225 protein-coding genes, 1 tRNA gene and 2 pseudogenes (1 of these 228 only partly in view) are annotated in these 225858 nt (G+C 71.0%); 130 read left to right on the top strand and 98 right to left on the bottom strand.

The genetic code is table 11. The annotated features are described in order from the left end of the window. Both NE234_RS30110 and NE234_RS30105 read left to right on the top strand, forming a co-directional pair. A protein-coding gene (locus NE234_RS30110; protein WP_252784121.1) for a hypothetical protein crosses the window boundary here: on the top strand, window positions 1–363 show its end. It extends 456 nt beyond the left edge of the window; the window shows 363 of its 819 coding nt (coding positions 457–819); the start codon falls outside the window, past its left edge; its stop codon occupies window positions 361–363. Window positions 364–424: 61 nt separating this feature from the next. After that, a complete protein-coding gene (locus tag NE234_RS30105) occupies window positions 425–1189 on the top strand; it encodes a maleylpyruvate isomerase family mycothiol-dependent enzyme (RefSeq protein ID WP_252784119.1) in 765 nt (254 codons plus the stop codon). A 37-nt stretch (window positions 1190–1226) separates the two neighbouring features. Here NE234_RS30105 and NE234_RS30100 read toward each other — a convergent pair whose 3' ends face one another. Further along, complete coding sequence (locus NE234_RS30100; protein ID WP_252784117.1) at window positions 1227–2039, bottom strand: hypothetical protein; 813 nt, start codon at window positions 2037–2039, stop codon at window positions 1227–1229. Window positions 2040–2323: 284 nt separating this feature from the next. On the opposite strand from NE234_RS30100, the gene NE234_RS30095 reads away from it, so the two are divergent. Further along, window positions 2324–5089 (top strand): alpha-amylase family glycosyl hydrolase, encoded by a 2766-nt coding sequence (locus NE234_RS30095; protein WP_252784116.1) that lies wholly within the window; start codon window positions 2324–2326, stop codon window positions 5087–5089. Window positions 5090–5191: 102 nt separating this feature from the next. Here the strand turns inward: NE234_RS30095 and NE234_RS30090 are convergent, their stop codons facing one another. The 3 genes from NE234_RS30090 to NE234_RS30080 are packed head-to-tail and all read right to left on the bottom strand — an operon-like array spanning window position 5192 to window position 7832. After that, a complete protein-coding gene (locus NE234_RS30090; RefSeq protein ID WP_252784115.1) occupies window positions 5192–5851 on the bottom strand; it encodes a response regulator in 660 nt (219 codons plus the stop codon). Further along, the gene (locus tag NE234_RS30085) at window positions 5848–7002 is read right to left on the bottom strand and encodes a sensor histidine kinase (protein WP_252784114.1); all 1155 of its coding nucleotides are present in this window, start codon (window positions 7000–7002) and stop codon (window positions 5848–5850) included. Before NE234_RS30085 ends, NE234_RS30090 begins: the two co-directional genes overlap by 4 nt. Further along, complete coding sequence (locus NE234_RS30080) at window positions 6999–7832, bottom strand: CPBP family intramembrane glutamic endopeptidase (protein WP_252784113.1); 834 nt, start codon at window positions 7830–7832, stop codon at window positions 6999–7001. Before NE234_RS30080 ends, NE234_RS30085 begins: the two co-directional genes overlap by 4 nt. A gap of 247 nt (window positions 7833–8079) precedes the next feature. Here NE234_RS30080 and NE234_RS30075 point away from each other — a divergent pair, with 247 nt between their 5' ends. Then, complete coding sequence (locus NE234_RS30075; protein WP_252784112.1) at window positions 8080–8970, top strand: alpha/beta fold hydrolase; 891 nt, start codon at window positions 8080–8082, stop codon at window positions 8968–8970. A 59-nt stretch (window positions 8971–9029) separates the two neighbouring features. On the opposite strand, the gene NE234_RS30070 is transcribed toward NE234_RS30075, so the two are convergent. Further along, window positions 9030–10433: an insulinase family protein gene (locus NE234_RS30070; protein ID WP_252784111.1), complete on the bottom strand. Its 1404-nt coding sequence runs from the start codon at window positions 10431–10433 to the stop codon at window positions 9030–9032. Window positions 10434–10588: 155 nt separating this feature from the next. Further along, window positions 10589–11548, bottom strand: a complete 960-nt coding sequence (locus tag NE234_RS30065; protein ID WP_252784109.1) for an ArsR/SmtB family transcription factor — start codon at window positions 11546–11548, stop codon at window positions 10589–10591. 78 nt (window positions 11549–11626) lie between these two features. Between NE234_RS30065 and NE234_RS30060 the strand changes: the two genes are divergently transcribed. After that, entirely contained in the window at window positions 11627–12871 is a 1245-nt protein-coding gene (locus NE234_RS30060; RefSeq protein ID WP_252784107.1) for an MFS transporter, read from the top strand. Here NE234_RS30060 and NE234_RS30055 read toward each other — a convergent pair. The 3 genes from NE234_RS30055 to NE234_RS30045 all read right to left on the bottom strand — a co-directional run bounded on the left by NE234_RS30055 (window position 12796) and on the right by NE234_RS30045 (window position 15481). Beyond that, window positions 12796–13692, bottom strand: a complete 897-nt coding sequence (locus tag NE234_RS30055) for an RCC1 domain-containing protein (protein ID WP_252784105.1) — start codon at window positions 13690–13692, stop codon at window positions 12796–12798. The genes NE234_RS30060 and NE234_RS30055 overlap by 76 nt on opposite strands. A gap of 315 nt (window positions 13693–14007) precedes the next feature. After that, window positions 14008–14790 (bottom strand): phosphatase PAP2 family protein, encoded by a 783-nt coding sequence (locus NE234_RS30050; protein ID WP_252784103.1) that lies wholly within the window; start codon window positions 14788–14790, stop codon window positions 14008–14010. Between the two features lie 10 nt (window positions 14791–14800). After that, a complete protein-coding gene (locus NE234_RS30045; protein WP_252784102.1) occupies window positions 14801–15481 on the bottom strand; it encodes a phosphatase PAP2 family protein in 681 nt (226 codons plus the stop codon). Window positions 15482–15685: 204 nt separating this feature from the next. Between NE234_RS30045 and NE234_RS30040 the strand changes: the two genes are divergently transcribed. The 7 genes from NE234_RS30040 to NE234_RS44595 all read left to right on the top strand — a co-directional run bounded on the left by NE234_RS30040 (window position 15686) and on the right by NE234_RS44595 (window position 21195). Further along, window positions 15686–16360, top strand: a complete 675-nt coding sequence (locus tag NE234_RS30040) for a DUF2231 domain-containing protein (protein WP_252784100.1) — start codon at window positions 15686–15688, stop codon at window positions 16358–16360. Between the two features lie 273 nt (window positions 16361–16633). After that, complete coding sequence (locus NE234_RS30035; RefSeq protein WP_252784099.1) at window positions 16634–17032, top strand: hypothetical protein; 399 nt, start codon at window positions 16634–16636, stop codon at window positions 17030–17032. A 92-nt stretch (window positions 17033–17124) separates the two neighbouring features. Continuing rightward, entirely contained in the window at window positions 17125–17709 is a 585-nt protein-coding gene (locus tag NE234_RS30030) for a carbonic anhydrase (RefSeq protein ID WP_252784097.1), read from the top strand. Window positions 17710–17911: 202 nt separating this feature from the next. Continuing rightward, entirely contained in the window at window positions 17912–19090 is a 1179-nt protein-coding gene (gene rodA, locus NE234_RS30025; protein WP_252784095.1) for a rod shape-determining protein RodA, read from the top strand. A gap of 349 nt (window positions 19091–19439) precedes the next feature. Beyond that, window positions 19440–19793: a protein kinase family protein gene (locus tag NE234_RS30020; RefSeq protein WP_252784093.1), complete on the top strand. Its 354-nt coding sequence runs from the start codon at window positions 19440–19442 to the stop codon at window positions 19791–19793. A 2-nt stretch (window positions 19794–19795) separates the two neighbouring features. Next, entirely contained in the window at window positions 19796–20929 is a 1134-nt protein-coding gene (locus NE234_RS30015) for a serine/threonine-protein kinase (RefSeq protein ID WP_252784092.1), read from the top strand. Between the two features lie 143 nt (window positions 20930–21072). Next, window positions 21073–21195 (top strand): hypothetical protein, encoded by a 123-nt coding sequence (locus tag NE234_RS44595; RefSeq protein ID WP_256529598.1) that lies wholly within the window; start codon window positions 21073–21075, stop codon window positions 21193–21195. A gap of 55 nt (window positions 21196–21250) precedes the next feature. On the opposite strand, the gene NE234_RS30010 is transcribed toward NE234_RS44595, so the two are convergent. Further along, window positions 21251–21838, bottom strand: coding sequence for a hypothetical protein (locus NE234_RS30010; protein WP_252784090.1), 588 nt, complete (start codon window positions 21836–21838; stop codon window positions 21251–21253). 218 nt (window positions 21839–22056) lie between these two features. Further along, the gene (locus tag NE234_RS30005) at window positions 22057–23709 is read right to left on the bottom strand and encodes a carboxylesterase/lipase family protein (protein ID WP_252784088.1); all 1653 of its coding nucleotides are present in this window, start codon (window positions 23707–23709) and stop codon (window positions 22057–22059) included. Window positions 23710–23928: 219 nt separating this feature from the next. Between NE234_RS30005 and NE234_RS30000 the strand changes: the two genes are divergently transcribed. Further along, window positions 23929–24396: an SRPBCC family protein gene (locus NE234_RS30000; protein WP_252784086.1), complete on the top strand. Its 468-nt coding sequence runs from the start codon at window positions 23929–23931 to the stop codon at window positions 24394–24396. A gap of 312 nt (window positions 24397–24708) precedes the next feature. Here the strand turns inward: NE234_RS30000 and NE234_RS29990 are convergent, their stop codons facing one another. Both NE234_RS29990 and NE234_RS29985 read right to left on the bottom strand, forming a co-directional pair. Continuing rightward, window positions 24709–25470 carry an arylamine N-acetyltransferase family protein gene (locus NE234_RS29990; RefSeq protein WP_252784085.1) on the bottom strand — a complete coding sequence of 254 codons (762 nt, stop codon included), beginning with the start codon at window positions 25468–25470 and terminating at the stop codon, window positions 24709–24711. A gap of 66 nt (window positions 25471–25536) precedes the next feature. Next, window positions 25537–26250, bottom strand: coding sequence for a L,D-transpeptidase family protein (locus NE234_RS29985; RefSeq protein WP_252784084.1), 714 nt, complete (start codon window positions 26248–26250; stop codon window positions 25537–25539). A gap of 72 nt (window positions 26251–26322) precedes the next feature. Between NE234_RS29985 and NE234_RS29980 the strand changes: the two genes are divergently transcribed. Further along, the gene (locus tag NE234_RS29980) at window positions 26323–26937 is read left to right on the top strand and encodes a DUF1707 SHOCT-like domain-containing protein (RefSeq protein ID WP_252784083.1); all 615 of its coding nucleotides are present in this window, start codon (window positions 26323–26325) and stop codon (window positions 26935–26937) included. A gap of 13 nt (window positions 26938–26950) precedes the next feature. Here NE234_RS29980 and NE234_RS29975 read toward each other — a convergent pair whose 3' ends face one another. Together NE234_RS29975 and NE234_RS29970 are read right to left on the bottom strand one after the other, a co-directional pair. Then, window positions 26951–28618 (bottom strand): MFS transporter, encoded by a 1668-nt coding sequence (locus NE234_RS29975; RefSeq protein WP_252784082.1) that lies wholly within the window; start codon window positions 28616–28618, stop codon window positions 26951–26953. A 125-nt stretch (window positions 28619–28743) separates the two neighbouring features. Beyond that, window positions 28744–29241: a DUF523 domain-containing protein gene (locus NE234_RS29970; protein ID WP_252784081.1), complete on the bottom strand. Its 498-nt coding sequence runs from the start codon at window positions 29239–29241 to the stop codon at window positions 28744–28746. 87 nt (window positions 29242–29328) lie between these two features. On the opposite strand from NE234_RS29970, the gene NE234_RS29965 reads away from it, so the two are divergent. Continuing rightward, on the top strand, window positions 29329–30219 hold the full coding sequence (locus NE234_RS29965) for an alpha/beta fold hydrolase (RefSeq protein WP_252784080.1): 891 nt from the start codon (window positions 29329–29331) through the stop codon (window positions 30217–30219). On the opposite strand, the gene NE234_RS29960 is transcribed toward NE234_RS29965, so the two are convergent. From NE234_RS29960 to NE234_RS29940, 5 genes are all read right to left on the bottom strand, one after another. After that, window positions 30209–31303 (bottom strand): DUF711 family protein, encoded by a 1095-nt coding sequence (locus NE234_RS29960; protein ID WP_252784078.1) that lies wholly within the window; start codon window positions 31301–31303, stop codon window positions 30209–30211. The two genes, NE234_RS29965 and NE234_RS29960, sit on opposite strands and share 11 nt — an antisense overlap. A 3-nt stretch (window positions 31304–31306) precedes the next feature. After that, entirely contained in the window at window positions 31307–32743 is a 1437-nt protein-coding gene (locus NE234_RS29955) for a DUF7059 domain-containing protein (RefSeq protein WP_252784076.1), read from the bottom strand. A 2-nt stretch (window positions 32744–32745) separates the two neighbouring features. Then, window positions 32746–33558 carry an N-acetylmuramoyl-L-alanine amidase gene (locus NE234_RS29950; RefSeq protein ID WP_252784074.1) on the bottom strand — a complete coding sequence of 271 codons (813 nt, stop codon included), beginning with the start codon at window positions 33556–33558 and terminating at the stop codon, window positions 32746–32748. Window positions 33559–33877: 319 nt separating this feature from the next. Then, window positions 33878–34114, bottom strand: a complete 237-nt coding sequence (locus NE234_RS29945; RefSeq protein ID WP_252784072.1) for a hypothetical protein — start codon at window positions 34112–34114, stop codon at window positions 33878–33880. A gap of 333 nt (window positions 34115–34447) precedes the next feature. After that, window positions 34448–35485, bottom strand: a complete 1038-nt coding sequence (locus tag NE234_RS29940) for a LacI family DNA-binding transcriptional regulator (protein ID WP_252784070.1) — start codon at window positions 35483–35485, stop codon at window positions 34448–34450. A 224-nt stretch (window positions 35486–35709) separates the two neighbouring features. Here NE234_RS29940 and NE234_RS29935 point away from each other — a divergent pair, with 224 nt between their 5' ends. Beyond that, window positions 35710–36411, top strand: a complete 702-nt coding sequence (locus NE234_RS29935) for a TetR/AcrR family transcriptional regulator (RefSeq protein WP_252784067.1) — start codon at window positions 35710–35712, stop codon at window positions 36409–36411. A 412-nt stretch (window positions 36412–36823) separates the two neighbouring features. On the opposite strand, the gene bldC is transcribed toward NE234_RS29935, so the two are convergent. Beyond that, window positions 36824–37027 carry a developmental transcriptional regulator BldC gene (gene bldC / locus NE234_RS29930; protein ID WP_141956617.1) on the bottom strand — a complete coding sequence of 68 codons (204 nt, stop codon included), beginning with the start codon at window positions 37025–37027 and terminating at the stop codon, window positions 36824–36826. A gap of 240 nt (window positions 37028–37267) precedes the next feature. After that, window positions 37268–38134, bottom strand: a complete 867-nt coding sequence (locus tag NE234_RS29925) for a hypothetical protein (protein ID WP_252784065.1) — start codon at window positions 38132–38134, stop codon at window positions 37268–37270. A 251-nt stretch (window positions 38135–38385) separates the two neighbouring features. Here NE234_RS29925 and NE234_RS45515 point away from each other — a divergent pair, with 251 nt between their 5' ends. The 6 genes from NE234_RS45515 to NE234_RS29895 all read left to right on the top strand — a co-directional run bounded on the left by NE234_RS45515 (window position 38386) and on the right by NE234_RS29895 (window position 47577). Then, window positions 38386–39453, top strand: coding sequence for a Glu/Leu/Phe/Val dehydrogenase dimerization domain-containing protein (locus NE234_RS45515; protein ID WP_252784064.1), 1068 nt, complete (start codon window positions 38386–38388; stop codon window positions 39451–39453). A gap of 237 nt (window positions 39454–39690) precedes the next feature. Beyond that, window positions 39691–39921, top strand: coding sequence for a DUF3073 domain-containing protein (locus NE234_RS29915; protein ID WP_252784062.1), 231 nt, complete (start codon window positions 39691–39693; stop codon window positions 39919–39921). A 470-nt stretch (window positions 39922–40391) separates the two neighbouring features. Next, on the top strand, window positions 40392–44570 hold the full coding sequence (locus NE234_RS29910; RefSeq protein WP_252784060.1) for a carboxypeptidase regulatory-like domain-containing protein: 4179 nt from the start codon (window positions 40392–40394) through the stop codon (window positions 44568–44570). A 310-nt stretch (window positions 44571–44880) separates the two neighbouring features. Further along, a complete protein-coding gene (locus tag NE234_RS29905; protein WP_252784058.1) occupies window positions 44881–45225 on the top strand; it encodes a hypothetical protein in 345 nt (114 codons plus the stop codon). Window positions 45226–45456: 231 nt separating this feature from the next. Further along, the gene (locus tag NE234_RS29900) at window positions 45457–46062 is read left to right on the top strand and encodes a carbonic anhydrase (RefSeq protein ID WP_252784056.1); all 606 of its coding nucleotides are present in this window, start codon (window positions 45457–45459) and stop codon (window positions 46060–46062) included. A 27-nt stretch (window positions 46063–46089) separates the two neighbouring features. After that, entirely contained in the window at window positions 46090–47577 is a 1488-nt protein-coding gene (locus NE234_RS29895; RefSeq protein WP_252784054.1) for a SulP family inorganic anion transporter, read from the top strand. A gap of 43 nt (window positions 47578–47620) precedes the next feature. On the opposite strand, the gene NE234_RS29890 is transcribed toward NE234_RS29895, so the two are convergent. From NE234_RS29890 to purF, 3 genes are all read right to left on the bottom strand, one after another. After that, window positions 47621–48265 carry a SanA/YdcF family protein gene (locus NE234_RS29890; RefSeq protein WP_252784051.1) on the bottom strand — a complete coding sequence of 215 codons (645 nt, stop codon included), beginning with the start codon at window positions 48263–48265 and terminating at the stop codon, window positions 47621–47623. A gap of 235 nt (window positions 48266–48500) precedes the next feature. Beyond that, entirely contained in the window at window positions 48501–49544 is a 1044-nt protein-coding gene (purM, locus tag NE234_RS29885) for a phosphoribosylformylglycinamidine cyclo-ligase (protein WP_252784050.1), read from the bottom strand. Next, window positions 49541–50977, bottom strand: a complete 1437-nt coding sequence (purF, locus tag NE234_RS29880) for an amidophosphoribosyltransferase (protein WP_252784048.1) — start codon at window positions 50975–50977, stop codon at window positions 49541–49543. The genes purM and purF overlap by 4 nt, the downstream gene beginning before the upstream one ends. Before the next feature lie 174 nt (window positions 50978–51151). On the opposite strand from purF, the gene NE234_RS29875 reads away from it, so the two are divergent. Both NE234_RS29875 and NE234_RS29870 read left to right on the top strand, forming a co-directional pair. Then, on the top strand, window positions 51152–51493 hold the full coding sequence (locus NE234_RS29875) for a DUF4190 domain-containing protein (RefSeq protein WP_252784046.1): 342 nt from the start codon (window positions 51152–51154) through the stop codon (window positions 51491–51493). Between the two features lie 209 nt (window positions 51494–51702). Beyond that, window positions 51703–52266, top strand: coding sequence for a hypothetical protein (locus tag NE234_RS29870; RefSeq protein WP_252784044.1), 564 nt, complete (start codon window positions 51703–51705; stop codon window positions 52264–52266). Between the two features lie 36 nt (window positions 52267–52302). Here NE234_RS29870 and NE234_RS29865 read toward each other — a convergent pair whose 3' ends face one another. Further along, the gene (locus tag NE234_RS29865) at window positions 52303–52746 is read right to left on the bottom strand and encodes a sterol carrier family protein (RefSeq protein ID WP_252784042.1); all 444 of its coding nucleotides are present in this window, start codon (window positions 52744–52746) and stop codon (window positions 52303–52305) included. 208 nt (window positions 52747–52954) lie between these two features. Here NE234_RS29865 and NE234_RS29860 point away from each other — a divergent pair, with 208 nt between their 5' ends. Further along, the gene (locus NE234_RS29860; protein WP_252784040.1) at window positions 52955–54151 is read left to right on the top strand and encodes a S8 family peptidase; all 1197 of its coding nucleotides are present in this window, start codon (window positions 52955–52957) and stop codon (window positions 54149–54151) included. A gap of 61 nt (window positions 54152–54212) precedes the next feature. On the opposite strand, the gene NE234_RS29855 is transcribed toward NE234_RS29860, so the two are convergent. Continuing rightward, a complete protein-coding gene (locus NE234_RS29855) occupies window positions 54213–54833 on the bottom strand; it encodes a pentapeptide repeat-containing protein (protein ID WP_252784038.1) in 621 nt (206 codons plus the stop codon). Between the two features lie 239 nt (window positions 54834–55072). On the opposite strand from NE234_RS29855, the gene NE234_RS29850 reads away from it, so the two are divergent. Then, the gene (locus NE234_RS29850; protein WP_252784035.1) at window positions 55073–56086 is read left to right on the top strand and encodes a type IV toxin-antitoxin system AbiEi family antitoxin domain-containing protein; all 1014 of its coding nucleotides are present in this window, start codon (window positions 55073–55075) and stop codon (window positions 56084–56086) included. A 126-nt stretch (window positions 56087–56212) separates the two neighbouring features. On the opposite strand, the gene NE234_RS29845 is transcribed toward NE234_RS29850, so the two are convergent. Next, on the bottom strand, window positions 56213–57640 hold the full coding sequence (locus tag NE234_RS29845) for an MFS transporter (protein ID WP_252784033.1): 1428 nt from the start codon (window positions 57638–57640) through the stop codon (window positions 56213–56215). 85 nt (window positions 57641–57725) lie between these two features. Here NE234_RS29845 and NE234_RS29840 point away from each other — a divergent pair, with 85 nt between their 5' ends. After that, on the top strand, window positions 57726–58397 hold the full coding sequence (locus NE234_RS29840; RefSeq protein WP_252784032.1) for a TetR family transcriptional regulator: 672 nt from the start codon (window positions 57726–57728) through the stop codon (window positions 58395–58397). A gap of 208 nt (window positions 58398–58605) precedes the next feature. On the opposite strand, the gene NE234_RS29835 is transcribed toward NE234_RS29840, so the two are convergent. After that, a complete protein-coding gene (locus tag NE234_RS29835) occupies window positions 58606–59205 on the bottom strand; it encodes a TetR/AcrR family transcriptional regulator (RefSeq protein ID WP_252784030.1) in 600 nt (199 codons plus the stop codon). A gap of 127 nt (window positions 59206–59332) precedes the next feature. On the opposite strand from NE234_RS29835, the gene NE234_RS29830 reads away from it, so the two are divergent. Both NE234_RS29830 and NE234_RS29825 read left to right on the top strand, forming a co-directional pair. Continuing rightward, window positions 59333–60082, top strand: coding sequence for an SDR family NAD(P)-dependent oxidoreductase (locus tag NE234_RS29830; RefSeq protein ID WP_252784028.1), 750 nt, complete (start codon window positions 59333–59335; stop codon window positions 60080–60082). A 93-nt stretch (window positions 60083–60175) separates the two neighbouring features. Further along, window positions 60176–60925, top strand: a complete 750-nt coding sequence (locus NE234_RS29825) for an SDR family oxidoreductase (protein WP_252784027.1) — start codon at window positions 60176–60178, stop codon at window positions 60923–60925. Window positions 60926–61013: 88 nt separating this feature from the next. Here the strand turns inward: NE234_RS29825 and purL are convergent, their stop codons facing one another. The 4 genes from purL to purS form a co-directional block, all read right to left on the bottom strand. Then, on the bottom strand, window positions 61014–63344 hold the full coding sequence (gene purL / locus NE234_RS29820; RefSeq protein WP_256529593.1) for a phosphoribosylformylglycinamidine synthase subunit PurL: 2331 nt from the start codon (window positions 63342–63344) through the stop codon (window positions 61014–61016). Then, window positions 63341–64018: a phosphoribosylformylglycinamidine synthase subunit PurQ gene (gene purQ, locus NE234_RS29815; RefSeq protein ID WP_252784026.1), complete on the bottom strand. Its 678-nt coding sequence runs from the start codon at window positions 64016–64018 to the stop codon at window positions 63341–63343. Before purQ ends, purL begins: the two co-directional genes overlap by 4 nt. A 54-nt stretch (window positions 64019–64072) precedes the next feature. Next, window positions 64073–64516 (bottom strand): ATP-binding protein, encoded by a 444-nt coding sequence (locus tag NE234_RS29810; RefSeq protein ID WP_252784025.1) that lies wholly within the window; start codon window positions 64514–64516, stop codon window positions 64073–64075. 133 nt (window positions 64517–64649) lie between these two features. Beyond that, complete coding sequence (gene purS, locus NE234_RS29805) at window positions 64650–64892, bottom strand: phosphoribosylformylglycinamidine synthase subunit PurS (protein WP_252784024.1); 243 nt, start codon at window positions 64890–64892, stop codon at window positions 64650–64652. 120 nt (window positions 64893–65012) lie between these two features. Between purS and NE234_RS29800 the strand changes: the two genes are divergently transcribed. From NE234_RS29800 to NE234_RS29770, 7 genes are all read left to right on the top strand, one after another. Further along, on the top strand, window positions 65013–67145 hold the full coding sequence (locus tag NE234_RS29800; RefSeq protein WP_252784023.1) for a translocation/assembly module TamB domain-containing protein: 2133 nt from the start codon (window positions 65013–65015) through the stop codon (window positions 67143–67145). Between the two features lie 42 nt (window positions 67146–67187). After that, complete coding sequence (locus tag NE234_RS29795) at window positions 67188–68801, top strand: hypothetical protein (RefSeq protein ID WP_252784022.1); 1614 nt, start codon at window positions 67188–67190, stop codon at window positions 68799–68801. A gap of 218 nt (window positions 68802–69019) precedes the next feature. Continuing rightward, complete coding sequence (gene pdhA / locus NE234_RS29790) at window positions 69020–70141, top strand: pyruvate dehydrogenase (acetyl-transferring) E1 component subunit alpha (RefSeq protein ID WP_252784021.1); 1122 nt, start codon at window positions 69020–69022, stop codon at window positions 70139–70141. Between the two features lie 48 nt (window positions 70142–70189). Next, window positions 70190–71167, top strand: coding sequence for an alpha-ketoacid dehydrogenase subunit beta (locus tag NE234_RS29785; protein WP_308206944.1), 978 nt, complete (start codon window positions 70190–70192; stop codon window positions 71165–71167). 2 nt (window positions 71168–71169) lie between these two features. Beyond that, on the top strand, window positions 71170–72606 hold the full coding sequence (locus NE234_RS29780) for a dihydrolipoamide acetyltransferase family protein (protein ID WP_252784020.1): 1437 nt from the start codon (window positions 71170–71172) through the stop codon (window positions 72604–72606). 143 nt (window positions 72607–72749) lie between these two features. Continuing rightward, window positions 72750–73166, top strand: coding sequence for a type II toxin-antitoxin system HicB family antitoxin (locus tag NE234_RS29775; protein ID WP_252784019.1), 417 nt, complete (start codon window positions 72750–72752; stop codon window positions 73164–73166). Beyond that, on the top strand, window positions 73163–73588 hold the full coding sequence (locus NE234_RS29770; protein ID WP_252784018.1) for a cytotoxic translational repressor of toxin-antitoxin stability system: 426 nt from the start codon (window positions 73163–73165) through the stop codon (window positions 73586–73588). Before NE234_RS29775 ends, NE234_RS29770 begins: the two co-directional genes overlap by 4 nt. 171 nt (window positions 73589–73759) lie before the next feature. Here the strand turns inward: NE234_RS29770 and NE234_RS29765 are convergent, their stop codons facing one another. Further along, window positions 73760–74197: an NUDIX hydrolase gene (locus NE234_RS29765; RefSeq protein WP_252784016.1), complete on the bottom strand. Its 438-nt coding sequence runs from the start codon at window positions 74195–74197 to the stop codon at window positions 73760–73762. A gap of 332 nt (window positions 74198–74529) precedes the next feature. After that, window positions 74530–74910: a hypothetical protein gene (locus tag NE234_RS29760; RefSeq protein WP_252784014.1), complete on the bottom strand. Its 381-nt coding sequence runs from the start codon at window positions 74908–74910 to the stop codon at window positions 74530–74532. Window positions 74911–75053: 143 nt separating this feature from the next. Between NE234_RS29760 and NE234_RS29755 the strand changes: the two genes are divergently transcribed. The 3 genes from NE234_RS29755 to NE234_RS29745 all read left to right on the top strand — a co-directional run bounded on the left by NE234_RS29755 (window position 75054) and on the right by NE234_RS29745 (window position 77585). Then, window positions 75054–76298: a hypothetical protein gene (locus NE234_RS29755; RefSeq protein WP_252784013.1), complete on the top strand. Its 1245-nt coding sequence runs from the start codon at window positions 75054–75056 to the stop codon at window positions 76296–76298. A gap of 202 nt (window positions 76299–76500) precedes the next feature. Next, window positions 76501–77016 (top strand): RNA polymerase sigma factor, encoded by a 516-nt coding sequence (locus NE234_RS29750; protein ID WP_252784012.1) that lies wholly within the window; start codon window positions 76501–76503, stop codon window positions 77014–77016. Continuing rightward, window positions 77013–77585 carry a permease-like cell division protein FtsX gene (locus NE234_RS29745; RefSeq protein ID WP_252784009.1) on the top strand — a complete coding sequence of 191 codons (573 nt, stop codon included), beginning with the start codon at window positions 77013–77015 and terminating at the stop codon, window positions 77583–77585. The genes NE234_RS29750 and NE234_RS29745 overlap by 4 nt, the downstream gene beginning before the upstream one ends. A gap of 94 nt (window positions 77586–77679) precedes the next feature. Here NE234_RS29745 and NE234_RS29740 read toward each other — a convergent pair whose 3' ends face one another. Continuing rightward, entirely contained in the window at window positions 77680–78507 is an 828-nt protein-coding gene (locus NE234_RS29740) for an endo alpha-1,4 polygalactosaminidase (protein ID WP_252784008.1), read from the bottom strand. 156 nt (window positions 78508–78663) lie between these two features. Between NE234_RS29740 and NE234_RS29735 the strand changes: the two genes are divergently transcribed. The 4 genes from NE234_RS29735 to NE234_RS29720 all read left to right on the top strand — a co-directional run bounded on the left by NE234_RS29735 (window position 78664) and on the right by NE234_RS29720 (window position 82120). After that, entirely contained in the window at window positions 78664–79539 is an 876-nt protein-coding gene (locus NE234_RS29735; RefSeq protein WP_252784006.1) for a carbohydrate ABC transporter permease, read from the top strand. Continuing rightward, window positions 79536–80360, top strand: a complete 825-nt coding sequence (locus NE234_RS29730) for a carbohydrate ABC transporter permease (protein WP_252784004.1) — start codon at window positions 79536–79538, stop codon at window positions 80358–80360. Before NE234_RS29735 ends, NE234_RS29730 begins: the two co-directional genes overlap by 4 nt. After that, window positions 80357–81451 (top strand): ABC transporter ATP-binding protein, encoded by a 1095-nt coding sequence (locus NE234_RS29725; RefSeq protein WP_252784003.1) that lies wholly within the window; start codon window positions 80357–80359, stop codon window positions 81449–81451. Before NE234_RS29730 ends, NE234_RS29725 begins: the two co-directional genes overlap by 4 nt. A gap of 96 nt (window positions 81452–81547) precedes the next feature. Next, on the top strand, window positions 81548–82120 hold the full coding sequence (locus tag NE234_RS29720; RefSeq protein WP_252784001.1) for a Uma2 family endonuclease: 573 nt from the start codon (window positions 81548–81550) through the stop codon (window positions 82118–82120). A 27-nt stretch (window positions 82121–82147) separates the two neighbouring features. Here NE234_RS29720 and NE234_RS29715 read toward each other — a convergent pair whose 3' ends face one another. Together NE234_RS29715 and NE234_RS29710 are read right to left on the bottom strand one after the other, a co-directional pair. Beyond that, window positions 82148–83494 carry a cytochrome P450 gene (locus tag NE234_RS29715; protein WP_252784000.1) on the bottom strand — a complete coding sequence of 449 codons (1347 nt, stop codon included), beginning with the start codon at window positions 83492–83494 and terminating at the stop codon, window positions 82148–82150. Window positions 83495–83849: 355 nt separating this feature from the next. Next, window positions 83850–84362, bottom strand: coding sequence for a MarR family winged helix-turn-helix transcriptional regulator (locus NE234_RS29710; protein WP_252783998.1), 513 nt, complete (start codon window positions 84360–84362; stop codon window positions 83850–83852). 117 nt (window positions 84363–84479) lie between these two features. On the opposite strand from NE234_RS29710, the gene NE234_RS29705 reads away from it, so the two are divergent. After that, on the top strand, window positions 84480–85289 hold the full coding sequence (locus NE234_RS29705; protein ID WP_252783996.1) for an oxidoreductase: 810 nt from the start codon (window positions 84480–84482) through the stop codon (window positions 85287–85289). 140 nt (window positions 85290–85429) lie between these two features. Here the strand turns inward: NE234_RS29705 and NE234_RS29700 are convergent, their stop codons facing one another. Then, entirely contained in the window at window positions 85430–86938 is a 1509-nt protein-coding gene (locus tag NE234_RS29700; protein ID WP_252783995.1) for an alpha/beta fold hydrolase, read from the bottom strand. 309 nt (window positions 86939–87247) lie between these two features. On the opposite strand from NE234_RS29700, the gene NE234_RS29695 reads away from it, so the two are divergent. Then, entirely contained in the window at window positions 87248–87703 is a 456-nt protein-coding gene (locus tag NE234_RS29695) for a hypothetical protein (protein ID WP_252783993.1), read from the top strand. Window positions 87704–87914: 211 nt separating this feature from the next. Here NE234_RS29695 and NE234_RS29690 read toward each other — a convergent pair whose 3' ends face one another. Further along, window positions 87915–89747: an acyl-CoA dehydrogenase gene (locus NE234_RS29690; protein ID WP_252783992.1), complete on the bottom strand. Its 1833-nt coding sequence runs from the start codon at window positions 89745–89747 to the stop codon at window positions 87915–87917. Between the two features lie 211 nt (window positions 89748–89958). On the opposite strand from NE234_RS29690, the gene NE234_RS29685 reads away from it, so the two are divergent. Together NE234_RS29685 and NE234_RS29680 are read left to right on the top strand one after the other, a co-directional pair. Beyond that, the gene (locus NE234_RS29685) at window positions 89959–91449 is read left to right on the top strand and encodes a hypothetical protein (RefSeq protein WP_252783991.1); all 1491 of its coding nucleotides are present in this window, start codon (window positions 89959–89961) and stop codon (window positions 91447–91449) included. 13 nt (window positions 91450–91462) lie between these two features. Next, the gene (locus NE234_RS29680) at window positions 91463–92197 is read left to right on the top strand and encodes an SDR family oxidoreductase (protein WP_252783989.1); all 735 of its coding nucleotides are present in this window, start codon (window positions 91463–91465) and stop codon (window positions 92195–92197) included. 89 nt (window positions 92198–92286) lie between these two features. On the opposite strand, the gene NE234_RS29675 is transcribed toward NE234_RS29680, so the two are convergent. From NE234_RS29675 to NE234_RS29665, 3 genes are all read right to left on the bottom strand, one after another. Further along, window positions 92287–92913: a rhomboid family intramembrane serine protease gene (locus NE234_RS29675; RefSeq protein ID WP_252783988.1), complete on the bottom strand. Its 627-nt coding sequence runs from the start codon at window positions 92911–92913 to the stop codon at window positions 92287–92289. A gap of 149 nt (window positions 92914–93062) precedes the next feature. Further along, window positions 93063–93320, bottom strand: a complete 258-nt coding sequence (locus NE234_RS29670; protein WP_252783987.1) for a WhiB family transcriptional regulator — start codon at window positions 93318–93320, stop codon at window positions 93063–93065. Beyond that, window positions 93320–93556, bottom strand: a complete 237-nt coding sequence (locus NE234_RS29665) for a hypothetical protein (RefSeq protein ID WP_252783985.1) — start codon at window positions 93554–93556, stop codon at window positions 93320–93322. Before NE234_RS29665 ends, NE234_RS29670 begins: the two co-directional genes overlap by 1 nt. Before the next feature lie 90 nt (window positions 93557–93646). Between NE234_RS29665 and NE234_RS29660 the strand changes: the two genes are divergently transcribed. The 5 genes from NE234_RS29660 to NE234_RS29640 all read left to right on the top strand — a co-directional run bounded on the left by NE234_RS29660 (window position 93647) and on the right by NE234_RS29640 (window position 97373). After that, entirely contained in the window at window positions 93647–94096 is a 450-nt protein-coding gene (locus NE234_RS29660) for a GNAT family N-acetyltransferase (RefSeq protein ID WP_252783984.1), read from the top strand. Window positions 94097–94240: 144 nt separating this feature from the next. After that, complete coding sequence (locus NE234_RS29655) at window positions 94241–94984, top strand: hypothetical protein (RefSeq protein ID WP_252783983.1); 744 nt, start codon at window positions 94241–94243, stop codon at window positions 94982–94984. Further along, window positions 94981–96141: a glycosyltransferase family 4 protein gene (locus tag NE234_RS45510; protein ID WP_252783982.1), complete on the top strand. Its 1161-nt coding sequence runs from the start codon at window positions 94981–94983 to the stop codon at window positions 96139–96141. The genes NE234_RS29655 and NE234_RS45510 overlap by 4 nt, the downstream gene beginning before the upstream one ends. 110 nt (window positions 96142–96251) lie before the next feature. Next, on the top strand, window positions 96252–96839 hold the full coding sequence (locus NE234_RS29645; RefSeq protein ID WP_252783981.1) for an SLATT domain-containing protein: 588 nt from the start codon (window positions 96252–96254) through the stop codon (window positions 96837–96839). A 108-nt stretch (window positions 96840–96947) separates the two neighbouring features. Then, entirely contained in the window at window positions 96948–97373 is a 426-nt protein-coding gene (locus tag NE234_RS29640) for a beta propeller repeat protein (protein ID WP_308206943.1), read from the top strand. Between the two features lie 102 nt (window positions 97374–97475). Here NE234_RS29640 and NE234_RS29635 read toward each other — a convergent pair whose 3' ends face one another. Genes NE234_RS29635 through NE234_RS29620 form a run of 4 tightly spaced genes read right to left on the bottom strand, consistent with a single transcriptional unit; the run spans window position 97476 to window position 101450 of the window. Beyond that, window positions 97476–98702 (bottom strand): ABC transporter permease, encoded by a 1227-nt coding sequence (locus tag NE234_RS29635; RefSeq protein ID WP_252783980.1) that lies wholly within the window; start codon window positions 98700–98702, stop codon window positions 97476–97478. Further along, the gene (locus NE234_RS29630; RefSeq protein ID WP_308206942.1) at window positions 98699–99592 is read right to left on the bottom strand and encodes an ABC transporter ATP-binding protein; all 894 of its coding nucleotides are present in this window, start codon (window positions 99590–99592) and stop codon (window positions 98699–98701) included. Before NE234_RS29630 ends, NE234_RS29635 begins: the two co-directional genes overlap by 4 nt. After that, window positions 99589–100890 carry a peptidoglycan-binding protein gene (locus NE234_RS29625; RefSeq protein WP_252783979.1) on the bottom strand — a complete coding sequence of 434 codons (1302 nt, stop codon included), beginning with the start codon at window positions 100888–100890 and terminating at the stop codon, window positions 99589–99591. Before NE234_RS29625 ends, NE234_RS29630 begins: the two co-directional genes overlap by 4 nt. Beyond that, complete coding sequence (locus NE234_RS29620; protein WP_252783978.1) at window positions 100887–101450, bottom strand: hypothetical protein; 564 nt, start codon at window positions 101448–101450, stop codon at window positions 100887–100889. Before NE234_RS29620 ends, NE234_RS29625 begins: the two co-directional genes overlap by 4 nt. A 189-nt stretch (window positions 101451–101639) precedes the next feature. On the opposite strand from NE234_RS29620, the gene NE234_RS29615 reads away from it, so the two are divergent. The 3 genes from NE234_RS29615 to NE234_RS29605 all read left to right on the top strand — a co-directional run bounded on the left by NE234_RS29615 (window position 101640) and on the right by NE234_RS29605 (window position 105601). Next, a complete protein-coding gene (locus NE234_RS29615; RefSeq protein WP_252783977.1) occupies window positions 101640–102293 on the top strand; it encodes a response regulator transcription factor in 654 nt (217 codons plus the stop codon). 7 nt (window positions 102294–102300) lie between these two features. Continuing rightward, window positions 102301–103497: a sensor histidine kinase gene (locus tag NE234_RS29610; protein ID WP_252783976.1), complete on the top strand. Its 1197-nt coding sequence runs from the start codon at window positions 102301–102303 to the stop codon at window positions 103495–103497. 88 nt (window positions 103498–103585) lie between these two features. Continuing rightward, window positions 103586–105601 (top strand): phospholipase D-like domain-containing protein, encoded by a 2016-nt coding sequence (locus NE234_RS29605; RefSeq protein WP_252783975.1) that lies wholly within the window; start codon window positions 103586–103588, stop codon window positions 105599–105601. 67 nt (window positions 105602–105668) lie between these two features. On the opposite strand, the gene NE234_RS29600 is transcribed toward NE234_RS29605, so the two are convergent. Further along, window positions 105669–107102 (bottom strand): hypothetical protein, encoded by a 1434-nt coding sequence (locus tag NE234_RS29600; RefSeq protein WP_252783974.1) that lies wholly within the window; start codon window positions 107100–107102, stop codon window positions 105669–105671. A gap of 197 nt (window positions 107103–107299) precedes the next feature. On the opposite strand from NE234_RS29600, the gene NE234_RS29595 reads away from it, so the two are divergent. From NE234_RS29595 to NE234_RS29585, 4 genes and pseudogenes are all read left to right on the top strand, one after another. Then, window positions 107300–107572, top strand: a complete 273-nt coding sequence (locus tag NE234_RS29595; RefSeq protein WP_252783973.1) for a hypothetical protein — start codon at window positions 107300–107302, stop codon at window positions 107570–107572. Beyond that, window positions 107569–107775, top strand: coding sequence for a hypothetical protein (locus NE234_RS29590; protein ID WP_252783972.1), 207 nt, complete (start codon window positions 107569–107571; stop codon window positions 107773–107775). The genes NE234_RS29595 and NE234_RS29590 overlap by 4 nt, the downstream gene beginning before the upstream one ends. 370 nt (window positions 107776–108145) lie before the next feature. After that, window positions 108146–108301: pseudogene (locus NE234_RS46100) on the top strand (TetR/AcrR family transcriptional regulator C-terminal domain-containing protein); the annotation flags it as partial. A gap of 40 nt (window positions 108302–108341) precedes the next feature. Beyond that, window positions 108342–108554 (top strand): TetR/AcrR family transcriptional regulator C-terminal domain-containing protein, encoded by a 213-nt coding sequence (locus NE234_RS29585; RefSeq protein WP_252783971.1) that lies wholly within the window; start codon window positions 108342–108344, stop codon window positions 108552–108554. A gap of 64 nt (window positions 108555–108618) precedes the next feature. Here the strand turns inward: NE234_RS29585 and NE234_RS29580 are convergent, their stop codons facing one another. The 4 genes from NE234_RS29580 to NE234_RS29565 all read right to left on the bottom strand — a co-directional run bounded on the left by NE234_RS29580 (window position 108619) and on the right by NE234_RS29565 (window position 112086). After that, on the bottom strand, window positions 108619–110025 hold the full coding sequence (locus NE234_RS29580) for an endo-1,4-beta-xylanase (protein ID WP_252783970.1): 1407 nt from the start codon (window positions 110023–110025) through the stop codon (window positions 108619–108621). A gap of 146 nt (window positions 110026–110171) precedes the next feature. Continuing rightward, window positions 110172–111155: a lytic polysaccharide monooxygenase auxiliary activity family 9 protein gene (locus tag NE234_RS29575; RefSeq protein ID WP_252783969.1), complete on the bottom strand. Its 984-nt coding sequence runs from the start codon at window positions 111153–111155 to the stop codon at window positions 110172–110174. Window positions 111156–111415: 260 nt separating this feature from the next. Beyond that, window positions 111416–111766 carry a DoxX family protein gene (locus NE234_RS29570; RefSeq protein ID WP_252783968.1) on the bottom strand — a complete coding sequence of 117 codons (351 nt, stop codon included), beginning with the start codon at window positions 111764–111766 and terminating at the stop codon, window positions 111416–111418. A 14-nt stretch (window positions 111767–111780) separates the two neighbouring features. Then, complete coding sequence (locus NE234_RS29565) at window positions 111781–112086, bottom strand: hypothetical protein (protein ID WP_252783967.1); 306 nt, start codon at window positions 112084–112086, stop codon at window positions 111781–111783. Window positions 112087–112190: 104 nt separating this feature from the next. On the opposite strand from NE234_RS29565, the gene NE234_RS29560 reads away from it, so the two are divergent. After that, a complete protein-coding gene (locus NE234_RS29560; RefSeq protein ID WP_252783966.1) occupies window positions 112191–113087 on the top strand; it encodes a LysR family transcriptional regulator in 897 nt (298 codons plus the stop codon). A 13-nt stretch (window positions 113088–113100) separates the two neighbouring features. Here NE234_RS29560 and NE234_RS29555 read toward each other — a convergent pair whose 3' ends face one another. From NE234_RS29555 to NE234_RS29525, 7 genes are read right to left on the bottom strand one after another with little or no spacing between them, the layout of a single operon-like run. Further along, on the bottom strand, window positions 113101–113802 hold the full coding sequence (locus NE234_RS29555) for a cupin domain-containing protein (RefSeq protein WP_252783965.1): 702 nt from the start codon (window positions 113800–113802) through the stop codon (window positions 113101–113103). Then, on the bottom strand, window positions 113796–114665 hold the full coding sequence (locus NE234_RS29550) for a DUF6807 domain-containing protein (RefSeq protein WP_252783964.1): 870 nt from the start codon (window positions 114663–114665) through the stop codon (window positions 113796–113798). Before NE234_RS29550 ends, NE234_RS29555 begins: the two co-directional genes overlap by 7 nt. Continuing rightward, window positions 114662–115735 (bottom strand): Gfo/Idh/MocA family protein, encoded by a 1074-nt coding sequence (locus tag NE234_RS29545; RefSeq protein WP_252784174.1) that lies wholly within the window; start codon window positions 115733–115735, stop codon window positions 114662–114664. Before NE234_RS29545 ends, NE234_RS29550 begins: the two co-directional genes overlap by 4 nt. Beyond that, on the bottom strand, window positions 115735–117144 hold the full coding sequence (locus tag NE234_RS29540) for a glycoside hydrolase family 30 protein (RefSeq protein ID WP_252783963.1): 1410 nt from the start codon (window positions 117142–117144) through the stop codon (window positions 115735–115737). Before NE234_RS29540 ends, NE234_RS29545 begins: the two co-directional genes overlap by 1 nt. 12 nt (window positions 117145–117156) lie before the next feature. Then, complete coding sequence (locus tag NE234_RS29535; RefSeq protein WP_252783962.1) at window positions 117157–118044, bottom strand: carbohydrate ABC transporter permease; 888 nt, start codon at window positions 118042–118044, stop codon at window positions 117157–117159. 4 nt (window positions 118045–118048) lie between these two features. Continuing rightward, complete coding sequence (locus tag NE234_RS29530; protein WP_252783961.1) at window positions 118049–118987, bottom strand: carbohydrate ABC transporter permease; 939 nt, start codon at window positions 118985–118987, stop codon at window positions 118049–118051. 28 nt (window positions 118988–119015) lie between these two features. Further along, window positions 119016–120353: an ABC transporter substrate-binding protein gene (locus tag NE234_RS29525; protein ID WP_252783960.1), complete on the bottom strand. Its 1338-nt coding sequence runs from the start codon at window positions 120351–120353 to the stop codon at window positions 119016–119018. Window positions 120354–120732: 379 nt separating this feature from the next. Here NE234_RS29525 and NE234_RS29520 point away from each other — a divergent pair, with 379 nt between their 5' ends. The 4 genes from NE234_RS29520 to NE234_RS29505 all read left to right on the top strand — a co-directional run bounded on the left by NE234_RS29520 (window position 120733) and on the right by NE234_RS29505 (window position 124915). Continuing rightward, on the top strand, window positions 120733–123108 hold the full coding sequence (locus tag NE234_RS29520; RefSeq protein WP_252783959.1) for a beta-xylosidase/alpha-l-arabinosidase: 2376 nt from the start codon (window positions 120733–120735) through the stop codon (window positions 123106–123108). Window positions 123109–123215: 107 nt separating this feature from the next. Next, a complete protein-coding gene (locus tag NE234_RS29515; protein WP_252783958.1) occupies window positions 123216–123755 on the top strand; it encodes a SigE family RNA polymerase sigma factor in 540 nt (179 codons plus the stop codon). Beyond that, window positions 123752–124510 (top strand): hypothetical protein, encoded by a 759-nt coding sequence (locus tag NE234_RS29510; protein WP_252783957.1) that lies wholly within the window; start codon window positions 123752–123754, stop codon window positions 124508–124510. The genes NE234_RS29515 and NE234_RS29510 overlap by 4 nt, the downstream gene beginning before the upstream one ends. A 123-nt stretch (window positions 124511–124633) precedes the next feature. Further along, on the top strand, window positions 124634–124915 hold the full coding sequence (locus NE234_RS29505; protein WP_252783956.1) for a hypothetical protein: 282 nt from the start codon (window positions 124634–124636) through the stop codon (window positions 124913–124915). Window positions 124916–124946: 31 nt separating this feature from the next. On the opposite strand, the gene NE234_RS29500 is transcribed toward NE234_RS29505, so the two are convergent. After that, window positions 124947–125360 carry an organic hydroperoxide resistance protein gene (locus NE234_RS29500; RefSeq protein ID WP_252783955.1) on the bottom strand — a complete coding sequence of 138 codons (414 nt, stop codon included), beginning with the start codon at window positions 125358–125360 and terminating at the stop codon, window positions 124947–124949. Between the two features lie 74 nt (window positions 125361–125434). Between NE234_RS29500 and NE234_RS29495 the strand changes: the two genes are divergently transcribed. Next, a complete protein-coding gene (locus NE234_RS29495; protein ID WP_252783954.1) occupies window positions 125435–126007 on the top strand; it encodes a TetR/AcrR family transcriptional regulator in 573 nt (190 codons plus the stop codon). A 90-nt stretch (window positions 126008–126097) separates the two neighbouring features. Here NE234_RS29495 and NE234_RS29490 read toward each other — a convergent pair whose 3' ends face one another. Continuing rightward, the gene (locus NE234_RS29490) at window positions 126098–127990 is read right to left on the bottom strand and encodes a bifunctional metallophosphatase/5'-nucleotidase (protein WP_252783953.1); all 1893 of its coding nucleotides are present in this window, start codon (window positions 127988–127990) and stop codon (window positions 126098–126100) included. 147 nt (window positions 127991–128137) lie between these two features. Between NE234_RS29490 and NE234_RS29485 the strand changes: the two genes are divergently transcribed. Next, the gene (locus tag NE234_RS29485) at window positions 128138–129151 is read left to right on the top strand and encodes a permease (protein WP_252783952.1); all 1014 of its coding nucleotides are present in this window, start codon (window positions 128138–128140) and stop codon (window positions 129149–129151) included. After that, complete coding sequence (locus NE234_RS29480) at window positions 129139–129921, top strand: TIGR03943 family putative permease subunit (RefSeq protein ID WP_252783951.1); 783 nt, start codon at window positions 129139–129141, stop codon at window positions 129919–129921. Before NE234_RS29485 ends, NE234_RS29480 begins: the two co-directional genes overlap by 13 nt. On the opposite strand, the gene NE234_RS29475 is transcribed toward NE234_RS29480, so the two are convergent. Both NE234_RS29475 and NE234_RS29470 read right to left on the bottom strand, forming a co-directional pair. Beyond that, window positions 129922–130644, bottom strand: a complete 723-nt coding sequence (locus NE234_RS29475; RefSeq protein ID WP_252783950.1) for a YoaK family protein — start codon at window positions 130642–130644, stop codon at window positions 129922–129924. Beyond that, window positions 130641–132389: an acyclic terpene utilization AtuA family protein gene (locus NE234_RS29470; protein WP_252783949.1), complete on the bottom strand. Its 1749-nt coding sequence runs from the start codon at window positions 132387–132389 to the stop codon at window positions 130641–130643. The genes NE234_RS29475 and NE234_RS29470 overlap by 4 nt, the downstream gene beginning before the upstream one ends. A gap of 195 nt (window positions 132390–132584) precedes the next feature. On the opposite strand from NE234_RS29470, the gene NE234_RS29465 reads away from it, so the two are divergent. After that, window positions 132585–132992: a DUF2795 domain-containing protein gene (locus NE234_RS29465; RefSeq protein WP_252783948.1), complete on the top strand. Its 408-nt coding sequence runs from the start codon at window positions 132585–132587 to the stop codon at window positions 132990–132992. Between the two features lie 91 nt (window positions 132993–133083). Here NE234_RS29465 and NE234_RS29460 read toward each other — a convergent pair whose 3' ends face one another. Beyond that, entirely contained in the window at window positions 133084–133176 is a 93-nt protein-coding gene (locus tag NE234_RS29460; RefSeq protein WP_252783947.1) for a DUF397 domain-containing protein, read from the bottom strand. A 141-nt stretch (window positions 133177–133317) separates the two neighbouring features. After that, entirely contained in the window at window positions 133318–133773 is a 456-nt protein-coding gene (locus NE234_RS29455; protein ID WP_252783946.1) for a MarR family winged helix-turn-helix transcriptional regulator, read from the bottom strand. A gap of 103 nt (window positions 133774–133876) precedes the next feature. On the opposite strand from NE234_RS29455, the gene NE234_RS29450 reads away from it, so the two are divergent. The 4 genes from NE234_RS29450 to NE234_RS29435 all read left to right on the top strand — a co-directional run bounded on the left by NE234_RS29450 (window position 133877) and on the right by NE234_RS29435 (window position 138126). Continuing rightward, window positions 133877–135400 carry an MFS transporter gene (locus NE234_RS29450; protein ID WP_252783945.1) on the top strand — a complete coding sequence of 508 codons (1524 nt, stop codon included), beginning with the start codon at window positions 133877–133879 and terminating at the stop codon, window positions 135398–135400. Between the two features lie 244 nt (window positions 135401–135644). Next, window positions 135645–136568 (top strand): alpha/beta hydrolase, encoded by a 924-nt coding sequence (locus NE234_RS29445; RefSeq protein ID WP_252783944.1) that lies wholly within the window; start codon window positions 135645–135647, stop codon window positions 136566–136568. Between the two features lie 712 nt (window positions 136569–137280). After that, window positions 137281–137715, top strand: a complete 435-nt coding sequence (locus NE234_RS29440) for an Hsp20/alpha crystallin family protein (RefSeq protein ID WP_252783943.1) — start codon at window positions 137281–137283, stop codon at window positions 137713–137715. A gap of 69 nt (window positions 137716–137784) precedes the next feature. Continuing rightward, window positions 137785–138126 carry a MerR family transcriptional regulator gene (locus NE234_RS29435; protein ID WP_252783942.1) on the top strand — a complete coding sequence of 114 codons (342 nt, stop codon included), beginning with the start codon at window positions 137785–137787 and terminating at the stop codon, window positions 138124–138126. A gap of 370 nt (window positions 138127–138496) precedes the next feature. On the opposite strand, the gene NE234_RS29430 is transcribed toward NE234_RS29435, so the two are convergent. Beyond that, complete coding sequence (locus NE234_RS29430) at window positions 138497–139087, bottom strand: TetR family transcriptional regulator (protein ID WP_252783941.1); 591 nt, start codon at window positions 139085–139087, stop codon at window positions 138497–138499. Window positions 139088–139208: 121 nt separating this feature from the next. Between NE234_RS29430 and NE234_RS29425 the strand changes: the two genes are divergently transcribed. Next, the gene (locus NE234_RS29425) at window positions 139209–140162 is read left to right on the top strand and encodes an SDR family oxidoreductase (protein ID WP_252783940.1); all 954 of its coding nucleotides are present in this window, start codon (window positions 139209–139211) and stop codon (window positions 140160–140162) included. 41 nt (window positions 140163–140203) lie between these two features. On the opposite strand, the gene NE234_RS29420 is transcribed toward NE234_RS29425, so the two are convergent. Continuing rightward, window positions 140204–140392: a hypothetical protein gene (locus NE234_RS29420; protein ID WP_252783939.1), complete on the bottom strand. Its 189-nt coding sequence runs from the start codon at window positions 140390–140392 to the stop codon at window positions 140204–140206. Window positions 140393–140544: 152 nt separating this feature from the next. On the opposite strand from NE234_RS29420, the gene NE234_RS29415 reads away from it, so the two are divergent. From NE234_RS29415 to NE234_RS29405, 3 genes are read left to right on the top strand one after another with little or no spacing between them, the layout of a single operon-like run. Further along, window positions 140545–142314, top strand: coding sequence for an HSP90 family protein (locus NE234_RS29415; RefSeq protein ID WP_252783938.1), 1770 nt, complete (start codon window positions 140545–140547; stop codon window positions 142312–142314). Continuing rightward, complete coding sequence (locus NE234_RS29410) at window positions 142311–144995, top strand: hypothetical protein (RefSeq protein ID WP_252783937.1); 2685 nt, start codon at window positions 142311–142313, stop codon at window positions 144993–144995. The genes NE234_RS29415 and NE234_RS29410 overlap by 4 nt, the downstream gene beginning before the upstream one ends. 29 nt (window positions 144996–145024) lie before the next feature. Further along, entirely contained in the window at window positions 145025–145390 is a 366-nt protein-coding gene (locus NE234_RS29405) for a signal peptidase I (RefSeq protein ID WP_454923403.1), read from the top strand. A gap of 78 nt (window positions 145391–145468) precedes the next feature. On the opposite strand, the gene NE234_RS29400 is transcribed toward NE234_RS29405, so the two are convergent. Continuing rightward, complete coding sequence (locus tag NE234_RS29400; RefSeq protein WP_252783935.1) at window positions 145469–146179, bottom strand: choice-of-anchor P family protein; 711 nt, start codon at window positions 146177–146179, stop codon at window positions 145469–145471. Window positions 146180–146513: 334 nt separating this feature from the next. Beyond that, a complete protein-coding gene (locus NE234_RS29395) occupies window positions 146514–147023 on the bottom strand; it encodes an FBP domain-containing protein (protein ID WP_252783934.1) in 510 nt (169 codons plus the stop codon). 139 nt (window positions 147024–147162) lie between these two features. Between NE234_RS29395 and NE234_RS29390 the strand changes: the two genes are divergently transcribed. Beyond that, a complete protein-coding gene (locus NE234_RS29390; RefSeq protein ID WP_252783933.1) occupies window positions 147163–147513 on the top strand; it encodes a VOC family protein in 351 nt (116 codons plus the stop codon). Here the strand turns inward: NE234_RS29390 and NE234_RS29385 are convergent, their stop codons facing one another. Continuing rightward, entirely contained in the window at window positions 147514–147996 is a 483-nt protein-coding gene (locus NE234_RS29385) for a hypothetical protein (protein WP_252783932.1), read from the bottom strand. A 55-nt stretch (window positions 147997–148051) separates the two neighbouring features. After that, window positions 148052–148678, bottom strand: a complete 627-nt coding sequence (locus tag NE234_RS29380) for a TetR family transcriptional regulator (RefSeq protein ID WP_252783931.1) — start codon at window positions 148676–148678, stop codon at window positions 148052–148054. 112 nt (window positions 148679–148790) lie between these two features. On the opposite strand from NE234_RS29380, the gene NE234_RS29375 reads away from it, so the two are divergent. Further along, on the top strand, window positions 148791–149540 hold the full coding sequence (locus NE234_RS29375; RefSeq protein ID WP_252783930.1) for an SDR family NAD(P)-dependent oxidoreductase: 750 nt from the start codon (window positions 148791–148793) through the stop codon (window positions 149538–149540). Window positions 149541–149558: 18 nt separating this feature from the next. Here the strand turns inward: NE234_RS29375 and NE234_RS29370 are convergent, their stop codons facing one another. Together NE234_RS29370 and NE234_RS29365 are read right to left on the bottom strand one after the other, a co-directional pair. Beyond that, a complete protein-coding gene (locus NE234_RS29370; RefSeq protein WP_252783929.1) occupies window positions 149559–149837 on the bottom strand; it encodes an Rrf2 family transcriptional regulator in 279 nt (92 codons plus the stop codon). Between the two features lie 24 nt (window positions 149838–149861). Continuing rightward, window positions 149862–150440: a GNAT family N-acetyltransferase gene (locus NE234_RS29365; RefSeq protein ID WP_252783928.1), complete on the bottom strand. Its 579-nt coding sequence runs from the start codon at window positions 150438–150440 to the stop codon at window positions 149862–149864. 141 nt (window positions 150441–150581) lie between these two features. Here NE234_RS29365 and NE234_RS29360 point away from each other — a divergent pair, with 141 nt between their 5' ends. The 5 genes from NE234_RS29360 (at window position 150582) to NE234_RS29340 (ending at window position 154176) form a co-directional block, all read left to right on the top strand. After that, window positions 150582–151808, top strand: coding sequence for an MFS transporter (locus tag NE234_RS29360; RefSeq protein ID WP_252783927.1), 1227 nt, complete (start codon window positions 150582–150584; stop codon window positions 151806–151808). 149 nt (window positions 151809–151957) lie between these two features. Beyond that, on the top strand, window positions 151958–152491 hold the full coding sequence (locus NE234_RS29355; RefSeq protein WP_252783926.1) for a UTRA domain-containing protein: 534 nt from the start codon (window positions 151958–151960) through the stop codon (window positions 152489–152491). A 273-nt stretch (window positions 152492–152764) separates the two neighbouring features. Then, window positions 152765–153241 (top strand): SRPBCC family protein, encoded by a 477-nt coding sequence (locus NE234_RS29350; RefSeq protein WP_252783925.1) that lies wholly within the window; start codon window positions 152765–152767, stop codon window positions 153239–153241. Between the two features lie 126 nt (window positions 153242–153367). Continuing rightward, entirely contained in the window at window positions 153368–153730 is a 363-nt protein-coding gene (locus NE234_RS29345) for a hypothetical protein (protein ID WP_252783924.1), read from the top strand. Between the two features lie 35 nt (window positions 153731–153765). Continuing rightward, on the top strand, window positions 153766–154176 hold the full coding sequence (locus NE234_RS29340) for a GlcG/HbpS family heme-binding protein (RefSeq protein ID WP_252783923.1): 411 nt from the start codon (window positions 153766–153768) through the stop codon (window positions 154174–154176). 90 nt (window positions 154177–154266) lie between these two features. Here NE234_RS29340 and NE234_RS29335 read toward each other — a convergent pair whose 3' ends face one another. Then, entirely contained in the window at window positions 154267–155361 is a 1095-nt protein-coding gene (locus tag NE234_RS29335) for a hypothetical protein (protein ID WP_252783922.1), read from the bottom strand. Next, a complete protein-coding gene (locus tag NE234_RS29330) occupies window positions 155361–155939 on the bottom strand; it encodes an RNA polymerase sigma factor (RefSeq protein WP_252783921.1) in 579 nt (192 codons plus the stop codon). Before NE234_RS29330 ends, NE234_RS29335 begins: the two co-directional genes overlap by 1 nt. Window positions 155940–156347: 408 nt before the next feature. Here NE234_RS29330 and NE234_RS29325 point away from each other — a divergent pair, with 408 nt between their 5' ends. Further along, the gene (locus NE234_RS29325; protein WP_252783920.1) at window positions 156348–156719 is read left to right on the top strand and encodes a hypothetical protein; all 372 of its coding nucleotides are present in this window, start codon (window positions 156348–156350) and stop codon (window positions 156717–156719) included. Window positions 156720–156840: 121 nt separating this feature from the next. Here NE234_RS29325 and NE234_RS29320 read toward each other — a convergent pair whose 3' ends face one another. Then, on the bottom strand, window positions 156841–157191 hold the full coding sequence (locus tag NE234_RS29320) for a hypothetical protein (protein WP_252783919.1): 351 nt from the start codon (window positions 157189–157191) through the stop codon (window positions 156841–156843). A 105-nt stretch (window positions 157192–157296) separates the two neighbouring features. After that, window positions 157297–157497 (bottom strand): annotated as a pseudogene (locus tag NE234_RS29315) (barstar family protein); the annotation flags it as partial. Between the two features lie 309 nt (window positions 157498–157806). On the opposite strand from NE234_RS29315, the gene NE234_RS46095 reads away from it, so the two are divergent. Both NE234_RS46095 and NE234_RS29310 read left to right on the top strand, forming a co-directional pair. Beyond that, entirely contained in the window at window positions 157807–158175 is a 369-nt protein-coding gene (locus NE234_RS46095) for a zf-HC2 domain-containing protein (protein ID WP_406567089.1), read from the top strand. A gap of 230 nt (window positions 158176–158405) precedes the next feature. Then, a complete protein-coding gene (locus tag NE234_RS29310; RefSeq protein WP_252783918.1) occupies window positions 158406–158966 on the top strand; it encodes a nuclear transport factor 2 family protein in 561 nt (186 codons plus the stop codon). 55 nt (window positions 158967–159021) lie between these two features. On the opposite strand, the gene NE234_RS29305 is transcribed toward NE234_RS29310, so the two are convergent. Further along, a complete protein-coding gene (locus NE234_RS29305) occupies window positions 159022–159429 on the bottom strand; it encodes a hypothetical protein (protein WP_252783917.1) in 408 nt (135 codons plus the stop codon). A gap of 694 nt (window positions 159430–160123) precedes the next feature. On the opposite strand from NE234_RS29305, the gene NE234_RS29300 reads away from it, so the two are divergent. Both NE234_RS29300 and NE234_RS29295 read left to right on the top strand, forming a co-directional pair. Next, entirely contained in the window at window positions 160124–160579 is a 456-nt protein-coding gene (locus tag NE234_RS29300) for a hypothetical protein (protein ID WP_252783916.1), read from the top strand. A gap of 60 nt (window positions 160580–160639) precedes the next feature. Continuing rightward, window positions 160640–161062, top strand: coding sequence for a hypothetical protein (locus tag NE234_RS29295; protein WP_252783915.1), 423 nt, complete (start codon window positions 160640–160642; stop codon window positions 161060–161062). Window positions 161063–161146: 84 nt separating this feature from the next. On the opposite strand, the gene NE234_RS29290 is transcribed toward NE234_RS29295, so the two are convergent. Further along, window positions 161147–161220 (bottom strand) — tRNA-Gly (locus NE234_RS29290). A 176-nt stretch (window positions 161221–161396) separates the two neighbouring features. Between NE234_RS29290 and dcd the strand changes: the two genes are divergently transcribed. The 3 genes from dcd to NE234_RS29275 all read left to right on the top strand — a co-directional run bounded on the left by dcd (window position 161397) and on the right by NE234_RS29275 (window position 165470). Next, complete coding sequence (gene dcd, locus NE234_RS29285) at window positions 161397–161972, top strand: dCTP deaminase (protein WP_252783914.1); 576 nt, start codon at window positions 161397–161399, stop codon at window positions 161970–161972. A gap of 536 nt (window positions 161973–162508) precedes the next feature. Beyond that, window positions 162509–163720, top strand: coding sequence for a quaternary amine ABC transporter ATP-binding protein (locus tag NE234_RS29280; protein WP_308206941.1), 1212 nt, complete (start codon window positions 162509–162511; stop codon window positions 163718–163720). Continuing rightward, window positions 163713–165470 (top strand): ABC transporter permease/substrate binding protein, encoded by a 1758-nt coding sequence (locus NE234_RS29275; protein WP_252783912.1) that lies wholly within the window; start codon window positions 163713–163715, stop codon window positions 165468–165470. Before NE234_RS29280 ends, NE234_RS29275 begins: the two co-directional genes overlap by 8 nt. Window positions 165471–165808: 338 nt before the next feature. On the opposite strand, the gene NE234_RS29270 is transcribed toward NE234_RS29275, so the two are convergent. The 3 genes from NE234_RS29270 to NE234_RS29260 form a co-directional block, all read right to left on the bottom strand. Then, the gene (locus tag NE234_RS29270; RefSeq protein WP_252783911.1) at window positions 165809–167953 is read right to left on the bottom strand and encodes a (Fe-S)-binding protein; all 2145 of its coding nucleotides are present in this window, start codon (window positions 167951–167953) and stop codon (window positions 165809–165811) included. Between the two features lie 104 nt (window positions 167954–168057). Beyond that, the gene (locus NE234_RS29265; protein ID WP_252783910.1) at window positions 168058–168297 is read right to left on the bottom strand and encodes a non-oxidative hydroxyarylic acid decarboxylases subunit D; all 240 of its coding nucleotides are present in this window, start codon (window positions 168295–168297) and stop codon (window positions 168058–168060) included. After that, the gene (locus NE234_RS29260) at window positions 168294–169724 is read right to left on the bottom strand and encodes a non-oxidative hydroxyarylic acid decarboxylases subunit C (RefSeq protein ID WP_252783909.1); all 1431 of its coding nucleotides are present in this window, start codon (window positions 169722–169724) and stop codon (window positions 168294–168296) included. The genes NE234_RS29265 and NE234_RS29260 overlap by 4 nt, the downstream gene beginning before the upstream one ends. Window positions 169725–169909: 185 nt before the next feature. Here NE234_RS29260 and NE234_RS29255 point away from each other — a divergent pair, with 185 nt between their 5' ends. After that, window positions 169910–170614, top strand: coding sequence for a C39 family peptidase (locus NE234_RS29255; protein ID WP_252783908.1), 705 nt, complete (start codon window positions 169910–169912; stop codon window positions 170612–170614). On the opposite strand, the gene NE234_RS29250 is transcribed toward NE234_RS29255, so the two are convergent. Continuing rightward, window positions 170611–171630 (bottom strand): hypothetical protein, encoded by a 1020-nt coding sequence (locus NE234_RS29250; protein ID WP_252783907.1) that lies wholly within the window; start codon window positions 171628–171630, stop codon window positions 170611–170613. The two genes, NE234_RS29255 and NE234_RS29250, sit on opposite strands and share 4 nt — an antisense overlap. Window positions 171631–172017: 387 nt before the next feature. Here NE234_RS29250 and dnaK point away from each other — a divergent pair, with 387 nt between their 5' ends. From dnaK to clpB, 5 genes are read left to right on the top strand one after another with little or no spacing between them, the layout of a single operon-like run. Next, entirely contained in the window at window positions 172018–173874 is a 1857-nt protein-coding gene (gene dnaK / locus NE234_RS29245; RefSeq protein ID WP_252783906.1) for a molecular chaperone DnaK, read from the top strand. Between the two features lie 49 nt (window positions 173875–173923). Continuing rightward, window positions 173924–174610, top strand: coding sequence for a nucleotide exchange factor GrpE (gene grpE, locus NE234_RS29240; RefSeq protein ID WP_252783905.1), 687 nt, complete (start codon window positions 173924–173926; stop codon window positions 174608–174610). 39 nt (window positions 174611–174649) lie between these two features. After that, complete coding sequence (gene dnaJ / locus NE234_RS29235) at window positions 174650–175804, top strand: molecular chaperone DnaJ (protein ID WP_252783904.1); 1155 nt, start codon at window positions 174650–174652, stop codon at window positions 175802–175804. A 5-nt stretch (window positions 175805–175809) separates the two neighbouring features. Then, complete coding sequence (locus NE234_RS29230; RefSeq protein WP_252783903.1) at window positions 175810–176250, top strand: heat shock protein transcriptional repressor HspR; 441 nt, start codon at window positions 175810–175812, stop codon at window positions 176248–176250. After that, window positions 176251–178839, top strand: coding sequence for an ATP-dependent chaperone ClpB (gene clpB, locus NE234_RS29225; RefSeq protein WP_252783902.1), 2589 nt, complete (start codon window positions 176251–176253; stop codon window positions 178837–178839). Window positions 178840–178950: 111 nt separating this feature from the next. Here clpB and NE234_RS29220 read toward each other — a convergent pair whose 3' ends face one another. After that, complete coding sequence (locus tag NE234_RS29220; RefSeq protein WP_252783901.1) at window positions 178951–179715, bottom strand: NAD(P)H-dependent oxidoreductase; 765 nt, start codon at window positions 179713–179715, stop codon at window positions 178951–178953. 71 nt (window positions 179716–179786) lie between these two features. Between NE234_RS29220 and NE234_RS29215 the strand changes: the two genes are divergently transcribed. Continuing rightward, a complete protein-coding gene (locus tag NE234_RS29215; RefSeq protein WP_252784171.1) occupies window positions 179787–180767 on the top strand; it encodes a GlxA family transcriptional regulator in 981 nt (326 codons plus the stop codon). Between the two features lie 212 nt (window positions 180768–180979). Further along, window positions 180980–181459, top strand: a complete 480-nt coding sequence (locus NE234_RS29210; protein ID WP_252783900.1) for a hypothetical protein — start codon at window positions 180980–180982, stop codon at window positions 181457–181459. A 484-nt stretch (window positions 181460–181943) separates the two neighbouring features. Here NE234_RS29210 and NE234_RS29205 read toward each other — a convergent pair whose 3' ends face one another. Then, window positions 181944–182612 carry a response regulator gene (locus NE234_RS29205; RefSeq protein ID WP_252783899.1) on the bottom strand — a complete coding sequence of 223 codons (669 nt, stop codon included), beginning with the start codon at window positions 182610–182612 and terminating at the stop codon, window positions 181944–181946. Continuing rightward, a complete protein-coding gene (locus tag NE234_RS45505; protein WP_252783898.1) occupies window positions 182609–183847 on the bottom strand; it encodes a sensor histidine kinase in 1239 nt (412 codons plus the stop codon). The genes NE234_RS29205 and NE234_RS45505 overlap by 4 nt, the downstream gene beginning before the upstream one ends. A gap of 277 nt (window positions 183848–184124) precedes the next feature. On the opposite strand from NE234_RS45505, the gene NE234_RS29195 reads away from it, so the two are divergent. The 3 genes from NE234_RS29195 (at window position 184125) to NE234_RS29185 (ending at window position 187264) form a co-directional block, all read left to right on the top strand. Beyond that, window positions 184125–185378, top strand: a complete 1254-nt coding sequence (locus NE234_RS29195; RefSeq protein ID WP_252783897.1) for an alpha/beta hydrolase family protein — start codon at window positions 184125–184127, stop codon at window positions 185376–185378. 93 nt (window positions 185379–185471) lie between these two features. Next, a complete protein-coding gene (locus NE234_RS29190) occupies window positions 185472–186047 on the top strand; it encodes a winged helix-turn-helix domain-containing protein (RefSeq protein WP_252783896.1) in 576 nt (191 codons plus the stop codon). Then, on the top strand, window positions 186047–187264 hold the full coding sequence (locus tag NE234_RS29185; RefSeq protein ID WP_252783895.1) for an MFS transporter: 1218 nt from the start codon (window positions 186047–186049) through the stop codon (window positions 187262–187264). The genes NE234_RS29190 and NE234_RS29185 overlap by 1 nt, the downstream gene beginning before the upstream one ends. 6 nt (window positions 187265–187270) lie before the next feature. Here the strand turns inward: NE234_RS29185 and NE234_RS29180 are convergent, their stop codons facing one another. Then, on the bottom strand, window positions 187271–188251 hold the full coding sequence (locus NE234_RS29180) for a helix-turn-helix transcriptional regulator (RefSeq protein WP_252783894.1): 981 nt from the start codon (window positions 188249–188251) through the stop codon (window positions 187271–187273). A gap of 100 nt (window positions 188252–188351) precedes the next feature. On the opposite strand from NE234_RS29180, the gene NE234_RS29175 reads away from it, so the two are divergent. Then, entirely contained in the window at window positions 188352–189479 is a 1128-nt protein-coding gene (locus NE234_RS29175; RefSeq protein ID WP_252783893.1) for an epoxide hydrolase family protein, read from the top strand. Window positions 189480–189535: 56 nt separating this feature from the next. Here NE234_RS29175 and NE234_RS29170 read toward each other — a convergent pair whose 3' ends face one another. After that, window positions 189536–190651, bottom strand: coding sequence for an esterase-like activity of phytase family protein (locus NE234_RS29170; RefSeq protein ID WP_252783892.1), 1116 nt, complete (start codon window positions 190649–190651; stop codon window positions 189536–189538). 151 nt (window positions 190652–190802) lie between these two features. Here NE234_RS29170 and NE234_RS29165 point away from each other — a divergent pair, with 151 nt between their 5' ends. Continuing rightward, window positions 190803–192374, top strand: a complete 1572-nt coding sequence (locus tag NE234_RS29165) for an alkaline phosphatase D family protein (protein ID WP_252783891.1) — start codon at window positions 190803–190805, stop codon at window positions 192372–192374. 96 nt (window positions 192375–192470) lie between these two features. Here the strand turns inward: NE234_RS29165 and NE234_RS29160 are convergent, their stop codons facing one another. From NE234_RS29160 to NE234_RS29150, 3 genes are all read right to left on the bottom strand, one after another. After that, on the bottom strand, window positions 192471–193037 hold the full coding sequence (locus NE234_RS29160) for a tetratricopeptide repeat protein (RefSeq protein ID WP_252783890.1): 567 nt from the start codon (window positions 193035–193037) through the stop codon (window positions 192471–192473). Between the two features lie 115 nt (window positions 193038–193152). Further along, the gene (locus tag NE234_RS29155; RefSeq protein WP_252783889.1) at window positions 193153–194319 is read right to left on the bottom strand and encodes an NYN domain-containing protein; all 1167 of its coding nucleotides are present in this window, start codon (window positions 194317–194319) and stop codon (window positions 193153–193155) included. 499 nt (window positions 194320–194818) lie between these two features. Continuing rightward, complete coding sequence (locus tag NE234_RS29150) at window positions 194819–195466, bottom strand: alpha/beta fold hydrolase (RefSeq protein ID WP_252783888.1); 648 nt, start codon at window positions 195464–195466, stop codon at window positions 194819–194821. Between the two features lie 16 nt (window positions 195467–195482). On the opposite strand from NE234_RS29150, the gene pyrE reads away from it, so the two are divergent. Continuing rightward, the gene (gene pyrE, locus NE234_RS29145; RefSeq protein ID WP_252783887.1) at window positions 195483–196019 is read left to right on the top strand and encodes an orotate phosphoribosyltransferase; all 537 of its coding nucleotides are present in this window, start codon (window positions 195483–195485) and stop codon (window positions 196017–196019) included. 165 nt (window positions 196020–196184) lie between these two features. Here pyrE and NE234_RS29140 read toward each other — a convergent pair whose 3' ends face one another. Together NE234_RS29140 and NE234_RS29135 are read right to left on the bottom strand one after the other, a co-directional pair. Beyond that, window positions 196185–196631, bottom strand: a complete 447-nt coding sequence (locus NE234_RS29140) for a hypothetical protein (protein WP_252783886.1) — start codon at window positions 196629–196631, stop codon at window positions 196185–196187. Between the two features lie 52 nt (window positions 196632–196683). Next, window positions 196684–197373: a DedA family protein gene (locus NE234_RS29135; RefSeq protein WP_252783885.1), complete on the bottom strand. Its 690-nt coding sequence runs from the start codon at window positions 197371–197373 to the stop codon at window positions 196684–196686. Window positions 197374–197474: 101 nt separating this feature from the next. Between NE234_RS29135 and fbaA the strand changes: the two genes are divergently transcribed. The 5 genes from fbaA to NE234_RS29110 all read left to right on the top strand — a co-directional run bounded on the left by fbaA (window position 197475) and on the right by NE234_RS29110 (window position 201906). Next, on the top strand, window positions 197475–198497 hold the full coding sequence (gene fbaA / locus NE234_RS29130; RefSeq protein ID WP_252783884.1) for a class II fructose-bisphosphate aldolase: 1023 nt from the start codon (window positions 197475–197477) through the stop codon (window positions 198495–198497). 169 nt (window positions 198498–198666) lie between these two features. Further along, complete coding sequence (locus NE234_RS29125) at window positions 198667–200070, top strand: glutamate decarboxylase (protein WP_252783883.1); 1404 nt, start codon at window positions 198667–198669, stop codon at window positions 200068–200070. 70 nt (window positions 200071–200140) lie between these two features. Next, window positions 200141–200632: a winged helix-turn-helix transcriptional regulator gene (locus tag NE234_RS29120; RefSeq protein ID WP_252783882.1), complete on the top strand. Its 492-nt coding sequence runs from the start codon at window positions 200141–200143 to the stop codon at window positions 200630–200632. Between the two features lie 112 nt (window positions 200633–200744). Continuing rightward, complete coding sequence (locus tag NE234_RS29115; protein ID WP_252783881.1) at window positions 200745–201260, top strand: DUF4232 domain-containing protein; 516 nt, start codon at window positions 200745–200747, stop codon at window positions 201258–201260. 85 nt (window positions 201261–201345) lie between these two features. Beyond that, window positions 201346–201906, top strand: coding sequence for a GNAT family N-acetyltransferase (locus NE234_RS29110; RefSeq protein ID WP_406567090.1), 561 nt, complete (start codon window positions 201346–201348; stop codon window positions 201904–201906). A gap of 20 nt (window positions 201907–201926) precedes the next feature. On the opposite strand, the gene NE234_RS29105 is transcribed toward NE234_RS29110, so the two are convergent. Beyond that, window positions 201927–203009, bottom strand: coding sequence for a hypothetical protein (locus NE234_RS29105; RefSeq protein WP_252783879.1), 1083 nt, complete (start codon window positions 203007–203009; stop codon window positions 201927–201929). Between the two features lie 131 nt (window positions 203010–203140). Between NE234_RS29105 and NE234_RS29100 the strand changes: the two genes are divergently transcribed. Beyond that, a complete protein-coding gene (locus tag NE234_RS29100) occupies window positions 203141–203347 on the top strand; it encodes a hypothetical protein (RefSeq protein ID WP_252783878.1) in 207 nt (68 codons plus the stop codon). Between the two features lie 40 nt (window positions 203348–203387). On the opposite strand, the gene NE234_RS29095 is transcribed toward NE234_RS29100, so the two are convergent. Next, complete coding sequence (locus NE234_RS29095) at window positions 203388–204227, bottom strand: aldo/keto reductase (protein ID WP_252783877.1); 840 nt, start codon at window positions 204225–204227, stop codon at window positions 203388–203390. 86 nt (window positions 204228–204313) lie between these two features. Here NE234_RS29095 and NE234_RS29090 point away from each other — a divergent pair, with 86 nt between their 5' ends. The 7 genes from NE234_RS29090 (at window position 204314) to NE234_RS29060 (ending at window position 210534) form a co-directional block, all read left to right on the top strand. Then, a complete protein-coding gene (locus NE234_RS29090) occupies window positions 204314–204727 on the top strand; it encodes a DUF3151 domain-containing protein (protein WP_252783876.1) in 414 nt (137 codons plus the stop codon). Window positions 204728–204840: 113 nt separating this feature from the next. Then, on the top strand, window positions 204841–206124 hold the full coding sequence (locus NE234_RS29085; protein WP_252783875.1) for an adenylosuccinate synthase: 1284 nt from the start codon (window positions 204841–204843) through the stop codon (window positions 206122–206124). A gap of 197 nt (window positions 206125–206321) precedes the next feature. Then, a complete protein-coding gene (locus NE234_RS29080) occupies window positions 206322–207746 on the top strand; it encodes an ATP-binding protein (RefSeq protein WP_252783874.1) in 1425 nt (474 codons plus the stop codon). After that, the gene (locus tag NE234_RS29075) at window positions 207743–208156 is read left to right on the top strand and encodes a roadblock/LC7 domain-containing protein (protein ID WP_252783873.1); all 414 of its coding nucleotides are present in this window, start codon (window positions 207743–207745) and stop codon (window positions 208154–208156) included. Before NE234_RS29080 ends, NE234_RS29075 begins: the two co-directional genes overlap by 4 nt. Window positions 208157–208279: 123 nt before the next feature. Next, window positions 208280–208630, top strand: a complete 351-nt coding sequence (locus tag NE234_RS29070) for a DUF742 domain-containing protein (RefSeq protein WP_252783872.1) — start codon at window positions 208280–208282, stop codon at window positions 208628–208630. Next, complete coding sequence (locus NE234_RS29065; RefSeq protein ID WP_252783871.1) at window positions 208608–209213, top strand: GTP-binding protein; 606 nt, start codon at window positions 208608–208610, stop codon at window positions 209211–209213. The genes NE234_RS29070 and NE234_RS29065 overlap by 23 nt, the downstream gene beginning before the upstream one ends. Further along, the gene (locus NE234_RS29060; RefSeq protein ID WP_252783870.1) at window positions 209203–210534 is read left to right on the top strand and encodes a cytochrome P450; all 1332 of its coding nucleotides are present in this window, start codon (window positions 209203–209205) and stop codon (window positions 210532–210534) included. The genes NE234_RS29065 and NE234_RS29060 overlap by 11 nt, the downstream gene beginning before the upstream one ends. Window positions 210535–210537: 3 nt before the next feature. Here NE234_RS29060 and NE234_RS29055 read toward each other — a convergent pair whose 3' ends face one another. Together NE234_RS29055 and NE234_RS29050 are read right to left on the bottom strand one after the other, a co-directional pair. Beyond that, window positions 210538–211725: a sensor histidine kinase gene (locus NE234_RS29055; protein WP_252783869.1), complete on the bottom strand. Its 1188-nt coding sequence runs from the start codon at window positions 211723–211725 to the stop codon at window positions 210538–210540. Beyond that, the gene (locus tag NE234_RS29050) at window positions 211722–212378 is read right to left on the bottom strand and encodes a response regulator transcription factor (protein WP_252783868.1); all 657 of its coding nucleotides are present in this window, start codon (window positions 212376–212378) and stop codon (window positions 211722–211724) included. The genes NE234_RS29055 and NE234_RS29050 overlap by 4 nt, the downstream gene beginning before the upstream one ends. Window positions 212379–212540: 162 nt before the next feature. Here NE234_RS29050 and NE234_RS29045 point away from each other — a divergent pair, with 162 nt between their 5' ends. The 5 genes from NE234_RS29045 to NE234_RS29025 are packed head-to-tail and all read left to right on the top strand — an operon-like array spanning window position 212541 to window position 216934. Beyond that, window positions 212541–213110, top strand: coding sequence for a hypothetical protein (locus tag NE234_RS29045; RefSeq protein WP_252783867.1), 570 nt, complete (start codon window positions 212541–212543; stop codon window positions 213108–213110). After that, window positions 213107–214153, top strand: a complete 1047-nt coding sequence (locus NE234_RS29040) for a peptidoglycan-binding protein (protein ID WP_252783866.1) — start codon at window positions 213107–213109, stop codon at window positions 214151–214153. Before NE234_RS29045 ends, NE234_RS29040 begins: the two co-directional genes overlap by 4 nt. A gap of 41 nt (window positions 214154–214194) precedes the next feature. Then, window positions 214195–214887 carry an ABC transporter ATP-binding protein gene (locus tag NE234_RS29035; protein WP_252783865.1) on the top strand — a complete coding sequence of 231 codons (693 nt, stop codon included), beginning with the start codon at window positions 214195–214197 and terminating at the stop codon, window positions 214885–214887. Next, window positions 214884–216080 (top strand): ABC transporter permease, encoded by a 1197-nt coding sequence (locus NE234_RS29030; RefSeq protein WP_252783864.1) that lies wholly within the window; start codon window positions 214884–214886, stop codon window positions 216078–216080. The genes NE234_RS29035 and NE234_RS29030 overlap by 4 nt, the downstream gene beginning before the upstream one ends. Before the next feature lie 29 nt (window positions 216081–216109). After that, window positions 216110–216934, top strand: a complete 825-nt coding sequence (locus NE234_RS29025; protein ID WP_252783863.1) for a glycerophosphodiester phosphodiesterase family protein — start codon at window positions 216110–216112, stop codon at window positions 216932–216934. Window positions 216935–216949: 15 nt separating this feature from the next. Here NE234_RS29025 and corA read toward each other — a convergent pair whose 3' ends face one another. Further along, window positions 216950–218053 carry a magnesium/cobalt transporter CorA gene (corA, locus tag NE234_RS29020; protein WP_454923402.1) on the bottom strand — a complete coding sequence of 368 codons (1104 nt, stop codon included), beginning with the start codon at window positions 218051–218053 and terminating at the stop codon, window positions 216950–216952. 363 nt (window positions 218054–218416) lie between these two features. On the opposite strand from corA, the gene purD reads away from it, so the two are divergent. The 7 genes from purD (at window position 218417) to murA (ending at window position 225556) form a co-directional block, all read left to right on the top strand. Further along, window positions 218417–219652, top strand: a complete 1236-nt coding sequence (purD, locus tag NE234_RS29015) for a phosphoribosylamine--glycine ligase (protein ID WP_252783861.1) — start codon at window positions 218417–218419, stop codon at window positions 219650–219652. Window positions 219653–219659: 7 nt separating this feature from the next. Beyond that, window positions 219660–220793, top strand: a complete 1134-nt coding sequence (locus tag NE234_RS29010) for a low temperature requirement protein A (protein WP_252783860.1) — start codon at window positions 219660–219662, stop codon at window positions 220791–220793. Between the two features lie 33 nt (window positions 220794–220826). Beyond that, window positions 220827–222137, top strand: coding sequence for an adenylosuccinate lyase (purB, locus tag NE234_RS29005; protein WP_252783859.1), 1311 nt, complete (start codon window positions 220827–220829; stop codon window positions 222135–222137). Window positions 222138–222183: 46 nt separating this feature from the next. Further along, complete coding sequence (locus tag NE234_RS29000; protein ID WP_252783858.1) at window positions 222184–222990, top strand: MOSC domain-containing protein; 807 nt, start codon at window positions 222184–222186, stop codon at window positions 222988–222990. A 45-nt stretch (window positions 222991–223035) separates the two neighbouring features. Further along, on the top strand, window positions 223036–223326 hold the full coding sequence (locus NE234_RS28995) for a GmrSD restriction endonuclease domain-containing protein (protein ID WP_252783857.1): 291 nt from the start codon (window positions 223036–223038) through the stop codon (window positions 223324–223326). Next, window positions 223239–223664, top strand: coding sequence for a HipA domain-containing protein (locus NE234_RS28990; protein WP_252783856.1), 426 nt, complete (start codon window positions 223239–223241; stop codon window positions 223662–223664). The genes NE234_RS28995 and NE234_RS28990 overlap by 88 nt, the downstream gene beginning before the upstream one ends. Before the next feature lie 602 nt (window positions 223665–224266). Beyond that, a complete protein-coding gene (gene murA, locus NE234_RS28985; RefSeq protein WP_252783855.1) occupies window positions 224267–225556 on the top strand; it encodes a UDP-N-acetylglucosamine 1-carboxyvinyltransferase in 1290 nt (429 codons plus the stop codon). Window positions 225557–225858: the final 302 nt, after the last annotated feature.

The raw sequence follows: 225858 nt of genomic DNA, 5'->3' as shown, positions 1-225858 counted from the left end.
TGGCGCGTCTCGCCCGGTGACCCGGCACCGGCCGGCTCGATGGTCATGCATCCCCGCCTGCTGCACTGGGCCGTCGAAATGGCGTTGCTGGCCGTGGCCGCCGCCGCGGTGCTGACCGCCTTCGTCAGCCGTGACGCGCGGATCGGGTTCGGCGGGTGTGCCGCCGGTTCGGTGGCCGCGGTGGCGGTCCTGCTGACCGACCGGGCGTCCGGGGACGCCCTGGGCACCCTCGGCCACCTCAGCGGAACCCCGCTCACGCTGGTGACAAGGCTGCCCCTCGTCGCGTTGCCCGTGGTGGCGCTCGCGGTGATCCGGCTCCTGCTCCTCATCGCGCGGCAGGCGGCGCCGCCGCGCGATGAGTGAACCGCCACGACGCCTCCCGGGGACCTGCCGGATGTCGTACGGGTCTGATCGACTGTGCGGCATGGAGTACTCCCGATTCCTGGACTGTCTCGCGTCGGACTTCGACCGCCTGCGTGCCGCCGTCTCGGCCGACCGGACCGCGGCGGTTCCGACCTGTCCCGGCTGGACCAACGCCGACCTCGCCCGCCACGTCGGCCAGGTCTACCTGCACAAGACCCTGGGCATGCGCCTGGGCGGTGAGCCCGACGAGTGGCCGCCGAAGGATCTCGCGGAGGAGGAGCCGCTCGCGCTGCTCGACCTCACGTACGCCGACCTGCGGGCCGAGTTCGCCGCGCGCCGGCCGGAGGATCCGACCGGCACCTGGTACGGCCCGGACCAGACCGTCGGGTTCTGGATCCGGCGGATGGCGCAGGAGACGGTCGTCCACCGCATCGACGCCGAGCTCGCGGCCGGGCGCCCGGTCGCACCGGTGCCGGCGGAGCTCGCCGTCGACGGCATCGACGAGCTGCTCAAGGTGTTCGTGGCGTACAGCGTCGCCGAGTGGAGCGACTACTTCACGGACATCCTGGCCGGATCGCCGGGCCGGACGTACACGGTGCGGACCGACGGCGCGGCCTGGCTCGTACGGACGGGGCCGGGGCTGTTCGCCGTCGAGGACGGCGAGGACGACGAGGCGGCCGACGTGACGGTGAGCGGTCCGCCGACGGCCGTGCTGCGCCGGCTCTGGAACCGCGAGTCCGCCGGCGAGCCGAGCGGCGTGACGGTCGAGGGCGCCCCGGAGGCGGTGGAGGAGCTGCGGCGCTGCATCGTCACGGCGACGCAGTGAGCGGGCCCGCGCGACGCCGCCCCGGCCTCGGGTGGTGTCAGAGAAGCCCGTACTCCCTGAGCGACTGCCGATAGGCGTCCCACGTTTCGCCGACGAACTGCGGGTAAGGCGGCGACCCGGGGCCCGACGTCCTCACCTGGCCGTTCTGGAACGCCCCGTACACCGCCTGCCTGCCACCGGTGTCGCCGGCCAGGGCTCGTTCCTCGGGCGTGAGCACCCTGCCCTGCGCCTGCGCGGCCGTCTCGGCCTCGTGGACGGCGGAGCCGTAGCCCTGGGTGAATTCCGGCTGCAGGGTCGTGTCCGGCAGGTTGAGATGCGGCTGACTGGTCTGCAGGTGGGCGTGCGCGTAGATCTGGCGCACGGAGGCATCGGTCTCTTCGCCGAGCTTCCTGCCGACGTAGTCGTGCCGGGCCATCGTCATGATGTCCGCGGCGCGACCCTGGTGGGTCCATTCGACGTGCGTCAGCTCGTGGACGAGTCCCACTCCGGGATGGCCGTTGTCGAGGTCGATGGTGACGGTGTTCGCGGAAGGCTCGTAGAGGCTGCCGGTGCCGTGCGTGTACCTGATCTCCGGCCGGTACCTGTCCAGGATCTGCAGCGCCCTGCTGCCCTCGGGCCCGACCTCGGTCAGCGCGCGGCGCGTCAGCCACTGCGTCTCCCTACCGTGCGCCACGGCATCGACCAGGGCCGCGTGCGTGTCATGACGGGCCGCATAGATCACCGGCGCGGTGCCGCCGGGAAGCCTGCCGACAACGTGAGCGGCCTGCGGGATACCCGGCTCGAACCTCAGGAACCGCTCGACCGCACCGAACACCCTCCCACCGACCCGGCCGCCGCCTCCGCTCATCATGAGGCGGCTCCGCCACGGCGAGCACCGGATCTTCGCGACGGCATGAGGACGCTCGCGGATCCGCGACCGCGCGGCGTCGGGATCACCTCGGACAAGTCTCGCCTGACTCCTAATCGCACCTGTCCTGTGACGGAATGGATCGAAGGATCACGTCACCGTAGCCGGTCAGGCCCAACAGGTGGGATTCGGGGTGTTCTCTGCCCATCTGGGGAGTTAAGAGATCTTTCCTCCGGACGTTCCGGTGATTTACGGTCTTGGCACCCCCGAGCCAGGAGCCCGCAACGATGCGCAACTCGGTACGAACCGCCCTCGCCGCCGCCGCGGCCACCCTCGGCGTGGCGGCGTGGTCCACGGCCCTGCCCGCGAACGCCGCACCCGCCTCCGCCGGTCCTCGGGGCGGTGCCCTGCACTCGCTCCGCGGGCCGGTGACGAACGAGAACTTCTACTTCGTGATGGCCGACCGCTTCAAGAACGGCGACACGGCCAACGACACCGGCGGCCTGGGCAACGACCCGCTGGTCAGCGGGTTCGACCCGACGAACAAGGGCTTCTACAACGGCGGTGACCTCAAGGGCATCACCTCGAAGCTCGACTACATCCAGGGGCTCGGGACCAACGCGATCTGGCTGACGCCCAGTTTCAAGAACAAGGCGGTGCAGCTGGAGGACGGTCCCTCCGCCGGATACCACGGCTATTGGATCACGGACTTCACGCAGATCGACCCGCACCTCGGTACGAACGCCGACCTGGCCGCGCTGGTCAAGGCCGCGCACCAGCGCGGCATGAAGGTCTACTTCGACATCATCACCAACCACACCGCCGACGTCATCGGCTACAAGGAGGGCGGGCGCACGGCGTACGTGTCCAAGGACGCCAAGCCGTACCGCACCGCCGACGGGAAGCCGTTCGACGACCGGGACTACGCGGGCACCTCGACCTTCCCCAAGCTCGACCCGAACACCTCCTTCCCGTACACCCCGGTGCTCGACGACAGCGAGAAGCACCTCAAGGTGCCGGACTGGCTCAACGACGTCACGCTGTACCACAACCGCGGGAACACCACCTTCACCGGCGAGGACGCGCAGTACGGCGACTTCTACGGGCTCGACGACCTGATGACCGAGAACCCGCGCGTCGTCCGCGGGTTCATGGACATCTACGAGACCTGGATCAGGGACTTCGGCATCGACGGCTTCCGCATCGACACGATGAAGCACGTCAATGACGAGTTCTGGCAGACGTTCGGGCCGGGCATCGTGAAGTACGCGCGGGAGCACGGCAAGCCGGACTTCTTCATGTTCGGCGAGGTCGCGCTCGACGGCAGCGACGACGCGGCCAAGAGCCTCACCTCGCACTACACGACGCACGACAAGATGCAGGCGGTGCTGGACTTCCCGTTCCAGGACGCCGCGCGCAGCTTCGCGTCCCGTGGCCGGGGCAACGCCGCGCTGGCGCGGTTCTTCGCCGGCGACGACTGGTACACCGACGCGGACTCCAACGTGTACGAGCTGCCGACCTTCCTCGGCAACCACGACATGGGACGCATCGGCTACTTCCTGACCAGCGACAACCCGGGCGCGAGCGACGCCGAGCTCGTGGCCAGGGACCGCCTCGCGCACGAGCTGATGTACTTCTCGCGCGGCAACCCGGTCGTCTACTACGGCGACGAGCAGGGCTTCACGGGCAAGGGCGGGGACCAGCTCGCCCGGCAGACGATGTTCGCCAGCAAGGTGCCGGAGTACCTCCAGGACCACCTGCTGGGGACGGCCTCGACGCACGCGGTCGACAACTTCAACCCCGACCACCCGCTCTACCGGACGATCAGTGACCTCGCGGCGGTCACCAAGCGGCACCCCGCCCTGCGGAACGGCGCCGAGCAGGTGCGGTACGCCTCGGACGGGCCGGGCGTCTTCGCGTTCTCCCGGATGGACCGGACGCAGCAGCGGGAGTACGTCGTCGCGCTGAACAACGCCACCACAGCGCAGTCGGCCGCCATCCCGACGTACCTGGCGAACGGCGGGTTCACGAAGGTGTACGGCACCGGCACGGCGACGTTGCGCAGCAGGGCCGACCGGACGCTGCAGGTGACCGTGCCGGCCCTGTCCGCAGTGGTCTACCTCGCCGACGGCCGGGTCCCCGCGTCGAAGGCCGCGCCGGCCGTCACGCTCGCCACGCCCGCGCCGGCGGAGGCGTCCCACGGGCGCATGCACGTCGCCGCGAACGTCGCCGGGTCCTCCTTCAACGAGGTGACGTTCCAGGTCAAGGTCGGCGACGGCCCGTGGCAGTCGATCGGCACCGACGACTCCGCCCCGTACCAGGTGTTCCACGACACGAGCGGCTACCGGACCGGCACCCCGCTGCGCTACCGCGCGGTGGTGCTCGACAACGCCGGCCACACCCGCTGGAGCCGGGAGCGGTCGACGGCCGTTCCGGCGCCCGCGGTGACCGTGACCGCCCCGAAGGACGGCGGAACCGTGACGAACATCGACCCGGTCACCGTCCAGGCGGACGTCGACCCCGAGCGGGCGACGGAGTCGGTGCGGTTCGAGCGCAGCGTGGGCGGCGGGACTTGGGAGGACCTGGGCACGGACACCTCCTCCCCGGCGTACACCGTCACGGACGACGTGTCGAAGCTCCCGCTGGGCACGCAGGTCCGGTACCGCGCCACCCTCCTCGAGCGCGGCTCGCAGCCGGTGACCGGCGCGCCGGTCACCGTGACCACCGCCGCGCCCAAGCCCGCCCGCGACCACGTGACGCTCGTCGGGTCGCTGCAGAGCGAGGCCGGCTGCGGCGGCGACTGGGACCCGGCCTGCGCGGCCACCCGGCTGGCGTTCGACACGGCCGACGGCCAGTGGCACGGCACCTTCACGCTGCCGGCCGGCGACTACGAGTGGAAGATCGCGATCAACGACTCGTGGACCGAGAACTACGGCGCGGGCGGCGCCTCGGGCGGGGAGAACCTCAAGCTCAGCGTCCCGGCGGACGGCACGAAGTACCGGTTCACCTGGAACCAGGTCACCCACGTCCCGTCGGTGGAGAAGGTCTCCTGACCATGGCGGCCCCCGCCCGTACGACGGGCGGGGGCGCCACCCGTCGCATCCGCCGGCGCCGCCGGTCGCATCCGCCGGCGTCACCCGTCGCGTCCGCCGGCGTCAGGTCACCAGGCCCCGGCGGTAGGCGTAGACGACCGCCTGCACGCGGTCCCGCAGGTCGAGCTTGGTGAGGATGCGCGAGACGTACGTCTTGACGGTCTCCTGGCTGATCACCAGGGTCGCGGCGATCTCGCTGTTGGACAGGCCGTTCGCGATGAGGCGCAGGACCTCCAGTTCCCGGGGGGTCAGCGGAACGTCGCCCGGCTTGTCCCCGGCGGGGCGGATCCGCGCGGCGTACCTGCCGACGAGCTGCCGCGTCACCTCGGGCGCGAGCAGCGCGGCGCCGGTCGCGACGGTGCGGATGCCGTTCAGCAGCTGCGCCGGTGGGGCGTCCTTGAGCAGGAACCCGCTCGCCCCCGCGCGCAGCGCCTCGTACACGTACTCGTCCAGGTTGAACGTCGTCACCACGAGCACCTTGATGGGGTCCTCCACGCCGGGACCGGCGAGCAGGCGGGTCGCCTCGATGCCGTCGAGCACCGGCATCCGCACGTCCATCACGACCATGTCCGGGTTCAGCCGCCGGGCGAGGTCGACCGCGGCGCGCCCGTCCCCGCACTCGCCCACCACCTCGAGGTCGGGCTGCGCGTCGATGATCGTCGAGAACCCCGTGCGGATCAGCGCCTGGTCGTCGCAGACCAGGACCCGGACCGGCGCGCTCACGACGGGCTCCCCGCGGGGACGCGCGCCTGTACGACGAACCCGCCGTCCGCCCGCGGCTCCGCGCTGAACTCGCCGTCCAGGGCCTCGACGCGTTCGCGGAGCCCGGCCAGGCCCCGGCCGCTCCCGCCGGGGGAGCCGGCCCGCGAGCCGGAACCGTCGGTGCAGACCTTCACGGTGATGTCCCTTCCGCCATAGCGCACGCGGACCTCGGTGCGGCCGCCGTGGGCGTACTTGAGGGCGTTCGTCAGTGCCTCCTGCACGACCCGGTAGGCCACGAACTCCGCGCTGCCGGCCGGCTCCGACGGCTCGCCCTCCTGAGTGAACTCCACCGGCTGCCCGGCGGTGCGCGTCTGTTCCACGAGCGTTTTGAGGTCTCCGGCCGACGGCGTCCTCACGTCGGTGTCATGGTCGGGGTTGAGCAGGTCGAGCAGGTGCCGCAGGTCGGTGATGGCGCGCCGGCCGGTGTCGGTGACGGCGCTCAGGGTCGCGTCGAGACGATCGGGGGCGGCGGTCAGGTAGCGCGCCGCCTCGGCCTGGACGACCATCGCCGTCACGTGGTGCGTGACGACGTCGTGGAGCTCGCGGGCGATCCGGGTGCGTTCGGCGGCGCGGGTGGCGTCGGCGACGTGGCGGCGGCGTTCGGCCTCGGCGGCACGGGTGGCGCGCAGCCAGGACCCGATGCCCCAGACGATGATCAGTGCCAGGTAGAACGTCACGTATTCGCTCGGCCCGTCGGTGCCGCCGAGCCGGTGGAGGACGACCGCCAGCGGCACGTACGCCACGGACAGGACGACCACGGTGACGCGCCGGTGACGTTCCAGATGGGCGCCCGCGCTCACCAGCGCGAGCGCCAGTCCGGCGGCCGCGACCGTCTGGTAGGCGCGGATCTGGTCGAGGACGAAGCCGAGCGACACCAGGATGAGGCAGGCGGCCGGCCACCGCCGGCGCACTGCGAGCGGGAGGGTCTCGAAGGCCACCGCGACGACGGTCAGAGCGTCGAAGGGACGGGCCGGCAGTCCGCCGAGCTGCGTCCCGTGATTGTGGAACGCCGGCAGGTACGTCAGGAGGATCTGCAGCAGCGCGAGCGGGGAATCCCGGACCGTGACGTCGAACCGCCGCCATACGTCCAGGAGCCGCCGGAGATCGATCACTGGGCGAGCGTAGCGGTCGGGGCGATCCGGTCGCGGCGCCGGAGAGGGACCAGGTTGCCGCGCCGGTGGGCCAGCCACATGAAGACGATGGTCAGGATCGCGCCGAACACGATCGAGTACACGCTCGCCTCCGGGCCGAACTTGCCGCCGCTGAGCAGGGACGAGCCCGACGTGACGCCGTGCAGCAGCCCCTTCGTGTCGCCGTTGCCGGAGACCTCGGTACCGAAGATGCCGGACTCGGCGAAGTTCCAGCCGAAGTGCACGCCGATCGTCACCCACAGGCTGCGGGTGGCGGCGTAGGCGGCGGCGAGCATGCCGCCGGCCTCGATGGCGATGGCGATCGCGCCCCACAGGGTGGCGTCCTTGTTGAACAGGTGCGACATGCCGAACAGCAGGGCGGTCAGCGTCAGCGCCATCCAGGTGCCGATCCATCCCTCGACGATCCGGAACAGGACGCCGCGGAACAGCAGCTCCTCCGTCACGGCGGCGGCGGCCATGAAGCCGATCAGTCCCAGCGCCCCCGTCACCGAGCCCCCGCCGTCGGTCCGGTAGTCGCCCAGGAAGGCGAGGTTCAGGATGACGGCCACGAACATCGCGACGCCGATCAGTGTCCCCCGGCCGAAGGCGGCGACGGCACCGGTCCTGGCCACCTCGACCGGCTCCCGGCGCTCGGACCACCGCACCACCCAGGCGTACACCAGCACCGAGACCACGGCCGACGCGAGACCGAGGATCAGGGTGAGGAACGCGTTCCCCTGGACCGCGGCCACGGCCTGACTGCCGACGAGGGCGACCACCGCGACGGCCACGAGCTGCTTCAACAAACGCATGACGACTCCTGTACGAGACCCGCGACCGGAGCGCCGCGGCGACGCCGAGAACGCTACGAATCCGAGGGGTCCTAAATCGTCACCGCGCCGTGGACACTCGTTGTGGCTCGTACGGGGGACAAAAGGGCCGCGCGAATGTCCGCCGTACGGTGACGCTTCCGATGGGGCCGGATCCGTAGCGTTCTCGACATCGCCCCGGCACCACGTTGCGGCCGCCGGGCATCGGAATCGCTCACCGGAGGACCCCATGAAGCGCACGATCAAGACGTCCGCCGTCATCGCCCTGGCCTGCGCCGCCGCCGGCATCGGGCTCGCCGGCTGCAAGGCCGACGCGACCGCCGCCGGCAGCCCCCTCGCCGCGCACCGGACCGATGACCCGTTCACCGGAACGAAGAAGATTCAAGTGAACGGCAAGGCGGTGAACGTGTCCTGCTCCGGCACCCTGTCCCGCCACAAGCCGGTCATCGTCCTGCTGCCCGGGCTCGGCGACGGGCTGGACAAGATGGCCGCCCTGCAGAAGACGCTCAGTAAGGACGACCGGGTGTGCTCCTACGACCGCCTCGGCGAAGGCGCCAGCGACAAGCCGGACGGCCCCCAGAGCTTCGCGAGCACCGGGAAGATCCTCACCGGCGTGCTGGACCACGTCGCCGGTCACCACCCGGTCGTGCTGGCCGGGCACTCACTCGGCGGAATGATCGTCGGCAGGTACGCCCCCGACCACCGCGACAAGGTCAAGGGCGTGGTCCTGATGGACGCCACCACGCCGAACTCGGTCGCCGACATCACCAGGGACATTCCCGCGAACGCCACGGGCCAGGCGGCCCAGCTGCGCGAGCAGACCCTCCAGGTCGACCAGGGCAACAACCCGGAGAACCTCGTCATCACCGACACCAAGGTCCGCTCCGCCGGGAACATCCCCGTCCAGGTGATCAAGCACGGCAAGCCCTACCTCGCGGCCTTCCCGCAGTACGGCCCGCGCATGGAGCAGGACTGGACCGCGGGCCAGCACAAGTGGCTCGCGCTCTCCCACCGCAGCAAGTTCAGCATCGCGGCCAAGAGCGAGCACTACATCTACCTCGACCAGCCCGAGGTCGCCGTCCAGGCCATCGAGCGCGTCGCCGCGCAGGCCGCGCGCTGAGCGACCGCGACGGGTCACGGCCCCTTCCCCGGCGCGGGAAGGGGGCCGTCGCCGGTCGGTCAGGGGCGCAGGAGACGAGCGCGAACCCGCTGGTAACGGGTCGTCGTGGGCCTGGGGATGCGGTCGGCAGGCCGCTGCGGGCGCGGCACGATCCGCTCGGCCGGGACCGCGTCGTCGAGGAGGGCGGCGAGGGAGGACCCGCCCGCCCAGAGCGTCGGCTCGACCGTCAGGGAGAAGCCGTCGCGGCCGATCAGCCGCCGTCCGCCGTCCGGCCAGGCGAGCATCGCCTCGCACTCGGAGAACCGGACCGTGACGCGACGAGAGCCCTGCACCCGGCTGACCCCGTCCGGGCCGACGATGAGGCGCTCGGTGTCGACCGGCGCGTCGGCGCTCCGGAGGACCCGCCCGTCGACCACGTCGGCCGAGCCCCACGGCGCCGGATGGAACCTGGCTCCCGGCAGCTCGCGGCCCGGCGCCATCAGCAGAGCCGACTGGAACGCCTCGGCGCCCACCTTCAGGACGGCCTCGGGGTCGACGGCGTCCAGGCGCGCCTCGTGCTCGCCGTCACCGATCGGCTCCAGCCCGAACAGTTCGCGCAACGCGTTGCCGTAGGCCCCGCTCGACGGTGAGTCGCGATAGGCACTACGGAGCCGGTGCACGATGTCCGTGATCTCCTCGTCGGACGCCGCCTCCTCCGCGGTGAGCCGGAAATGGAAGACGAAGGCGGACACCAATTCGGCGTGCTTCTCCGGCAGGCCGTCGGCGAACGCCATGACATGGGCGACCTCCGCGTCGCGCACGTCGTACGACGCGTCCGGGCTGTAGCTGATTCCGAGTTCCCGGCGCAGTTTCTTCTGCAGCCGCCGGCCGAGCAGCATCGCGTACGCCTGAGCCGCCACCGACCGGCCCACCACGGCCTGGGCCGCGACGTATTTCTGCTTGGGTTCGCAGAAGTACGCGGGCGTGGTGGGCAGCGCGGATGACGGGGGCGGCGGCGGCATCCGCTCGCCGGCGGGCAGGTCGAGGCGCAGGGATTCCGGTGGCGGGCCGCCGGTGAACACCAGCACCGCGTTGTCGCGGGTGAACCACCGCCGCGCCCATGCGGAGATCTGATCCGGCGTGTGCCGGCCCACCCCGAACTCCTCGTAGGCGGGCGCGCCGTAGGTCGCCGCGCCGTACCGCCAGACGAGGAGCGGTTCGACCAGGACGGGGGCTCTGCTGCTCGCCTCGGCGCGGAGGACGTGGTTCTCGATCGGCAACCGGTCGAAGGGCAGCGAGCCCAGGGCGCGGCACACGCCGGCGAGGAACTCGGCGACCTCCTGAGGTTCGCCTTTCGTGACGAACACCGTGGTGGTCGCGTCCACCTGGCCGTTGGTGGCGTGGGGCCGGCTGTGCACCGCGAACAGCGCGAGATGCTCGATCAGATGAGTGATCCCCCGGACGGCCAGCTGTTCGTCGGCCATTCCGACCCGGAAGATGAGATGGGCCGTGAGATCGCCATCGCCGGGCGTCCAATAAGCGGGTATTCCGTCGACTTCTGTCCGGTCCCAGCCCACGGCGCCCTCCTGGATAGCGCGAAAAGATTAGAGCCCGACGCGATCATGGTCAATGCGCGTCGTCAGGCGGGGGCGCCGAGGAAGGACTCGGCGATCGCCGTGCGGGCGTAGAGCACCGAGCGGCCCGCGCGATGGGCGCTGACCATGCCGGCGTCGCGCAGCGCGGTGAGGTGCTGGGACACGCCCGCCGGGGAGATGCCGGTGCGCCGGGCGAGCTCGGTGGTGGAGGCCGGCGCCGCCAGCTCGGTCAGCAGGCGGGTCCGGGACCGGCCGATGACGGCGGCGATGGCCTCGGCGCGGGCCACCGGGCGGTGTTCCCACAGCGTGCCCGTGCCCCGGGCGGGATAGGCCAGCTGCGGCGACTCCGGCGGCCGCGACCAGGTGTAGACCTGCTCGGTGAACGCGGAGGGGACGAGCAGCAGGCCGGGCCCGGTGCTCTCGCGCGAGAGGGCGCAGTGGCGGCGGACCATGCGCAGCGTGTTGTCGTCCCAGCGCAGGGTCGAGTGCAGTTCGTTGAACAGGTGGCCGGTGCCGCGTTCGGCGACCTGCCGGGCGCGGTGGAAGACGTCGGCGTCCAGCAGAGCACGGATCTTGGCCCAGTACGGGGCGAGCGCGAGGTCCCAGTACGCCTCGAGCTCCGCGCACAGCTCGTCGAGCCGGACGTCGGGCACGGGGTGGCGGAGGCCGCTCCGGCCGAGGAGGTCGAGGTCGGCGCGGACCTGGTCGGCGGAGGTGGCGCGGATGGCGGCCAGTTCGGTGGCGAGGTCGGGGGCCGGCTCGTCGGCGGGCGGGGTGAGGAGGTCGGGGATGTAGCCGGACGGCGTGACCAGCCGGGCGAGCAGTCCGTGGTCGAGACCCGCGGCGGCCACCCGGGGCCGTACCTGATCCAGCCATGGACGGTGCACCGGGTGCGTCCTGCCGGACGCCAGCAGGCGGAAGCTGGTGACGACCTCCCACATCGGGGAGACCGTGAAGCGGGTCAGCGCCAGATCCTCCGCCGAGAAGGCCAGTTCGGACAGCATGACCCCTCCGGGGATCGGTGGATTCGGCCCTGGCTTAATCAATGGTGACGATTGTAGGCGCGGCGCAGGATCTCGGGCATGTTGTCCACGTTCAGCGGGTTGCCTCGCCTCGCCTGGGTCCTGTTCGCCGGAACCGTCGTCAACCGGCTCGGGTTCGTCGTCACGCCGTTCCTCGTCTTCTACCTCGGGTCGCGCGGCGTCTCGACCGAACAGGCGTCGTACGTGCTGGGGGCGCTCGGTGCGGGCAACCTGATCGGGCCGATGGCCGGCGGGCTGGCCGCCGACCGCGTGGGGCGGCGGGCGACGATGCTGGTCGGCCTGGTCGGTACGGCGACCGCCCAGGGCCTGCTGTTCGCCGCGCCGAACCTGGTGACGCTGGCGCTCGCGGCCGTGCTCCTCAGCGGCACGGCCACCATGGTCTCGCCCGCCGTCGGCGCGCTCATGACGGACACGGTGACCGGCGAACAGCGGCGCGCGGCCTTCTCGCTGTTCCACTGGGCGGTCAACATCGGGACCGCGGTCGCGGGGATGCTCGGCGGGTTCCTGGCGGCGCACGGGTACTGGCTGCTGTTCGCGGTCGACGCGGCGACCTCCCTGGCGTACGCCGGAATCGCCGTGGCACTGCTGCCCGGCGGGCGCGGCGGGGGCGAGCGGTCCGGCCCGGCCGAGGGCGGAGCGGGCTACGGCGTCGTGCTGCGGGACCCGCTGATGCGCGCGCTGCTGCCGCTGCTCGGAACGGCCCTGGCGATCTACTCGCTGACCGAGGTCTGCCTGCCGCTGGCGATCCGTGACGACGGGTTGTCCACCGCCACGCTCGGCATGATGGCCACGCTCAACGCCGTCCTGGTCGTGATCCTGCAGCCGGTGGCCCTGCACGTCCTGTCGCGGTTCCGGCAGATTCCGGTGTACGTCGCCGGCAGCGTGCTCGTGGCGGCCGGCATCGCCCTGACCGGGGTCGCGCACAGCCCGTGGGCGTACGCGGGGACCGTCGTGCTCTGGTCGGTCGGCGAGGCGACGGTCGGCGGCGTCCCCGGCGCGATCGTGGCGGGCCTGGCCCCGGAGTACGCCCGCGGCCGCTACCAGGGCGCGTTCCAGTGGACCTGGGGCCTCGCCCGGTTCGCGGCCCTGTCGGTGGGCACCGGCGTGTACGCGTCGGCCGGACCGGCCGTGGTGTGGTGGTTCAGTGCGGTTGCCGGTACGGCGGCGGCGCTGGGGGTGGGGGCGCTGGCTCCGCGGATCGCAGGTCGTCAGTCGCCACCGCCGCCCGCGCCACCGCCTGCGCCACCGGCCGTCCCACCGCCCGCGCCCGTCATGGCGGGCTGAGCCGGTCCGCCGATGTTGCCCCACTCGACGACGACGCCGTCAGTCCGCAGGGCGACCACGAAGTCGCTGCCTGCGGAGATCTGGATGATGCCGCGCAGCCAGGGAGGCGGGCTCGACTGGCCGAATTCGTCCCGCCCCCAGGCGAGCACGGTGCCGTCCCATCGAAGCGCGGCGACGAAGTCACCGCCACCGGAGACCTGCCGCAGCCCGGAGATCCGGTTGGCGATGCTGACCACGCGGAACGTGTCCGCTCCCCAGGCGAAGAGCCTGCCGTCCCACCGGAGTGCCAGGGAGAAGACGCCGCCCGTGGACAGGTCCCGTATCCCGGACAGCCAGCGCGGGGGGCTGGCCTTGCGGAACTCGTCGTTGCCCCAGCCCACCACCCTTCCATCGGAGCGCAGCGCGATGCCGAAGCTGTCGCTGGCCGACGCCAGGATGATTCCGGAGAGCCGACGGGTCAGGTCGGCCTCGCGGAACTCATCGGCGCCCCAGCCGACGACCGTGCCGTCCCACCGCACCGCCAGGGCCCATCTGGCACCGGCGGAGATCGCCCGGACGCCGGTCAGCCAGCGCGGCGGGGTCGCCTTACCGAACTCGTTGTTCCCCCAGCCCACCACGGTGCCGTCGGTGCGCAGCGCGATGCCGAAGTCACTGCCGGCCGAGATCGCGGTGATCCCCTTCAGCCGGCGCGGGAAACTCGACTGGCCGAACTGGTCGGCGCCCCAGCCGACGACGGTGCCGTCCGTGCGCAGCGCCAATGCGAAGTCACCGCCGGCGGACACCGCGATGATGCCGTGCAGCCGGACCGGCGGAACCGGCATCGGCCGTCCGCGTGGCGGCGACGCGGCGCACACCGCTCCGGGCGCGGCCCACGCCAGCACGGCCACGGTGGTCGCCGGCGCGACCGCGCGCCACCGACGATGAGTTCGCGTTCTCGGCCACATGGACGGCCGGCCTCCCCCGGACCTGAGCCGTACGGACGGCGTGCGGGACCGACGTATCGGCCTCCCATGCTGTCGCGCGACCGCCGACTGAGGCGGCCGATCTCGGTCACGGCACCGTCAGCAGCCGGGAAACAAGCGGCAGGCGTGCCGAGGTCAGGCGAGAGCGCCGTGAGCACGGGGGGTGGGGCGTGGTCAGGCGGGGGTGGCGTGGTCGTCGCCGGTGATCCGCGGTTCCGCCTCGGGTTCGGCGCCCTCGCGGATAGGGTCCGCCGGGCGCCGGCCCTCGCCGCGCCGCCAGGTCTCGAACGCCGCGGTGGTGGCCAGGACGATGGCGACGCCGAGGATCCACCCGCCGATGACGTCGCTGAGGTAGTGCACGCCCAGCAGCACGCGGAACAGCCCGGACGCCACGCTGAGCACGGCGGCCGCGATCCAGGCCACCGCGCGCCACGCGCGGCGCAGGAGGGGAAGGACCACCAGCACGATCGTCGCGGTGCCCACGACCGTCATCAGCGCGTGCCCCGAGGGGAACGACCCGCCACCCGCGTGCGCGATCGGGCTGGGCAGCACGGGGCGGGTCCGGCCGACCGCGGCCTTGAGCGTCCCGCTCACCACCCCGGCCACCAGCACGTTCGTGGTCGCCCAGGCGGCGAGCCGCCGCGCGCCCCGGTAGAGGAGCCAGGCCGCCAGCGCGAGGAGGATGATCCGGAACACCCACGGGTGGAAGACGTACGCGGTCGCCCGCAGCGGGCCGACGAGCGCCCGGTGCCGGAGGACGAAGCCGTGGGTGTGGAGCGTCGCGCTGTCGTCGAGGTGCCGCAACGGCGCCCAGTGCGCGTTGACGAGCGCCAGCAGGACGACGAACGGCACGGCGACGAGGAGGACGGCGGCACAGGCGAGCGTCAGCCTCAGGCCGAGACGCCCGTCCGGACTGAACCGCTGGTATGTCCACCTCCGTACCCTTTGTTGCCACATGCCGGACCCCTTACCCAGGTCGGTCCGTGGGCACGCGAGGAGCGCGGCCGGCGTGGTGGCGGCCGGCGGCGGGAGTGCCCACGTCCTCCAGCCCGCTGCGGATGCGCGGCAGGTCGAGGAACCCCGAGACCAGGAGCGCGGCACTCACCGCGGCGAGGCAGCCGCCCACGACGTCGAGCAGGTAGTGGACGCCGAGGTACATGCGGGCGAACGCCACGACGCCCGCGAACAGCACTCCGACGGTCGTCGCGAGCGGCCGCAGGCGCCCGCGTACGAGCAGGGCGAGGATGAGGGCGACCGCGGCGGCGACGGTGGCGTGCCCGCTCGGGAAGCTCATCGCGTTGTCCGGCGGGATCACCCACAGCCGCCGGGGCGGCCGGTGCTCGGCGACCAGGGTCTTCACCACGTACGCGATCGCCAGCGCGCCGATCATCAGGCAGGCGGTCAGCAGCGCGTCACGGCGGCGCCGCAGGAGCCACAGGATCACCGGAACGACGACCGCGACCACGGCGCCGACCGCGGCCTGCGCGACCAGCGTCGCGGCCTTGGCGACGTCGGTCAGGACCGGGGTCCGCAGGGCGACGAGATGCTCGTCGAGGCGGAGGTCCGCGTCGGTCAGCGCGGTGGTCTTGGCGGCGAAGCCCAGCACCGCCAGGACGGCCAGCAGGAGCACCCCTCCGATGAACTTCATCCGACCCGCCACGTCCCGCCCTTCCAGCACCCCGCGGTGTTCACCGCGATTTCACGACCAGGACACGTTAGCGCCGTGATCGCCACGCTGCGCCGCAGACGCGACACATGCGGTGAGTGATCGCGTCGGGCCGGTGCGCGTTCAGAGGGGATTCATAGCCTTCTCTCAGCCATCGCGGGGCCGTCTCTCATAGCTTCTGGGTCCATGACTACGGCCCTGACCGAATCCGACACCCCGGCGAAACCGCCCGCACGGCGGTTCTTCCCCTCGGACCCCTCGGTCCTCCTCCTGGCGGCGACCTTCGTGGTCGCCGCCGCGGTGGCCCCGTTCGAGCTGTCCAAGCTCTTCGGCCTGCCCGCCCACGCGCTGTTCCTGCACGTCCCGGTGGTGCTCGTCCCCATCCTGGCGGGCGTCGTCATCGCCCTGGCGGTACGCCCCGTCTGGCGGGTGCGGTACGGCCTGGCGGCGGACGTCTTCGGCATCGTGACGATGGCGGCGACCATCCTCACCGCCGGTGCCGGCGAGAAGCTGCGCGACGAGCGCCTGCAGCGGATGAAGGCGATCGGCCGCGCCGGCGGCCCGGACGGCCCCGGCGGGGGTCGCCCGCGCCGGGCCGGCGGAGGGGAGGGGAATCTCCTCGAACGGCACGCCGAGCTGGGCGGGCAGCTGCGCCTGCTCGTCATCGCCCTCGTGCTCCTCCTGGTCGTCCTCGTCATCCTCGCGCGGTACCGCGCGTTCACGACGGAGGGCTTCCTCGCCAGCCCCGCGCTCGGCACCGTGGTGGCCGCCCTCGCCGTCGTGGCCGCCGTCGTCTCGGCGATCTGGGTCGTACGGACCGGCCACCTCGGCGCCGAGATGACCTGGCACGGAGGCGACTGAGCGCACGGGCGCGGACCGTTCCGGCCCGCGCCGGCGCCCTTCGCGCAAGAGACGTCGGGGACCGAGCCGATCCGGACACGGCTCGGCCCCCGACCCGTTCGCGACCGGACCACTTCTTTACCGTCACAGACCGTAGCCACACCGACACCTCTGTCTGCCCGGACGTGTAGAGCAGCCTCCGACGGCAACATAGAGTCATGTAATGGCAACTCTTCGTCATTGATTGGAGCGGGGTTGGCCTGGAGGCGGCGGGCGAGAGGCGGTGCGCTCCAGATGACACGCGCGGCCGCCGTCATCCTGTGGGCGCTGACCGTGACCGTCGTCATCCTCGTCCACGGCGCCGGACCGCACGACACCCACGCGGCGGTCGTCCTGGCCTCGATCCAGGACGGTCACCCGGTGCCCCTCCCGTGCCCGGCCTCCCGAACGGCGGGCCGGTTCCGCTCCGATCCGGGCGACGGCGGCCGGCCCACGCCATGGGGTCACTGCGACGCCGTCCTGCACCGCGCGCCCGCGCCGCCCCCCGGCCCCGGCGCGCAGCACCCGCGCCCGTCCGCCGTACGGCCCGCCGAGACGGCGGATCCACGTTCGACGGCGCCCCGCCGGGCCGACCGCTCGGCGCACCCCCGCACACCGCCCGAACCCGCACGCCTGCAGGTCTTCCGCTGCTGATCCGCGGCCCGCCCGTACGCGCGCGGAGCGAGCACGCCGCGCCCGACGGAGCACCGGTTCACCTCACCGTCCCCAGCGCGAAGGGCTTCGCCATGCAGTCACTGATCGACCATGCCCGCAGCTTCCACCAGCAGGTCGCGACCCACCGCGGCCGGCGCTCCCCGTTCCGGCCGGACCACACGCCACAGGCGATCTTCGTCTCCTGCTCCGACGCCCGGGTCGTCCCCTCGCTGCTCACCGGCTCCGCACCCGGAGACCTGTTCGAGCTGCGCACGGCCGGCAACGTCATCCCGCCCCACCGGGTGGGGCGACTGACCGCCGAGGCCGCGACCCTTGAGTACGCCGTGGTGGTCCTCGGCGTCCGTGACCTCATCGTGTGCGGCCACACCCGATGCGGCGCGGTCGGCGCCCGTACGGGCCTCGGCGGGCTCCGCAACGCTCCGACCACGAGGTTCTGGCTGCTGCACACGCACCGGTGGCGGGGGATCCGCGCCCAGGAGCAGGAGGACCCGGGCCGGCCGCACCTCATCTCCCAGCTCGACAAGCTCCGCCGCTATCCGTGGGTGGCCCGGCGCCTGGCCAACGGCACGCTGCGGCTGCACGGCTGGTTCTACGACGTCGAGACGGGCGCGGTCTGGAGATACCAGCCCGACACCGGCACGTTCGTCCCCCTCTAGGCGTCCCGAAGGGCTCCGCCACCTCCCGATCCTCGCCTCAGGAACGTTCCCACCAGGCACGAGTATGCTCGGAGAGTGACCGGCCGATCACCTACTGCCATGTGATCGAGTCCCGCCCGGGGTCCGCGGCCTGCGCCGCGGCCCGCGGGCGCGGATGGTCGGGGCCCGTCGGGGGGCGGGTTCGGGGGGTGCGATGTTCGGAATGCACGACACGGTACGGACGGCGAGGCGGCGTTCGCTGCTGCGCCGCTGGTCCGGCCACGAGTCACCGCTGCGCCGGCTCGACTGGGTCCTGCTCGGCGCCGTCATGAGCCTGACGCTGATCGGGACGCTCCTGGTGTGGTCGGCGACCCGGCCCGCCCTGCTGCACACCGGTCAGGATCCGCAGGTCTTCCTCAAGAAGCACCTGCTGACGGTGGCGATCGGCTTCGGGCTGGCCGCGCTGGTCACGGCGCTGGACTACCGGCTCGTGCGCGCGTACGCGCCGATCGTCTACGGCGCGTCCTGCGTCGGCCTGATCCTCGTGCTCACGCCACTCGGCTCGACGATCAAGGGGCATCACTCCTGGATCGAGCTGGGCGGCGGGTTCCAGCTCCAGCCCGCGGAGTTCGCCAAGGTGGGCCTGGTCGTGGTGCTCGCCGTGCTGCTCGGCGAGCCGAGGGACGCCCAGACCGCGCCGGACACCCGCGACATCGTGGTCGCCCTCGCCCTCGCCGGACTGCTCGCGGGCCTGATCATGATGCAGCCCGACCTCGGAACGACCATGGTCCTCGCCGTCGTCGTCCTGGCGATGGTCGCGATCTCCGGCACGCCCAAGCGCTGGCTGGTGGGCCTGGTGGGCGGCGGCGTGGGCGGCGGGATCGCCGCCTGGCAGTTCCACCTGCTGAAGCCGTACCAGATCAACCGGTTCATCGCCTTCGCCGACCCCTCGGCCGATCCCCGGGGCGCGGGATACAACGCGGCGCAGGCCCGCATCGCGGTCGGCTCGGGCGGGCTCGCCGGTCAGGGGCTGTTCCGGGGGCAGCAGACCGGCGGCCACTTCGTCCCCGAGCAGCACACCGACTTCATCTTCACGGTCGCCGGCGAGGAGCTCGGCTTCCTCGGCTCCGCGCTGATCGTCGTGCTCGTCGGCGTGGTGCTCTGGCGCGGCCTGCGCATCGCCGCCCTCTGCCCGAACGGCTTCGGCATGCTCGTGGCGACCGGGGTGGTGTCGTGGCTGGCGTTCCAGACGTTCGAGAACATCGGCATGACCATCGGCATCATGCCGATCACCGGGGTCCCGCTGCCGTACATCTCCTACGGCGGATCGGCGACGCTCGCCAACATGATCGCCCTCGGCCTCCTCCAAGCCGTCTACCTCCGCCAACGCGCTTTCAGCTGACCGAAGGACCGGCTCAGCGGTCTTGGGGGCCCCTGGCGGGGTGGATCACTGCCCATCCCGAAGACAAGATCGAATACACCCGGCCGCTGCCGGCCAGGGTGACCCCCTGGGAGTCATTGCCGCCAAGACCGGAATCCCCAAGACCTCGCTACACCGCTACCTCGCCGACCCTGCCGAACAGCCGCGAGATCCCTCTGCCGGCTAGGACGAACCGGCTCGCGTTGACAGACCTCGGGGCCCGCACATCAACTCATGGATCTGAAGGGCTGGGAAATACCACCGGTACCTATGCTGGTCCAGCCACCATTCATGTCCATCTGGCTGGCACCTTCCAAGCCGAGGAGAGTCGATGCGCAGTGGTTTGGAGGTGGCCGGACGATATCGACTGGATGCGCCTCTCGGCCACGGCAGCACGGGTGAGGTCCGGCAGGGCATCGTCCTGCGCCTGCTCCGCCCGGTCGCGGTCAAGGTCCTCTTGCTGAACGGGGCGACCGACGGGGGCCAGGTGGCGCGTTTTTGGCGGGAGGCCGGGATCCCCGCCACCTTGAACCACCCCGGGATCACCACGGTGTTCGACATCGATGAGAACACCAACGGCGGTCCGCGCATGCCGGGTGTGTCGCCTTCACGATCGCGTCATGATCCCCATCGCGCTGGTTCGCCGGCAGGAGGGACAGGAATGTTCGAAATGGGAGAGGCGTGACAGTGGAAGATCAGATCCTCGGGGGCCGTTACCGGTTGGTGCGACAACTCGGCGAGGGCGGAATGGGGCAAGTATGGGAGGCGCAGGACGAGACGCTGGGCCGGAACGTCGCGGTCAAGGTGATCTCCCTACTCGCCGGTGGCGGGAGCCGTGGCGACGAGGCGCGCGCCAGATTCCTGCGCGAGGCACGGATCACCGCCCAACTGCAACACCCCAACATCGTCACCATCCACGACCTCGGCGAGACCGGCGCGGGAAACGAACGGGTCCCGTTCCTGGTGATGGAACTGCTCCGAGGCGAGGGCCTGGACGCGATGCTGCGCCGAGGCGCCGTCGCCTTGCCGGACGCGGCCCAATGGGGCGCGCAGATAGGTGACGCCCTGGCTGACGCGCACAACGCCGGAATCATGCACCGGGACATCAAGCCGTCCAACATCCTGGTCACGCCGTCCGGCAACGTAAAGGTCCTCGACTTCGGCATCGCGAGGGCGGCCGACCCCTACGCGACCGCGGACCGAATCACCCAGACCGGCTTCATCGTGGGCACACCCCCCTACATGGCGCCCGAACAAGCACGCGGTTTCCCGGAACCGCGCAGCGACCTGTACGCGCTCGGCTGTCTCCTCTTCGAGCTGATCACAGGCCGACTGCCCTTCCAGGCCCCCGACACCGTGGGCTATCTCTCGGCTCACCTCACCCAGGAACCCCCCGCCCCCAGCTCTGTGTCCACGACCATCCCATCCGCCTGGGACGACCTCGTACTGACCTTGCTGCGCAAGGACCCCACACAGCGATACCCGAACGCCGCCGACCTCGCCCAGGCACTACGACGACTCGACCACACCCACGCCGCCGGACCGAGCCGCATCCCCCCACCGACGGAGACCAATAGGGAGGTTGCACCGTCGACTACGACAGGGATCACCATCGCCGACTCCCGACCAGATGACGGGCCTGTCGCAACCGAGGCAGGCGATGTGATCAGAAGGCGCGCCGGCGAGCCAAAAAGAACTAGTTCTCTTTCTGAATTTTTGAGGACAGACTCTGGATGTATTATCGGGGGGCTGGCATTCATCGTAATCTTCGTGGGGGTCATAGCTCTTATCGAGATTTTGTTGGGCCACGGCTCCCGGTAATATCTGATCAGGACATGTGGCGCGAGGGCGAATACGCCCGGCTGCCGGCCAGGGTGACTCCCTGGGAGTCATTGCCGCCAAGACCGGAATCCCCAAGACCTCGCTACACCGCTACCTCGCCGACCCTGCCGAACAGCCCCGGGATGCCCGTTACCGCGCCGCTCACACCCGGCGAGGTCGTCGAGCAGTTCCCCACCCTCGGTCTCTCCCTCGGGGACGAACTGCCCGCCCAGCGCGACACGCTCCGCGAGCGCATCGCGCTGTAAGAAGTTGTGTCGAAGCTGCCGAGCCATGACGTCGTGTGACGGCGGGAGGCGACGTTCAGGTGCGTTTGAGCGTGAGCTGGTAGGGGTCCTCCCACCGATCGAAGTAGAGCTGGTTACCGGCGTCGACGTACGGCGTATTTCGTGGTGAGCCTCGAAGGTAGGCGACGGCGATGTTGGTGAGTTCGATCTTGCCGCCCCCACAATGGGTCATGCCTTTCGGCTCGTCGCAGTCGGCCAACCACTCTGCCTGTTCCTCGTGGATCGAGGCAGTGTAGGTCTCCACCCTGCCGGATGCCTTCTCATGGGCAGCCAGGACGTCCCCGTACGAAGCGCGGTCGAGTATCTCTGAGATGGCCAGGTCGAGCGACTCCGTCTCAGTCCCCTCCATCCCGTCGTACGGGGCGTCGACTCGACCGTGCCAGTAGCCGGCCTGCAGCGTGGCACGACGAGCGTGGTCCCGCCAGGCGAGAGTTCCTGGGGAGAATGGATGTTCTACCTGCTCGGCCCAGCCGATGAGAAGCCCTGCGGGACTGCCGTCGGCCACACGGATCTCCACGACCGTGGGCGTACCGCGTTGCCGTAGGAACAAATTCCGCTGCTTCAGGTCGTCCTTGGTGCTCTGGCCCAGGCGGTTGATGTCCACAAGTCGAGAGTGTCGAGCTGGTCGCAGGGTCAGGGCAACCCTCGTCGCATTTGATGCCCGCCTTCACCGGGCCGCTCTGAAGATCACACACGTCAGTGCCGAGGGTTTTCGTTGCTCACGGCACCAAAACCCTCGGCACTGACGTGTGGTGCGGCGCACCGGCCCGAGCCGCAGCGGAAGGGCTCCGGCGTCGCCGCCGGAGCCGTTCGCCGAGTCGCCTACTCGGCGGTCTTCCAGAAGGCGCACTGGTGCTCGGTGGCGTCGTCGACCGTGCCGATCCGGGCCGGGGCCAGTGTCTGGACGGGCCCGTCGCCGGGCGCGTACGCCTTCCAGGCGGGGGCGCCGTCGGCGGCCGGCGCACCGGCGCGGGCGAAGGCGGTCCAGTAGCCGATCATCGTGCCCGCGAGTCCGCGCTGGGCGGAGTCGAGGGTCACCGGGGTGCCGTCCGGCCGGTTGACGTCGAACAGGTAGGTCAGGTCGGAGATGTGCGAGGCGCCCGCCGGGAATCCCTCGGGGAACGCCGTCCACGTCGGCGCGTTCGGGTCGGCGAACTCGTACGCGTGCACCGGGGTCCGCCGCGCGAGCGCGTCCGCGTCCCGCAGGACCGGGCAGACCGTGGTCCGGTCGGTCTCGATCGCCGCCCAGGCCAGGGCGGGCGCCCACTGCTCGCCTGCCGCCGCGTAGGCGGACGGCGGGTAGTGCCGGCGCACCTCGGCCGCCCGCGTCCCGTACGCCTGGTCGGTGAGCCGGACGTACCGCTGCTCGGTCATCGGCGCCCCGCCGATCGCCGGGTTCACGAGGGCGGCGGTGACCATGCGACCCTCGTCGCGGGTGTGCCCGATGACCGTCGGGACGTGCGCGAACCGCCCGGTGCGGATCGCCGTCTCGGGGTCGACCGGCAGGGTCGGCGTGCCGTACGCCCCGCTGGAGAACTCCTCGGTGTGCGGCAGGAGACGGTCGGTGGGGAGCCCGCGCAGGCAGGCGATCGCGGTCGCCTCGTCCGCGCAGCCGAGGTCCCTGGCCAGCGCGCCGCCCTGCGCGTCGACCGCCGCGAGCGGTCTCCACTTGTCCGTGGCGGTCGTCGCGGGCGCCTGCCGGCCGGGCATGAGGGTCGGGGTGTAGCTGCCGCAGCTCGCGCTCTGGATGATGACCTTGTCGTACAGCCCCTTCGCGGCCGGGGACGTCAGCTGCCCGCACGTGCTGATCGCTCCGGCCGACTGGCCGAACAGCGTGACGTTCCGGGCGTCTCCTCCGAAGGCCGCGGCGTTCCGCCGGATCCAGCGCAGTGCCGCCTGCTGGTCCTGCAACCCGAACGTGCCCGAGCCGGGAAGCCCGGCGTGCCCGAAGAACCCGAAGATCCCGAGCCGGTAGTTCACCGTGACCACCACGACGTCGCCCTGCGCCGCCATCCGGCGCGGCTCGAACTGACTCCCGGAGCCGCTGGTCAGGTCACCGCCGTGCAGGAACACCATCACGGGCCGCGCCGCCGACGCGCCGCGCGGCGTCGTGACGTTGAGGGTGAGGCAGTCCTCGCTGACCGCGCTGCCCACCGGCTTGTTGTACGGCAGCTGCGCGCACACCGGTCCCGGCTTCGTCGCGTTCCGAGGCTGGGACCAGGGGGTCACGGGCCGGGGCGCCGTCCACCGCAACGGGCCGACCGGAGGCGCGGCGTACGGGATGCCGTCGAACTCCCGCACCTCGGCGCCGACGCTGCCCAGAACCGGCCCCGAGGCCGTCCTGACCAGCCGTCCGTCCGCCGCGTCCGTCGGCGTGGCCAGCGCCGGAGCCGCCGTGAGGCCCGCCGCCAGGAGGCCGGCGGACGCCATGCTCCCGATCCGTACGGTGTTCCGAATGATCTCTCGTTTCGCCATGTCCGAGAGCTTCGGCGGAGACGCTGACCGCGCGCCTACCGGTCACTGACAGCCGCATGCCGCCTCGGTCAGCGGCAGGCTCCGATGCGGGCGCCGTGGTGAGCCGGAGCCGCCGCCCCTCTGCGCCGATCGGTGCGTCGGCTGCGGCCGACCGTGGCGGTGACGATTCCCGAGCCCGCCGTGGTGCGAGATCGTGGGGGCGACGCCCGGGAGGTCGGCATGGCAGGCGACGGACGCAGGTTCTCGGTCACGGTGACGGCGCGCAGCAGCGCCGCCCCGGCGGCGTTGTTCCGGCTGGTCGCGGACGGCGGCCGCTGGTCGGAGTGGGCCGGGACCCTCTCGCCGCGCTCGTCGTGGGAGCGGCAGGGCGACCCGGCGCCCGGTGGGATCGGCGCGATCCGCCGCCTCGGCCTGTGGCCGGTCGTCGTCCGTGAGGAGACGGTCGCGTACGAGCAGGACCGGCTGCACGGGTACGCGCTGCGCACGCCCGCCCCGCTGCGGGACTACCGGGGCGAGGTGACGTTCGAGGCCCGTGCGGACGGCGGCACGTCGGTGGTGTGGCGGGGCTCCTTCACCGAGCTGGTCCCCGGCACGGGGCGTGTCGTCCAGCGGGCGCTGCTGCTGGTGCTCCGCTCGCTGACCCGCCGCCTCGTACGAGCCGCCGAGCGTGAGGCCCGGACCCCCTGACGGGACTTCCTCCTGAGCTCACGGTCCGAGGCTCGCCCGGTCGTCGTTCCGCTCGGATGGGGGGATCGGTGGTCCGTGGCTGCCTCTGTCCACAGGCGGTAGAAACGACGCAGCACCGCGAGATGGGGGAAACGCCATGATCGATCGTGTTGGGCTGGCGGAGTTCCTCCGGAGTCGTCGCAAGGCACTGCAACCGGAAGACGTCGGTCTTCCCCGCGGTCCCCGTCGCAGGACCGACGGGCTGCGGCGCGAGGAGGTCGCGGCGCTGTGCCTCATGTCGACCGACTACTACTCCCCGTCCCGACCACGGGTTCAGGACGCCCTGACCTCCGGGACGCGGTCGAGCTGGACGCCGAAGTGGGTGCGGTAGGCGGCGAGCACCTCCGCGTCGTCGCCGAGCCGTTCCTCACGTCGCTCGCCGTCGACCGTACGGATGAGGGTGCGGCCGTTCAGCGTGATCCGGCCGGTCTCGGTGAGCAGCGAGCACACGAGGGACCGGGTGAAGTGGGACGCCGGGGACGTACGGTGCCACCAGCAGCCGGCGACGAAGTCCCGCAGCCGCCGCGGGCGGGTCTCCAGGCGGTAGGCCGGCCGCCCGTCCCGCAGCACGTCGAGGTCGCCGTCGACGGTCTCGACGATCCGGAAGGTGCCTCCGGGGTCCTCCTGCTCGCCGCGTTCGTCGATCCGCAGCGGGTGGTGGGCGTGGTCGCCGAACCCGACGTCGACCAGCCACGGCCCGACCCGCAGGGCCAGGTGGTCGTACGGGATGCCCGGTCCGTCGTCGCCGAGGACACGGGCGGCGAGGTGCGTCACGTCGTAGCCCAGCGCCGACAGCAGGGCCCCGAACGCCCCGTTGAGCTCGTAACAGAACCCGCCCCGCCGGCGGTCGACGATCTTGGCGACCAGGGCGTCCTCGTCGAGGACGATGTCCTCGCCCAGGTGGATGGCGAGGTTCTCGAACGGCACGGCGAGCAGGTGCCGCAGGTGCAGGTCGTGAAGAGCCTCGTCGTCGGGGTGCGCGGGCAGGTCCGCGCCGATGCGCGCCAGGTAGGCCTTCACCCGGATGTCGTCCATGCCTTATTCACGCACGCGGGCACGGCACCGGGCCATCGGTCATGGGTCGTACGCCGGGTCGTAGGGCTACGAGCGGAAGAGCGCGCTCCGCGGACCCATGATCATCCGGTCGTTCGGGACGAGGGTGCGCATGACGGCGCGCAGCCTCGACTCCCTGATCGACACGCATCCGCCGGTCGGGGTGATGCCGCCGACGTGGAAGAAGATCGCCGACCCCAGGCCGGGCTTGGCATTCGGCCGGTTGTAGTTGATGACGACGGCCTGGTGGTACGGGCCGCGCTGCGCGATCGCCGACAGGTCCTCGTCGGTCGAGCGGCACGGGTCCGAGTAGTACTCGTTGTAGTGGCTCTTGCCCGGGGTGGCGCCCCAGCAGTCGCCGCTGCTGCGCAGGGTGCGGTACTTGAGCTTCGTCCCGGGGTTGCCGAGCCCGAACGCCTCGGTGAGCGTGAACGACCCGGTCGGCGTCGCGCCGTCACCTTCGCGCTTCGCGCCCGGCCGGGCGAAGGCGCCGGTCCCCGCGCGTCCCGTGGTGACGCTGACCCGCTTCCACGCGTTGCCCTGCTTCGCGCACTCGGTGACCACGACGTGGTTCGAGTCGAACGAGGAGGAGATCGCGAACACGACGTGCGAGGCCGAGCCGGTGGTGTAGCGCAGCCTGCCCTGGTTCGCGGCGGAGCACGGGTCGAAGGTCTGGGCCTGCGCGGCGGGCGCAAGGCCGGTGAGGGCGGCTCCGCCGGCGAGGACGAGCGACGCGAGAAGGGCGGTTCGATACGGCTTCATGAGCACCCCCAGCGGTGTTCGGCACCACCACGAACCCTACGCACCGGGACGCGGGCGATCTAGGGTGGCGCCATGACGAATCTTCCGGAGCGGCGCGAGATGCGCATCTCCGACGCCGAGCGCGACCAGGTCGCGGCAATCCTGCGCGAGGCGGCGGGCGAGGGCCGGCTCGACCTCGAGGAGCTCGACGAGCGCCTCACGGCAGTCTACGCCGCCAAGACGTACGGCGACCTGGAGCCCATCACCCGTGACCTGCCCGAACCGGCGGCCCGGCCGGCCGCCGCGGCGCGCGGGGACCGGTTCGGCGGGACGCCCGGATCCCGGTCGGCGTTCGGGATCATGAGCGGGTTCCAGCGCAAGGGCACGTGGGTGGTCCCCGAGGAGTTCACCGCCGTGGCGTTCTGGGGCGGTGGGCAGCTCGACCTGCGGGAGGCGACGTTCGAGGCGCCCGTGGTGACCATCCGGGCGTTCGCCGTCATGGGCGGCGTGGAGATCATCGTTCCCGAGGACGCCGAGGTCCACGTGAACGGGATCGGCATCATGGGCGGCTTCGACCACCGCGCGAGCGGCGTGGGCGCGGCGGGCGCACCGAAGATCATCATTACCGGGTTCGCGTTCTGGGGCGGGGTCGGCGTGCAGCGCCGAGCCTCCGACGCCGATGCACGGCGCCGGAGGCTCGAGAGTTAGCACCCCTCGCGTCTCACTTCGGCTCGCGGGCGTGCCTCGGGAGCAGGAACGCCGCGAGGAAGGTCAGGCCGAGCAGGCCCACCTCGACCCAGAGCACGATCTTCATCGTCTCGACGAACCCGCTCTTCACCGCCGTACGGCCGACGTCGGCGGCCGCGCGCTGGGCCGGGACGCCCGCGGCGCGCACCTCTCCCTCGGCGCGGAGGCAGGAGGCGGGGACCGCCTCGGCGTCCCTGGCCACCGCCCGGTCGTGGCCGCAGTCGCGCAGCCCGGCGACGAGCCGGTCCCGGGCCGGTCCGGACACTCCGGCCGCGGCGAACGCCTTGGGCGCCGCCGAGTCCGTGGCCGACGCGACCTGGCCGCCGAGCACCCCGAAGAAGATGGTGCCGAGGACGGCGACCCCGAGGGCGCTGCCGAACTGCTGGACGGCGGTGAGCGTCCCGGACGCCGAACCCGTCTCGTGGGGCTCGACCGCCGCCAGCACGGTGTCGAAGAACGGTGCCATCAGCAGGCCCATGCCGATGCCGGTGAGCGTGAGCGCGGGGACGAAGTCCCACGGGCCGACGCCCGTGCCGGCCAGGTGCAGGGTGAGGACGATGGCCGCGACGCCGAGGGCCATCACCAGCGTCCCGCCGTGGATCACCCGGCGGCCGAACTTCTGGACCGCCTGCGCGACCCCGAAGCCGATGACCACGCCGGCCGACCAGGGCACCGTCGACAGCCCGGCCCGCAGCGGGGAGTACCCGAGCCCGATCTGCAGGAACAGGCTGAAGACCAGGGAGAACCCGGCCATGCCGGAGAAGAACACGGTTCCGACGACCAGCCCGCCCGTGAAGCCGCGCTTGTGGAACAGGCTCGGCACGACGAGCGGATGGCCGCCCGCGCGCTTCGTACGGGCCTCGTACCAGCCGAAGAGCCCGAAGACGGCGACGCCGACGGCGATCATCGCGAAGGTCCACGCCGGCCAGCCGAGCTCGCGGCCCTGCACCAGCGGGTAGACCATCAGCAGTGAGGCGAGCGCGGCCAGCAGTACGCCGACGAGGTCGAGCCTGGCCGCCTCCGGCGACCGGGAGGCGGGCAGGAACCGCAGCCCGCCGAGCACGGCCAGCAGCCCGAGCGGCAGGTTGATGAGGAAGATCATCCGCCAGCCGGTGCCGAAGAGGTCGGCGTCGATGAGCCAGCCGGCGAGGATCGGGCCGCCGACCGAGGACAGGCCCATCACCGGGCCGAACGCGCCGAACGCCTTGCCCATCTCCTCCTCGGCGAACATCTCCTTGATCATGCCGAGGCCCTGCGGGAGCATGACGGCTCCGAAGAGCCCCTGGAGGCCGCGGAAGGCGATCAGCATCTCCGGGTCCTGCGCGAGGGCGCACAGCAGCGAGCCGGCCGTGAAGCCCAGCGCGCCGATCACGAACATCCGCCTGCGGCCGACGACGTCCCCCAGCCGCCCGCCGGTGATCAGGCCGACCGCCATCGCCAGCGTGTAGGCGGCGCCCAGCCACTGCACGATGCTCGCGCTGCCGCCGAGATCGGCGCGGATCGACGGCGCCGCGATGCTCGTGATCATGGCGTCGAGCATGTCCATGACCTCGGCGGCCAGGATGACGAACAGGGCGACCCACCGCCAGCGGTACCCCGCCGAGGTGCCGACGCCCATCCGGGACTCGTCGGTAGCGGTCATGACTTCTCCTCTGGTGTTTTTACTCGGTTTCAGAGAAGATATATCGCGTAGGCGTCGAGAGGTCAAGACATATCGCGTTGCCTCTTACGGCCGTTCCATGGTGAGCGCCTGCACCGAGAGCGCTGCTACCGGCGGCGCTCCAGGTCGGCCAGGTGGGCCGCCGCCGCGTCGACGTCGTCCTCGGCGAACACCGCGATCCCGTGGCGCTCCAGCAGGGCCGTCGTGACGCCCTCGCCCGGCACCGTCGTGCCGCTGAACCCGCCGTCGTAGATCCGCGCGACGCCGCAGGAGGGGCTCCGCTCCTTGAGGATCGCCATCCGCACGCCGTGCGCGCGCGCCTGGTCGAGCGCGTGCCGCGCGCCCGTGAGGAAGTGGGCCGTGACGTCGGCGCCGTCCGGGGTCAGCACCCGCGCCCGCCCGTCCAGCACGTCACCGCCGAGCCCGCCGTGGATCTCGGCGGGCGGCCGCGGCACGGGCAGCCCGCCCCGTACCTCCGGGCAGACCGGCACGAGGCGCCCCTCGTCCCGCCACCGCGCGAAGAGATGGTGGTCGCTGCGCTTGCCGGTGCCGTCGTAGCGCACCGGAGTGCCGACGAGACAGGAGCTGACGAGGATGCGTTCCATCGAATTCAGCGTAGTCAAGCCCGGAGTACACAGATGTGACGACGGTCTCATACCTCGGCGACACCCGGGCGTGCCACCATTCGGATCATGAGTTCGATGCAGGCGGATCTCCGGCGTGGACTCTCGTTCGTCCGCCCGGTCGGCAGGTCACGCGAACACATCGTCGAACCCGACCTGCCCCCCGCCCGTGTGCTCACGCTGCCCCGACGCGGCGAGGTCACCGTGCGGGTCGTCGAGGGCCCCACGCCCGTTCTTCTCCTGCACGGCTGGGCCCTGACCGCGGACGTGAACTTCTGCCACCTCATGCCGCACCTGTCGCAGGGCATGGTGGCCATGGACCACCACGGGCACGGGCGCGGGCCGACGCGGCCCGGGCGGTTCCGCATCGAGTCCGCGGCGGACGACCAGGCCGCGCTGCTCGACGCGCTGGGCATCGACGAGGTCGTCGTGTGCGGCTACTCCCTGGGCGGCCCCGTCGCCCTCGAACTCGCGCGCCGCCACCCCGACCGGGTCGCCGGCCTGGTGCTGCAGTCCACCGCCCTGCGCTTCGACAGCCCCGCCGACCGGGTCACGCGGCCCCTGCTGAAGGCGCTCCGGCCGCTGACCCGCTTCGACGTCGGCCGTACGGCGCCGCTGCGCTACTTCAGCGACACGCGCAAGCGCAGCCCGGAGACCGCCCGGCTGTGGCCCTGGCTGCGCCGCGAGCTCGTACGGGCCCATCCCCGCGCGGTCATCGACACGATGCTGGCGGAGTACGAGTTCGACTTCCGGCGGCACGCGCCGCAGCTCGCCGGGCTGCCGACGGCCGTCGTCGTGACGACGCGGGACCGCGCGGTGCCGCCCGGCGACCAGTACGGCATGGCCCGCCGCCTCGACGCCGAGGTACTCGAGATCGACGACGACCACGACGTCTTCCTCGCCGACCCCGGCACGTACGTCGAGACGACGCTGGAGGCGATCCGGCGCGTCACCACCTGACCGTCGTGTTCGTCAGGTACTCGGAGGTGAACGCCGTACGGTCGCCGTCGCGCGTGCCCGGCACGGGGAACAGCCGCGCCGACAGCGGCTTGCGCAGCCGTACGGCCAGGGCGGTGACGTCGAGCAGCAGCCGGGCGATGGCGTCGGCGGAGCTGTCGCCGGGCAGCGGAACGGTGTCCAGGCCGGTGCCGCAGACCGAAGAGTACGCCAGCAGGTCGTGCAGGCCGATCCGGCCCTCCTCCCAGCGCCGGGCCAGCACGACGTCCTCCATCACCGGCAGCATCAGCCCGTTGTAGCCGCAGGTCGGCAGGTCCGTGCTCCGGATGCCGGTGGTGAGCGCGGCGGCGACGGCGAGGGTTCCGGGCGCGCCGAACTCGCCGGTGATCTCCTCGAACGCCGCGCCGATGGAGTCCGGGCCGTTCGGGGCCGGTGACAGGTCGATCCCGCCGAACGCCACCCCGAGCTCGGCCGCCACCCGCTCGGCGAGCCGTACGACCGGCGCGGCCTCCTCGGTGACGGCCGCGGCGACCCGCTCGGACAGGCCGTCCAGGCCGCCCTTGGCCGCGCCGACCGCGATGCTCGCGCCCTGCAGGCCGACCGTGAGGTTCGCCGGTCCCTCGTGGTAGGCGGCGGGGAAGAACGGGCTGCCCGGCGGGACGCACGCCAGCACGGCGAACCGGAAGTTGCCGAAGCCCTCCTCCGTCTCCTCCGCCAGCCGCAGCATCGCCTCCGCCGCCGGACGGGCCGCCGCGGTGTTGCCGTCGAGGCGAACGGTGCAGTTCAGCGCGTCGTTGCCGATCAGCAGGTCCGGGATCGTCTCGACGCCCGAGGTCGCCGGGCCGAGCGAGCAGTACGTCAGGCCGGCGTCGTCGAGCGCGGCCTGCAGGTCGCGCGCGTACGCGGCGGTCGGCGTCATGTCGCCGAACACGGGACGGGTGGACAGGCGCAGCGTCTGCACCTCGTATCCGGCGTCGCGGAACACCGCCTCCGCGCGGCGCAGCGCGTCCGCGCCCTTCGCGACGACGTCCGCGGCCAGCGGGTGCGGCTCGGGCACCCCGAGAGTGAGCGTACGGATCGGGACCATGGCTCAAATCATGTCAAAGAACCCGTCGGCCACCAGATCGGGCAGCAGGGCGAGGGCCCGGGCCCGTACGGTGCCGGCGTCCGCGCCGGTCAGCTCGGCGATCGCGTCGAGCAGCGGGCCGAGGGGCAGGTCGCCGTCACAGGCCCCGGCCAGTGCGGCCTCGACCGTTCCGACCTGGGCGGCGCGGCGCAGCCCGTACGACTGCCGCAGCACGATCCGCTCGGGATCCTCCGCGCCGGGCGGGCCGATCTGCTCCTGGACGACTCCCGGCGCGGTGCGCAGCGTCGTCTCCAGGGTGAGGCGCGGCCGCGCGCGTACGACGTCCCGGACGTACGCGCCCACGGGCTGGTCGACGGCGTGCCGCAGCTCCTCGACCCGTACGTCCTCCCCGCCGGAGGCGTGCAGGGTGATCCAGCCGAAGCCGACGCCGGTGACCTTGTGCGCCTCGAAGTAGTCCAGCCAGGCGTCGTAGCGGCGGCGGTACTCCGGCGAGCCGACGTCACATGAGTCCCGCAGCCACAGCTCGGCGTACTCCGCGGGGTCCTGCACGTCGCGCTGGACCACCCAGCCGTCGACGCCCTCGATCCAGTCCGCGACGCGCTCGCGCCAGTCCTCGCCCTCGACGTGCAGCCAGTTCGCCAGCAGGTGGCACCAGCCGCCCGGCGCCAGGTGCGCGGGCGCCCGCCGGACCAGGCGCCGGCACAGCTCGTCGCCCGGCAGCCCCGTCTCGCGGTACTCGAAGCGCAGATCGGGTGAGATCACGAACGGCGGGTTCGACACGACCAGGTCGAACGTACGGCCCTCGACGGGCTCGAACAGCGAGCCCTCCAGCAGCTGGGCGTCGATCCCGGAGAGCGCGAAGCTCAGCCGGGCCAGGTCGAGGGCGCGCGAGCTGACGTCGGTGGCGGTGACGCTCCGGGCCCGGTCCGCCAGATGCACGGCCTGCACGCCGGATCCGGTCCCGAGGTCCAGGACGTCGCCGACCGGGCCGCGCACGACCAGCTGGGCCAGGTTGTTCGACGCGCCGCCCTGCCCGACGACGTGGTCGGGCCGCAGCGGGACGCCGCCCGGCCGTGCCTTCAGGTCGGAGACGACATGGCCGCGGGCGGAGGGCGGATCGCCGGCGCCGGACGCGGACTCGACCGGTTCGACGTGCAGCAGGGCGCGGACCTCGCCGCCGGAGCGTTCGACCAGGCCGAGGGCGGCCAGGTCGTCGACCGGCAGCGCCGACTCCGGCACGGGCACCTGCAGCCAGAACAGCCGGACCAGGCTCTCCAGCGGCGTGCCGCCCCGCGTGGCGCGCAGCGCCGGAACGATCTCGTCGCGGGCCAGCGCGGCCCCGGCGACCGGCCCGAGGAGGTGCCGGACCCCGGCGACGGTGTAGTCGGCGTGCTCGAACAGCCCGCGCACGCGCGCGGCGGCGCCCTCGTCGACGGTCACGCTCAGCCCAGGAACTTGACGAAGCCGTTCGCGAGGGCCTCGGCCATCCGCTCGCGCTCCTGGGGGCTCTTCATCTTGGCCGCGTCACCGGCGTTGCGCATGTTGCCCGCCTCGATGAACACCGCCGGCCGCGTCGAGACGTTCAGGCCGCCGAGGTCGCCGCGGACGTCGATGCCGTCCTTGCCGAGGTAGGTGGAGTACGGGATGCCGGTGCCCTCGTGGTACGCGTCGCGCAGGTCCTTGCCCAGCGTGCGGGACGGCGCGAGGATCGCGTCGTTGTGGCCGCCCTTGATCTTCGCCGGCTCGATGATGTGGAACCCGTGGCCCTTGGCGGGCGCGCCGTCGCCGTGGATGGCCAGGACCGCGTCCGCGTGCGCGCGGTTGCCGATCCGGGCGCGCTCGTCGACGCACGGGCCGACGCCCGTGTCGCTGTGCCGGGTGAGGATCACCTTGGCGCCCTTCGCCCGCAGGATCTTGGCGAGGCGGTTCGCGACGTCCCACGTGAACGCGTGCTCGGGATAGTCGTCGTTCGTCGCGGTGCCGGTCGTGTTGCAGGGCTTCTTGCCGTTGTAGATGTCGACGAGCTTGTTGATGACCTCGGGGTGCTCGGCGTTACCGCCGTTGTGCCCCGGGTCGAGCACGATGACCTTCCCGGCGAGCGGGCCCTGCCCGCTCGATCCACTCGTCGGCGACGGGGCGCCGGAGGAGGCCGGGGCGGAGTGGTGGGAGGCGGCCGACACCGTCGGCGGAGCCGCCGACGCCGAGGACGAGCCTCCGGACCCGCAGGCCGTGAGACCACCCGCGAGCATGGTCATGACTAGGGCGCTCAGTGCCCTGCCGGAGCGAACCGTCGAACAACGCATCACGACCAGTCTGCCAAACGTCGGCAAGTGCGACGTCCCACCCTCGAAAACAGCCGGGGCTTCCGCGACGCGAGAGCCGCCGGGACGGCGAGTGGGCACCATGGACGCGACTGGCCGCGTAGAGGCGAGTGGCCGCGTAGAGGCGAGTGGCCGCGTAGAGGCGAGTGGCCGCGTAGAGGCGAGTGGCCGCGTAGAGGCGAGTGGCCGCCGCCGCTCTCTCCGCGCTGAGTCGGGCGGCGACGGCCACGCCTGCGGTCGGACGGCCTCGCGGTCAGCGCACCGCGCTCTCCTTGCCGAGGAGGACGGCGAGGGCTCTGGCCTCGTCGGCGTCCAGACCGAGCACCACACGGGGCCGTCCCCACGGATGATCGATCGAGTGGCTGACGTATCCGGCGACGGACTCCGTCACCTCCTCGATCAGCCCACGTGCGTGCCGCCACTGCGACCAGGCGCGCTCCAGCTCACTCGCCGCGCGCTGCGCGGATGACACAAGCTCCGGATCACGCACGATCGCCCCCTGGCATCTCTCGGCTCCGCCCGTCCGCCGCCCGGCGGCCCCGGTCCGCGCCCCGGCCGTCCCCCCGAACAGGGCCGGCGGCGAATTCCCGGTGATGGACCGCCGGGCGGCGGTCACGCGTCCATTAAGGCGGGCGCGCCGGCCGCGTGTACGGGGGTCCGGTGGAGCTTGACGACCCCCTTACCGACCGGAGACCCCGGCGGGACGCGGAGCGCCCGAAGGTAGATCGGCGATGCCGTACGACGATCCTCCGCCGGGCCGAGTACGGGGCAGAGGGAGCCCGGCCGGCCCTGGTGCGGAACGAGACCGGTGGTCCGGCCGGGTTCAGCTCGGGGCGGGACCGGTCGTCGAGCGCTTCACCAGGTGCGGCACCACCAGGGTCTGCTCCGGCGCGCGGAACGGGTCGTCGATGCGCGCGCACAGGCGCTCGGCCGCGACCCGGCCCATGTCGCGGCGGGGCTGGTCGACGCTGGTCAGCGCGATGTGGCGGATGGCGGCCAGGTGCGTGTTGTCGTATCCGACGATCGAGATGTCGGCCGGGACGCGCAGGCCGCGTTCGTCGGCGGCGGACAGGACGCCGGTGGCGACGAGGTCGTTCGGGGCGAAGATCGCCGTCGGCGGCTCGGGGTGGGCGAGCAGCTTGCGGGCGGCGCTGTAGCCGCCCTCCTCGGTGAAGTCGCCGGGCTCGACGACGATGCGGTCCTCCAGGCCGTGCCGGCGCATCGCCGATTCGTACCCGGCCCGGCGGTAGTGCGCCGTGGTCGAGGGGGCGCCCTCGATGTGGGCGATCCGGCGATGGCCGAGCTCGACGAGGTGGTCGACCGCGAGCCGCGCGCCGAGTTCGTCGTCGTCGACGACGATGTCCACGCCCTCGATGTCGCGCTCGCCCACGACGACGACGGGAACGGTCTTGGCCGTGTCGCTGAGCGTCTCCGGCACGACGCTGAGCAGCACGAGGCCGTCGACGCGCATCTCCAGGAACGCCTCGACGGCCTCGGCCTCGAACTGCGGGTCCCACCGGCCGCTGCCGACGAGCATCCGCAGCCCGGCGCCGTGCAGGCTCTCCTGCAGTCCGTCGAGGAACTCGGCGAAGAACGGGTTGTGCAGGTCGGCGACCAGCGCGCCGATCAGCCGGGTGCGTCCCTCGACCAGGCTGCGGGCGACGGCGTTGGGACGGTAGCCGAGCTCTCGGGCCGCCTTCAGCACCGCCTGCCGGCGCGCCTCGCTGACGTGCGGTGACCCGCGCATGACGAGCGAGACGAGCGACTTCGACACGCCGGCGCGCTCCGCCACATTACGGATGGTCGGCTTCGCCGCCGGCACCTTGGGCACGGCCGCCTCCTGGCGTGGGTCCTCGGGCATGGGGGTTCTCCTGTCCCAGCGACCGCCTGAATCAGGGACAGATACCGGCGGACCGCCGCAAGGGAGGAGATGCCATGATGCCCTCCCATCGCCTTTCTCGCCCGTGACAGTCAGTAATGGGCATGCCCGAGAGGCATTTCGGGCCGGTCACTACAACTGGTCCATGCGTTGACCAGCAATTGACCGAACCACCGCCAGAAAGCCCGCTCCGATACGCTTCCACTGTGGGTGATCGCGCAACCGCTCCGGACGAACAACCGGAGCAGGCCCGGCGTTCGACGGGCGGGCGACCGGGCCGACGCCGGCTGAGCGTCGACGAGCGCCGCGAGGAGCTGATCTCCGCCGCCCTGGAGCTGTTCAGCGACCGGCCGCCCGAGGAGATCTCGATCGATGACGTGGCCGACGCGGCGGGGGCCTCCCGCGCGCTGGTCTACCACTACTTCGGCGGCAAGCAGGAGCTCTACCTCGCCGCGCTGCACAGCGCCGCCAAGCAGCTGGGCGAGTTGCTCGACCCGCCGGCGGAGGGCCGGGGGCTGGAGCGGCTGGCCGTGTCACTGCACCGCTACTTCGACTTCGTCGAGCACTACGCCGCGGCGTTCGTCGCACTGCTGCGGGGCGGCCCGGCGTACCGGACGGGCGAGATCGGCGAGGTGATCGAGGGCATCCGCAACTTCGTCATGAGCCGCATCATCGCCACGATCGGCGCGGACGAGCCGGGCCCCATCCTGCGCATCACGCTCCGGTCGTGGATGGCGTCGGTGGAGACCGCCGGCCTCGACTGGCTCGAACACCGCGACATCCCCCGGGACGAACTCGAACGCCTGCTCATCGACCACCACGTCGTGCTCCTGGACGTCGCCGCCCGGCACGATCCGCAGGTGGCGGCGCTCATCGACCGGCTGTCCCGCGAGTCCCGCGCCACCTGATCCCCCCTGGACGGGCGACACGCCGGTGACACGCCGACGAGCCCGCCCGGCCACCGGCGACAGGCCCGCGGCCACCGGCGACACACCGGACGAGCCGACGCCCGGCGACACACCGGACGACTGGATGCCCTGACGGCACCGTGGATGTCCGGCGACACACCGGACAGCGTGGATGCCCCGCCCGGTCTCGGGCGGGGCATCCATCACCTGGAGTCCGTGCAACCCCCCGGCTCGGTCCCGAAGAAGCGGGACCGGTCGAACCTCACGGAAGCTCCCCGACCTCCCGCGAGCGGCGGACATCCGCCTCCTCGCGGCTCACGCACACACCCGGCGGCCGCCGGCCGTGCGCCCCCCAGTTGAACGTCGCCGGCGGGTCCGTACCGGTCACCGACGACTGATCGGGGTCCTCCGACTACTCCGACCGCTGCTGCGGGATCCCCCCCAGCAGAGCGCGGACCTCGGCCTCGCGGTAGCGCCGATGCCCTCCCAGCGTCCGGATTGACGTCAACTTCCCGGCCTTCGCCCAACGGGTGACGGTCTTGGGGTCGACGCGGAACATCGTCGCCACCTCTGCCGGCGTCAGCAGGGGCTCGGCCTCTGGCGTACGAGCTGACATTTGTGCGGCCTCTCCTCCGTGGACCGATGACAGCGATCCAGCGTTTGAACCTCGCGCGTGCCACTGATGTCTCTTATGGTCTGGATGGACCACTTTGACATCACAAGACGTAACCATGCCACCACTGAGCGCAACAGGCAAGTCCCTGATAGCAACTCTGTGATTTTTGGTGGTCGAGTCACGCTGCGTGATTCTAGCGACACGTATAGTCGCATCGCGCGGTGATTCGGCTAATTTTGCTCAGTTGGCGGATTCAAGAGCTCGTACAACCCGCCAGCGGGCGGTCACACGCTTGTGCATCGCGAGGGCGACTTCCGCCTGCCCGGTCTCCAGTCCCATGATCGCAGCGGCGATCTCTCCGACCGACTCATCGGCCCGCAACGCCGCGTCGTCGAGCAGGTGCACAAGTCCGCCGTAGTCGAGTTCCACCAAAGAGTGCGGATGAAACTCCTCGAGCCAGCGGCCCACCGACTCGATGTCCCCGAGGTCCAGCTCGTCGCCCACCTGGCGCCGCAGGACGCCCCGGGCGCGCGCGACACGGCGGCGGGCCTGGGCCATCGGCGCGACGTAGATCAACGTACGGGTCGGCGTGGCGGTCGTCGGCCCGCCGGATCCGGGCTCCCCCTGGCCGCCGAGCACGAGCCAGCGCTCCTTGGCCACGAACGGCACGAACCAGGCGAGCGGCACCTGCCACGTGCTGGACAAGATGTGCGGGGTCAGCGACCCGGACGCGCGCTTCCAGCCGTCGAACGCCTCATCCGCCTGTGCGGCGACGCGCGCCGGCACGAACATCTCCGCCAGCCCCTCGGGCATCTCCGCGCGGAAGCGGTCGAACGCCAGCCACGACCGCAGGCGCGTCTCCCAGGGACAGACATATGTCACGCCCTCGACACGCCGGACGTACGCGTCGCCGCTCTCACGCGTCGGCGCGACGATGGGCGGAACCGCGATCATCCGCCAGAGCGCACGAGTATGCTCGACGCCCAGCGCACCGACCCGCCGTGGCCGCTCCTGTGAGTCGGCGTACGCCTCCCAGCGCGAGCGCTCCGGCTCGGGGTAGGCGGTCAGCGGTTCGTACACCCGGAGGTAGGCGGCGTAAGGCAACACGATCGCATCGTTACACGACCGTACGGAAAACGCTCGTCGCCGGGGCCGCCGAGATGCTCCTGAGACCTGTTCGGCCGGTCACCGCGCCGTTGCCCGCACGCCGACCGTGAGACGCCTACCCTGATCCTGTCGGACTCATGCCCCGGTGCCGGCCCTGATCGTGCGATCCACGATGATGCGGCCGCACCGGGTATTCCGCTCATGCCTCACCCCGGCCATGAGCAGCGTGTGCTCAGAGAGGAGCCACCACAGTGACGAAGGTCTTCGGCACACCCCACGAGCAGGTCGTCTTCTGCCACGACGAGGCCAGCGGCCTCAAGGCGATCATCGCGATCTACTCGACCGCCCTGGGGCCCGCGCTCGGCGGCACCCGCTTCTACCCCTACGGCTCCGAGGACGAGGCCCTCGACGACGTCCTCAACCTCTCCAAGGGCATGGCGTACAAGAACGCCCTCGCCGATCTCGACCTCGGCGGCGGCAAGGCGGTCATCATCGGCGACCCCGCGACGGACAAGTCCGAGGCGCTGCTGCGGGCGTACGGGCGCTTCGTCCAGTCGCTGCGCGGCCGTTACTTCACCGCCTGCGACGTGGGCACGTTCTCCGAGGACATGGACGTCATCGCGCGCGAGTGCGCGTACGTGACGGGCCGTACGGTCGCGCACGGCGGCGCCGGCGACTCGTCGATCCTCACCGCGTTCGGGGTGTTCCAGGGCATGCGGGCGGCGGCCGAGCGCGTGTGGGGCTCGCCGACGCTGCGCGGCCGTCGCGTGGGCGTGGAGGGCGTCGGCAAGGTCGGCCACCGGCTCGTGGAGCACCTCCGCGAGGACGGCGCGGACGTGGTGATCACCGACGTCGACGCGGCCGCCGTCGAGCGCGTACGGGCCCGGCACCCGGAGGTCGACGCGGTCGACGGCCACGCGGCCCTCATCGCCTCCGACATCGACGTGTACTCCCCCTGTGCGCTCGGCGCGGCCCTCGACGACGAGACGGTGGCCGTGCTGGGTGCCAAGGTCGTCTGTGGCGGCGCCAACAACCAGCTCGCCCACCCCGGCATCGAGAAGCAGCTGGACGACCGTGGCGTCCTCTACGCGCCCGACTACGTCGTGAACTCCGGCGGGGTGATCCAGGTCGCCGACGAGATCGAGGGATTCGACTTCGATCGGGCGAAGCAGAAGGCGAGCGGCATCTTCGAGACGACCCGGCGAATCTTCGCAATCGCCGCAGACGAGGGCGTACCGCCCGCCGTTGCGGCGGATCGACTCGCCGAGCGCCGGATGTCCGAAATCGGCCGCCTGCGCGGCATCCTGCTGAACCCGTGATCGGCGCACGCTGCGGATCCTCCCGCCGGAGAAGGCCACCGGAGCGCACACCGGATCGGTGGGTTAAGCTCTAGACCAGCCGCTGCCGTGCAGACGACGTACCGAGCTAGGCGCAAAACGGGTACGGTTGTATCCGTAGCCGGTGCGTGTCGTGTTGTCGCGCCCGGTTGCGGATGCGTAAGCGAGCGTAAGTGGGGCCGATACGACGGGTCCCCGACCATCGAGGGGGTCGAGCCAATGGGGCGCGGCCGAGCCAAGGCCAAGCAGGTTAAGGTTGCTCGCCGGCTGAAGTACAACAGCGGCGGGACGGACCTGGATCGCCTGCGCGGCGAGCTGGGCGTCAACCAGAACTCGCAGGATGACCATGACCCCTACGACGACGACTCGTCGTACGAAGACCTCGCAGCGCGCTATGCGGACTACGCCGAGGACTACGACGAGAAGAAGGACGGCACGAGTAAGAGCTGAGTGCCGTCTCGGCGTCTGAGCCACCCGGTCGCCCGGCCGACCGAGGCCGGAGGGGTATGCCGGGATGTACGACCGAAAAGCGTCCCCGCCACACGGCGGGGGCGCTTTTCGTAACGCCTGCATCACCCCGTACCCACTCCCGGCCGCGCCCTCGCACGCCCGAACCCGACCGCCCCCTCACGGCCGCACCCCCGCGCCCGGCCCCGACCGCCCTCGCGTCGGCCAAGATTGAGGGCCTGGGTTTGTAGGGATCGTTACTGGCACGTTCCAGCTGCATGTGCCGAAACGCCCGAAAACTCACTCTTCGTAAGCTCCTAACGCTTTGAGCGTTTTTTCGGGAGTTTTCAAGCTGACAATGACCTTGACTCTCGGCCAAATGCGGACGTGATCTTTACCGTCTCTTGGGCGACGATCGGCGTGTTCGAGACCCGCGATCCGGGTCCCAGCCACCCCCGCCAGGAGAGACGTACATGTCCCAACCTCCCACCCGGCGGCGGCCTCGTCGCCTCCCCCCACCCCTCGTGGGCGGGCGCGTGGGCGCCCTCATCGTGGCGCTCATGACGGCCGTGCTCACGGCGATCACCGTTCCGGCGGCCTCCGCGTCCGGGCTCCCGGCGAAGCGGCCGGCACCGCACACCAAGGCGTCCGGCCCGACCTCCCCGGGGCTCCATCCGACCAGCCGGGCGTGCGCGAAACCGAGCCGGGCCGGGGAGATGGCCTGCCTGGCGTTCGTCCGCGACGACGCCATCGGCCCGAAGGGCGTGCAGCCGAACAGCACCCCGGCCGGATGGGCGCCCGCCGACCTGGTCAGCGCCTACGCCCTCCCGGACACCGGGGCGGGACAGACGGTGGCGATCGTCGACGCGTTCGACAACCCGAACGCCGAGGCCGATCTGGCCGTGTACCGGCAGCAGTACGGGCTGCCGGCGTGCACGACCGCCAACGGCTGCTTCAAGAAGATCGACCAGCGCGGCGGAACGACCTATCCGCCGCCGGACTCCGGATGGTCCGGCGAGATCGCGCTCGACGTCGACATGGTCAGCGCGGTCTGCCCCAGCTGCAAGATCCTGCTGGTCGAGGCCGACGACAACTACATGGACAACCTCGGCGCGGCGGTGAACCAGGCGGTCGCGCAGGGCGCGAAGTTCGTCTCCAACAGCTACGGCGGCGGTGAGGGCTCCGACGAGGGCCAGGCGGACGACGCCTACTTCGACCACCCCGGCGTCGTGATCACGGCCAGCACCGGCGATGACGGGTACGGCACGAGCTACCCGGCGGCGTCGCCGAACGTCACGGCCGTCGGCGGCACGTCGCTCGTCAAGGACTCCTCCGCGCGCGGCTGGACCGAGAGCGTGTGGGACGGCGCGGGCAGCGGCTGCTCCGCCTACGAGACCAAGCCGTCGTTCCAGCAGGACAGCGGCTGTGCCCGGCGGTCGATCGCCGACGTGTCCGCGGTGGCCGACCCGAACACCGGCGTCGCCGTCTACAACGGCGGCTGGCATGTCTACGGCGGCACGAGCGCGTCCGCTCCGATCATCGCCTCGGTCTACGCGCTCGCGGGCACGCCGGCGGCGGGCTCCTCGCCGAACGCCCTGCCGTACGCCCACCCGGGCGACCTCAACGACGTGACCAGCGGGTCGAACGGCAGTTGCAGCCCGGCGTACCTGTGCACGGCGGGTACCGGGTACGACGGGCCGACCGGGCTCGGCACGCCGAAGGGCGTCGGGGCGTTCCGGTCCGGGCCGCACGGGATCGTCACCGGAACGGTCACGGACGGCGCGGCGCCGCTGGCCGCCGCCAAGGTCACGGCGGGCGAGGCCACGACCACGACGGACGGCCAGGGGAACTACACGCTCAGCGTCCCGCCGGGAACGTACGACGTGACCGCGAGCAAGTTCGGCTACACCGCCAGGACCGTGAGCGGCGTGCAGGTCGCCGACGGTCAGACGGTGACCGAGAACCTCGCGCTGACCGCCAAGGCGCGCGTCAACGTGACCGGCCTCGTACGGGACGGGTCCGGCCACGGCTGGCCGATGTACGCGACCGTGGGCGTCAAGGACGAGCCGACCGCGGTGGCCTACACCGATCCGAAGACGGGCCGGTACGCCCTGAGCCTGCCCGCGGACGACACGTACACGCTGCAGGTCGACCCGCTGTACCCCGGTTACCGGCAGGACTCTCAGGACGTGCGCGTCGGGTCCTCCGACGCGACGCACGACGTCAGCACGCTCGTGGACCAGACGACGTGCAGCGCACCCGGGTACGGCTTCAATTACTCGGGCGCGACGCAGGGCTTCGACGGCACCGCCGCGCCGTCCGGCTGGACGGTCGACGACAAGGCCGGCAAGGGCCAGACGTGGGTGTTCGACGACCCGGGCGCGCGCGGGAACAAGACCGGCGGGTCCGGCGGCTTCGCCATCGTCGACAGCGACAAGTACGGCGCGGGCAACACCCAGGACACGTCGCTGATCAGCCCGGTCCTCGACTTCACCGGGAAGACGCATCCGATCGTGTCCTTCCGCAGCGACTACTACCACTACTCCGGCCAGGCCGGCGACGTCGACCTCAGCGTCGACGGCGGTCAGACGTGGACGACGGCCTCGCACCACGCGGCCAGCGCCCGCGGCCCGCGGACGGAGACGGTCGACCTGTCGGCGGCGGCCGGCAAGAGCGCGGTCCAGGTGCGGTTCCACTTCACCGGCAAGTTCGGGTACTGGTGGCAGGTCGACGACGTGTTCCTCGGCGAGCGCACGTGCGACCCGGTCTCCGGTGGCCTCGTCGTCGGCCAGGTCCTCGACGGCAACACCGGGGCGGGCGTGAACGGCGCCGTCGTGACGTCGGCCGACCGGCCGGCGGAGAAGGCGACCTCGGCGGCGACGCCGGACGACCCGAACCTCGGCGACGGCTTCTACTGGCTGTTCTCCTCGGTGACCGGGAGCCACAGGTTCACCGCGTCGGCGAGCGGCTACTCCGCCAAGGACGCCACCGTGAACGTGGCGGCCGGCTGGGCGACGGCGGCCGACTTCACGCTGGCCGCGCCCCGGCTCGCGGTGACGCCGACCGAGCTGACGAAGACGGTGGCCTGGCAGGGCCAGGGCAGCGCGACCCTGACCCTGAAGAACACCGGCTCGGCGCCCGTGACCGCCAAGCTCGGCGAGCAGAGCGGCGACTACCACCCGGCGGCGCAGGGCGCGCCGCTGCAGAAGGTGAAGGGAGACTACGCGGCGGGCCGGTTCCGCCCGGACAAGAGCGCCACGGCCCGTACGCAGGCCGCCGCCAGGGCCGCCGCGGCGCCGTACGCGCCGCCGTGGACGAGCATCGCCGACTACCCCTCGGCGGTCATGGACAACGCTGTCGTGAACGCCGGCGGCAAGGTCTACTCGCTCGGCGGCGTCGACGCGACGTCCGTCCTGAACAAGGCGTACGTCTACGACCCGGCCGGCCAGGCGTGGTCGTCCATCGCGAACCTGGGCACCGGGCGGGAGGCCCCGCAGGCGGCGACGGTCGACGGGAAGATCTACGTCCTCGGCGGCTGGAGCTCCACCGGCGACGCGGTCGCCAAGACGGAGGTCTTCGACCCGGCCACCGGCGCCTGGTCGGCCGGGGCGGACAACCCCAAGCCGTACGCCGGGGCCGGCGTCGGCGTCCTCGGCGGCAAGATCTATGTCGTGGGCGGCTGCCTGGACGCCTGCGGCGCGACCGACGTGCAGGTGTACGACCCGGCGGCGAACTCCTGGAGCTCGGCGGCGGCGTACCCGGAGAAGACCTCCTGGCTCGCCTGCGGCGGCCTCGGCGGGAAGCTGTACTGCGCGGGCGGTTCGTCGGCCGGCGTCAGCAGCAGGCACGCCTTCGCCTACGACCCGTCGAGCGGGACCTGGTCGGCCATCGCCGACCTGCCGATCGACCTGTGGGCGATGGGCTACGCCACGGCCGGCGGCCAGCTGCTCGTCTCCGGTGGCGTGACCAACGGCACGAGCACGCTCACCAACCAGGGCTTCGCCTACCACCCCGACTCCGACTCGTGGACCGCCCTGCCCAACTCCAACAACACCCTGTACCGCGGCGGCGCCGCCTGCGGCCTGTACAAGATCGGAGGCTCCACCGGCGGGTTCAACGCCGTCAAGAGCGGCGAGACCCTGCCCGGATACGACCAGTGCGTCGCGACGGCGGACGTGCCGTGGCTGTCGGAGGACCCGACCGAGGTGACCATCCAGCCGGGCAAGAGCGCCAAGGTCACGGTGAGGTTCGACGCGAGCGTCGCCGCGATCACCCAGCCGGGGACGTTCACCGCCCAGCTGACGGTCGACGCCAAGACGCCGTACGGCGGGACCTCCGTGCCCGTGACGCTGACGGTGAACCCGCCCTCGACCTGGGGAAAGATCACCGGGACGGTGACGGGTGCCGGCTGCACCGGCGCACCGGCGCCGCTGGCCGGGGCGACCGTGCAGATCGACAGCTGGACGGCGAGCTACACGCTCAAGACCGACAAGAACGGCCAGTACGTGCTCTGGCTCGACGTCCGCAACAACCCGCTCACCCTGATCGCGGCCAAGGACGGCTGGGCGCCGCAGACCAGGTCCGTGAAGATCGTGAAGCTGGCGTCCACGACGGCCGACTTCGCGCTCAAACCGGATCGCGCCTGCGGCTGAGCGGAGCCGCCCCGACCGGTGAACCGGTCACGAGATGAGGCGTACGGGCCGCGGGTCTCCCCGCGGCCCGTACGCCTTCTCGCGGCGATCACCGTCCGTGGACGATGTGTAACTTCCGCGTTAAATCGCCCTGACCGAGCGGGGGGATTCGCCCGAGATTGGGGTAGGACGTACCGAGAAGTCGCTGGCCATCGGGCAAATCAGCACCATACGCGGTCTCCTCATCACGGAGGGTCTCGGGTTAGGCTGGCCTTGGTCAATTCAGTCAGGATCCGAGTCGGGGGGCATCGTGCTGAGGGCACGCGGAGGCTTGATCGCAGCTGTGCTGCTGATCGCGCTGGCGTTCCTCGGCGGTCCCGACCTTCTGACCGCCGGCCACGCGCAGGCACCCGCCGCAGCCGCCGCGTCGGCGGCCGGGCAGGACGACCTCGCCGGCGAGGAGTCGGCCGACCCCGCCTCGGTCACCGCGCACGTCGCGCTCGGCCGTCGCCGGATGCCGGGCCTGCCGCCCGACCAGGACACCCGCCAGGCCGCGCCGACCGCCGGCATGGCCACCGGCTCGGCTGCCGGATCGGCCGTCGCGACCAGCGATCGCGGCCTCGCCTGGCACCCGCACGAACGCACTCCCGCGTCGCTGCAGGTCTTCCGCTGCTGATCGACGCCGCCCAGGGCGACCCAGCGCCGCCCGGGATCTCCCTTTTCTCCGCAGACGGCATCGTCGCCGACGCCACCTGATCGACGCCTTGATCGACGTCATCTGACCGACACCACCTGATCGACGCTGCCCGCGACGGCCCAGCGCCGTGCCTCGCGTGCGCGTGAACGCTCGCCAGTACCCGTCCGTTCTCGCCGGTTCCATGCCGGCGACCACAGAAAGGGCTGTGCCATGCAGTCGCTGATCGACAACGCCCGTCTCTTCCCGGAGCGGGCCGCCGACCGGCGTACGGACCTCGGTCGGCTCGCCGAGGGCCAGCGCCCCGAGGCGCTCTTCATCACCTGCTCCGACTCCCGCGTGGTCCCCACGCTCATCACGGGCGCCGGTCCGGGGGAGCTCTTCGAACTCCGCACCGCCGGGAACATCGTCCCGGTCCACGACGCCGAACGGGGGACCGCCGAGGCAGCCACCATCGAGTACGCGATCGAGGTGCTCGAGGTCGCCAACGTCATCGTCTGCGGGCACTCGCACTGCGGAGCCGTGGGCGCGCTCCTGCGCGCCGACGACCTGAGCGCCCTTCCGACGGTCCGGCGCTGGCTCACCCACACCGAGCCGCACGACCCCGTACGGGACGCGGTGGCCGACGCCGACGGACCCGCGATCACCTCCGCCGTCCAGCGGCACGTGCTGACCCAGCTCGACCGGCTCCGTACCCACCCGAGCGTCGCGACGCGGACGGCGGACGGCCGGCTCGCGCTGCACGCCTGGTTCTACGCGATCGACACCGGCGTCGTCAGCGCCCACCGCCCGGACACCGGCGTCTTCCTGCCGCTCTGACCCTTCCGACCCTGGAACGAGGTGAACATGGCACCGCCCTTCACCGGACGTGGCGCCTTCCGTCACGTCCGGCAGGACCTTCTCTCATCGATCGTCGTCTTCCTCGTCGCCCTGCCGCTGTGCATCGGCGTCGCGGTCGCCTCCGGCGTCCCGGCCGAGCTCGGCCTGATCACCGGGATCGTCGGCGGCCTGGTCGCCGGCGCCCTGCCGGGCAGCAGTCTGCAGGTCAGCGGACCGGCCGCCGGTCTGACCGTGCTCGTGTTCGAAGCCGTGCGGGAGTACGGCCTGCGGTCCCTCGGGCTGATCGTGCTCGCGGCGGGCCTCATCCAGCTCGGGATGGGCGCGCTGCGGCTGGGCCGATGGTTCCGCGCGATCTCGATCTCGGTCGTGCACGGCATGCTGGCCGGCATCGGGCTGGTCCTGGTGACCGGCCAGGTGCACGGCCTGTTCGACAACAGGTCGCCCGGCGCGGCGATGGCCAACCTCGCCGGGCTGCCGAACCTGCTCACCGACTCGGCGACCGAACCGGCCGCCCTCGCCGCCGGCGGGATCGGCATCGGCACGCTCGTCATCCTCATCTGCTGGAAGTACGCGCCGAAGCGGCTGCGGGTCATCCCGGGCGCGCTGGTCGCGGTGGCGCTCGCGACCGTGGTCACGGCCGCCTTCGACCTGCCGGTCAAACGCATCGAGGTCAAGGGCCTGCTCGGCTCGATCCAGCCGCCGAACCCGGCCGACCTCGGCGGGCTGCTGTCGGTCGGCGCGGTCGGCACCGTGGTGGCGTTCGCACTGATCGCCTCGGCGGAGAGCCTGTTCAGCGCCGCGGCCGTCGACCGGATGCACCACGGTCCCCGCACCCACTACGACCGGGAGCTGATGGCGCAGGGTGCCGGCAACACGGTCTGCGGGCTGCTGGGCGCCCTGCCGATGACCGCCGTCATCGTACGGAGCGCCGCGAACGTGCAGGCCGGCGCCCGTACGAAGGCGTCCCGCATCCTGCACGGGGTCTGGCTGCTGGCCTTCACGGCGATCTTCCCGGTGGCGCTGGGCTACATCCCGGTGACCGCCCTGGCCGCCATCCTCGTGCACGCGGGGTGGAAGCTGCTGTCGCTGCGGGAGGTCGGCCGGCTCTGGCGGACCGAGCGCGGCGAGGCGATCGTCCTGACCGGCACGGCGGTGGCGATCGTCGTCACGAACCTGTTCGAGGGCGTGCTCATCGGTCTGCTGCTGGCCGTGGTGAAGACGGCATGGGACGTCTCGGATATCCACATCCATGTGGACAACCGAGCCGACCCGCTCGTCATCCGGCTCACCGGGAACGCGACGTTCCTGCGCCTGCCCAAGGTGCTCGACGCCCTGGAGAGGATCCCGCACGGCCGGGCGGTCGACCTCGACCTGTCCGGCCTGCGCCACCTCGACCATGCCTGCCGTACGGCGCTGGAGTCCTGGGCCGCCCAGCATCGCGAACGGGACGAGGCCTCCTCCGTACGGATCGCGGAACCGGCCGGCACCGGGTGAGACCTGGCCGGTCAGGGCTCTTCCTCAGCCCTGACCGGCCTGCTCAGTCTCCCCCCGCCGCTTCGAGCGCCCGGCGGATCCCGGCCTCGCGCGGGCCGAGATAGTACGGCCGGGGACGCAGCGCGACCTCGTACGTCGCCTTGAGGACGGCCGGGATCTCCCGGACGTACAGGGACTCGGTGGCCGTGGCGGCGTACCGGCCGCTGTCGTCGCCGACGCCCCAGGCGTCGATGCCCGCGGCACGGCACAGGGTGAGGGCGCGCGGCAGGTGGAAGTTCTGGGTGACGAGGATCGCCCGGTCCACGCCGAAGATCTTCTTGGCGCGGGCGCAGGAGTCCCAGGTGCTGAAGCCCGCGTAGTCCAGCACGATCCGCGTCTGCGGCACGCCCTGGGCGATCAGGGTGTCGCGCATGACCGACGGCTCGTCGTAGTCCTTGCGGCTGTTGTCGCCGGTGACGAGCAGGACCCGGACCTTGCCCGCGCGGTACAGCGCCGCGCCGAGCTTCAGCCGTTCGTACAGCATCCGGGACGGCTTACCGTTCTCGGCGCCCGCCCCGAAGATCATCCCGACGGTGATCCGGGGAGCGTGCGCGAGGTCCGTCCGGTAGCGGCCCGCCTCGGCGTACATCCACGCACCGGGCAGGTACAGCGCGTACCCGGCGAGCGCACCGAGGACGGCCAGTGGCACCCTGCACCGCCAGACGCCACTCCAGAACCGCCTCATACCAGAGAAGATGCCCGAATCGGCCGCCGAGTTCGCGCAGCCACCGGATCCGCCCTGACGGTCCCTTCGGTCAGGCGCGACGGACCTGGCCGGTCTCCTGGTCAGACGAGGGGGCCCGGCCGGGTCCTTCGATCAGATCAGGCGAGGCCTGGCCGGGTCCTTCGATCAGATGAGGCGCGGGCCCGGCCGGTGTCATCGGTCAGATGAGGCGGGCCTGGCCGGTGCCTTCGACGATCTCGCCGAGGGCCCAGGCGGGCAGGTCGCGCTCGGCCGCGGTCCGCAGCGCGGCGTCGGCGTCCGACGCGGCCACGACGGCGGCCATGCCGACGCCCATGTTGAACGTCTTGTCCATCTCCGCCCGCGGCACCCGGCCGTACGCCTCCAGCAGCCCGAAGATCGGCGGCGGCGTCCAGGAGGAGCGCCGCAGGACGGCGTCGCACCCGCTCGGCAGCGACCGGGCGAGGTTGGCGGCGAGCCCGCCGCCGGTGATGTGCGCGAACGCGTGCACTTCGGCGGCGTCGATCAGGGCCAGACAGTCCTTGGCGTAGATCCGGGTCGGGGTGAGCAGCTCCTCGCCGAGCGTCCGGTCCAGCTCCGGCGGCGTCGCCTCCAGCTCCAGGCCGGTCTCGCGCAGGATGTGCCGGACCAGGGAGTAGCCGTTGGAGTGGATCCCGGAGGAGGCCAGGCCCAGCACGACGTCACCGGGGCGTACCCGGTGCGGGCCCAGGACCTTGGACGCCTCGACGGCGCCGGTGCCCGCCCCGGCCACGTCGAACTCGTCCGGCCCGAGCAGCCCCGGGTGCTCGGCGGTCTCGCCGCCGACCAGGGCGCAGCCCGCCAGCGCGCAGCCCTCCGCGATGCCGCCGACGATCGCGGCGATCCGATCGGGGACGACCTTCCCGCAGGCGATGTAGTCGGTCATGAACAGCGGCTCGGCGCCGCACACGACCAGGTCGTCGATGACCATTCCGACGAGGTCGTGGCCGATCGTGTCGTACACCCCGAGGCGCCGGGCGAGGTCGACCTTGGTGCCGACGCCGTCGGTGGAGGTGGCCAGCAGAGGCCGCTCGAACCGCTTCAGCGCCGAGACGTCGAACAGGCCCGCGAAGCCGCTGACGTCCTCGACGACCTCCGGCCGGTGGGATGCCGCGACGCGGGACTTCATCAGCTCGACCGCGCGCTCGCCGGCCGCGATGTCCACGCCGGCGGCGGCGTAGGACGTCCCGGTGGACTCGTCGGTCACCGGCGGGCCTCTTCGAGCAGGTGCTTGCCGCGGGCGTCGTCGGCGACGTCGATCGGGTAGACGCCGTCGAAGCAGGCGCGGCAGAGTTTGTTCTTGTCCTGCTGCGTCGCGGCGATCAGCTCGTCGAGGGAGATGTAGCCGAGCGAGTCGGCGCCGAGGGACTGCCGGATCTCCTCGACCGAGAGGTTCCCCGCGATCAGCTCGGCGCGGGTCGCGAAGTCGATGCCGTAGAAGCACGGCCAGGCGACCGGCGGGCTGGAGATGCGAACGTGCACCTCCTTGGCCCCGGCCTCCCGGAGCATCTTCACGATCGCCCGCTGGGTGTTGCCGCGCACGATCGAGTCGTCGACGACGATCAGGCGCTTCCCCTCGATGGCCTCGCGCAGCGGGTTGAGCTTGAGCCGGATGCCGAGCTGGCGGATCGTCTGCGACGGCTGGATGAACGTCCGGCCGACGTAGGAGTTCTTGACGAAGCCCTGGCCGTACGGGATGCCGGACTCCTCGGCGTACCCGATCGCGGCGGGCGTGCCGGACTCCGGTGTCGGGATCACCAGGTCGGCCTCGACCGGGTGCTCACGGGCCAGGCGGCGGCCCACGTCGACGCGGGTGGCCTGGATGCTGCGGCCGGCGATCGAGGTGTCGGGCCGGGCCACGTAGACGTACTCGAACAGGCAGCCCTTCGGCTCGGCGACGGCGAACCGCGTGGACCGCACGCCCGCCTCGTCGATCGCGATCAGCTCGCCGGGCTCGACCTCGCGGACGAACGTCGCGCCGACGATGTCCAGGGCCGCGGTCTCGCTGGCGACCACCCAGCCGTGGTCGAGGCGGCCGAGCACGAGGGGGCGGATGCCCTGCGGGTCGCGCGCGGCGTACAGCGTGCGCTCGTTCATGAAGACCAGGGAGTAGGCGCCGCGGGCCAGCGGCAGCACCTTCAGCGCGGTCTCCTCGACGGTGCCCTCCCCGTCGGCCAGCAGGGCGGTGAGCACCTCGGTGTCGGTCGTGGCGGTCAGCTGACCCGCCGGCACGCGCGCGGCCAGCTCCGGCGTGTTGATCAGGTTGCCGTTGTGGCCGAGGGCCAGGCTGCCGGTCTCGGTCGAGCGGAACGTCGGCTGGGCGTTCTCCCAGACGCTGGACCCGGTCGTCGAGTAGCGGCAGTGACCGACCGCGATGTGCCCGCGCAGGGTGTTCAGCACGGGCTCCTCGAAGACCTGGGACACCAGCCCCATGTCCTTGAACACGACGATCCGGGCGCCGTCGCTGACCGCGATGCCGGCCGACTCCTGGCCGCGGTGCTGAAGGGCGTACAACCCGAAGTAGGCGAGCTTGCTGACCTCTTCGTCGGGCGCCCACACGCCGAAGACCCCGCAGGCGTCCTGGGGGCTTCGATCACGGGGGTCGAGGTCGTGACTCAGACGTCCGTCTCCATGCGGCACACGCCCAGTGTAGTGCGGCATTCGCCGAGCTCCCGCCCATACCGGACGGGACTTCGCCCGATCACCGGTCCCGCCGGAATCCGCCGACGCCACGGTGACCGGCGCGCCGGGGCGACCGGCCGCCCGCCGATCGAGCACGATGGGCGCGGGGGTGATCACGGAATGTATCCGCCGATGCGCGAGACGCAGCCGCAGCGCAGAGGGCTGGGCATCGCCGCGCTGGTGCTCGGGATCGCGGGGCTGCTGACGCTGCTGCTGTGCGGGATCGGCGTGATCCTTGCCATCGTCGGCCTGGTCATCGGCATCGTCGCGGTCGTCCAGCGGAACGGCCGCGGCATGGCGGTCGCGGGGATCGTCCTGTCGGCGGTCACGCTCATCATCGCGATCGTTTTCGCCGTGTGGTTCTACGGCCGCATCGAACCCTGCGCGGACCGGACCCGCTACCCCACGAAGGCGGACCGCGACCGGTGCCTCCAGGAGCGTGTCCCCTTCCTGAAGCCCCGCCCGACCCCCTGACGAGGGAACGAAACCGGGCGTTCCTTGACAAGGCAGGTCCGCGAGGCGAGCATGACGGCGGGCGTCGATCCACCGCCCAACCTCCTTCGGCCCTCCCCGGCAGGGCCGCCCGGTGGAGGCAAAGGGGATCCCATCCTCGGATCGCTGGTCATCCGCCCGCCACGGGCTCGTACGCCGGGGGTCGGGCATCGTGGTGTCGAGGGCCCGAGATGACAGCGAACAAGAACTTCAAACGACGCGTCCGCGAGCGCGCCCGGCGTACGGGCGAGTCCTACACCGCTGCCCTCAGGCACCTTCGACGTACGGAAGCCGAGGAGCAGTCCGTGGAGTGGCAGCGCATCGAGAAACCCGACTTCGGCTACGCCGTCCAGGTCCCCCGGGACTGGCAGGAACGGGAGCCGAACCTCCGGAACAGCCCCTGGGAGACCGCCCGGTTCGTCGACCCACGGGACCGGCGGCACAGCCTGATCGTCTTCCGGCAGCCGACCCGGCCCGGGCGCTCCGCCGCCGAGATCGCCGAGGGCGTGCGACATTCGCTCGCGCAACTGCGCTTCGCCGACTTCGCGGTCAGCGAGGTGACCGTCGCCGGGCGGGCCGGCACGCGGCTGGACTGCGTACGGCATGACGCCGGCCGGAGCTGGCACGTGAGCGAGTACTTCGTCGTCGAGGACGCCGTGACGTTCTGCCTGGGGTGCGGCTCGACCGTCCCCGACGAGGACGAGGCGCTCTTCGCCGCGATGGCCGAGCGGCTGGAACTGCTCGACCGGAACTGACCCGGCTCAGGGCCCGCCGCAGGAGGCTGCGCGCCCCTACCGGCGTCCGTACGGGTCGACCGGCAGGTACGGCGACAGGTCGGCCCGCGAACCGCTCGCGGAGATCCGGTCGACGGCGTCCGCCCAGGCGAGCCGGCCGGTCGCGAGCAGGATCCAGGTCTTCGGGTCGGTCTCGATGACGTTCGGGGGCGTGCCGCGCGTGTGGCGAGGACCCTCCACGCACTGCACGGCGGCGTACGGAGGCACGCGCACCTCCACCGACTTGCCCGGTGCCTGCCCGGCGAGGCGGTCCAGCAGCAGCTTCACGGCCAGGCGCGCGGCGGCGCGCTCGGGCTCGGCACCGGCGGCGTACGCGGTGACGACCGCGTCGACGAGGGCGTCCGCGAGGCGAGTGGCCGGACCGGCGTAGGGCTCCTCGCCGAGTGCGGCGAGCTGGTCGTCGAGCGCGGCGCGCAGCCGCTCGGCTGTGGGTTTGGCCATGACGGGACAGACGCTACCGGGTTCGAACGACACCCCTTCCCCCGTTCGACCCGCTAAATTGCCCTAGTCACGCATGTGCCACTTAATCTCTTATGCCACAGGAGTACGGTCTTGTGGCAGTTTGGCTTTTCGCAGCCGGTGCCCCCTCCCGGCGCACGCCCCCCGATCTAAGGAGAGCCCCCCTGTGAGGGTCCGAGCCAGAAGACTCGTGATCACATCCTCCGTCGTCGTGCTGGCCGCGGCCGCGGTCCCGGCGTACGCCGCCATCAACGAGCCGACGCCGCACGTCGCCGTGGCCTCCGCCTCCGTCTCCGCCGCCGCGGTTCCCGGGCAGTACATCGTCACGCTGAAGCACGCCGGCGTTCACTCGTCGAAGCTGTCCGGCTTCAAGCGAATCCACGACTACGGCGACGGCTTCGCCGCGAAGCTCACGCCGGCTCAGCTCAAGAAGGTGCAGAGCGACCCGAACGTCGCCGCCATCGAGCAGGACCAGAAGGTCCACATCCAGGCCACCTCGCCGACCCCCACGCCGACCCCCACGCCGACCCCCTCGACCACCCCGCCCCCGACGACTCCGCCGCCCCCCAAGTCGACCACCCAGAAGAACCCGAACTGGGGCCCGGACCGCATCGACCAGCACAAGCTTCCGCTGTCGCACTCGTACACCTACACGCACACGGGTGCCGGCGTCGACGCCTACGTCATCGACACGGGCATCGACACGACCCTCAGCCAGTTCCAGGGCCGCGCGGACTCGGTGTACGGCCGCAAGGGGGACTGCGAAGGCCACGGCACGCACGTGGCGGGGATCATCGGGTCGAAGACCTACGGGGTCGCCAAGGGCGTCAGGCTGCACGCCGTGCAGGTGCTGGACTGCAACGGCGATGGGGAGTACTCCGACGTGATCGCGGGCGTCAAGTGGGTGACCAAGCACCACGCCAAGCTGTCGGTGGCCAACCTCTCGCTGGCCGGGCCGAAGTCCACGGCCCTGAACAACGCGGTGACGGCGCTCTCGAAGTCCGGCGTGTTCGTCGCGGTGGCCGCCGGGAATGACAGCGCCGACTCCTGCAAGTACTCCCCGGCCAGCGCGGCGAGCGTCGAGGCCGCCGCGGCGAGCACGTCGAAGGACAAGCGCGCCACGTTCAGCAACTACGGCAAGTGCGTCGACATCTACGCCCCCGGCTACGGCATCAAGTCGACCTACCCCGGCGGCACGGCGTTCATGGACGGCACCTCCATGGCGTCGCCGTTCGTCGCCGGCGTCGCGGCGCTGTACAAGTCGGCGTACGGCCAGAAGTCCTTCGGCACCATCCAGACGTGGATGCACGACCACGCCACGAACAACGTCATCATCCACAACAAGACGAGCACCCACAATCGCCTGCTCTACAAGAGCACCCTCTGACGTGACCACGTGAAGAGGCCGCCGCCCGACGGGACGGCGGCCTCTTCACGTACGGCCGGGCTCAGGCCTCTTTCACCTCGAGGCCGAGGGCCTGTGCGATGACGATCGCCTGGTAGGGGTCGATCACCGCGCGGGTCAGGGAGGTGGCGTGCGGGTCCAGCGACGACAGGTCGCTGCCGCGCAGGTCGCATTCGGACAGGTCCGCCTTCTGCAGCCACGCGCCGGAGAGGTCCACATCGCGGAACGACGCCTTCTGCAGCCGCGCGCCCGTGAGGTCGGCCTCCCGCATCCGTACCCTGCGGAACGAGGACCCCCGCAGGTCGGCTCCCGGCAGACCGGTGAAGGACCAGTCGCCGCCCTCCACCGTGAACAGGCCGTAGGTGCAGCCGTCGAACACGCTGCCGACCAGCTTGCACCCCGTGAGGGTGGCGTCGAAGAACGAGCACCGGACGAACGTGCAGTTGATGAAGGCCGCGTCCGTGTACGAGGAGACGTTGAACCGGACGGCCCGGAACACGCACTCGGTGAACACCGCGCCCCGGCCCGACGTCTCGGTCAGGTCCACGTCGACGAACTCCACGCGGGTGTGCTCTTCTCCGGACAGGTCCCGGCCGTCCCAGTCCTCGGAGCGGACGGTGCTCTCGATGGGCGGCGCGGGCCGTCCGTGCTTGCGCTCGGCCATGGTCCTCCGCTCCTCGGCTGCGCGTCCGCGCGACGCTACCCGAGGTCACCGACAGAAACGGCCTTGCCACGACCTCGCCGCGGGTGCGCGTCAGAGGGCTGCGGAACGACGAGATCCCTGGCGAACAGTGCGGCTAGAGCGCAGCGATCGCCAGTAGGTCGTGCCTGTTAGGACGCCGTCGTCCACAAAATGGCGTTCGGAACTGCTGCGGCACCCCGGAATCGGCCAATGTGGTGGGCATGCCGAGACGTCGTCCGCCGATGGGGCCCGACCTGGTCGCGCTCATTCGAGCGCAGGCCGGAGTGGTGACACGGTGGCAGCTCCGCGAACACGGGGTGCCGGACAGCGCCATCCGCACCCTCCTCGGCTCCGGCCGGTGGACGGTCCGGCATCCGGGCGTTCACGCGACGTTCAGCGGCGACCTCGGACGTACCGCGGAGTTGTGGGCGGCGGTCCTGGCGTGCAGCCGCAGGCCCCGCCTCGAGCCCGGTGTCCGGCACTCCCCCGACGCCGTGCTCAGCCATGAGACCGCCGCCGAGCTGTACGGCCTGACCGACCGGCCCTCCGCCGTCATCCACGTGACGGTTCCGGACGGACGGCGTCGCCCGGTGGCGGCACCGGGGATCCACGTGCACTTCTCGATGCACCTGGCCCACAGGCGGCATCCCGTGCAGTCGCCCCCGCGCACACGCGTCGAGGACACCGTCCTGGACCTCACCCAGACCGCTCCGGACCTCGACACGGCCATCGACTGGCTCAGCCGTGCCTGCGGCAGCCGCCTCACCACGTCGGAACGGCTCGCGGTGGCGTTACAGACGCGGAAGAAGGTCCGGCACCGGCGTGAGCTCCAGTACGCCCTGGATGACGCCGCCGACGGCGCGCACAATCTGCTCGAGCTTCGTTACCACCGGGAGGTCGAGCGTGCGCATGGGCTGCCGGCGGGCGGCCGTCAGCTCAGGCGGAGTCTCGGGGACGGCACGATCTACGACGATGTCGACTATGGCGGGCACGCGACGGTCGTGCACCTGGACGGCCGGGTCCACCGGCAGACCAGGATGTTCCAGGATATGAGCCGCGACAACGCGGCCGTCGTCGAGGGACGGGATCCGCTGCGCTACGGCTGGCATGACGTCACCGAGCGCCCGTGTCACGTCGCCGCCCAGGTCGCCCTCGTCCTGAGCAGGAACGGCTGGACCGGTCGGCCCCGGCCCTGCGCTCGTACCGACTGTCTCTTCCGGCGGAGCGCCGCGTGACCGCCTACGGAAGGCCGGGCACCGAGCCTGACAGCACTCCGCCCACACCGCCGCCCAAGACTCACAGATCCCTGGTGTCCGCCGCCCTCTACCGGCGGCGGACGCCAGGGATCTTGGAATAAGGGGTCAGGCCACCGGCTCGAGCACCGGCTCCGTCTCCCGCGGCGCGCTCCGGCCGGTGCGCAGGGCGTACAGGCTGAGCGGGACGCCGATGAAGACGATCGCGGCGCCGACCAGCAGGGCGAGCTGGTAGCCCGCCAGGAAGGCGTGGGTCGGCGTGGAGCCGCCGCGCAGGGCGGCGGACTGGCGGGAGGTCAGGATCGCGCCGATGATCGTCACGCCCAGGAGGCCGGCCACCTCACGGGTGGCGTTGAGCACGCCGGAGGCGGCGCCGGCCCGGTCGGACGGGAGCACCCCGATCACCGCGTCGGTGAGCGGCATCATCGTCAGGCCGGAGCCGATCCCGAAGAGGACGAAGGACGGCATCAGATCGAGGAAGTGGGCGCCCTCGCCGACGAAGGACACCATGACCAGGCCGGCGACGTTGAGGGTGAGGCCGGCGGCGACGGTGAGGTGCGTACCCAGGCGGCGCGCGACGGACCCGGCGAACGGCGCGATGACGATCATCATCAGCGCCATCGGAATGATCGACGCGCCCGCCTTGGTCGGGGAGAAGCCCAGGATGTTCTGCAGGAACATGGCCGTGAACAGGTAGACGCCCATCACGCCGAAGCCCCACAGGACCATGGCGCCGACGCCGCCGCTGAAGACCCGGTTCCGGAACAGCGACAGGTCCACCATCGGGTCGGCGGCGCGGGTCTCGAGCACGATGAACACCGCCCCGGTGACCGCGGCGAGGGCGAAGGCACCCAGGATGAGCGCGGACGTCCAGCCGCGGTCCGATCCCTCGATCAGCGCGTAGGTGACGGACAGCAGGGTCACCGCGGAGGTCAGCAGGCCCGGGAGGTCCAGGCGGCGGCGTACGTCCTCGGTGGTCTCGCGCATGGAGACCGCGATGATGGCGATCGTCGCCACGCCCACCGGCACGTTGATGAGGAAGATCCAGCCCCAGTGCCAGTGGTCGCTGATGAAGCCGCCGGTGAGCGGCCCGAGCGCCAGGGCGAGCGCGCTGACGGCGCTCCACACGCCGACCGCCCTGCTCCGTTCCCGCGCGTCGGGGAAGGTCGAGGAGATGATCGCCAGCGTCGACGGCACCGACAACGATGCTCCGACGCCCTGCAGGACGCGGGCCGTGATCAGGATGCTCTCGCTGTTCGCGAGCCCGGCGAGCAGTGACGCGCCGGTGAACAGCGCCAGCCCGGTGATGAAGAGCCGGCGGCGGCCGTACACGTCGCCGAGCCTGCCGCCGACGAGCATCAGGCCGGAGAAGACCAGGATGTAGCTGCTGACGATCCATTCCAGCCCGGACAGCGTCAGGTGCAGGTCGCGCTGGATCGACGGCAGCGCCACGTTGACGACGTTGTTGTCCAGAAAGGTCATGAAGGTGGCCAGCGCGACCCCGGTCAGGGTCCACCAGCGTCGACTCGATTCCATCGCTTCCCGCTCCTGTACATCGTTCTTATACGACGTACATGTACGCCGTATAGGGAAGCTTGCTTGTACGGCGTATAGTTGTCAAGTGGCCGCGACAGACGAACGAACCCGGCTCAGCCGGGAGACGGTGGTGGACGGCGCGCTCGCGCTCGTCGACGAGGAGGGCCTGGACGGGCTGACCATCCGGCGGCTCGCCCAGCGGCTCGGCGTCACACCGATGGCGCTGTACTGGCATTTCAAGAACAAGGACGAGCTGCAGACCGCGCTCGTCAACCGGCTGTGGTCACTGGTCGACCCGGACGTCGACCCGGAGGCGCCGTGGCACGCCCGGCTGCACGTCCTGATGACGTCCGTGGTGTTCGTGCTGCGCACGCATCCCAGTGCGGCCCAGCTGATGATGACCGCGAACCTCGAGGCCGCCCCGTACTGTTACGACTCGATGGAGGTGGCCCTGGCGCTCCTCGCCGAGGGCGGGTTCACCGCCGAGCAGGCGGCCGCCATCAGCCGCTACGGCCTGCGCACGGCGACCATGCTGGCGGTCGGCGACCCGAAGATGCCGCCGAAGATGACCTCCGAGGAGATGGCGGACGCCCTCCGGCGCAAACGCGTCATGTTCGAGACGCTGTCCCCCGAGCGGTACGGCCACCTGGTGAAGGCGGCGACCGCGCTCGCCTCCATCGACGAGTCCGACGCCGACGTCGCCCTCGGGGTCGACCTGTTCGTGGCGGGCGTCCGGGCACTGGCCCCGAACGGCTGACCTCCCGACAGGGCACGGTCACCCGCCGCCCCGGATGACCGCTCGGCGCGAGGACCCGGCCGCCCACCGCACCGGGCGAGCGAGCGAGCGCCGCCAGTGCCGCCGGCCTCCGCGGCGACCCCGACCCGGTTCCCGCAGCCGGTCGCCGCGGCGTCAGGGCCTGCCTCAGTGTCCCCGTCCGTAGGACGGCGGGGCTTTGAGGCAGACCCTAGGCGCGAAGGGCGTCGATCAGGGCATCGACGGCGGCGAACGCGTTGGCCGTGTCGAGTCCCGCGCGGGAGACCAGGGAAAGGCCCTGGACGGTGAACAGCAGGAGCTGCGCCTGGGCCTCGGGGGTGGCGGCCCGGGTGACCTCGCCATCGGCCTGCGCGCGCCGCAGGGCGTCAGCGACGATCTGGATGAAGCGAGCGTGCGCGCGGGCCACGATCTCGCGGGCCTCGGCATCCTGTGGGACGAGTTCGGCGGTGGTGTTACCGATCATGCATCCCTGCGGCACGCCGACGTCGGAGGCGTACTCCTGGGCCCGGGCCGGGTTGGCGAGCACCTCGCGCAGCGCCGGCAGCACCGGCCCGGTCTCCAGCGCCGTGATCAGCCCGCGCTCGTAGGTGTCCCAGTACAGCTGGACCGCCGCCAGGTAGAAGCTCCGCTTGTCGCCGAAGGCGCCGTACAGGCTGCCCCGCTCCAAGGTCAGCGCGTCGACGAGGTCCTGGACGGAGGTCGCTCCGTAGCCCCGAGCCCAGAACAGGAGGAGCGCGCGCTCCAGAGCCTGGTCCTTGTCGAATTCGCGGGGGCGTCCTGTCCGTGCCATGGCCTCAAGGTACGACTTTTTGACCGTACGCACAAAATGCCGTACGGTGACGGCCGACGGACTTCTTGAACGCTCACACAGAAGTCGCCGGTGCGCGAGCGTGCCGGCGGCCGAGAGGCAGGACCACATGGACTTCGCGGGAAAGACGGCACTGATCACCGGATCGGGCGCCATCGGCGGGCTCGGGCACGCGACGGCGAGGATCTTCGCCGCCGGCGGGGCCAACGTGATCATCACCGGCACCGACCCGGACCGCGGTGCGCAGGTCGTGGACGACGTCCAGGGGAGCGCGGCCGGCGCCGCCGGCACCGTGCGCTTCATTCCCGCCGACCTGGCCGACCCACAGGCCGTGCAGCGGCTGGCCGAGGACGCCGGGGCGGTGGACATCCTCGTCAACAACGCGGGCGTCGTTCCGTTCAGCACGACCACCGACCAGGACATCGCCGCCTACGACGCCGCGTTCGCGGTCAACGTGCGCGCGCCATTCGTCCTGGTCGCCCGGCTCGCACCGAAGATGGCCGCCGGCGGGGGCGGCAGCATCGTCAACGTCAGCTCCACCGCCGCCGGCCTTGGCATGCCGATGATGGCGGCCTACGGTGCCACCAAGGCGGCGCTCGAGTCCCTGACCCGCACCTGGGCGGCCGAGTTCGCCGCGTCGAACGTGCGCGTCAACGCCGTGTCGCCCGGCCCGATGACCACTTCCAAGGTGGTGGCGGCCATGGGGCCGGACGTTGGCGGCATGGGGCTGACGACCGCGCTGAAGCGCGCCGGCGACCCGGCCGAGGTCGCTCAGGTGATCGCCTTCATCGCCGGCGACCGGGCGAGCTACGTGACCGGTGCCGTCGTGGCCGCCGACGGAGGCCGGACCGCCATCTGACCCCGGACGCGCGGACCACCGATACCAGAACCGATACCAGCACCAGCGATACCGGAACAACACGCCTTGGCGCGAGTAAGGAGAATGAGATCATTGGGTCGTCTTGCGGGAAAACACGCACTGATCACGGGCGGGACGGGCGGCATCGGGCTTGCGACCGCCCGTGAGTTCCTCGCCGAGGGAGCGACCGTCGCGATCACGGGCCGCTCACAGGAACGACTGGATGAGGCCGCACGGCAGCTGGACGGCCCGCTGCTGCCCATCCTCAGCGACGCCGGCGACACGCCCGGCCAGGCGGCGCTCGCGGCGCGGCTGCAGGAGGAGTGGCCGAAGCTCGACATCGTGATGAGCAACGCCGCCGACGTCACCCATCTCCCGATCGACGAATGGACCGAGGAGGCATTCGACAGGCTCGTCGCCACCAATCTCAAGGGACCGTTTTTCCTGATCAAGGCCCTGCTGCCGCTCTTCTCGCGGCAAGCCTCGGTCATCCTCGTCGGTTCTGTCTCCGCCTTCATCGGGCACGAGAACGCGGCGGTCTACGGTGCCGCCAAGGCAGGCCTGCTGTCCCTTTCCCGCGGGCTGACCTATGAGCTGAAGGACCGGGGCGTCCGGGTCAACGGGCTGAGCCCGGGGCCGACCGTCACGGACACGTTCAAGCCGCTCGGCCCGGAGCGCCAGGCCGCCATCTACGACGAAATCCGGCGGACCGTGCCCCTCCATCGCATCGGCACCGCCACCGAGCTGGCGAAGGCGGCCGTCTACCTCGCCTCTGACGAGTCCGCCTACACCGCCGGCACCGTCCTGCGCGTTGACGGCGGCATCGGAGAACTCGCCTACTAAGACAGGTCATTCGCCGCGTCAGGTGGCCGAACGGCGCGAGGACAGGGTCGTCCGCCGCGCCGGGTGGGCGCCCGGCGCGGCGGATCGATCAGCCGAAGAGGGCGGGCAGGGCGCCCTGGTGCACCTCGCGCAGCTCGCTCAGCGGGATCGAGAACAGTCCCTGGACCTCGAAGGCGTCGCCGCCGACCGTACCCAGCCGGCGCACCGGGACCCCGGCCGCCTGCGCGAGCGCGGTGACCCGCTCCTCGTGCTCGGGGTAGACGGCCACGACGGCGCGGGCCACGGACTCGCTGAACAGCTCGGTGAACGGGTCGTCCGGCAGGTCGATCACGCAGCCGAGGCCGCCCCGCAGGCAGGACTCGACCAGCGACTGCGACAGGCCCCCGTCGGACAGGTCGTGCGCGGCGTTCAGCACGCCCTCGTGCGCCCCGGCCACGAGCACCGACGCGAGCGCCGCCTCGGCGGCCAGGTCCACGCGCGGCGGCAGGCCCCCGAGGTGCTGGAACACGACGTGCGCCCACTCCGAGCCGCCGAACTCCGGCCGGGTCTCGCCGAGCAGCAGCAGCGTGGTGCCCTCGACGATGAACGACATCGGCACCCGGCGGTTCACGTCGTCGTGGACGCCGAGGACGCCGATCACCGGGGTCGGGTTGATCGGCGTGGTGCCGGTCTGGTTGTAGAAGCTGACGTTCCCGCCGGTCACCGGGACGCCCAGCACCTGGCAGGCGTCCGCGAGGCCCTCGACGGCGCGCGCGAACTGCCACATGACACCCGGGTCCTCCGGGGAGCCGAAGTTGAGGCAGTTGGTCACCGCGAGCGGCCGGGCACCCGTCGTCGCGACGTTACGGTACGCCTCGGACAGCGCGAGCTGCGCGCCGGCGTACGGGTCGAGCCGGGTGTACCGGCCGTTGCCGTCGGTGGCCAGCGCGATGCCCTGCGGCCCATCACCGATGCGGATCAGCCCGGCGTCCTCCGGCGTGGCCAGCACCGTGTTGCCGAGCACGAACCGGTCGTACTGCGAGGTGACGAACGACTTGTCCGCGAGGTTGGGCGAGCCCACCAGCCACAGGACCGTGTTGCGCAGATCTTCGGCGGTGGCCGGGCGCGGCAGGCGGCCGGGGCCGTCGGCCTGCAGCTGCGCCAGGTCGGCCGGCACCTCGTACGGCCGCTCGTACACCGGGCCCTCGTCGGCGGCGGTGCCCGGCGGGATGTCGACGATCGTCTCACCGTGCCAGGTCATCCGCAGCCGCCCGGTGTCGGTGACCTCGCCGATCACCGTGGCCGGGACGTCCCACTTGGCGCAGACCTCGAGGAAGCGCTCGACCTTGGCCGGCTCGACCACGGCCATCATGCGCTCCTGAGACTCGCTCATCAGGATCTCTTCGGGCCGCAGCGTCGCGTCGCGCAGCGGGACCTTGTTCAGGTCGATGTCCATGCCGCCGGTGCCGGCCGCGGACAGCTCGGTGGTGGCGCAGGAGACGCCCGCCGCGCCGAGATCCTGGATGCCGACGACGAGATCCTCGGCGAAGATCTCCATGCAGCACTCGGTGAGGAGCTTCTCCATGAAGGGGTCGCCGACCTGCACCGACGGGCGCTTCGCCTGCGACTCCTCGTCGAAGGTCGCGCTGGCCAGCACGGACGCGCCGCCGATGCCGTCCGGACCGGTGCCCGCGCCGAACAGGATGACCTTGTTGCCCGGCCCCGGCGCGATCGCCCGCTTGATGTCCTCGGGCTTGAGCACACCGACGCACAGGGCGTTGACCAGAGGGTTCGCGGCGTAGCAGTCGTCGAAGACGACCTCGCCGCCGATGTTCGGCAGGCCGAGGCAGTTGCCGTAGCCGCCGACGCCGCTGACGACGCCGTCCAGCACCCGGCGGGTGTCCGGGGCGTCCGGCGGGCCGAACCGCAGGGAGTCCATGACGGCGACCGGGCGGGCGCCCATCGACAGGATGTCGCGGACGATGCCGCCGACGCCGGTGGCGGCGCCCTGGTACGGCTCGACGTACGACGGGTGGTTGTGCGACTCGATCTTGAAGGTGACGGCCCAGCCGTTGCCGACGTCGACGACGCCGGCGTTCTCGCCCATGCCGACGAGGAGCGCGTCGCTCTGCGGGGCCTTGTCGCCGAACTGCCGCAGGTGGACGCGCGAGCTCTTGTACGAGCAGTGCTCGCTCCACATGACGGAGTAGATCGCCAGCTCGGCGGAGGTCGGCCGCCGGCCCAGGATCTCGCGCACGCGGGCGTACTCGTCGTCCTTCATGCCGAGCTCGGCGTACGGGAGCGGGAGCTCGGGCGTCTGCGCGGCGCGCGCGACGGAGTCCACCTCCACCGGCCGGACCGGCGTGGGCTCGGTCGCCGCCTCGGCGGACCCGGCGCCGGTCGGCTCCAGACCCTTGTCGTCGATGTTCTGCTCGCTCATGCGTGGACCAACTTCTTGACGACCGAGGTGAAGAAGCCGAGGCCCTCGGTGGACGTACCGGTCAGGGCCTCGACCGCGTGCTCCGGGTGCGGCATCAGGCCGACGACGTTCCCGGCCTCGTTGCAGATGCCGGCGATGTCGTTCAGCGAACCGTTGGGATTGACGTCGAGGTAGCGGGCCACGATCCGGCCGGAGGACTCCAGCTCCTCGAGGGTCTCCTCGTCGGCGACGTAGCAGCCGTCCATGTTCTTGACCGGAATGACGACCTCCTGCCCCTCCTCGTAATCGGAGGTCCAGGCGGTCTCGACGTTCTCGATGCGCAGCCGCTGGGCGCGGCAGACGAAGTGGAGACCGACGTTGCGGGTCAGGGCTCCGGGCAGGAGGTGCGACTCGCACAGCACCTGGAAGCCGTTGCAGATGCCCAGGACGGGAAGGCCGTCGCGGGCGGCGGCGACCAGCTTCTCCATGAGCGGCGCGAACCGCGCGATCGCCCCCGCGCGGAGGTAGTCGCCGTAGGAGAAACCGCCGGGGAGGATGACGGCGTCGACACCGAGCAGGTCACCTTCGGCGTGCCAGAGGGACACCGGCTCGGCGTCCGCGAGGCGCACCGCTCGTGCGGCGTCCCGGTCGTCCAGCGACCCGGGGAAGGTGATCACGCCCACACGGGCTGACATGGGCACACTCCGATACAAGAACGGACTCGGGACGTGCCCTAGCTTATCCGGCGTTCAGCCTGCGGTTTTCAGAAGTTGGGGCTCCAGGAGCCGCATGGGCGACTCCTCCTGCCAGCTCAGCCGCTTCTGGAGGTAGACGACGGTCCCGGTGTCCGGGCGGCTGTCGAACGTCACGTCGTCGACGAGCGCCCGCATGATCTTGATTCCGCGCCCGGACTCCGAATCGAGGCCCGCGTTCTTCTCCGCGTCGCTCGTGAAGCCGTGGCCCGTGTCCGCGACCTTCAGGACGCAGTGATCTCCGGCGATACTGGCGATCACCTCATAGTGACTCGCCGAATCGACATGCTGCACCACATTCGTGCAGGCTTCGGATGCGGCCACGAGAAGGTCGGCGATACAGGCTTCCGAAACCCCCAGTCCGCGCAGCGTATCGCCCAGGACCCGGCGGATCACCGGGATGCTGAGAGTCTCACGCGGCAAGTCGAGTGAGAACTTCATATCCACCGGTCACCTCGTGTCATCTTTGACCCCTGACCTGGGGGTCGACCCCGTCTTCGCGATTCTTTCAACGAAGCTAAGGCTTCCCCGGTGGAAACTGGCGTAATCGCTCGACCGAGCTAACTTTGAGCGACTATTCGGCGCGGAGTTCGAACGTCTCGATGACCGGGTTGGCCAACAGCGTCTCGGCCATCTTCCGGACACGTTCCGTGGCCGCTTCGTCGGCCGGTCCTTCGACTTCGATCTCGAACCGCTTGCCTTGCCGCACCTGCGTGACACCCTCGAAACCGAGCCGCGGCAGCGCCCGAGCGACCGCCTGGCCCTGGGAATCGAGAATTTCCGGCTTGAGCATGACCTCGACGATGAAACGCGCCATGGTTGACCCCCTCTGATCTGCAGCTACGGCATCGAAGCGTACGGCACGGCCGGCGACCGATGACGCGACGCCTCCTCCGGTGGGATCGTAGGGCCCGATCATCCCCCCGGAGGAATCGTCATGCGCGCCGAGGAACTGACCGAGCCCGAGTCGGCACTGTGGGACGCGTTCCCCGCCGCGCGGACCGTCGACCTCGGCGGCCGGGGCGAGGTACGGGCCGAGGTGATCGCGGCACTGCTCTCGGGTGCGCGGCCGCCCGAGCCCGGGCGAGTGCCCGCGGTCCGGCTCACCGGCGCGAAGATCACCGGAACGCTCGACCTGTCCTTCGCCGACGTGCCGTACGCCGCCCTGCTGCGCGACTGCGAGTTCGCCGAGCGACCCAGCCTGTACGGCGCACGCCTCCGGCAGGTGAATCTCTCCGGCTCCCGCCTGCCGGGCCTGCAGGCCTCCGACGCCCGGGTCGACGGGCTGCTCTGGCTGGAGGGCTGCCGATTCGACGGATCGGTCCTCCTCGTCGGCACGCAGGTCGACGGCACGCTGTCCCTGGCATCGGCCCGGATCGACGCCGAACGCGCGCTGCAGGCGGGCGGCCTGACCGTCGCCCGCGATCTGATCGCGACCGACCTGACCGTCTCGGGATCGGCTCGCCTGCGGGGCGCGCGGGTGCGGGGCGCGATCGTCCTCGACCGCGCCCGGCTGTCCTGCCCGGGCGGCGTCGCGCTGGAACTCGACCGGGCGCGGGTCGAGGGCGCCGTCGCGCTCGGCGACGGGCTGCGCGCCGAGGGGATGGTCAGCCTGCGCTCGGCGGTGATCGGCGGAGTGCTGGAGCTGGACCGCGCGGAGCTGATCAATCCCTCCGGCATGGCGCTGCGCGGCCACCTCCTCAGCGTCGGGAGCAGCCTGCGGGCCGCGAGCGTCCGGGTGACCGGGCAGGTCTACCTCGACGCCGCCCACATCACCGGATCGATCAACCTGGACGGCGCCCGGCTGTCGAATCCGGGCGGGATCGCGCTGCGCGCCTCCCGTGCGGAGATCACCGGCGGCCTCTTCGGCAAGTACGGATTCGTCTCCGACGGCGCGATCCACCTGGTCGACACCCGCGTGGGGGCCAGCGTCGACCTGTCCGGCGCCCGGATCACCGCACCGGGGGCCGTCGCGCTCAAGGCGAGGGGGGTCTCCGTCGGCGGCGCCGTGAACTGCGGCGACGGCTTCACCGCGGTCGGCGAGGTGTCGATCGAGGGCGGCACCGTACGGGACTCGCTCGACCTGGACGGGGCCCGGCTGTCGAACCCGGGCGGGTCGGCGCTGTCCGCGGACCGGATCGAGGTGGGCGGCACGATCTCCGGCAAGGGCGGCCTCACGGTCGAAGGCGAGATCCGTCTCCTGGACGCCCGCGTCGGCGCGAGCGTCGAGTTCAACGGGGCCGCCCTGTCGAATCCGGGCGGGCGCACGCTGACCGCCTGGGGCGTCGAGGTCGGCCGGGTGGTCGACTGCTGCGACGGGTTCACGGCCGACGGCCGGATCTCCTTCGCCGGCGCCAAGGTCGGCGGCCAGGTGTGCTTCGCGGACGCGCGGATCGACGCGTCCGTCGCCCTCCGCGGGGCACGGGCCGACAATCTCCGGCTGACCGAGGGGACGCGCATCAGCGGTCCGCTCGACCTGCGGCACGCGACGATCACGGTGCTCCACGACCACCCGGCAGGCTGGCCGGCCGAGACCCTCCTCGCCGGGTTCACCTACGACTCCTTCGACACGTCGCTGTCCGCCGCCGACCGGGTGGCCTGGCTCGACGGCGCGGCCACGTACCAGCCGCAGCCGTACGAACAGCTGGCGGCCGTGTACCGGCGGCTCGGGCAGGACGCCGACGCCCGTACGGTCCAGCTCGCGCGGCAGCGCCATCGACGGCGGACCCTGCCGCGCTGGCTCGCCGTGTGGAGCCTGGTCCAGGACTGGACGGTCGGGTACGGCTACCGGCCGCAGCGCGCGGTGCTCTGGCTGGCCGGGCTGCTGCTCGTCGGCGTCGCGGCGTTCGGCGCCCACCACCCGCCGCCGCTCAAGGCCGGCGAGGCACCGCCGTTCAACCCGGTCCTCTACACACTCGACCTGCTCCTGCCGATCATCGGGTTCGGCCAGGAGGCCGCGTACGCGCCGCGCGGCTGGCAGCAGTGGCTCGCCGCCGCACTCGTCGCGTCGGGCTGGATCCTCGCCACCACGATCGCCACCGGCGTCACACGAGTGCTCTCGCGGCAGTAGCGCGCTATATATGGAGATTCTGTCGTCGCCCCGGAGCCGTGGATGCTGATCGATGACCTGACCAAGCCCGAGCGGGTGCTCTGGGACGCGTTCCCGCGCGGGGAGACCGTGGACCTGTCCGGCGGTGACCAGGACTTCGACGCCACGAACGCCTGGGGCCCCGAGCGTACGATCCGGGCGGAGGTGATCTCGGCGCTGCTGCTCGGCGCGCGGGAGACCGAGCCCGGCCAGGTCGCCGCCGTGCGCCTGACCGGCGCGCGGATCACCGGCACGCTCAACCTCGGGCACGCCCACGTCAGTGTTCCGCTCGCGCTGACCGGCTGCCAGCTCACCGACGCGCCGCACCTGTACTGGGCGCGGCTGCGCAGCGTCCACCTCATGCGCTGCCGGCTGCCCGGCCTGGTCGCCTCGGGCGTGCGCATCGACGGGCACCTGTGGCTGGAGGGCAGCCACATCTACGGCGGCGTGTGGCTCGACAGCGCCCACATCACCGGCATCCTGAACCTGACCGGCGCGTACCTCTCGCATCCGAACGGCGACTCGCCGCTGCTGGCCGACCGTCTCATCGTCGACAACAACGTCTACTGCGACCAGGGCTTCACCGCCGAGGGCGAGGTGCGCCTGCCCGGCGCGAACATCGGCGGCCTGCTCAACCTGCGCGGCGCGCGGCTGCGCAACCCGAAGGGCCAGGCGCTGTACGCGAGCCGGCTCACGGTCGCGGCCAACATGTTCTGCGACGGCGGGTTCAGCGCCGAAGGGGAGATCCGGCTGCGCGGCGCGCGGATCGGCGGCTACCTCTCGATGGTCGGCGCGACCGTGTCCAACCCGGCCCGCACCGCGTTGAACTGCGACGACATGAGCATCGAGACCGACATCTACTGCTCGGACGGCTTCCGCTCCGACGGCGTGGTCAGCCTGGCGGGCGTGCACATCGGCGGCCTGTTCAACCTGCGCGGCGGGCGGCTCGCCAATCCGGCCGGCGTCGCGCTGAACCTCCAGCGCGCCCAGGCCGAGGAGGTGCTGCTGCGAGCCGCCGAGCCGATCAAGGGCGTCGTCGACCTGAGCTACGCGCGGATCAAGCTGTTGCGCGACGACCCGCTGTCCTGGGCGCCGAGGTACCAGCTCGACGGCCTCACGTACGAGATGATCGACCCGCCGCTGACCGCCAAGGAGCGGCTCAAGTGGGTGGCCCGCGACACGGACGGCTACATCCCCCAGCCGTACGAGAAGCTGGCGGAGACCTACCGCGTCCTCGGGCACGACGGCGAGCGGCGCACCGTCCTGCTGGCCAAGCAGCGGGCGCGCCGCAGCACCCAGCCCGTGCCACGCCGCGTCTGGGGATACGCCCAGGACTGGACGGTCGGCTACGGGTACCGTCCGTTCCTGGCCGCCGCGTGGCTCGTGGCGCTGCTGGCGATCGGCACGGCGGTCTTCCAGCACCACCATCCGCGAATCCAGGAGCCAGGGCACAACACGCAGTTCAACCCGTTCCTGTACACCCTGGACCTGCTGCTGCCGGTCGGCTCACTGGGACAGGAGGGGGAGTTCGCGCCGCACGGCATCTACCTGTGGATATCCGACGCGCTCGTCGCCGCGGGCTTCATTCTGGGCTTGACCGTCGCCGCCGGCGCGACCCGCGTCCTATCCCGAGAGTGATCCACTCCTAGCGAATCACCGCGTGATTCGCGTTGGTGGCAGGGCACAACCTTCCGGGTACGTTTCCGTAGGCACAGAGGCTTGCGCCCGGGTACGTGGCCTCTGTCACGATGACGACTACGTCTCCCGTACTCGCCGGGATCCGCGGGAAGGGCGACGCGCAACCAGGCCGACCGCGGCGATCCCGCAGACGGCCCTGAACGCACGAGGAGTGGCACGTGATCGTCGACGCCGCGCGCGGTGCGCCCCTGGGCACCGACGCACAGTCTCCCCCACCGGAACTCGTCCAGCTGCTCACCCCCGAGGGCGAGCGCGTCGAGCATCCCGAGTACGACGTGAACCTGACCCCCGAGGAGATCAAGGGTCTGTACCGCGACCTGGTGATCGTCCGCCGGATCGACACCGAGGCCGTCGCGCTGACCCGCCAGGGCGAGCTCGGCATCTGGGCCTCACTGCTCGGCCAGGAGGCCGCGCAGATCGGCTCGGCGCACGCCCTCAAGCAGGACGACATGGCCTTCCCGAGCTACCGGGAACACGGCGTGGCCTGGTGCCGTGGCGTCGACCCGCTCGACCTCCTGGGCCTCTTCCGCGGCGTCAACCACGCCGGATGGGACCCGAAGGCGCACAACTTCCACCTCTACACGATCGTCATCGGCAGCCACGCCCTGCACGCCACCGGCTACGCCATGGGCATCCAGCGCGACGGCGCCGAGAACGCCGCCATCGTCTACTTCGGCGACGGCGCGACCAGCCAGGGCGACGTCAACGAGGCGTTCGTCTGGTCGGCCGCGCAGAACGCCCCCATCGTCTTCTTCTGCCAGAACAACCAGTGGGCCATCTCCGAGCCGCTGGAGAAGCAGTCCCGCATTCCGCTGTACCGCCGCGCGGAGGGCTTCGGCTTCCCCGGCATCCGCGTCGACGGAAACGACGTCTTCGCCGTGCACGCCGTCACCAAGAAGGCCCTCGACAACGCCCGCAGCGGGCAGGGCCCCACGCTCATCGAGGCGTTCACCTATCGGATGGGCGCGCACACCACCACCGACGACCCGACGCGCTACCGGCTCCAGGCCGAACTGGAATCCTGGAAGCTCAAGGACCCGATCGAGCGCCTCAAGGCGTACCTCGTCAAGAACCAGCTGGCCGATCGCGAATTCTTCGACGCGATCGACGCCGAGGCCAAAGAGGTCGGCTCGGGCCTGCGGAGACGGTGTCTAGAATTGCCCGACCCGGAGCCAACGGCGATCTGGGAGAACGTCTATGCGACCGAGCACTCGCTGCTCGCGGAGGAACGCGGCCAGTTCACCTCGTACCTGGCATCGTTCGAGGATGTGTCCCGATGAGGGGGCGGCCGGTTCCGGCCGGGGGTACGCGCGGAGGGGAGTGCGACGGTGAGCGCTGAGACGCTGACTCTTTCCAGGGCGATGAACGAGGGCCTTCGCAAGGCCATGGAGAACGACCCGAAGGTCCTCATCATGGGAGAGGACGTCGGCAAGCTCGGCGGCGTCTTCCGGGTGACCGACGGTCTGCAGAAGGACTTCGGCGAGGCGCGCGTCATCGACACGCCGCTGGCCGAGTCCGGCATCGTCGGCACGGCCATCGGCCTCGCGCTGCGCGGCTACCGGCCGGTGTGCGAGATCCAGTTCGACGGGTTCGTGTTCCCGGCGTTCAACCAGATCACCACGCAGCTCGCCAAGATGCGGATGCGCTCGCTCGGCACGCTCGAACTCCCGGTCGTCATCCGGATCCCGTGCGGCGGCGGCATCGGCGCGGTCGAGCACCACAGTGAGTCGCCCGAGGCGTACTTCACCCACACCGGCGGCCTGCGCGTCGTGGCCTGCTCGAACCCGTCCGACGCGTACACGATGATCCAGCAGGCCATCGAGTGCCCCGACCCGGTGATCTTCTTCGAGCCGAAGCGCCGCTACTGGGACAAGGCCCCCGTCGACCGCGACCTGTCCAAGGCCGTGCCGTTCGACAAGGCCGTCGTCGCGCGCCCCGGCGAGGACGTCACCGTGCTCGCGTACGGGCCGATGGTCAAGACGGCGCTGGAGGCCGCGCAGGCCGACGAGCAGCACTCGATCGAGGTCGTCGACGTCCGGTCGCTGAACCCGCTCGACGAGGAGACGGTCCTGGAGTCCGTACGCCGGACCGGCCGGTGCGTCGTCGTCCACGAGGCGCCGGTCTTCAACGGGTACGGCGGCGAGCTCGCCGCCCGGATCACCGAGAAGTGCTTCTACAACCTGGAGGCACCGGTGCTGCGGGTCGGCGGCTTCTCCACGCCGTACCCGCCGTCCCGACTCGAGGACCACTACCTGCCCGACCTCGACCGCGTCCTCGACGCCGTCGACCGGACCTTCGCGTGGTGAGCATGGGCGAGCTGAAGCAGTTCAAGCTGCCGGACGTCGGCGAGGGCCTGACCGAGGCCGACATCGTCAAGTGGCACGTACGGGCCGGCGACCCCGTCGAGGTGAACCAGACGATCGTGGAGATCGAGACGGCCAAGGCCGTCGTCGAGCTCCCCTGCCCGTACGAGGGGACGGTCGCCGAGCTCCTCGTCGAGGAGGGCACGACCGTCGACGTCGGCGTCCCGATCATCTCGGTCGCGGTCGGCGGCGACGTCCCGCCCGCCGAGGAGACCGCCGCTCCGCCGGAGGGCGCGCAGGAGCCGGGCATGGTCGGCAGCCCCGCCCCGGCGGTCGACCCGTCCGCTCCGGAGCAGAAGCGCGTCCCGGTCCTGGTCGGCTACGGCGTGAAGGCCGGCTCGACCAAACGCCGCCCGCGCAAGACGCCGGCCACCGGTGGACCGGTCCCGGCCGCGTCCGCACCGGCCGCGTCCGCACCGGCCGAGCCCGCCGCAGCGGCCGTACGGGCGGAGCCCGCCGCTCCGGCGCAGGCTGTTCCCGCGGCGCAGGCCATCCCCGCCTCCCGGCCCGCCGGGTCGCGGGTCGCGGTGCTGGCCAAGCCGCCGGTCCGCAAGCTGGCCAAGGACCTCGGCGTCGACCTGACCGCCGTCACCGGCACCGGCCCGCAGGGGTCGATCACCCGCGACGACGTGCGCCAGGCCGTCGAGGCACCCACCGCTCCCGTCCGTACGGCGGGCGAGCGGCGGGAGGAGCGCATCCCGATCCGCGGGGTGCGCAAGCACACGGCGGCGGCCATGGTGCAGTCGGCGTTCACCGCGCCGCACGTCACCGAGTGGCTGCAGGTCGACGTGACCGAGACGATGAACGCCGTGAAGCGGCTGCGTGAGCTGCCCGACTTCGAGGGCGTCAAGGTCTCGCCGCTGCTGCTGGTCGCCAAGGCGGTGCTGCTGGCGGTCCGCCGCAACCCGCTGATCAACTCGGTCTGGGACGAGGACGCACAGGAGATCGTGGTCAAGCACTACGTGAACCTGGGCATCGCCGCCGCGACCGAGCGCGGGCTGATCGTGCCGAAGGTACGCGACGCCCACGACCTGTCGCTGCCCGACCTGGCCCGGGCGCTCGCCGACCTCGCCGCCACGGCGCGGGCCGGCAAGGCCACCCCGGCCGACCTGTCCGACGGCACGATCACCATCACCAACGTCGGCGTCTTCGGCGTCGACGCGGGCACCCCGATCTTGACCCCTGGCGAGTCGGCCATCCTCGCCTTCGGCCAGATCCGGGACATGCCCTGGGTGCACGAGGGCGAGATCAAGATCCGCAAGGTGACGACGCTGGCACTGTCGTTCGACCACCGCATCGTCGACGGCGAACTCGGCTCCGCCGTCCTCCGCGAGATCGGCGCCATGCTCGAAGACCCCATGCGCATGCTCGCCTGGTCCTGACCGGGAAGGTCTCCGGGCCGCCAGGCCCGGAGACCTCTCGGCGTCGCTCCAGGCAAGGATCGCCACCCAGCGAGGTACGTTAAGTACTTGACGTACCTGCCGTCGTCACGAAAACGGCATGACCGGTGACAGGGAGTGGCATCATGTCGTCTGTGCACTTCAACAGTTACACGGAGGCGCGCGCGCATCTGAAGGATCTCCTGGACGCAGCGGAGCTCGGATGCACGGCGACCGTACGTCGTGAGTCCTCCAGGGCGGCCGTCGTCGACGCTGACCGGCTGCGGCATTTCCTCGCCGTTGTGAGTCCGGTTCGGGCACAGGTCGTGGCCGAGGACGGCGGCTGGTCGGTTTTCCTCCCCGGGTTGCCCATCTCCGCCGATGGCGCCACGTTCGACGAGGCGATCGCCGAGATGGTCGATGCCCTCCGTGAGTATGCCGCCGACTGGCAAGAGCGGCTGCGTGAAGCCCCGAATCATCGCCAGCAGTGGGGACTGGTCCAGCTGATCGATCTCAGCAGCGACGACCAGCTACGCGACTGGCTCACCGGGGAGGGCACATGACCTGGCCTCAGCCCACCCGGAAGGATCATGAGTGCTTCTGCGTGACCGAAGGATGGCGCCGGGTGCGCGATGCGCGTGGACGCACTGGAACACACCACGCCACCTACGAACTCGACATGCCCGACGGCTCGATCCTGCGGACGAGGATCTCTCACCCGGTTGATCGCAGTGGCTACGGCAAGGGCCTGTGGGCGCATATCCTCCGTGACCAGCTCGGTGTCTCGGATGAGGAGTTCTGGGCCTGTGTTCGCGACGGCCAAAAACCCGACCGAGGAGCTCCTCCACCGGTCAAAGACTCCCTTCCCGCCGAGATGGTGCGTCTCTTGATCACCCGGGTCGGCATTTCGGAGAAGGAGGTCGCCGAGATGAGCCGGGAGCAGGCCATCATTCGGCTGCAGCAGTACTGGCTGGACTGCATCTGACAGACCGGCGGTCATACAGGGAGCCGAACGAGATCGCCGAGCAGTACGACACGACGGACATGAGCCAGGACGTCGCTGCGGCGGATCTGAAGCGCCATGAGCCGCTCTCGTCCGAGCGAGCCGGCAACTCATCCCCCTCCGATGGTGACCGCATGGTCCAAAGTTGCGCGGTCACCAGTCGTGGATCGTGATCGATGTGCCGGCCAGATAGGCCTTGATGCCGGCTGCCGGATAGTCGATCGTGTTCGACGGCAGCAGGGCCGGGTCGCACCACAGGAGCGTGCCGCACTTGTGGGGCTCGGCGTTGTAGGGCTCTCCGTCCCACCGGTCGGTCGCGAAGAACATGCCGAGGCGGGCGAGGTCGGGCCGCTGCCGGTGGTGGACGACGGTGGCCAGCCGCAGGTCTCCCGGCTCGATCCGGACACCGACCTCCTCGCGGGCTTCACGGGCGGCGCCTTCGGTGACGGGCTCTCCTTCGTCGAGATGGCCGCTGGGCAGATGGAGCATGCCGTCGCAGTAGCCGGTGCCCTGGCGTTCCAGGAGCAGGATCTCGGTGCCGCGTTCGAGGATGACGTGCACGTCGATGATGGACCGGTGCCGCTCTGGCATGCGCCCTCCCGTGGTCAGCGGTGCCTGCGTGACCGTAGCGCCAACCATGATGGCGGCAGTGTGGCTGGACGCCGGTGTTCAAGGTCTCCGCGCCTGCAACGTGTCGCGTAACGCGATAGCGGTGGGCGCGACCTCGATCTGCTGCCGACCCCGCACCGCTATCCAGGTGGATCTCCACGGATCGAACAGGATCCCCCAGCGAGGGAACTCGGCCCGTAGCCGCGCCAGCCACATCCCCGCGTCGGGACCGTGCGGCCGGTGGCCGGATGTGACTTGATCGACGCGAGTGTCGGGTTCTTGGCCGACACGGGTGCGGGGGACCCACGAATGGGTCATGACCGACGCCCGTCGCGCTCGTCGACCCGCAGCACCTTGGTGATCAGGACGGCGGCGCGGTCGGTCTCTTCGGCCGGGCACATGTACTCGGTCTCCAGCGGCGCGTCGCGGGTGGGGCCCGTCCAGCACCAGTACCAATGCAGGGATCCGCCGTCCGGAGCGATGGCGACGCACTGCGACAGGCCGGGGTTCATGGCCTGTCCACGCGGGTCGTCGGTCGCCGACGCCGCAGGGTTCCAGACCACCAGCGCGCTGGTCCCTACCCGCACCGCGAGGCTCTGTTTCCGTAGAGCCTCCGCGAGTTCGTCGAGCCGTGCCCGGATCGTCCGTTCGATCCGGGCCACTCCTGCCTGTGGGTCTGTCGTCGAATCGGTCACCGTCGCGACCCCTTTCCCCATTCGTGTAGCCGTTCGGTGACTTTCAGTGAAACCGATGCGTCGGTAAGAGCGGCAGGGGACAATGCGGGAACAAGACAGAACACGCCTCCGGTGTTCTGGGGCGTCAGCGGAGGTGCTGGAGGATGTCGACAGACACTCGCCGGCTGCACGCCGAGCGCGTGCGCGCTGAGCGCAAGGCTCGCGGCTGGGACAAACCGGAAATGGCACGCCGGCTCGCGCGGGCCGCCGGCGAGACCCGTGGCTCGCTCCCCGACCACGAGTGTCTCCTCACCTACGTGAAGCGCTGGGAGCGCGGCGTCGTCGGCATCTCCGAGCGCTACCGACTGCTCTACTGCCGCGCGTTCGCCATGGCGGAAGAGGACCTCTTCCCCTCGTCCACTCCTGTTGCCGAACAGGAGCCTGAAACGAGCGACGAACTCGACGCACTGGAATTCATCCGCCGGGTCGAAGCATCCGACGTTGGGCCGTCCACCATTCAGGGCGTTCAACTCGGCATCCACCGGTTGTGCCGTCAGTACACGTCGCAGAAGCCGACGGAACTGCTGCCTCAAATCCGCACCTATCGGCATTACCTGACCAGGTTGATCGACGGGCGCGCCACGCTGACGCAGCGTCGAGACCTGATCGCCGCCGGTGGTCTGCTGGCGCTCCTCACCGCTTGTGTTCACGAAGACCTCGGTCAGCGGCGTGCGTCCGAACTGAGCAGCGAAACGGCACGCCGAGCGGGTGAGCACGCGGGTCATCGTGATCTCGTCGCTTGGAGCTTCGAGATCAAGGCGTGGCAGGCACTTCTCGACGGCCGCTATCCCGACGCGTTGGAGCATTGCCAAGCCGGCCTGATGAACGCCGATGCGGTCTCCTCCGCAGCGGCCCAACTCATCGCCCAGACGGCCCGAGCTTCGGCCCGCCTGGGAGACAAGGACCGAACTCTTGCGGCATTGGAGCACGCTGAGGCGATGGCGGACAGGCTTCGGCCGGAGTGGCCTGATCACCACTTCGTCTTCGACCCGAGCAAGCTCACTTCCTACACGGCTACGACGTTGGCCTGGCTCGGTGACGGCTCCGATGAGGCCGAGCGATGCGCCCGCCGCGTGATTCGCGAGGAGGGGCGCCTTGGCCGCCCGCGACGTGTGGCGACCGCCCGTGTGGACCTCGCGATGGTCTTGCTCGCACGTCATGAGGCGGAAGAGGCGGCACACCTGGGCCGGTTGGCCGTCAAGTCGGGTCGCCTGGTGCCCTCCAACGTGTGGCGTGTGGCCGAACTCGACCGGTCGCTGCGAGCTGAGCGGAGCAACGCTCCTGAGATCGCGGCCTTCCACGAGCAGTTCGAGGCGGTACGGCAAGCGATGCGATCCGAGCCGGCGTGAGAGGAAGACCTCCATGAGTCCTCTGCCGGACAGGCAGATGACGGATCACTGGTGGTGGCGCCCTGGTGTATGCCTAGGGCGCCGACTTCACGTGTGGCGGTGACCGCCGGTTCCGGCCGGCCGCACGTACCGACGTCATGGATGCTTGCCCTGACCGACATCTCCCGGCGCAGCATTCCCGGCGCCGGCGCGTCTCTGGAACGTGGACTTTGAAATCGCCTCCTCCGCTCGGGCGCCCGCCGACGTCGAGGAGCTCTATCGGGAGCACGCCCTCGGGCTGATCCGGCTGGCCATGTTGATGGTCGGGGACGGCCCCACGGCCGAGGACGTGGTCCAGGACGCCTTCCTCGGCCTGCACGACCGGCGGCTGTCGCTGCGCGAGCCCGCCGCCGCGCTGACCTATGTCAGATCGGCCGTGCTGAACCGCTGTCGTTCCGTGCTGCGCCGCCGGGCCGTGGCCGGCCGCTTCCGGCAGCCGTACCAGCCACCGGCGTGGTCGGCGGAGGACTGCGTGATCGACGGGCAGGATCGGCGCGCCGTGCTGACCGCGATCGCCCGGTTGTCCCGTCGCCAGCGCGAGGTCCTCGCCCTCCGGTTCTACTGCGACCTTCCCGAGGACGAGATCGCGCGGACCCTGGAGATCAGCCGCGGCACCGTCTCGGCGACGACGTCCCGGGCCCTCACCGCTCTCGCCAAGATTCTGGAGAACGCCGAATGAGATCTCTCGAAGACCGCGTCCGGGACGCCTACTCCATGGCCGACGACTGGGGGCCGGCCGTGCCGCCGCCGCTTCGCCGCCGCTCCGTACGCCGACGCCGCCTGCGGTTCGCCGCTCCCCTCGCCGCCGCCGTCGGCGTCACGACGGTGGTGTTCTTGGCGGCAGGACTGCCGCGCTGGACGCAGGGCCCTGCCGGCCACCGCGCCAATGGCCCGGCGGCAGGGTCGCCGCGGTCGACGGCGGAGGACCAGGTCCGGGTCTACCTCTGTTCCACGATGTCCGCGAACCCCTCCTGCCATCATCGGGACGCCACCGAGGCACAGCGGACCGCGATCCGCCACGCGCTGGAGAAGGTGCCCGGGCTTCAGGCCATCGCGTACCTCACACGGGCGCAGGCGTACGCCGAGGCGAAGAACGATCCGGAGAGTTCACCCCCGCAGAGCCTTCGTCCCGAAGACTTCCAGGACTCCTTCCAGGTGATCACGCGCGGGCCCGCCGGCGTCACGGCGATCACCCGGACGCTCGCCGGTCGACCGGGCGTGGATCGGGTGGTGACCGAACGGCGGTGATCCGGGTCGGCTCCGCCATGGACCGTCGGCGTGATCGGACCGCTGGTCCCGGCGCGACCGGGGCCGGGGGCCTGCCGGCGGATCACTTCACGGATCAGGGGCAGGTCTGGCGCTTCGCGGTGAGGTCGAGGGTCTTCTTGATCGAGCTGAGGCGCAGGCGCTTGGACTCGGGGCAGAACCTGCTGAGCGGCAGGTTGTACTCGGCGTGGAAGACAGGCTTGCCCGCCGCGATGAACGGCTTGAGGGTGGAGCACTCCTTGTACTCCGCGCACTGCTCGTTCACCGCGAAGTCGAAGTCCTTGACCAGGGAGGGGATCTGGTCGAGGTCGTTCTTCAGCCCGACCGCGAGGCCCTTCTGGTGGGCGACGCGTGCCAGCATGCGGTTGAACGCCAGTTGCTGCTTCGCGGTGAGCGGGAAACCCGAGTCGGCCTGGTAGGCGTCGACGTTGTCCGGCTCGACGCCGTCGAAGCCCTTCGCCTTGCACTGGTCCAGGCGCTTGGCCCAGATCTTCTGCAGCACGTCGAGCCTACGGATGTCGAGCCAGCGCTCCTTCGGCCAGCCGTCGAGCTTCTTGCCGATGACGGACTTGGGGAAGGACGTGTAGTCCGGCCGCCCCTGCTCCACCGAGCCGGCGCTGACGTAGCAGATGACCTTGCGCCCCTTGCCGTGCAGCGCGGTCACCGTCGACTTCGGCGTCTCGAACATGTCGATGTCGTAGACGCTCGCCTGGACCGACGTGTCGATCTTCCCGCTGAGCTGCCACTGCCAGCTGACGCCGACCTTCGGCCGCCACCAGGAGGCCGCCTGCGCCGTGGCCGGCGTCGTCTGGTGAGCGGACACGTCGCGGGCGCCGCCGCCGGTGCCGCCACAGCCCGCGAGGGTGACGAGGGAGAGCGCGAGGACCGCGTACCGCAGAGCCATAGGTGATCAAGGTACCCGGGGGGACGACGGTACGTCCGGCTTTTCGGGACACAGAGTGATGAGCCCGAATCGTGACCTCGGTCGCGGATGTGAAGCGGTGATCGTGGAAATCAAGCCTGCCGGGGAGGCGCGGCATGACGTACGAGCGGATCGTCGGTGGCAGCGGCGACGTCGGCACCGGCTGAGCGGCGGGCCGGGCTCGCGCTCCTGCTCCCGGCCCTGCTGCTCATCACGGTGTTCCTGATCCTGCCGGCGCTGTGGACTCTCTACCTCGGGCTCACGGACTACCGGCTCACCGGTACGGCGGCCGCCCACCCGCGAATCGTCGGGGTGGACGACTACCGGCAGGCGCTCGGCGACAAGGACGTCCGCGACGCCCTCGGCCGTACGCTGCTGTTCGTCTTCGGCTCGGCGATCGTCGGCCAGAACCTCCTCGGCCTCCTGCTCGCCTGGGCGCTGCGCTCGGCGCGGGCGTGGGTCAGTGCGGCCGTCGAGACGGTCGTGCTGCTCGCCTGGATCCTGCCCGGTGTCGTCGTCGCCTGGCTGTGGATCGCGTTCCTCGAGGATCAGGGCGGCACGCTCAACGCGATCCTGCGCACGCCGGGCCACGACTGGTGGTTCGAGCATCCGATGGGCGCGCTCATCGTGTTCAACACGTGGCGGGGCACGGCGTTCTCGATGATGCTGTTCTCCGCCGCGCTGTCGAACGTCCCGCCGAGCCGGCTGGAGTCCGCCCGGCTCGCGGGCGCCCGGGGATGGCAGCAGCTGCGCGACGTCGTCCTGCCGAACATCCGCGGCCACATCCTGACCAACACACTGCTGGTCAGCCTGTGGACGTTCAACGACTTCACGCCGTACCTCATCACCAAGGGGGAGCCGCACGGCGCGTCCGCGGTGCTGCCGGTCTACATCTACCTCACCGCGCTGCCGGGTGGGCGGCTCGGCTTCGCCGGCGCCATCTCGCTGATCATGCTGCTGATCAACCTCCTGCTCGCGCTGGCGTACGTGCGGCTCCTCCGGAGGCGGGCATGACGGCCGTACGGACGGTGCTGCGGCGCATCGGGTTCTACGTGCTCCTCTCCCTGGTCACGGCGTTCTTCGCACTGCCGATGCTGTGGCTCGTCACCGCGCCGTTCACGCGGCATCCGACGTTCGCGGTGACGTGGCCGGACTTCACGCTCGCCAACTTCCGGGCGCTCACCGACAGCCCGGACGCGCTGTCCTCGCTGTACAACTCGGTCGTGCTGTCGCTGTCGACGATGCTGCTCACCGTCGCCGCCGCCGCGCTCGCCGCGTACGCCCTGAGCAAGGTGCGCGTGCCCGGCCGGGGCGCGATCCTCTCCCTGCTCCTGCTGCTGTCCTCTGTGATCACCGGAACGGCGGTGATGGTGCCGATCTTCCAGCTGATGTTCCGGCTGCGCCTGCTGGACCATGACCTCGGCGTGATCCTCGTGCTGACCGGCGGGCTGCTGCCGGCGGCCATCTTCATCCTCACGGACTTCATGGACACGATGCCCCGCTCGCAGGAGGAGTCGGCGCGGGTCTTCGGCGCGAACTCCCTGCAGGTCTTCGGCCACGTCGTCCTGCCGAACGTACGGCCCGGCCTCGCCACCATCGCCGTCTGGGCGGTCGTGAACGTCTGGGGCGACTTCCTCATGCCGTTCCTGCTGTACCGCAGCCCCGACAAGCAGCCCGCCGCCGTCACCCTCAACACCTTCTACACCGAGGGCGGCCGGCCGGACCTCGCCCTGATCTCGACGTTCTCGCTGCTCTACTCGGTCCCGATGGTCATCATGTTCCTGTTCGTCAGCCGCCGCTACGGCTTCCGTCTCCACGGAGGGATCACAGCGTGAGAGTCGCACTGGAGGCGGTGACCAAGGTCTACGACGGCGACGTACGGGCGCTGGACGACCTTTCTCTGGAGATCGCGGACGGGGAGTTCTTCGTGCTGCTCGGCCCGTCCGGCTGCGGCAAGACGACCCTGCTCCGGACGATCGCCGGGCTCGAGACGGCGACCTCCGGCACCGTACGGATCGGCGAGCGCGACGTCACCCGCCTGCCGCCGGGCGACCGGGACGTGGCGATGGTGTTCCAGGACTACGCGCTGTTCCCGCACATGACCGTCGCCGACAACATCGCCTACCCGCTCCGGATGAAGAAGGTGCCGCGCGCCGAACGGAGGGCGAAGGCCGCGGCCACCGCCGCCAGGTTGTCCCTCGGCCCGTACCTCGACCACCGCCCGGCGCAACTGTCCGGCGGTCAGCAGCAGAGGGTCGCGCTGGCGCGGGCGATGGCCGCCCGGCCCACCGTGTTCCTGCTGGACGAGCCGCTGTCCAACCTCGACGCCCGGCTCCGCCTGGAGGCCCGGACGTTCCTGAAGAAGCTGCAGCACGACCTCGGCGTCACGACCGTCTTCGTCACCCACGACCAGGCGGAGGCTCTCGCGCTCGCCGACCGCATCGCCGTCATGGAGGACGGGCACGTCCGCCAGATCGGCACGCCGCGCGAGGTCTTCCAGCGGCCCGCGAACATCTTCGTCGCCGGATTCATCGGCTCGACCCCGATGAACCTCCTGGAGGGCGAGTGCGTCCCCGGCCACGGCGACCCGACCGGATCGTGGACCGACGAGATCGACGTCGCGGGCCTGCGCCTGCCCGTCCCCGAGGAGGCCACCGGGCTCGTCGGCCCCGGCGACAAGATCATCGCCGGCTTCCGTCCGGAGTACGTCCGGGAGGCCGAGGACGGCATCGAGGGCCGGGTGGAGATCGTCGAGCACCTCGGCACGACGTCCCTGGTCACGCTGGCGACGACCGGCCCGAGCGTCCAGCTCACCGTCCCGGAGGACCGCGAACCGGCGATCGGGACCACCCTGCGCGTCGCCCCGCACCCCGGCCGCACCCTCCTGTACCACGCCGACGACGGCGACCTCATCGACGACTCCTGAACTTCGCGAACGGGCCGACAGGGGCAGCGCTCTAGACAATACTCTTCGTGTCGGCACTGATACGCTGAGCGAGGAGCACTTGAGGATGGTGGAGCCATGGCCATGCCACAGCCGGTCGAGGAAGAAGAGCCCCCCACGATCGAAGCGATCTGGGAACACACGCCGTCGTACCCGGGATTCCAGGTGGAGATCATCGACGGGAGCCTCGTCGTGAGCCCACGCGGAAACTTCCGACACTCCCGGATCAACTACTTCCTGCACACCGCGTTCCATGACCTCGCGCTCGAGAACGGCTGGTACCTCTGCCACGAGTTGACCATTCATCTCGAGAGCAACCGCGACCGGATCGAGCCGAATCTGGTGATCGTGCCGCCGGAGCCGCCGATGTTCGGCGACAGCGAGGTGTTCGGGCGGGGGGTGCTGCTGGTGGCCGAGGTGACCTCACGCGGCAACGCCGTCCGTGACCGGTTCACCAAGCCGCGTAACTGCGCACTCAGCGGGGTGCCGCTCTATCTGCTCGTCGATCCGGTCGATGAGCCGACCGCCGTCACGCTGTTCAGCGACCCGAGTGACGACGGGTACCGCACGATCGAGCGCGTCATCGCCGGCGAGAAGCTGCGCCTGCCCGCCCCGTTCGACTTCACGCTCGACACCGCGTCGCTGCGCTGAGCCGCCGCCCCCGGCGGCGGTCCGCGTCTACTGGCCGTGCCACCAGCCGACCAGGGTGCGCAGCCAGCGAGGACGCTCGGCGCCCGAGGACCCCGGCCGGTTCGCCGCGGCGAGCGGCGCCGGCGGGACCGAAGGGCCTCCCGTCTCCGCGGGCACGGGAGCGGGCACCGACACGGGCGGGAAGCGGACCGGGAGCGCGGTCAGCGCGCGGTGGAACATCCCCGGTCGCCACTGCAGCCGGTCGGCGGGGACCGCGAGTTCCATGCCGGGGAGCTTGTCGAGGAGCTTCTCGACCGCGACCGAGGCGATGAGACGTCCGTGGCCCTGCGCCGGGCAGGTGTGCGGTCCCGCGCCCCACGCCAGGTGTGCCCGGTTGCCCGCCCGGCCGTCCGACGTGAGCGACGGGTCGGTGTTCGCGGCCGCGAAGCTGATGACGACCGGCTGGTCGGCCGGTAGCCGGACACCGTGCAGGTTCGTTTCCTTCGGCGGGTAGGCGACCGCGTAGTTCGCGATGGGCGGGTCCGTCCACAGCACCTCGTCGAGTGCGTCCTCGATGGGCAGGCTGCCTCCTGACAGGTCGGCCGCGAAGCGATCGTCGGACAGCAGCAGCCGCATGGTGCTCGCGATCAGGTCCTGCTCGGGCTCGGTCCCGGCGCCCATGAGCACGACCAGTTGGTGCAGCATCTCCTCGTCCGTCAGCCCCGCCGGGTGGGCCATCAGCCAGGAGGTCACGTCGGCGCCCGGGTTGGCGCGTTTGTAGGCCACCAGCTCCATGACGGCCTCGCCCAGGATCAGGTTCGCCTTCTCCGCGTCGGTGCCCTCGAAGATCCCGCTCATGCCCTCGACCAGCCGATCCGCGATCACCGACGGGCAGCCGAACATCGAGTTGAGCACGAGAAGGGGCAGGACACGGGCGTACTCGGTGATCAGGTCCGCCTGGCCGACCTGCGCGAACCGCGCGATCAGGGAGTCGGCGTTGCTCTCGACCCAGCCGCGCAGGAGGGAGGAGTCCACCCGCGCGAGGCTGTCCGTCACCGCGGACCGCAGCCGGGTGTGGGCGGCACCGTCGCTGAACATGGAGTTCGGCCGGTACGCCATCATCGGCAGCAGCGGGCAGTCGGGCGCGACGTTCGCCTCCCAGCGACGGGGGTCCTTGGGGAACGTGATCGGGTCGCGCAGCACGTCGAGCGCCGCCTGGTAGCCGATGACGAGCGTGCCGGGCACGCCGGGCGCCAGTTCGACCGGTGCGGCGCTTCCGTACCGGCGCAGGGCGGCGTACGTCCCGGCGGGGTCGGCGGCGAACTCCGGCCCGTACAACGGCATCAGGCCGGAGTGGGCGGGACAGGATCCGGTGGCGAACTGGTCGGAGGTCACTCGGGCTCCTTCTGGGGGGCGGTCGGGGGAGCCTCTGCCGGCGGATCGACGCGCTGCGGCCGACCGGACGGCGATCCGGGCGCCCGTGACGGCCGACGAGAAGATCGCGGGCAGCGTCAGGAAGCCGAAACACTACAGCCGGTGATCTTAAGATTCCAGCGCGATGCCGGATTTCTGCCGCTTCGTCGCGTTACCTTCCCGCGTCCGGATCCGAGCCGCGGCCCCGCCCGGATCCGGACGGGGCCGGAGTCGGATTTCTGAAACCCACGCAGATGAGGAGTCGTGTTCAGGCGGCCGCGCGGCCCCCGTGGCGGCGGCCTCGCCGTGGCGGTCTCCAAAACCCCCGTTCACAGCGCTACGACGTCTTCCTGTCGAGGGAGGTCGGAGTGGCGCAGTGCTCGTTGCCGCCGGTCAGGTCGTCGCGCACCAGGACGAGCAATTGCGTCAGCTGCGAGCGCTGGGCGTCGGTCAGCGTACGGAAGAGGTGGTCTTCCACCTCCTGCTGCGCGACTGCCGCCGCTTGCAGGCGCTGCCGTCCCGCCTCCGTCAGCACGACCAGGTGGCGGCGCCGGTCTCGAGGGTCCCGCGTGCGCGTGACCAACCCGTCGGTCTCCAGCGGGTTGAGCTGCGTGACGAGCACGCTGGCCGCGGTGTCGGTCTGCACGGCCAGATCAGTCTGCGCCAACGGGCCGTGATCGTGCAGCAGCCCGAGAATGTGGAACTGCCGTGGCGTGAGGCCGTTGCTGGTGTGCGCGTCCCTCAGACGACGCATGGCCTCGTGCCCCAGCAGGGCGAGCATGAGGCCGGGACCGTCGCGGTGTTCGTCGAGCAGAGCCTCGCCGGAGGCGGTGGAGGTAGCCGAGGTCACCTGTTCACTCTACTTCAATGCATCATGTAGATTGCTAAACGATTCAGACATGTAAATGGTTAGTTTGCTTGCACGGCCTTCGACCTCCGCATCGCCACCCGTCATCCAAGGAGTGCCATGTCCGCCACCCGTCCGCCCATGGTGCTCCCCGATCCGAATGCGGATCTGGGCCTGCACGGGGCGCGCGCCGTCGTCACTGGAGGAACCCGTGGAATCGGAGCCGCCACGGTGCGCCGTCTGAGCACGGCCGGCGCACACGTGGTCGCCGTCGCCCGCAACCAAGCCGAGGTGCCCGCCGGAGTGCACCTGGTGACCGCCGACCTGAACACTCCCGGCGGGGTCGAGCGCGCGGCAGCCGCAGCGGTCGATCTTCTGGGCGGCATCGACGTGCTCGTCGACAACGCCGGACGCAACACCCAGGTACCCGACGGCGTCCTCGCCGCGACCGACGAGGACTGGCTGGCCAACCTCGAAGCCAACCTGCTGTCCGCCGTCCGCCTCGACCGCGTCCTCGTCCCCCACATGACCGCACAGGGCCACGGGGCAGTCGTCCACGTGTCATCGAACGCCGCCCGCTACCCCCAGCCCAACGGCGCTCCCTACGCCGCCACCAAAGCCGCCCTCAACGCCTACAGCAAGAGCCTCGCGCTCGCCTGCGGCCCGCACGGTGTGCGGGTCACCGCGGTCATGCCCGGAGTCATCGAGACCGACGCCGTGGAAGCGAGCCTGCGGCAGGCGGCCGAACGCACCGGCCGCGACCTGGACACCGTCCGCGAAGAGTTCCACCAGCGCCTCGCCGCCCCGCTCGGCCGCCCCGGACGGCCCGAGGAAGCCGCAGAGCTGATCGCCTTCCTCGCCTCCCCGCGCGCCTCCTACCTCACCGGCATCACCATCTCGGTCGACGGAGGCATCCTCCCCACCCTCTGACGAACCCAAAGAAGGCAGCGCGCACACCAGGAACGGGCGCACAGGTCCAGCGCGAGGCAGCGGTTGAGCACACCGGTCGTGCTGGCAGGTGGGCCGGGTGGTGTTTCCGGACGCTCAGGACACCTCGGCCTTAACCCGGCTCAGGAGGTCGGAGGCGTGGAGCCGCAGCGGACACCGGCGTCGGGAAGCCGGAGACCATCGAGGTAGTCATTGATCATCTTGCTCTCACACCCTGGGGTGAAGACCTTCATTCCGTGCGTCCAGTCACGCAGGATGACCAACCTGGCCTCGGGGCCCAGTTGTCGCGCGACCTGGCGCGACCAGGCCGCCGGGGTCGCGTTGTCATACCGGCTCTCGACGAGGAGCATGGGGGCGGCCGTGGTGCCGGTGGCGTTGGATTGGGGATCGCGTACCGGGGTGGGCCAGCCCTGGCAGGTGAGGATCGACTTCATGGCGTTGGGCGAGTACCCCACCAGCGGCGCTGCGATCGCAGAGGTCTCGAGATCGCCACGGAGGGCGGACCCGTTCGGATATCCCATCGCGAAGTCCTGACAGACGATCGGATCGGCGTAGTTGATCGTGGCCGGGAGCTCGCCCTCGGGGTCGGACGGCCACGGTTTACCCGCGTCCAGGGTCTTCAGGAAGCTGGCCGTGGCCGACCAGGACGGCGTCCACAGCATGGCATCGACTTCGCCGGCCACGGTGAACGGCGTCCATTTGAAACCGGATTCGTCCGTACCGGCCAGTTCGCCGTTCTGTGCCTTCGCCACCACCCGGCGGTAGACATCGGCCGGCCTACTGCCATGGAGAGCGCAGGAACTCGTGCGGGCACACCAGCGAGCGAACTGGTCGAAGGATTCGTCGAATGCGTTGGCGGCCGTCACCGCGAACCGGCGACGCGGGGCGCTGTGATCCATGATTCCGTCCAGCACCGCCGCCCGGACGTGCGCGCCGAACATCGCGGCGTACTGCTGACCGAGCAGCGTGCCGTAGGAGTGCCCGTACAGGCTGATTCTCCGCTCTCCCAGCGCCGTGCGCACCGCGTCCAGGTCCCGTGCGGCGCTCGCCGTGTCCAAGTGGTCGAACACCGGCCCCGTCGCCTTCCGACAGGCGTCGGCCAGCGCGCGGTTGCGCTCCCGCAGAGTCGCCAACTCCCGGTCGGTACGCGGCAGGCGGTTCCCGACGGCCTTGATGGTCTGGCGGGTCGGGCAGGTGAGCGGGCTGCTCTTGCCCACGCCTCTCGGATCCAGGCTGACGATGTCGAACCTTTTCTCCAGGCCCCCGAAATGGGGCTGTCCCGCGATCGTGTCCACTCCCGACTGTCCGGGACCACCGGGCAGGAAGACGAGGGTGCCGATCCGGCTCGACGGCCGCGTCGCCGCCCGGCGGACGATCGCGATCTCGATCCGGCGTCCACTCGGCCTGCTCCAGTCCAGCGGCACGCTGACCGTCCCGCACTGCACGTCGCCCTGGCCACCTGGGCATTGCCGCCATGCGATCTTTGACTGTACGGCGGCACTCGCCGATTCTGCCCGAACGGCTCCATCCCCGCACGCGGCGATCGAAGGGGCCAGCATCAGGCTGGCTCCCACCATCAGAATTGCCCGGTTGAGCATTGACATCTCCTGGTAGTCGCTGAATTCCCCCAAAGTTAATGAGCGGTGTTCAGCGCCTACGTCGCCGTGAAGACGGCTCTTTCCCCCTGGCCTCGTGCGACCTCAGTCGCATGGGTTGATCATCCTGTGGGCGGACGGCACAGCCGGAAGAGCGCCGGACGAGGCCACGATCAGGATCAGTACCGGCGCCTTGGATTGTGCGAACCGGACCGGGTGAACCGCCTGGGTGGAAGCCTGGGGGCGCGTACGACTTGAAGCGCATGCGCCCGTCCGCCCGCCGGCTGATCGACAATAGCCGCGCGACGGACGCCCGCAGGCGCCCGGGAACGGTTCACTCAAGGCATGAACAAGAACAAGACGGCCCGCTGGGCGGCCGCACTGGCCATTGGGGCGGCGGCCGCAACCGCCCTCACCGGTTGCGGTCTTTCCGAAGGCGTCAAGGAGAAGACGAACGGACACGTCAAGACCGTCTCCTATACGACGGCCACGGCCGGCAAGAGCGATCGACAGACCAAACTGCCGAGCTGGGTACCGGACCAGGCGCGCTCGGTCTCCGAGGCCATTCGCACCACCGGCTCGGAGCGCATACTTCGCTTCACCCTCGACGATCCCAAAGCGCTCACAGCCTGCCACCGAGCCGCCCCTTCCCGCACGCCGGCGACCCTCACCGCCTCGTGGTGGCCCAGTGGTCAGGAGTCCAAGACCAATACGCTCTGCACGACCGACTGGTACGTCCTGGAACAGGGGACCACGGTCTACGCCTACCGCCCTGAGATTCATCCTCAACGGCACAACTGATCGTGCGTCGCAGCAGCGATGTCGACACCCTTGCCGTCGCCGCCACTGTCGACCTGTCGGCCCGGCGGCTCACCCTCCGCGGGTCCGGCCACGAACTCGGAACCTGGACGGTCGCCGTGGGCGCGGCGAAGACGATCGGCGAGACCGCCGGAAGAACCGATGCCCGTCGCCCCGGATCGGGGCGACGGGCATCTTCGTCAGGTCATCCGCGTCAGAAGGCCTCTTCGGGGAGGTCCATCAGGTCGCCGGTGGTGGCCTCGGTGATCGCGCGCTCGGCGGCGAGCTTCGGCAGCTGGGTCGCGCAGAAGAACTGCGCGGCCGCGATCTTGCCGGTGTAGAACGCCTTGTCGGCCTCGGAGACCTCGCCGCTCAGCCTGGTGAGCGCGACCTCGGCCTGGCGGCAGAGCAGCCAGGCGATGACGACGTCGCCGAGGGCCATGAGGAGGCGGGTGGTGTTGAGGCCCACCTTGTAGATCTCCTCCGGGCGTTCCATCGAGCCGAGCGCCCAGCCGATCATCGGGTTGAGGATGCCCTGGGCGTCCTCGAGGGCCTTGCCGAGCAGCTCGCGCTCCTTCTTGAGCCGGCCGTTGCCCGCCTCGCTCTCCGCGAACTCCTTGATCTGCCCGGCGAGGTACTGCAGCGCCTCGCCGTTGTCCCGCAGGATCTTGCGGAAGAAGAAGTCCATGCCCTGGATCGCCGTGGTGCCCTCGTACAGAGAGTCGATCTTGGCGTCCCGGATGTACTGCTCGATCGGGTAGTCCTGCAGGAAGCCGGAGCCGCCGAGGGTCTGCAGCGACTGGGTCAGCACCTCGTACGCGCGCTCGGAACCGACGCCCTTGACGATGGGCAGCAGCAGGTCGTTGACCTTCTCGGCGAGCTTGTCCGGCTCGCCGGAGGCCTCGGCGAGCTGCGCCTTGTCCTGGTAGGTGGCGGTGTAGAGGACGAGCGCCCGCATGCCCTCGGCGTAGGCCTTCTGCAGCATGAGCAGGCGGCGTACGTCGGGGTGGTGGGTGATGGTGACGCGCGGCGCGGTCTTGTCGGCCATCTTGGTCAGGTCGGCGCCCTGGACGCGCTCCTTGGCGTACTCGAGCGCGTTGAGGTAGCCGGTGGACAGCGTCGAGATCGCCTTGGTGCCGACCATCATGCGGGCCTGCTCGATGATCATGAACATCTGCTTGATGCCCTCGTGGACGTCGCCCACGAGGTAGCCGATGGCCGGGTGCTTCTCGCCGAAGGTGAGCTCGCAGGTCGTGGAGACCTTCAGGCCCATCTTCTTCTCGACGTTGGTGACGTAGACGCCGTTGCGCTCGCCGAGCTCACCGGTCTCGGTGTCGACGAGGTACTTCGGCACGATGAACATCGACAGGCCCTTGGTGCCCGGCTTGGCGCCCTCGGGGCGGGCCAGCACGTAGTGCAGGATGTTGTCGGCCATGTCGTGCTCGGCGCTGGTGATGAAGCGCTTGACGCCCTCGATGTGCCAGGTGCCGTCGGGCTGCTGGATCGCCTTCGTACGGCCGGCACCGACGTCGGAGCCCGCGTCGGGCTCGGTCAGCACCATGGTGGAGCCCCAGTGCTTCTCGACGGCCATCTCGGCGAGCTTCTTCTGCTCGGGCGTGCCGATGCGCCACAGGAGCTGGGCGAAGCTCGGGCCGCTGGAGAACATCCAGATCGCCGGGTTCGCGCCGAGGATCAGCTCGGCGACGGCCCAGTGCAGGGTGCGCGGGGCGTTCATGCCGCCGAGCTCGGTCGGCAGCTCGAGGCGCCACCACTCGGCGTCGTTGAAGTAGGCCCGGAAGGACTTCTTGAAGCTCTCGGGCATCGTCACCGAGTGCGTCTCGGGGTCGAACACGGGCGGGTGCCGGTCCGCGTCCTCGAAGGACTCGGCGAGCACGCCGGTGGCGAGGCGGTTGACCTCGTCCAGGACGCTGCGCGCGGTGGCCTCGTCGACCTCGCCGAACGGCCCGGTGCCCAGGATCTCCTGACGGCCGAGGACCTCGAAGAGGTTGAACTCGATGTCACGCAGGTTGCTCTTGTAGTGGCCCATGAACACCCCGTTGCTCTCGGGCGGGCGGGTCGCACCCGGTTACGTACCAGTCAGTAACACGATGCTACCCGCGAGTAACTGAACAGACAACTGTGTACCGGAATATGGGCGTTCGACGGCGAAACGGATGATTGCAGCTTGCCCAGACCGCTCCGTCCCGTATGGCATCCGACGCACGCTTGATGATCACGAAGCCGTACGATGACCGTCTGTGGCCGATCGGTGGAGCGCCGTCCGCTCGCGGCGGGACGGAGAGCGACGGCTGCGGCTCACCCGCTCCGAGCGGCGGCTCTGGGACGCGTACCCGACGGGCACGCTCGTGTCGCTCGGCGACGAACTCCCGCCCAGGACCGACGCCCCGGACCGCACGATCCGGGCCGAGGTCATCTCCGCCCTCCTGCTCGGCGCGCGGGAGCCGGCGCCCGGGCACGTGCCCGCCGTACGCCTGCGCGGCGCGCGCGTCACCGGCGTGCTGAACGTCTCCGGCGGCGAGGTCGGCTGCGAGCTCCGCCTCGAACACTGCGTCCTCGAGGAACGCCCCGACTTCTCCAACGCCCGCGCCCGGCAGATGCGGCTGAGCGCCTGCGTGTTCCCCGGGTTCGACGGCGGCGGGCTGCAGGTGGACGGCTACCTCAGCCTGTCGGAGTCGCTGATCGAGGGCGAGGTACGGCTGACGCGGGCGGCCCTGTCCGGCGGATTCCGCATGAACAACGTGCGCCTGCGCAACCCCGGCGGGTACGCCCTGTACGCGGGCCTGCTCACGGTCGACGCCGGCGCGTACATCCGCAACTCCGACATCACCGGCGAGGTGCGCCTGACCGGCTCCCGTATGACGGGCGGCCTGTTCATGTACGGGACGACGGTGCGCGACGCCGCCTGCGCACTGGACGGCGACAACATGATCGTCCAGGACCGCATGGAGTGCAGCGCGGGCTTCACCGCCGAGGGCCCGGTGCGCCTGCGCGGCGCGCGGATCGACGGCACGCTCTCGTTCGACCAGGGCGCGATCCGCGCCGCCGGCCGGCGCGCCCTCCACCTGAGCCACGCCGACGTCAAGGAACTGATCCTCATCCCCCGCGAGCCGATCCAGGGCGAGGTCACGCTGGGGTACTCCCGCATCGACGTCATCCTCGACCGGCCCGACGTCTGGCCCGAACGGCTGCGACTCAACGGCCTCGTGTACGAGACGCTGCGCGGGGAGCCGGAGGAGGGCCAGCGGCTCGACTGGATCTCCCGTGACCCCCATGGGTTCCGCCCGCAGCCGTACGAGCAGCTCGCCGCCTGGCTGCGCCGGATCGGCCGGGACGACCTGGCCCGCAAATGCCAGCTGGCCAAGCAGCGGGCCCGGCGGCGGAGCCTCGGGCCGATCGGCCGGGCGTGGGGCGTCGTGCTCGACTGGACGGTCGGGTACGGCTACCGCCCCTGGATCGCCGCGGTGTGGCTGGCGGTGCTGGTCGCCGTCGGCACGGTGGTGTTCAGCATCGACCACCCGCACACGATCAAGCAGCCGGACGAGCGGCCGCACTTCCACGCGTTGATCTACACGCTCGACCTGATGCTGCCGATCGAGACGTTCGGGCAGCGCAGCGCGTGGGACCCGGTCGACTGGTCCCGCTGGCTCGCCTGGTCGCTGACCGGTACGGGCTGGATCCTCGCCACCGCGCTGATCTCCGGCGTCGCGCGGGTGCTGCGTCCCTCCTGAGCCGGGGGGAAGAATGAGGGGCGTGGGAACCTACCTGATCACCGGGGCCACCGGCGGCATCGGCTCGGCCGTCGCCGACCTGCTGTACGACGCCGGGCACTCGCTCATCCTCGTCGGGCGGTCGGCCGAACGGCTGAAGGAGACCGCCCTGCGGCTCGTCTCCCCGACCGCGCTGGCCGTCGAGCCGACGGCCCACCCGACGGGTGAGGATCGCGTGTCGACCCTGGAGCTGGACCTGTCCGACCCCCGGCGGATCGAGGCGGCCCTCGCCCGCGCCGACCTGCCGGCGCTGGACGGCGTCGTGCACAGTGCCGGCGTGGTCGAGCTGGGCACGGTCGCGGAGGCGCCGCCGGGCACGTGGGTCGAACAGCTCCTGGTGAACACGGCCGCTCCCGCCGAGCTGACCCGCCTCCTGCTGCCGCTGCTGCGCGTCGCCCACGGCCACGTCGTCTTCGTGAACTCGGGCTCGGGGCTGCGCGCCCGTGGCGGGTGGGCCGCGTACGCCGCCAGCAAGCACGCGCTGCGAGCCCTCGCCGACGCGCTCCGCGAGGAGGAGCCGGACATCCGGGTCACGTCGGTCTACCCCGGCCGCACGGCGAGCGAGATGCAGCGCAAGGTCCGCGACCAGGAGGGCGGAGAGTACGACCCGGCGGACTACATGTCGGCCCGTACGGTCGCCACGGTGATCGTGAACGCGCTGACGACCCCGGGCGACGCGAACGTCACCGACGTCAGCGTCCGCGGCTGACGCGGGTCGCGAGCAGGAGCCGGACGGCGAGCGGCAACGCCGCGCATGCGGCAGTCAGGCGACCGCGGGGCGCCGTGCGAGCAGGGGCTTCAGACGAGGGGTGGCAGCGCCGCGGGTCCGCTGCGGCGGCGGGTCAGCCCGGCGGCGAGCACGCCGCCGATCAGCCCGAACAGGTGCGCCTGCCACGAGATCCCCGGCTGCCCCGGCAGCGCACCGAAGATCATCGTGCCGTACACCAGGGCGATGGCGACGCCGAGGAGGATGTCCAGGATGCGGCGTTCGAAGAAGCCGCGCGCCAGCAGGTAGCCGAAGTAGCCGAAGATCAGTCCGCTCGCCCCCACGGTCACGGCGTTCGAGGCGGCCAGGAACCACACGCCGAGGCCGCTGACGACCATCACGATGAGGCTGACGACGAGGAAGCGGCCCAGGCCGCGCAGCGCCGTCAGGAACCCGAAGATCGCCAGCGGCACCGAGTTGGCCATGATGTGGTCGAGGCCGGCGTGCAGGAACGGCGCCGTGAAGATGTGCCACAGGGCGTGCACGTTGTGCGGCTGGATGCCGTACTCCTGGTTGAGATCACCGTTGTAGTTCACGACCTCCACCACCCAGCAGACGCCGAGCAGCACGACGGTGATGAACAACGCGCTGACCGCGCGCGCGGCGTGGTAGGTGATTCCGTCGCGCGGGGAGCGCTCGGTGATCGACGAGTCGGGCATAGCGCAACCGTACGTCCCGGACGGTCGGGGTGAAATAAGAACGCCGCCTGCCGTACGGCTCGATACCGGGCGGCCGTACGGCTCAGTATCGGCCGCCGTGCGGCTCAGTGGCGCTCGCCGCACGGCTCAGTGCCGGGCGGCCGTACGGGTCAGTGCCAGGCGGGCGCGGCGGGCAGGGGCCTCAGGCGGAGGTAGCGGCGCTCGTCGGGGGTGGTTCCGCCCCAGATGCCGGCCGACTCGCCCGCGCGCAGCGCCCAGGCGAGGCAGTCCGAGGACACGGGACAGCGCGCGCACACCTGCTTGGCCTCGTCCACCTGGTCCAGGGCCGGACCGGCGGTGCTGACCGGGAAGAACAGTTCGGGATCGGCGCTTCGGCAGGCCGCGAGATCCGTCCAGTGTTCGATCATTACGATGCCTCCAGGTCGAACAAGGCCGCCAGGGCCTCGGGGCGCGCCTCGGCGCGTCTCCGGACCGGCAGCAGCCGATCGATGATCTGCCGGAGCGACGTCTCGACGACGCCGAGGTGGTCCTCCGCGAGCGAGGGGACTCGGCGGGCCAGCCGGGTGAGCTCGTCCGCGACCAGCTCCTGGCAGTGGCGGTCCAGGAGCCGGGCGGGAGCCTGCATCGTCGACGGTGCGGTCACGCCGCCTCCTGTAGCGCTATTGACGAATCGTAGTACTACCAAAGGTAGTACTACGACGAGTCGTGTCAATTCTGGCTAAAGTTTTGGACCGTGCCGAACGATGTGATCTTCCGCAGCGCCACCAGGAACGACGTGCCGGCGATCGTCGCGCTCCTCGCCGACGACGCGATCGGCGCCGGCCGCGAGGGCGACATCGACGCATACTGGGCCGCCTTCGCCGACATCGACGCCGACCCGCGCAACCACCTGATCGTGGCCGACGTGGACGGCGACGTCGCCGGCACGCTGCAACTGACCTTCATCCCCGGCCTCAGCCGCAAGGGCACCGAGCGCGCCCAGATCGAGGCGGTCCGCGTCGGCAGCGCCCACCGGGGCCGCGGTCTCGGCCACCAGATGATCGAATGGGCGATCGGCGAGGCGCGGCGGCGCGGCTGCGGCCTCGTCCAGCTGACCTCCGACAAGCGCCGCGGAGACGCCATCCGCTTCTACGAATCCCTCGGTTTCGAAGCGACCCACGAGGGGATGAAGCTGCCGCTGTAGTGGCCTTCGGTAAACCTTGATCGACCTGCGGGCGTCCTTACTGCGAACTCACCTCGGATGTGCGGGAAGCGGTTAGCCGGGCGTTTACCCGAGTGTTGGTTCCATGTCCGGACACGTAGGCAGGACGAAGGGATCCCCCCAGCGATGGTCGCACTCGCCGCGTCGGCACGTCTCGACGCAGACGACGTCCTGCGTATCCGCTGGGCCGAGCCGCCGGCCGACGGGACCACCCTCACGCTCCGCCGGGACGGTGCCGCGCACACGATCGACCTCGACGGCGAGGCCGCCGACCTGTCGCGACTGGACCTGACCCCCGGCACCTGGTCGGTGCACGCGGCCGACGCCGAGGTCATCACCACGGACCCGGGCTTCTCACTCGACGGCCTCGCGGAGTACGCCCGCCGCCCTCGCGGCCGGGCGCTGCGGACCTTCCGCGCCCCCTCGGGCGGGCTGCGCGTCAGCGTACGGCCGGTCGAGCCGTACGCCGAGGTCACCGCCGTTCACCCGGGCGAGGAGCGCCTGGCTCTCGAAGGGTTCCTCGCGTACGGCGCGACGCCCGCCGACGCCGAGATCGTCGCCACCCGGCGCAAGACGGCGCAGCAGGTGCCGGGCACGGTGAGCCTCACCGGCGACCACTGGCACGCCGAACTCCCGAACGCCCCCTTCGCGGCGGAGACCGAGCGCGGCTTCTGGGACCTGCGCCTCGGCGGGCTGATCGTCGCGACCTGGCTCGACGACATCCCGGACAAGAAGAACAAGGTCCGGTTCCCGGCGCGGCACGTGCAACGGGACACCGACCGCGTCCGCGTCCGCGCCTACTACACCGACAAGGACCACCTCGCGATCGCCACCACGGTCGTCCCGAACGCGGAGGCGGAGGCGGCGTGAAGATCTCCATCCTCATCATGAACGCGTACGGCATGGGCGGCACGATCCGTGCGACGTTCAACCTGGCGGACGAGCTCTCCCGGCGCCACGAGGTCGAGATCGTCAGCGTCTTCCAGCACAAGGGCAGGCCGTTCTTCCCGCTCTCCGACCGGGTGAGGCTGTCCAGCCTGGTCGACCTGCGGCCGGAGGCACGGAAATGGTGGAAGTTCGGCGTCGCCTCCCGGCTCAAGAAGCCCAGCACGCTGCTGCACCCGGAGGAGCGCGCGTACGACAACTTCAGCGCCGAGAGCGACCGGGCGCTGACGCGGTACCTCTCCGAGCTGCGGACCGACGTCCTGATCACCACCCGCGCCGGGCTGAACATCGCCGCCGCGCGCCTGGCCCGCGACGGCGTCACGCTCATCGGCCAGGAGCACCTGCACTTCGGCGCGCACAAGCCCGGCATCCTCGCCGAGATCCGCGACTCGTACCAGAAGCTCGACGCGATCGTCACGCTGACCGACGCGGACCACGCCGAGTACGCGCGGATGCTCGACGGCGCCCCGACCCGGGTCTACACGATCGGCAACGGCCTGCCCGCGGGTCCGCGCCCGCAGTCCCGGCTGGACAACCGCGTCGTCATCGCCGCCGGCCGGCTGGTCAGGGTCAAGGGGTACGACCGGCTGCTCGACGCGTTCGCCAAGGTCGTCGAGAAGCGCCCCGACTGGAGACTGCGCATCTACGGCCAGGGAACACAGGCCGAAAAGCTGAGCCGGCGGGCCCGCCGGCTGGGCCTGCACAACAACGTGGCGTTCATGGGGCCGACGAACGACATCGAGGGCGAGCTGGCCAAGGCGTCCATCCACGTCATCACCTCGCGGTTCGAGGGGTTCGGCATGACGATCGTGGAGGCGTTCGCCGCCGGGGTGCCGGTGGTGTCCTTCGACTGCCCGCAGGGTCCTCGCGAGATCATCACGTCCGGCGAGAACGGCGTGCTGGTGCCCGATGGCGACATCGACGCGTTCGCCGACGCCCTGCTGGCCCTCATGGACGATCCGGAGAAGATGCGGCGGCTCGCCGACAACGGCCGGCGGACGGCGACGCGCTACGACATCTCCGAGGTCGCGGACCGCTGGGACGAGATGCTCGCCGGCCTCCACCGGACCGGGGCCGCGTAGCTCTTCCCTCGGTCAAGCGTGTTCCCGTTTTAGGCCGGGAGCCCTTCGTCGCCGCCACGACACGCTGAATCATCTGCGTCATCATCGGCGAGTATTCGAGGGGAAACGCCATGATCGACAACGAACTCTTCGGCGGAGCCGAACCCGTATGGCGCGTGACGGTCGCCGCCGAGCTGTACCGGATCGAGGAGCACTGCTCGCACTCGGCGCGCGCCCAGGCCGAGACGGTGAAGATCTGGCGGGTCCTCAACCTGTGGCTCGGGTCCACCGCCGTCCTCGCCGCCGGGGTGGCCGGCAGCCTGGTCCTCGCCGGCGACCGCTTCCCCCTGGTCGCGGGCGGGCTGGCGCTGGCCGCCGCGCTCCTCGCCACGGTCGTCAGCATGGTCGCGCCCGGCCGCAAGGAGAACCAGGCGGCCGAGGCGGCCAAGGCCTACCGGTCGGTGGAGACGGCCGCGCGGCAGGCCCGCGAGGTCGACCTGCCGGGCCACGCCTTCATGCAGGCGCGGCAGGTCCTCGACGAGCTGACCGCCCGCTGGCACGCGGTGATCCGCAACGCCCCTCCCGCCCCCGCCTGGGCGCAGCACCGCGCCGAGCGCAACCGGTACGTCGAGCGGGCCGAAGAGGTCATGACCGAGCGCATGAGCGACATCGTCCGCGTGTTCCAGACCCCGCGGCGGGCGGCCGACCAGCCCGCCTGAGCATGGTCGAACGGCGTGTCCGGACCGGCGTGAGCATGGTCGAACGGCGTGTCCGGACCGGCCCGTCCCGGCACCGTATCCGCTGGCCGGAGCGGTGATTCGTGAAAGGTGATCGAACGGCGCGTCGAAACGTTGACGGTCTCGACGCGCCGGGGTGAGCGTCGTCCTCGATCGGCGAGCGACCTCTGGCTGGCCGGCGGCGCCTCCGGTTCGACGTACGGCCTGTGGCACTCGACCGACTCCGGGGCGACGTTCACGAAGCTCTCGAACGTCCAGGAGGCGGACAACGTCGGCTTCGGCAAGGCCGCGACCGGCAAGACCTACCCGGCGCTGTACGTCATCGCCAAGGTCGGCGGCGTCCGCGGCGTCTTCCGGTCCGACGACTCCGGCGCCACCTGGGTGCGGATCAACGACGACGCCCACCAGTGGGGCAACATCGGCGCCGCCATCACCGGCGACCCCCGCGTCTACGGTCGCGTCTCCGTCGGCACCAACGGCCGCGGCGTGATCTACGGCGACCGCACCGGCGGGTAGCGAGCCGCTCGCCGAGGATCGCCGGTGTCGCACACCCGGCGGTCCCCGGCGAGCACGGATCTCCTGCGGGAAGGCCGTCATCGGCGATCGCGCCCGTAGGGGTCAGACCGTGCGCAGCGCCTCGGTCGGTGCCATGCGCGAGGCGCGGAGGGCCGGGAGCAGGCCGGCGAGGGCGCCGATCAGGATCGCGGAGCCGATGCCGCCCGTCCACGCCTCCGTGGGGACCACGATCGCCCAGTGCTTCGACGTGGCGTAGACGGCCGTGGCGAGGACACCGGCCGCCACCCCGACCGCGCCCCCGATGAACGCCAGCACGATCGCCTCGGACAGGAACTGGCTGCGGATCTGTCCTCTGGTCGCGCCGAGCGCGCGGCGCAGGCCGATCTCGGAGCGGCGTTCGAGCACCGAAATGATCATGATGTTGGCCACTCCGACCGCGCCGACGATCAACGCGACGACGCCGAGCCCCAGGAACAGACTGTTGAACGCCCCGCTCGCGGCGGCGCGGGCGGTGAGCGCGTCGGAGGGCCGGCTGACGTCGACCTCGTTCGGCGACTCGGGATCGGCCGTCTGGGCCAGCACCTCGTGCACCGCGTTGACCTGATCCGTCCGGCACCGGACGTAGAGGGTGCTCGGCGGTCCCTGCGTCACCGTGCCGTGAACGATGCTCGTGTAGTTCAGATAGCGCTGCGCGGCCGGATAACCGACCAGGGCGCTGGTGTCGATCTCCGGTGCCAGCACCGCCGGCCGGAGGATCCCGGCGACGTAGAACCACTGGCCGCCGAGCCAGACGCGCTGCCCCGGGCGGACCCTGTCGATCCCGAGCCGCTGCGCGGCGACCGCGCCGAGCACCACGACGGGCTTCGTCGCGGTCGCGGAGTTCAGCCAGCGGCCCTGGGTGACGCCGGTGGCGACCACCGGCAGCAGGTTCAGACCGGCAGCCCTGACCTTCAGCGCGTTGGTGCTGACCGGGGGGATCAGCGGACTGCGGTACACGTTCGCCGTCGCGAGGGTGGCGGTGTCGGCCACCTGCGCGACGGCCCGCAGCCGCGAGATCCTGGCGGCCGCCTCGGGCGGCAACTGGGCGGCGTCCCCGCTGAAGCTCTGCCCGCTGTCGGCGGTGAGCAGGTTGGTGCCGAGACGATCGATCTCATCGAGCAGGCCGGCCTGGGACGACGACGAGAGCCCCAGCACCGCGACGATCGCGGCCGTACCGATCGCGATCCCGAGTGCCGACAGCGCCGACCGCAGCCGCCGGGCCCGCAACCCGACGCTCGCCACCCGCGCCCGATCGCCCGGCCGCAGCCGGGCGGGGACGAGCGTCGTCATGATCGGCCCTCCTGCTCCGCCCCGACGGGCACGCGCGCACCGGTACTCTCCCCTGCCCGATCGCCGGGCCGGTGATCAGGGTCATGGGCGCTGTCCGAAACGATCCGCCCGTCGCGTACGTGCACCTGCCGGGGCAGGCCGGCGGCCAGCTCGGCGTCGTGCGTGATCACGACGATCGTCGCGCCTTCGGCGTTGAGCTCGTGCAGCAGCTCGATGATCGAGGCGCCGGTGACGCTGTCGAGGTTGCCGGTCGGCTCGTCGGCGAGCACGATCGCCGGCCGGCCGACGAGCGCCCGCGCGATCGCCACGCGCTGACGCTGCCCGCCCGACATCTGGGTCGGCCGGGCGTCCGCCCGGTCGGCCAGGCCGACGCGTTCCAGCGCCGCCAGGGCGCGCCGCCGCCGCTCGCGGACCTCGACGCCGGCGTACAGCAGCCCGTCGGCGACATTGTCCAGCACGGTCGAGTACTCGGCCAGGAAGAACTGCTGGAAGACGAAGCCGATGCTGCGGGCCCGCAGCGCCGACAGGCCGCGGTCGTCGAGACGGTCGATGTCGACGCCGTCGATCCGGACCGTGCCCCCGGTGGGCCGCTCCAGCGTCCCCATGACGTGCAGCAGTGTCGTCTTGCCCGATCCGGACGGCCCGACGATCGCCACGAGTTCGCCCTTCCGGACGCCGAAGGTCACGCCCCGGAGCGCCAGGACGGGCGACCGGTCTCCGTAGACCTTGGTCACCGCCGCCAACTCCAGGGCCCGCGCGGGGCGCTCGCCCTCGGGCGCCCGGCCGCCGGCCGCGACCGCCCGTACGTCCCGGGCGGCCCGCGCCGTCCGTACGGTCTCCTGCTCCGTCCGGGCCGTACGGTCGGCTCGCTTCGCTCGCGTCAGCCTCATGTCGCGGGCACCACCACTCGGTCGCCCGGGGCCAGGTTCCCCGACACCTGCACCAGGCCGTCGGCGTTGTCGAAGAGCCCCAGGGTGACCGGTACGACGCTGTGCGCGCCCCGCGCGTCGACCTTCTCCACCGAGTACCCGCCGCCGGACCGGCCGATCAGCGCCGTGACCGGCACGATCAGCGCGTCCTTGACGCCGCCGGTCGTGATCTGCACGCGGACGGGTGCCTGATCGAGGCGGCCGGCGTCCTTCGGGTGCGTGAGCGTGACATACACCGGGACCGTCGCGCCGGACGAGTCCTTCTGATCGGAGGAGGAGGTCGCGACCGCGCCGATGCGGCCGACCTTCCCCGAGGTCGTACGGTTGTCCGGCAGGGTCACCTCCACCTTGTCCCCGACCCTGACCTGGGACTGCTGTGACGCGTCCAGGTTCACGGTCACCTGGCGGTCGGTCGAGGTCGCCTGCGCGACCGGCTCCCCCGGCCGCGCGTTCGCGCCGAGCCGCGCCGTCGCCTTCGTGATTCGGAGCGGGCCGGGCAGGAATGCGGCGGACCCCAGCGTCAGCGACCCGGTCTCCTCCGCGCCGATGTCGTCCTGCAGCTTCTCGAGCGCCGTGGCGGTCGCCGAGCCGAAGTACTTCGAGTCCGGGTCCAGGTCCGAGTCGTCGGCGTAGCCGAGCTTCACCAGGTTGCGGTTGAGCTCCCGCACGTCCTTGCCGCTGTCGCCCTCGGACAGGTCGCGGTAGGCGGGCCACGTACCGCACAGCAGCGGCACCGGCGTGCCGCCTACCCAGTAGAGGACCTTCCCGCACGTGATCTCGTCGCCCGCGCGCGGCACCCACGTATAGACGCCGTTCAGGTGATTGACGACCGAGTACGGCGTCCCGTCGGCCCGTGCGACGTACGAGAGGGTGCCGCTCTGGTCGACCTGTGACGACAGTGGACCCCGCTGAACGGACGCGAGGGACTCGGCGCCGGTCGCCGGCATGGGCGTCCTCTTCCGGGCGTCGAACGGGTCGGCGGTGACGACCACGATGCCCGCCGCGACCGCCAGGACGACGATGGCCCCGCCCATGCGCGCGAACCGGCGTCGCCGCCTGCTCCGCCCGGGCGTTCCGGCGTCGGGATTCTCCGCCGTACCGGTGGAGGGTTCCGCCTCCCGCCCGGAGGTGCGATCGGGCACGGCGGCGTCGGAGCGCGTCCGGTCCCGCCCGGGTTCGTCATCGGGCGGGGGCGCGTCGTCGGGGAGCGCCGTGTCCGGCTCGGGGACGCGCGTGCTCCCGGACCGCTCCACGCTCACTGAAGGCCGCCGGGCAGCAGTTTCTGGCAGGTCTTCTGGGCCGCCTTGAACTGCGGCGCGTCGGGATCGACCCCTTGCCCCTTCGCAATGATCATCTTTCCGCCCTCCGGGTCCGGGAAGTTCGGAACTCCGTTCTTGCGCATGCACGCGGCGAACTTCAGCATCGCGGCGTTGCCCTGGCCGTTGTCCGCGGTGCCGCTCGGCGCGTACGCCTTGCACTTCTGGTCGGCGCCCTTGAACTGCGGCGAGTCGGGGTTCAGGTCACTGCCCGGCCCGGCCTTGATCTGGATCTTGCCGCCCTGCGGGTCGGGAAAGTCGGGTACGCCGTTCTTGCGCATGCACTCGGCGTACTTGACCGCCTTCCCCGAGTCCGCGCCCTTCCCGGCGCCCCCGCCGGAGCCGGGAAGGGCGGAGCTCGAGGCGCCGGCGGAGCCGCCGGAACCGCCCCCGCAGGCCGTGAGGGCCAGCCCGGTGATCAGGAGCACCGCGGCGAGCGGCCGGCCGCGTCGCGTCCGTCGCGGCGCGGTCGGGATGGTGCGCATGCCGGCTGTGTCGTCCATGTCTCGGCCTCTCTGCGATTTCGACGCCACCGGACCGTCGTGGCCCGGCAGCCGTTCGTTGCGAGGCCAGTTGTACGGATCGGCCGGTCACAGCACGGTGCGAGCCGCTGTGACCGGCCTGTGACCGCTCGTCGGGCATCCTGACGGCATGGACCAGACCGCCCTGACCGGGCCGCGAGGCGTACGCGGATGAGAGTGCTGGTGGTGGAGGATCAGGTCGAACTCGCGGACTCCGTGGCGCGGGTGCTGCGCCGCGAGGGAATGGCGGTCGACGTGTCCTACGACGGGCAGGACGCCCTCGACCGCACGTCGCTGACCGACTACGACGTCGTCGTGCTCGACCGGGACCTGCCCGAGGTCCACGGTGACGAGGTGTGCGCCGCCCTGACCGCGAAGGGGCCGCACACCCGGATCCTGATGCTGACCGCGTCGGGCACGATCGCGGACCGGGTGGAGGGGCTCAGCCTCGGCGCCGACGACTACCTGCCCAAGCCGTTCGCGTACGCGGAGCTGATCGCGCGGGTCCGCGCGCTCGCCCGGCGCGCGCAGCCGGCCCTGCCGCCGGTCCTCGCGCGCGGCGACGTACGGCTCGACCCCGCGCAGCGGACCGCCTTCCGCGCGGGCGCACGCCTGGCGCTCAGTCCCAAGGAGTTCGCGGTGCTGGAGTACCTGCTCGGCGCGCGGGGCCGGGTCGTGCCCGCCGAGGAACTGCTCGAACGGGTCTGGGACGAGGCGACCGACCCGTTCACCACGACCGTCAAGGCGACGATCAACCGCCTGCGGTCGAAGCTCGGCTCCCCACCCGTGATCGAGACCGTCCCCCGCGGCGGTTACCGGATCTGAGGGCCCCATGCGCACGCTGCCCCGTCCCCGGGTCCCGGCCGGTCTGCGGCCGCGCACCGTACGCCTGCGGCTCACCGCCCTGTACGGCGTGCTGTTCGCCGTCTCCGGCGCCATCCTGCTCGCGATCACCTACCTGCTCGTCCGGCACGCCACGGGACCTCGGCGGGTCATTTACCGGACCGGTCAGGTCGGGCCGGTCACCTCGGGTGGCGGGGTCTTCACGAAACAGCCCGTTCCGCCCGACCTGCAGCGCCTCACCTCGCAGCTGGACGCCGAGGTGGCCCGGCAGCACGCGGCTCAGATGCACGCCCTGCTGGTCCAGTCCGGCATCGCACTGACGATCATGGTGGTGGTGTCGGTCGTGCTGGGCTGGCTGGTCGCCGGACGGGTGCTGCGCCCGCTGCGGACGATGACCTCCACGATCCGGCGGATCTCCGCGCGCAACGTGCACGAACGGCTGGCCGTCGAAGGTCCCCGGGACGAGCTCAAGGACCTGGGCGACACCGTCGACGGCCTCCTCGGCCGGCTGGAGACGGCACTGGGCGCGCACAAGCGCTTCGTCGCCAACGCCGCGCACGAGCTGCGCACCCCGCTCACCCTGGAGCACGCGCTGCTGGAGGAGACGCTCACCGACCGCGCGGCCACGCTCGCCGACTTCCGGGCGACGTCGGAGCGCGTGCTCGCCATCAGCGAGCAGCAGGAACGCCTCTTGGAAGCGCTCCTCACCCTGGCGACGGGCGAACGGGGGCTGGACCGCCGCGAACGCTTCGACCTGTGCGAGCTCACCGGTCAGGCGCTGCTCGGCCCCCGGCCGCAGGTCGACCGGCTCGGACTCCGGATCGAGGCGCGGACCCTTCCCGCACCGGCCGCCGGCGATCCGGCCCTGGCCGAGCGCCTCGTGGCGAACCTCCTCGACAACGCGGTCCGCTACAACGTTCCCGGCGGCCGCGTGGAGGTCGGTACGGCGACCGAGGCCGGGCGCGCGGTCCTGTCCGTGCGCAACACCGGGCCGGTGATCCCGCCGGGCCGGGTGGCGGACCTGTTCGAGCCGTTCCAGCGCCTCGCCGGCCGCACCGCCCGCGACGACGGGGGCCACGGACTGGGCCTGTCGATCGTCCGCGCCATCGCCGCCGCCCACGACGCCACCGTCACGGCACGCGCCCGCCCGGAAGGCGGCCTGGACGTCGAGGTCCGGTTCCCCTGAGCGCCCTGTGCTTTCCGGAACATCGCTTTACCCGGGCGGGGTGTGGCTGACGGCCGTACGGACGATCCCGCTGGGTTGAGTGGCGAACATGAAAACGATCATCACCGCGGCGGCGGTGACGACGCTCACCGCCGCCATCTCCTGGCCGCCGACGGCGACGGCGTTCACCGCCGCCGTCTCCTCACCGGCGGCAACCCACGACGCGGCCTCGGCCGCGGCGTCGCCGACGCCCTACCTCGACCGGATCGAGAGGGCGGTCCGGCACGTGTCGCCGGGTCTGGAACACCAGGTTTGGGAACGCAGCAGCGGCAACCGGCTGGACGACTCGGCGGGGGACTGGCTGCTGCAGACACCCCAGTGCTGGGGACACGATCCCTGCCCGCCCGCCGACCGGGCGGGCACCAAGCGGCTCCTGAACAAGATCACGAGCAATATCGGCGAGGCGACCAGCACCGTCGACATCACCTCGCTCGGCTGCCCGGAGAAGCTGGTCCTGCCGCTGCCCTCGCCCTGCCGTACGTTCCCGGACGGCTACTTCCGCGACGCCATCGTCGCCGGGCTGAAGAAGGCGGCCGAGAAGCACAGGATCACCTTCAGGATGCTGCTGGGCGCGCCGGTCCTGCCCGCCACGGTGAACGGCGACGACTGGATCGACGCCGCGAAGAAGACCATCGGCGCCTCGGCCCGCAACATCACGTTCAACGTGGCGACGATGACCACCTCGTACTCGGGAACGCCGGGCGTCCCGATCGGCGGCTACACGCCTTCCTGGAACCACTCCAAGCTGTTCGTGGTCGACGGGAGGACCGTCATCACCGGCGGCGTCAACACCTACACCAACAACTACGTCCAGACCCCCAAGCCCGTCACCGACATGATGATGGCCATCCGGGGCCCCGCGGCCGCGTCGGCGACCGGCTACGTCAACCGGCTCTGGGACTGGACCTGCGCCCACCGCAACAAGTGGAACTGGGCGGCCACCACCGGATCGTGGGTGTACCCGTCGAGCGGAGGCTGCATCTCGACCCTGCACCCGCCCACCGCCGCGAAGGCCGGCGACCTCGACATGCTGGAGGTCGGCGGGCTCGGCGTCGGCATCCAGTCCAAGGACGGCTCCTCCACCTACAGGCTGCCCGACCTCAAGCAGCCCGACGACGCCAAGTGCGACCTGAGCTTCGCCGACAAGGACGTGGTCAACCGCGACCGGGACTACCAGACCGTCAACCCGGAGGAGACCGCGTTGCGGGAGATGGTGGCCACCGCGACCACGTCGATCGTGTTCTCGCAGCAGGACCTGTACGGCTGGTGCGCGAGCATCGGCGGCCCCATCAAGGCCGTCCAGCCGCTGGCGGACCTGCGGCTCCTCGACAACGTCGCCAGGAAGATGATCCACGGCGTCAAGGTCCGGATCGTCATCTCCACGCCCGGCAACGAGGACGCCTACTCCACCATGAAGAACATGCGGCAGTTCTCGGACCTGCTGCGCAAGCGGATCGCGCTGCAGGCGGGCGGCGACAAGAAGGCCGATCAGGTCATGCAGGACACCCTCCAGTACGCCTCGCTGCGCAGCAGCGACAAGCCCCGCTGGGAGGGCAAGGAGAAGAACGACGAGGGCAAGGTCATCGACTGCGACGACCCGAAGGAGGCCTGCACCTACGCCCAGCACACCAAGCTGATCGAGGTCGACGACCGCGTCTTCTATCTAGGGTCCAAGAACGCCTACCCGGCCTTCCTGCAGGACGACGGCTACTTCATCGAGGACCCGGCGGCGGTCGCGCACCTGAGGAAGGAGTTCCTCGACCCCCAGTGGAAGTACTCGAAGGCCGACGCGACCTTCGACTGGGAAAGGTTCCTGCCTCCCACCGTCGTCTCCATCGCCACCGACCGCGCCAAGGGCGCGTCGAAGGTGAAGGTGACCGTGAAGGCCGTCACCCACTCCGGTGACTCCTTCCTGGTCGCCTACGGCAACAAGGTGGAGTGCAAGGACGCGAACTCGGGTGACCGGTGCTCCTTCGACGAGGCCCCGTCGATCGTCGGCAAGAAGATCGACATCGTCGACCGGAAGACCCTGCGCTGGACCCGGAAGGAGGTCCCGCACTGGTAGCCCCGCCCTCGCCAAGGCGACCACGCGCCTTCCTCCGCTCGATCGACGGGCGGAAGGAGGCGCGTTCTCATTGCGGCAGCCTTCGTTCGAGGTCCTGGAGGAGGGACTTCACGTCGGGCGATCGGCGTGCATGCGGGGCCAGTTCGCGGCCAAGGCGCTGGAGGAGGCCGACGCTGCGCGCCGAGGTGACGCCGGGCAGCCGGTCGACGGCACGGCGCGCCGCGCCCACGGCCTGGTCCAGGTCGCCTGCCTGGGCATGGGCCACGCCGAGCCACGCGCCATGCCGGAACGCCGACCGCTGTGGCTCGCCGGACGGATCGGTATCCGCCCGGCTGCGGAGCAACCCTTGGGCCTCCGCCAGCAGACGGCTCCGGTGCGTGGGCATCCGCCGGGCCAGGACGACCATGCCTCGGCCGGCGATGGCATCGAGTTCGGCCCGGGTGACGTAACCCGCCCAATTCGGAGCGGCCTCTCCATGATCCTTCGCGCGTTCGAGCAGGTTCAGCGTCTGCTCCCGCAATCGCTGGAAGGTCGCCAGATCCCCGGCGGCCGCACTGGCGAGACCGCTGCGTGCGGCGATGAGCGCCCGCACCGTCGACGGAGCCCGCGAGGCGGCCTCCTGCGCGGCAGTGGCGAGCTGCAGCGCGTCCCCCACTTCGCCGATCTCCATCGCCTGATTGCTCATCAGGCCCAGGATGCTCGCGGCCAGCGCGCGGTCACCGGCGGCGTGCGCCGCGCGAAGACCGGTCAGGTACCAGCGCTGTGCCTCGCCGTCTCGAGCGGAGTCGAACGCCATGAACCCGGAGGTCTGGGCGAGTTGGCCAAGGGCGAAGGTAAGCCGCCGACCGGTTCGCGCGTCGTACCGGGACCGCCGTAGTAACCGCGACACGCATGCGAACTGGTCGGCCACGAAGGCGGCACCCGCGGCACCGTGCCGCTCGTCCAGACGACGGCATCGCGCGACGATGTCATCGACGAGTTCGAGCATCGGCGCGGTGACGCGATCCCCCTCCCGCGCGGCCGAGGTGAGGACCGGGACCGGTGCTTCGGACCACTGCCACGCGTGGCGTATCAGTGTCGTACCGGAGACCACCATGAATGTCCGCCGGGTCAGCATCGGACGCGACCACTCCTCCAGGAGACGCAGCAATCCGCCCGCATCCCAGGGTAGATCGAAGCGGTGGTCGGCGGGCAAGAGCAGCGAAGTGCGCGATGCCCCGCGAGGCCATACCTGGTCGAACGTCAGATCACGTCCAGTGGCTTCGGCGAGAAGCCACACAACGACCTCGGGCACCGGCGCATGAGGGACCTCGCCGCGATTCAGCCAGCGATAGGGGGTCTTTTGGTGGATTTGGCGATTTTCCCGGTGGATTGCCGATATGGCCGCATTGACACGGCGCGCAAGGCTTTCCGGACGCCATCCGGCTTCTTCGAGTAGGTCCTTCAGCTTTTCATTCGGCACGCCGGGCCTGCCGCTGCTCTCGCTGGTGACGGCCGTCATGAGGTCCACCTAGGGGAGAGTGCCATCGGGGGGATGGTGCAGTGATAACTCTAACCACGGTGTTAGGCGAGAACCCGAAGCACACCGAACACACCGATCCGCAGATGTCCGCACCTGCCGCGCCGGATCCAAGCCCATTTCTCGGTACCCGATGTCGATCGTGGAAAGCGTCGATTCCGCACCGAGAAGGGAGTCAGGTGGACAGCGAGCAGAAGATCCGCGCACTGATCGATCTGTGCCAGGCACTCGCTGGATCCGGACTGCATGTCGGTTTGAGCGACGCCCGGCCGGCCATGTCGGTCCGCGCCTCTCTTACCGGGGACAGGATCTGGATCGGCATCGAGGACGACGCCTTCGTATGGCGTCGCAGCGAAAAGGTGCGTTATGCGGTGGGCGATCCGGCGGGAGCGGCCGCCGAGATCACGGCGTATCTCGGCGGGCGACTCGAAGTGCCGGACGATCGTCCGTGAGCGTCGATGTACTGGCCGTCCTGAGCCGGAGGGTCCCGGGGACACCGATCTGGTTCGGCGCGTACACCAGATCCTGGTGGGCCCTGATACCGCCGCCGGTCGGATGGCGGCTGATCGAGGCGCTGGACCCCGAGGAACTGACCCGCGCGATCATCAATGCCCGTTCATGGCCCTGGCCCGCCGGTGCGTTGCCGCCCAGGTGAGCGGTACCCATCACCGCCTGCTTCACCGTCTCTGTGGCCACCTTTCCGCCACGGTGGACGAGCATTGTCTTACTCGTCGCTTTCTTCCGTCGATACCGGCGGCAGGGATCGCGAGGCTCACGGTGAGGGCAGCGAGCGTTTCGTACGGCGCGGTGCTGGGGGTGCGTCTTCGCGAGGGACCGTCCGTGTAGTGAGGCTGGGTCGACCGTGAAAGCGGCGGCGGTGGCGCGGGGTGGTACGGCCGAGAAAATCCTCGGCGCCGCAGGTCCCATCGGTGGCGTCAGCTCAGGTCCGTTTCCCAAAGTCGGGGCGTCTTGGCCGACTCCCCGCGTACGACGGCGATGACTGGCGCGCCGGCCTCTCCGCGATCATGCGTGCGCTGCGGCGGCACCTGCTCGCCCACCGGGACTCGGGCCGGCTGCTCTCCGGACGGTTCGCCGCCGGTCGCGGCCGGCTGCGTACGATCGAGGTCGTCCTCGGGGCGCTGCGCGGTGCCGGGCTCTCCGACCGCGACACCGCCTACGCGCTGTACCTCCTGACGACGTTCCTGATCGGCTTCGTCGGCGGTGAGCAGGCCCCGCTGTCCGCCGCGGTCGCCGCGGGCCGGACTCCCCGCTCGTACCTCGACGACCTGCGACCGGCTCGCCGCGCTGCCCGCCGACGAGTTCCCGCACACCGTCGCGCTGGCCGGCGACCTCACCGCCCCGGACCTCGACACCCGGTTCGAGTTCGCGCTGGACCGCCTGCTCGACGGCATCGCCGCCCTCCCGCGGTCCTGAGAAGGTGTCGCCCGGGGGCCTCGGTCCTCCGCACGCGAGGCCCCCGGGGACAGTCGGTGGGCCCTCAGCCGCAGGTCGTGCCGTTGAGGGTGAACGAGACCGGCGCCGCGTTGGAGCCGCTGTAGGTGAAGTTCGCGCCGATCGAGGTCGACGCGCCGGCGGCCAGGCTGCCGTTCCAGCTCGCGTTGGTGACGGTCACGGTGTTGCCGGACTGCGACCAGGTGCCGCTCCAGCCCTGAGAGAGCTGCTGGTTGCCGGGGTAGGAGAACTTCAGCGTCCAGCCGTTGATCGCCGAGCTCCCGTTGGTGATCGTGATGTTCGCGGTGAAGCCGCTGCCCCAGTCGTTGGCCGCGTAGGTGACCTTGCAGCTGCCGGGCGTCGGCGTGGGGGTCGGGGTCGGCGTCGGGGTGCCGCCGTCACCCGTGCCGCCGAGCGCGGTGCTGATCGCGCCGTAGATCTGCGGCTTCTTCTGCAGGTTCTGGTCCCAGGGCAGGGCCGAGCCCTCACCGCTGAAGGTGCCGGGGATCCAGGAGTACTTGTCGGTGTAGTCCCAGATCGTGATGCCGACACAGCGGGTCACCGCGAGGCAGGCGTTCACGACGTTCGTGTAGTACTGGGCCTGGGTGTTGACCTTGCTGGTGTCGGCGGGCAGCTGCATCCGCACGTCGAGCTCGGTGACGGCGACGTCCACGCCGAGGTCGGCGAAGCGCTGCATGTTCTGCTGCATGTTCGTCGGGAAGCCGTACTGGATCGCCAGGTGGCTCTCGAAGCCGACGCCGTCGATCGGCACGCCCTGCTGCTTGAGCGACTTGACGAGGTTGTACATCCCGTCGCTCTTCGCGCCGAGGCCCTCGATGTTGTAGTCGTTCAGGTAGAGCTTGGCGTTCGGGTCGGCGGCGTGCGCCGTACGGAGCGCGTCGGCGATGTAGCCGCTGCCCATCGCGTTGGAGAAGGCGTCGGAGCGGAGCGTGCCGTCCTCGTTGAACGGCTCGTTCACCACGTCCCAGGCGTAGAGCTGGCCCTTGTAGTGGGTCACCTCCGTGGTGATGTGGTTCTCCATCGCGGCCTGGACCTGGTTGCTCGGAAGGCTCGACACCCAGTTCGGGAGCTGCTGGTGCCAGACCAGGTTGTGGCCGCGCACGATCATGTTGTGGCTCTTGGCGAAGGAGACGATCTGGTCGCCTCCGCTGAAGTTGAACGATCCCCTCGAAGGCTCGGTGGTGTCCCACTTCATCGAGTTGCCCGGGGTGGTCGCCCCGAACTCACCGCCGCCCAGGATCGCCGTGTAGGCGCTGTCGGACAGTTCGGAGTTGTCGGTCGCCGAACCGAAGTACTTGCCCTTGGCCTTGGCGAGCTGGTCGAGCGTTGACGCGGCGGACGCCGGGCGCATCACCACGGCGGTGAGCGCCAGGAGCGCGCCGAGTGCCAGCGCCAGGACGGCCGCGAGTCTCGGCCGGAATGGCGAGGACATGCTGGGTTCCTCCAGAGGGGTGTGCGGGAGAAGTGCCGTGCCCAGGACGAGGCGCGGGGGAGAGCGAGGCTCCCCCGCGCCTCGTCGGTCCGGTCATGGACTGGTACGGGTGGAGGCCGGCGCGTTCGCCGCGCCGGGCCGGTGGGTCAGGGGCTCGTGCAGGAGAGCATGTCCGCGCCCGGCGAGCCGTTCGCGACGAATCCGAAGGTGGTCGACGCGCCGCCGTTCACCGTTCGATTCCAGTCCGCGTTACGGACCGTGACCATGTCTCCGCTTTGAGTGAACGTTCCGTTCCACACGCTGTTGATGGTCTGGCCGCTGGCCGGCATCCAGCTCACGGTCCAGCCGTTGAGGGGCGTGGTACCGGGGTTGCTCACCGTCATCTCGCCCTGGAAGCCGCCCGTCCAGCTACTGGTGGTCTTGTACGTCGCGGTGCACGGCGTCGAGGTGGGCGGCGGTGTGGTGCCGCCACCGCCGGTGCCGACGCCGGTGACCTCACCGTTGCCGCCGTCGAAGACCACGTCGGAGCAGCCGTAGAACGTCTCGGTGCTGTCCGAGCGCGACCAGACGGAGTAGATGATGTGGCGGCCGGTCTTGTTCGCCGGGAGGTTGCCGGACCAGTAGTAGTAGCCGTCGACGCTGCCGACCGGGCCGGTGTCCGCCGGATGGTCGGCGACGAGGAACGGATTGGTCTCGAGCTCGTCCCAGGTCAGCGGCTTGGACGGGTCCCAGCCGTCCTTGGTGACGTACAGGTAGAACGAGCCGGGGTGCGCCGCCCACTTGTTGTAGCGGAAGTTGAAGTTCGCGCCGCTCGTCAGGTGCGTGACCGGCCAGTCAGTACCGGGCAGGTTGAAGCCGGTGAAGTTCGGGTTCCCGCCGCTGCACAGCTGCCCGTCGGGGACGAACCCCCGCGTACGGCCGGCGCCGTCGGACCGGAGCACGGAGAACCAGTTGTAGAGCGAGTTGGTCCCGCTCTGGGCGACGGCGGCCGCGCACGCCGGGTTCTGCGGTTTGATCTCTCCAGTGGAGGTGAGGCCGTCCTTCCAGCACAGGAACGTACGGCTGCCCGGCTGCATGAACGCTCCGTGGGCCCACGCCGGGGTGGTTCCCGTGAAGACGCTCAGCCCCATGATCAACACCATTCCGAGGGCCGCGGCGAGCGCGCTTCTCCGTCGCTTTCTCACGACACCGTTTCCCTTCGATCTGCCCGCGAGCCGGCCTGCGGACCGCGGGGAGTTCGGGCGCGGTGGGAGCGCGTTCCCAGGATCGGTTCCCGGGTCTCGGAGGGTCAACGACGGCCGCGAGGACGTCCGGCCTCGGCGCGGTGACCTGCGACGACGCGCCCTGCCGGGCGACCGGCCGTGAAAGCAGGTGAAAGCGGGCTCGCCGTTCAGCGCCCGAGGACGAGGACCAGCGACGCCGCCGCCAGCGCGAAGTAGCCGCCGGGAAAGGCGATGTTGTGGAAGACCCGGGCGCGGACGTGGGCGAAGAGCGCCCCGGCGAAGAACAGGACGAGTCCCACGGCGGCGGCGACGCCGACGAGCCGGATCCCCAGGAGCCCGAGGAGGAGCCCGGCCGCGCCGGCGCCCTTGAGCACGGCGAGCATCGGCAGCCACGCCTGCGGGACGCCGACCTCGGCCGAGTTGGCGAGGACGAACCCGGCGCGCGCGACGTCCGCGACGGCGATGCCGGCGGTGGCCAGGATCGTGACGACGGTGACGGCGACGTAAGCGGCGAACACCCCGATGCCCCCGTTCAGCCGAAGAGGCGGTGGTCGCCGAGGACGTCGAGCGGCCGGGGTACCGGCGCGGGCCCCACGGCGCAGCGCGCGACGACCTCCTGCAGCCGCCGCGCCGCCTCGATGCCGGGCAGCGGGTTCTCGACGCCTTCGGCCAGTTCCAGCAGGGCGACGAACTCGGTGCCGTGGGCGGCGCGCAGGTAGGCGTACCGGACCCCGTCCGGCTGCCGCTCCCGCACGGCCGCGAACACCTTGTCGATCGCGGTGGCGACCTCGGCCGCGTCCTCCTCGGCGACCTCGTACCGGACCATCAGCACGGGCATGGGACCTCCTCGTCCTCCATTCGGCGGGCCGGTGCCCGCCGCCGGCACAAGGCTCGCCGAGCACGCGGCCAGGCGTCCAATACCTGCGTCTATAACCTGGTGGCATGGATGTGGACCTCCGGCTCCTGCGCTACTTCGCCGCCGTCGCGGAGGAGGGCAACCTCACTCACGCCGCCGAGCGGCTGTACGTCTCCCAGCCGGCGCTGACCAAGCAGATCAAGCGGCTGGAGACCCTCCTCGGGATGACACTGTTCGTACGGTCCCGCGACGGCATGGCCCTCACCGAACCCGGCCGGGCGCTGGCGGCCCGGGTCCCCGCCCTGCTGACCGACTGGGACCGCGTGCTCGGGGAGACCAGGGAGGCGGCGCGCCGGGCGGACCGCGTGCTGCGGGTCGGCTTCCTGGCCAGCGCCGCGAACGAGGCGACGCCGCGCATCATCGCCGCGTTCGCCGGCCGCCGGCCGGGATGGCGGGTCGACATGCGGCAGGCCGCCTGGTCGGATCCGACGGCCGGGCTCGCGGACGCGGAGGTGGACGTGGCGCTGCTGCGCCTGCCCTTCCCCGGGCAGGAGGCCCTCCGGACGGAGGTGCTGTTCAGCGAACCCCGCTGCGTCGCGGTACCCAGCGGCCACCGGCTGGCCGAGCGCGGCCGGGTCTCCATCACCGACCTGCGGGACGAACCGTTCGTCGCGGCCCCGGCCGACACCGGTCGATGGCGCGACTACTGGCTGGCCGTCGACGAGCGCGGCGGTGCGCCGCCGCCGGTCGGCGCGGTCACCGACCAGCCCGACGACTGGCTCAGCGCGATCGCCAACGGCTACGGCGTCGCCCTCGCTCCGGAGTCCGCCGCCCGCTTCTACGCCCGCCCCGGCGTCACGTACCTGCCCGTCACCGGCGTCTCCCCGAGCGAGGTCGGCGTCGCCTGGACGCCGGCCGCCGACGCCGACCCCGTGGTCCAGGACTTCGTCCGCTGCTGCCTGGAGACGCGGAACCCGGCCTGATCGGCCGGGCGGGTCACGGCACGTACGTGTCGAGGCGGCCGCACATGCCGAACGCGCGCTCCGGCGGCGGGTCGAGCCGGTGGACGGCGGCCTCCGTCAGGTGGCCGATGTCGCCCGCGCCCAGGCGGCTGAGGTACGCGCCGGTCTGCAGCGCCTCGGCGAACGCGCCCGCCCGCCAGCGCTTCTCCCACTCGCCGAACAGGTGCGCCTTGAGGCGTACGGCCGACCGGTAGAAGTCATGCAGCGCCGCCGGGTCGCCGTCGTCGAGCCGCTCGCGCAGGACGGCGTAGCCCTCCAGGGCCAGGTCGCGGCGGCGCCGGGCGGTGTCCTCGCGCGCGGCGGGATCCAGGGCCGCCGCCCGCTCGTACGCCGCCGGGTCGTTCAGGGTCTCCGGTGGGAAGGTGAAGACGGCGTCGCCCGCCTCGGGCAGCCCGCTGTTCTGCATGACGACGACGATGTGCAGCCCGCCGTCGCCGTTGACGAGCCGGTGGACGGTCCCCGGCGTGAACCAGGCGACGGTGCCGGGGGCCAGCGGCGTCTCGGCGAAGCCGTCGCAGGTCAGCGTCTGCACGCTGCCCTCGCCCGCGACGACGACGTACGCCTCCGCGCAGGTCAGGTGGGCGTGCGGCGAGCCGCCGCACAGCCCGTCGGCGGTCGGCCAGTCGTACACGCGCAGCCCCGAGATCCCGACCGCGCCGGGCAGCGGGCTCACCACGGGTGGTCCTTGGCGTAGGCGTCCAGCCGCGCGCGGTCCCAGGCGCCGTCGGCGACGACGATCCGGTACCGCAGGCGCAGCGTCTCACCGGGCGGCAGCGCGAACTCCTCGGCGAAGGCGAGCGAGGGGTTGACCGCCGGGAACGGCGTGTTCCGGACGAACCAGTCGCTGCCGAAGTCCGGGTCGTCGAAGAACATGAGCGTCGAGGCCCGGTCGACCTCGTCGTGCCGGCCGACGTACGCGAGCCAGGCCGCGGGCCGGCCCATCAGCTCCGGGCCGCCCTGGCCCTCCGCCGCGAGGATCTCCCCGTCGGTGAAGGCCCGCGGCCCGCGCCAGAACAGCCCGCTGTACCCGGCCGCCGGGCGGCCGTTCGTCGTCGGGCTGCCGAAGACGAGCGGCTCCCCCCGTACGTTGGTCAGCGCGGTCGCGAACTCCAGCGCCCACGAGTCGGCGGCGACGTCGCGTACGGCCAGCTCGCGGTGCTCGTCCACCCAGTGCTCGCCTCCCTGGGTGTGCCAGGTGAGGCGCTCGGCGATCCGGCCCCCGTCGGCGTCGGCGAACTCCTCGTGCCGCATGACGCCGACGTTCGGCAGGTCGACGTAACCCTGGTCGCGGACGTAGCTGCCGCCGCCCCAGAAGTTCTCCCCCGACAGGTGCGACACGGTCATCTGGACACCCTTGTGCCAGCGGTGGTCGTGCGGCCGGTACGCGGTGACGACGTCCCCGGCGAGCGTACGGACCGGGTGCAGGTACGGCTTCGGTCCCTCGAACTCTGGCGTGGCCGGCCGGTAGACGTACCGGAACAGCTCCACGTCGCGCTCGCGCACGGCGAGGGTGTGGTCGCCGATGTACTCGATCCTCACAGGTGCATCCCGCCGTTCATCTCCCGGTAGAAGGGGTCCGCGTCGTCGATCTCGCCGCGGCGTACGGGCCGGCCGGTGAGCGCCGACCGGTACAGCGCGGCGATGAGTTCGAGGGTCTGCCGGCCGCCCGCCCCGCTGGTCTCCGGGCGTTCGCCGCGCTCGTACGCGTCGAGCAGGTCGGCGAGCAGCGCGGTGTGCGAGCTCGGCACGTCGCGGTCCGGGGTCCGCCACGCGGCGATCCGCGCCTCGTCGGTGACGTGCGGCGCGGGGGTGTAGGTCCAGTCCGCGTTGCCGTAGCCGTACAGGTGCGACAGCTCGACCGTCGCGTCGGTGAAGTCGAACCGCAGCCGGCTCTCCTCGCGCGGCGACAGCACGCTGTTGACGACCGACGCGAGCGCGCCGTTCTCGAACCGGACCGACGCGACGGACACGTCCTCGGTGTCGACGTTCCGGGCGAGGCGGCCGGCCATGGCACGGACCTCGGCCCAGTCGCCGAGCGTCGCGAGCAGCAGGTCCATCTGATGGATGCCGTGGCCCATGGTCGGGCCGCCGCCCTCGGTGTCCCACCGGCCGCGCCAGGGGACGTCGAAGTACGCCTGGTCGCGGTGCCAGGTGGTCAGGCAGACCGCGACCAGGGGCCGGCCCAGCTCTCCCTCGGTGACGAGGCGGCGCAGGTGGCGGGCGCCGGAGCCGAACCGGTGCTGGTAGACGACGGTCGCGTACGGGCCGCCGTCGCGCTCGGCGGCCGTCATGGCGTCGTACTCGGCGAGCGAGAGGGCGGGCGGCTTCTCGCACAGCACCCACGCGCCCGCGTCCAGACACGCCTTGACCTGCGCGGCGTGGACGTGCGGCGGCGTGCAGACGTGGACGAGGTCGGGACGGGCCTCTGCGAGCATCTCCCCCAGGTCGGTGTAGGCGGCCGGGATGCCGTGCTCGGCGCAGAAGTCCTTCACGCGTCCGGCGTCGACGTCGACGGCGGCCACGACCCGGGCGCGGTGCGCCTCCGCCCGCAGCGCGGGCAGGTGGCAGATGCCCGCGATCCCGCCCGTGCCGACGATCGCGGCCCGGATCACCGCAGGACGACCGTGGTCAGCGAGCGGGGGGCGAGGTCGACCGACAGGGTCCGGCCGTGGGCGCGCGCGGCGGCGACGGGGGACACCGAGTGGCCGCCGTCGGTCAGGTACGCCCGGGCGTGCCCGGCGGGGGAGCCGAGGGCGAGGTCCGTCGTCGACGCGGTGGTCCCGGTGTTGAGGATCTCGACGACCTTGGTGCCGTCGGCGTTGCGGTACGCCGAGACCTCCAGCGCCGGGTCGGCGGTGCTCACCGCGACGCGGGTGGCGCCCGGCCGGATGAACCGGCTGTACGCGGCGAACGCCCACAGCCGCTTGGACACGTGGTAGGCGTCGCCGTCGAGCTGGATCAGCGCGCGGGTCGCCCCGACGGAGGCGCCGAGCCAGTAGACGTACGCGCTCGCGTTCCCGTCCGTCAGGGTCCGGTGGATGTTCTGCACGACCGCGAAGCCGGAGGACTCGGTGCCGTCGTCCCAGTTCTCGTTCCAGGTGCTGCCGCCCGGGCCCCACTCCGACATCCAGGTGCGCTTCCGTGTCGGCTGCGGCGCGGTGACCGGGCTGGAGTAGGCGTGGCCGGTGACGGTCGTGACCCACCGGGCCGCCTGCGGGTCCGCCTCGATGGCCCGGGTGTAGTCCCGCTGCCCGTCCCAGCCGGTCTCGTCGCAGCAGGACAGCCTCAGCCCCGCCTTCGCCGCGACCGGGCCGAGCACCGTGACGAACTCCGCGGCCTGGGCGGGGGTGAAGTTCATCGAGGCGTACGAGACGGTGATGTCCGGCTCGTTGGTGAAGCCCAGGTCGGTGATCCGGATGCCCTCGCGGCGGTAGAACCGCGCGTACTGCACGAGGTAGTTCGCGTACGCCTTCCGCCAGTCGCCGCTCGCGCAGTTCGTGCCTTGCAACCCGCAGAGGGTGCCGCCGTTCGCGTCGGTGCCGTTGGTCTTCATGTAGCCCGGCGCGCTCCACGCGTCGGCGTAGAACCGTTTCACGCCGTACGCCTCGGCCTGCTTCGCGAGCCAGACCTGGCCGCCGTCGTCGCCGTCCCAGACGTATTTCGGCGGTGCGTCCGGCCCGCCCGGGTCGGCGGGCTCGATGGAGGGCATGTGGTCGTACACCGTGTCGGCGGACGAGCCGATGCCGAGCCGCAGGATGGAGGCCCCGGCCCCGGCGCGCCGGCCGAACAGCAGGTCGACGACCTCCTTCTGCTTCGGCGCCGGCAGCCCGTTCAACCCGTGGATCACGGCGGCCCGCTGGAACGCCTCGGAGAACCCGAACCCGTCGATGGGCTGCAACCTCCTGCCGAAGTCCACGCGGCCGCCCGGCGCTCCCTCGGCGTGCGCGGGTACGCCGAGGGAACACGCGGTCGCCGCGGCCAGGGCGAAGGCGAGTGATCTGCGCGTGAGGGGACGCATGGGGGGAGATCTCTACTTTCCGCCCGCACCGGCCAGGCCCGCGATGAGCCAGCGGCGCGCGAACAGGTAGACGACGAAGACGGGGATGGCCGACAGCAGCACGGCCGCCATCAGACCGGGCACGTTCGCGCCGAACTGGTTCTGGAAGTTCCACAGGCCGAGCGTCTGGACCCGCTGTTCGGGGGACTGGGTGAGGATCAGCGGGAACAGGAAGCCGTTCCAGGCGTTCAGCGCGCTGTAGACGGAGATGGTGGTCAGCGACGCGCGGCTGAGCGGCAGCGCCAGGCTCCACATCAACCGGAACGATCCGCCCCCGTCGATGGTCATCGCCTCGTACAGTTCGCGCGGCACGTCCCGCAACGCCGACGACAGCACCAGCACGCTGAGCGGCAGGCCGAACGCCACGGTCGGCAGGATGATCGCGGTCAGCGAGTCGTACAGGTGCATCCGCGAGATCATCAGGTAGACGGGGATGATCGTGGCCTGCGCCGGCACCGCGAGCCCGGCCAGGAAGATCCGGAACGTTCCGGAGACGATCCGGCTGCGCGACCGCACGATCGCGTACGCCGCGGGGAAGGCGAGCAGCACGGTCAGCGCGACGCTCGCCACGGTGACGACCGCGGTGTTGATGAGGTAGCGGGTGTACCCGCTGCGGAAGACCTCGGCGAAGTTGTCCAGGGTCAGCTTGCGCGGCAGGGACAGCGGGCCGCCGTCGAGATAGGCGTCCTTCGGCTGGAAGCTGTCCTTGATCATCAGGTAGATCGGTACGCCCACGAACACGAGCCAGGCGAGCGCGGCCAGCCCGGCGCCCCAATTCGGCCGCTGCCGCTTCCGTCGTGGACGGTCGCCGCGCCGGTGATCGGCGACCGGCACCGACGTCTCTTCCCGGAGTGCCGTCATGGCGTCAGATCCCCTCCAGCGTGCTGCGCATCTTCCCGTATCCGGAGAAGCGGACGATCACCAGCGACAGCGCGGTGCCGAGCGCGGCCAGGACCAGCGCGATCACGCTCGCGTACCCCATCTGGAAACTCTGGAAGGCGCTGTTGTACATGCGCTGCGGCAGGACCATCGTGGCGGTGCCCGGACCGCCGTTCGTGACGATCAGGATGGTCTCGAAGTAGGTCAACGACCCGACCAGCATCAGCACCGACGAGGTGATGATGGTGTTCCGGAGCTGCGGCAGCGTGATGTGCCAGAACTGCTGGAACCGTCCGGCGCCGTCGATGAGCGCGGCGTCGTACAGCATCTTCGGGATCTGCCGCGTCGCGGACTGGTACATCAGCGAGTGGAACGGCACGAACTGCCATGCGATGACGACCACGACGGCGCCCAGGGCGCCGTGCTGGTCGCCGGCGATGTTCCCGTCCGGGAAGCCGATCCAGGGGCCGACGGTCGCGGCGAGCCCGAAGTTCGGGTCGAGCAGCACCCGCCACGTGATGGCGATCGCGGCGGTCGACATCAGCAGCGGCAGGAAGAAGATCGAGGACAGCACCGCGCGGTTCAGCTCCCGGCCCGCCGCCCACACGCCGATCAGCAGGGCGAGCGGGGTCTGCACGACCCAGCACAGCACCATGAAGACCAGGCTGATCCGCATCGACTCCCAGATCGCGCTGTCCGTCAGCGCGTGGCGCCAGTTGGCCACGCCGTTGAAGTTCGGCGTGCCGAGCCCGTTCCAGTCGGTGAAGGACAGCACGGCCGTCAGGAGGAGCGGCACCCCCGCGAACACGCCGAAGAACAGCACGGCGGGAAGGATCCAGACCGCGCCCGGCCGGGCCGCCCGGTCCGCGCCGGCGGAGGCGGCCGACCGCCGCCTGCCCCGCCGCGCGCCCGACACGGCGGTCATCGGCGGCCCGCCTCGATCCGCGCCGCCATCACTTCACCTGGCCCAGGACCTGGGTGAACTTCTCCGGCGTCATCTTCTTGAGGAAGACCTTCTGCAGGTTGTTGTGCAGCGGGTCGGTGAACCTGCTCGGCAGCGCCTGGTCCCAGGACAGGGTGAAGCTCGGCGCCTTCTGCACCATCTGGTAGACGTACTTGGCGAACTCCGGGCCGGGAGAGGCCGCCAGTCTCGCCTCCAGGCCGGTCGCGGCCGGCACGTCGCCCGCCTTGATCAGCTTGTCGATGTACATCTGACTCGACATCTCCTTCTTGAGGAAGGAGATCGCGGCGTTGACGTCCTTGGACTTACGGCTGATCGAGTAGTAGTTGGTCGGGTTGCCGACCACGTTGTTCGGGTCGCCCTTGCCACCGGTGATGGTCGGGAAGGGCGCGAACGCGAGGTCGTTCTTGGCGAAGTCCGGGTGCTTGTCGACCTGGTTGGAGTACTCCCAGGTGCCCATCAGGTGCATCGCCGCCTTGCCCTTGGCGAACAGCAGCCCGGCACCGTCGTTGACGTAGTTCACCGACGCGAAGTTGGTGCCGAACGCCCGCCGGTCGACCAGGTCCTGGATCCGGTGCAGCGCGTCGAGGACGACCGGGTTGCTCCAGGCGTTCGGCTTTCCGGCGAGGATGTCCGCGAAGACCGACGGCCCGCCGAGGCGCTCGACGAGGTACTCCAGCCACATGAGGTTCGGCCAGGCGTCGACGTGCCCGAGCGCGAACGGCTGGATCTTCTGGGAGTCGAAGTACGTGACCAGCTTGAGCAGGTCGTCGTACGTCGCCGGGGGCTTCTGCCCGTGCTGGGCGAACAGCGTCTTGTTGTAGAAGAGCAGCACGGGCTGCATGCCGCGCATCGGGATGCCGTAGTACTTCCCGTCGGCCGCCTTCCCGGCGTCGAGCACGGAGGGGATCCACGCGCTCTTCCACGTCGGGTCGCTGTTCAGCTGCGAGGTGAGGTCGACCAGCCGGCCGCTCGCGGCGTAGTCCTGGATGCTGCCGGTGCCCCAGTTGAACAGCAGGTCCGGCGGGTTCGGCGAGCCCATGCCGATGCGGAGCTTGTCGGTGTACCCCGAGGAGCCGGAGTTGGGGATCTCCACGAGCTTGATCTTCGTGCTCGACGACTTGTTGAAGTCGTCGAGGGACGCCTGCTGGATGGGGTTCTGCCCGTCGTCCTGGAGGACCCAGGCCTGGAGGGTCTTCTTGCCGCCGCCTCCGCCACCGGAGGGCCCGGAGGTTCCGCAGGCGCTGAGCAGGGGGGCGGTGAGGCCGGCGATTCCGGCGGCTCCGGCGGCCGAGAGGAAGGTGCGGCGCGAGAGCGGTGAGTCGCCCATCGGTCCTCCTTGGGGGATTACGGCAGAGACGGGCGTTGCGGTGACGTGTCGGTGCTGTTTCGAAAAAGTGTCGGGACAGCGGTTGTTGCCGTACCTTAAGAAAGCCCCCCGCAGCGGTCAACCCTTCGCGACGTTTCTTGATAAATCGGCGATCAAGCGCGCCAGTGAGACCTTGGCGGCTCCGAAACATTGCGATAACGTTCACTTCGGCCGCTCGGCGAGCACGCTCCTCGCCATCGAGCCGCGCGTCCGGCCATCCACGGCGCCACCGCCGGCCGCACCCAGGACGCGTGCCCCGTGGACCTCGATGCGGTGGGAGCGCGAGGCCCACGGGACACGCCCGGCCCACACTCGATCGCCAGACGGGAGCCCACCACAGATGGCCGAAACGCTTCCTCACCCGACCCGACCGACCGGCTCATGGCGCGACCGCCGGTTGCCGACCGCCGAGCGGGTGGCCGACCTGCTGAGCCGGATGACCGTGGAGGAGAAGGCGGCCCAGCTGGTCGGCTACTGGGCCGTGTCCGCCCGCCCCGGCGAGGAGGTCGCGCCACTCCCCGACGACTTCGGTGAGCCGCCGCCCCTGGACGACGTCATCAAGGCCGGACTCGGCCAGCTCACCCGCGTCTTCGGCACCGCGCCGGTCCCCCCGGCGGAGGGCGCGGCGCGGCTGCGCGAACTGCAGGCGCGGGTCGCCGCCGGCAACCGGTTCGGCATCCCCGCGATCGCGCACGAAGAGTGCCTCACCGGCTTCATGACCCACACCGCGACCGTCTTCCCCTGCCCGCTGGCGTGGGGCGCGACGTTCGACACGGAGCTGGTCGAGGAGATGGCCGGCGCGATCGCCGCCAGCATGCGGCGGGTCGGCGTCCACCAGGGCCTCGCACCCGTCCTCGACGTGACGCGCGACCCCCGATGGGGCCGGACCGAGGAGACCATCGGCGAGGACCCGTACCTCGTCGGCCGCATCGGCACGGCGTACGTGCGCGGACTCGAGGGCAACGGGATCGTGGCCACGCTCAAGCACTTCGCGGCATACGCGTCCTCCCGGGCCGGACGGAACATGGCGTCCGCCGCCCTCGGCCCCCGCGAGTACGCCGACATCGTCCTCGAACCGTTCCTGCTCGCGCTCCGCGAGGGCGGCGCCCGCTCGGTGATGGCCGCGTACGTCGACGTCGACGGCGTTCCGGCCACCGCCGACGAACGCCTGATGACCCGGCTGCTCCGCGACGAGCTCGGCTTCACCGGCATCGTCGTGGCCGACTACTTCGGCATCTCGTTCCTGGAGAGCATGCACGGCGTCGCCGGCTCCCCCGGCGAGTCCGCCGCCCTCGCCCTGCGCGCGGGCGTCGACGTCGAGCTGCCGACGATCCGCTGCTACGGCGCGCCGCTGGTCGAGATGGTACGGCGCGGCGCGATCCCGGAGGAGCACCTGGACCGTTCCGTGTCCCGCGTGCTCGCCCTCAAGTGCGAGCTGGGCCTCCTCGACGAGGCGACCGATGGAACCGCCGATGGAGCCGTGGACGGAGTGCCAGCGGGCGGCGCGGTGGACGGCGTACGGCCGGACGACATCATCGACCTGGACCCGCCCGCCCATCGGGAGCTGGCCCGCCGTATCGCGGAGGCGTCGGTCGTCCTGCTCGCCAACGACGGGGTCCTGCCGCTGCGCGCCGGACGCGTCGCGGTGGCCGGCCCGCTCGCCGCCGAGCCGCGCGCCATGCTCGGCTGCTACGCCTTCCCCAACCACATGACCGCGCGCTTCCCCGACCTGCCGTTCGGCGTGGAGATCCCGGCCCTCGCGGACGCGCTCCGCGCCGAGCTGTCCGGCGCGGAGGTCGAGGTGACGGCCGGCCGGGACGTCCTGGTCGCCGACGACGCCGACATCGATGCCGCCGTCGCGGCCGCCCGCCGCGCGGAGGTGTGCGTGCTGACCCTCGGCGACCGGTCGGACCTGTTCGGCCGCGGCACCTCGGGTGAGGGGTGCGACGCCGAGAGCCTCGCCCTGCCGGGCCGGCAGGCCGAACTCGCCGACGCCGTCCTGGCCACCGGCACGCCCACGGTCATCGTGCTGCTCGCCGGCCGCCCGTACGCCCTCGGCGGCCTGGTGGACCGGGCGGCGGCGATCGTGCAGGCCTTCTTCCCCGGCGAGGAGGGCGGCCCGGCGGTCGCGGGCGTGCTGTCGGGCCGCGTCGAGCCGTCGGGGCGGCTGCCGGTCAGCGTGCCGCACGGACCCGGCGGCCAGCCGGCGACGTACCTGCACTCGCGGACCGGCGGGCCGTCGCGCTGGAGCGCGATCGACCCGACGCCGCTGTTCCCCTTCGGCCACGGGCTGACCTGGACGCGGTTCGCGTACGACGCCCTGGAGGTGGATCCGTCGGCCGGCACGGACGGGACCGTCCGCGTCTCCGCCACCGTCCGCAACACGGGCGACCGGCCCGGCACCGAGGTCGTCCAGCTGTACCTCGGCGACCCGGTGTGCTCGGTCGTACGGCCGGTGCGGTGGCTGGCCGGCTGGGTGCGGGTCCGGCTCGAACCCGGCGCGGCCGCCCGGGTGGAGTTCACCGTGCACGCCGACCGGACCTCGTTCACCGACCTCAACCTGCGGCGCGTCGTGGAACCCGGCCGGATCGACGTCGCGGTCGGTGGGTCCAGCGCCGACCTGCCCCTGCAGGGGTCGTTCACGCTGACCGGCCCCGAGCGCGTGCTCGGCCCGGACCGCGTCCTGACCGTGCCCGTCGAGGTGACACCGTGCTGAGACGCCGAGACTGCGCTCACCGGTAGAAATCCGATCGGGGCTGCCACTAGTCTCGGCGCGGCTGAGGCCGAACGAGCGGACGCAGCCGACGCACCCGGGAGCGCCCTGTGCAGTCCGAGGACGACGCAGCAGAGTTCCACGCCTTCTTCGAGGCGCACCATCGGGAGCTCGCGCGTCTCGCCTACCTGCTGACCGGCGACGCGGACGCCGCCGACGACCTGGCCGCCGACGCGTTCGTCGCGGCCTGGGGCCGGTGGGGCCGCGTCCGCACGGCGGACCAGCCGCTCGCCTACGTTCGCCGCATCGTGGTGAACCTCGCCGCCACCCGGGTCCGTACCCTGGTCCGGGAGCGTTCGCGCGCCGGACTGCTGGGGGCCATGTTCCGGGACCGGTCCGAGGAGCCGGACGTCCCCGCCGTGGTCGACGTACGCGCGGCGCTGCGGCGCCTGCCGATGCGCAAGCGCGCGTGCGTCGTCCTGCGGTACGCCTTCGACCTGTCGGAGCAGGAGACGGCCCGCGTCCTGGGGATCTCGGTCGGGACCGTGAAGAGCCAGACGTCACGGGGGGTGGCGGAGTTGGAGAAGGCGCTGAGCGCGTGGCGGTCGCCGCCCGCGCACCCGGCCGGGCGCACCGGGGAGGCGCGGTGAACGAACCGCCACCCTGGCTGCGGTCCGCCCTCCGTGAGGAGGCCGACGCCCACCGGCCCGACGGCGACCACATGTGGTCCCGGGTGGAGGCCGGCGCCCGTTCGCGCCGGGACCGTACGGCCCGCGGCCGGTCGGTGGTCGCGGCGGCGCTGGCGGCGGCCGGCGTGGCCGCGGTCGCGGTGGGGGTGGTGACGTGGCGATCCGAGGGCCCGGCCGACCCGGCCGTTCCCGCCGGGCACGCGTCCGCCCCGAGCGACCGGCCGTCCCCGTCCGCCGCCTCCACGTGGGCGAGCGCCGGGCCGACGTCCCGCGCCGGCACCCCTTCCCCGACGGGCCGTCCCACCGGTTCTTCGGCGGCCCCGCAGCGGTCACGGGCGGCGGCCCCGGACGTCACGGCCGGCCTCGGCCCGGGGACCAACGGTTACTGGGCGCAGGAGAACGTCACCGTCTCCGGGGCCCGGCCGCTCACCACGCTGCGCGTCACCATCCGTGTGGCGCGCACGCAGAACGTACGGTCGACGGGCTCCTGGTCGTCGCTGCCGGGTGACACGTACCAGGTGACGGTCGGCGAGGAGCGGAACGCGATCGTCTACACGTGGACGGTGCTGTCCGGCCGGTCGGTGCCGCCGGGCCGGTACGTCTTCGCCGCCCAGTACGCCCGCGCTCCCGGCGGTCACGACGTCCACGGGGACGCCTACACCGTGACGACCGCCGGCGGCACCGGCCGCCCGTTCACCCAGAGCGGTCGATTCTGAGGTCCGCTTTCCGACTGTCCCGAATTTAGTGAACCTTCCGTCCTATTCCTCGCGTACCGGGTTAGAACGGTCCAGGTTCGCGACCATGCGCGGCGAACAGAGCACGGCGGAAGGAGTTCGGCGGTGCGACACGCGATCGCTCACGACGAGGAGGTCCGGCTGCTGGAGAGGCTGAGCGCGGAGCTGGCGCGGCTCGGAGTGGAGTCCGACCTGCGACGGTCGCTGCCCGGCCTGGCCGTCGTGACCGACGTGCCCGGCGTCCCGCTCTACATCTTCGTCAGCGAGTCGGGCGACCACTTCGACTGGCGGAACGCCGAGATGCGCCATCCGGTCGGCGACGTGACCGGAGCGGCCGAGCGGATCCACGGCTTCCTGCGACGCGAGGAGGCGGCGGACCGGCGCTGAGAGGCCGGCGACCGGATGGCTCGCGGGGCGCCTACTCGATGACGAGCTCGACGGGGACGTTGCCGCGGGTGGCGTTGGAGTAGGGGCAGACCTGGTGGGCGGCCTCGACGAGCTCGCGGCCGGTCTCGGCGGCGACGCCATCGGGCAGCTCGACGCGCAGGACGACCTGGAGGGCGAACCCGCCCGAGCCGTTCGGCCCGATGCCGACCTCGGCGGTGACGGCGGTGTCGGAGACGTCGACCTTCTTCTTCCCCGCGACGAGGTCGAGCGCGCTCGCGAAGCAGGCCGCGTAGCCGGCGGCGAACAGCTGCTCCGGGTTGGTCCCCTCCCCGTCGCCGCCCATCTCGGTCGGCTTGGCCAGCGTCACGTCGAGCTTCTTGTCGGAGCTGACGGCGCGGCCGTCCCGGCCGGACGCGGTGGCGATGGCGGTGTAGATGGCGCTCATGTCCGATCTCCCAACTAGACAGACCTGTCTGTACGATCTCTAAGGTAGACAGGTCTGTCTGGTAAAGTCAACCCGTGACTTCGACCGCCACCGCTCCCCGCAGGAGCCCCGCGCGCCGCCGGGTGCTCGACACCGCGCTCGCGCTGTTCTACGCGGAGGGCATCCACGCGGTGGGCATCGACCGGATCATCGCCGAGGCCGGCGTGGCGAAGGCGACCTTCTACCACCACTTCCCCTCCAAGGACGACCTGGTCTGCGCGTATCTGGAGGAGCAGATCGCCCGCGTACGGGAGCAGGCCGTCCCGCAGGGCGAGACGCCCGAGGAGAGGATCGTCTCCGTCTTCGAAGGCGTCGGCGAGGTCACCTGCGCGCCGGGCTTCCGCGGCTGCGCGTTCATCAACGCGGCGGCCGAGTACCCGGATCCGGACCATCCCGTGCGCCGGGTGGTCGCCGACTTCCGCCGGTGGTTCAAGGGCCTGCTGGAAGAGCTGCTCGTCGCGGCCGGTCACCCGGAGCCGCAGCGTACGGCCGTGGCTCTCATGACGCTCCGCGACGGCCTCACCGTCGCCGGCGCGCTCGACGACCCGGCCGAGGCCCGCCCCGCCGTACGCGCCGCCGTCGCCCGCCTCATCCGGCCCGCGGCCTGACCCGCCCTCGGCGGGACGAGGAGTTCCCGAGCCCGACGTGCGACGCCCCGGGTGCCGGCGAGGAGCGGCACCCGGGGCGTCGGCGGTCGGTCAGGACAGCGGGGTGATGCGGTCCAGGGCCGGGACGGCGACGCCGGTGGCGCCGGCGGCCGCGAGGTAGGCGACGAACGCGTCGATGTCCTGCGCGCCGCCGAGCGGGTCGGTGCCCTCGTTGAAGACGGTGAACCCGTCGCCGCCGGTGGCGAGGAAATTGTTCATCGTCACGCGGAGGCTCGTGGTCGGGGTGACCGTCGCGCCGTTCACCTTGATCTCACCGATCTTGCCGGCGCAGGTGGCCGCGGAGGGGTTGGACTGGTAGCTCAGCGTCTTGGAGAGCTGCAGGATCTTCTGGCTGGTCTGACCGCCGCAGCCGGTGAACTGCTGCTCCAGGACGCGCCGGAGCATGTCGCCGGTCATCGTCTTGGTCACGAGGCTGTTGCCGAACGGCTGGACGGTGAACGCCTCGCCGTAGGTGACCTCGCCGGGCGCCTCACCGCCGGAGGAGATGTCGCCGGCCCTGAGGTCCGCGCGGACGCCGCCCGGGTTCATCAGCGCGACCTGCGCGCCGCCCTTGCTCGCGTCGGAGGTCGCGGCGAGCTGCGCGTCGGCGATCACGTCGCCGAGCGCCGTCTCGCCGACGGGGCTGGCGTCGCGGGTCAGGTCGCCCTGGATCTTGCCGACCACCTTGTTGGCCAGCGGCGCGGACGCGTCGACGTACTGCTTGACGACCTTGGCCACGGCCGGGTCGGCCTTGGACGGGTCCTCCTGGCGGGTGACGCCGGCGCCCGGGGTGTTCAGCGCGTTCTCGACGATCGAGTTGGTCGCGTCCGCGGAGACGAGCGTGCCGGTCCGGTTGTCGACCTTCAGCGTGATGTCGCTGAGGATGCGGCCGAACGACGAGGCGCTGGTGATCAGGCGCGTCACGCCGTTCACCGTGATCGTGCAGCGGTACTCCGCATGCGTGTGACCGGACACGATCACCTTGATGGAGGGGTCGAGCTTCTTGGCGATCGCCTCGATGTCGCTGCCGGCCAGGTTTCCGGCGCAGCCGTTCGGCGTGCTGATCGGGCCGGTCTGGAAGCCGCCCTGGTGGATGACGAGGACGGGGATCTTCACGCCCTGCCGGGCGAGCTGCTTCGCGGCGCGGTTCGCGGCGTCCGCCTCGTCGCCGAAGTCAAGGCCGGCGACGCCGGTCGGGGTGACGATCGTGGGCGTGGCCTGCAGCACCTCGCCGATGAACCCGACCGAGATCGGCCGCCCGCTCGTCGAGGGGAACCGCTTGACGCCGTACGCGGGCAGCAGCGTCTTACCGGTCGCCTTGTCCGTGACGTTGGCGGACAGGTACTGGAAGTCGGCGCCCGGGTAGGTGTTCGTCGTCGTCCACCTGCCGTGCCGCTTCACCGGGTACGGCGCGCCCTTGCAGCCGGTGCTCGCGCAACCGCCGTTCTGGATCCGCAGCAGCTCCGTCTTGCCCTTGTCGAACTCGTGGTTGCCGACCGAGGCGAAGTCGGCGTTCATCATGTTGGCCATGATGGTGGCCGGTTCCTCGTTGAACAGCCCGTTGACGAGGGGGCTGGCGCCGATGTCGTCACCCGCCATGACGCTGGCCTCGCGGCTGCCGTACTGCTTCTGCTTGTCCTTCACCGCCTTGGCGAGGAAGGCGGCGCCGCCCGCGAACCTGCCGTAGATGGTCAGGCCGGCGGGCTCGAGGTTGCCGTGGAAGTCGTTCCAGGCGATCAGGTGGACGTCCGTCGTACGGGCGGGGCGGTGCTTGCCCGCCCAGTCGACGGCGACCTTGTCGGAGAGCGTATTGGCGCCGGCGATGGTGACCGCGCCGGCCGGCTGTGAACCGGTGACCGCCAGCGGCGCGGCGGCCACCGCGCCCAGCGCGACGGCGATGAGTCCCGCACGGGCCGCGCGGGAACGCAGGAACGCAGGGAGCAAGGCTTCCTCCGGGAGCCGGGACCACGCCGTCGCCGGCGGGGACACTGAATACCGGCCGTACCCTCCCATGCGACGACGACGGACGGAAAGACGCCGGGTCAATTCGTGTTCATGGCGTGATCCAGACAAAGAGGTAGATTGCCGCCTGTGCCGACCCCCGCCTCCTCTCCGGAGGCTCCTCCCGCCGACGACGCCGCCGCGTCCGGCCGGCGCCCGCGCGCAGCCGGGCTGCCGCTGGTCACCGCGCTGATCGTCGCCGCGGTCGCGCTGCGGCCCGTGCTGACCGGGCTGTTCGGCCACCCCGCCGTCGCCAACTGGGCCACCGTCTTCGTCGCCATCACCATCCAGGCACTGCCGTTCCTCGTCCTCGGCGTGGCGGTCAGCGCGTCGATCGCGGCGTTCGTCCCGCCCGGCCTGATCGCCCGGCTGCTGCCCAAGCGGCCCGCGCTCGCCGTTCCCGCCGCCGCGGCGGCCGGTGCGGCCCTGCCCGGCTGTGAGTGCGGCTCGGTCCCGGTCGCCGCGCGGCTCGTCTCGATCGGCGTGACCCCGGCGGCGGCGTTCGCCTTCCTGCTGTCGGCCCCGGCCATCAACCCGGTGGTCCTGGTCTCGACGGCGGTCGCGTTCCCCGGGCGGCCGGCGATGGTCCTCGCGCGGTTCCTGGCGAGTCTGTCCGCCTCCGTCGTCATGGGCCTGCTGTGGATCGTGCTGGGCCGCGACGACCTGATCAAGCCGAGGCGCTCGGACCACACCGAGGAGGGGCCCCGCCTCGCGGTCTTCCTCGCCACGGCCCAGCACGACCTCCTGCAGGCCGGCGGCTTCCTCGTCATCGGGGCCGGCACCGCGGCCACGCTGCAGACCCTCGTGCCCCGCAGCATCGTCGACTCCGTCGCCGGGACCGGCCCGCTGTCGCTGCTCGTCCTCGGCGTCCTGGCCGTCGTCGTCGCCCTCTGCTCGGAGGCGGACGCCTTCGTCGCGGCCGGGCTCAAGCAGTTCTCCCTCACCGCGCGCCTGGCGTTCCTCGTGGTCGGGCCGATGGTGGACGTCAAGCTGTTCGCGCTGCAGGCGGGAACGTTCGGCACCCGGTTCGCGTGGCGGTTCTCGCTCGCGACGTTCGCCGTGGCGGTCGCCTGCGCCGGTCTCGTCGGATGGTGGCTGCTGTGACGGAGGACGCCCGCGCGACGACCGTCCTGCTCGTCGGCGCGATGATGGTGCGCCTCGCGCTCACCGGCGCGTACGCCAAGTACGTCCGGACCGGCATGGGCGGCGTGCTCCTGGTCGCCGGGATCCTGCTCGTCGCGCTCGGACTGGTCGGCGTCGCCCGCGCCCTCGGTCTCGTACGGCGCCGCGCCGACACCCACGGCGACGCGCACGCACAGGCGGACGCCCACGGGCACGGCGACGAGCGGGGGCCCGGCCACGCGCACGGCGACGCGCACGGGCACGGCCACGCGCACGGGGACCGGGCCGGCTGGCTGCTGCTCGGTCCCGTTCTGGCGTTGCTGCTGGTCACGCCGCCCGCCCTCGGCAGCTTCGGCGTCGGTCGCAGCGCCGCCGTCGACGTCCGCTCCGGCGGGCGCACGTTCGACCCGCTGCCCGCCGGGCGTACGACGCCGATGACGCTGCTGGAGTTCGACGAGCGCGCCGCCGACCACGCCGGCGCCAGCTTCGGCGCGACCCCCGTACGGCTGACGGGCTTCGTCACCCCGGGGAACGACCGGGCCGGTTTCCGCATCGCGCGGTACCAGATCGCGTGCTGCGCCGCCGACGCCGTCGCGGCGGTCGTCCGCGTCACCGGCACGACCGGGAACACCCCCGCGCGGGACCAGTGGGTGACCGTGACCGGGACGTTCCAGCGTGCGGCCGACGGCGTACCCGAGCTGCGCGCCACCAGCCTCGCCGAGATCACCGCCCCACGGGACCCCTACGAGTGATCACCGCCGGCGGCGGGACGTCCGCCGGCGCAGATCCAGGATGTTCCGGCGCACGTCGATGACGAACAGGCCCAGCGCCAGGAGGAGCACGACGGCGCAGATCCAGATGGCGTGCGCGCCGAGGCGCAGGGTCAGCAGCCCGCCGAGGAACCCGCCGGTCAGGAAGCTCACGATGATCACGGCGAAGCTGCGGGCCTTCCGCGCCGACCCGGCGTCGCGGTCGGCCACCGCCACGTACAGCGCCTGCGCGGCGGAGCGGAGGTTCCCCGTGGTCATGGTCGTGTTGTACGGCCAGTCGAGCAGCTTGCGGAACGACGAGACCTGGACCGACGCGACGAACGCGATGACGACCACGAGCGCGTCGGCGGGGACGACGGACGACAGGAACCCGGCGGCCACGAGGACGAGGATCTCCAGCACGAGGGCGGCCCTGGCCGGGCTCCGTACGACTGCCGCCATGCGGGGCCGCCGCAGCGTCTCCGCCACGGTGACCCCGATGGCGAAGGCGACGATCGGGGGCAGGTGCCGTACGGCGCTTCCCCAGTGCCCCTGGGCCGCCTCGACGCCGAACAGCACGACGTTCCCGGTCTGCGCGTTGGCGAAGACGCCGCCCAGGTGGATGAAGGAGTACGCGTCGAGGAACCCGCCGACCAGCGCGAGCAGCACACCGAGCTCCAGCGACGCCACCGTACGGCGCCGCGCGGACTCGGTGGCGGCCCTCATCTCAGCAGTCGCTCCGGAAGGGGCACATGGCGGGCGCGCAGCCACTCGCCGAGCGCCTTGGCCTGCGTGTCGAAGCGGCGCGCCTCGGTCGCGCCGCCGTCCAGCAGGCCACGGACGACGAAGTTGACCGCCCGGAGGTTCGGCAGGACGTACCGGTCGACGGCCAGCCCGCGCGTCTCCGGCAGCAGCTCCTGGAACCGCTCGGTGGTCATCGTCGCGGCGAGCCACGGCCACGCCTCGGGGTCGGCGACCCACAGGCCGACGTTCGCGTTGCCGCCCTTGTCGCCGGACCGGGCGTGGACGAGCCGGCCGAGCGGCCCCTCGACGGTCGGCCCCGCCTCGTACGGGGGGAGGGCGACGTCCGTCTCAGCGGCGGGTTCGGCGGTCGCCGGGGGCGGAACGATCTCCTCACGCCCGTCGGGGTGCACGACCGTGTGCCGGGGGACGTCCTGGGGGACGAGCGTCGGCCAGTACACGCCGTACGCGGACCCGGCCGACGGCACTCCCATGCCGTAGATCCCCGGGTAGCTGGACAGGGCGAGCTCGACGCAGAGCGCGGAGAAGGCACGGCCCGCGCTGTTCTGGTCGCCGTCGACGGCGACGTGCAGGAGGCTGGACCCGGCCATCTGGTCCGCCGGGTCGGTCGCGGGCGCGCCGATGCGGGTGAAGCGCAGGTCGGCGATGCCCGGTTCGCCGTCGAGCCGCGCGCGCACCGCCCGCTCGACCAGCGCGGCCTTCGCGTCGACGTCCAGCCCGGTCAGCACGAAGGTGCAGGAGTTCCGCCAGCCGCCGAGCCCGGTCACGGCCACCTTGGTGGTCGGCGGCGGCGCCTGCCCGCGCGCGCCGCTGATCCGGACGCGGTCGGGCCCCTCCTGCTCGACGCGGACGGTGTCGAGCCGGGCGATCACGTCCGGGTTCAGATAGCCGGGCGCACCGACCTCGTACAGCAGCTGCGCGGTGACGGTGTCGACCGTGACCGCCCCTCCGGTGTCCTCGTGCTTGGTGATCACGCTCGACCCGTCGCGGTCCACCTCCGCGATCGGAAACCCGGGGTGGCGCAGGTCGGCGATGCCGGTGAAGCCGGAGAAGTTGCCGCCGGTGGCCTGCGCCCCGCACTCGATCACGTGCCCGGCGACGACGGCCCCGGCGAGCGCGTCATGGTCGTCCGGCGACCAGCCCCACCACCAGGCGGCGGCCCCCGTCACCAGCGACGCGTCCGCGACCCGGCCGGTGATCACGATGTCCGCCCCGCCCGCGAGGGCGGCCGCGACGCCGAACCCGCCGAGGTAGGCGTTCGCGGTCAGCGGCTCGTGTCCCCAGCTCGCGAACGGCTCGCCGGTGTCCAGGTGGGCCAGGTCGTGCCCCTCGGCCGCCAGTCCGGCCAGGCGCGCCGACAGGTCGTCGCCCTCCACGTGCGCGACCGCGAGGTCGACGCCGACCTCGGCCAGCAGCGCCCGGGTGTCCCGGGCCAGGCCCGCCGGGTCCAGGCCGCCCGCGTTGACGACGACCTTGATCCCGCGCTCGGCGATCTCGGCGGCCACCGGCCTCAGCTGGCGCAGGAAGGTCGTCGCATACCCGCCCGAGGGCTTCTTCAGGCGGTTCTTGGCCAGCACGAGCATCGTGACCTCGGCCAGGTAGTCGCCCGTGACGACGTCGACCGGTCCGCCGCGCACCATCTCGGCGAGCGCGGAGATCCGATCGCCGTAGAAGCCGGAGCAGTTCGCGATTCGTACCGGCCGATTCATGCCGCTCCCAGGTGCCGAGTCCTGCGCCGGGGACGGGGACCGCGTCGGAATCCGTCCCGGAAGGCGAAGTTACCCCACGGTCGCCCGGCCGGTCCCGCCCGGCTCACGCCGTGAGAATTCGCGGCACGTGAGCCGCATTTTCCGCGTGCGACGGGTAGGTGGCCTGCGAGACCGATGAGCCGGAAGGAGACGACCATGGGTGAACAGAGCGCCAAGCACGGACCTCACATCGACGACGAGATACGGCACGAGACCGAGGGGCTAGAGCGTGCGGGCCGTCCGACGCACGCGGAGGAGTGGAAGGAGACCGAACCGGTGGTGGACGACCGCGATCGCGACCCGACGTCGGCGAATCTCGCGGACCGCGAGGGGACTCCGGCCGGCATGAGCCCGGACGACGTCGAGCGGCGCAGCGACGTGGCACGCTACCTCGCCGGGTTCCACGAGCCCATGCGCCCGGCCGCACTGGCCGAACGCGCCGCGGGCAACGGCGCCCCGGACGAGATCGTCTCGTCGCTGCGGAACCTTCCGGACCGGGAGTACACACGGGTCGCGGAGGTCTCCGAGGCACTGGGCCTGGGCAACGAGACCCGGCGAGCCTGACGACGCGACGGCGAGGCGCGCGGCGACCGCTGATCAGGTCGCCCCGCGCTCCGTCTCTCAGCGCGCAGTACCCGATTTCACCGCGCCGACGTTATTGCTGAGCGGATTCCGGAAGCGCTTTTACTTCGACGCAGGCTCCCTGCCGGCCGCTCCGGCTACTTTTTCTCCAGCCGTCATTGGTCACGATCAGCGAAACGCGTACGTCTTCCTGTTACCGAAGGCTCACCGCTCGGTGAGCATCGCCAGATCATCGGCGTGGCTCAAGGCCGAGGCGACCAGATTCGACGGACGCGAGCCAGATGAACTGCCCGCGGGATGCCTGGCCTCATTCGGTGTCTGCGAGCGCGGCTATCACCGTGTCGAGGAGGTCGCGGAGGTGTTGGGCGTCTTTGGGGCCGAGCGCGTCGGTGAGCTTGTCCTCGATTCTGCCGACGTGCTGGTAGGCGGCCTGAAGGGTGCGGTGGCCTTCGTCAGTGAGGTACAGCTCTTGGATGTTGCGATGCCGGGGGTGGGTGCGTCGTTCGACTAGTCCGTTGGCTTCGAGCTTGGTCGCCAGCAGCGCAACTGCTTGGGTGCTGACGCCAAGGCGTCGTCCTAGCTCGGCGCCGTTGAGTCCTGGGTAGACGTGGACGTGCATCAGCAGCGAGTACGAGGCGGTTGAGAGCCCGACCGCTCGCAGGGCCGGCTCCTTGGCGGATTGGAGCGTGAGGTCGGCGCGGCGTAGCGCCCAGCCGACTCGCTGGAGTGCTTGTTCTGGGATGACGTCCGGTGGCTGGCTCACGGCGTCAGTATAGACCTGCCTTGAGCTAGATCAAGGACTTGATCTCCATCAAAGCTTTGCTACGTTGTGGATCGTGGTTTCCAAGCGCGACAGGAGCGAAGCGATGAGCGACGACCGCGCGCCCGGCGATGAGCGGGGTGTCGCAGTGCAAGCGGGGGCCGGTGTTACATCGGAGGCGGGCCGGTCCATGCAGGCCGCCGTTGAGCAGGCTGGGAGGCGGCGTTGGGGTGTGCTGGCGATCTGCTGTCTGAGTCTGCTGATCGTGGGTTTGGACAACACGATCGTCAACGTGGCGCTTCCCGCGATGAGCCACGATCTGCACACCGCGGTTTCCGGGCTTCAGTGGATCGTGGATGCCTACACGCTGGTGTTGGCGAGCCTGTTGATGCTGTCGGGGTCGATGGCCGACCGGCTTGGCCGTCGCCGCGTGTTCCAAGTAGGCCTCGCGGTGTTCGGCGTCGGGTCGCTGCTGTGCAGCCTTGCTTCCAGCGTCGGTCTGTTGGTCGGGTTCCGTGCGGTTCAGGCGGTGGGCGGATCGATGCTCAACCCGGTCGCGCTGTCGATCATTACCAACACGTTCACCGATCGGCGTGAGCGCGCGAGGGCGATGGGCGTGTGGGCAGCGATCATCGGTGTCAGCATGGCGCTCGGCCCGATCGCCGGTGGCGCGCTCGTCAGCTCTGCGGGATGGCGGTCGATCTTCTGGGTCAACATCCCGGTCGCCGCGGCCGCGATCGCGTTGACTGCCCGGTTCGTTCCCGAGTCACGGGCGCCCAGGCCACGTCGCCTGGACCCGGTCGGCCAGGTGCTCGTGATCGCCCTGTTCGCCGCTTTGACCTTCGCGATCATCGAGGGGCCAGGCTCCGGGTGGGGCTCGGCGAAGATCGCGATCGCGTTCGCTTTGGCCGCGGTCTCGGCGTGTGGCTTGCTGGTGTGGGAGCGGCGGCCGGAGGAGCCGTTGATCGATCTACGGTTCTTCGCCAGCCTGCCGTTCTCCGGCGCGACTGTCGTCGCGGCCGGCGCGTTCGCGTCACTCGGCGGGTTCTTGTTCCTCAACACCCTCTACCTGCAAGAGACCCGCGGAATGTCGCCGCTGAACGCCGGCCTGCACACGCTCCCGATGGCCGTCCTGACGATCATCGTCGCGCCGATCTCAGGCCGGATCGTCGCCGCACGCGGCCCGCGTATTCCTCTGCTGGTCGGCGGGCTCGGCATCACCGCCTCAGCCGCGATCCTCACCGGCCTCACCGACCACACCTCCTACGCACTGCTGGCGCCGGCCTACGTCCTGTTCGGTGCCGGGTTCGGGGTGCTGAACGCCCCGATCAGCAACGCCGCCGTGTCTGGGATGCCGCTGGCGCAGGCCGGCGTCGCCGGCGGGATCGCGTCCACCAGCCGCCAGATCGGCCAAGCACTCGGCGTCGCGGTCGTCGGTGCGCTCGCCGGCACCGCAACAGGAGCGAGCACGCACCTCGACATCGCGCACGCCAGCCACTCCGGCTGGTGGGTCATCCTCGGCTGCGGGATTGCAATCACCGCCACGGGGCTCGCGATCACCACACCGGCTGCTCACGCCACGGCAGCGAACGTTGCGAGGACCCTGCTGGGGGAAGACGATGCCTCCTGACCCAGGCCGTGGTTCCTCTCAACGGGGCAAGTCGCTCGAACTTGCCGCCCGCGGCGTCGTGCGCGGTCATGTCGTTACTGCGGTCGAGCTGCTGCGCAGTCGACTGGACATCTATCGCGATCCCAACTGTGCGCGCCTCTGATGCCACCACCGACCTGACAGCCAACCGCACCGCGTCGCCGACCGACTCGATCCCGGCCGGAGCCAGCCAACCCTACGACCACTCCAATCAGAAAGAACGCTCATGAGCAGAGAACAAGCCGAAGCCATCGCTCAGACGCTGCGAGACTCACCCCTCGATGTCGGTGGCGAGGCGGTCGAGCAGCGAGCGCTGTTCGCGCAGTTGATGGCTTCACGTCCGCGCCCGGCCGATCTCGTCGCCGACAACATCCAACTCGGCGACACGCCGGCCGTTCGCATCTCCATCGGACAGGCGAAGCCAGGCCGGCCGGCCGTCCTGTACTTCCACGGCGGCGGGTACGCGATCGGAACCGCGGCCGAGACCATCGGACTGCCAGGCCAGATCTCCGCCCGCAACGACGTCACGGTCCTGTCCGTGGACTACCGTCTCGCACCGGAAAACCCGTTCCCAGCAGCACTCACCGACGGACTCGACGCCTACCAGGCCGCACTCGACGCCTACGCACCAACCCGGTTGGCCGTCGCGGGAGAGTCTGCCGGCGGAGGACTCGCCCTCGCTACGCTCCTGGCCGCCAAACAACGGGGCCTAGCGATGCCCGCCGCCGCGTTCGTGATGTCCCCGTGGGTGGACCTCACCCTCTCCGGCGCGAGCATCGACACCAAGGCCGATATCGATCCCGTCATCTACCGCGCAGCGCTTGAGCTGCGCGCCCGAGAGTACGCAGGCGACCAACCCCGCACCGACCCGCTCGTCAGCCCACTCTTCGGCGACTTCGACGGCTTCCCGCCATTGCTCATCCAGGCCGGCTCACACGAGTGCCTGCTCGACGACGCCGTCAGACTCGCCGGACGCGCCGCGACCGACAACGTGGCGATCACCCTCGACATCACTCCCGGCGTCCACCACGTCTTCCAAGCCGTCGCCCCCATCCTCGACGAGGCGGACGCCGCCCTGCAGCGAGCGTCCATATTCCTCTCCCAGCACCTCTCCAGCACCGCAGACCCGGCAGAAACCCTCATCGGCTGAGGTTGCGGCCGGAGTCGATTCGCAGCTCCGGTCCGTGCCGTCGCCGGACGGGCCAGCAGCACCTTCGCGCCGACCGTACTCGCCTGGTGGCGACCTACACCGAGCACGGCAAGACCGTGCACGTCATCCTTCCGGCGTCCGGCATCATCCTGACGGCCGCCGAGCCGGCCGAACTTCGAGGGCCGCGACGATCCGCCGAGTCCTCGCCGTGCTCACCCGGCGCGCCCCGCACCGTACGACGGCCGCCAACACGCTCGCGGTGTGAGTGATCGGGTCGCCGGTGATCCCCGGTGCAGCCTGCGGGGCACCTCCAGCGTCCCCCTGGGGGCATCACGTTCTGCGCCGTCTACCGAGAGGAGACAGATTCCACTGAGAGGAGACGCCCCCGAACGCGGGGGCACCCCCGTCCCTTTGAGCGGAGCCTCCGCGCGTGCCCCCGAGCGTTGAGGAGCAGGCCGCCCACCTGTGTGCTCGATTGAGGGTGGCCGGCTCAGGTTCCGTTGGCGTCCGCTGCCTCCGGTGCCGACGAACGAGGCCCGGCCTGCATGAATCGAACTCAAGCGGAGCCGACGAGCTGCGGGAACGCGGTTAGCGAGATCTGTCCTGAGCGTGAGTTGTTCTTGGCCGGATGAGAGGGAACATAGAAGTCGAGTTGGAGGTTTCCGCCAGTCGGCGGCACAACGTACGTACAGATCTTCGGAGGTGGTTCGCGATGCTGCTGACGTCGATCGACCCATTCGTGCAGGAGTTCGAGCGGCAGTTCGACCGGCTCACCCGGCAGACCCTCGGACAGTCCGGCGGCGTGGTCATGCCGATGGACGGCATCCGGCGCAAGGACGACGTGGTGCTCCGGTTCGACGTGCCCGGCGCCGACCCGGACTCGATCGAGGTCACGGTCGACCGCGGGGTCCTCACGATCAGCGCCAAGCGCGAAGAGGAGTTCGCCGAGGACGACCGGGTCTTCGTCCGGGAGCGTCCCATGGGCACCTTCACCCGACGGGTCTATCTCTCCGAGCACCTGGACGCCGAGCGCATCGACGCCGCGTACAACAACGGCGTGCTCGCGGTCCGCATCCCCGTGCTGGAGCAGGCCAAGCCGCGCAAGATCGAGGTACAGAGGTCGGAGCAGAAGGCGATCGTCCGCTGATCGGGCCGATCGCCGGCGGGGTGGGCGCGTCACGGCGCCCACCCCTTCGTCGTCCAGGGGAGGAGCGCCATGGGATCACTGCCCATCGACGATGAGCACGCGCCGCTGTACTCGGTCGGGCAGGTCGCGGGGATGCTCGACGTCCAGCAGGCGTTCCTTCGGCGGCTCGACGAGTACGGTGTCGTCCGTCCCCAGCGCTCCCCGGGCGGCCAGCGCCGCTACTCCAGGCGGGAGATCGACCGCGTGCAGTACGTCGTCCGCCTCGCCGACGAGGGGATGACCCTGGCGGCGATCCGCCGGGTCCTCGAGCTCGAGCAGGAGGTCCGCCACCTGCGGCGGCAGATCGAGGCGGCGCGTCTCCGCATCGCCGCCCTCGAGGCCGGCACGGACGAGCCGGAGGCCATCGCCTGACCCCGGTCCCACCGGCCGGCTCGCGCATCGGCTCCGGCCTGGTGGGAATGACGGCGACTACGGGGGTGGCGAGCCGAGCCGCAGGTGAGAGCGGGCCTCACGGGTCAGCGGACGCGGACCGACTGGCCGATCGGGTTTCACAGCAGAGAGCGGCTGGACCCACCCGCCGCTCACCGCCTCCCGTGCACCGAGCGGCTGGACCCACACCCATCCCCCGGCTGCTCACCGCCTCCCGTGCACCGAGCGGCTGGACCCACACCCATCCCCCGGCTGCTCACCGCCTCCCGTGCACCGAGCGGCTGGACCCACACCCATCCCCCGGCTGCTCACCGCCTCCGGCTGTCCGCCCCGGGCACTCGGTGGGGCCGGGTCAGTTCTCAGGGCACGTGACGCGCGGTCGGGTGGCCGCGGACAGGGTGTGCAGGTCGTCGAAGGCTTGGTCCAGGTGTGCCTGCAGGCTTTGCGACGGGTCCTCGATCCACGCGTCGGCCGCCGCCTGGAAGGTCGCCCAGCCGGTTTGGGCGGCCAGGGCCGCCAGCCGGTCGTTCTGGCCGCGCCGGCGCAGCGCTTGTGCCAGGGCCTCGATGATCGAGGCGTGCTTGGCCAGTTCGCGTTCGCGCAGGGCCGGGGTCGCGGCGATGATCTGCAGGCGCGGTTCGGAGAACGGGCGGTTGTCCTCGAGGATCCGGGCGGCCGTGCGGAACGCGCCGAGCAGCACCTCGAACGGCGCCAGGTCCTCGGGCGCCTCGATCACCTCCCGCACCAGCGCGGCGCGCAGGTCGGCTTCGCCGTCGAAGAGCACCTCGCGTTTGTCCGGGTAGTGCCGGAAGAACGTGCGTGGGTTGAGCCCGGCTCGCGCGGCGATCTGCGCCGCGGTGGTCTCCTCGAATCCGCGCTCGCTGTACAGCTCCAGAGCCGCCTGCTGAAGGCGGCGACGTGCGTCCTCACCGCTGCGTGGCACCTTGCGAGCTTAGCGCGCCGGATCCGTCGCCTGCACCGGTTGCGCCAGTGAGTGGCGCTACCTTAGAGTCACTCACTGGCGCTAAGTAGCGCCAGTGGGTGGCACTAAACGGGAGTTCTCCATGCATGTCTTCCTTACGGGCGGCTCCGGCCAGACCGGCCCCGCCGTCGTCGCCGAGCTCATCGCGGCCGGCCACACCGTCACCGGCCTCGCCCGCTCCGAGGCCGCCGCCGCCCGGCTCACCGCACTCGGCGCCACACCGCACTACGGCTCCCTGGATGACCTCGCGAGCCTGCGCGACGGCGCGGCGGCCGCCGACGGCGTCGTCCACCTGGCCTTCGGCGGGAACTTCGCCGACACGGACGAGCTCATCCGCCGCGACTGCGCCGCGATCGACGCGCTCGGCCAGGCACTGGCCGGATCGGGCAAGCCGTTCGTGAGCACCTCAGGCACTCTGGTGGTCGAGCCCGGCCGCCTGAGCACCGAGCACGACGCCCCGGACCCCGACTCGGTCGCCGCCTTCCGCATCCCCGGTGAGCGGACCTGCCTGGCCTTCGCCGACCACGGCGTCCGCGCCAGCGTCGTACGCCTGGCCCCGACCGTGCACGGCCCGGGCGACTACGGGTTCATCCCGGCCCTGATCGCGGCCGCACGCCGGGCGGGCGTCTCGGCCTACATCGGCGACGGCGCCAACCGCTGGCCCGCCGTCCACCGCCTCGACGCCGCCCGCCTGTTCCGGCTCGCGCTCGAGAACGCCCCCGCCGGCAGCGTGCTGCACGGCGCGGGCGAGAGCGCCGTCACGATCAGAGCCATCGCGCAGCAGATCGCGCGCACCCTCGAGATCCCCACCGGGTCACTGACCCTCGAACAGGCCGCCGAACACCTCGGCAACCCGTTCCTGGCCACGTTCTTCTCCCTCGACGTCCCCGTCTCCAGCGCCCACACCCAAGCACTCGTCGGCTGGAGCCCGCAGCACCCCACGCTGCTCGAGGACCTCGCGACCGGCGACTACTTCACCCCGCAGGCCAGCGCCCGCGCCGAGCGGATCTGGGCCCCCCACCACATCCACGGCTGACGCACATACCCGCAATAGCGGACACTTCCAACCCTTCGGGCTTACTCGAAGTCGTCGGGGCTGAGATCCTCCGGCCGGGCGGTGCCGCCGCCCGGTGACCGGTCCTCCTCGCCGGGCGCGTCCCCGGCCGGATGCTGCTCGGCCTCCTCCTCCGTCGGCGTGAGCGGTGTTCCGGTGGCCTCTTCGGCGGCACCGCGCTCGGCACCCCCGGGGCCGTGCTGCTCTGTCATTCTCGGCCTCCTCCCTGGTCAGGGCACCCCTACCCGCCGCCAGAGGCCCGACACGGAGCTCATCTCCGCCGTCTCTCGATATTGGAAAGCGTGTCCGATAGGTCGCCGTTAGGGTGATCGGCAGCAATGCCGACCGATGAGAGGTCACCGGGGTGGACCAGGCGTTCCAAGTCGATCTGCGCGGCGTCGTCGACCTGCTGAGCAGGCACCTGTACTCCAGTCCCCGCGTCTATCTGCGGGAGCTGCTGCAGAACGGGGTCGACGCGATCACCGCACGCGGCGACGGACCGGGACGGATCCGGATCGAGACCGGGGCCGAGCTTCGCGTGCACGATGACGGGATCGGCCTGACCGAGGCGGAGGTCCACGAGCTGCTGGCGACGATCGGCCGGTCGTCCAAGCGCGACGAGCTGGGCCTGGCCCGGCACGACTTCCTCGGCCAGTTCGGGATCGGCCTGCTGTCGGCGTTCCTGGTCGCGGACGAGATCACCGTGGTGACCCGTTCCGCTCGCGGCGGGGACGCCGTACGGTGGACCGGCTTCGCCGACGGCCGCTACCGGGTCGAGCCTGGCACGCGTGACGAGCCGGGCACCACCGTGAGCCTGCGGCCCCGGCACGGCGCGGGCGACTGGCTCACGCCCGCGACCGTCACCGAGCTCGCCGCGACGTACGGCGAGCTGCTGCCGGTCGAGCTGACGGTCGACGGGCGGCGGATCACCGCGGACGGTCCGCCGTGGCGGGCGGCGTACCCCGATCCGGGCCGCCGCCGCGTGGCGCTGGAGGAGTACTGCCGGCGGCTGTTCGGATTCGCGCCGTTCGACGTCATCGACCTGGATGTACCCGAGGCGGGGCTGACCGGGGTCGCGTTCGTCCTCCCGCAGCCGGTGACCCCGTCCTCGCGGGGCGCGCACCGCGTCTACCTGAAGCGGATGCTGCTGGCCGAGGGCGTGGAGGGGCTGCTGCCCGACTGGGCGTTCTTCGTGCGCTGCGTGGTGGACGCCGGGGAGCTGCGCCCGACGGCGGGACGCGAGGCGCTGTACGAGGACGAGCTGCTCGACGCCGCCCGGGACGCGCTGGGCCGGCAGGTGCGGCAGTGGCTCGTACGGCTGTCGGAGACCGACCCGGCCCGGCTGCGCGCCTTCCTGCGCCTGCACCACCTCGGTGTCAAGGCGATGGCCCTGCGCGACGACGACATGCTGCGGATCGTCGACCGGTGGCTGGAGTTCGAGACGTCCGACGGACCGATGACCCTGGCGGAGTTCCGCACCCGGCACCGGGACGGGCGCTACACCGCGGACGTGGACGAGTTCCGGCGCCTGGCGGCCGTGTCCGGCGCGCAGGGTGTCGCGCTGGTCAACGGCGGCTACGTCTACGACACCGACATCATCGAACGGCTCCCGGCCATCGACCCGGACGCCGTGCTGCGGCCGCTGGACCCCTCCGAGCTGACCTCGCACTTCGGCGTGCTCGATCCGGAGACCGAGCTGGCGCTGCGGCCCTTCCTGGCCGCCGCGCAGCGGGCCGTCGACTCGCTCGGCTGCGAGGTCGTCGTCCGCGACTTCGACCCGGCCTCACTGCCCGCGCTGTACCTGACCAGCCGGGCCGCCCGGCACCAGGCCGAGCTGCGTGAGGCACGCGAGTCCGCCGACGCTCTGTGGTCCGACGTGCTCGGCGCGCTGGAGGGCATGGCAGCCGTGAGCGACCGCCCGCAGCTCGTCCTCAACCACCGCAACCCCCTCGCCCGGCGCATCACCGCGCTGTCCGAAGCCGGGTTGATCGAGCTGGCGGTTCAGGCACTGTACGGCCAGGCGCTCCTGCTCGGCCACCACCCGCTGCGGGCCGCCGACACCGCCGTGCTGAACCGTTCCTTCCTCGGCCTGCTCGACTGGGCCGTCCACGACCCCGCCCCGGAGGACCGATGAGTGTCGAGCAGGCGTATGAAGTGTTGGGCCGTGCGGGCGAGCTGCCGTACGGCCAGGCGCGGACGATCATGGTCGAGGAGGCGCTGCGGCTGGCGGAGGCGGCCGCCGACGAGCGCCTCGCGTACCGGATCCGCCATTACCTGCGGAACGAGTACAGCCAGAGCGGTGAGCGCGCCAAGGCGTTCGCGGTGTTCGTGCGCTGCCTGAGCGACTACGACCGGAACCCCGAGCTCGGCGAGGAGCACCGCCTGTTCTGGGGTTTCAAGGGGACCGTGACCGGGCTGACGAGATTCCCCGAGATCCCCCTCGTCCGTACGCTGGCGGTCCTGGACGACATGGAGCGCCGGTACCGGCTCGCCGGTGAGGGCCTGCAGCCGGTCTACATGTGCCGGGCCGTCGTCACCCAGCACATCCACGGCGCGGAGGCGGCCGAGGAGTGGTACACCCGGTGGCACGCGGCTCCGCGCACCCGGCTGTCGGACTGCGAGGGCTGCGACCCCAGCAGCAAGGTCGCCTACCTGGGAGCGCGCGGCCGGGACGAGGACGCGATGGCGCTCGCCGAGCCGCTGCTGCGCGGCGAGCTCGGCTGTGACGAACAGCCCCAGACGATCCTCACCGAGCTCCTCCCCATCTATCTCCGTACGGGCCGCCTCGACGCCGCCGTCGACGCGCACCGGCGCGCGTACCGCGCGCAGCGGGACCGGCTGTCGGAGCTGTGGGGCATCGCCGTGCACCTGGAGTTCTGCGCCCGTACCGGGAACGAGGCCCGCGGCCTGGAGCTGCTCGAACGCCACCTCGGCTGGCTGGACCGCGCCCCGACGCCGTACGACGGCATGCGGTTCGCCGCGGCGGGCGCGCTCCTGCTGCGGCGGCTCGCCGAGATCGGCCACGGTGACGTGAGCGTACGGCGGCCCGCGCACGGCGATCGACCCGCCGCCGAGGTGCTGGCGGCCGACCTGCGGGCGGAGCTGACCAGGGAGGCCCTGGACCTCGCCGCGCGCTTCGACGCCCGCAACGGCACGCCGGAGCAGGGCCGCCTCGTACGGGACCTGCTCGACGCCGAGCCGCTCGTCGACCACCTGCCGCTGACCCCGTACGCGCGCCGCGCCCCGGCGCCGTCCCCGGCACCGGCTCCGCAGGAGGACTTCGGCGGCGTCGACGACGTCGACCGGCTGTTCGACCTCGCCGAAGAGCACTGGAGGCGACGGGAGTTCGCCGCGGCGCTGGCCGCCTGGCGGCGCGTCGACGCGGTCGCGGGCGACCTCTCTGCCGTCCAGCGGGGGCGGCGGGTCGACGGCGAGGGCCTCGAACGCCTCCTCACCGGGGACCCGCAGGGCGCGATCGAGCTGTGGCGGCGGTCCGCCGAGCTGTACGCGCAGGGCGGCGACGAGGAGAGCGCCCGGTCGGCGACCAGCCGGTACGCGTCCGTGCTCTGCCAGGCCGGGCAGGCCGAGGCGGGACTTCCGTTGCTGGAGTCCACGTACGCCTGGCTGAACTCCCACGGCGCGGACCCCCGGCGGGTGCTCGCGGCCCGTGGGCGGCTGGCCGCCGCGTACGGCGAGGCCGGCCGCACCGACGACGCGCTCGCCTTGCTCGACGCGGAGCCCGCGCCCACCGAGCCCGACGACCTCGGCGACCAGGAGATGATCCGCGCCCGCGTCCTGGGAGCGGCCGGCCGCGAGGCGGAGCTCACGCCCGTACTGCGGCGGGCGGTCGGCGGCTTCCGCGAGAGCGGCCAGCGGGCGGTCCTCGCCGAGGCCGCCTTCCTGCTCGGCCGGCGGCTGGCCGCGAGCGAGGCGGAGGAGGAGGCCGCGGAGGCGGACGCGCTGCTCACCGAGGCCATCACGAACGCCCCGGTCGACATGGCCGGGCTCCGCGCCGCCGCGTACGCCGTCCGCGGCGGTCACCTGCTGGGCCGCGGGGACGCCGCCCGGGCCGCCGAGGACCTGGTCGAGGCCGTCGCGGGCTTCACCGCCGAGGGCTCCCACCACCAGGCCGCGTACGCGCGCCAGGACCTGTGCGTCGCCTACCTGGAGACCGGCCGGTACCTCGAAGCGGCCGAGACCGCCGAGGAGGCGCTGCCGCTCTTCACGGCGCACGGTGACGCCGACGCCGCGCGCCGGACCCGTTACCTGCTCGCCAACGCCCAGCGCGACCTCGGCGAGGTCGACGCCGCCGCCGAGACCTTCACCCGTCTCGCCGAGGACGAGCGCGCCGACCAGCCGTCCGCCGCCGCGCGCCTGCTCGTCCAGGCGGGCGACCTGCTGAGCCGGCTCGACAAGGACGCCACCGCCGCCGAACGCTTCGCCGCGGCCGCCGAGGCGTCGACCGCGGCCGGCGACCCGTACGGGACCGTCCAGGCGCTGCGGCGCCGGGCGCTGTGCGTGATGTGGAGCGGCAGCGCCGAGGACGGCCTGACCGCCATGGCCGGCGCGCGGGCCGCGCTCGCGAACCTGCCCGGTGACGAACCCGCCGCCCTGGCCTGGGAGACGGCCCTCGTCGACTTCGACGAGGCGCGGATCCTCGGCGCCCTGGAGCGGTTCGACGAGGCGATCGCCGGTGCCGAGCGCGCGGCCGCGGCGTTCGCCGACCTGGACCAGAAGGATCCCGCCGAGGCCGCGGCCAGGCTGCGCGCCGATCTGATCGCCGCGCGGTCGGGCCCCGCCGACGCGGGTTCCTGAAGAAGTGCCTGCTAGCGTCGCCGCTCGTGGTGGAGAACGTGTACGTCGGAAAGGCCGCCGCCGACGCGGCCGGTGACCGGGGCTGGCTCCTCGGTCATTTCAAGCCGGTCGGCGACATCCGGCACAGCGAGGACGTCGAGATCAAGTGGGGCGTTCACCCGCGCGGCGACCGGCGGGCGCAGTGGGCGACGGAGGAGAAGCGCACCGCCCTGCTCGTGCTGATCAGCGGCCGGTTCCACCTGGAGTTCCCCGGCCGCGACGTCGTCCTGAGCGAGCAGGGCGACTACGTGGTGTGGGGGCACGGCGTCGACCACTCCTGGTACGCCGAGGAGGAGTCGGTCGTCATGACCGTCCGCTGGCCGTCCATCCCCGGCTACGCCGTCCCCACCGCGTAACCCGCCGGCTCCGTCTTCGGAGGGCCCTCGTGAGGAGGCCCGTGCACTGGTCTCCTCACGAGGGTCCGTCTCACACGATCAGCCGGTGACGGGGAGGTCGCCGGTGACGGGGGTGGGCTTGGGCGCCTCGCCGGGCGGCGCGGGAACCGGGGTGCCGGTCGCGGTCGGGGTGGGGGTCGGCTGTGGACTCCCCGGCGGCTGGGTGGGCGGCTTCTGGCCACTGCCCCCGGAGCAGGTGGCGGAGGAGACGCTGAGGGTCTGGGTACGGCCGGGGCCCAGCGGGAGCACGGCCTCGATGGCGGTGACGGTCAGGCTGCCGTCGGCGTTGCGGGTCTGTTTGTTGAGGGTGACGGAGGCGGTGCCGAGTCCCTGGACGGGGATGCGGATGGCGCTGTTCGGCGCGGCGACGGCGGCGAGGCGGTGCCCGGCGAGGCTCGCGCCCGCGAGGCGGCTGACGCCGGTGCCGTCGTGGCAGGTGGCGGTGACCAGGTGCGCGGTGAGGGCGGCCTTGGCGACGTGCAGGTCGGTGACGCTCGCCCGCCCGTACGCGGGTTTCGCGGTGACGTGCAGGGCCTTGACGTCGATGAGGGGGTTGGCCGGCAGGTGCAGCAGGCTCTTGTCGGCGGTGGCCGTGGCGGCCGGGGTGGCGGGGATGGCGACCAGGCCACTGGCGGCCAGGCCGTAGGCGGAGCCGGTTCCGGTGGTGGCCGAGGCCGTACCGGCCAGGGCCAGGGGCGCGGCCAGCGCGGCGGCGATGGCCGCGGAGGCGGAAAGACGCGTCAAGCGCACAGGGGGTCCACTCCTTCGGGGAAGCTCTCCGCGAGCGGGCGCGGAGTCGGTTCGGACGCGCGGCCGCTCCGCGTCAGGCGCGGTTTCGAGCGGGCGGCCGGGCAGATGGAGGACACCGCCGGAAGAGGCCGAGGCAGTACGCGGCGTGGAGATCGCGCGGCACGGCCGGCCGGCGTACGCGCACACCGGCCGGACCCGGTGGGCCGGCCGGCTCTGCGGCGACCTCGCCATCGACGTCACCCTCTTCCGGAACAGGTGCCTTCCGCCCGCCAATACGCATGAAGTGGCACCGGGGTTGCACGCTTCCGAAGAAGTTTTTCGGCGACCGTACGCCTCAGGACGTCCGTTCCTCGACGACCTGGTCCAGGAAGGCGTCGAGGTTCTCGCGCATCCGGCCCACCTGCTCCTCGAGGGTGAGCGACTCGGTGAACCGCGTGGCGAGGGGGTTCTTATTCTTGCCGCGCACGTACAGCGGGCAGGCCAGGTCGCCGCAGATGTAGGTGCCCACCGTGTTGCCGTCGCGCCCGGCGGCGCCTGCCCGTCGCGCGACGAAGAGGGAGACCCCCGACCCCGCGTGGGACGTCAGGCAAAGGGAACAGACCGTCGTCTTCGCCAGGCTCCGGCGAACCTCGGCCGAGACGCGCAGCGAGACCCCGATCAGCGCGTCGCCGCGTTCCGCCACCAGGTAGCCGCGGTCCGGCGCTCCCGGATCTCGCCAGCCCAGGTAGTCCAGGTCGTCCCAGGGCAGGTCGGCCAGCCCCCGAGGCAGGTGCATCTTGCGTGCCTCGCCCTTGGAGCAGTTGACGAAGGAGCCCCGGATCTCTTTCTCCCCGATCGGTCTCATGCGCCGTACCGTAGTGTCCAGAATCGACATCTGTCGCCTCATTTAACCGGTTCACCGGCGCCTGACCTGCGAAAGACCCCGCCAGACCGGCGGTCGGGAGCGTACGGCTTGTCGGTGACGAGGCGTACCGTTCGGCCGCATGAGCACGGTTGACTTCGTCGAGTTCCCCTCCGAGTCCGCATCCGCTTCCGGCCGGTTCTTCGAGGAGGCGTTCGGCTGGAGGAGCACCTCGTACGGTCCCGACTACGTCGACGTGCAGGGCGGAGGCGTCACCCTGGGCTTCCAGGCGGACCCGGCCGAGCGACCGGGCGCACCCCTGGTGACCATCCGCACCGGCGATCTCGACGCCGCGCGGCGGGCCGTCGAGGCCGCGGGCGGGGTCGTCACCGTCGAGCCGTTCGGCTTCCCGGGCGGCCGGCGCTTCCACTTCCGCGAGCCGGGAGGCTGTGAGCTGGCCGTCTGGTGTCCGACCGGGACCTCCGGCCCGTGATCATCGGGTCGGCGGCGGTAGTTCGCGGCGTAGACGATCGCCGTTGACGCCGAGTTCCCTCCTCGCCTCCTCCATGAACGCGTGCCGATGTTCACGCTTGCCCGCCACTCCCTCCGTAGGCGACCCGGCGCGAAGGAGAGCGTGCAGGGCGAGGGTGTAGTCGTGGGCGGCCTGGGCGGTTCGGTCGGAGCACACGAGCTCGCAGGTCTTCTTGGTGAGCCAGAGGGCGTGGAGTTGGTCCCTAGCCTCGTCGTCGTCCTCCTGGGAGCCGATGACGTCGCGACGGTCGAGGAACAACTCCACGCTCTGCGCCGCGGACAGGAAGCCCAGGATCGCCTCCTTGCGCTCGGCCCGCTCGGCCGTCGCCTGCGCGCGGCGCTCCCGGCGAGCGTCCACGCGCGTGGTGAGGTACTGACCGACCAGGGTGCCGGCCGAGCCGAGAACCACCCCCGCGAGCGGCAGGACTGTCGCATACCACGTCATGGCCGCCATAGTGCGGCAAGAAGATCCCTTGCGTCATCCGCCTCTGCGCGGAGTCTCAGTCCTGCGCGGGGTCTCGGCTCTGGTCGGCCTCGCGGGACGGCAGGGCGAGCCGCTCCGCGGCGCGTACGACGAACGCGCGACGGCGGGCGCGCTCGTCCGGGTCGTCCGGGTCGAGCCCGGACAGCATGCGGGTGAGTTGCGGCGCGGCGTGCCACCAGGCGGCCAGTCCGATGACCAGGAAGGCGAGGTAGGCGGGGTCGAGGTCGTCAGTGAGAGCGCCGTCGCGCTGCGCGGCCGTGAAGGCCCGGACCTTGCGCCGGTAGTGCTCGGTGCGGTTCGCCTCGTCGGCCGGGGGGCCGCCGGCCAGCCCCTCCCACAGGAGCAGGCGCGCCAGCTCGGGATGGGCGGCGTGGTAGTCGAACGTACGCCCGGCGAACTCCCCGATGTCCTTCAGGCCGTCGGCCGGTGGCGTCACGGCGGCGGCGAGCTTCTCCAGCTCGTCGCGGAGCACCGACTCGAACAGCGACTCCTTGTCGCCGAAGTACTTGTAGAGCCGTTCCTTGTTGATGCCGGCCCGCTCGGCGATGCGCGTCATGGTCGTGCCGTCCGGCCCGTACTGGGCGAACTCCACCGTCGCCGCCTCCTTCAGCCGGCGGCGGGTCCCCTCCGTGTCCCAGGCCATGACCCCACTCTATTCCAACGGCAACGTTGCGGTTAGCCGTCGAACGGCTTAGGGTCGCAATCACAACTCCATCGTTGGAGTTGGATATGGATGGGAGGCCACAGCGATGAATGTGGACATCACGAATAAGGTCGCGGTCGTGACCGGGGCCGCGCAGGGGATCGGGCGCGTGCTGGCCCTCGGCCTGGCGGCCGAGGGCGCCCGGGTGGCGGTGCTCGCGCGGGACCGTAAGCGGGCGCAGGCGGTCGTCGACGAGATCGGAACGCTGCCCGACGCGCCGCCCGCCCTGGCCCTCGAGGCCGACGTGCGCGACGAGGCCGCCGTACGCGAGGCAGCCGCCGAGGTCGACCGCGCGTGGGGCCGGGTCGACGCTTTGATCAACAACGCCGGCTGGATGCCGCCCCGCCAGCCGATCCTGGAGGCCGAGGCGTCCCTCTTCGAAGAGGTCCTCGGCTCGAACCTCATCGGCAGCGTCCTGACGACGAAGCACTTCGCGCCGCTGATGATCCGGGGCGGCGGAGGCCGCATCATCTACCTCTCCAGCGCCGTGAGCGTGCAGACCGCTCCCGGCGGGGCCGCCTACGGCGGCTCCAAGGCCGCGGTGAACGTCCTGGCCAACGTCGTCCACCAGGAGCTCGCCGACGACGGCATCCGCACCACCGCCCTCGCCCCCGGCCTGACCGTCACGCCGGGCATGGAGAAGATCGTCACCGAGGAGCACCTCGCCCGTGTCGCCGCGCAGTACCCGGGCAGGCGCATCGGGCAGCCGGAGGACCTGGTGCCGCTGACCGTCTTCCTGTGCAGTGAAGCGGCAGAGCACATCTCGGGCAGCCTCATCTTCGTACGCCCACCCGGTCGCTGAGCACCGGCCGGCGAGGGTTCAGATGCGGCGCGGCTTCGGCGGCGCCGCAACCGCTCCCGTCACGACGTCGTGCACGGTGAACCGCTGCAGCTCTGCCGCGACGGCGTCGGCGACCGCCCGGTCGAGACGGGTCAGTGACTCCTGGACGTTACGGCCGACCGCACAGTCCGGGTCGGGCCCGTGCAGTCCGAGCACCGGGTCGTCACCCTGGAGGAGCCGCCAGACCTGCGCGAGCGTGATGTCCCGGGCGTCGGCCGCCAGCTCCCAGCCTCCGTGCACGCCCGGCCGCGACCGCACCAGCCCGGCCCCGCGGGGCGCGCCTCAGCGTGCCGGCAGGGTGGGATGGGGTTCCGCGGAAACGCCGTCGATCATCGCGGTGGTGAGGGCCCAGCGTTCGTGATCCCGCCAGGCGCCGTCGATGAACAGGAGTTCGGGCGAGCAGCCCTCGTACCGGAAGCCGACTCGCCGGATCAGACCGATGGAGGCGTGGTTGTCGGGCTGGATCTGGGCCTCCAGCCGATGGAGCCGCAAGCCCTCGAAGGCGTGACGCACGACGAGGTTCAGACCTTCGGTCATGTAACCCTGCCCTGCCGTCGGGGCGAAGGCGGCGTACGACAGCGAGCCGTTCTGGAAGCGTCCCCGGATGATGCTGTTGATGTTGACCAGGCCGGCGATGGCCCCGGTGCCGCGCACGCAGATCAGCAGCGACTCATCGTCGGTCTTCGCAAAGCGGGCGGCATACGCCTGGAACTCCTGCGCGGTCGCGGGCAGCTTCATCCACGGGCGGTGCAGCTCCCTGCTCGCGGCCACCAGTTCGAGGAACTCGTCCTGGTCACGGTCGGCGAGCGGGCGGAGGGTCACCCTGCCCCCACCGGTCTCGGCTTCGTCGTCATCGATCACAAACTGCACCGTAGCCGTCAGGAGAGGGCTCGGCCGCCCGGTCGACCTGAGAGATCAACCGTCGCACAGGTATTGCTATTGCAAGCTAATTGCAACAAGCTGGGCGCGTCCGTACCGCCGCTCGAGACGCGGAGCCACGCCATGCCCCACCTGGTGCCACCGACCGGACCACAGCGCGTCATCGCCGCCTCGAACTTCGTCAACACCATCGGCAGCGGCATCTACCTGACCGCCGGGGTGCTGTACTTCACCCAGGCGGCCCACCTCCCGGCAACCGAGGTGGGCCTCGGACTCGGTATCGCGGGCTTCGTCTCGCTCGCCGCCGGCGTCGCGGTCGGCCATCTCGCCGACAGGCACGGAGCACGAAGCGTCTACGCGGCCACGCTCATCGTCCGGGGCCTGGCGACGGCCGGTTTCCTCCTGGCGGACGGCTTCTGGCCGTTCGTTCTCGCGGTCTGCGCGGCGACCGGGGCGCATGCCGCCGGACAGGCCGCACGCAGCCCGCTCATCAGGTGTCACGGAGGAGACCGGCCCCAACGGTTCCGCGCCTATCTCCGTGCCGTGACCAACATCGGCGTCTCCCTCGGAGCCCTCTTCGCGGGCTGGGCCGTCCAAGCGGGCACCGACACCGCGTACCGGCTCCTCATCGCCGGTAACGCGATCTCCTTCGTGGCCTCCGCGGCGATCCTGGTCCTCCTACCGCCCGTCACGCCCGGGCCCGCCGACGACGGCCCCCGCTGGATCGCCCTGCGGGACCGGCCCTACCTGCTGATCACCGCTCTCGACGGCATCATGGCCATCCAGTTCAAGGTGCTCACGGTGGCCATCCCGCTCTGGCTCGTCCAGGCCACGGCGGCACCGCGCTGGCTCATCTCGGGCACGATGCTGACCAACACCGTCATCGTCATCGCGTTCCAGGTACGGGCCAGCCGCGCCATCGACTCCCCGGCGGCCGGGGGCGACGCCTACCGCCGATCCGGCGTGGCCTTCCTCGTGTCCTGCGTACTCATCTCGCTCGCCGCCGGCGTCCCGCCGTGGCCGGCCGTGACGCTGCTCATCGCCGCCGTGGTGATCCACACGGTGGGCGAGCTGTGGCACTCCGCCGGCGGTTTCGAGGTGTCCTTCGCCCTCGCCCCCGACCACGCCACCGGGCAGTACCTGGGCGTCTTCGGCCTGGGAGCCGGCCTCGCCGAAGCCCTCGGGCCGAGCCTGCTCATCTCGCTCTGCATCGCCTGGGGCCGCCCCGGATGGTACGTCGTGGGAGCGCTGTTCACCCTCACCGGCCTGGCGGCGCCGCTCGCCGTCCGCCGGGCGCAACGCCACCGACCCGCTCGACCCGCGTACCTCGAAGCCACTGCGACCACCTGACCCCTCACTCGGCGCCGACCATCGGCTCCTCGTCGTCCTGGTCAGCCCGTGGCGGTCCGCGTACGAACCCCGCCGGAGACCGATCTTCACGGTCGCGGGGACCGTACGGCCGGTGCCGGGCCTTCCTGTCGCGTGGTTGGGTGGGCGCCATGGGAGAGCCAAACCACACGCCGCCGAAGCCTCCGCTGGGCGAACCGATGTGGGCACGACCGATCCGTACGCTGCTGGACCGCGCCGAAGCCGACGAACCGGGAGAGGTCACCTACGTCGAGCAACGGCCGGCCCGTACCGAGACCGCGAGGCTGCTCGGAGTCGCCGAAGGCGCACCGCTGGTCCTCCGCCAACGGGTGGTCGTGCAGGACGAGATGCCGTGGGAGTTCATCAGCCTCTGGCTGGACCCCGACCTCGCTCGCGCCACCGGCCTGGACGTCCAGGCGCCGGTGTCGGCGAGCATCCGGCGGCTCATCGAGTCGGCGGCCGGACGGCGGTTCGGCAGCGTCGCCGAGCACCTCATCGCCCGGCGACCCACCGGCGCGGAGGCCAAGGCGCTGGGCCTCGCGAGGAACGTACCCGTCCTGGCGATCCTCGCGACGGTCGCCGACACGCAGGAGCGCCCTGTCCTGGTCGTCGACCTGGCCCGCCCCGGCGAGTCCCGGGAACCGGCCGACGTCTACGCGCTCTGACGACCGCCAGGACCGCCCCCGGTCGGCATCGCCGGTTCCTTTCGGTCCGCCCCGGCGCCGCCGCAGTGGGCGCGGGCGCCGAGGATTCTTGCTGTCAGGACAACCAAAAGTCTCGGCGCTGAGCGGCTCCCTGTAACTCGCCGCTGGGGACAGCGGTGCGGGTTCCGAACACGCGACCGATGACTTTTGCCTCTCCGCGTGGTCTACATCGTGGAACGTCCCTCCCGTGCGTGCGGGAGATCCGAGATGAGATGACGAGGAGCGTGCACCCCCGTGGACCAGGAGAACGTGAGCGCCACCTTGACCGTCGCCGTGCCCGCCGCAAGGGTGTTCGCGGTGCTGGCGGACCCGACGACCCATTCCGTGATCGACGGCACCGGCTGGGTGCGGGAGGCCGTCGACCGGGCGCCGCTGAGCGAGGTGGGACAGGTCTTCCGGATGGACATGTATCACCCCAACCACCCGGACGGTGACTACCGGATGGCCAACAAGGTCCAGGTGCTCGACGCGCCGCGCGCCATCGGCTGGCTGCCGGGACAGGAGAACGGCGACGGTCACCTGGAGTTCGGCGGCTGGATCTGGCGTTACGACCTCGCGCCGCTCGGCCCGTCCGAGACCGAGGTCACGCTCACGTACGACTGGTCGGCGGTGCCGCAGGCCATCCGCGAACACTTCCAGTTCCCGCCGTTCGGCCCAGACCACCTCACCAACTCCCTGCGCCATCTGGCCGAACTCGCCTCCGGCAGGTGATGTCGTCGACCGGCATGACCCCTCACGGCACCGCGCGACGGCCCGGTCATGACGGTTTTTCGACGGTGGTCATCGGTACGATCCGCGCGATGGTGGTCCCCTGAGACCTCGATGGGAGCGGATCGCGTGGGCGTGCTGTTCGACTACTTCCGTGCGCCCGACCGGGAGGCGGCGCTTCGGCTGCTCGACGAAGGGGATGGCGTGCCGACCGGACCGGCGACCATCGGCGCAGGCATGGACGCGCTGGACGCGAAAGGGATCGATCCTTACGTCATCCTCGGCCGGTTGCTCGGCCTGATCCTCGCTGTGCCGTGGAGCGTCGGGCTGGTCGAGACCGTCTGCGTCTGGCCGCCGGAGGAGTGGGCGCGGATCCTGCCTGTGAGCCTCGGCCTGCCACCACGTCGGTCGAGGCCGTGCGACGTCCACGGTCGCCGTACGTGGAGTGTCGACCGCTTTGACCGCTGGGTGCCGTCGCGAATAGCTTCATGATCATGTCTGATACTCCGCGCCTTCCCGGGCTCACGTTGGCCGACGCGGACTGGTTGGTGCAAGCCGCGCTGGCGGTCGGTACGGAGCGAGGCTTTCCGCCGCTGGCGGTGGCCGTCGTCGACGTCGCGGGAGAGGCGATCGTGCTGCGGCGGAGCGATGGCGGCATGCCGATGACCAGCCGTATCGCCGTCGCCAAGGCGCGCACCACGCTTCTCGCGCTGAAGTCCTCCGGTTCGGTCGACCTGCCCGGGCCGATCGTCGACAGCATTCAGCACCTGTACGGCGGCGACTTCGTCCCCTTCGCGGGTGGTGTTCTGATCACCGACGGTGGGGTGATCCTCGGTGCCGCGGGCGCATCCGGCGCTCGTGCCCGTGAAGACGAAGAGGCCGTGCAGACGGCGGTGCGGCGGTGGCAGGAGAGCCGTTCCACGGCCGGCCAGAAGTGATGCGGGTGGACGGCCGGCACCTTCTTCGACCGTTGTACGGACGTGCGGGCCGTCCGGTGACCGGACGGCCCGCACGATCTCGCGTACCGGTTAGAACTTGCCGGCCTTGAGGTCGGAGAGGCTCACCCGGCGGACGTGGTAGTACGTCACGTTCAGCGGCTGGCCCGGCTCCCGGTTGAACAGGGCGACGGGAGCGCCGGTGTCGGCGTTGATGACCAGCGACTCGACGAGCTTCGAGTCGTCGAGGTGGGGCCAGGTGTCCGACAGCGTGAGCGTGGGCCGGCCGGCGGTGCTGGACTTCACGACCTTGACGTTCGGCATCGACGCCATGATCTTGAGCACCCCGGCCCGTACCTGGGGGTTCTGCGGCGCCGCGACCAGGGCGCCGATCGCGTTCATCCAGATGCGGTTGTCGGTCTGATCCTTCTTCTGGATGGGGGTCAGCGGCTTCAAGGGCACGAACTTCTTGCCCTTCTCCTTGGCAATGGCCTTGAGCTTCTCGTTCGCGGTCTTGGTGCCGTCATCCACCTTCTTGCCCGGGATGAGGTGGGCGACGGCCATCCGTGCGCGCGCGGTGTTGATGTCGCCCTTCACGGCGTACAGCGCCGCCGCGATGTCGCGCTTGTACGCACCCTCACCGTCGTCCTGATTCTGGCCCGCCACCTTCGCCAGGACACGCTTGTCGACCGCCCAGTGGTACGTGCCGTCGTCCGTGTAGATGTCGATGCCGTTCCCGCCCACCGCCTCGCTGGTGGGCGACTGGTTGCGGATCTCCAGCGTCGCGTCGCCCGGCAGCTTGGTCGACAGCGGCATGTTGTTCGCGGCCAGCTTGGCCAGGATCGGGTTTCCCTCCGACGCCGCCGCGGCCGTCGAGGGGCTCCCGCTCGCCGAGGTGTTGTGGCCCGACGCCGACCCCGACGTGGACGTGACGACCAGCGCGACCGCCGCGGCCGCGGCGAGCCCGACGGCTCCGAAGCCCACCGTACGACCCTTGCCCCACCGAGCCCGCCGGTGCGAAGCAGCCTTGATCTCCGTCACGTTCCCGACCTCCGTCATGCCCTTGATCTCCGATACCTCTTCAGCGACCATTGCCGCCCGCAGCGCGGACCTCGCCTTGTCGAAGGCGGCCGGCCGCACCTGCTCGGTGCCCTCCAGGCGCCTCAGCAGGTCCATCTCGTCAACCATCAGCTCGCCCCCTTCATCGCGTTGTGGTCGGTCAGCAGCTCGACCATCCCCGGCGCGTTCCGCAGCGCCATACGCGCCTCGTGCAGGCGACGGCGCGCCGTTCCCGACGGCATGCCGAGCACCCGGCCCGCCTCGGCGACGGTCAGGTCCTCCCAGGCGACCAGAGTCACGATCTCCCGCTGTTGCGGTCCGAGCAGCGCCAAGGCACGTCGCAGCACCGACTCTCCGTCGACGCGGCTGTCCACGGCCGCCCACGGGTCCCACCCGGACGCCACGATGCTCATGTCCGCCACCGGCTCCTCGGCCGGACGGGACCGCCAGTGCCGCCGGATCGTGTTGTGCGCGACGCCGATCAGCCACGGGCGGGCGTCCGAGAACGCGCGGTCGTACTTGGCCCGGGACTTGAACGCCGCCACCCATACCTCGCCGAGCAGGTCCTCGGCCGAGTCCCGGCCGACTCGTCGCGCGAGGTAGGCGCCCACCGCCGCCTCGTGGCGCCGGACGACCTCGACGAAGGCGTCCTGATCGCCGTCGAGTGACCGGGCGATCAACTCCGCATCATCCGGATCAGATGACATGACCCTCCTCGCGTCCGGATTGCCGTACAACCAGTGATTGCCACCGGGTGCGGCAAACCGTTCAGCGCTGGTCAGCGCCATGCTCTCGGAGCACCACGTACTCGGGAACTCAGCGGTAGGACCGCCTGCGGGGAACGACGGCCGGTCGACCCGGTCGACCACGAGATCGGCGGCACCACCGGAGGGACCGGCGCCCGCGCCGCACGCTCGAAGGACGTACCGGAGCGGCCGCCCTGCCATGGCTCACCGGTCTGCGCCCTGCCCTCGCTACCATGCCCTGGCCGGGCATGAAATGGCGAGACGCCGTGCGCGCATTGGCGACAGGGTTCAGCGCAATCGACGTACGTTCGCGCTATGAATCCAAGGAAATTCGTCTTAGCAAACGCCCTCCGTTCGCGAATCGGTCAGATGGCCGTTGCTCTGGGCTCGGGTGCGGTTCTGGCCCTCGGCGGGTCCGTGGCATCCGCCGGCACCGCCCAGGCGACCAGCTGGGCCGTCGACCACCAGACCACCGTGCAAGGCCGGACGGTGAAACTGTGGATGTACGGGGACGCCATCGAGTGGCACGCGCAAATCGTCGGCGGCTCGCCAGGCGACGTCGTCAAGCTCGAATGGAGCGATGACGGCTTCAAGACCTACCAGTTCTGGGGCGCCACGATTCCGGCGGGTGCGACCTCGGTGAACACCAAGGACGAGTCCGGACTGGGGATCCTCTGGCACCTCCGTGCCTGCGGGTTCGTCGGGTCCCACAGCGGATGCACCGCCGAAGGCGGGTGGTAGCGCCGACGGTCGCTATCGAGGAAGCCGAGCGCCGAGACTTTCGGTGGTGAGAGCCACCAAAAGTCTCGGCAGCGAGCGACCACGCCGGGACGCCGGCGAAGGGATGACCCGGGGCGCGGGTTCAGAGATCCGGCCAGACGTGCTCCGGGATGTAGGGCGAGCATCCGGAGACGAACCAGGTCTGCAAGTCGTGGAGGCGCTCAAGAGCGGCTTCGTAGTATTCCGGCGGTTCGGGGCGGGGGAAGTCGGGGTGGCCGGTGTGGGCGGGTACGAAATCCGCCAGATACCAGTAGCCCTCGACCAGCCATCGTTCGAGTCGATCGCGCCCCTCTTGCCGGGCGCAGACCCGACGCATCGCTTGCTCAAGCCGGCTGAACGCCTCCTTGTCCCAATGGAGGTCGCATCGGAGCTGAAGCAAGAACGAGCCATCCTCCGCGTCGAACTCGCGGCGGAGCAGTGCAAGGTCGTCCATGCCGCTCAGCATGGCAGCACGGTCGGTCGTTGGATCGACGGTCCGTGCTCCCGCCCGAGACACGTGAGCCACTCTCCTGACCGGGCCTCCGTAACGACCGGCCGACTATTCGAGGATCAGGCGTACCGACGGCTGCTTGTAGCGAGCGTCATCGGCCTCCCGTCGCTGGAAGATTCCAACGACCGCGGCGTAGAAAGCAGGGGGGAGATGCTCTCGGGCCCTGGCGTGATCGTTCCAGTGGATGTCGAACGGGCCTTCGATCTCAAGGCTCACGACGTCCTTGAGGGCATCCAGGTTGTTCCCGTAGTCGGCGCGAAGCGTGTCACCGAGCGCGGCTGCGAGATCGCAGACCTACTAAGAGCAAATCCCAGGTTCGGATCATCTCCCCGGCCTGGGTGGAGAGGATGATCCGGCTTCCACCTCACCCACTGCTTGCCCCCTTGCGCCGCGTGCGACCGGGGTCATCCCGGAACCGGAGCTCCCCCCACAGGAGGCATCTTCTTCAGGACGCCATGACCTGGGTGAGCGGGGCGGCGGCCTGAGGCTCTCGATCGGCTCAGCTTCGAATAATACAATGAAGGTCCTCATAGCAACATCGACAGATGCAGGCCTTCCGTGGAATCGCTTGATCAGATCGGATCCTCAAACGGCAAGCATTTCGTTCCAGATCTTCCTCGGCTGCTGTCGTACGACTTGAGCAATGGGGAAGCCGCAGAGGTGATCGAACACCTCCGCGGATGCGGGTCATGCCGGGAGGAGCTGGTGGAAGCTGTCGCGGAGGGCTATCCGTCCGAAGCCATCTTGCCGCGTTGGTTCACCGCTCCGCCGGCCTCGGTGCCATCCTCCGGTCGGATCCGGCGTCCGTCGCCGCGTACCTTAAGGAACCGACGCAAATGGCTGACCGCTCTGATCGTCTTGGTTCTCATCGCTTTACCGGAGTTCCTCAGGTACTTCGTCGGGCCTCTACTGGGGCTTGGACACTGACGATGTGACCCGGGGTGGTCACGATGCTCGGTCGGACTGGGCGGTTGCGCAACGATGCTGCGTTGGGCGTTTGGACGGTCGTTCGGCGGGCCACCCGATCGGCACAGCCGGAGGGACCGGCGCCTGCACCGCACGCCCGTGGGGCGTGCCGGAGCGGGGTCGAGGACGTTGCTCGGGATGATGACGGAAAGCCGCCAGCCTCTACGCCCGCGCCTGTCTAGCTTCGCCGTATGTCTCAGCAGAGCCGCACCATCGTTCAGAACGCCTGGAAGGCATTCGCCAGTCACGACGCCGACCGAATCGCCGCGGTCTTCACCGAGGATGCCGAGTGGCTCGCGCCATCGGAGAACGCTACCGCCCTTGCGCTGGGCGCGCCCAGCCACATGGTCGGCAAGAAGGCGATCGTGCACTTCCTCGCCGAGGACTTCCCCCGTTTCTTCGTGCGAGACGTCACCGTCACCTTCCATGGGTTCTATGCCGACGGCGAGCGAGTGATCGTAGAGGAGACCATGACGGCGACTCTGGCCAACGGCAACCATTACGCCAACGACTACTGCTTCGTCTTCGAACTCCGGGACGGCCTGATTCACCGGGTCCGCGAATACATGGACACGGCCCGCGGGTACCGCATGGTCTTCGGCGAGGCTTCGCGCCCTGTGCTCGCACGCGGCACTCCCGGCCCCGTCATCCCGTCTGCTTCTCCGTCAACCATCCACCCAGCTCAACCGCCCGGCGCGGCCGTTCGGGCGGCTGCGGCCCCCACTGGAGGCACCGCCAGGAGCAGCCTGTGACCGGTGCGTGTGGTCGCTCGTCGATGGGGATTGGGCTCGCTGATCGCTCAGGTCTTCACTGACCTTGCTTGATGCTCCCACCACGGTGCACAAGGTGCCAGCGGCCTCCGACGCGCACGGTGACCATATCCACGACGCTCCAGACGAGCGTTTGCCACATCTCCGCGTTCTTGTCGCCGGCGGTGCGCATGCCACCCGGTCCGGCGGCGTCCTTGCATGCATCGGCAGCCGCGCCGGTGACCTCCCGGAACGAGCGATCGAAGGAATCGTCGATCGCTTGGCCGCTTGCCTGCAACTGCCGGGACAAGTCGTCGAGGCGGTGAGCCAGGTCGTGCCTGCCGAGCCGTGTCATGTGCACCAGGGCGTCTGCCAGGACCTTGGCGAGGGAAGCCAACGATCGCTCGACCACGGCCGGGTCCCTGTCGAGCTTCGACAGGAGGTACCCGTTCGCCTCGAAGGTCACCTGATGAGGTTGACATGCGCGATGCGCACGGGCAAGGCCGGCCAACGCAGTGGCCGCCCGATCGGCACGGCCGGAGGAACCCGTGCTCACGCCGCAACACTGGCGTGCCGCGTCACGGGCGCCGACCTGCTCGGTCGTGTGCCGAGGCCTCCCCCGGAGGCGAGAAGACGGACGCGTAGGGAGTGCCAGTGGTCTTTGATCAGCGTGGTCCGGTGATTCGGGCGCTGGCCGAGTCGGGTAGGGAGCGTCATCACTGGCGGGGCACTCATCTTGAGTTCCCCGGGGCGGTGTGGTTGTTCGAGACGGTCGTTGACGATGGTGAGCATTGGGCCATCCGGCATCTGGAGCTCCACACGGGCGGCCGGGTACTGCGCTGCTGGTGAGAGCACCTAGAAGACCAGGACGGAGGCCTTGCCGCGGTCGCGCTGCAACCGGAGGAGTGGGGGCTGGAACGGCGCACCGACGCCGAGTTCACCGCTGCAGGGGAAAGCGGCAAGGACCCAGCGACCGGCGACTGATGAGGTCAGGGGCCGGCGTGACGCTACGTCTCTCACGGCGGACGGCCCCTGGCCGAGCCTGACCGTCTACTTCCATCCGGTGCAGCCGGAACACAACGCTCCCTGACCGGAGACCACTGGCACTGTGCGCTCGGCGACCCGGCCCGGCTTGAGCCCCGTCCTGGCATCCTGTCCGCATGGTCTCACCCAGGCGTCGCGTGTTAACGATCATGCCCGACAGTGCGTGGCTAGTGGTTGTCGGCGAACGTTGGGGAGTGGATACTCGGCACGAGGATGCAGTTCCCTTGGAGAGATCGCGGCTCTGGCTGCTTCCGCTCCTGGACAGACCCCGCGAGGAGGTCGAGGCGGAAGCTCGGCTGTACCTGGCCGATCCTGACCTGTCGGAGCCGTTCAATGCCATGATCGAGACCGTCTTGTCAGTGCCGAGCGAGTACTACGTGTCCCGCCTCGTCGGCTGGCTGAAAACCGAAGACATACTGGCCTTCGCCACCGACCTTCGAAAGGTCGCGCTCGGCAGGTCCTGCTCCCAGGCCACACGTCACGCGCTCAAAAGGCTTCTCAATCGGCACGGAGTATGGGCGGCCCACTCCCACCCGGCCCAACCCGACCGCGGCGATCATCCCGGAGCCTGAGCCCCTCGCCAGGGGCGCTTAGCGTTATCTTCGCGCGTTGGTGGCCGGTGGGGAGGGATCATGGGCGGCATGCCGTCGCGTAACCGCCGTCTGCGCCGTGGTCAGTCGTGGCCGGTCACTCTCACCGAGCTGGCGGAGACGCTTGGTGACGCGCACGCTTCGGTGAAGCCGCCTAGCTTCGACTCGGGGGCAACGGGTTCTGACGTGGTGCTGGCAGTGCGATGGGTCCCCGCCCGGTCCTTCAACCACGGTGGTGAGGGTTATCACCCGAGCGCGGTCGGCATCCACGTCTCCGTCTATCCGGTCCGCTCAGTCGATCGCGCGGCCGTGCGTTCATTGCTGCGATCCCAGAGCCTGCCCGAGCTTCGGGAGTGGGTGATACGGGCTCAACTGGCGCCTGAGAGCTGGCGATCAGATGTGCACTTCGGCTGCTGGCGATACGCCGAGGATGACCTGCGCTTCGAGGGCGACCGGCCGGTGTGACTGGTGCCAGCCGGCGGGATCCTACGCCCCATCAAGATCAAAGCCCAGGTTCGGGATCTTGTCCCTGGCCTGGGCTTTCGTCGTTGGAGCGGGTGACGGGAATCGAACCCGCGCTACCAGCTTGGGAAGCTGGAGTTCTGCCATTGAACTACACCCGCATCGGTCGCCTTCTCAGGTGACCGCCCGCACATGCTACCGGAAGCCACGCCCCTCGCGCCCGGCGGTTCGGGTCCAGGGCGGATCATCGCGCGCTCGGAGGCCGACGCGGAGTCGGTGGGGGGCTGATCAGGGGCGCGTTTACGTGTTGGGCGGCCGCACCCGGTAGTTTCTTGTCGTGCTGCTCTCCGATCGTGATCTCAAGACCGAGATCGAGTCCGGGCGGATGAAGATCGATCCGTACGACCCCGGCATGGTCCAGCCGTCGAGTATCGACGTGCGCTTGGACCGTTACTTCCGGGTGTTCGAGAACCACAAGTATCCGCACATCGACCCAGCGGTGGAGCAGCCCGACCTGACGAGGCTCGTCGACGTCGACGCGGATCAGCCGTTCATCCTGCATCCGGGGGAGTTCGTGCTGGCCTCGACGTACGAGGTGTTCGGCCTGCCGGACGACCTGGCCGCGAGGCTGGAGGGGAAGAGTTCGCTCGGGCGCCTGGGGCTGCTGACGCACTCGACGGCGGGGTGGATCGATCCGGGGTTCTCCGGGCACGTGACGTTGGAGCTGTCGAACGTCGCGACGCTGCCCATCAAGCTGTGGCCGGGCATGAAGATCGGGCAGATGTGCCTGTTCCGTACGAGCTCTCCGGTGGAGGAGCCGTACGGCTCGGAGCGCCACGGGTCGCGGTACCAGGATCAGCGCGGCCCGACGCCGTCGCGGTCGTACCTCAACTTCCACCGCACCCGGATCTGACGGCGCGCCGGCGCGAGACGCCGGCGATGGTTCCCGGCCCTGTACGCCACCGCGCGTCGGGGCCGGTCGACGTTTTGCGCCACGCGAGCTTGCATCGCCCGGCCGCCACGGGCGCTCCGGCCGATGCGGCGTAGGCCTGGTTCGGCCCCCAGACGGGCCGCCTTCCCCACGTTTCCGCAGGTCAAACCGATCATTGCGCAATGTGATGGTTCACACACGTACGTGCACCGGCTTTAACCTGACGATAAAGTGCCTTGACGCATGACCCAATCGGTCGGTTCACGGCCAGGAGAGTGACATGTGTCACATCTCCACCTGGGTCGTACAGAGCGAGCCGCGGTGGAGCGGGCACCAGCGGTTCGCGCAGATCGCCGCGCGGTCCGACGGGGACGACGGCCTTGGACGGCGGCGCGGCCGGACGGAAGGACGACGTGCCCAGAATCCGCGCACAACACGTGTCAAAGGTCTTCGGTCGCCGATCGGCTGAGGCCCTTCGCAAGATTCGGCAGGGCGCCGACCCCGATGAGATTCGTCGGATGGGCGTGACCGCGGCCGTCGCAGACGTCTCGTTCGAGGTGAACGAGGGCGAGATCTTCGTCGTGATGGGCCTGTCGGGCTCCGGCAAGTCGACGCTGATCCGCATGCTCAACGGCCTGTTGGAGCCGACGGCCGGCAGCATCGAGATCGACGGTGTCGACATCACCGGCATGGGCGGAAAGGAGCTGCGCCGACTCCGCCAGGAGAAGGTCAGCATGGTGTTCCAGCACTTCGCGCTCTTCCCGCACCGCACCGTCCTGGAGAACGCGGCGTACGGGCTCGAGGTTCGGAACGTTCCAAAGGCGGAGCGGCTGGCGAAGGCCAAGAAGTTCCTGGAGCACGTCGGCCTCGCGGGCTGGGAGGACCGCTACCCCGACGAGCTGTCGGGCGGGATGCAGCAGCGCGTGGGCATCGCCCGGGCGCTGTCCGCCGAGACGGACATCCTGCTCATGGACGAGGCGTTCAGCGCGCTGGACCCGCTGATCCGGCGGGAGATGCAGGACCTGCTGCTCGACCTGCAGGGCGAGCTCGGCAAAACGATCGTCTTCATCACCCACGACCTCAACGAGGCCATGCGGCTCGGCGACCGGGTCGCGATGCTCCGGCACGGCCGCGTCATGCAGATCGGTACCGCCGAGGAGATCCTCACCGACCCCGCCAACGACTACGTCGCGCAGTTCGTCGCCGACGTCGACCGTACGCGGGTGCTCACCGCACGCTCGGTGATGGACAAGCCGATCGCGGTGGTCGACGCGAACGGCGGTCCCCGCGCGGCCGTGCGCGTCATGCGCGAGCAGCAGACGTCCTTCGCGTTCGTGGTGACGCGCGACCGGCGGCTGACCGGCGTGGTGTTCGCCGAGCCCGCGGCCAAGGCCGTACGGGCGGGGCGGAACACGCTCGACGGTCTCGTCGAGGGCGGTACGCATCCGGTCGATCCGGACACCCCCGTGGCGGACCTGTTCCTGCCGTGCGCGGAGAGCCCGCTGCCCGTGCCCGTCACCGACCGGAACGGCAAGCTCATCGGCGTGATCCCGCGCGTCACGCTGCTCGCGGCGCTGGGTCACATGGGCGGCAACACGGGGGACTTCCCGGTTGTACGGGAGGACTCCATCCCCGGGGATGGATCCGCCTCCGGGGATGGATCCGCCTCCGGGGAGGAATCCATCCCAGGGGAGGAATCCGCCTCTCGGGGGGTGACCGCCGATGCCTAGGATTCCCCTCGGTGCCTGGGTCACCGACGCGGTCGACTTCCTCACCAAGCACGGCAGCCCGGTCTTCGGTGCGATCAGTGACGTGGTCGGCGGCGTCGTCCACGGTCTGGGCCATCTGCTGACCGCGCCGCCGTCGCTGGCCCTGGCGGCTCTGATCGCGATGCTGTGCTGGTGGCTGCGCGGCCTGCTCGCGGGCGTCCTGACGTTCGTGGGCCTCATGGCGATCGACTCGCTGGGGCAGTGGGACGCGGCCATGCAGACGCTCGCGCTGGTGCTGGTCGCCAGCGCCGCCGCCCTCCTCGTCGGGATCCCCCTGGGCATCCTCAGCGCGCGGGTGCCATCGGTCGGCGCGGTGGCCCGGCCGGTGCTCGACTTCATGCAGACCATGCCGGCGTTCGTGTACCTGATCCCGGCGATCTCGTTCTTCGGCCTCGGCGAGGTGCCGGGCGTCATCGCGACGATGATCTTCTCGATCCCACCGGGCGTGCGCCTCACCGAGCTCGGCATCAAGCAGGTCGACACGGAGATGGTCGAGGCGGCCGAGGCGTTCGGCACGCCGTCGTCGCGGATCCTCACCCGGGTGCAGTTGCCGCTGGCGCTGCCGACCATCATGACCGGCGTCAACCAGGTGATCATGCTGTCGCTGTCCATGGTGGTCATCGCGGGCATGGTCGGCGCCGCCGGCCTGGGCGCGAACGTCTTCGGCGCGATCACGCAGTACGACCTGGGGGCGGGCGCCGAGTCCGGCCTGGCGGTCGTGCTGCTGGCGATCATCCTGGACCGCATGACCGGCGCCCTCGGGCAGCGCCTGGCGCCGGCCGCGCGGCGGCATGCCGAGCGGGCCGTGCACGGCGGCGTGTCGTCCGTCCTGCGGTACCGCCCGCGGCCCGCCCTGGCCCTGTCCGGCGTGGCGGTGTTCGCGCTGCTGGCCACGACGCTCGGCGTCATGGGCTCCGGTGGCGGCGCCAAGGGGAAGCCGATCACCATCGGCTACATCCCGTGGGACGAGGACATCGCCGTCACCCAGCTGTGGAAGACGGAGCTGGAGAAGAAGGGCTACCGGGTCACCCTCAAGCAGGTCGACGCCGGTCCGATGTACGCCGGGCTCGCCCAGGGCGACATCGACCTGTACCTCGACTCGTGGCTGCCGACGACGCACGCCGACTACTACAACAAGTACAAGGACCGGCTCCAGGACATCGGCGTCTGGTACAAGAACGCCAGCATGCAGCTGGCCGTGCTGAAGAACGACCCGGCGAACTCCGTCGCCGACCTCAAGGGGCAGAGCGCCCGCTACAAGGGCCGCATCGTCGGCATCGAGCCGGGCGCCGGCGAGATGAAGATCGTCAAGAACAAGGTGATTCCCGGGTACGGGCTCGGCGACTACAAGCTGGTGCAGAGCAGCACGGCGGCGATGCTCGCGGAGCTCAACCGCTCCGCGCAGACGAACCAGCCGATCGTGGTGACCCTGTGGAAGCCGCACTGGGCGTACACCAAGTTCCCGATCAAGCCGCTGGCCGACCCGCAGAAGGCCTTCGGCGCCCCCGACCAGGCCCACATCCTCAGCCGGGCGGGCTTCGTCAAGGACTTCCCGGAGCTCAGCGGCTGGCTGAAGAAGTTCCAGATGTCCGACGCGGAGCTGTTCCCGCTCGAGGACCTGGTGATCAACAAGTACAAGGACGCGCCGGCCAAGGGCGTCGCCGAGTGGGAGAAGCAGCACCCCGGCTTCGTCAAGCGGCTGACCGCCTGATCCGGTCCTGGTGAGGAGGCGATCCAGCAGGGCATCGCCTTCCTCTCCCGCGTTCGGATACGGGCCGTCCTGGGGACTCCGCCGGGACGGCCCGTGATTCTTTCCACAATCGGTGGCCAACCAACGGCAAAGCCGATAGTTTCGGACGACGCGTTACCGATCAGTTCGGTTGACGTCCGCCCCTGTGGCTCTCGTCACACCTGATTGGGAACGTTAGGGCGGTGCCATCTCACATCCCCGCTCCCCCGAGATGGCACCGCCTTTATCTATGCCTCCCCATGGCGAGGGCCCGCCACCGGATCATCCGGTGACGGGCCCTCGTACGTCCGGTGGGACGCCTACTCGGCGGCCGCGGGGGTGGGCTCGGCCTCCGGCTCGCCCTTGACCGACTTGATCAGCAGCTGCGCGACGTCGACGACCTCGAGGGACTCCTTGGCGCCGCCGCTGTTCTTCTTCTCGTTGATGGCGTCGCCGAGCATGACGAGGCAGAACGGGCAGGCCGTGGAGACGGTGTCCGGGTCGGTGCCCAGCGCCTCCTCGACGCGCTCGGTGTTGATGCGCTTGCCGATGCGCTCCTCCATCCACATCCGCGCGCCGCCCGCGCCGCAGCAGAAGCCCCGCTCCTTGCAGCGGTGCATCTCCTGCGTCTGGACGCCCGGCACCCGGGCCATGATGTCGCGCGGCTGGGCGTACACCTTGTTGTGCCGGCCGAGGAAGCACGGGTCGTGGTAGGTGATCTTCTCCTCGATCGGCGTGACCGGCGTGAGCCTGCCGGTGTCCACCAGGTGCGACAGCAGCTGGGTGTGGTGCACGACCTCGTACGTGCCGCCGAGCTGCGGGTACTCGTTGGCGAGCGTGTTGAAGCAGTGCGGGCAGGACGCGACGATCTTCTTGACGCCGGCCTCGTTGAGGGTCTCGACGTTCTGCTGGGCGAGCATCTGGAAGACGAACTCCATGCCCAGGCGGCGGGCCGGGTCGCCGGAGCAGGCCTCCATCGGGCCGAGCACCGCGAACTTCACGCCCGCGATGTGCAGCAGCTCGGCGATGGCCTTGGTGGTCTTCTTCGCCCGGTCCTCCAGGGCGCCGGCGCAGCCGACCCAGAAGAGGTACTCGGTGTCCTCGGGCATCTTGTCCTCGACGACCGGGACCTCGAAGTCGAGCTCCTCGATCCAGTCGAGGCGCTTCATCTCGGACATGCCCCAGGGGTTGCCCTTGTTCTCCAGGTTCTTGAGCATCACGCCGGCCTCGGACGGGAAGCTCGACTCGATCATGACCTGGTAGCGGCGCATGTCGACGATGTGGTCGATGTGCTCGATGTCCACCGGGCACTGCTCGACGCAGGCGCCGCAGTTGGTGCAGGACCACAGGACGTCGGGGTCGATGACGCCGTTCACGTCCGCGCCGCCGACGAGCGGGCGGCCGGCCTCCTTGAGGACGTCCTCGGGGAGGTTCGCCCGCTCCTCCTCGGAGGCGAAGATGTACGGCGCCTTGGCCTGGGCGTGGTCGCGCAGGTCCATGATGAGGGTCTTCGGCGACAGCGGCTTGCCGGTGTTCCAGGCGGGGCACTGCGACTGGCAGCGGCCGCACTCGGTGCAGGAGGCGAAGTCGAGGTAGCCCTTCCAGGTGAAGTCCTCGATCTTGCCGCGGCCGAAGGTGTCCTCGTCCGGGTCGGCCTCCTCGAAGTCGATCGGCTTGCCGTCGCTCATCATCGGCTGCACCGCGCCGAGGCCGTCCGGGCGGCGCTTGAACAGCACGTTGATCGGGGCGACGAAGATGTGCAGGTGCTTGGAGTTCAGCACGAACAGCAGGAACACCAGCATGACGCCGATGTGCAGCAGCAGGCCGACGGACTCCAGCGCCTCGTCCGCGCCGTGGCCGAGGTGCTTGAGGCCGTTGCCGACCAGGTGCGACATGAACGCCGCGTTCCCGTACGGGAAGTTGCCCGTCGCGACGCCGGCGCCCCGGAACAGGAACATCGTCCAGATCACGTTGAAGATCATGAACAGCGTGAACCAGGCGCCACCGAGGTGCGAGCCCTTGAACCGGGACTTGCGGTCGAGCTTCTTGGGAGAGTTCTTCACCCGGATGGCCGTGAAGACGATCAGGCCGAGGAGCGCCGCCACCGCGATGAAGTCCTGCAGGAATCCGAGGACGCTCCACTTGCCGACCAGCGGGATGTGGAAGTCCAGCCCGAAGAACAGCGCGCCGTACGCCTCGAGGTAGACCGTCGCGAGGATGAAGAACGCCCACATGACGAAGAAGTGGGCGGCGCCGGGCACGGTCCACTTGAGCAGCTTGCGCTGCCCGAAGACCTCGACGGCCTGGAGCTTGACGTCCTCACCGATGCTCGCCTTGGCGAGCGCGATGCGGTCGGGGGCGGGCTGGCCGTTCGTCGCGAGCCTGTAGAGGAACAGGACTCGCCGAACCGCGAACACCAGCGCGACCACCGTTGCGGCAAGCCCGATGATCAACCTGAGAACCAATGTTCCGTCCTCCTGGGGTACGGCGTTGGCAATCAGCGTACGGCCGGCAACTGACAGCCATCGACATGGGACCCCAGGAGTCTACCGAGCAGTAACTTCCCGTGTCACCGCCCGGTGCGCAGCGGCGGTATCGCGGGGACCTCCTGCGCGGCGGCGATGGCCTCCGGCGTCAGCCGGAAGGACTCCGGATAGGCGTCCCGGCTCGTACGGCGCTCCGGCTCGGTCGTGCGCCACATGTAGAAGCAGCGCCCGCAGCTCAGCACGTCCCACACGCCCGGAACGGGGGACGTGGCGACGCGGTCGACGTCCTCATGCGCGCAGCGCGGGCAGATCACGGCGGTCATGGGAGCTCCTCCGAGCGGAGCGCCTGCAGGCGGCGCACCCACTCCTCGGTCTCGGGCAGGTCCCGTACGGGGGTGCCGAAGTGGCCCCGGTCGTCCGGGAAGACCGGCGTCGTGGCGTCGATGAGCAGCTTGGCGATGATGCCGGGCGGCGAGGACGCCGGGTCCAGCGGCACGACCGGAAGGTTGGGGATGGTGATGACGTCGACCGCCGGGTCGACCTTGGCGGAGACGGCCCACATCACCTGGCGCAGGTCGAACGGGTCGACGTCCTCGTCGACGACGATCACGACCTTCAGGTAGCCGAGTCCGTGCGGGGTCGTCATGGCCCGCATGCCGACCGCCCTGGCGAAGCCGCCGTACCGCTTTCTCGTCGAGATGATCCCCAGGAGGCCGTGGGTGTACATCGCGTTGACCGCCTGCACCTCGGGGAACTCGGCGCGCAGCTGCTTGAGCACCGGCACGCAGGTGTTCGGGCCGACGAGGTAGTCGATCTCCGTCCACGGCATGCCGAGGTACAGCGACTCGAAGATCGGGTTCGTCCGGTACGAGACGCGGTCGACGCGGATCACCGGCATCCGGCGGCCACCGGAGTAGTGGCCGGTGAACTCCCCGAACGGCCCCTCCAGCCGCCGCTCACGCCCCTCGATCACCCCCTCGACGACGACCTCCGAGCCCCACGGCACGTCGAAGCCGGTCAGCGGCGCGGTGGCGATCGGCGCCGGGGCGCCGCGCAGCGCGCCCGCCATCGCGTACTCGGACTCGTCGTAGGCCATCGGCATGCCCGCGACGATGGAGATCACCGGGTCGTTCCCGAGCGTGATCGCGATCGGCAGGTCCTCGCCCCGCTCCTCCGCCTTGTGCAGGTGGATGGCCACGTCGTGGACCGGGACGGGCTGGATCGCCAGCCGGTTCGGGCCGAGGACCTCGATGCGGTAGACGCCGACGTTCTGCTTGCCGAAGTCGTCCGGGTCGTCCGGGTCGCGGGAGACGACGGCCGCCTTGTCGAGGTAGAAGCCGCCGTCACCGTCGTTGAGCCGGAACAGCGGCAGCACCCGGAACAGATCGGCGTCCGGGCCCTCGGCCGTGTTCTCCCGCCATGGGGCGTCCTCGCGGCGCTCGGGCGTCACCGGGAAGTCGTCCCAGCGCCGGGCGAACTCCTCCACCTGGTCCCTGGTCCGGGTGTTCTTGGGCAGGCCCAGCGCGAGGGCGTGGTTCGGCCAGGAGCCGTGCACGTTCAGCACGATCCGGGCGTCGGTGAACCCCTGGACGTTGTCGAACCACAGCGCGGGCGCGCCTTCGCCGATCCGCCCGGCGGCGTTCGCCGCGGCGGCCAGGTCCGGCTCCGGGAGCACCTCGTCGGAGACGCGCAGCAGCTGTCCCTCCCTCTCCAGGGTGTCCAGGAAGCCGCGCAGATCGTCATAGGCCATCGGAACTCCTTCTCTCGAGTGCGATGCCCGTGCGATGCCCGTTTTCCACACTAAGAGCGGTTCCGCGGCTAGCTGTGGTGCCCCGGCGTTCCGGGTTTCAGCGTCAAAGAAAATTAATGCCATGAATGGCGGATCGTGCCATCATTCACCCACCGATCCGTCATATGGGGGCAAACTTGCGCAGGGTGCCGCGTGGTCGGTGGAGCGCCGGGCTCGCGGCGGCCACCGCCGTCGTTCTCGCCGGGTGCGGTGCCGGCGCCGCGCAGGACCGGGGTCCGGCGGACGGCGCCCGTGCCCTCGCCGATACACCCGCCGCCTCTGCGCCGAGCGCCTCGGCACCCGCTCCGAGCGCGTCTCCGACCGTTCCGGTGCCGCCGGTGTCGCACCGGCTGCGCATGACGCGGGAATTCCAGACGACGTCGTACAACTGCGCGCCCGCGTCAGGCGTCATGAGCCTCTCGACGTTCCACATCAAGGTCCGGCAGTCCGCGCTGGCGCGGAAGATGAGGACGAAATACCCCAAGGGCACCACCGGCGACAACGCCATGACCGCCCTCCGGGGCTACCTCGCCCACACCCCGTACTCGCTCACGTTCGACGCCTGGCCGAGCAGCGGCTCGACCTACCTCTTGAAAGAGGTGTCGTACGACGTCGGCGTCCTGCACCGCGCGCCCCTCGTCGCGGTCTGGTGGGAGCGGCTGCCCTGGAACAGAGGCATCGGGTCGCGCCGCAAGACCGGGCACATCATCGTCGCGTACGGCTACGACCAGAAGAAGAGGACCATCACCGTCTTCGACCCGTGGCGGCCGACGGGCGGCACTCACACGCTCCGCGCCTCGGCGCTCCTGAAGGCGCTCCAGCCCTCCGGGCTCTACTACATCTACACCTAATCGCCGGGCGGAGCGTCGTTCGTCCAGCCCGCCGAGACGTACGCCTTCTCGGCGACCACCGTTCCGGCCGGGCGGCGGCCGCGCCCGGTGGCGACCTCCTGCACGCCCAGAACACCGCCGCCGCGCGGATCGACGATCCAGCGCAGCTCCGTGGTCGTGAGGCCGAGCCCGCTGATCACGACGCCCTCCCCGGTACGGCCGAGCGCGTCCCGCACCGGGCCCGCCGCGCGTACGCCGGGCAGCCCGGCCATCATCCGCAGCACCGCCGCGCGGATCTCCGGACGGAGCGGCAGGTCGCTCGTCAGCTGCGGCAGCACGACGTGGCCGAACACGCCCAGGCCGCCCTGCTGCGCCGTCGCGAGCTTGGCCTCGACCTGCCGGCGCAGGACGGCGGGCTCGGTCGAGAGGTGGTCCAGCCAGATCGGCGACACCGCGACGTCCGCGAGGCGGTAGTCGGCCGCCGCCGTGAGGTCGGCGTTCCGTACGGCGGGCCCGGACCCCGCCGCGCAGATCGGCGCCGCCGCGGAGTCCACGGGCCACGCCCGCGAGGGCCGGTCCAGGTGCGCGGCCCGTTCCGCCGGGGTGAGCGGGCGCGTGCCGAAGCACTGCCGGTACACGACGCTCCGCCGTCCGCCGGGCCCGGCGAGCCAGATATCGTCCCGCATCCGGACCTCGACGGGGTTCGCACCGACGTTGCGCCCGGCGGGGAGCATGGAGCGGCCAATCTTGACCACCCGCCAGTAGCGGCCCGTGGCCGGGCCCGTACGGCGGTCCACGGCGGTGGCCGTCGCGAGGAGGATGTCGCGGCCGGACGGCGTTTCGGGCCGTGGCGCGGGCGCCGACGACCCGAGCGACAGCGCGACCGCGACGGCCGCGCCGGTGACCGCCAGCGCCAGCGGGACCCCCACGCCCACGCCCGACCGGCCGCGGCCCCACCCGGGCGAGGACGCGGTCCCGCCCCCGGACGGCGATGGGCTCTCGTCGGTCTCGCCGACGACCCTCATCAGGTCGATCACGCGTCAGGCCCCCTTCGGCTCCCGGAGCGGGCGGTCCCCGATCTCAGCGGAATCGGCCTCGCGGCGGGCCCCGGCCGACGGCCGGAGCCCGGCACGGCCCCCATCACCCCTATGTCTCCCGATCTCCCTACCGGAGTTCACGGACGGCGGAGAGGGGTTTGAGCACCATCTGAGATTGCGGGGCTTCCGGCGGGCCGGTTCGCCGCGAGGATCCCGGATCTCACCCCGGGGCGGGAACAAGGGAGGACCGCCACTCGTTGTACCAGTCAGCAAAGTTGAGTCGGTCTGACTCAAGTCATTTGACACCACGGGAGCGGTTTGGCAACCTTGCGTCTGCTGGACTCAGCTTCATCGGCTTAGCAAGCTCACAGTCGGAGGAACCAACTCATGGCACGTGCGGTCGGTATCGACCTTGGAACGACCAACTCGGTCGTCGCGATCCTGGAGGGTGGCGAGCCCACCGTCATCGCCAACGCGGAGGGGTCGAGGACCACGCCGTCCGTCGTCGCCTTCGCCAAGAACGGCGAGGTCCTGGTCGGCGAGGTCGCCAAGCGTCAGGCGGTGACCAACGTCGATCGCACCATCCGGTCGGTCAAGCGCGAAATGGGCACCGACTGGAAGACCACGATCGACGGTAAGGACTTCACGCCCCAGCAGATCAGCGCGTTCGTGCTGCAGAAGCTCAAGCGCGACGCGGAGGCCTACCTCGGTGAGAAGATCACCGACGCGGTGATCACCGTTCCGGCGTACTTCTCGGACCACCAGCGGCAGGCCACGAAGGAGGCCGGCCAGATCGCGGGCCTCAACGTCCTGCGCATCATCAACGAGCCGACCTCGGCGGCGCTCGCCTACCACCTGGAGAAGGAGAGCGAGGCCACCATCCTCGTCTTCGACCTCGGTGGCGGCACGTTCGACGTCTCCCTCCTCGAGGTGGGCGACGGCGTGGTGGAGGTCAAGGCCACCAGCGGTGACAACCACCTCGGTGGTGACGACTGGGACAACAAGGTCGTCGAGTGGCTGGTCACCCGGTTCAAGAACGCCCACGGCGTCGACCTGTCCAAGGACAAGATGGCGCTGCAGCGGCTCCGCGAGGCCGCCGAGAAGGCGAAGATCGAGCTGTCCAGCTCCTCGGAGACGAGTATCAACCTGCCGTACATCACGGCCTCGTCCGAGGGCCCGCTGCACCTGGACGAGAAGCTCACCCGCGCCGAGTTCCAGAAGATGACCTCGGACCTGCTCGACCGCTGCAAGGGCCCCTTCCAGCAGGTCGTCAAGGACGCCGGCATCAGCGTGGGCGACATCAACCACGTCGTCCTCGTCGGCGGCTCGACCCGCATGCCCGCCGTCGCCGACCTGGTCAAGGAGCTGACCGGCGGCAAGGAGGCCAACAAGGGCGTCAACCCGGACGAGGTCGTCGCGGTCGGCGCGTCCCTGCAGGCCGGTGTGCTCAAGGGTGAGGTCAAGGACGTCCTGCTGCTCGACGTCACGCCGCTGTCCCTGGGCATCGAGACCAAGGGCGGCATCTTCACCAAGATCATTGAGCGGAACACCACGATCCCGACCAAGCGGTCGGAGGTGTTCACCACCGCCGACGACAACCAGCCGTCCGTGGAGATCCAGGTCTACCAGGGCGAGCGCGAGATCGCGGCGTACAACAAGAAGCTCGGCACCTTCCAGCTGACCGGCCTGCCGCCGGCGCCGCGCGGTGTCCCGCAGATCGAGGTCACGTTCGACATCGACGCCAACGGCATCGTGAACGTCTCCGCCAAGGACCTCGGCACCGGCAAGGAGCAGTCGATGACCATCACGGGCGGGTCGGCCCTGCCCAAGGACGACATCGACCGCATGATGCGCGAGGCCGAGCAGTACGCGGAGGAGGACCGCAAGCGCCGCGAGGAGACCGAGACCCGCAACAACGCCGACACCCTCGCCTACTCGACGGAGAAGTTCCTCCGCGAGAACGACGAGAAGATCCCGGGCGACGTGAAGACCGAGGTCCAGTCGGCGCTGGACGAGGTCAAGAAGGCCCTCGAGGGCACGGACGTCGACGCGATCCGCAGCAGCTCCGAGAAGCTCGCCCAGGTCAGCCAGAAGATGGGCGCCGCGATGTACGCCCAGAACCAGGCGACCGCCGAGGGCCAGCCTGCAGACGGCCAGGCCGCGGGCGAGCAGGCGAAGGACGACGAGGTCGTCGACGCCGAGATCGTGGACGACGACAAGGACACCAAGGGCGGCGCGGCGTGACCGGGGCGTTCCCCGCAAACCGTGACGAGCTGGTACTCGAGGAGGAAGCGTGACGGAGCGTCGTGACGACGCCGAGGAGCGCAAGGGTCCGGTGATCCGCGACAAGCGGCGCATCGATCCCGAGACCGGTGAGGTTCGGGAGCCGGCGGACACGTCGGCTCCCGAGTCCCCCACCGCGAAAGCGCCCTCCGGCGCGGACGCCGAGAAGGCCGCCAAGCTGGAGAAGGAACTCGCCGAGCGCACGGCCGACCTTCAGCGGCTGCAGGCGGAGTACTCCAACTACCGCAAGCGGGTCGACCGGGACCGTACGGCCGTGCGCGAGCAGGCCCTCGCGTACGTGCTGGGCGAGCTGCTGCCGGTGCTCGACGACATCGGCCGCGCCCGGGAGCACGACGAGCTGACCGGAGGGTTCAAGCATGTCGCCGAGGCCCTGGAGGGCATCGTCGGCAAGCTCGGGCTCGAGTCGTTCGGGACGGCCGGTGAGCCGTTCGACCCGAACGTCCACGAGGCGCTGATGCACTCCTACTCCGACGAGGTCGCGGAGCCGACGGCCGTTCAGATCCTGCAGGCGGGGTACCGCATCGGCGAGCGGACCCTCCGGCCCGCCCGGGTGGCCGTCGCCGAGCCGACCGCCGACCTCGGGTCGGCCGAGGAGGCCGCCTCGGAGCCGGAGCCGGCGAGCGCGGCCGACGGCGGGAAGGCCGAGGCCGAGCCCGACGGGGCCGGCGAGGACTGAGACGAAGCAGACCCACAGCGAAAGAGGTAAGGAACGCCGGTGAGCACCAAGGACTTCATCGAGAAGGACTACTACAAGGTCCTCGGTGTTCCGAAGACCGCGACGCAGGACGAGATCAAGAAGTCCTACCGGAAGCTGGCGCGTCAGTACCACCCGGACGCCAACCGCGGCGACGCCGACTCCGAGGAGAAGTTCAAGGAGATCTCCGAGGCGTACGACGTCCTGTCGGACGAGAAGCGTCGCAAGGAGTACGACGACGCCCGCAGCCTCTTCGGGGGTGCCCGGCCGCGTAGCGGCGCCCAGGGCGGCTTCGGGGTCAACCTGGGCGACCTCTTCGGCAACCCGCCCGGAGGCACGACCGGCACCGGTGAGCGGATCGGCGACCTCTTCGGTGGGCTGTTCGGCGGCCGCCGGCAGGCCCCCCGGCGGCCGCGCCGCGGCTCCGACGTCGAGACCGAGGTCACGCTGACCTTCAGCGAGGCCCTGGACGGCAAGACGGTGCCGCTGCGGCTCACCAGCGAAGCGGCCTGCCCGACCTGCCGGGGCAGCGGTGCCAAGGACGGCACGGTGCCCCGGGTCTGCCCGCGCTGTGAGGGCACGGGGCAGGAGAGCCGCAACGCCGGCGGGTTCGCCTTCTCCGAGCCCTGCCGTGAGTGCCACGGCCGTGGGCTCGTGGTCGACGACCCCTGCCCCACCTGCCACGGCAGCGGGCGGGCGCAGAGCACCCGCACGATCCAGGCGCGCATCCCGGCCGGGGTCGCCGACGGCCAGCGCATCCGGCTCAAGGCCAAGGGCGCGCCCGGCGAGAACGGCGGCCCCAGCGGTGACCTGTACGTCGTCGTGCACGTGACGGGGCACAAGGTGTTCGGCCGCTCCGGCGACAACCTGACCGTCACCGTGCCGGTGACCTTCCCCGAGGCCACCCTCGGCGCGGAGATCAAGGCGCCGGTCTTGGGCGGCCAGCCGGTCACCCTGCGGATTCCGGCCGGCACCCCGAACGGGCGCACGTTCCGGGTCCGCGGCAAGGGCGCGACGCGCCGCGACGGCACCAAGGGCGACCTGCTGGTGACCGTCGAGGTGCACGTGCCGGAGCACATCGACGACACGACCCGGGAGGCGCTGGAGAAGATCCGCGCGAGCAACAACGGGGACGACCTGCGCAGCGAGCTGCTGCACCTGGCGAGAGAGGGGTGACGATCATGGATCCGTTCGGCGACGACAGCCCGGTCTATGTCATCTCGGTGGCGGCCCAGCTGTCGGGGCTGCACCCGCAGACCCTCCGCACGTACGACCGGATGGGCCTCGTGTCCCCCGGTCGTACGGCCGGACGCGGGCGCCGCTACTCCATGCGGGACATCGTGATGCTCCGGGAGATCCAGCGGCTGTCCCAGGAAGAGGGCATCAACCTCGCCGGAATCAAGCACATCCTCGACCTCCAGCGCGAGTCCGAGACACTACGCGCCGAGGTGGCACGCCTCCGGGCGATGGTCGAGGAGCTGAGCAACGAGCTGGAGTCCACGCGCGCCGTCGCGGCCCGGCTCGTCAAACTGAAGAACGGCCACGGTTCTGACACTGGAGCGGACCTCGTGCCGATCCGGCAGACCAGCGTGGTGCTGTGGCGATCTCGGGGGGAGGAATAAGTGGATTACAAGCTGACCCAGAAGAGCCAAGAGGCCGTTTCGGTGGCGGTCCGGCGGGCCTCGACCGAGGGGAACCCCCTGGTCGAGCCGGTGCACCTGCTGGTCGCGCTGCTCGGCCAGTCCGACGGCATCGCCGCGCCGCTGCTCGAGGCCGTCGGCGCGGACCCCCAGGCCATCCGCCGCCGCGCCGAGGAGCAGGTCGCCGCGCTGCCGAAGGCCGCCGGATCGACCGTCAACGCGCCGGACACCTCCCGGCCGCTGCTCAAGGTGATCAACACCGCCGCCAACCGCGCCAAGCAGCTCGAGGACGAGTACGTCTCCACCGAGCACCTGCTCGTCGGCCTGGCCACTGACGGCGGCCCCGTCGCCACTCTCCTGAAGGAGAACGGCGCGACCCCCGACGCGCTGCTGGAGGCGTTCGAGAAGGTCCGCGGCCACGCGCGCGTCACCACCGAGAACCCCGAAGAGACCTACCAGGCGCTGGAGAAGTACGGCGTCGACCTGACCGCGCAGGCCCGCGACGGCAGGCTCGACCCGGTCATCGGCCGCGACACCGAGATCCGCCGCGTCGTGCAAGTGCTGTCCCGCCGTACGAAGAACAACCCGGTCCTCATCGGCGAGCCCGGCGTCGGCAAGACGGCGGTCGTCGAGGGCCTGGCCCAGCGGATCGTCGCCGGCGACGTGCCGGAGACCCTGAAGAACAAGCGCCTCGTCTCCCTCGACCTGGGCGCGATGGTCGCGGGCGCGAAGTTCCGCGGCGAGTTCGAGGAGCGCCTCAAGGCCGTCCTGAACGAGATCAAGCAGAGCGACGGCCAGATCGTCACGTTCATCGACGAGCTGCACACGGTCGTCGGCGCGGGCGCCGCCGAGGGCGCCATGGACGCGGGCAACATGCTCAAGCCCATGCTGGCCCGCGGCGAGCTGCGGATGATCGGCGCGACCACGCTCGACGAGTACCGCGAGCGGATCGAGAAGGACCCGGCGCTGGAGCGGCGGTTCCAGCAGGTCTTCGTCGGCGAGCCGACGGTCGAGGACACCATCGCGATCCTGCGCGGCCTCAAGGGCCGGTACGAGGCGCACCACCAGGTGCAGATCTCCGACGCCGCGCTCGTGGCCGCCGCCGCGCTGTCCGACCGGTACATCACCGCGCGGTTCCTGCCGGACAAGGCCATCGACCTGGTCGACGAGGCCGCCTCCCGGCTCCGCATGGAGATCGACTCGCGGCCCGTCGAGATCGACGAGCTGCAGCGCTCGGTCGACCGGCTCACGATGGAGGAGCTGGCCCTCGAGAAGGAGTCCGACGAGGCGTCCAAGCGCCGCCTCGAACGCCTCCGCGCCGAGCTGGCCGACAAGCAGGAGAGCCTCAACGCCCTCAACGGCCGGTGGGAGCGGGAGAAGGCCGGGTTGAACAAGGTCGGTGAGCTGAAGAAGCGCATCGACGACCTGCGCGGCCAGGCCGAGCGCGCCCAGCGCGACGGCGACCTGGAGACCTCCGCCCGCCTCATGTACGGCGAGATCCCGGTGCTGGAGAAGCAGCTCGCCGAGGCCTCCGAGGCCGCCGAGACCCGCGAGACCATGGTCAAGGAGGAGGTCGGCGCCGACGACGTGGCCGAGGTCGTGTCGTCCTGGACCGGTGTCCCCGTCGGCCGGCTCCTGGAGGGCGAGACCGCCAAGCTGCTCCGCATGGAGGACGAGCTCGGCCGCCGCCTCATCGGGCAATCGGATGCCGTGAGAGCTGTCTCGGATGCCGTACGCCGGGCGCGGGCGGGCGTCTCGGACCCCGACCGGCCGACCGGATCGTTCCTGTTCCTCGGCCCGACCGGCGTCGGCAAGACGGAGCTGGCCAAGGCGCTCGCCGACTTCCTGTTCGACGACGAGCGGGCGATGGTCCGCATCGACATGAGCGAGTACGCCGAGAAGCACTCGGTCGCCCGCCTCGTCGGCGCGCCTCCCGGCTACGTCGGCTACGAGGAGGGCGGCCAGCTCACCGAGGCGGTCCGCCGCCGGCCGTACTGCGTCGTGCTGCTGGACGAGGTCGAGAAGGCCCACCCCGAGGTCTTCGACATCCTGCTCCAGGTGCTCGACGACGGCCGCCTGACCGACGGCCAGGGCCGTACGGTGGACTTCCGCAACGTCATCCTGATCCTGACGTCGAATCTCGGCTCGCAGTTCCTGGTCGACCCGACCCTGGACAACGGAGCCAAGCGCGACGCCGTCATGACGACCGTACGGGCGAACTTCAAGCCCGAGTTCCTCAACCGGCTCGACGACGTCATCGTCTTCGACGCGCTGTCGACCGAGGAGCTCACGAAGATCGTCGACCTGCAGATCGACCGGCTGGCCCGCCGCCTCTCGGACCGGCGCCTGACGCTCACCGTCACCGACGCCGCCCGCGAGTGGCTCGCCCTGACCGGCTACGACCCGGCGTACGGCGCCCGCCCGCTCCGCCGCCTCGTGCAGAGCGCGATCGGCGACCAGCTCGCCAAGGAGCTCCTGTCCGGTGAGATCAGCGACGGCGACGAGGTCATCGTCGACACCGACCTCGGCTCCGACACCCTCACCGTCAAGCCCGCCGTCACCGTCGCCTGACCGCCCGTTGCACCGAGGGGCCCGCGCGCAAGCCGGGCCCCTCGGCATTGCCATGGCCCCCCGCATGCGGGCACCGAAGGGCGGTCCAGAACCTGCCGTGCCGTACCGGCGTCAGGCCACGTGCGTTCCCAGCCCGGTCAGACCGGGTGCCACGTCCGGTCGCAGCACGAGGTCGCGGTCGTAGTCTCCGCCGTTCTGCGTTCGGTACGCGATCGGCTCGGTCGCCGGGATGGCGAGCAGGCGCTCGCGCAGCTCCTTGGCCGCCGCCTCGCCCTCCTCGGGTGTGAACCTGTCGGCACCCGGGATCAGCACCGGGGGCAGCACCTGTGCGCCCGCGTAGAACAAGGTGCCGTGCTGCAACGGGAACAGCAGCTCATCGACGGCTCCGTGGATGCCCCGTTCGCCATAGAACCACGCCGGCCCGCCCATGGTCACGACCGCCATCGCACGCTTGCCCGCGAGGAACCCATCTCCGTAACCGATCCACTCACCGTTCGGGCCGCGCAACCCGTACGCGAAGCCCTGGTGCCAGACCCGGTCGAACCAGCCCTTGAGGATGGCGGGCATACCGAACCACCACATCGGGAACTGGACGACGAGGGTGTCCGCCCGGGTGATCTTTTCCTGCTCGGCGCGGATATCGGCGCTCAGCGCGCCGCTCATGTACGCCCGCTTCGCGGCGGCGGCGACCTGGAACCGCTCCGCCGGGGGGTGGGCGTAGCCGGCGGCGTCGACGACGGGGTTCCAGCCCATCGCGTACAGGTCCGACACCTCGACCTGGTGGCCTTCGGCGCGGAGTGCGCGTTGCCCCTCCGCGGCGAGGTGGCCGTTGAGCGAGCGGGGTTCGGGGTGGGCAAGGATCCAAAGAACGTTCATGACCTCGATCATGAACCTGCGGCACGGTGACGACGACTGGCCTGATGGACAACATGTGCGAAGATCGAGCCATGGCCGCCTTCGCCGATGACGGGCGCCACCGCGTGGCGGTCCTGGTCCGTGACGAGATCCTGTCTTTCGAGCTCAGCATCGTTCACCGTCTCTTCGGCCAGGCGCGCTCAGCCGCCGGTACCGCGCTCTACGAGGTCGTGACCTGCGCACTGGAGCCCGGCGACATCCGCACGGACGCCGACTTCACCATCACCGTCATTCACGGCCCCGAGACGCTGGCCGAGGCCGACACCGTCGTCGTCCCGGGCTCCCGAGTCGACTTCGAGCCCCAAAGCGAGCCGCTCGAATCCTCGCTCACCGCCGCGCTGGCGCGGATCCGGCCCGGCACACGGATCGCCTCGATCTGCTCGGGATCCTTCGTACTGGCCGCGGCGGGCCTGCTCACCGGGCGGCGAGCGACCACGCACTGGCGCTCATCCGCGCGATTCCGGGAGCGATTCCCGGACGTCGTATTCGACGTGGACGTCCTCTACACCGACGACAACGGCGTCCTCACCTCCGCCGGAGCGGCGGCAGGCATCGACCTGTGCCTCCACATGATCCGTACCGACCATGGCGCAGCGGTCGCCAACGAGGTGGCGCGCGGCTCCGTCGTCCCGCCACACCGCGAGGGCGGGCAAGCACAATACGTGCAGCGGCCGATGCCGGACCCGAGGGTCTCCTCGACCGGCAGGGCACGCCAATGGGCGCTCGCGAACCTGCACCGGCCCATCACGCTCCGGGAACTGGCAGCTCAGGAATCGACGAGCACGCGAACATTCACCCGGCGCTTCCGAGACGAGATCGGCACCTCGCCGGGACGATGGCTCACCCAACAGCGCATCGAGCGGGCCTGTTCCCTCCTGGAACGCACCGACCTGCCCATCGACGAGGTCGCCGTCACCGCAGGCTTCGGCACCGCCGGCTCAATGCGCTTGCACCTGCAAGCCGAACTAGGGGTCTCCCCCAGCGCCTACCGCGCCACCTTCCGCGGCCCCTGACCCGACCCGCCCCATTCACGACGGCCCAGATCCGTACAGTTCCCAAGCTGGTGGCGCGGGTTCGGTTCCCGTCACACGCTCCACAGCACGCAGGCCCAGGCCGGAACGTGATTCCCAGGCGCTGGGGCTTCTCTCGTCAGGGGGAGCTTCTCGCCGCTTCCGGGATGACCGGGGGGCTGACGTGGCGAACATCGCCCGGACACAATGCGGGCATGGAGCGGTTCGACGTCGCAGCGGTCGAGTTGCTGCCCGGTGAGCGAGTACGTGTGCGGGTTCTCAGCCATCAGCCTTGGGGTGTGGGGGTGGAGATCGTCGGTCATGAGGGCGTCGGCGCATCGATCGACATGATCCAATGCTTCGGCGGGGAGCGGATGCGTCGCGAGGGAGCCCAGCTGACGCCGCCGGTCGGAGCCGAGATCGACGCTGTCGTCGTCGAGGTGAGCAGGTGGGATCCACCGGTCTGGGTGCGGCTGAGTATTCATCCGGACGATCTGGAGTCGTTCCGGTGGCGGTGTGACTTCTGCGCGGAGTGGACGACGCTGAGTCCGGGTGGTGACGGCGTCGTTCTTGACGTGCGGAGCAACGACGGCCCGGGAAGCCACTCGATCATCGCCCACCGCGCCTGCCTTGTCGATTCGTTGCACCCGACCAGCCTGGAACGCAGACGGGCGGCCCGTGTAGGACGGGGCTGACGACTCAAGCTGCTGTGCGGACGCATGCCCGTTGCGTGCCCATCAGAGCGCGCGATCACGGCTCGCTTACGGGAGAGCCTCGCGAAGACGCAGGTCAGCGGTACCGCAAGTGATCAACGATCAGCGGAGTCGACTTCCCGAGCTGATGTCGCGGGTTCGATTTCCGTCACCCGAGCCGCACGAGAAAGCCCAGGTCAGGGACGAGATCCCGAGCCTGGGATTTGACTTCGGCAGGCGCGGCTTCCGCCGCTGCGCGGCACGAGGCTCTGCACTCGCTCGCCGCCGAGACTTTTGGTCGTCCTGACGACCAGAAGTCTCGGCGATCACGACGGCGACGAGGTCATCGTCGACACCGACCTCGGCTCCGACACCCTCACCGTCAAGCCCGCCGTCACCGTCGCCTGACCGTCCGTTGCACCGAGGGGCCCGCGCACCGAGCCGGGCCCCTCGGCCGTTCGAGGCCTGGCAGCGCCTCCGGCGCGGCTCAGCGGCCCTCCGGGGTCACCAGGCCGATGTCATAAGCGAAGATCACGGCCTGCACCCGATCACGTGCGCCGATCTTGGCCAGGACGCGTCCGACATGCGTCTTGACCGTCGACTCCGCCAGGACCAGACGCTCGGCGATCTCCCTGTTGGTGCAGCCCTGGGCGATGCAGAGGAGAACGCCGCGTTCGCGCTCGGTCAGCGACCGCAGCCGCGGATCGGGGTCGCCCGCCGCTGCGGTGACCGGGAAGCGGTGCGCATACCGGTCAAGGAGCCTCCGGGTCAGTGCCGGGGCAACGACGGCGTTCCCATCGGCGACCGCGCGGATACCGGACAGCAGGTCGTCCGGTAGCGCATCCTTCACCAGGAAGCCGCTGGCCCCGGCCCGCAGCCCGGCAAAGGCGTATTCGTCCAGATCGAATGTGGTCAGGATGAGGACGCGGCTTCGGCCGCCGGACGCGATGATGCGACGGGTCGCCTCGACGCCGTCGAGGCCTGGCATGCGGACGTCCATCAGCACGACGTCAGGGTCCAGCTCCGCCGTCATCCGGACCGCTTCCGAACCACCGGTGGCCTCGCCGACGACGGTCATGTCGTCCTGGCTCTCGAGCAGCATCCGAAATCCGAATCGCTGCAGCGCCAGATCGTCGACGATCACTACGGTGATCATCGATCCCGCTTTCGGGGGAGCCACAGGTCGACGTGCCATCCCCCGGTGGGCAGCGGTCCCGCCCGCAGCCTGCCGTCGTACAGGACCGCTCGCTCACGCATCCCCGTGAGCCCCTGACCGGCGCCACCGGCCTCGGTGCCGGCAGGGCCGCCGGTGTTCGTCACCGTGACCGTCACCCCTTCCGGATCGTGCCGCACTCGGACCCGCGTCGCACAGCCCGGACCGGCGTGCTTGAGGACGTTCGTCAGCGATTCCTGCACCATGCGATAGATCATCAGCTGGTGCCCGGCGGACAGGTCGTGCGGGCTTCCCGTGGTCGTGTACCGGATGGTCAGCCCCGTGTCCCGCAACCGATCCAGTAGTTCGCCGAGGTCGGTCAGAGTGGGCTGCGGCGCCAGACCCGCCGGCCCCCGCGCCGGATCGTCGTCTCGGAGGACGCCCAGCACACGCCGCAGTTCGTCCAGGGCCTGCCGACTGGTGTCGCTGATGGCCTCCAAGGCCTGTACGGCCCGGTCCGGGGCCTTCGCCGCAGCGAATCTCCCGCCGTCCGCGAGGCCGGCGATGACCGACAGATTGTGACCGATGATGTCGTGCATCTCACGGGCGACCGCGTTCCGCTCGGCCGCCGCCGCGAGGCGGGCCTGCTGATCACGTTCTCGTTCCAGCAGGGTGGCCTTGTCCTCCAGCGCGGCGATCTCCTCCCGGCGGAGGCGGACGAACAACCCCAGCAGAAGGCTCGCGGCGCATGGCATGAGATTGGTGAGGATCCGCGAACCCAGGCCGTCGCCCCGCCACCACATGGCGTCCGCGGCGATGGCCGCGCCGGTCAGCAGCCCGCTGAAGGTCACCCGCGAGATCGCCGAGCGCAGGGCCACTCCGTACAGGGCGACGCCGAGTCCCAGAGCGTTGGGCGGCACGGTCCCGTCCCACAGGGAGAGCACGGCCGGAACCACCATGGCGAGCAGCACCCGGAAGGGACGTCTCCGACGCCACGGCAGGGGAGCGACGAAGCTCAGCCACACCGCCCAGCCCACGTACGGCGCACCGAGGTAGAGATGCAGCGTGACCAGGGCCAGGGCGATCGGCAGCCCGACGTCCCACCACAGCGGGTGACGCGCGTCGACGGCGCGGATGAATCCGGAGACCCGGCGGACCCATCGGGCCGGCGCGAGCGTACGGGCCTCCGCGGCGGCCTTGGGGCCATGCCGCTCGGTCGGCCCGCGAACTTCGATCACGACGCCGACACTAGGAGGACCCATCTCCCTCGGCATCCGACCGTGGGCGCGAATCAGCAGGTCGGACCAGTACCAAAGTACGACGCACCGGACTCTGCCCTCTCCTGACCAGGCCGCGGACGGCCGGCAGGCCCACCCCGATGGCACCCACGTACCGCGCCGCGGTGAAAGGTCGGGCCCGCGGTGGGACGCCCGGTGCAGAAATGCGATCTAGCGTCGCCGTCATCAGTCCGGCCGAGACCGGGCTCGTGCTCACCACCCATGACCCGAGGTGCCGATGCTCGTCGACCACAAACGAAAGACTCTCGCCGCGATCGCGGTGGCCGCGCTGACAACGGCGGCACCGGCGGCCGCCGCGCCGGCAGGGGCCGCCCGCCTTCACGGGAGAGCGGTCTCCGGTCAGGAAGCGACCGCGCCGTTGTACCTTCCGCCACCGACAGGCCCGCACCAGGTCGGCACGGCCTCGCTTCATCTCGTCGACGCCTCGCGCACCGACCCCCTGGGCGACGGGAAACGACCGCGGGAGCTGATGGTGCAGCTGTGGTACCCCGCACAGGACACCGCGGGCCACCCGGTGGCCCCGTACATGCCGCCCGGGGAGGCCGCCCAGCTCGAGGCCGATCATCATCTACCGCCGGGTGTGATCACCGCCGCGACCACGCACAGCCACGTCGACGCCCCGGTCGCGGGAACCCGGCATCCGGTGGTCCTGTTCTATCCCGGCTGGTGCTCGGACCGGACCGACACGACGTTCATCGACGAGGAGCTGGCCAGTCGCGGCTTCGTCGTCGCCGCGGTGGCCAGTACGCACGAAGCGGCCGAGGTGGAGTTCCCCGGCGGCCGGCTCGTCACGGGCGACGCCGCGCAGTGCGCTAGGGGTTCCGACGAGGAGAACGATCGCCTCTGGAATCGGCTGCAGGCCGTACGCGTCCGCGACACGACCTTCGTACTCGACCGACTCTCCCGGATCTCCCACATGGGGAATCCGGACGCCGAGCGCCGCCCGCTGCCCGCCGGCCTGACAGACGCCCTGGACCTGCACCGGGTCGGAATGTTCGGCCACTCCCTGGGCGGCTCGACCACCGCTGAGGCCATGCATGAGGACAAGCGCATCCGCGTCGGTGTCGACCTGGACGGATTGGTGATCGGTCCGGTCCAGGAGACCGGCCTGCGCCGCCCGTTCCTCGTGTTCGGCAGCGGCTGGCACGCACCCGGTGACGGCGCCGATCAGGATCCCACCTGGAGCGCATTCCTGCCGCGGCTACGCGGCTGGCACCATTGGCTCCGCCTGGACGGCTCGGGCCATTACCGCTTCACCGACCTCGCCATCAACGCCCGCGCGTGGGGCCTGGACCAGCAGCTGCCCGCCGAGGCGTGGCGCCTGGACTTCGGCGACATCGACGACCACCGCGCCCCGATCGTGGTACGCGCGTACACCGCCGCGTTGTTCGAGCATTTCCTCGCCCACCGGAGCGCTCCCATCCTCGACGGTCCCTCCCCGACCTACCCGGAGGTCGAGTTCATGCGCTGAACCCACCCGCTCCGCCGGAGCGAACAGCGGAACGGCTCCCCGCCGATTCGAAAGGTCCTTTCGAAAGGCCCTTTTGAGGGTTATCGTCCTTGCATGGACGGGTCCGAGAGGAAGCTTCGGGACGTGGGCGAGCTGCGTGCGCTCGCCCACCCCGTACGCATGCGGCTGTGCCAGGCCCTGTACGAGCGCGGCACCGCGACCGCGACCGAACTGGCCGAGATGCTCGGGGAGAGCCCGGCGAACTGCTCGTGGCATCTGCGGCAGCTCGCCAAGTACGGCTTCGTCGAGGAGGCCGGTGGCGGGAAGGGCCGGAATCGCCCGTGGCGGCCGGTGGCTCGCCCGTTGTCGTGGGGGGACGGTGACGAGTCCGGCGAGGTGGCCGCCGCCAGCGACGCGCTCAGCGGGCAGTACGTCGAGCAGGAGTTCGCCGGGCTGCGCGACTGGCTGGCGTGGCGGCGCACCGATCCGCCCGAATGGCAGGACGCCGCGAACTGGGTGCAGAACCTCGACTGGCTCACCTCGGAAGAGCTGAAAGAGCTCAACGAGGCCCTCACCGCCATCGTCGACCGCCACCGGGAACGCCGGGATCCGGCCCAGCGCCCTCCGGGGGCACGCCGGGTCCGGATCTTCGCCTGGGCCGTGCCCGCCGAACCGTACGCCGAAGACTGATGCGGGCCGTTCTCCGGATCCCGGCCTTCCGGCTGCTCTTCACCGGCCTGGCCGCGAGCATGGTCGGCGACGCGCTGCTGATCCTCGTCTTCGCCATCTGGGTCAAGACCCTCACCGGCTCGAACGGGGCGGCCGGCCTCGTCACCCTCTTCGTGGCGGCGCCGTACGTGCTGGCCCCACTCGGCGGATGGCTGGTCGACCGCTTCCGGCACCGGCCCTTCCTCGTGGTCGCCAATCTCGCCTCGGCGCTGACGCTGCTCCCGCTGTTCGCCGTACAGGACGCCGCGGACGTCTGGATCATCTATGCGGTCGCCGCGCTCTACGGCATCTCGTCGGTGACGATCGCCGCCGCGCTCAGTGGCCTGGTGAAGGAGCTGCTCGCCGAGGATCTGCTGGCCGACGCCAACGGCACGCTGCAGACGGTCAAGGAGGGGCTCCGGCTGGGCGGCCCGCTTGCGGGCGCGGCGCTGTTCGCCACGTTAGGCGGCGCGGCCGTCGCCGCGATCGACGCGGCCACGTTCGTCGTCGCGGCGGTCGTCATCGCGCGGATACCGCTGCGCGAGGATCCGCCCGTACGCTCCGGCCTGCGCGGGCTGAGCGAGCTCACGGCGGGGGTGACCCACCTCAGGACGGACCCGGCACTGCGCCGCATGACGATCGCGATGGCGATCGGCTTCCTGGTCAGCGGCATCACCGAGTCGGCGGTCTTCGCGGTCATCGACCAGGGCCTGCACCGGCCGCCCGCGTTCGTCGGCGTGCTCACCTCGGCCCAGGGACTCGGCGCCATCGCCGGTGGACTCCGGGTCGCCCGGCTCATCGCGAGGGTCGGCGAGCTCACCGCGATCACGATCGGCCTGGCGGCGGTCGGACTCGGGAACGGCCTGTACGCCCTCCCGTCGCTGCCCGTCATCCTCATCGGCCTGGTGATCACCGGCCTGGGTCAGGCGACGATGGTCGTCGGATTCGCCACCGTGATCCAGCGGCGTACGCCCGGACCGCTGATCGGCCGGGTCTCCACCGCGACCGAAATGCTGGTCACCGGACCGCAGACGGTCTCCATCGCCGCCGGCGCCGCCCTGATCTCCGTCGTGGACTACCGGCTCCTGCTGATGGTCGACACAGCGGGCATGGTCACCGCCGCGGCGTGCCTGTGGCCCGCCCGCCGCCTGACCGCCCCGGTCCCTCCGGCGGACCGCCCGGTCGAGGTCGGCCGTTGACCGGCGTCATGTCGCCGGGTCGTCGGTGGCACGGAGGACGCGGGCGCTGAGGGATCGCAGGTACTCGATGAGTTCGGGCGGTTCGTGCACGGTGAACTCGCAGCCGAGCATGGCGAGCCGCAGCGCGAGCCAGTCGAGCGTGTCGGCGTGGGTGCGCAGGCGGCAGGTGCGCGCGTCGACCGGTTCGACCTCGCCGAGCCGGGACGCCGGCGCGTCGTCGGCCGGCAGGTGGAGGGTCACCAGGGCCCGGTAGGTCGGGACCACCGAGTGCAGCTTGCGGGTGACGTAGGCGGCCGCGTCCTCTTCGGGCGGCCGGCGCGGGGTGTTCGGCACGCCCGTCGGCCGCGGTCGCCGGACCCGGTCCATGCGGAAGATGCGCCAGTCCTCACGGCCGAGGTCGTACGCGACGAGGTACCAGCGGCGTCCGGCGGCGACCAGCCGGTACGGCTCGACGAGGCGGTCGGCGGCGGCGCTCGCGTCGGGATCCTCGCGGGCGCGGTCCTCGCGGGACCGGTAGGCGAACCGCAGCCGCCGGTGGCTCGCCGCGGCGACGGCGACGGTCGTGAGGTCGTCCGGGTCGATGGTCGGACCGGCCTCGCCCAGCAGCGCGACGGTGGCGGCGTTGAGTGCGCCCACGCGGTGCCGGAGGCGTGACGGCAGCACCTGTTCCAGTTTGGTCAGGGCCCGCAGTGACGCCTCGGCCATGCCACCGACCGGATGCGCGGCGGCGGTGCTGAGGGCGACCGCGATGGCCACCGCCTCCTCGTCGTCGACGAGCAACGGTGGCATGGCCGTGCCCGCGACGAGGCGGTATCCGCCCGCCGGGCCCATCGTGGCCTCGACCGGATAGCCGAGGTCGCGCAGCCGCTCGACGTCGCGCCGGACCGTACGCGGGCTGACGCCCATGCGCTCGGCGAGTTCGCTGCCCGGCCACTCGCGCGGAGTCTGCAGCAGGGACAGCAACGTCAGGAGGCGGGCCGCGGTCACGGCCGGAGTCTAGGACAGGATCCGACCTACATGCGGTCTAGCGTCGGTGGAGCCGACGGCGGGCACCCCGCCGTACGGCCCTGACCACGGAGGAGACGTGATGGGCGAAGAGATCCGGCCGTTCCGCATCGAGGTGCCGCAGGCCGACCTGGACGACCTGCGCGAGCGCCTGGCCCGTACCCGCTGGCCCGCGCAACTGCCGGGCGAGGGGTGGAGCCGTGGAGTTCCGGTGGCCTACCTCAAGGACCTCGCCGCGTACTGGCGCGACGGCTACGACTGGCGCGCCCACGAGGCGAGGCTGAACGGCTTTCCGCAGTTCATGACCACGATCGACGGTCAGGACGTGCACTTCCTGCACGTACGCTCACCGCACCCGGACGCGCTCCCGCTGATCCTCACGCACGGCTGGCCGAACTCGTTCGTCGAGTTCGTCGACCTGATCGGCCCGCTGACCGATCCGGGGGCGTACGGCGGCGACCCGGGCCAGGCGTTCCACGTGGTCGTGCCCTCGCTCCCCGGCTTCGGGTTCTCGGCGGCGCCGCGGGAGACGGGCTGGGACGTCACGCGGGTCGCCCGGCTCTGGGCGGAGCTGATGGCCCGTCTCGGCTACTCCCGGTACGGCGCGCAGGGCGGCGACCTCGGCGCGTACGTCACCCCCGCGCTGGCGGCGGTCGATCCCGAGCACGTCGTCGGCGTGCACATCGACAGCGGTCTCGGGGTCCCCACCGAGGACGACCTGCCGGTGATGACCGAGGCGGAACGGGAGATCTTCCGGCAGATGGGTGAGTGGGCCGGCGGCGTGGACCATCACGCCCTGCTCCGCGCCGCCCCGCAGACCTTCGCCTACGGCTGGCACGACTCGCCGGTCGCGCTGCTCGCCTGGCTGACGCAGAAGTTCAAGGAGTTCGCCTACACGGTGGCCGTGCCCGAGGACGCCATCGACCGTGACCTGCTGCTGACCAACGTGACCCTGTACTGGCTGACGGGGACGTCGGGGTCGTCCTCATGGTTCATGTACGACAGCGAGCGGTTCGTCTGGCCGAAGGGCCAGTCCGCGGTTCCCACAGGGGTCTACAGCGGGCCGCCCGGGATCCGGCGACTGGCCGAACGCGACAACGACATCGTCCACTGGGGCGAGAACCGTCCTCCCGGCAACCACTTCATCGCCATGGAACTCCCCGAGATCCTCGCGGCGGACATCAGGGAGTACTTCGGCAGGCTTCGTTGACCCCCTCCGCAGGGAGGCCGAAGCGCCGCCCGGTCCGGCGGCGCTTCGGCGGTGGGTCAGGGCAGGCGGGCGGTGAGGGTCAGGACCCGCGTGACCTGGCCGGCGGAGAAGTTGTCGTCGCTGATGAGGTGGATCCGGGCCCTGCGGAGGCCGGCGGAGGTGTCGACCTGGAGACCCTCGTAGTTGTCCAGCAGGGGGTTGGTCTGCGGCTCGGGGCTGGTGGCGCCCAGCGTCGGGCAGTGGACCAGGTCGGAGACGAGTTCCTTGCGCACGGTGGCGCGGGACGGCGCGGCGGAGAGGTTGGCGACCTTGCTCACGTCCGTCGCCCGGTCGGCGTCGCGCACGGCGTACAGCCGGATGGTGTTGCCCTTGGCCGCGTCGTAGGCCGCTTCGAGGACCAGCAGTCGGCCGTCACCGTAGGCGGCGACGTCGGCGATGCGGTTGCCCGGGTCGACCCGGTAGCCGATCTGGCGGGTGAGCCGATAGCCGTCGCCGTGGGCGCGGTACACCAGGATGCGCCGCCAGACGGCCTCGCCGGTGGCCGGCGCGTCCCCGCTGAGCGTGCCCTCCATCGCGGCGTACACGTGACGTCCGTCCGGGGAGATGCTGAGCCCCTCGAGGGTGGCGTTGACGGTCGCCTCACCGGCCGGTGCGACCTGGAAGCGCGCCGGGACCTCGAGCGAGGCGCGTTCCCGGCCCTTGCGGTCGAAGACGCGGACCGACGGCTCGGTCTCCGAGCTGACCAGGAAGTTCCCGTTGGGGAGGACGGCGACGCCCTCGCCGTCGAAGTTGTTCCCGTCGTACGGAGTGCCGTCCGGCTTGGTCAGCCCGAGGATGCCGGTGACCTTGGGCGCGGCGGTGTCGCGGAAGAAGAAGAGCCGGGCGGGCTGAGTGCCGCTGTGGTCCTCCACGGTCACGTACCCGCGGGTGCGCCGGTCGTAGGCGATGGCCGACAGTCCGCCGACCTCGATCCCGTCGAACACGGCCTTGTTCAGTGCGTCGCTGTAACCGACCGCCGTGGCCGCGGGAGGGCAGGTGGCGGTCGTACGGGCCGCGGGAGCCGGCGTGGCGGCGTACGCGGCTCCGGGGGCCGCCAGGGTTCCGACGACCGCGACCGGAGCGACCACCGTGGCGATACGGCGGGCGGCACGACGGGTGACGCGTTGCATCATGGGGAGCTTTCCCTCAGGTGACAGAAGATCACTTCACTGGTACGCCGCATAGTTGATCACATGCGGATGAACGCCGTCCGGCCGACCGCTTATCGCCGTGGGACGCCGCCCTGGTGGACGTGACGGCCGAGTCGCGATAGTCCGTACAGTCATGACACGAATTGTGCTCGGGCCGATGCTGCGGCACGTCGGTCTCCGTACGGCGACGGTGTGGGTGGAGACCGACCGGCCGTGCGAGGTCCGCGTCCTCGGCGCCACCGCTCGGACCTTCACCGTCCACGGTCACCACTACGCGCTCGTGGACGTCGAGGATCTCCAGCCCGGCTCGGACACCCCGTATGAGGTTCTGCTCGACGGCGAGCGGGCGTGGCCGGAGGCCGGAGACCCGCCCGGCCGCATCCGCACCCGTACCGCCGACGGGGCGCGGCGCTTCGCGGTCGGATCGTGCCGGGTCGCGCCGGCCTCGGTGGAGTCGCACGGCTTCGACCTGCTGGCGGTCTACGCGCGGCGGCTCATGGCGGGCGAGGAGCCGCCCGACGAGCTGCTGCTGATCGGCGACCAGGTGTACGCCGACGAGACGGGGCCGGAGATCCGGAGATTCATCGCCGCGCGCCGCGACATCGAGCAGCCGCCGTACGGCGAGATCGCGGACTTCGAGGAGTACGCGGAGCTGTACCGGCTCGCCTGGGGTGAGGACCCCCTCGTACGGTGGCTGCTGGCCACGGTGCCCAGCTCGATGATCTTCGACGATCACGACATCCGCGACGACTGGAACACCTCCGAGGCCTGGCGGCGGCAGATGCACGGCCGGCCCTGGTGGCGGAAGCGGATCACCGGTGGGCTCGGCGCGTACTGGGTCTACCAGCACCTGGGCAACCTGTCACCGGCGGAACGCGCCGCCGACCCCCTCTATCGGCAGGTCCTCGCCGCCGACGGCGACGCGGGTCCGCTCGTGGACGAGTTCGCCGAGCGCGCCGACCGGGAGCCGGCGGGAGTCCGGTGGAGTTACGTCCACGACCACGGACGGACAAGGGTCGTGGTGGTGGACAGCCGGTGCGGGCGGGTGCTGCGCGACGGCGAGCGGGCCATGCTCGACGACGCGGAACACGCCTGGCTGGACGAGCAGTGCCGCGCGGACGTCGACCATCTCATCGTCGTGACGTCCCTGCCGTTCCTGCTGCCGACCGCGATCCACGACATCGAGGCGTGGAACGAGGCGGTCGCGGGCGGTGCGTGGGGCCGGTGGGCGGCGGGTCTCGGTGAGCGGCTCCGGCAGGGCGCCGACCTGGAGCACTGGGCGGCGTTCCAGCGGTCGTTCCGCGCGGTGGCGAATACCCTGCTCGACGTCGCGAACGGGCCGCGGCCGCCCGCGAGCATCACGCTCGTCTCCGGCGACGTCCACTTCTCCTACCTCGCCAGAGTGCGGGGCACCCGGACGCCGATCTCCCAGGTCGTGTGCTCGCCGCTGCGCAACCCGCTCGTGGGCCGGTTCAGGATGGTCAACAAGACGGCCTGCCGCCGCCTCGGCGACCTGCCCGTACGGGCCCTGGCGCGGCTCGCCGGGGTACGGACGCCACCGCTGCGCTGGCGGCTGACCGACGGGCCGTGGTTCGACAACGCGCTGGCGACCGTGCGGGTCGACGGGCGCGCGGCCTCCGTCCGCTGGGACTCCGCCGACGCCGAGGACCGCCTCCGCGAACTCGGCCGGGCCCGGCTGACGTGAGCCGAAGCCGGACCGCGGCGAACCGGCGTCAGGCGTGAGCCGGAAGCAGGCGCGGGCCGAGGTGAGCCGGAGGCGGCGGGCCGAGGCGAGCCGGGGTCAGCGGAACTGCTCGTCGGGCGCCTCGTCGGTCTTCTTCAGCAGGTCGTCGAGCAGCGCGTCGTACTCGTCCTCCGGGCGGCCGAGGTCGAGCCGGCAGCGGTAGCGGATCCGCAGCAGCCCCTCCAGGGCGTCCGGGTCGGTCGACCGGGCGATGTCGGCGCCCTCGGTGGACCAGTCGTGCGCGCCGACCAGATCGCCCTGCTCGTGCAGCAGCTCGGCGACGGCGCGGAAGACCTCCGGGTCCTTCGGGTTGTCGGCGCGCACCTGCTCGATCAGTGCCCGGGCCTCATCGGTGCGCTGGAGTTCGAAGAGAGCGCCGGCGAGGTAGATGCGCGGGTCGCCGTAGGTCTCTCCGCCGTCCTCGAGCGCGCCGCGATACGCCTCCGCGGCCTTCTCGTGGTCCCCGGCGTGCTGCCACTGTTCACCGGCACGCAGCAACAGGCCGGCGCGGGAGACGCCGCCTGAGACCGTCTCGGCCAGCTGGATGAACCGTGTCGCCGCAGCGGCGTGATCACCGGTGCGGAGAGTCTCGAACTCGAGGTCATCGAGGTCGTCTTCGGTCACATGCGTCACCTTCTAGACGCTACCCGGCGTACCTGCTGCGAATCTGGTCAATTGGGATGATCGTTCGACCAGAACCGGGCCGGGCCGACCCGGCCGGTACAGAACGTTACCGTGCTCAGCTGCGCCGTGAGCGTTCCAGCGCGTCCCAGAAGCCGCGTCGCAACGCGTGGCGCACCTCGTCGTGCAGCAGGAAGTCGATCGGCAGGGACGAGCCCTGCAGCAGTCGCGCCTCCAGGTCCGAGGGCATCCGCGGCTTGCGCGCCAGCACCGCCTCCAGCCACAGGGCGGGCGCGTCGCGGGCCACCGACTCGCCGAATTCCTGCCCCTCCTTGTGCGCCGCCTTCACGGCGTCGGCCAGGGTCGGAGTGGACTGCTGCACCGGCGTCGGGGTGATCTGCTGCGGGCCGGTGTACGGGCCGACCGGCTGCTGGGGGTACTGCGGGCCGCTGTTGTTGCCGGTCCCCGGGGAGCCGGCCGTCGGCACCGAGGGCGTCGACGGCGTCGGGGCCGAGTGCGTGGGCGCCGAGTGCAGCGGCGGCGTGGGCATGCTCGGCTGGCCGGAGCTGGAGTGGCGCCCCAGGCTCGACGAGGTGCTGCTCGTGGCGGAACCGAGCGACGGCGACGGGGTGATCGGCGTGCTCGGCGGCGCGGCGCCGTGCTGCGGGGACGGCCGGAGCGGGGCCAGGGCGCCGCCCGAGCCGTTCGACGACGTGCCGTTGGCCAGCGGCGAGGACGAGGTGTCCACGCCGGCCAGCAGGTTGACGTACGGCCGGAGGTGACCGGAGGCGATCTCGATGAGGTCGTCGCACTCCTGCCGGAGCACCCGGGAGATCGTCCAGTTGCCGTCGACGGCCACGTGGACGACCGTGACCCGGACGCCGAGGTCCTGCGCGTCGGCGATCACCTGCGCGAGGTCCTCGTCGCCGCTGACGATGACGGCGTCGGCGACCCCGCCGTTGCGGGCGAGCGTCATCAGGTCACGGTGGATCTCGGTGTCGACGCCCTCGCGGCGGCCCGGGCGGATGCGGGAGAGCCGGAGCTTGATGCCCGGCAGGTCGGCCAGCGCGTCGTGCTCCGGCGTGCGGCGGCCCTCGACCGTCGCCTCGTACCAGTAACAGCGCAGCAGGGGCAGGCCGGTGCGCTCTCGGGCGAGGTTGCCGAGGAGCTGCAGCAGGCCCGCGAAGTCCCACGAAACGGATTCGCGACGGCGGGTTCCGTGCACCGCCATCGCGCCGTCGGCCAGCAGATAGCCGGCATCTACGAACAGCGCACAGCGATCCACGCGACACCGCCCCTTTCTCGGCACGAGACCCTTTTCAGAGACCACGGGTGAGCTTTCGAGCCGGCGAGCGACCTCGGGTACTACAGCGTAGTGAAGTCCGTCGTCGGCGTGGGCCGATCCAGCGATTGGCCGCTCCTGCAGATTATGGGGGAAATGTGGCTTCCCGAACCCGGGCGGCCGTACTCCTTCCGCGTGTCGGCGTTGACTCGGTCGCTCGCCACTGTATGACGGGCGCTGCCGCGACATGGCTGACTTGGGAAGACCATCGGACCCGGGCGTCCGATGGGCGACGGTACCACCCGCTTCAGGCAGGGGGAACACCGCGCGTCTCTCCCCCGGCGGACACAGTGATCACCCCTTGCGGACAGCACTTTCGGGCGCGCTCGCTCCGCGTGTCGCGGCGCTTCGGCGGCCGGCACGGAGGATCCTTCGCGCTCCTCGGAGGCCGACGTGGAGGACGCCTCCCGCGGCCGGCGGCGGAGGATCCTTCGCCGCCGGCTCAGAGGGCCGCGATCAGCTCGGTCAGGGCGCGGGCGGTCGCCTCGGGATCGGTGACGGCCGCGAAGTGCCCGCCGGGGCTCGCGGCGACCGTCCAGCCGCGCAGTCTCGCCTGCGCCGCCTGCCGCTCGTACGCCTCGGAGGTGCGCAGGTACCCGCACGGCGCGTCGGGCCAGTCCTGGGGCATCGGCAGCTGCTCGGCGAAGAACTCCTCGTCGCGGGGGCGCGGGGTCACCCCGGCGGACGGCTCTTCGTCGGGGAGGCGCCCGCCGTTCTTCAGCGCCGCCGCGAACTCCGGTCCGAACGCCTCCGCCTGGTCCAGACGGCTCGACCCCGCCGGCGGCGGGAGCTCCGCGTCGACGAAGACGTACCCGCCGACCAGGCGGTGCGCCGCGCGCTGGGCCGCGCCGACCGGCGGCAGGAGCGGGCCCGCGCCGCCGTGGCCGACCAGGACGACGGGCGGCCGCACGCCCGTCCTCGTGATCTCCAGCGCCGCGCGGGCGACGTAACGGCCCGCGTACGGCGGCCGGTCGTCGTCGGTGATCTCCGGCACCACGACGTCGTACGGTCCGAGGGCCTCCGCCAGGGCGCCCCAGGCGGACGCGGTGGTCAGCGGGCTGTGCAGCAGGACGAGGGTGCCGGGTTCCATGAGTAGAGTTTCGCGTATGACGGATCGTGACGATCTCCTGGCCGAGATCAAGAGCAAGGCTGTGGTCCACGGCAGGGTGGTCCTGTCGTCCGGCCAGGAGGCCGACTTCTACGTCGACCTGCGCCGCGTGACCCTCGACGGGCGCGCCGCGCCGCTCGTGGGGCGGGCGATGCTCGACCTCACCGAGGACCTCGACTACGAGGCGGTCGGCGGGCTGACGCTCGGCGCCGATCCGGTGGCCACCGCGATGCTGCACGCCGCCGCCGCGCGCGGCCGGCACCTGGACGCGTTCGTGGTCCGCAAGGCGGGCAAGGCGCACGGGCTGCAGCGGCGCGTCGAAGGGCCCGACGTCGCCGGACGGCGGGTGCTCGCCGTGGAGGACACCTCCACGACCGGCAACTCGGTGCTGACCGCGGTGGAGGCGCTGCGCGAGGCCGGTGCCGAGGTGGTCGGCGTGGCCACCATCGTCGAGCGCGGCGCGGGGCCGCGCATCGCCGAGACGGGGCTGGAGTACCGCTCGGTCTTCACCCTGGACGACCTCGGGCTCGGCTGACCCGAAGTCACCGGTCCTGTCCGACCGGAGTCACCGGCCGCGGCTGACCGGGGTCTCCGGATTCGGTGGTCCCGGGGTCACCGAATCCGGCCTCACCGGGGGTTTCCGGAGTCCGGAGGCGTGGGATCCGGCTGGAGCGTGCCACGACGCGGGGTGGGTGCGCCCTTACTGCTGTCTGGCCGGCGCGTGGTAGGTGCGCTGCTGGCCGTGGCGGCCCTTCGGCTGCTGCTGCCCGTTGACCACGACGCTGACCGTGCTCGCGTCGTCGACCTGCAGGACCAGCCGGGTGCCGGTGTACCGCCGACGCTCGCCGTGCCCCAGTGCGCCGTTGTAGATGACGTCGGTGGCGCTGGGCCCGGCGACGTAGATCTGGCACTGGGACACCAGGCACTGCACGTCGATCTCGTTGCCGGACTGGGCGTTCGGTGCGCTCCGGCTGGACTTGCGCGTGTCGGTGGGCGCGGCGGCGCTGGACGACGGCTCGGGGGTGGAGGACGCCGTCTTGGACGCGTCCTTGGAGAGCGCCCCCCAGAGCGACACGCCGCCGACTATCACGAGACCCAGCGCCAAGGTGACGGCGAGGACCGCGATGGCTATGCGTGCGAGACCCATGGGGTCTGATCGGTGACGTCCCACAGGGGGAGGTTAGCGATATCCGGGACCGTCAGCGACGGTGACGGCCAGATGGCATCGCCGTCTTTCTCCCGTCGCCGTTCTGGCCGGGCTTCTTGGGGCCTCTGATGATCTCGCGGATCACCGGGATGACCGAGAGGACCACGGCCACGGCCACGACGGGGAGGATGTACTTGTCGATCCCCTTGACCCGGTCGCCGAGGAACCGGCCGAGCAGGATGATCGTCTCCGTCCAGACGACTCCGCCGATCACGTTGAAGACGAAGAAGCGGCCGGCGGACATCTCCAGCATCCCGGCGAGCGGGTTGAGGAAGGTGCGTACGACCGGGGCGAAACGGGCGAGCACGACGGCCTTGGCCGGGCCGAATTTGTTGAAGTAGTGCTCGGCCTTCTCGACGTGGTCCTGCCGGAAGAGCCTCGAGTCGGGTCGGTCGAACAGCTTCCGGCCGTACTTCGCGCCGAGGAAGTGCCCCACCTGGGCCCCCGCGATCGCGCAGATCGGCGCCCCGATCAGGAGCACCGGAAGCGGCAGAGGCGAGATGCCGGCGTGGTGGGCGGCGGCCGTCGTGGTGAAGACGCCCGCGGTCACCAGCAGCGTGTCACCGGGCAGGAAGAACCCGATGAGCAGGCCGGTCTCGGCGAAGATTACGGCGAGGATGCCGACAAGCCCGAACGTCGCGATGACGGACTTGGGATCCAGGATGTTCACGGCGAGTGCCACGGCCTGAGCGTACCGGTAGGCGTGCCCTGTCCGGGCCGCACGTGAATTTCGAGATACTGGAGTCGATCCGGCCGGGAGCCATGCCCAAGGAAGGAAGAGCCATGCCCATCGCAACCCCTGAGGTATACGCGGAGATGCTCGATCGGGCAAAGCGTCAGGGCTTCGCCTACCCCGCGATCAACGTCACCTCGAGCCAGACGCTGAACGCCGCCCTGCGCGGGTTCGCCGAGGCCGAAAGCGACGGGATCATCCAGGTCTCGACCGGCGGCGCGGAGTTCCTCTCCGGCACCACCGTGAAGGACATGGTCACGGGTGCCACGGCGCTCGCGGAGTACGCGCGCGTGGTCGCCGAGAAGTACCCGGTCCAGATCGCGCTGCACACCGACCACTGCCCGAAGAACAAGCTCGACGGCTTCATGAAGCCGCTGATCAAGATCTCGCAGGAGCGGGTGGCCCGCGGTGAGGAGCCGCTGTTCCAGTCGCACATGTGGGACGGCTCCGCCGTTCCGCTCGAGGAGAACCTCCAGATCGCGGCCGAGCTCATCGAGGAGTGCGCGAAGGCCCGCGTCATCATGGAGATGGAGATCGGTGTCGTCGGCGGCGAGGAGGACGGCGTCGTCGGCGAGATCAACGAGAAGCTCTACACCACGCCGGGCGACGCCCTGGCCACGGTCGAGGCCGTGGGTCTCGGTGAGAAGGGCCGCTACCTCCTCGCCGCGACGTTCGGCAACGTGCACGGCGTCTACAAGCCGGGTCACGTGAAGCTGCGGCCGGAGGTCCTGAAGGAGATCCAGGAGGTCGTCGGCGAGCGGTACGGCAAGGAGAAGCCCTTCGATCTGGTCTTCCACGGCGGCTCCGGCTCCACGCTGGAGGAGATCCGGGAGGCGGTGTCGTACGGCGTGGTGAAGATGAACATCGACACCGACACGCAGTACGCCTTCACCCGGCCGGTCGCCGACCACATGTTCAAGAACTACGACGGCGTCCTGAAGGTCGACGGCGAGGTCGGCAACAAGAAGGTCTACGACCCGCGTGCGTACGGCAAGGCCGCCGAGGCGGGCATGGCCGCGCGCGTCGTCGAGGCCTGCGAGCACCTTCTCTCCCAGGGCACCAAGATCAAGTAAGGGTTCCCGGAGCGAACGAGCGGGGACGGCCGGCGAAGGCCGCCGTCCCCGTCCGCTCGAACGCCGGAAGGGCGTCGCCGGACTCGCCGCCGCGGCCGCGCGCTTACTTTCCGCTGATCTGCCGTCTGCGACACTTCCTGCCCCGAGAAGTCCGTCGAGGGGAGAAGGCGTGACCCTGCACAATGCCGACGGGGACGGGCAACGGCCGGTGCGTGTCCACCCCCTGCTCGGCGAGGCGGATCCCGTCTCCGGCGTCGATGCGGTCCTGCCGCGCAACCGACTGCCGGACGGCCCGATGCCACCGGTGACCGCGTACCGGCTCATCCACGACGACCTCATCCTGGACGGCAACTCCCGCCTGAACCTGGCCACCTTCGTGAGCACGTGGATGGAGCCGGAGGCGGCGGCCCTCATGGCCGACACCATCGACAAGAACATCGTCGACAAGGACGAGTACCCGCGGACGGCGGAGCTGGAGCGGCGCTGCGTCGCGATCCTCGCCGACTTGTGGAACGCCCCGGCCCCCGACGCCGCGATCGGATGCTCCACCACCGGATCCAGCGAGGCGTGCATGCTGGCCGGCATGGCGCTCAAGCGCCGTTGGATGCACCGCAACGCCGAGCGGTACGCCTCGGGCGCCCGGCCGAACCTCGTCATGGGCGCCAACGTCCAGGTGTGCTGGGAGAAGTTCTGCAACTTCTGGGAGGTGGAGGCGCGCCTGGTCCCGATGGAGGGCGACCGGTTCCACCTGGAGGCGGAACAGGCCGTGGAGATGTGCGACGAGAACACGATCGGCGTCGTCGCCGTCCTGGGTTCGACGATGGACGGCAGCTACGAACCGGTGGCCGAGATCTGCGCCGCGCTCGACGCGCTGGAGGAGCGTACGGGCTTGAACGTGCCCGTCCACGTGGACGGCGCGTCCGGCGGCATGATCGCCCCGTTCCTGGACCCGGAGCTCGTGTGGGACTTCCGGCTTCCGCGCGTCGCCTCCATCAACACCTCCGGCCACAAGTACGGGCTCGTCTACCCGGGCGTCGGCTGGGCGCTGTGGCGGGACCAGGAGGCGCTGCCCGAGGAACTGGTGGAGCGCGTCAACTACCTGGGCGGCGACATGCCGACGTTCGCGCTGAACTTCTCCCGGCCCGGTGCGCAGGTCGTCGCGCAGTACTACAACTTCCTGCGGCTCGGTTTCGAGGGCTTCCGCGCCGTCCAGCAGCACAGCCGCGACGTGGCGACGTATCTGGCCGAGCAGATCGAGGCGATGGGCTGTTTCCGGCTCCTGACCCGCGGCGACCGGCTTCCGGTGTTCGCCTTCACCACCACCGACGACGTGACCGAGTTCGACGTCTTCGACGTGTCACGGCGGCTGCGGGAGTCGGGCTGGCTGGTACCGGCGTACACCTTCCCGGCGAACCGCCAGGACCTGGCGGTGCTGCGGATCGTGTGCCGCAACGGGTTCTCCTTCGACCTGGCCGACCGCCTGGTCGAGGACCTGCGCACCCTGCTGCCGTGGCTGCGCAGACAGCCGGGACCGATGTTCGGCCCCGAGGACGCCCCCAGTTTCCACCACTGACGGTCTTCGTCCGGGCGGGGCCCGTCGTCCTCGCGTTGCTTGACGAAACCCGGCGACCTACGCTGGATGCGTGCTCCACCGCACGTACGACGACCAGAACTGCTCCATCGCCCGGGCACTCGAGATCGTCGGTGAACGCTGGACCCTGCTGATCATCCGTGACGCGTTCGAGGGCGTCCGCCGGTTCGACGACTTCCAGGCCGATCTGGGCGTGGCGCGCAACGTCCTGACGGACCGGCTGAGCCGTCTGTGCGACGAGGGCATCCTCCGGCGCCACCGCTACCAGGAGCGGCCCGATCGCTACGAGTACCGGCTGACCCGCAAGGGTGTGGGGCTCTGGCCGGCGATGATGTCCCTGCTGTTGTGGGGCGACCAGCACTATGCCGAGGACGGCTCTCCGGTCGTTCTCACCCACCGCGGCTGTACGGGACGGCTGACGCCCGCCCTGACCTGCTCGGAGTGCGGCGCGGCGATGGGCCCCACCGACGTCGAGCCGCGGCCCGGTCCGGGCGCCCGGCCGACGGACCGGATCGTCCAGCAGGCCGGAGAAGCCGCTGTCTGATCACTTTCTTCCTGAGATCGGCGAACGATCCGCGTCAGACCGTCATCTCATCCCCTGACAGAACGGTGCGGGCGCTCGAAAGAGGGCGTCCGCCGACATTCGGGGAGCATCGATGCGAGACAAGACCCGTCGCCGGATCCGGACCGCGGTCGTCGCGGGCGTCGTCGCCGCGGGCGGTTCGATCGCGGTGGCCGCGCCCGCCCTCGCCGCCACCACGCCCGCCTGCAAGGCCGCGAACCTCACCGTGAAGCTCGGCCACGTCGACGCCGGGGCGGGCCAGCGGTACGCGACGCTGAACTTCAAGAACCGCGGCAAGACCTGCGTCCTGCGCAACGGCCTGACCGGCGTCACCTTCCTGAAGAGCGGCCCGGAGGGCGGTGCCCAGAAGGTCCGTACGACGGTTCATCACGCGGCGGGCTCCGGCAAGGAGTCGATCGTCCTCAAGCACGGCAAGACGGGGCACCTCGACCTGCACTGGACGGTCGTGTCGGACAAGCCGATCACTCCGGACTCGCTGCTGTTCGCCCTCCCGGCGCACGGCGGGAACACCGCGGCCTCGTGGCGCACCCTCATCGGGACGGCCTCCGGGAAGGGCGCCGTCCTCGACCTCGGTCACCTGCACCACTGATCGACCACGCGGGCCGGAGGCGGCATCGCGCCTCCGGCCCTTTTCCTGAGCACAGGGTTGCTTCATGAAACTTACCGATGATGCAATGAGTTTCGTGAAGAAACTTATCGCCCGCCCAGCACCCCTGCGCCTTGCCGACGACGCCCCTCCGGTCGCCGGCGCGCGGCCGTCCGAGGGCTCCCTGCCGGTCGTCGGGGTGCGGCCGTACGAGGACGGCGACCGGGAGGACGTGCTCGGGATGCGGCTCTCGGCGCGCAGCCTGTACCTCCGATTCTTCGCCGGGACGCCGCGGATCCCGTCCTTCTACGCGGAGGCGCTGAGCCGGGTGGACCACTGGGACCGCGCCGCGCTCGTCGCCATGGCGGGCGCCGAGGTCGTGGGGATCGCCGAGTACGCGCGCGACGCGGCACTGCCCGGGCTCGCGGACCTCGCGGTCCTGGTCGTGGACCCCTGGCAGCGTCGGGGCGTCGCCCGGCGGCTGGTCACCGACCTGACCGGGCTCGCGCGGGATCGCGGGATCGCCGAGCTGCGCGCCGACGTCCTGGTGGAGAACCACGCCGCGCGCGCGGCGATCGGCAGCGTGTGGCCGCACGCCGTCGCCGCCCGCGGCGACGACGGCGGCCTGATCTACCGGATCCCGCTCTAGTACGTACCGGGATCCTCCGCTCAGTGGCTACGGAAGTAGATGCCGCCGGACTTCGAGGCGTTGTCGGAGAGCTCGGTCCCGGCGGCCCAGGCGGTCTTTCCGTATGACGCGAGGGCCCGCAGGTCGTTGTCGGCACCGGCCGACCGCGGCGTGGTGGTGACGGTCAGCTTCGAACCGACCTTGTGGACGAGAGCCGCGTTCCAACCGCCACGAAGGAGCCACAGGCCACCGGCTCCGTCAGTGGCGACCTTGGTGTACGCGTGGGACTCCTTCGCGTCCACGGCCGCGCTCCAGGTCTTGCCGTTCCAGTGCATGATGAGCGGCTTGGCGCAGATGTCGTCGTGGTCCTCGCCGCAATACCGCTCGACTCCGCCGACCGCCCACACGTTCTTCGAGGACACGGCGAGGACGTCGTCGAGCACGCTCCACGCACCGGTGCCGAGTTCGACCTTCGGCGTCTTCACCAGCTTCCAGGAGGTGCCGGTCCAGCGCATCACGGCCGGCTGCCGCTTGTACGTGCCGGCGGCCCAGACGTACTTGGCGGACGACGCGCCGACCGCGCGGGCGGGGGCCGGGACGGCGGTCTTCTTCCACGCCTTGCCGGTCCAGTGCTCGGCGTACTTCGCGGCCACCTCGTCGCCGTCGTCGGTGCCGCCGCCGACCGCCCAGACGTTCGTCGGGCCGATGGCGGCGGAGCCGGTGGGGAGGAAGTCCCCGGGCAGGCTCGTCGTCGTCCACTTCTTGCCGTCCCATCGGCCGGCGCGCGTGCTGCCGCGGTCGGACGCGAACGCCCACACGTTCGTGCTCGAGGAGACGGCGAGGGACCTGATCCCGCCGGAGACGCCGGCGGGCGCCGAGTGTGTCGTCCACCCCTTAGCGGTGAGGTGCTGCACCAGGGGCGTCGTCCTGCCGTCGACCGACTGGTAGCCGCCCGCCCATGCGCTTCCACCCGCGCTGATGGACAGGACGGAGATCCCGTTCGCGTTCGCCAGGTCGTTCTTCTGCGCGAGCTTCCACGGGGAGGTGGCGGCGTACGCCTGGCCGCCGGCCAGCACACCCGTCACCAGGGTCGTGGCGGCCGCACCGGCGAGCATCTTTCGCATCCGTGTTCCTTCCGAGAATCGGCGAGCGCGACGTCCGAACGGACACCGTCCGACACGTCACGTTGGTGATCAAGACGCTCCGCCGCCATGACCGGTTGCCCGAAGATCGGGAGAAGTCTGCCGTTCCGGCTTTGACGGTTGTGCCGTGGCAGCGCCGCGGTGTCGCCCGGCGGCCGGTCACCGACCTGACCGGGCTCACGGGGATCGCGGGATCGCCGAGCCGCGCGCCGACGTCCTGGTGGAGAACCACGCCGCGCGCGGCGATCGGCAGCGTGTGGCCGCGCGCCGTCGCCGCCCGCGGCGAGGAGGGCGGTCTGATCTACCGGATCGCGCTGTAGCCGGTGTCCAGCGGATCCTGCGCCAGGTCACCTCGGCCGGTCAGGACGCCTCGGACAGGGCGGTGAACTGCTCGTCGGTGAGGGTGATGTTCGCGGCGCCCATGTTCTCCTCGAGGTGCTCCACGGAGCCGGTGCCGGGGATCGGCAGCATCACCGGCGAGCGCCGGAGCAGCCACGCCAGCGCCACCTGTGACGGCGTGGCGTCCAGCTCCTTGCTGATCTGGTCGAGGCGCCCGCCCGGCTGCGCGAGCCGGCCGACGGCCAGCGGGAACCACGGGATGAACCCGATGCCCTCCCGCTCGCAGTAGTCCAGGACGTCCTCGGACTGGCGGTTGGTCAGGTTGTAGAGGTTCTGCACCGTGACGATCGGAACGATCTCCCGAGCCCGTTCGATCTCCTCGACGCTGACCTCGGACAGCCCGATGTGCCGGATCCTCCCCTCCTGTTGCAGGTCGCGCAGTTCTCCGAGCTGGTCGGCGAGGGGAACCTCCGGGTCGATGCGGTGCAGCTGGAACAGGTCGATCCGCTCCAGGCCGAGTCGGCGCAGGCTCATCAGCGCCTCCTGGCGGAGGTACTTCGGCCGGCCGACCGGGTACCACTCGTCCGGCCCCGTCCGGACCAGGCCGGCCTTCGTGGCGATCGTCACGCCCTCGTACGGGTGCAGCGCCTCGTGGATCAGCTCCTCGGAGACGTACGGGCCGTAGGAGTTCGCGGTGTCGACGAAGTCCACGCCGAGCTCGACGGCGCGCCGAAGCACCCGGAGCGCCTCGTTCCGATCGGCCGGAGGACCCCAGATGCCGGGCCCGGTGATGCGCATGGCGCCGTACCCCAGGCGATTTACGGTCAGGTCTCCACCGATCGTGAAGGTGGTTTCGGTCATGCCGCAACCGTACCCAGCAGCAATATCGACGAAGTTTCCCACCCTGTGGAATAGGAGAACGCCGTCGAAAAGGGCAGGATGACCCCATGGAGCACCAGAACCTTCTCGGCGGGCCGGCCCCGACCGAGCTGCCGGACAACGACGAAGCCCGACAGTCCCTGGAGGCCGGGGTCGACCCCTTCGAGGTCGTCGCCCGCTTCCCGGCGTACCCGGCCGGCTGGGCCGAGCTGGCCGACCGCGCCTTCGGGAAGGGCGACGTGATCGAGTCGTACGCCTACGCGCGTACCGGCTACCACCGCGGACTCGACGCGCTCCGCCGCGCGGGGTGGAAGGGCCACGGCCCGATCCCCTGGGAGCACGCGCCGAACCGCGGGTTCCTGCGCGCCCTGCACGCGCTCGCCCGGGCCGCCGCGGCGATCGGCGAGGACGACGAGGCGGAGCGGTGCCGGACCTTCCTGCGGGACTCCAGCCCCACGGCGGTCGAGGTTCTGGCCTCCTGACCGGCACCTACCGTTTTCCTCGCGGTCATCCGGCGGGTACCCTCTGATCGCAAGAGCCCCTGTCGCTGCTGCTTGCGCCAGGGGCTTCGTCGATGCCAGGGGAGAGAGCTCCTATGCCGGCCATCGTGCTCGTCGGCGCCCAGTGGGGCGACGAAGGCAAGGGCAAGGCCACCGATATTCTCGGCGGCGACGTCGACTATGTCGTCCGATACCAGGGCGGTAACAACGCGGGACACACCGTCGTCATCGGCGACCAGTCCTACGCCCTCCATCTGCTCCCGTCAGGGGTGCTCTCCCCAGACGTCGTCCCCGTGATCGGGAACGGCGTGGTCATCGACCCGGGAGTGCTGCTGGAGGAGATCGACGGGCTGCAGGCGCGCGGGGTGAGCTGCGACCGGCTGCTGATCTCGGCGAACGCCCATTTGATCATGCCGCACCACAAGGCCCTCGACAAGGTGAGCGAGCGGTACCTCGGCAAGGCCCAGATCGGCACCACCGGTCGTGGCATCGGCCCGGCGTACGGCGACAAGATCGCCCGAATGGGCATCCGGGTGCAGGACCTGCTCGACCCCGGCATCCTCCGCCAGAAGCTCGAACTCGCGCTGCGCGACAAGAACCAGATCCTCGCCAAGGTGTACAACCGGCGCGCCATCGAGCTCGGCCCGATCATCGAGGAGTACATCGCGTACGGCGAGCGGCTGCGCCCGCACATCGCCGACACCGCACTCGTGATCAACAAGGCGCTCGACCAGGACAAGCTGGTCCTGCTGGAGGGCGCCCAGGGCACGCTCCTCGACGTCGACCACGGCACGTACCCCTTCGTGACCTCCTCCAGCCCGACCTCGGGCGGGGCGTGCGCGGGCTCGGGCGTCGGCCCGACCCGCATCACCAAGGTGATCGGCATCCTGAAGGCGTACACGACTCGCGTCGGCTCGGGGCCGTTCCCCACCGAGCTGCTCGACGAGACGGGCGACTGGCTGCGCACGACCGGCGGCGAGTACGGCGTGACGACCGGCCGCAACCGCCGCTGCGGCTGGTTCGACGCGGTGATCGCCCGGTACGCCACGCGCGTCAACGGCGTGACCGACTACTTCCTCACCAAGCTCGACGTGCTGTCGGGCCTGGAGAAGATCCCGGTCTGCGTGGCGTACGACATCGACGGCGAGCGCTGCGACGAGCTCCCGATGACGCAGACCGGGTTCCACCACGCCAAGCCGATCTACGAGGAGCTGGACGGTTGGCAGGAGGACATCTCCGAGTGCAAGACGTTCGAGGACCTGCCGAAGAAGGCGCAGGACTACGTCCGGGCGCTGGAGGAGATGTCAGGAGCCCAGATCAGCGCCATCGGCGTCGGCCCCGGCCGTGACCAGACGCTTCAGCTCCACTCCCTGATCTGACCTGCCGACGTGACGGCCCTGACTATTCAGGGCCGTCAAGTCGTACCGGACCAGACCTTTATCGGGCTGGTCTTTTTTCGTATTGCCCTGGTACACGAAGATCACGGGCTGTAGTCTTTGCGACTTAATGAGTACTGACCCGAAATGTGGAGCACTCGCCTCCCCCCTTTCCACCTCGAGGATCTGAGGAGCGATACATGTCGGCGGTCGCCTTCGTGTGCCTGACGGCCGGGCTCCTGGTCGCCGTGGTGCTGCTCGTACGGGAGCGGCAGATCTCCTCCCGGCTGCGCCGCCGCGCCGGCACGCTGGAGGAGACGGCGCGCGTCCGCGACGAGGAACTACGCCATCTCGTCGCCGTCCGCACCCCGGCGCTCGTGGAGTCCCTTTACGGCAAACCGGTGGCGGTGCCCGGCCCGCGCAATCCGAGTTTCGCGGGGACCAGCGCCGAGCAAGGCATTCGGGCGATCCTGGGAATGTTCACGGACTACGCCGAACGCGCGAAGGAGCGGGCGGACCAGTCCGCCAAGGTCACCCTGAAGGCCATGATGCGCGCCGTGCAGAGCCTCGCCAATGAGCAGCAGCTGGCCATCTCCACCATGCAGGAGCGCCACGACGACCCGGACGTCCTCGAAGGCCTCATGAGAATCGACCACATGAACGCCCAGCTCGGCCGGCGCGCCCAGGCCACCGCCGTGCTCTGCGGGTCGTGGCCGGGGCAGCAGAGGTCCGCGGCGGCGCTGGTCGACGTCGTACGCGGCGCGACCTCCCGGATCCGCGACTACCTGCGCATCGACGTCCAGCCGCAGTCGAACATCGCCGTCGTCAGCCGCGTGGTCGAGCCGGTCGTGCTGGCGGTCGCCGAGCTCCTGGACAACGCCGCCCGCCACTCCCAGCCGAACACCACCGTCGAGGTCAACTTCCGGCAGGCGCACAACGGCGTCGCCATCGTGATCGACGACGCCGGCGTCGCCATGGACGCGGAGGAGATCCAGCGGGCCGAGCGGCTGCTGTCCGGGCGGGATTCCGTGGACATCAACCGGCTCGGCGACCCGCCGCAGGTCGGCTTCGCCGTCGTCGGCGTGCTGGCCGCGCGGTACGGCTTCCGGGTGTCGGTCGACAGCAGCTCGCCGTACGGCGGGGTGCGCGCCGTGCTGTTCCTCCCCAGCGAACTACTGACCCACCTCGACACCGAGCCGGCCCCCGCGCGGAGCGAGCCGCAGCCGCGACGCGCCGAGCAGCCGGGATGGGCGGAGCCGCGGCCCGTACGCGCCGAGCGCCCCGCACCGGCGCTGCCCACCGCGCCGAGCGCGCCGACCCTGCCGGCCCCGCCCGTCGTGCCGACCGCACCGCCCGCGCCGAGCGCACCGGCGATGCCCGCTGCGCCGGGCATGTCCGGCCAGGCCCCGTCGCCGGCGCGGGAGCCGCGCGCGGTCACCGCGAACGGCCTGCCGAAGCGCCGGCGCGTCATCGACACGGGCGAGCAGCCCGCACCCTCGATCGAGCCGCCGCCCTCCACCCGCCCGCCGCGTGAGATCGCCGCCGGGATGGGCGCCTGGCAGCGCGGTACCCGAGCCGGCCGCGCCACTGGTTCTCCGGAGTCCGAAGGGAATATCGCCGAATGACGCAGGACGCGAACAACAAGCTCGGCTGGATGCTCGACGATGCCCTCAAAATGCCGGAGACCCGGCACGCCATCCTGCTGTCCGCGGACGGCCTGCTGATGGCGTACTCCGAGCGCATCAGCCGTGACGACGCCGAACGCCACGCGGCCGGGATGTCCGGGCTGCAGTCGCTGGCCCGCACGTCGGCGGAGTTCTGCGGGGACTCGCGCACCACCTGGCGGCAGACCGTGACCGAGTTCGACGACGGATACGTCTTCCTCGTCGCCGCCGGCCCCGGCGCGTACCTCGCGGTCTCGACGACGGAGCGGGTCGACATGGAGGCGATCTCCTTCCGCCTGCAGGAACTCGTCCAGCGCCTGGGCAAGGAGCTGACCGCTCCGCCGAGACAGGTCCCGGGAGTGACCGCGTGAGCGAGCGAGCCGTGAGCACAGCGCCTCCGGTCACTCCTCCGACGAAGGAGGGCCCGTGAGTGAGCGAAGCGAGCGAGCCATGAGCACAGCGCTTCTGGTCACTCCTCCGACGAAGGAGGGCCCGTGAGCGCCAGGCGGGAGCGGGCGCTCGTCCGGCCGCACGTGGTGACGGGCGGGCGCGCCCGCCCGACCCGCAACATCTTCGACCTCGTCACGCTCGTCATGGCCGCGCGCTCGGACCTGAACGGCCTCAGCCCGGAGAAGCGCCGGGTCCTGGAGCTGTGCCGGGGCGGCGCACTCTCGGTGGCCGAGGTCGCCGGTCACCTCTCGCTCCCCATCAGCGTCACCAAGGTCCTGCTGTCCGACCTGGTGGACAGCGGCCACATCGTGACCCGGGTCGGCGGTACGGACGACGGCGAGACCTCGACCCGGCTTCTCCAGGAGGTGCTCGATGGACTCCGCGCTCGTCTCTGACGGCACTTACGTACGCGACACCGTACGGACCTCGGTCAAGCTGCTGATCGTCGGGCACTTCGCCGTCGGCAAGACGACGCTGGTCGGCACGCTGTCGGAGATCCGCCCGCTGCGCACCGAGGAACGGATGACGCAGGCCGGCGCCCTGGTCGACGACCTCGCGGGCGTGCCCGGCAAGGAGACGACCACCGTCGCGATGGACTTCGGCCGGCTGACGCTGAGCGAGGAACTCGTGCTGTACCTGTTCGGCACGCCCGGGCAGCACCGGTTCACCCAGCTGTGGCACGACCTGTCGCGCGGGGCCCTCGGCGCGCTCGTGCTGGCGGACACCCGGCGGCTGGAGCAGTCCTTCGACATCATGGGCTTCCTCGAGGAGCAGAAGCTCCGGTACGCCGTCGCGATCAACCAGTTCGACGGCGCGCCGGCCTTCGCGGAGGAGGAGCTGCGCGAGGCCCTGGACCTGCTGCCCTCGACGCCGCTGATCTTCTGCGACGCGCGGGACCGGGCGTCCTCGACCCGCGCGCTGATCACTCTCGTCGAATACCTCATCGCGGTCCAGAACGGGAGCATCCGTGAGTTCTGACGCGTTCGCGCCCGCGCCCGGATGTCCCACCCACGGCGGGCGGACGCCCCTGTACGGTCCGGACTTCGCGGCCCACCCTCAGCGCGTCTACGAGGCGCTCCGCCGGTACGGTCCGGTCGCTCCCGTCGAGCTGGCCCCGGGCGTCCCGGCGTCCCTCGTCATCTCGTACGGCGCCGCCCTCGAAGTGCTGCGCGACCCCGTCACCTTCCCGAAGGACGCCCGCCGCTGGCAGCAGAGCGTCCCGCCCGACTGCCCGGTCCTGCCGTTCATGATGTACCGGCCGGCCTGCAACCTGTCGGACGGCGCCGCGCACGCCCGGCTGCGCACGGCGATCGCTGACAGTCTGTCCAGGATCGACTCGAACCTCCTGCGCGAGTCCGTCGAGCGCAACGTCGAAACGCTCATCCGGGGATTCTCCGAGAAGGGCACGGTGGACCTGCGCGCCGAGTACGCGCTGCTCCTGCCCCTGATGGTGTTCAACGAGATCCTCGGCTGCCCGCCCGACCTCGGAAAACGCATCGTCACCGGGATGCGCGGCATCGTGGAGAACGTCGACACGGCGAACAGCAACCAGATCACGGTGAAGGCCGTGGCCGAACTGGTCGCGCTCAAGCGGGCCCGACCGGACCATGACCTGACGTCGTGGCTGATCGCCCACCCGGCCCAGCTGACCGACGCCGAGCTGGTCGAGCAGATCGTCCTGCTCGTGGGCCTCGTCACCGAGCCGGAGCAGAACCTGATCGCCAACGCGCTGTTCCTGCTGCTGTCCGACGACCGGTTCGGCGGCGACCTGTCCGGCGGCAGCCTCCCCGTCGAGGACGCGCTCGATGAGGTCCTGTGGGCCGACCCCCCGGTGGCGAACTGGGCGATCAGCTACCCCACGCAGGACGTCGACCTGCGCGGCGTACGGCTGTCGGCGGACCAGCCGGTCGTCATCGGCTTCGCGGCCGCCAACACCGACCCGGCGGCCGTGTCCACGAACCGTGCGGGCAACCGTGCGCACCTGGCCTGGGGAGCGGGCCCGCACAAGTGCCCGGCGCAGGGGGAGGCGCGCCTGATCGCGGCGATCGCCATCGAGAAGGTGCTCGACGCCCTGCCGGACATGGAGCTGGCCGTCCCCGCGAGCCGGCTGGAGTGGCGGCCCGGATTCGCCCAGCGCGCCCTGGCCTCGCTGCCGGTGCGCTTCTCGCCCATTCACATTCCGCCGCGTCCGACCCCCGGCAACCAGGAGATGGGCCTGGCCGGCGGCCTGGCGACGGCGCTGCGCAACGCCGGTCCCCGGCGGAGCAACGCCCTGACCCGCTGGTGGCGCGGCGAGTGATCTTCAGAGCCGTACGGTGACGGAGAGACCGCCGCCCGCCCGCGGGACGGCGGTCACGGTGCCGCCGTGGGCGGTCGCGATGGCACGGACGATGGACAGGCCCAGGCCGGTGCCCCGGTCGGAGCGCACCCGGTCGCTCCTGAGCCGCCGGAACGGCTCGAACAGCGTCTCCACCTCATAAGCCGGGACGACCGGCCCGGTGTTCGCGACGACGACCTCGGCGCCGTCCGCGGTCCGCCGCGTGGACAGCCACACCTCGCCGCCGTCGACGTTGTACCTGGTCGCGTTCTCGACCAGGTTCTGCACGAGCCGTTCCAGGAGGACGGGGTCCCCCTCGGTCGGCGCGCGGCCGAGGTGACGGTGCACGGTCAGGTCACGGCGATCCGTCTCGGCCTTGGCCTGGTCCAGGACGTGCGCGCCCACGTCGCCGAGGTCGAGCGGTGACGTGTCGACGACGATGTTCTCGCTGCCGGCGAGGGTGAGCAGCCCTTCGATGAGCCGCTCGTGCCGGTCGCCGACGACGAGCAGCGACTCGCCGAGCCGCTTGACGTCCTCGCTCGCGTCGGGACGGCGTACGGCCACGTCGATGAGGGTCCGGTTGATGGCCAGCGGCGTGCGGAGCTCGTGCGAGGCGTTGTCGACGAACCTCCGCTGCGCCTCGAAGGCCCGCGCCAGCCGTTCCAGCATCGTGTCGAACGTGTCGGCCAGCTCTTTCACGTCATCGCGCGGCCCGTCGTAGGTGATCCGCTCGGTGAGGTCACGGCTGCGCGCCACCCGCCGGGCCGTATCGGTGATCCTGTGCAGAGGACGCAGCGCCCGGTCGGCGAAGAACCAGCCGAGGCCGAGCGCGGCCGCGCCCACGACGCCGAGGGCGATGCCGCCCTGGGTGAGCAGCGAGTCGAGCGCCTGCCGGGCCGAGTCCTCCCGCGCCTTCAGGACCATGCCCTTCGTCTGCCCGGCCGTGTAGAGCACCTGGGCGGCGGACTCACCGGGAAGCGGCTTGGTGGGGGCTCCGGACGCGCCGATCTGGACGGCGGTCACCCTCGCCGCTTGTGCTCCCTGGGTGTTGGTCTTGACGAGCAGGTAGGTCACCGCCAGCAGCACGAGACCGCCGACCAGGAACAGGCCGCCGTACACCAGCATGAGCCGGACGCGGATCGTGGGCTGCAGCCGCCGCGTGAGTGCCGTCATCGGATGCGGTACCCCGCTCCCGGGACGGTCTCGACGACGGGTGGATCGCCGAGCTTGCGGCGGAGCTTCATCATCGTCACCCGTACGGTGTTGGTGAAGGGGTCGGTGTGCTCATCCCAGACCTTCTCCAGGAGCCGCTCGGCCGAGACCACCGTCCCGCCCGCGCGCAGGAGTTCGGCGAGCAGGCCGAACTCCTTGCGGGCCAGGTGGACGTAGCGTCCGTCCCGGTAGACCTCCCGGCGTGCGGGGTCGAGCCGGATCCCGGCACGTTCCAGCGCCGGCGGGTCGGCCGGGCGCGCGCGGCGGCCCAGCGCGTGGATCCGGGCCACCAGCTCCTCGAACGCGAACGGCTTGGTCAGGTAGTCGTCCGCGCCGAGCCCGAGCCCTTCCACCCGTGCCCGGACGGCGACGGCGGCGGTGAGCATCAGCACCCGCACGTGCGCCCCGGACTCGACGACCGCCCGGCAGACGTCGTCGCCGTGCACGACCGGCAGGTCGCGGTCGAGCACGAGCACGTCGTAGTCGTTGACGCCGAGGAGTTCGAGGGCGGCGTCCCCGTCGTAGGCCACGTCCACGGCCAGGGCCTCCGCCCGAAGCCCCTCGGCGATCGAATCGGCGAGCATCCGCTCGTCCTCGGCGATGAGTACGCGCACGCTTCCCGTCCAGTCCTCGTTCGACGAACGTCCCGGGACAGCGTGCGCCATCGCGCATAACGCCGGCATAACCAGAAGCGGTTACGCCCGGGTTATCGGCGCGGGATTTGACTCCTCGCAGTTCGCCGGGATCGGCCCGGCGGAGTCATGGGGAGACGACGAATGCGAGGGAAGACGATTCCGGCGCTGCTCCTGGCGCCCGCGCTCCTTCTCGGCCTGCCGGCCTGCGGGTCCGGCCACGAGCCGGCGAACGCCCAGGCCCGCGCCGCCGGCGACCTGGCGAAGATGCGCGCCTACGCCAGATGCATGCGGGCCAACGGCGTCGACATGGCCGACCCGCAGGCCGACGGGAACGGCGGTTTCCGGATCGGCATACGGGGCGGCAGCGGCAAGCCGAACGCCGCGAAGGGCACGGACGACACGACGCTGAAGGCCGCCGAGGCCAAGTGCGGTCGCCTCCGGCCGAACGGCGGGAAACCGAAGAAGCCCAGTGCGGCGGACCTGGCGAAGATGCGCGCCTACGCCAGATGCATGCGCGAGCACGGCGTCGACATGCCCGACCCGAACCCCGACGGCGGCATCGTGATCAAGCGCAACGGCGGACAGGCCTCTCCGGGCGGCTCCGGTCAGGCCGGCCCCGACAGCCAGACGTTCAAGGACGCCGACAAGGCCTGCGCCCAGTACCGGCCGGGCGGTGCCGGCAGCCGGCACCTCAGCCGGAGCGGGAATTGAGCAGGGTACGCGTCGCGGTCCTGAGCGTCGCCGGCGTGGTCCTCGTCGGCGTCGCCGGCCTGGCGGCGGCCGGCCTCGGCGGTGGGGGCGGCACGCCCGCCGGGCGGAGTTCCCTGCCGCCCGCGACCGCGCGGATCGAACGGACGACTCTGGTGGAGACCCAGAAGGTGGACGGAACGCTCGGGTACGGCACGACGCACACCCTGACCGGCGCGGGCGGCCACGGCGTCCTGACCTGGCTGGCCGCGCCCGGCAGCGTCGTGTCGCGCGGCCGGTCCGCGTACCGGGTGGACGACCACCCGGTGCCGCTGCTGTACGGGTCGCTGCCGCTCTACCGGACCCTCGCCGACGGCACGAAGGGCCGGGACGTCCTGCAGTTCGAGCGGAACCTGCAGGCCCTGGGCTACACGGGGTTCACGGTCGACAAGACCTACACCGCCGCCACCGCCGCGGCGGTGAAACGCTGGCAGGACGACCTCGGCCTGAACCAGACGGGGCGGGTCGCGCCCGGATCCGTCCTGATCGCTCCTGGTGAGATTCGCGTCGCCGAGCGGAAGGCGCAGGCCGGGGACCCGGCGACCGGCCCGGTGCTCACCTACACCGGCACGACCCGGCAGGTGGACGTCGACCTCGACGTTCAGTACCAGCGGCTCGCCAAGAAGGGTGCCAAGGTGTCGATCGAGCTGCCCGGCGGCGGAACGGTCAAGGGCCGCGTCACCAAGGTCGGCAAGGTCGCCAAGGCGGGGCAGGGGGACCATCCCACCACCGTCGCGGTCACCGTCACCGTCGACGACCAGGGCTCGCTGGGCTCCTATGACAAGGCGCCGGTGGCGGTCCACCTGACCAGCGAACGCCACGCGAACGTCCTCGCCGTGCCGGTCGAGGCGCTCCTCGCGCAGCCCGACGGCGGCTACGGCGTGCAGGTCGTCGACGGCGGGCGCGTCCGTACGGTCCCCGTGGAGACCGGCGCGTTCACCGAGGGCAAGGTGGAGATCTCCGGCACCGGCCTGTCCGAGGGCATGAGCGTGGGGGTGCCGAAGTGAGCGGACCGGACGTAAGCGGGCCGGAAGTGAGCGGGCCCGGAGTGAGCGGACCGGTTGTGGAGTTGCTCGACGTCCGCAAGGAGTACCCGGGGGGCGTCACGGCGCTGGACGGCGTGTCGCTGCGGGTCGAGGCCGGTGAGGCGGCCGCGATCATCGGGCCGTCCGGCTCCGGCAAGTCGACACTGCTGCACCTCATCGGCACGCTGGACCGGCCGAGCGCCGGCACGGTGCGCATCGAGGGCCGCGACGTGTCGACGCTGCCGGATCGGCGGCTCTCCGCGGTGCGCGCCCGGCGGATCGGGTTCGTCTTCCAGCAGTTCCACCTCGCCGCCGGGGTCGGCGCGCTGGACAACGTCGCCGACGGCCTGCTGTACGCCGGCGTGCCCCTGGCGGAACGCCGCCGCCGGGCGCGCTCGGCCCTCGAACGGGTCGGCCTGGCGCATCGGCTCGGCCACCGGCCGCACCAGCTGTCCGGCGGGGAGAAGCAGCGCGTCGCGATCGCCCGCGCGGTGGTCGGCGAACCGGCGATCCTGCTGGCCGACGAGCCGACCGGCGCGCTGGACACCGCCACCGGCGCCGGCGTGATGGGCCTGCTCCGCGAACTGGCCGCAGGCGGCACCACGGTCATCGTGATCACCCACGACCGCGACATCGCCGCGACACTGCCCCGCCAGATCCGCATGCTCGACGGCCGGGTCATCGCTGACGACGTACGGGCGGAGGCCGCGCCATGACGGGAAGAGACGAGCCGGCGCGGCTCGGCCCACGGGACGTGGTCCGGGTCGGCGCGGCGGGGCTGCGCGCCCGCCCGCTGCGGGTGTTCCTGTCCGCGCTGGGGATCGCGATCGGCATCGCCGCGATGGTCGGCGTGGTCGGGATCTCGACCTCCAGCCGGGCCCAGCTCCAGGCCACGCTGGACCGGCTGGGCACGAACATGCTCACCGTGGCCCCGGGCAAGGACTTCTTCGGCTCCGACGCCGAGCTTCCCGAAGAGTCGGTCGCGATGATCGGCCGGATGAGCGGCGTGCTGTCCGCGTCCGCCACCGGCAAGGTCCCCGACACGAACGTCTACCGCAACGACCACATCGACGCGGGGGAGACCGGCGGCATCGGCGTCCTCGCGAGCCGCCTCGACCTGCCCCGTACGGCCGGTCTGAGCGTGGCCGCCGGGACCTGGCTCAACGCGGCCACGAGCCGGTACCCGGCCGTCGTGCTCGGCTCGGACGCCGCGGACGCGCTGGGCGTCGCGCAGCCGAACGTCCAGGTCTGGCTCGGCTCGCAGTGGTTCACGGTCGTCGGCATCCTGGACCACGCGCCGCTCGCGCCGGAGCTGGACTCGGCCGCGCTGGTCGGCTGGGACGTCGCGGCCGCGCGGCTCGGCTTCGACGGCCACCCCACCACCGTCTACACGCGGGCGCGGAAGGACGCGGTGCCGCGCGTACGGGACCTGCTCGCCGCCACGGCCAACCCCGAGTCGCCGACCGCGGTGGAGGTCAGCCGCCCGTCGGACGCGCTGGCCGCGCAGAACGCCGGCGACAAGGCGTTCACCGGGCTCCTCCTCGGCCTGGGCGCGGTGGCGCTCCTGGTCGGCGGGGTCGGCGTCGCGAACACCATGGTGATCTCGGTACTGGAACGCCGCGCCGAGATCGGCCTGCGGCGCTCCCTGGGTGCGACGCGCGGTCAGGTCAGGCTGCAGTTCCTCGCCGAGTCGCAGCTCCTGGCGGCGCTCGGCGGCGTGGGCGGTGTGACGCTGGGCATCCTCGTCACGGCGGTGTTCGCGGTGACGCAGGGCTGGCCGACGGTCGTCCCGCCCTGGGCGATGGCCGGCGGGGTCGGCGCGACGCTGGTCATCGGCGGGATCGCCGGACTGTACCCCGCGATCCGCGCCGCCCGCCTGTCCCCCACCGAGGCCCTCGCCGCCCCGTGACCGTGCGGGGAGCCCGTAGGCTGAGGCGGATGGAGATCCAAGGGCACCGCGGCGCGCGGGGACTGTGGCCGGAGAACACCATCGCGGGGTTCGCCAGAACCCTCGAACTGGGCGTCGACGTGCTGGAGCTGGACGTCGCGCTCACCGCGGACGGAGTTCCGGTGCTCCACCACGACCAGGCGCTGAACGCCGGGACCGTACGGGACCGTGGGCCGTGCCGGCCGGACGACCCGCTGTACCCCTACGTCGGGCGGCCGATCCGGGAGCTCACGCTCGCGCAGATCAAGACGCTGGACGCGGGGATGCGCAACGAGCGGTTCGCGGCGACGCAGACGCCGATCCCCGGCGCGGAGGTGCCGACGCTGGCGGAGCTGTGCGAGCTGGTCGTGCCGCACGACGTACGGCTGTCCGTCGAGATCAAGACCGATCCGTCCTGGCCGGACATCGAGACGATCACGGTCACGGCCGTGAAGGTGCTGGAGTCGTACGGGCTGCTGGAGCGGGCGCGGCTGCTGGCGTTCGACTGGCGGGTGCTGGGCGTGGCGCGGGAGCTGCTGCCCGGCGGGGACCGCGTCGCGCTGGTCGAGCCGGACACGCTCGACGCGTCGTGGATGGCCGGACGGGATCCGGCGGGCGGCCTGATCGCCGCCGCGGCCGACGCCGGGGCGACCATGATCTCCCCCAAGCGGGTCATGGTCGTCCCGGAACTGGTCGCGGCGGCGCACGCGCGGGGCCTGCGCGTCGTCCCGTGGACGGTCAACGATCCAGCCGAGATGCGGCGGCTCATCGCGTTCGGCGTGGACGCGATCGTCACCGACTACCCCGACCGCCTCCGTACGGTGCTGGGCCGCTGAAGGGTACGGCGCGGCTCAGAGCCAGCCGTTGCGGCGGAAGCCGCGGTAGAGGACGAAACAGGCGCTCACGATGACGCCCACGGCGAGCAGGTAGCCGTACTTCCAGTGCAGCTCCGGCATGTACTTGAAGTTCATGCCGTAGACGCCGGTGATCGCCGTCGGCATCGCGAGGATCGCCGCCCACGCGGAGATCTTGCGCATGTCGTGGTTGTCGGTGACGGTCACCTGGGTCAGGTGCGCCTGGAGGATCGGGGTGAGCAGTTCGTCGCAGGACTCGACCTGCTCGCGCACGCGGGCGAGGTGGTCGTCGACGTCGCGGAAGTACTCGCGGATCTCGGTGGGGACGAACCGGCGGGCCGCGAGGTTGCGCAGCGGGCCGGACAGCGGGCCGACGGCGCGCTTGAGCTGGATGACCTCGCGCTTCAACCGGTAGATGCGCTCGGCCTGGTTGGTGGCGTCGGCGGAGAAGACGTTCTCCTCGACCTCGTCGATGTCCTGCTGGACCGCGTTGCCGACGCAGATGTAGTCGTCGACGACCCGGTCGATGATGGCGTGCAGGACGGCGGCGGGGCCGAGGGCGAGGCGCTCGGGGTTGTCCTCGAGGCGCTGCCGGACGGGGGCGAGCGCGCCGTGCTCGCCGTGCCGGACGGTGACGACGAAGTCGGGCCCGCAGAAGATCATGATCTCGCCGGTGCGCACGGTCTCCGTGCCGGCGCGCTCGACGTATCCGACCGTCTTCATGACGATGAACTGCACGTCGTCGTAACGCTCGAGCTTCGGCCGCTGGTGGGCGTGGACGGCGTCCTCCACGGCGAGCGGGTGCAGGCCGAACACCTCCGACAGGCGCTCCAGCTCGGCCGCGTCGGGCTCGTGCAGGCCGACCCAGACGAAACGGCTGCGCGGCTCGGCGCCCTCCGGGAGGTCGTCGGGGGCACGTACGAGCGTGACGGCCTCGGCGAGACTGGCGGTGTCGACGCGCTCGCCGTCGATGTACGCCGCCCAGTCGATGAGGGCGGACCGCTGGTTGATCGACTCACCGGCCGCGATGCGGCCGGGACGGGCGAGCGGCTTGAACAGGACGCGAGTCGCGCGTCCGGGGCGAACCCTGGTCATGGCCATGGGGGATCCTTCCCTGGCCCGGCCGCACGCGCGCCGGCGCGCGTCGACCCGTGATCAGAGCGGGGAGCGCGCGCCGGAGGCGGCCGGACGCCGAGTAGAGATGGTCGGACTGTGAGGAGGCTCGGCGTTACTGCAAGGATCGCCAGGACTCATTTCGACCACCTCCTTGGGTCGTCGGCGTCAGAGCACGGCCTCTGAGATTACACCGGGTAATAAGGACGCCCGGCGGCGGCTGCCGGTTCACAGGATTCCCGGATTACTTCAGAAATCACGCGTCCGGTCTCCAAGTGGATCAACAACGGCGGCCGGCCGCCGCTTCCCCGACGAGCCCGGAAAACAGGAGATCTCGGTAGGCTTCCCTACGTGCGAGTCCTCGTTCTCGGCTCGGGCGGGCGCGAACACGCGCTGGTCCGCTCCCTTGCCCAAGATCCCGACGTCACCGCGCTGCACTGCGCCCCCGGCAACGCCGGCACCGGCGCGCTCGCGGACAACCATGTCCTGGATCCCACCGATCCGGTCGCCGTGGTCGAGCTCGCGCAGCGTCTGGCGGCACAGCTCGTGGTGATCGGTCCCGAGGCGCCGCTGGTCGCGGGCGTGGGCGACGCCCTGCGCCGGGCCGGGCTGCTGTGCTTCGGCCCCGACGCCGCGGCCGCGAAGATCGAGGGCTCGAAGGCGTTCGCCAAGGAGATCATGGCGGCCGCCGGCGTCCCGACCGCCGACTCACGGATCTGTGAGGGCACCGACGGCGTGAACGCCGCGCTCGACGCGTTCGGGCCGCCGTACGTCGTGAAGGACGACGGACTGGCCGCGGGCAAGGGCGTCGTCGTGACCGAGGACCGGGCGATCGCCGCGCGGCACGCCGCCCAGTGCGAGCGGGTCGTCATCGAGGAGTTCCTCGACGGGCCCGAGGTCTCGCTGTTCGCGCTGACCGACGGTACGACGGTCGTCCCGCTGCTGCCGGCGCAGGATTTCAAGCGGGCGTACAACGACGACCAGGGCCCGAACACCGGCGGCATGGGCGCCTACACGCCGCTGCCCTGGGCGCCGGCGGGCCTGGTCGACGAGGTCGTGCAGACGATCATCCAGCCGACCGTGGACGAGATGCGGCGCCGCCAGACGCCGTACACCGGTGTGCTGTACGCCGGGCTCGCGCTGACGTCGAAGGGCGTCCGGGTGATCGAGTTCAACGCGCGGTTCGGCGACCCGGAGACCCAGGTCGTCCTGGACCGGCTGGCGACCCCGCTCGGCTCGCTGCTGCAGGCGTGCGCGGTCGGCGGGCTCGCGTCGGCCCCGGCGCTGGAGTGGCGGCCGGGCGCGGCGGTCACCGTCGTCATCGCGGCGGAGAACTACCCCGGCAAGCCGACCGTCGGCGATCCCATCGCCGGGCTGGAGGAGGCCGAGGCGGTGGACGGCGCGTACGTCCTGCACGCGGGCACGAAGCTGGAGAAGGGTCTGCCGGTCTCCGGCGGCGGGCGGGTGCTCGACGTGGTCGGCACCGGCCCGGACCTGGCCGCGGCCCGCGCGACGGCGTACGCCGCGGCGGAGCGGATCCGCCTGCGCGGCGCGCACTACCGCACGGACATCGCCGCCAAGGTCTGACCCGCGCGTGGCGATCCCCGACACCGGGGGCCCGGTCGAGACGGCACCCCCGGCGGATGACGGCTACCGGGTCACCACCGTCGAGTTGTTCTTCGACCTGGTCTTCGTCTTCACGATCACGCAGCTCACCGGGGTGCTGGCACACGAACTGTCCCCGGTGGGGCTGCTGCGTGTGGTCGCGCTGTTCGGCGTCCTGTGGTGGATCTACTCCGGGTACGCCTGGCTGACGAACACGGTGGCGCCGACGACCACGCTGCGGCGGCTCCTGCTGCTGGTCGGCATGGCCGGGTTCCTGATCATGGCGCTGGCGACCCCGCGGGCCTTCGACGGCGGCGGCGTCGCCTGGGGGCTGGGCTACCTCGTCGTCGTGCTCGTCCACGGCGGCCTGTACGCGCAGGTCAACCGGCAGATCCTGCGCGTCCTCCCGGTGAACCTGGCGGCGGCCGCCCTGGTGATCGGCGCGGGGCTGACGTCGGGCCCGGCGACGTACGCGCTGTGGATCGCGGCGGTGCTCGTGCCGATCGCCGCGCCGTACGTCATACGGCCGGGCGGCCGGTTCTCGTTGCGGGCGCCGCACATCGTCGAGCGGCACGGCCTTCTGGTCCTCATCACGCTCGGCGAGTCGGTCGTGGCGATCGGGATCGGCCTGTCGGAGAACCCGCTCGACACCCGTACGGCGGTCGCCGCGGTGCTCGGCCTGGCCCTCGCCGCCGCGCTGTGGTGGCCCTACTTCGCCGAGGACGACCTACGGGCCGAGTCCGCGCTCGCGCGGATGGACGACGCACGCCGGACCGGCGCGATCATGAACGCGTACTTCTACGCGCACATCCCGCTGATGATCGGCATCGTCGCGGCGGCGGCGGGCGTGAAGAAGGCGATGGCCCACCCGGTGGAGGCCCTGCACACGGGACCGGCGGTCGCCCTCGGCGCGGGCGTCGCCGCGTACCTGCTGGGCGACGCGGCCTTCCGCCGGATCCTCCGGATCGGCTCTCCGGCGATCCGGGTCGGCGCGGCGGGGCTGTCCCTGGCCGCGATCCCGGTGGGCGCCGTGCTGGCCGGCGAGGCAGAGCTCATCGCCCTCGTCCTGATCATCGTGGCGGCCCTCCTGACGGAGCGGAGAAGCACCGGCGGTCCTGGGTGAGCCACCTGTTCTGACGCCTGGGACACTGGAGGGGTGATCGAGCGCTACACCCTTCCGGAGATGGGCCGCGTCTGGAGCGACGCGCACAAGTACGAGCTGTGGTGCCGGGTCGAGACCCTGGTGCTCGAGGCACACGCCAAGGCGGGCACCGTCCCGTCGGAGGTCGTGGAGCCGGTGCGCGCCGCCCCGCCGCCGACCCCTGAGCGGGTCGCCGAGATCGAGGCGACGACCCAGCACGACGTGATCGCGTTCCTGTCCGCGTGGGCCGACAACACCGAGCCCCGCGAGGCCGCGGCGTACGTCCACTTCGGCATGACGTCCTCGGACCTGCTCGACACGGCCCTCGCGGTGCAGCTCGTCGAGGCGACCGACATCCTGCTCGCCAAGGCCGACGCCCTCGTCGCGGCGCTGCGCGACCACGGCCTGGCCCACCGCGACACGCTGCGCGTCGGCCGTACCCACGGCATCCACGGCGAGCCCGACGTCTGGGGGCACCGGGTCGCCGACTTCGCGTTCGCGATGGCGCGCTCCCGCGACCGGCTGCGCCGCGCCCGCGCGGCCGTCGGCGTCTGCGCGATCTCCGGCGCCGTCGGCACCTACTCCAACATCGACCCGGAGGTCGAGCGGTACGTCGCCGCCGAGCTCGGGCTGGCCCCGGCCGACGTGTCGACCCAGGTCGTGATCCGCGACGGCATCAGCGAGTGGGTCTCCGCCCTGTCGATCATCGCCACGGTCTGCGAGGCCATCGCGCTGGAGGTCCGGCACGGCCAGCGGACCGAGGTCCGCGAGCTGTGGGAGCCGTTCGGGAAGGGCCAGAAGGGCTCCTCCGCGATGCCGCACAAGAAGAACCCCATCATCTCCGAGCGCCTGGCCGGGCTGGCCCGGATCGTCCGCGCGCAGGTGGTCCCGGTCCTGGAGGGCATCCCGCTGTGGCACGAGCGGGACATCTCCCACTCCTCCACGGAGCGGATCGCGCTGCCCGACGCCTCCATCGCGCTCGACTACATGCTCAACCTCACGCACCGCCTCGTGACCGGCCTCGTCGTCGACGCCGAGCGGATGCGCGCGAACCTGGAATCGACCGGCGGCCTGATCTACACCAGCGCGGTTCTGCTGGAGCTGGTCAACGCCGGGATGTCCCGCGACGACGAGGCGTACCCGCTGGTGCAGCGGGCCGCGATGGAGACCTGGGAGACCGGGACGCCGTTCCGCGAGACGCTGCGCGCGCAGGCCGCGGCGGCCGGGCTCACCCTCGACGAGGCGCGGCTCGACGCCGTCTGCCGGCCGGAGCGGTACGTCGAGCGGCTCGACGGCGTGTTCCAGCGCCTCGCCGCGCTGAGCTGACGGAGGCCGGGATGCGATCATGGCGGGGAGGGAAGGGAGCCCCGCCATGACGGTCGTGGTCCGCGAGCTGAACGTCTACCCCGTGAAGAGCGCCGGCGGCACACCGCTGACCGGCGCCGAGGTGCTTCCGGAGGGGTTCCGGAACGACCGGGCGTTCATGCTGGTGCGCCCGGACGGGCGGCACCTGTCGCAGCGGGAGGTCCCACGGATGGCACTGCTGCGCCCGTCGTACGACGGCGTGAAGCTCGCCGTGGAGTTCGCCGGGACCGGGCCGGACGGGCCGCTCGTCCACTCGGTCTCGGGCGACGGGCCGGTGCTCGACGTCACGGTGCACGGCAACCCGTGCCAGGGCGTCGACCAGGGTGACGAGGCCGCCGGCTGGTTCACCGCTGCGCTCGGCCGCGAGTGCCGCCTCGTCCGGTTCACCGGCCGGCGCCCGACCAGGGTCGGCGGCGGCACGGTGAAGTTCGCCGACGAGTTCCCCCTGCTCGTCACCTCGGTGGAGTCCCTGGAGGAGCTGAACTCCCGCCTCGACGAGCCGCTGCCGATGAACCGCTTCCGGCCCAACATCGTGCTCGAAGGTCTCGGCGCGTGGGGCGAGGACACGGTGCGCACCCTGCGGATCGGCGGTGTCGAGCTGGAGCTGGTCAAGCCCTGCGCCCGCTGCGTGATCACGACCACCGACCAGGAGACCGCCGTCAAGGGCCGCGAGCCGCTGCGCACCCTGGCGACCTACCGGACCCTCGTCTTCCCCGACGGCGACCGCGGCGTCATCTTCGGCCAGAACGCCGTCCCCCGCGCCCTCGGCACCATCAACGTCGGCGACGCCGTCGAGGTCACCCGGGACCATTGATCATTACGCTTTTTCATCATCGGACCACCTGATCGACGCCCTACCATGGCATCGTCGAGGGGAGTCACCGTGGCCACGGTAACGAAGCCGAGGGTGGAACGGACCCGGCCGACTGAACTCGTCGAGTGGACGCTGAGCGGCCGAATCCGGATTCCGAGGTTCCAACGCCCCTTTCGCTGGGAAAAGGACGATATCCGGCAGCTTTTCGACAGTATCTTCCGTGGGTATCCGATCGGGAACCTCCTGATGTGGCGTCGCCCAGCCCCCAAGACGTCGAGGAGTACATCCGGAGACTGGTGGCCATCGTGGTCATGGGGAATCTGGACGCACACCTGAAGAACTGGACGCTGCGCTACCCCGATGAGCGCACTCCACGGCTCTCTCCCGCCTACGACCTCGTCGCCGTCACCGCGTACCCGGAGTTCACGGACGACAGGCTTGCGTTCGGGCTGGGCGGTGGTCAGTCGACCCGTCTCATCACGACCGAGCACTTCCGCCGGCTGGCGACGGGCATCGGCTACGACCCCGGCGCCGCCGCGGCGATCGTGAAGTCCATGACCGAGCGTATGGCCGACACGTGGTCCCATGTCCGCGGCAGTTGTCCCGTTCCGGAGTTCGTCGCCGCTTCGGTCGACTCTCGCCTTGAGCACCTGCCCTTGATGCGAGGGGATTGAAAGGTACCCGGGCGGGTTCGCTGGGCCGACCGGCGGCGACTGCGCCGCTGTCATTGTCTCCTGTCCGTCGGTGGTGACCCACGGATGTCCGTTTCGCCGGGCCTGCCACGTCGCCCCGGCGTCAAAGTGACGTGTCTCCAGACGTGCCACCTCGCTGACGCCGGCGCGCGTCCGGCGACGGGCGACGCGGTCGAGGTCATCCGGCTCGGCTGAGCCCGCGGTCCCGCGATCCACCCCGATAACGGACGTGCTCTCGGACGGTCTCACCGAGCGTCACATCGGCATCACTCCGGTCCATCCGGCGCACCGGGGCGCGGATACCACGTGAACCCGTGGGTATGCTCGGGGCTCAGGTTCGTACAAGTGAAACGCTGAACGCATCGGCAAGCCCGGTCGCTGAGGTCCGCGAGACCCCGAACAAACCTGCGGCCCGCCGCATCTAACCAATCGGCGCAACCACGCCAGACCGGAAGTTTCGGTCATGCCGCGGAGCGCCCGATGGAATACTGGGGCCGCCCGTGTCACACGCGCGGCACTCGTGACCCGCCGACCTGACCGAGCGGGCAGTCTAACTTCACCGCAGCCAAAGGAGCACCGGCGATATGAGCTTGGGCCACGAGGTCCGTTACCGCGTGCGGGGCGGCGCCGAGTTGAACGGCACCGTGTTCGTCCAGGGCGCCAAGAACGCCGTCCTGCCGATGATCGGCGCCTCCCTGATGGCGGCCGAGGGACGTACGGTCCTGCGCAACGTACCGATCATCGAGGACGTGAAACGCGCGGTCGAGCTGGCGCAGGCGATCGGCGCGAAGGCCGAGCTGCACGAGGCCGAGCGCACCCTGGTGATCGACGCGTCGCAGCTGACGAGCCCGGTCCTGCCCGAAGAGATCGCTTCGCGGTTCCGTGGCTCGTTCCTGTTCGTCCCGGCGTTGCTGCACCGGCTCGGTGAGGCGGTGATCGAGGGCGTCGGCGGATGCAACCTCGGCAGCCGTAACCTGGACTTCCACTACAACGGTTTCAAGCGCATGGGCGCGACCGTCACCGAGCAGGTGAGCGACGACGGCCGTGGCAGCATCCACGTCAAGGTCAGTCAGCTGCAGGGCGGCACCCTCTACCTCGACACGCCCTCGCACACCGGCACCGAGAACCTCCTCATGGCCGCCTCGCTGGCCGAGGGCACCACGCTGATCAAGAACTGCGCCCTCGAGCCCGAGGTCCTGGACGTCATCCAGCTCCTGCAGCGCATGGGCGCGCGCATCACCGGCGGCGGCACCGGCTTCATCACCGTCGAGGGCGTCGACCGTCTCACCGCGGTCCAGCACACCGTGATGCCCGACCGCATCGACGCCGGCGTGCTGGTGATGGCGGCCGCCGCCACGGGCGGCGAGATCAGCCTGGTCGGCGCCTCGCTCGAGCACCTCGGCGTCGCCGCCGACAAGCTTGAGCAGATGGGCGTGGAGTTCTCCCAGGAGGGCGCCGTGCTCCGGGTCCGCCGCGACCGGCCGCTGCGGCCCATCAACGTGATCACCGACGAGTACCCCGGCTTCGCCACCGACCTCCAGTCGCCGATCATGGCGCTGTCCTGCCTCGCCGACGGGCCGAGCTACATCTACGAGCGCATCTTCGACGGCCGGTTCAAGCTGGCCGACGAGCTGGTCCGGATGGGCGCCGACATCGAGGTGAACGGCAACCGCGCCAAGGTCAACGGCGCGACGCCGCTGCGCGGTGCCGAGGTCGTCGCCCACGACCTGCGCACGGGCAGCGCGCTGGTACTGGCGGGCCTCGTGGCCGAGGGCGAGACCACGATCACGAACGGCTACTACCTGGACCGCGGCCACTCGCACGTCGCCGAGCGGCTGAACGCCCTGGGCGCGGACATCGAGCGCCTGGCCTGACCTCACGACGAGGACGCCCCGTCACGTTCCCCGCGCGGCTCCGGCCCGGGGAACGCGGCGGGGCTCAGGGCCGTAACGGACCAAAATGATCACAGCATTCCCGACCCGTCGCTGACCTAACCGGTTAGTAATATTCTCCTCACCGGACGCCCTCTACTAGTGGTTTTTCGACGCACTCTTAACCGATTTCGCTAAGACCCGTCACATACCACGGGCCTCCGGCGATCTGCCCAATGAGGTGTTAGTTCACGGAGCTGGGGCGGACGACCAGATGAGGGGCGTCAGTGCGATGAGTCATGCGT

The organism is Actinoallomurus rhizosphaericola (assembly GCF_024055675.1).
Taxonomy (GTDB): domain Bacteria; phylum Actinomycetota; class Actinomycetes; order Streptosporangiales; family Streptosporangiaceae; genus Actinoallomurus; species Actinoallomurus soli.
The sequence above is the reverse complement of the archived record's forward strand: the minus strand, read 5'-3'. Positions and strand labels throughout refer to the sequence as shown.

Excerpts from the sequence above, each read along its gene's own strand:
- NE234_RS29690 (WP_252783992.1), bottom strand. The coding sequence starts at position 89,747 with ATGGGCCACTACAAGAGCAACCTGCGTGACATCGAGTTCAACCTCTTC.
- NE234_RS29895 (WP_252784054.1), top strand. The coding sequence starts at position 46,090 with ATGGCACCGCCCTTCACCGGACGTGGCGCCTTCCGTCACGTCCGGCAG.
- NE234_RS29800 (WP_252784023.1), top strand. The coding sequence starts at position 65,013 with ATGCGCGCCGAGGAACTGACCGAGCCCGAGTCGGCACTGTGGGACGCG.
- NE234_RS29670 (WP_252783987.1), bottom strand. The coding sequence starts at position 93,320 with ATGATCGAACACTGGACGGATCTCGCGGCCTGCCGAAGCGCCGATCCC.
- NE234_RS29970 (WP_252784081.1), bottom strand. The coding sequence starts at position 29,241 with ATGGAACGCATCCTCGTCAGCTCCTGTCTCGTCGGCACTCCGGTGCGC.
- NE234_RS29440 (WP_252783943.1), top strand. The coding sequence starts at position 137,281 with ATGCTGCTGACGTCGATCGACCCATTCGTGCAGGAGTTCGAGCGGCAG.
- NE234_RS29115 (WP_252783881.1), top strand. The coding sequence starts at position 200,745 with ATGCGAGACAAGACCCGTCGCCGGATCCGGACCGCGGTCGTCGCGGGC.
- NE234_RS29205 (WP_252783899.1), bottom strand. The coding sequence starts at position 182,612 with ATGATCACCGTAGTGATCGTCGACGATCTGGCGCTGCAGCGATTCGGA.
- NE234_RS29740 (WP_252784008.1), bottom strand. The coding sequence starts at position 78,507 with ATGGCTCTGCGGTACGCGGTCCTCGCGCTCTCCCTCGTCACCCTCGCG.
- NE234_RS29425 (WP_252783940.1), top strand. The coding sequence starts at position 139,209 with ATGCATGTCTTCCTTACGGGCGGCTCCGGCCAGACCGGCCCCGCCGTC.
- NE234_RS29280 (WP_308206941.1), top strand. The coding sequence starts at position 162,509 with ATGGGCGTGACCGCGGCCGTCGCAGACGTCTCGTTCGAGGTGAACGAG.
- NE234_RS29600 (WP_252783974.1), bottom strand. The coding sequence starts at position 107,102 with ATGACGGCCGTCACCAGCGAGAGCAGCGGCAGGCCCGGCGTGCCGAAT.
- NE234_RS30030 (WP_252784097.1), top strand. The coding sequence starts at position 17,125 with ATGCAGTCACTGATCGACCATGCCCGCAGCTTCCACCAGCAGGTCGCG.
- NE234_RS29980 (WP_252784083.1), top strand. The coding sequence starts at position 26,323 with ATGACGAATCTTCCGGAGCGGCGCGAGATGCGCATCTCCGACGCCGAG.
- NE234_RS29325 (WP_252783920.1), top strand. The coding sequence starts at position 156,348 with ATGGCCGTTGCTCTGGGCTCGGGTGCGGTTCTGGCCCTCGGCGGGTCC.
- NE234_RS29960 (WP_252784078.1), bottom strand. The coding sequence starts at position 31,303 with ATGGTCCCGATCCGTACGCTCACTCTCGGGGTGCCCGAGCCGCACCCG.
- NE234_RS29030 (WP_252783864.1), top strand. The coding sequence starts at position 214,884 with ATGACGGGAAGAGACGAGCCGGCGCGGCTCGGCCCACGGGACGTGGTC.
- NE234_RS29830 (WP_252784028.1), top strand. The coding sequence starts at position 59,333 with ATGGACTTCGCGGGAAAGACGGCACTGATCACCGGATCGGGCGCCATC.
- NE234_RS29275 (WP_252783912.1), top strand. The coding sequence starts at position 163,713 with ATGCCTAGGATTCCCCTCGGTGCCTGGGTCACCGACGCGGTCGACTTC.
- purS (WP_252784024.1), bottom strand. The coding sequence starts at position 64,892 with ATGGCGCGTTTCATCGTCGAGGTCATGCTCAAGCCGGAAATTCTCGAT.
- NE234_RS29380 (WP_252783931.1), bottom strand. The coding sequence starts at position 148,678 with ATGGCCTGGGACACGGAGGGGACCCGCCGCCGGCTGAAGGAGGCGGCG.
- NE234_RS29765 (WP_252784016.1), bottom strand. The coding sequence starts at position 74,197 with ATGCCAGAGCGGCACCGGTCCATCATCGACGTGCACGTCATCCTCGAA.
- NE234_RS29795 (WP_252784022.1), top strand. The coding sequence starts at position 67,188 with ATGCTGATCGATGACCTGACCAAGCCCGAGCGGGTGCTCTGGGACGCG.
- bldC (WP_141956617.1), bottom strand. The coding sequence starts at position 37,027 with ATGTCAGCTCGTACGCCAGAGGCCGAGCCCCTGCTGACGCCGGCAGAG.
- NE234_RS29520 (WP_252783959.1), top strand. The coding sequence starts at position 120,733 with ATGGCCGAAACGCTTCCTCACCCGACCCGACCGACCGGCTCATGGCGC.
- NE234_RS29025 (WP_252783863.1), top strand. The coding sequence starts at position 216,110 with ATGGAGATCCAAGGGCACCGCGGCGCGCGGGGACTGTGGCCGGAGAAC.
- NE234_RS29355 (WP_252783926.1), top strand. The coding sequence starts at position 151,958 with ATGGGAGAGCCAAACCACACGCCGCCGAAGCCTCCGCTGGGCGAACCG.
- NE234_RS30040 (WP_252784100.1), top strand. The coding sequence starts at position 15,686 with ATGACTACGGCCCTGACCGAATCCGACACCCCGGCGAAACCGCCCGCA.
- NE234_RS29635 (WP_252783980.1), bottom strand. The coding sequence starts at position 98,702 with ATGACGACGCTCGTCCCCGCCCGGCTGCGGCCGGGCGATCGGGCGCGG.
- NE234_RS29085 (WP_252783875.1), top strand. The coding sequence starts at position 204,841 with ATGCCGGCCATCGTGCTCGTCGGCGCCCAGTGGGGCGACGAAGGCAAG.
- NE234_RS29745 (WP_252784009.1), top strand. The coding sequence starts at position 77,013 with ATGAGATCTCTCGAAGACCGCGTCCGGGACGCCTACTCCATGGCCGAC.
- NE234_RS29500 (WP_252783955.1), bottom strand. The coding sequence starts at position 125,360 with ATGAGCGCCATCTACACCGCCATCGCCACCGCGTCCGGCCGGGACGGC.
- NE234_RS29170 (WP_252783892.1), bottom strand. The coding sequence starts at position 190,651 with ATGATGCAACGCGTCACCCGTCGTGCCGCCCGCCGTATCGCCACGGTG.
- NE234_RS30045 (WP_252784102.1), bottom strand. The coding sequence starts at position 15,481 with ATGAAGTTCATCGGAGGGGTGCTCCTGCTGGCCGTCCTGGCGGTGCTG.
- NE234_RS29525 (WP_252783960.1), bottom strand. The coding sequence starts at position 120,353 with ATGGGCGACTCACCGCTCTCGCGCCGCACCTTCCTCTCGGCCGCCGGA.
- NE234_RS29300 (WP_252783916.1), top strand. The coding sequence starts at position 160,124 with ATGGTCTCACCCAGGCGTCGCGTGTTAACGATCATGCCCGACAGTGCG.
- NE234_RS29605 (WP_252783975.1), top strand. The coding sequence starts at position 103,586 with ATGAAAACGATCATCACCGCGGCGGCGGTGACGACGCTCACCGCCGCC.
- NE234_RS29540 (WP_252783963.1), bottom strand. The coding sequence starts at position 117,144 with ATGCGTCCCCTCACGCGCAGATCACTCGCCTTCGCCCTGGCCGCGGCG.
- purL (WP_256529593.1), bottom strand. The coding sequence starts at position 63,344 with ATGAGCGAGCAGAACATCGACGACAAGGGTCTGGAGCCGACCGGCGCC.
- NE234_RS29615 (WP_252783977.1), top strand. The coding sequence starts at position 101,640 with ATGAGAGTGCTGGTGGTGGAGGATCAGGTCGAACTCGCGGACTCCGTG.
- NE234_RS29055 (WP_252783869.1), bottom strand. The coding sequence starts at position 211,725 with ATGACGGCACTCACGCGGCGGCTGCAGCCCACGATCCGCGTCCGGCTC.
- NE234_RS29420 (WP_252783939.1), bottom strand. The coding sequence starts at position 140,392 with ATGACAGAGCAGCACGGCCCCGGGGGTGCCGAGCGCGGTGCCGCCGAA.
- NE234_RS29705 (WP_252783996.1), top strand. The coding sequence starts at position 84,480 with ATGTCCGCCACCCGTCCGCCCATGGTGCTCCCCGATCCGAATGCGGAT.
- NE234_RS29105 (WP_252783879.1), bottom strand. The coding sequence starts at position 203,009 with ATGCGAAAGATGCTCGCCGGTGCGGCCGCCACGACCCTGGTGACGGGT.
- NE234_RS29110 (WP_406567090.1), top strand. The coding sequence starts at position 201,346 with ATGAGTTTCGTGAAGAAACTTATCGCCCGCCCAGCACCCCTGCGCCTT.
- NE234_RS29385 (WP_252783932.1), bottom strand. The coding sequence starts at position 147,996 with ATGACGTGGTATGCGACAGTCCTGCCGCTCGCGGGGGTGGTTCTCGGC.
- fbaA (WP_252783884.1), top strand. The coding sequence starts at position 197,475 with ATGCCCATCGCAACCCCTGAGGTATACGCGGAGATGCTCGATCGGGCA.
- NE234_RS30065 (WP_252784109.1), bottom strand. The coding sequence starts at position 11,548 with ATGCTGTCCGAACTGGCCTTCTCGGCGGAGGATCTGGCGCTGACCCGC.
- NE234_RS29965 (WP_252784080.1), top strand. The coding sequence starts at position 29,329 with ATGAGTTCGATGCAGGCGGATCTCCGGCGTGGACTCTCGTTCGTCCGC.
- NE234_RS29045 (WP_252783867.1), top strand. The coding sequence starts at position 212,541 with ATGCGAGGGAAGACGATTCCGGCGCTGCTCCTGGCGCCCGCGCTCCTT.
- NE234_RS29775 (WP_252784019.1), top strand. The coding sequence starts at position 72,750 with ATGTCGTCTGTGCACTTCAACAGTTACACGGAGGCGCGCGCGCATCTG.
- NE234_RS29630 (WP_308206942.1), bottom strand. The coding sequence starts at position 99,592 with ATGAGGCTGACGCGAGCGAAGCGAGCCGACCGTACGGCCCGGACGGAG.
- NE234_RS29900 (WP_252784056.1), top strand. The coding sequence starts at position 45,457 with ATGCAGTCGCTGATCGACAACGCCCGTCTCTTCCCGGAGCGGGCCGCC.
- NE234_RS29095 (WP_252783877.1), bottom strand. The coding sequence starts at position 204,227 with ATGACCGAAACCACCTTCACGATCGGTGGAGACCTGACCGTAAATCGC.
- NE234_RS29680 (WP_252783989.1), top strand. The coding sequence starts at position 91,463 with ATGAGGGGCGTGGGAACCTACCTGATCACCGGGGCCACCGGCGGCATC.
- pyrE (WP_252783887.1), top strand. The coding sequence starts at position 195,483 with ATGACGGATCGTGACGATCTCCTGGCCGAGATCAAGAGCAAGGCTGTG.
- NE234_RS30060 (WP_252784107.1), top strand. The coding sequence starts at position 11,627 with ATGTTGTCCACGTTCAGCGGGTTGCCTCGCCTCGCCTGGGTCCTGTTC.
- NE234_RS29565 (WP_252783967.1), bottom strand. The coding sequence starts at position 112,086 with ATGCCCGTGCTGATGGTCCGGTACGAGGTCGCCGAGGAGGACGCGGCC.
- NE234_RS29695 (WP_252783993.1), top strand. The coding sequence starts at position 87,248 with ATGAACAAGAACAAGACGGCCCGCTGGGCGGCCGCACTGGCCATTGGG.
- NE234_RS29065 (WP_252783871.1), top strand. The coding sequence starts at position 208,608 with ATGGACTCCGCGCTCGTCTCTGACGGCACTTACGTACGCGACACCGTA.
- NE234_RS29645 (WP_252783981.1), top strand. The coding sequence starts at position 96,252 with ATGATCGACAACGAACTCTTCGGCGGAGCCGAACCCGTATGGCGCGTG.
- NE234_RS29215 (WP_252784171.1), top strand. The coding sequence starts at position 179,787 with ATGGCCGCCTTCGCCGATGACGGGCGCCACCGCGTGGCGGTCCTGGTC.
- NE234_RS29360 (WP_252783927.1), top strand. The coding sequence starts at position 150,582 with ATGCCCCACCTGGTGCCACCGACCGGACCACAGCGCGTCATCGCCGCC.
- NE234_RS29210 (WP_252783900.1), top strand. The coding sequence starts at position 180,980 with ATGGAGCGGTTCGACGTCGCAGCGGTCGAGTTGCTGCCCGGTGAGCGA.
- NE234_RS29730 (WP_252784004.1), top strand. The coding sequence starts at position 79,536 with ATGACGGCCGTACGGACGGTGCTGCGGCGCATCGGGTTCTACGTGCTC.
- NE234_RS29780 (WP_252784020.1), top strand. The coding sequence starts at position 71,170 with ATGGGCGAGCTGAAGCAGTTCAAGCTGCCGGACGTCGGCGAGGGCCTG.
- NE234_RS30105 (WP_252784119.1), top strand. The coding sequence starts at position 425 with ATGGAGTACTCCCGATTCCTGGACTGTCTCGCGTCGGACTTCGACCGC.
- NE234_RS29875 (WP_252784046.1), top strand. The coding sequence starts at position 51,152 with ATGCGCGAGACGCAGCCGCAGCGCAGAGGGCTGGGCATCGCCGCGCTG.
- NE234_RS29865 (WP_252784042.1), bottom strand. The coding sequence starts at position 52,746 with ATGGCCAAACCCACAGCCGAGCGGCTGCGCGCCGCGCTCGACGACCAG.
- NE234_RS29150 (WP_252783888.1), bottom strand. The coding sequence starts at position 195,466 with ATGGAACCCGGCACCCTCGTCCTGCTGCACAGCCCGCTGACCACCGCG.
- NE234_RS29220 (WP_252783901.1), bottom strand. The coding sequence starts at position 179,715 with ATGAACGTTCTTTGGATCCTTGCCCACCCCGAACCCCGCTCGCTCAAC.
- NE234_RS29260 (WP_252783909.1), bottom strand. The coding sequence starts at position 169,724 with ATGGCCTATGACGATCTGCGCGGCTTCCTGGACACCCTGGAGAGGGAG.
- NE234_RS30070 (WP_252784111.1), bottom strand. The coding sequence starts at position 10,433 with ATGGCCGACGAACAGCTGGCCGTCCGGGGGATCACTCATCTGATCGAG.
- NE234_RS29445 (WP_252783944.1), top strand. The coding sequence starts at position 135,645 with ATGAGCAGAGAACAAGCCGAAGCCATCGCTCAGACGCTGCGAGACTCA.
- NE234_RS29985 (WP_252784084.1), bottom strand. The coding sequence starts at position 26,250 with ATGAAGCCGTATCGAACCGCCCTTCTCGCGTCGCTCGTCCTCGCCGGC.
- NE234_RS29470 (WP_252783949.1), bottom strand. The coding sequence starts at position 132,389 with ATGAATCGGCCGGTACGAATCGCGAACTGCTCCGGCTTCTACGGCGAT.
- NE234_RS29845 (WP_252784033.1), bottom strand. The coding sequence starts at position 57,640 with ATGGAATCGAGTCGACGCTGGTGGACCCTGACCGGGGTCGCGCTGGCC.
- dnaK (WP_252783906.1), top strand. The coding sequence starts at position 172,018 with ATGGCACGTGCGGTCGGTATCGACCTTGGAACGACCAACTCGGTCGTC.
- NE234_RS29655 (WP_252783983.1), top strand. The coding sequence starts at position 94,241 with ATGGTCGCACTCGCCGCGTCGGCACGTCTCGACGCAGACGACGTCCTG.
- NE234_RS29335 (WP_252783922.1), bottom strand. The coding sequence starts at position 155,361 with ATGGTTGACGAGATGGACCTGCTGAGGCGCCTGGAGGGCACCGAGCAG.
- NE234_RS29940 (WP_252784070.1), bottom strand. The coding sequence starts at position 35,485 with ATGCCCGAGGACCCACGCCAGGAGGCGGCCGTGCCCAAGGTGCCGGCG.
- NE234_RS29560 (WP_252783966.1), top strand. The coding sequence starts at position 112,191 with ATGGATGTGGACCTCCGGCTCCTGCGCTACTTCGCCGCCGTCGCGGAG.
- NE234_RS29910 (WP_252784060.1), top strand. The coding sequence starts at position 40,392 with ATGTCCCAACCTCCCACCCGGCGGCGGCCTCGTCGCCTCCCCCCACCC.
- NE234_RS29810 (WP_252784025.1), bottom strand. The coding sequence starts at position 64,516 with ATGAAGTTCTCACTCGACTTGCCGCGTGAGACTCTCAGCATCCCGGTG.
- NE234_RS29265 (WP_252783910.1), bottom strand. The coding sequence starts at position 168,297 with ATGACCGCCGTGATCTGCCCGCGCTGCGCGCATGAGGACGTCGACCGC.
- NE234_RS29620 (WP_252783978.1), bottom strand. The coding sequence starts at position 101,450 with ATGGACGACACAGCCGGCATGCGCACCATCCCGACCGCGCCGCGACGG.
- murA (WP_252783855.1), top strand. The coding sequence starts at position 224,267 with ATGAGCTTGGGCCACGAGGTCCGTTACCGCGTGCGGGGCGGCGCCGAG.
- NE234_RS29075 (WP_252783873.1), top strand. The coding sequence starts at position 207,743 with ATGACGCAGGACGCGAACAACAAGCTCGGCTGGATGCTCGACGATGCC.
- NE234_RS29915 (WP_252784062.1), top strand. The coding sequence starts at position 39,691 with ATGGGGCGCGGCCGAGCCAAGGCCAAGCAGGTTAAGGTTGCTCGCCGG.
- NE234_RS30050 (WP_252784103.1), bottom strand. The coding sequence starts at position 14,790 with ATGTGGCAACAAAGGGTACGGAGGTGGACATACCAGCGGTTCAGTCCG.
- NE234_RS29855 (WP_252784038.1), bottom strand. The coding sequence starts at position 54,833 with ATGGCCGAGCGCAAGCACGGACGGCCCGCGCCGCCCATCGAGAGCACC.
- NE234_RS30075 (WP_252784112.1), top strand. The coding sequence starts at position 8,080 with ATGAAGCGCACGATCAAGACGTCCGCCGTCATCGCCCTGGCCTGCGCC.
- NE234_RS29410 (WP_252783937.1), top strand. The coding sequence starts at position 142,311 with ATGAGTGTCGAGCAGGCGTATGAAGTGTTGGGCCGTGCGGGCGAGCTG.
- NE234_RS29330 (WP_252783921.1), bottom strand. The coding sequence starts at position 155,939 with ATGTCATCTGATCCGGATGATGCGGAGTTGATCGCCCGGTCACTCGAC.
- NE234_RS29720 (WP_252784001.1), top strand. The coding sequence starts at position 81,548 with ATGGCCATGCCACAGCCGGTCGAGGAAGAAGAGCCCCCCACGATCGAA.
- NE234_RS29950 (WP_252784074.1), bottom strand. The coding sequence starts at position 33,558 with ATGACCATGCTCGCGGGTGGTCTCACGGCCTGCGGGTCCGGAGGCTCG.
- NE234_RS30055 (WP_252784105.1), bottom strand. The coding sequence starts at position 13,692 with ATGCCGGTTCCGCCGGTCCGGCTGCACGGCATCATCGCGGTGTCCGCC.
- NE234_RS29870 (WP_252784044.1), top strand. The coding sequence starts at position 51,703 with ATGACAGCGAACAAGAACTTCAAACGACGCGTCCGCGAGCGCGCCCGG.
- NE234_RS30100 (WP_252784117.1), bottom strand. The coding sequence starts at position 2,039 with ATGATGAGCGGAGGCGGCGGCCGGGTCGGTGGGAGGGTGTTCGGTGCG.
- NE234_RS29675 (WP_252783988.1), bottom strand. The coding sequence starts at position 92,913 with ATGCCCGACTCGTCGATCACCGAGCGCTCCCCGCGCGACGGAATCACC.
- NE234_RS28995 (WP_252783857.1), top strand. The coding sequence starts at position 223,036 with ATGGCATCGTCGAGGGGAGTCACCGTGGCCACGGTAACGAAGCCGAGG.
- NE234_RS29080 (WP_252783874.1), top strand. The coding sequence starts at position 206,322 with ATGTCGGCGGTCGCCTTCGTGTGCCTGACGGCCGGGCTCCTGGTCGCC.
- NE234_RS29320 (WP_252783919.1), bottom strand. The coding sequence starts at position 157,191 with ATGGACGACCTTGCACTGCTCCGCCGCGAGTTCGACGCGGAGGATGGC.
- NE234_RS29575 (WP_252783969.1), bottom strand. The coding sequence starts at position 111,155 with ATGGGGCTGAGCGTCTTCACGGGAACCACCCCGGCGTGGGCCCACGGA.
- NE234_RS29610 (WP_252783976.1), top strand. The coding sequence starts at position 102,301 with ATGCGCACGCTGCCCCGTCCCCGGGTCCCGGCCGGTCTGCGGCCGCGC.
- NE234_RS29435 (WP_252783942.1), top strand. The coding sequence starts at position 137,785 with ATGGGATCACTGCCCATCGACGATGAGCACGCGCCGCTGTACTCGGTC.
- NE234_RS30000 (WP_252784086.1), top strand. The coding sequence starts at position 23,929 with ATGGCAGGCGACGGACGCAGGTTCTCGGTCACGGTGACGGCGCGCAGC.
- NE234_RS30020 (WP_252784093.1), top strand. The coding sequence starts at position 19,440 with ATGCGCAGTGGTTTGGAGGTGGCCGGACGATATCGACTGGATGCGCCT.
- NE234_RS29390 (WP_252783933.1), top strand. The coding sequence starts at position 147,163 with ATGAGCACGGTTGACTTCGTCGAGTTCCCCTCCGAGTCCGCATCCGCT.
- NE234_RS30095 (WP_252784116.1), top strand. The coding sequence starts at position 2,324 with ATGCGCAACTCGGTACGAACCGCCCTCGCCGCCGCCGCGGCCACCCTC.
- NE234_RS29975 (WP_252784082.1), bottom strand. The coding sequence starts at position 28,618 with ATGACCGCTACCGACGAGTCCCGGATGGGCGTCGGCACCTCGGCGGGG.
- NE234_RS29295 (WP_252783915.1), top strand. The coding sequence starts at position 160,640 with ATGGGCGGCATGCCGTCGCGTAACCGCCGTCTGCGCCGTGGTCAGTCG.
- NE234_RS30035 (WP_252784099.1), top strand. The coding sequence starts at position 16,634 with ATGACACGCGCGGCCGCCGTCATCCTGTGGGCGCTGACCGTGACCGTC.
- NE234_RS29175 (WP_252783893.1), top strand. The coding sequence starts at position 188,352 with ATGGGCGAAGAGATCCGGCCGTTCCGCATCGAGGTGCCGCAGGCCGAC.
- NE234_RS29190 (WP_252783896.1), top strand. The coding sequence starts at position 185,472 with ATGGACGGGTCCGAGAGGAAGCTTCGGGACGTGGGCGAGCTGCGTGCG.
- rodA (WP_252784095.1), top strand. The coding sequence starts at position 17,912 with ATGCACGACACGGTACGGACGGCGAGGCGGCGTTCGCTGCTGCGCCGC.
- NE234_RS29185 (WP_252783895.1), top strand. The coding sequence starts at position 186,047 with ATGCGGGCCGTTCTCCGGATCCCGGCCTTCCGGCTGCTCTTCACCGGC.
- NE234_RS29530 (WP_252783961.1), bottom strand. The coding sequence starts at position 118,987 with ATGACCGCCGTGTCGGGCGCGCGGCGGGGCAGGCGGCGGTCGGCCGCC.
- NE234_RS30005 (WP_252784088.1), bottom strand. The coding sequence starts at position 23,709 with ATGGCGAAACGAGAGATCATTCGGAACACCGTACGGATCGGGAGCATG.
- NE234_RS29230 (WP_252783903.1), top strand. The coding sequence starts at position 175,810 with ATGGATCCGTTCGGCGACGACAGCCCGGTCTATGTCATCTCGGTGGCG.
- NE234_RS29850 (WP_252784035.1), top strand. The coding sequence starts at position 55,073 with ATGCCGAGACGTCGTCCGCCGATGGGGCCCGACCTGGTCGCGCTCATT.
- NE234_RS29000 (WP_252783858.1), top strand. The coding sequence starts at position 222,184 with ATGACGGTCGTGGTCCGCGAGCTGAACGTCTACCCCGTGAAGAGCGCC.
- NE234_RS29580 (WP_252783970.1), bottom strand. The coding sequence starts at position 110,025 with ATGTCCTCGCCATTCCGGCCGAGACTCGCGGCCGTCCTGGCGCTGGCA.
- NE234_RS29755 (WP_252784013.1), top strand. The coding sequence starts at position 75,054 with ATGTCGACAGACACTCGCCGGCTGCACGCCGAGCGCGTGCGCGCTGAG.
- NE234_RS29140 (WP_252783886.1), bottom strand. The coding sequence starts at position 196,631 with ATGGGTCTCGCACGCATAGCCATCGCGGTCCTCGCCGTCACCTTGGCG.
- NE234_RS29090 (WP_252783876.1), top strand. The coding sequence starts at position 204,314 with ATGGAGCACCAGAACCTTCTCGGCGGGCCGGCCCCGACCGAGCTGCCG.
- NE234_RS29165 (WP_252783891.1), top strand. The coding sequence starts at position 190,803 with ATGACACGAATTGTGCTCGGGCCGATGCTGCGGCACGTCGGTCTCCGT.
- NE234_RS29310 (WP_252783918.1), top strand. The coding sequence starts at position 158,406 with ATGTCTCAGCAGAGCCGCACCATCGTTCAGAACGCCTGGAAGGCATTC.
- NE234_RS29835 (WP_252784030.1), bottom strand. The coding sequence starts at position 59,205 with ATGGCACGGACAGGACGCCCCCGCGAATTCGACAAGGACCAGGCTCTG.
- NE234_RS29990 (WP_252784085.1), bottom strand. The coding sequence starts at position 25,470 with ATGGACGACATCCGGGTGAAGGCCTACCTGGCGCGCATCGGCGCGGAC.
- purQ (WP_252784026.1), bottom strand. The coding sequence starts at position 64,018 with ATGTCAGCCCGTGTGGGCGTGATCACCTTCCCCGGGTCGCTGGACGAC.
- NE234_RS29195 (WP_252783897.1), top strand. The coding sequence starts at position 184,125 with ATGCTCGTCGACCACAAACGAAAGACTCTCGCCGCGATCGCGGTGGCC.
- NE234_RS29535 (WP_252783962.1), bottom strand. The coding sequence starts at position 118,044 with ATGACGGCACTCCGGGAAGAGACGTCGGTGCCGGTCGCCGATCACCGG.
- NE234_RS29475 (WP_252783950.1), bottom strand. The coding sequence starts at position 130,644 with ATGAGGGCCGCCACCGAGTCCGCGCGGCGCCGTACGGTGGCGTCGCTG.
- corA (WP_454923402.1), bottom strand. The coding sequence starts at position 218,053 with ATGGCCATGACCAGGGTTCGCCCCGGACGCGCGACTCGCGTCCTGTTC.
- NE234_RS29395 (WP_252783934.1), bottom strand. The coding sequence starts at position 147,023 with ATGAGACCGATCGGGGAGAAAGAGATCCGGGGCTCCTTCGTCAACTGC.
- NE234_RS30080 (WP_252784113.1), bottom strand. The coding sequence starts at position 7,832 with ATGCGTTTGTTGAAGCAGCTCGTGGCCGTCGCGGTGGTCGCCCTCGTC.
- NE234_RS29450 (WP_252783945.1), top strand. The coding sequence starts at position 133,877 with ATGAGCGACGACCGCGCGCCCGGCGATGAGCGGGGTGTCGCAGTGCAA.
- NE234_RS29465 (WP_252783948.1), top strand. The coding sequence starts at position 132,585 with ATGGGTGAACAGAGCGCCAAGCACGGACCTCACATCGACGACGAGATA.
- NE234_RS29770 (WP_252784018.1), top strand. The coding sequence starts at position 73,163 with ATGACCTGGCCTCAGCCCACCCGGAAGGATCATGAGTGCTTCTGCGTG.
- NE234_RS44595 (WP_256529598.1), top strand. The coding sequence starts at position 21,073 with ATGCCCGTTACCGCGCCGCTCACACCCGGCGAGGTCGTCGAGCAGTTC.